This window comes from Micromonospora jinlongensis (assembly GCF_013410645.1).
Classification (GTDB): Bacteria; Actinomycetota; Actinomycetes; order Mycobacteriales; family Micromonosporaceae; genus Micromonospora; species Micromonospora zamorensis.
This window is the reverse complement of record NZ_JACCHK010000001.1, coordinates 5,927,704-6,157,386: the sequence shown is the minus strand read 5'-3', so window position 1 is coordinate 6,157,386 and position 229,683 is coordinate 5,927,704. Positions and strand designations below refer to the sequence as shown.

Sequence of the window (229,683 nt, the reverse complement as noted above, 5' to 3'; positions counted from 1 at the left end):
GACCCCAGCCTGCTGGTGGACCGCAAGACCGGCGTCGTCTACTGCTTCTACACCTACTCCCCCAAGCCGGGCATCAGCTTCTGGTCCGGCTCGTCCGGCCTCAACACCGCCAACGACCCGAACAGCCTGCACCTGCAATACATCACCAGCCGGGACAACGGCGCCACCTGGAGCACCCCGGTCGAGCTGAACCCGACGATCAAGCTCCCGACCTGGCAGCAGGCGTTCTTCTCCTCCGGGCACGGCATCCAGAGCAGCACCGGACGCCTGATCCAGCCGTTCGTCTACCGGGACGCGGCCGGTCTCACCCAGACCGCCAACGTCTACAGCGACGACAACGGTGCGACGTGGAAGCGCGGTGGCTCCGCCGGCGGGAACATCAACGAGAGCAAGGCCGTCGAGCGTGGCACCGGAGCGATCGTGCAGAACATGCGGCACAACAGCACCCGCAGCCGGTTCTACTCCACCTCCACCGACGGTGCTGTCACGTTCGGCGCGGCCACGGCCAGCCCTCTGCTGACCGATCCGCTCTGCAACGCCGACGAGATCTCCTACCTGCGCCCGTCGGAGGTGGGCACGAACGGTGCTCCGGTGCGTACCCGTACCGCCCTGTTCAGCAACAACGCGGCCCCGTCCGCCCGTAACGACCTCACCGTCCGGCTCTCCACCGACGACGGTGCCAGCTGGCCGGCCCGGGCGCTGGTCAAGCCGGGAGCGGCGGGTTACTCCACGATGGCAGTGCTGAACGACGGCACCATCGGCAACCTGTACGAGGTCGGCGGCACCGGAGGCATCTTCTTCGCCCGCTTCACCCTCGACTGGGTCAAGGGGGCCTGACCCGCGACCTTCCGCCCCCGGTGCCGGCCTCACGCCGGGACCGGGGGCGGTCCCGTTCCCCACTCAGCCGTCGAGCGTGCTGATCACCTCCCCGGTGTCCAGCCGGGGCAGACGGTCGGGCGAGTCCCCGGCGTCGGGGTGCCCGAGATTGAGCAGGAGCAACACCTCGTGCCGACCGTCGGGGAAGAACTCCCGCCGCACGCCTGCCGCGTCGAAGCCCGCCATCGGGCCGGCGGCGAGACCCGCCGCGCGGACACCGACGATCAGGTAGCCGATCTGCAGGGTGGCGTTGAACCGGGCCTGCTCGACCCGCGCCGCCCGATCCGCCAGCCAGTCCCGCGCCTGCGGACGGTGCGGATACAGCTCGGGCAGCCGCTGGTGGAAGTCCACGTCGGCGGCGAGGACCGCGGTCAACGGAGCGGCGGCCGTCTTGGCCCGGTTGCTGCTGGAGACGTACGGCAGCAGTCGGGCGCGCGCCGCCGGTGAGCGGAGCAGCAGCACCCGCAGGGGCTGGCCGTTGTAGGCGGTCGGCCCGTACCGGATCAGGTCGTGGATCGCCGCGACCTGGGCGTCGGTGACCGGCTCGTCGGTGAACGTGTGGGCCGTGTGGGCCGCCCGGAACAGCAGGTCCTGGGCGGCCCGGTCCAACGCGAGCAGGTCCGGCGTGGTCGGTGCGCTCACACCTCGACCGCCGTGGTGTAGCCGCCCCGGTGGTGCACCAGCGGCGCGCCGTCCCCGCCGTCGCCCAACGCGAGCGGCTCGGCGATCACCAGCGTGTGGTCGCCGGCCGGCACCCGGTGCACCACCCGACAGAGCAGCCGGGCCAGCACTCCGGTCAGCAACGGCACCCCGAACGGCCCCGGCGTCCAGTCCGGGTACGCGGCGAACCGGTCGATGCCGCTGGTGGCGAAGACGGCGGCGGCCTCCCGTTGCCCTGCGGCCAGCAGGTGCACCGCGACGTGCTCGGCTCGGGCCAGCACCGGCCAGCTCGACGACGCCGTCCCGAGGCAGAACGAGACGAGCGGTGGATCCAGCGACACCGAGGTGAACGAGGTGGCGGTGAATCCCGCCCGGATCGGTGCGCCGATCCCACCCAGGCAGGCGGGGTCGGTGGCGCGGGCGACGGCGGTGACCACCGTGACGCTGGTGGCCTGCCGACGCAGCAGAGCACGGAACAGGTCCCGGCTCACCGGCCGCAGCTCGGCGGCGTCCGTCGTCAGACGCTCCACGGTGGTCACGCCGACACCAGGGTCGACGCGGCGTACGCGCTGACCGGTCGGGGCAGGCCGTAGTGCTCGCGTAGCGTCCGGCCGGTGTACTCGCTGCGGAACAACTTACGGGCGCGCAGCACCGGCACCACGTGGTCGACGAAGTCGGCGAGCCCACCGGGCAGGTGCGGCGGCATGATGTTGAAGCCGTCGGCGGCGCCCTGGGTGAACCACAGCTCGATCTGGTCGGCGATCTGCTCCGGGGTGCCGGCGACCACCCGGTGACCCCGGCCGCCGCCGAGCCGGCCGATCAGCTGCCGGATCGTGAGCCGTTCCCGGCGGGCCAGCTCGGTGACGAGCTGGTATCGGCTCTGGTGGGCCTGCACGGTGCCGGAGTCGGGCAGCTCCGGCAGCGGCCCGTCCAGCGGCAGGCCGGTCAGGTCGACGCCGAGGATCCCGGAGAGCTGGGCGAGGGCGTAGTCGGGGACGATCAGCTCCTCCAACTCGGCGGCGAGCGCCTGCGCCTCGGCCTCGGTGCCGCCGATCACCGGCGCGATGCCGGGCAGGACCTTCACCAGGTCCGGGTCCCGGCCCGCGGCGGTGACCTGCCGTCGCAGCTCGGCGTAGAAGCCCTGCCCGTCGGCGAGGGTCTGCTGTGCGGTGAAGACCGCCTCGGCGTAACGGGCGGCGAAGGCGATTCCGTCCGGTGACGAGCCGGCCTGCACCAGCAGCGGTCGGCCCTGCGGCCCGCGGGGGATGTTCAGCGGGCCGCGGACCTGGAACTCCGGCCCGCGATGGGCCACCTCGTGCACCCGGTCGGTGTTGGCGAACACCCCGGCCGTGGTGTCGAAGACCAGCGCGTCGTCCTCCCAGCTGTCCCAGAGCTTGATCGCGACGTCGACGAACTCGGCGGCCCGCCGGTACCGGTCGGCGTGCGCGGGGTGGCTGTCCCGGTTGAAGTTGACCGCCTCCCGCTCCTGCGCGGAGGTGACGATGTTCCAACCGACCCGGCCGCCGCTGAGGTGGTCCAGCGAGGCGAACTTGCGGGCGGTGTGGAACGGCTCGTTGTAGGTGGTGGAGACCGTCGCGATGAGACCGATGTGCTCGGTCACCGCGGCCAGCGACGCCAGCAGGGTCAACGGTTCGAAGACGGCCTGGATGTTGTGCCGGGGGTTCGGCCCGACCGAGAGCCCGTCGGCGAGGAACAGCGAGTCGAGGGTGCCGCGCTCGGCGATGCGGGCCAGCTCCTGGAAGTGCCGCACGTCGGTGACCCGACGCGGGTCGGTGCGGGGGTGCCGCCAGGCGGCCTCGTGGTGGCCGACGCCCATCAGGAACGCGTTCAGGTGCAGGGTACGGGTCATTGGTGTCCGTCCTATCCGGCCGATACGTCGACGCGCCACGTGGAGAAGCGACGTTCGAGGGCGACGAGGAGCTGGTTGACGACCAGGCCGATGGCGGAGATCGTGATGATCCCGGAGTACATGTCGGCGATCGCGAAGTTGTACTGCGCGTAGTTGATGAGGTAGCCGAGGCCGGCCTTGGCGCCGACCATCTCGGCCGCGACCAGCACGAGAATCGAGTACGCCCCGGCCAGCCGGACGCCGGTGAAGATCGTCGGCACCGCGGCCGGCAGGATCACCTTCTGGAACAGCCGCAGGTGGTTGAGCCCCATCGAGCGGGCCGATCGGATCAGCAGCGGGTCGACGCCCTTCACCCCGGCGATGGTGTTCAGCAGGATCGGCCAGGAGCACGCGTACAGCACCAGGGCGATCTTGGAGGTCTCCCCCAGGCCGAGGATGAGCACGAACACCGGCAGCAGGGCCAGCGCGGCGGTGTTGCGGAACACCTCCAGCAGGGGGCTGAGCAGCTCGGCGAGCGGCCGGTACCAGCCGATCAGCAGGCCGAGTGGGATGGCGGTGAGCACCGCCAGACCGAGCCCGGCCAGTGACCGGGTGAGGCTCGCACCCACGTGCTCTGCGAGCTGCCCGCTGCGCAGCAGCTCCCACCAGGCCACCAGCACCTCGGACAGCGGGGGCAGGAAGACCCGGTCCACCAGCCCGAGCCGGGGTGCGCCCTCCCAGATGGCCGCCAGCGCGGCGATGGCGACGGTACGGTGCAGCACCCTCGCCCCGACGCCGAGCAGTCGGCCGGCCCGGCCGGGGACGACACGGTCCGGCACGGCGGGTGCGGCCGCCAGCCGGGTGGGACGTTCGGCGATGTCAACCAACGCGGGCCTCCTCGGGGTGCCGGACGCCGGTGCCCTCGGCCGCCTGGGCGGCACGCACCTCGTCACGCAGCAGGGTCCAGATCTCGTGCCGGTGGTGGCGGAACGCGTCGGTGGAGCGCACGTCCTCGACCGCGTCCCGGTCGCCGAGGTCGATGTCGATGACCTGTTTGAGTCGTCCCGGCCGGGAGGTCAGCACGGCCACCCGCTGACCGAGGTGGACGGCCTCGTCGATGCCGTGGGTGATGAACACGATGGTCTTGCCGGTGCGGGCCCAGATCCGCACCAGCTCGTCCTGCAACGAGTCGCGGGTCTGCGCGTCGAGGGCCGCGAACGGCTCGTCCATCAACAGGACGTCCGGGTCGTACGCGAGGCTGCGGGCGATCGCGACCCGCTGTTTCATCCCACCGGACAGCTCGTGCGGGTAGCGGTCGGCGAAGCCGCGCAGACCGACCAGGTCCAGGTGGTACCCGATCAGGTCGGCGCGTTCCGCGCGGGGCACCCCCTTGGCCTCCAGTCCGAACGCGACGTTGCCGGCGGCGGTGCGCCAGGGCAGCAGCGCGTACTGCTGGAAGACGATGCCCCGGTCCAGGCCCGGGCCGGTGACGGGCCGACCGTCGACGAGCACCTGGCCCGCCGTTGGTCGGGTGAGGCCGCCGAGCAGATCGAGCAGTGTGGACTTGCCGCAGCCGCTCGGACCGACGACGACCAGGAACTCGCCGGGGCGTACCCCGAGGGTCACCTGGTCCAGCGCGGTGACCGCGCCGGCGCTGCCACGCCGGTGGGCGCGGACCGGGAAGGTCTTGCTCACCCGGTCGAAGAGGATCTTGTCGGTGCTCACGCGCCGCCCCCGTCCACGAAGGGGTTGAAGCGGTTGGTGTAGATGTCGGACGGTTTCGGGCGGTCGCCCTTCAGCTCGCCCTCGGCGGCGAGCCAGTCGATCCAGGTGCCGAACTCCTGCTCGTCGATCACGCCGCCCCGGCCGGCGACGCCGCTGCTCTTCCAGTACGCGACGAGCGACGGGTCCTCGTTGCGACCCCGCTTGGTGATGATGTCCCGCATCCGGGTGACCACGGTCTCGCGGGGTTGGGTGCGGGCCCACTCGATGGCCTTGCCCACCCCCGTCACGAACGCCTTCACGGTCTGCGGGTTGCGTTTGATGAAGTCGTCGCGGAAGACGTACGTGCCGCCGCTGAACGCGCCGAGCAGCTCGTAGTCGGTGAAGATGGTGCGGATGCCGCCACTGGCGACGGCCTTGTCCCGGATCACCCCGCCGAGCACCGCGACGTCGATCTGCTTCTGCCGCAGCGACTGCTCGGTGTTGACCGGGGGCAGGGCGACCAACTCGACCTGTTTGACCTCGGCGGGGTTGAGACCGCCGCGGGCGAGCCAGGTCTTGAGCACGGCCTCGGCGTGCGCGCCGAGGGTGTTCATGCCGACCTTCTTGCCGATCAGGTCGCGAGGGTTGCGGATCGGGCTGTCGTCGAGCACGTAGTAGCCCTGGAAGGTCTGCGCGTCGGAGCCGTAGTAGCTGACCACGGCCGTGATCGGTGCGTTGGCGGCGGCGAGTTTGACGATGGCGCCGTTGAACGCTCCGCCGAAGTCGCTCTGCCCGGTGGCGGTGGCCTGGATGTCCTGCGGGCCGCCGGTGACGTTGCCGATCCAGTTGAGTCTGACGTCGCCGAGGTAGCCGAGGTCGGCGGCGAGTTCGGGGAGGGTGACCTGGCCGACCGAGCCCTGGTAGCGCAGTTCGGTGGTCTGGCCTCCGCCGGCTGCGGCGTCGGCGCCGCAGGCGGCCGTGCCGGTCAGCAGGGTCAGGGCGGCGACGGCGCCGAGGGTACGCAGGATGGCGCGACGAGGTGGGGACATGAGGAGTCTCCTGATCTGTCCACGGTGGGAGCGGGGACGCCCGATGTGGGCGTGAAGGCACGCTGCTCCGCGTTGAGCGGGCGGGCGGTGGGAGTGCGGCGCTGGAGCCGAGCCGGACGAACCGGTCAGCTCAACAGAGCGCGCTCGCGTGCCGGACCAGGTCGACGTGCACACGAGCGGTGAGGAGGAGCTCATCCCGCTGCGACATGACCTCATGTTGCCGGGCACGGGATCGAGCGGTCAACGGTCTTCCAGAAGGTGAGACTTCTATCGCTGCCGATGTTACGAAGCGCCCCTAGCTGCGTTTACCCGGGCGCAACACCTACCTGCTGAATAGGGATAGCGCTCACTGTCCAGGACGGACACCGAGAGGGTTTCAAAAGTTGTCGGTTCGGGCATGTTCGATCTCGACACGGCAGGGAACGGTGACGAGGGGAGACCTCCGATGGGCCTCATGTTTCGTAAGCGCAAGAAGTACGGACCGATCATCCTGAACTTCACCGAGAACGGCTTCTCCTCGTGGAGCATCAAGATCGGTCGTTGGTCCTGGAACTCGAAGGCCAAGGCGCACCGGGTCGACCTGCCGGGTCCGCTGTCCTGGAAGCAGGACAAGTCCCGGTCGTAATCATCCCGGGAGTCGAGCGGGGTGCCGGTGATTCACCGGCACCCCGCTCGGCGTCTGTGGGGTGCGGGATGCTCAGCGCGCCAGGGCGATGATCTCGTCGCCGGCCAGCTTGCCGACCTCGCGGTCGCGCCGCACCTCACCCGCGTCGAGCAGGTCGGCGAGCGCCCGGTTGGCGTCGGCGGCACGGTAGACGGTCGCGGTGAGGGTGTGCCGGCGCAGTTCGGTGACCGGCCGCGACCCGCCCTCACGCAGCTCGGCCAGCAGTTCGCGGATCAGTGGTTCGAGGTCGGGATCGCCGGCCACGTCGACAGTCGCGCCCATCGGGTCGGCCGGGTCGCGGTAGCGCACGTCGAGATCCGCGCCGATCGCCCAGAGCGCGTCGCGGACCGCCTCCAGGCTCCGGTCGGAGCGGCTGCCGAACGCGATCACACCGGCCGCGTCGCCGTCCGGCAGCACCGGCGCCACCTCGGCGACCAGGGGGAAGCCGGCGGAGACGAGCGCGTCACGGGCGCTGTCGCCGGTGTGCAGCAGCAGCTCTCCGGTGCGACCGTTGGTCGCGGCGGTGAGCAGTTTCGGCGTCACGGCGCCGGGCAGGTCCACGAAGGAGAACAGTGGGGCGCCAGCGGCCCCGGCGGCCTTCACGGCGACCGGGAGGCGGTATGGGTCACCGGGCAGCAGGTGCACGGTGACCTCGGCGGGCAGCTCCGCCTCGATCGGGCCGAGTCGGGCCGGCAGGTCGGCGGCGCCGTCGGCCAGCACCAGCACCGTGACCTGCCGGCCGCGCGCCTGGTCACCGTGCGCGGCGATCAGGCGCAGCGCGGCCTCCGCGCTGCCGGCGGTCGTGCCGGCGAGTGCGACGGTGGCCCGCCGGGAGCGGTGCAGGGCCGCGGGCAGCCAGGTCGTCAACTGGCGGACCAGCAGCTCGCGGAGGAAATCGGTGGTCCGGTCGGTCGGCATCGGTCCGTTCTACCGTACGACCGATCAGGCCGGGACGGAGATCCCCACTCCGCCCCTGGTCTGCCCGCCGTAGCGCTGCCGCTCGGCGTCCAGGTCGAGCCGACCGATCTGCTTGCGGGCAGCGAGGGCGCTGTCGTCGAGCAGGTCGGCGGGGATCAGCCAGACGATCTCGAACTCCAGACCGTCCGGGTCCTTGCCGTAGAGGCTCTTGGTCGTGCCGTGGTCGGAGGTGCCGGCCAGCGCGCCGGCGGCGGCGAGTCGCTCGGCGGTGGCAGCCAGCTCGTCGAGGGTGTCCACCTCCCAGGCGAGGTGGTAGAGGCCGACGGTGGCCCGACCGGCGGTCGACCGCCCGGCCGCGGCACCGATCTCGAACAGGCCGAGGTCGTGGTCGTTGGTGGAATCGGAGGCCTGGAGGAAGGTGGCACCCCGGAAGCCGTCCGGGGTCATCGCCACCGGGCGGAAGCCCAGCACGTCGCGGTAGAACGCGACACTGCGGGCGAGGTCACTGACGTAGAGGACCGCGTGGTTGAGCCGGTGGATACCCATGACCCGAGACTAGCGCGATTTGGTTGAACGTTCAACTACAGGGGGTATGATGGCGGTCATGACCCGCTGGCTGGACCCCGACGAGCAACGCACCTGGCGCGCGTACCTCACCGCCACCCGGGTGCTGATGGACACGCTCGACCGCGAGCTGCAACGCGAGGCGGGCATGCCGCACGCGTACTACGAGATCCTGGTCCAACTCTCCGAGGCCCCAGGCCGCCAACTGCGGATGAGCGAACTGGCCCAGGCCGCCAGCTCGTCGCGCAGCCGGCTCTCGCACGCCGTGGCCCGGCTGGAGGCCGCCGGCTGGGTGCGCCGCGAGGAGTGCCCTACCGACCGACGAGGGCAGATCGCCGTGCTCACCAACGAGGGTTTCGCCACCCTCGCGGCCGCCGCGCCCGGCCACGTCGAGGGGGTACGACGACACCTGTTCGACGCGTTGAGCCCCGCCCAGGTCGACCAGCTGCGCGGGATCAGTGAGACCTTGGCCGAGCACCTGACCGGATCCTGACCAATCGACACCGGCGCGGGTCTTGTACTTACCGTCGTCGGATGAGCACGATGGGGCGTGTCTTCCGGCTTCGGCGAACTGACTGATCAGGCGCACCACCTCGTGTCGGCCGGTGATCTCGCCGGCGCGCAGCAGCTGCTCTCCGACGCGCTCACCGACGCCGACCCCCGCCCGGCCAACGCCACCGGAGAGCTGGCCGAGGCGGCCAGCCTCCAGGCGCGGGTGCTGGTGGCCCTCGGTGAGCCGCACTCGGCCCGGGGGTGGGCCGCCTTCGCATACGCGGCCACCACCCGACTGCACGGCCGCTCCGACCCGCGCACCGTGGCCGCCGCGGCGACCCTGGCCGCGGTGCTGCACCGGGTCGGCAGCCATTCGAGGGCCGCCCGGCTCTATCAGGAAGTCATCATCGAGCTGACCGCACAGGACGGTCCGGAGTCGCTGCGGGTGCTCGCGGCGCACGCCGACCTGGCCACGGTCGAGTACGCCCGCGGGCAGTGCACAGTGGCCCGTGACCGGCTCCAGGACGCCTGGGAGCTGCACCGCGAGGTGTACGGCGACGGGCACCCCAGCGGCATCAAGATGCTGGCGCGGCTCGGGGCGATGCAGCGGGACTGCGGGCAGTTCGCCGAGGCGCACGACAACCTGGCACTGGCCCGCGAGCTGTGCCGGCAGCACCTGCCCGCCGACGACCCGCTGGCGGCACAGGTGGCGACGCTGGCCCGGGCGGCGGCCAACCCCGACCACGCCTGCGCCGACGACCCGCCCACGGCCCCGGACACGCCGGTGGTGCCGGCCGCCCGTGTCCCTCCGCACCGCGACGACCCGGCCGACTCCGACTACCACCCGCCCGCTCCTCCCCCACACCACACCGGGGCGGCCGCGGGCGGCGGCGCCGTTCCGAACCCCCGGGTGCCCGCCGACGAACCGGTCGGGCCGGCAGGCACCAGATGGCCACCCGAGCCGGCGAGTGAACCCTCGTCGTACACCACCGACACCCCGGTGCCCCCGTCCGTGGTCGGGCTGGCCGGCGGCACGGAGGAGCAGTCCGGGGTGTACCGGCTTCGCCGGGCCGACGCGCACCCGCCGTCCGACCCGTACGCGCCGTCCGACCCGTATGAGCCGTCCGACCCGTACGCGCCACTCGAGCCGTACACACCGTCCCGGCTGCTGCCGGTGCCCGTGCACCGGGCGCCGTCGGCGCAGCGCAACCGGCTGGTGCCGGTGCTGGTGGCCGGCGTGGTCGTGGTCCTGCTCGGCGCCGCCGCCGTGATCGCCGGGGTGGCTCGGGTCGACGGCGACGACGAGCCGACCCCGCCACCGGCGAGCGGCTCCCCCAGCGCCGCCTCACCGGCCAGCACCGCGCCCGCCCCCACTGGCACCCCGCCCGCGTCGGCTGGCGACGCGGCTCCGCCCGGCAGTCCGCCCGGCGCGGTGACGCTGCGCGACACCCGGGACAGCATCGCGCTGAACTGGACCTACCCGGCCGGCAGCGAGGGTCCGGTGGTCATCGCGGGTGGCCGTACCGGCCAGGACCGCAATGTCTTCGCGACGCTGCCCGCGGGCACCACCAGCTACGTCATCTACGCGCTCAACCGCACCAACGACTACTGCTTCACGGTCGCCGTCGTCTGGTCCACCGACACCGTCGCCAGCTCCGAGCAGGTCTGCACCCGCCGCCGCTGACCCGCCAGGCAGGCCCCGCCGGCACGCCTCGCCGACCTCACTCAGCGTGGCTTGCCCGTTGACGAACCCGCTGTGACATTCCGTTACCTCCGGCGCACCCAGCCACACATCCCACCCCGCCTTTGCTTTGCTTACCTCGATGCACCACGGCGGACGAACAGCTGAGACGTCGCGGCAGCCGCTCCGACAGGCATCGGCGATTTATCACGCTTCGTAGCTGTCGCGCCCGCGAGTGCAGAGCAAAGGGTCATCGGTGGGTGGGTGGGGCAGGCACTTCGCCGTCACGGACCGTCAATCTGTGGCCCATGGCCGTCCTCGCCCGGGAACGCCGGCAGCAGCAGACACACTCGCAACCCAGCCTGCTCCGGCGCGTCGGTCAGGCTGATGCTGCCGCCCGCACGTCGCACCAACTCCCGGACGATGGCCAGCCCCAGGCCGGCGCCCCCGTCGTCGCGGGCCCGTCCGTCATCCAGCCGGGTGAACCGATCAAAGACCCGCTCCCGGTCCGCGACCGGGATCCCCGGGCCGTCGTCAGTCACCGTCACCAGGTGGTACGCCCCAAAGCCAGGCCCGTCCGGCGACGCCGCCTCGGCGGCGAGCACGACACTGCCGTACGCGTGCCGGACCGCGTTGTCGACCAGGTTGGCCAGCACGCGCCGCAGCTCGTCGGCGTTGCCGGTCGTCCAGAGCGGGCCCGGCGGCGGCGTCAACCGAACCGGCGGCGACGGGTAACGGGCGGCGACCTCGGCCAGCAGCGCGCCCAACTCCACCGGGCCGACGCCCCGGGTCGGTGGCGCTTCATCCAGGCGAGCCAGCAGCAGGAGGTCGTCGACCAGCCGGCTCAGTCGCTCGGTGTCGGTGAGCAGGTTGGTGGTGACCGCCGTCCAGTCCGTCCGGTCGGCGAGACGCTGGGCCACCTCCAGCTCGGTCCGGATGTTGGTCAACGGACTGCGCAGCTCGTGTGCGGCGTCGGAGACGAACGCCCGCTGGCGGATCCGGGCGGATTCCAGCCGGTCCAGCATGCCGTTGAGGGTGACGGCCAACCGGTGGATCTCATCGGCCGACGCGGGCACCGGCAACCGGCCGGCGCCGGCCCGCCCGGTGATCTCCTCGGCGCCTCGGCGGAGCGCCTCGACCGGGCGCAGGGTCGCGCCCACCACCCGCCACGCCACGGTGGCCAGCACGGCCACCAACAGGGGAAACGCCACCAGCAGGATGGTCCGGACGACGTGCGTGCTGTGCCGCACGTCGGCCATCGAGCGGGCGACCAGCACGGTGAGCGGGTCGGCCGCGGTGCCGGCGGGCACGGTGACCACCCGGACCGGACCGGCGAGCCCGACCCGCTCGGCCGGCACGTCCAGGCGCTGGCGGCGGTCGCGGTCCAGCCGCTCCGGGCGGACCATCGGCACCAGCCGGTCGGCATCGATCGAGGCGGCCCTGATCCGCCCCTGCGCGTCTACGACCTGGACGCGGACCTGGCCACCGGCCACCGGCAGCGGGTCGGGCAGCGCGTCCTCGGCGGCGAGCAGGGCGACCGCGTCGGCGGTCCGGAACGCCTCGGTGTCGACCGTCCGCTGGAGCACGAAGCCGAGCGCGCCGAGCAGCACCACCCCGCCCAGGGCGAGCCCGATGGTGAGGCCGAACACTCCGAGCGCCATGAGCCGCCCCCGCAGCCCGAGCACCGGCATCCAGCCGAGCCACGCCCGGCGGGCACCCACCGGAGCGTCGCCGATCACGTCGCCAGCCGGTAACCGGCACCCCGGACCGTCTCCAGCCGGTCGCGGCCGAGCTTGCGGCGCAGGTAACCGACATACACCTCGACGGCGTTCGGCGCGGTCTCCACGCTCGCGTCCCAGACGTGGTCCAGCAGCTCGGTCTTGGAGACCACCTGGCCGGGCCGGCGCATCAGGTAGTCCAGCAACGCGAACTCCCGCGCGGTCAGGGTCACCTCGTCGTCGGCCCGGGTCACCCGTCGGCGGGCCGGGTCCAGTCGCAGGTCACCGACCGCCAGCACCGCCGGGCGTTCCGGCGCGCCCCGGCGCAGCAGCGCCCGCAACCGGGCCAGCAGCACCACGTACGAGAAGGGTTTGGTCAGGTAGTCGTCGGCCCCGCAGTCGAGGCCGTCGGCCTGGTCGTACTCGCCGTCCTTGGCGGAGAGCATCAGCACCGGCAACCAGTGCTGCTCCGCTCGCAGCCGCCGGACCAGCTCGTAGCCGGAGAGGCCGGGCAGCATCACGTCGAGGATCATGGCGTCGTACCCGCCGTGCCGGGCCGCGTCCAGGCCGGCCGGACCGGTCCCCGCCACATCCACCGCGAACCCCTCCGCCTGGAGGCCGCGTTGCAGGGCGGCCGCCAACCGGGCTTCGTCCTCCACCACCAGCAAGCGCACGGTCCAAGGGTGCCACCCGGGTCAATCGTGCCGGTCCGGCGTCCTCAGCACACTCACAGGGCACAGGGGGGAGGATGTGCGGAGGAGGTGTCACCATGTCCGTTCTGAGAAGCCGTCCCGTCCTTCGTTGGCTGGTCCCGGCAACGGCTGCCGTCGCCGTCATCGGCGGGGGTGCGGCGATCGGCACGTTCGCCGCCGAGGCGGAGCCGAGCCTGCCACCGCGCACCGCGGCCCAGCTTCTGGTCGATCTGCAGACCTCCCGGCTGGAGGGGCTGTCCGGGACCGTGGTGCAGCGCGCCGATCTCGGCCTGCCACCACTCGTCGGGCTGGTCTCCGGCAACGAGCTGACCACCATGCTGACCGGCACGCACACCCTGCGGGTCTGGTATTCCGGCCCGGATCAGCAGCGGGTCGCGCTGCTGGACACCCTGGGTGAGCAGGACGTGATCCGCAACGGCCGGGACGTCTGGACCTGGCAGAGTCGCAGCAACACCGCCAAGCACCTCACGCTGGGCGGCGATTCCGGCGCCGGAAAGTCGGTCCCCGAGCCGGGGCCGACCATGCCCGCCACCCCGCAGCAGGCCGCCGACCTGGCGCTGGGCGCGATCGACCCGAGCACCGAGGTCAGCGTCGGCCGCTCGGCCACGGTCGCCGGCCAGGACGCCTACGAATTGGTGCTCCAGCCGCGCGACAAGGACTCACTGGTGCACCAGTTGCGGATCGCGATCGACGCCAAGCAGCACGTGCCGCTGCGCTTCGAGGTGCTCGCGAAGGGCAGCGACCGGCCGGCGTTCGAGATGGCCTTCACCCAGGTCGACTACCGCCGCCCGGACGCCGACCAGTTCACCTTCAACCCGCCGCCCGGTGTGACGGTCACCGAGGAGAAGGCGGAGCGGCCGGCCGCCGGCCCGGGCGCCGGCAAGCCTGGCCACGCCGCACCCTCGGGTGACCCGCAGGTGCGTACGGTGGGCTCCGGCTGGACGACCGTGCTGGTCGCCCGCCTCGACGGGGTTGACGGCGGCCCGAAGACCTCCGCGAAGCCGGCTGCGCCACCGGCCGGCTCGCCGGACGTGGACACGTCGAAGCTGCTCGGCGGGCTGCCGGCGGTCAGTGGTGACTGGGGCAGCGGTCGGCTCTTCAGCAGCAAGTTGTTCAGCGTGCTGCTGACCGATGACGGCCGGGTGCTCGCCGGAGCCGTCACCCCGGAGCGGCTCTACCAGGCCGCGCGCGGCTGATCCACACGGTGTTGGCGCCGGGTCGACCTGACGGTCGGCCCGGCGCTTCGCTGTGGGTCGGGCTGAGGTCAGGAGACGCCGAGGGCGGTGAGGTAGGCGTCGGCGAGGACCGCGTGGCCGGGCAGGTGCGGGTGTACGCGGTCGTCGGCCCAGCGCGTCGCCGGACTCACCGCCAGCACCCGGTCGAACGCCGCCTGGTTGGCCACGTGCACCGCGTCGAACTCGGTCGCCAGCCCCGCCACGACCGCTCCGTACCGGTCGGTGTCGGCGCGTTGCGGGACGCTCCGGTCGGCCTCGATGAGGAACGGGTCACCGAGGATCAGTCGGCAGCCGGTGGCGTCGACCGCCCGACGGAGCAGGTCGCGCAGGGTGCGCTCGTACTCCTCGATGCCGACGGCCTCATCCGGCCGGTCACCGTAGTGCCGCCAGATGTCGTTGATGCCGATCAGCACCGCGAGCCAGTCGGGGCGCTCGGCGATGGCGTCGTCATCCCAGCGGGCGGCCAGGTCCCGGACCGTGTCGCCGCCCACACCCCGGTTGACCCATTCCAGCCGCAGCTCGGGGTGCCGTGCGTCGACCAGGGCGCGCACGAGGCTGACATAGCCGCTTCCGTAGGGCGCGGCGTTGTCGCGTCGACCACAATCGGTGATGCTGTCGCCGATGAAGACCACCCGTTGCCCGGTCCGCAGGATCATCCGCCGCCACCTCGCGATCACCGGCGCGCCGACCCGTCCGGCTTGGTGAGAACCGACGGAACGCGCTATCTTCAACAGTTCGAGGACACAAAAAAGAACGGCTAAAAGCCGTTCCTGCAAAGGATTCTAATCTTTAGGGAGACGGCTTGTCAAGGCACTCCGGCGGTTCCGGCGAATTGCCGCTCGACGACGAGATCGGTCGCGAGCAGGAGTACGTCTCGATGCTCTACGACCGGCTGGACGGGCTGCGGGAGCAGGCCACCCACCGGCTCACCGCCGAACTGCGCAACACCGGCGGCACCCTCCAGGACCGCTCGCAGCGCGACAGCTCGGTAGCGATGTACGCCGATCAGGTCGAGCAGTTCTCCGCCGTGGAGAATGGGCTCTGTTTTGGCCGCCTCGACGGTGACGACGACTCCCGCCGCTACATCGGCCGGATCGGCATCTTCGACACCAGCGGTGACTACGACCCGCTGCTGATGGACTGGCGGGCTCCGGCCGCCCGCCCGTTCTACCTCGCCACCGCCGCCAACCCGCAGGGCGTACGTCGGCGCCGGCACCTGCGCACCCGGCAGCGCAAGGTCACCGGCCTCAACGACGAGGTGCTCGACATCGACACCGCCGCCCCCGGCGGCCACGAGGAGCTGACCGGCGAGGCGTCCCTGCTCGCCGCGCTCAACGCGGGCCGGACCGGCCGGATGCGCGACATCGTCGAGACCATCCAGGCCGAACAGGACCAGATCATCCGCGCGGAGCTGCCGGGCGTCATGGTGGTTCAGGGCGGGCCCGGCACCGGCAAGACCGCTGTCGCGTTGCACCGGGCGGCGTACCTGCTCTACACCCACCGCCGCGAACTCTCCAGCCGGGGCGTGCTGCTGGTCGGCCCGAACGCGACCTTCCTGCGCTACATCTCCCAGGTGCTGCCGACGCTGGCCGAGACCGGCGTGCTGCTGCGTACCCAGGCTGATCTCTTCCCGGGGGTGAGCGCCCAACGGACCGAACCGGCCGAGACCGCGGCGCTCAAGGGCCGGGCGGTGCTCGCCGAGGTTCTGGCGCTGGCCGTGCGGGACCGGCAGTGGGTGCCGGACGAGCCGCTGGAGATCGAGGTCGAGCGGGAGACGCTGACCCTCGACCCGGAGATCGTGCGGGCGGCCCGGGAGCGGGTGCGCCGCGTCGACCGCCCGCACAACCTGGCCCGCGCGCTGTTCGACGTGGAGATCGTGCACGCCATCGCCGACCAGGTGGCCGAGCGGATCGGCGCCGATCCGCTGGGCGGGGACAACCTGCTCGACGAGGCGGACCGGGCCGAGATCCGCCGCGAGCTGCGCGAGGAGACGGAGATCCAGGCCGCCCTGGACCGGCTGTGGCCGGTGCTCACCCCGCAGCGGCTGCTCGCCGACCTGTACGCCGATCCGGAGCGCATCGCCGCCGCCGCGCCGATGCTGACCGAGGACGAGCGGGAGTTGCTGCGGCGGGAGCCGGGTGGGTGGACGCCGGCCGACGTGCCGCTGCTCGACGAGGCCGCCGAGCTGCTCGGCGAGGACGAGCGGGCCGCCGCCGCCCGGCGGGACCGCATCCGGATGATGGAACGGGAGTACGCCGAGGGCGTGCTGGAGATCGCCCGGGGTTCCCGCTCGATCGACGTCGAGGACGAGGCCGAGGGCGGTGAGATCCTCGGCGTGACCGACCTGATCGACGCGGACCGGCTGCTGGAGCGGCAGGAGGAGGCCGACCGCCTGACCACAGCGCAGCGGGCCGCTGCCGACCGGACCTGGGCGTTCGGCCACGTCATCGTGGACGAGGCACAGGAGCTCTCGCCAATGGCGTGGCGGCTGCTGATGCGCCGCTGCCCGAGCCGGTCGATGACGATCGTCGGGGACGTCGCACAGACCGGCGCGCTCAGCGGCACGCCCTCCTGGGCGGACGCCCTCGCCCCGTACGTCGCCCAGCGGTGGCGGCTGACCGAGCTGACGGTCAGCTACCGCACCCCGGCCGAGATCATGGCGGTCGCCGCCGACGTGCTGGCGGAGATCGACCCGGCGCTGCGTCCGCCCCGCTCGGTGCGGGAGAGCGGCGTACCCCCGTGGGACCGCGCGGTGCCCGACGAGAGGTTGGCGGCGGAGCTGGTCGCCGAGGCCGCCCGCGACGCGGCCCGGTTGACCGAGGGTCGGCTCGGCGTGCTGGTGCCGGCCGGCCGGGTGGGCGAGTTGGGCGCGGCCGTGACCGCTGCCCTGCCGGAGGCCGCCGTGGGCGAGCATCCGGAGCTGGAGAGCCGGGTCGTGGTGCTGACCGTGGCGCAGGCCAAGGGGTTGGAGTTCGACTCGGTGCTGGTCGTCGACCCGGACCGGATGGTGGCCGAGTCGCCGCGTGGGCGCAGTGACCTCTACGTCGCGCTCACCCGAGCCACCCAACGCCTGGGCATCCTGCGCCCCGCAAGCTGATCCCCCGGCCTCCCGGTCAACCCCTCTGTCGATATGAGGTTGGCGTGGACTGTCATCTCCGACAGCCACGCCAACCTCATGATCACAGTGGGCTCTAGTCGCCCGCGTGATCCTGGATGGACTTGGCTGGTCCGGTCGCGGAGGTGGACTGGTCGCTGGTGCCACCACCCATCGGGGTGCTCAGACCGCCGGTGGTGGCGTCGCCGGTCGTCGTCGGTGCGACCTTGCCCGGGTGGCGCTCCGGCTGCCGGGCCACCCTGCGTACGCTCGCCGGACCGGCGGTGCCACCGGTGGTGGTCACCGCGCCCTGCCCGCCGACCGGGCCGCCGTCGCGCAGCACCTGCGGGTCGATCCGTTCGTGCGCCGGGTCGAGCGGGTCGTCGCGCTGAATCTCGCTCAGCACATCGGTGCGGGGCACCGTCACCTCTTCGACGGCTCCCTTGCCGTACACGCCTCCGGCGATCCGATCCTCGGCCTGGCGGGCGGCGTCCTGCCGCATGTCGTCCTCACGCACGATCATCACCTCGCAGAAGCTGTGGAACTGACTGCGTGCCCGGCCACCGGCCGACCAAACCCGGCGTGACCGGGAGGTCGTCCACGGCGGTTCACCGTCGCGCCGCCCACTGGCCGCCTGCCCGCAGTCCGAGATGTCCATGCTGTCCGGCGACCGGTGGGAGATGCCCGCCGGCAGAGGGGATGACAGCGTGCGCACAGTACGCCGTACCGCCGTCGCGGCCCTGGTGGCCGCGACGGTGACGACCGGGTTCGCGGTGCCCGCCCAGGCGAAACCGCGACCGGACCGGACATTCGACGTGCAGGCCCACCGGGGCGGCCTCGGGCTGCGGGTGGAGAACACCCTCGCCTCCTTCGGCAACGCCCTCCAGCTCGGGGTGACCACCCTCGAACTGGACGTGCAGATCACCGAGGACGGTCAGGCCGTCGTCACCCACGACCGGAAGATCAGTGGCGCCAAGTGCGTCGACACCGCCCCGGTGACGCCCGGCGACCCGGAGTTCCCGTACGTCGGGAAGTACGTCAACACGCTCACCGTGGCCCAGGTGCGCTCGCTCGACTGCGGCTCGAAGACCCTGCCCGACAAGCCCGGCCAGCTCGCCGTCCCGGGTGCCCGGATGCCGTTGCTGCGTGAGGTCTTCGCACTGGTCAACCGCTACCGGGCGAAGGACGTGAAGCTCAACGTCGAGACCAAGGTGGAGGCGGGCGCGCCGACCGAGACCGCGCCCCGCGACCAGTTCGTCCGGGTCACCGCGGCCGAGATCCGCGCCGCCGGGCTGCTCAAGCAGGTCACCATCCAGAGCTTCGACTGGGGCGCGCTGATGCGCATGCGCCAGGTCGAACCGAAGTTGCCGCTGGTCGCCCTGACCAACTACGACTTCCTGCAGACCGGACAGCCGGGCGCCTCGCCGTGGCTGGGCGGGCTGGACATCGACGACTTCGGCGGCGACCCGATCAGGGCGATCCGCAGCTTCGGCGCGAGTGCCTTCTCACCGGTGCACGGCTTCCCGCAGAACGGCACTGTCACCGACCCCGGCTACCAGCCGTACGTCACCAGGGAGATGGTCGCCCAGGCACACCGCTACGGGATCAAGGTGATCCCGTGGACCGTCGACGACGTGCCGACCATGGCCAAGCTGATCGACGACGGCGTGGACGGCATGATCACCGACTACCCGGACCGGTTGCGTGGCCTGCTGGCGCAGCGCGGCTACCGGCTGCCGAAGGCGTACGCGGCGCCGTTCGACATCCAGGCGCACCGAGGCGGTCGGGCCACCCGGCCGGAGAACACCCTGCCGGCCTTCTCGAACGCGTTGTCCAACCGGGCGATCTCCACGCTGGAGCTGGACACCGGCGTGACCGCCGACGGCAAGCTCGTGGTGCTGCACGACCGCACCGTCAACGGTTCGCACTGCGTCGACACGGCACCGGTGCGCCGCGGTGACCCCTCGTTCCCGTACGTCGGCAAGCCGGTGCACGAACTGACCCTGGCGCAGCTCAAGACCGTCGACTGCGGCACGAGGACGCTGCCCGAGCTGCCCGCGCAGGTGCCCACGCCGGGTGCCCGGATCCCGACCCTGGACGAGGTCTTCGCCCTGGTGAAGGCGAGTGGTCGCACCGACATCGGGATGAACATCGAGACGAAGATCAGCCCGGTGGTGAACGACACCGAGCCGTACCGCAGCTTCACCCGCAAGCTCGTCGACGCCATCCAGCGCGCCGGCTTCACCAACCGGGCCACCATCCAGTCGTTCGACTGGCGCACCATCACGTACGCGCGGCAGCTCGACCGGCGGATCGGGACTGTCGCGCTGGTCTGGCAGTACGGCCCGGCCGAGTGCACTTCCCTCGCCGACGAGTGCTCGTTGCAGGCGGTGTACGGGAACCCGTCGGTGAAGAGCCCGTGGACCGGTGGACTGGACTGGTGGAAGCACCAGGACCTGGGCAAGCTGACCCGGGCCGCCGGTGCGGGCACGGTCTCGGCCAACTGGCAGGTGCACGACCCGAAGCAGCGCACTGTCGCCTCGGCGGACTGGTACCTGCGGGAGAACCCGGCGTACTTCCACGGACCGGACGTCCGGACCCTTCAGACGCGCGACGACCTGAAGGTGATCCCGTACACCGTTGACGACGCCACGGTCATGCAGCGGGTGATCGACCTCGGTGTCGACGGCATCATCACCGACGACCCGGACCTGTTGGTGAGCGTCGCGATCCGCAACGGCCTGCGCTGACACGGCGGCCCACCTGATCGCCGGCCGGATTTTTCCGGCCGGCGATCGGTGTTACCTGCTCCCGGGCCTCGGGTAGTCGGGGGTTGTCCCCGCCACGAATGCGAACCGTGCCGTGGCCGAAACGCGGTAGCGGGGCGAGGGAATGCAGGTACGACTCATCGCATCCTGAGGAGGACCAGATGAGCACGCAGGCTGCTTCCACCCGGCCGATGAACCGGCCGATGAACGACCCGCAGAACCCGGCGTCGATGCAGAACACGTCGACGCAGCAGATGCCGGTCATGCACGACGGCCGTCGCAACGACATGCAGGCACCTGGTACGGAAACCAAGCAGGCGTTCAAGACCACCGAGTTCTGGATCTACCTGATCGCGGTGGCCGCCGTACTGGGCGCGTCGCAGGTCGTTGGAAAGAACTCCGCCGGGGTGGACATCTTCCGGGCCGACAACGCCTGGTTCCTGATCACCCTGCTGACGCTGGGCTACCTCGGTAGCCGGGGTCTGGCCAAGGCCGGCAGCGCCTGGCGCAGCGGCGACGAGCGCAAGGCCCGCCACTAAGCGGGTAGCACGAACACAGCGCACGGTGGCCTCCGGGAGAACCTCCCGGAGGCCACCGTCGCGTGTAGACGACTACTCGTCGCCGCCGAAATCGCCACCGAAGTCGCCCTCGAACGCATCCTCGATCATCTCGCCGGCGATCATGCCGCCCGCGACACCGAGGGCCGCACCGGCCACCATGCCGCCCATCCCGTGCCCCCGGCTGTGACCGTGGCTCGGGCCGTACTGGGAGCGGAGGCTGCCGTAGCGGGACGTGGTCTCGCGCAGCCAGCCGTCGACGACCTGCGCCCAGTCCACCCGGTCGGCGTCGGTGTGCGACACCTGGTAGCGGCCGAAGGCGTCGTGCCCGGCGCTGAGGAACCCGCCGCGCTTGTCGCACTCCAGGATGACCTCCACGCCGCGCTGACTGGTCACGAAGGTCAACTCGACCTCCCGGATCGTGTTCGCGTACTGCGGGGAGGCGAAGAACTCGATCTCCTGGTAGAACGGCAACGTCTGCTGGACACCACGGATGTGGCCCCGCTCCAGGTCGGCGTGCTTGAACCGGAAACCGAGCCGCTGGAACGCCTCCAGGATCCGCTCGTGCACCGGCAACGGGTGCACGGCGACCTGGTCCAGGTCGCTCTTGTCGACGGCGCGGGCGATCGCCAGCTCGGTGCGCAGGCCCATCGTCATCCCGTGCAGGCGCTGGCCGTACACGTCGGTGATCGGGGTCTCCCACGGCACCGGCAGTTGGAACGGGATGGAGAGCTGCTGCTTCGGGGCGAGCTGGAGCGCACCGCTGACCGCCATCCGGTGGAACTCCATCGTGCCCGCGTACTCGGTGTCGTGTCCTTCGACCTCGACACGGGTGACCAGCCCGATCACCACCTGCTCGATGGCTGCCTCGGCGTCGCCGCCGACGAGGTTGACCTGCCCGTCGAGGGTCAGGCCGGGCCGGGTGTTGGGGTTGGTCAGCACGGTGTCCACACTGGGACCGCCGACACCGAACGCGCTCAACATCTTCTTGAAGACCATCGAAACTCCTGTGCGACGCCGACCGCTCCAGGCTGGAGTCGGACGTTGACTCGAACGGCACCCTATCCAGCACCCCTGTGAGGTGGCTGTGAAGTGCGCGGGGACGCGCGTGTCGGCGCTGGGCCTCGCGCCGTGCGGGGCCTCGCTCGCCAGATCGGCGATGTGGCGGTGCCCGGCGGCCGGTATACCGCCGCATCGGCGCGGTAGAGTCGATCATCGCCGATCGCGGCTCACGCCGAGGTGACGTCTGCGATCACCAGGTCGGCCGCACGCTCGGGGTCGTTCCCGGCCCGCCTGAGCAACCCGTCGACCCAACAGTGGCCGGACAGGTCCGCGTCGTCGGTGACGTCGAGGTAGAGGCCGAGATCGCACCGCTCGCCGAAGACCGCGACCTCCAGGTCGGGTCGACGCCTGTGGACCGCATGCAGAAGCAACCACGCCGACTCGTCACGCTGGGCGCGGAGCAGCGGGTCGCACTCGCGAAGCGCCTCGGCGACAGCGTCCACGCCGGGATCGAAGCCGTCCAGCAGTGGCAGCAGCGACGGGTCAGCCAGGTAGGCGGCGGCCTGAAAGGTGAACCTGTGGACCTCGTCCTGCGCGAGCAGGTCGCGGACCAGGGGAAGCGCCCTGGGGTCCCGTCGTCGCGCCAACCCCCGCGCGCCCTCCGCGCGTACCTCCGGGTGGGTGTCCTGGGTACGGTCCCACAGCGCCTGCCGGACGGCATCGCCGTCCGCGGTGCTCACCCAGCCCAGGCCGAAGGTGGCCCATTCCCGGACCTCCGGTTCGGAATCGGCGCACAGGTCGATCAACACCGCCTCGCCGGCCGCTTCCGGAGGATCATCGAGCACCGCCGGCACCGCTACCGCGACCTGGAAACGCACGTCAGCGTCGGGGCTGCCCGCGAGGGCCACCAGGGTCGGCAGGGCTCGCGCGTCGAAGGTGTCGCCGAGGGCACGCGCGACCGACCAGTGCACCTCGGGGTCGGACTCGTGCGCCGCCAACAGGATCAGGGCGGTCGCCACCTTTTCGCGCAGGTCCATGTGCAGGCTGCTCGTCGCGCCGAGCAGGTCGCAGGCCGCCGCCCGAACCACACGGTCGGGATCCGAGAGTCTGCCGACAGCCAGCCCGACGGCCGCCGCCCCCGAGTCGGCGGCCCGGCGAAGCAGGTCAGAGCCGTCGTCGGAGTCGCCCGACTCGATGACAGAACGAAGCCGCTGCACCGCCTGGTCGAACAACTCCGCCACCTCATCCGACTTCACCGCCGGATGGTGCCACGCCAGGTGGTCGACGGCTGAGCCGTTTTCGCCGTGATCAACTCGGGTTCCCGGAAACCGGGGTGTCCGAGTGACCGGGACACCCCGGTATCCATGAAGCCGAGTCGATCACGGTCTGAGGGTGACGTCGGGCGTCTAACCGACCTCCACGACCACCAGCTCGCCGACCTGCTCGCCGATCGCGGCACGCGCCTCCGCCGGCAAGCCGCGGTCGGTGATCAGCACGTCGGCGGCCTCCAGCGGCGCGATGGTGGCGATGCCGATGATCTCCCACTTGGTGTGGTCGGCGAGCACCACGAGCCGGCGCGCAGCGCCGATCAGGCAGCGGTTGACCCCGGCCTCCAGCAGGTTCGGCGTGGTGAGCCCGGTGCGGGGGCTGAGCCCATGCACACCGAGGAAGAGCAGGTCGACGTTGAGCGCGCTGATCGCCGCCTCGGCCACCGGCCCGGTCAACGCGTCCGACGGGGTGCGGATGCCACCGGTCAACACGACAGTCTGGTCGGCGCGGGGATTCTGGTAGAGCGCGTCGGCCACCGGGATGGAGTTGGTCACCACGGTCAGCCCGCGTACGTCGGAGAGCAGGGTGGCCAGCGCGGCGGTGGTGGTGCCCGCGGAGAGCGCGATGGCCATGCCCGGCTCCACCATCCGCGCCGCGCGCTCGGCGATGGCCCGCTTCTCCGCCCGCTGGCGGATCGACTTCGCCGCGAAGCCCGGCTCCTCGGCCGAACCCGGCCCGGCGAGCGTCGCGCCGCCGTGCACCTTGTCCACCAGACCGCGCTCGGCCAGCACCTCCAGGTCGCGCCGGATCGTCATGTCGGAGACACCGAACCGACTGACCAGGTGGCTGACCCGCACGCCGCCGCGTTGGCGGATCAGATCGAGGATGGCGGTCTGCCGCTGCTGGGCGAGCATCTGGGGAACCTCCTTCGTGCCGTGGCTGTAGCCGGGTTCAGGCCGGGTCGTCGGCCCGATCCTCCCGGACGACCGCCACCTCACCGGCCGGCAGGGTCAGCTCACCGGCGCAGCGCGCCCCGGTCAGCAACTCCGTGCCCTGCACCGGGAGCCGCACCTCGGCACCGGTGTGGTTGATGACGAACAGCCAGCTCCGGTCGCCGTCGCGTCGACGGACGACCTCCACACCGGACGGTGCTGGCGCGGCCGGGCGGACGCCGGCCTCGTCGACGAGTCGGGCGACCAACCGGTCGGTGGCCGGTTCGTCCAGCCGGGTGCCGACATACCAGGCGGCGCCGTCGCCGACCCGGTGCCGGGTCAGCGCCGGCACACCCGGCAGGGGCCCATCGGTGTACGACGCCAGCACCTCGGCGCCCTCGGGGTGCAGCCACTCGGTCCACACATCCGCGGTGCTCCCGTCGTCGAGCCGGACCTGTTCGCCCTCCCGCAGCGGGAAGAACTCCTCGGTCCGTACGCCGAGCAGCTCACGGAACGCGCCCGGGTAACCGCCCAGCCGGATGTGGTCGTTCGCGTCGACGATGCCGCTGAAGTAGGTGACAGCGGCGGTGCCACCGTCCTCGACGTAGCGGTGCAGCGCCTCGACGTCGGCGTCCCGCACCAGGTAGAGGGTCGGTGCCAGGACCAGTCGGTAGCCGCTGAGGTCCGCCGACGGGTGGACGATGTCGGCGGTCACGCCGGCCCGCCACAGCGCCCCGTGGAGGGCACCCAGCCGGTCGGCGTACGTGACGTCGACGCTGGGGCGCGAATCCAACTCGACCGCCCACCACGCCTCCCAGTCGAACAGGATCGCCACGTCGGCGTCCACCCGACTGCCGCGTACCTCGGCCAGCGCCTTCAGGTCCGCGCCGAGCTGGCAGACCTCGCGGAACACCTTGGTGTCCGGTCCGGCGTGCGGCACCAGCGCGGAGTGGAACTTCTCGGCGCCGGCCCGGGAGGCGCGCCACTGGAAGAACAGCACGCCGTCCGCGCCCCGGGCGACGTGCGCCAGGCTGTTGCGGCGCAGCTGACCGGGCAGTTTGGCCACGTTGCGCGGCTGCCAGTTGACCGCGCTGGTGGAGTGCTCCATGAGCAGCCACGGGTCACCGCCGGCGACGCCCCGGGTGTGGTCGGCGGCGAGCGCCAGCCCGAGATGCGCCTGCTGGTCGGCGGCGGTCAGGTAGTGGTCGTTGGAGACGAGGTCCACGTCGTCGGCCCAGGAGTGGTAGTCCATGTGCTTGACGCCCATGCCGATCATGAAGTTGGTGGTGACCGGCTGCTGGACCAACGTCCGCAGCACCTCCCGTTCGGCGCGCAGCTGGGCGCGCTGCTCGTCCGAGGAGAAGCGCAGGAAGTCGAGTTGCTGTGTGGGGTTGGCGAAGGTCGGCGCGGTACGCGGCGGGTTGATCTCGGCCCAGTCGCCGTAGCGCTGGCTCCAGAACGCGGTGCCCCAGGCGTCGTTGAGCCGGTCCAGGTCGCCGTAGCGCGCCCGCAGCCAGCCACGGAACGCCTCGGCGCTGACGTCGCAGTAGCAGTGCACGTTGTGGCAGCCCAACTCGTTGGAGACGTGCCACATCACCACGGCCGGATGCTCGGCGTACCGGCCGGCGACCGCTCGCACCAGCTCCAGCGACCGCTGCCGGAACACCGGCGAGCTGGGGCAGTACGCCTGCCGTCCACCCGGCCAGAGGATCGCGCCGTCGGCGCGGCGGGGCAACGTCTCCGGGTGCGCGCGGGCCAGCCACGGCGGTGGGCTGGCGGTGGCGGTGGCGAGGTCGACCTGGATGCCGCCGTCGTGCAGCAGGTCCAGCACCCGGTCCAACCATCCGAACTCGAGCCGGCCCGGCGTGGGCTCCAGCAGGGCCCAGGAGAAGATGCCGACAGAGACCAGGTTGACCCCGGCCTGGCGCATCAGCTCGACGTCCTCGGACCAGGTCTGCTGGGGCCACTGCTCGGGGTTGTAGTCGCCGCCGAAATAGATGCCGTCACCCTGCCATCGCCGCATGAGAGCTGAGGGTGCACCGGCCCGGACACGCAAGTCAACAGGTTCCAACATGGACTTTTTTCCAACGTTTACCTCGTAACAGCCATATCACAACTGGGTTAGCGGAGGCGGAACGCCCTCTTGACAGCGCCCGTCGGAGCGGTACTTTGAGCCCCCAATGGCCGTTCGTGTTCGTCAATGTGGGTTCTCGGTGAATCCCGATCACTGACCACGACGGCCGCTCTGCCTTCACCACCCTGATGACCCTTGGGCGTAGCACCTCTTCACCAGCAGGAGGCACAGATGTCCCGTCCCCAATCCCAAGCCGAGTACCTGGCTCGACTCGTACCACCCTCGGTTGCCGGCCTCAACCGACGCTCCCTGCTGGCCGGCGCTGCCGGCACCGGCGCGCTGCTCGGCACCGGCCTGCTCGCCGGCTGCGGCGACGACTCCGGTTCCGGATCCGACTCGAAGGACGTGTCAGTCGGCTCGAACCAGTCCGACCCGAAGCCCAAGGACGTCACCGCCAAGGTCATGGACGGGTTCAAGACCGCGTCCGGCATCACGCCGGCGATCAACACGGTCGACCACAACACGTACCAGGAGAACATCAACAACTACCTGCAGGGCAAGCCGGACGACGTCTACATGTGGTTCGCCGGCTACCGGATGCGCTTCTTCGCCGCCAAGGGCCTGGCCAACGACATCAGCGACGTGTGGGGCAAGCTCTCCGGCTTCTCCGACGCCTTCAGGAAGGCGTCCACCGGGGACGACGGCAAGCAGTACTTCGTGCCCTCGTCCTACTACCCGTGGGCGATGTTCTACCGCAAGTCGGTGTGGCAGCAGTACGGCTACCAGGTGCCCACGACCCTGGACCAGCTCACCGCGCTCAGCGCGCAGATGAAGAGGGACGGCCTCATCCCGATCGCGTTCGCCGACAAGGACGGCTGGCCGGCGATGGGCACCTTCGACATCCTCAACCTGCGGATCAACGGCTACCAGTTCCACATCGACCTGATGGCCGGCAAGGAGGCCTGGACCTCCGACAAGGTCAAGAAGGTCTTCGACACCTGGGCCGGTCTGCTCCCCCTGCACCAGCCGGACAGCCTCGGCCGCACCTGGCAGGAGGCGGCGCAGTCGCTTCAGCAGAAGAAGAGCGGCATGTACCTGCTCGGCCTCTTCGTCGGCCAGCAGTTCAGCAACGAGGAGCAGAGCGACCTCGACTTCTTCACCTTCCCCGAGATCGACCCGGCGATCGGGGCCAAGGCTCTGGACGCGCCGATCGACGGCTACATGATGGCCCGCAAGCCCAAGAACGAGGCCAACGCCAGGAAGCTGCTGGAGTACGTGGGCGGCAAGGACGCCGCGAACATCACGGTGAAGAACGACCCGGCCACCCTCGTCGCCAACAGCGGCGCCGACGTCAGCGGCTACACCGCGTTGCAGAAGAAGGCCGCCGAGCTGGTCGGCTCGGCCACCGAGATCGCCCAGTTCCTCGACCGCGACACCCGGCCGGACTTCGCCTCGACGGTGATCATCCCGGCGATCCAGCAGTTCATCAAGAACCCCAAGGACATCAGCGGGCTCACCTCGTCCATCGAGAACCAGAAAAAGTCGATCTTCACTGACTGACGGCGGAAAGGGGAGGACATCGTGTCCGACCTGCCCCTGATCCAAGCGGATCGCGCCGTGCCGCCGCCGGCCGCGACCACCTCCACGGGTGGTCGTGGCCGTCGTCGGCGGCTACGGCTCCTGTCCCGCACCGACCGCGTGGTCATCACGCTGATGGTGCTCGTCCCGCTGCTGCTCGTAACCGGGTTCGTTTGGCTGCCGGCGGCGGCCACCGTGCTGCTCTCCGGGACCAACTGGGACGGCATCGGCCCCCTCAACGAAATCGAGTTCATCGGCGCCCGCAACTACAGCGACGTGGTGAACAACTATCCGCCGTTCGTGCCGGCGGTCCAGCACAACCTGCTGTGGTTGGCGGTCCTGTTCGTGATCGCCACCCCGTTCGGCATGTTCCTGGCTGTCCTGCTCGACAAGGAGCTGAGCGGCAGCCGCTTCTACCAGACCGCGCTCTACCTGCCGGTGGTGCTCTCGCTGGCGCTCATCGGCTTCGTCTGGCAACTGCTGTACTCCCGCGACCAGGGCCTGATCAACGCGGTGTTCGGCAGCAACATCGACTGGTACGGCGACTCCAGCGTCAACATCTGGGCGGTCATGGTCGCCTCCGGCTGGCGGCACGTCGGGTACATCATGCTGCTCTACCTGGCCGGGCTGAAGGGCGTCGACCCGTCGTTGCGGGAGGCCGCGGCGGTCGACGGCGCCTCGGAGAGCCGCACCTTCTTCCGGGTCGTCTTCCCGGTGCTGCGGCCGATCAACATCATCGTGCTGGTGGTGACGGTGATCGAGTCGCTGCGCGCGTTCGACCTGGTCTGGGTGGTCAACAAGGGCCGCAACGGGTTGGAGCTGATCTCGGCGCTGGTCACCCAGAACGTGGTGGGTGAGGCGAGCCGGATCGGGTTCGGCTCGGCACTGGCGACGATCATGCTGATCGTCTCGCTGGTCTTCATCACCATCTACCTGGCGACCGTGATGAGGGAGAACCGGGAATGAGCACCGCGACCGTCACCCGGCGTACCGAGGGTGAGCCCGAGGCGCCGCCGCGCCGCCGCAAGCTGACCCCGCTGCGGCTGTTGCTGCACGGCTTCCTCATCGTCGTCGCGCTGGTCTGGCTCTTCCCGATCGCCTGGGCGGTGCTGACCTCGCTGCGCTCGTACGACTACACCGCCGCCAACGGCTACGTCTCGTTCGGCGGCTGGACCTTCGACAACTACGTCACCGCCTGGCAGACGGCGGAGTTCGGTCAGCACTTCCTCAACTCGGTGTACATCACCGTGCCGGCCGTGCTGCTGACCCTCTTCCTCGCCTCCTGCGTGGCGTTCGTGATCGCCCGGTTCAGTTGGAAGCTCAACATCGTGCTGCTCGGGGTGTTCACCGCGGCCAACCTGCTGCCCCAGCAGGCACTGCTCATCCCACTGTTCCGGGTGTTCACCGAGGTGCCACTGCCGGAGTTCATGAGCGACTCGGAGCTGCTGTACGACAGCTACTGGGGCCTGATCCTGATCAACGTCGCCTTCCAGTGTGGATTCTGCGTCTTCGTGCTCAGCAACTACATGAAGGCGCTACCGCGCGACCTGTACGAGGCGGCGATGGTCGACGGGGCGAGCATCTGGCGGCAGTACTGGCAGGTCACCATGCCACTGTGCCGGCCGGCCCTGGCCGCGCTGGCGACGCTGGAGGTGACCTGGATCTACAACGAGTTCTTCTGGGCCACCGTCCTGATGCGCACCGGCGACAAGTTCCCGGTGACCAGCTCGCTGAACAACCTGCGCGGCGAGTTCTTCACCGACAACAACCTCGTCTCGGCGGGCAGCGTGCTCGTCGCGATCCCCACCCTGGTGATCTTCTTTATGCTCCAGCGGCACTTCGTCCGGGGCCTGACCTTGGGAGCCTCAAAGGGATGACGATCCTGCACCTGCGCCGCGCGCGGACCAGCCTGGTGCTCGACGCGCGCGGCCCGGGGCTGCCCCGGGTCGTGCACTGGGGCGGCGACGTCGGCGACCTCGACGACGACGGCCTGCGCCAGCTCGTGGACGCGACAGTGCCGCCGGTGGTGCCGAGCAGCTTCGACGAGCCGCCCGTGCTGTCGCTGCTGCCGGAAGCGAGTGCGGGCTGGAGTGGCCGCCCGGGTCTGGCCGGGCACCGCGACGGACGGGACTGGTCCACCTCTTTCCGCCTCGACGGGTTGGACGTGCGTGACACCCGCACCGACCCAGGCCACCTGGCCGCGGGCGGCGAGGCGGTGGGCGTACTCCCGGACGACGGTGGGCACGACGGGCCCGGCGGGGCGCTGCTGACCGTGCGGGCGTCGGACCCGGCCGCCGGGCTGACCCTGACCAGCGAGATCATGCTCGACCCGCACGGCCTGCTGACCGTCCGGCACCGGCTGCGCAACGACGGTGACACGGCGTACGAGCTACGGGAGCTGACGCCGGTGCTGCCGGTGCCGGCGGTCGCCACCGAGCTGCTCGACCTGACCGGCCGGTGGTGCCGGGAACGGTCCCCGCAGCGGCACCGGTGGCAGCAGGGCGCCTGGGTGCGCGAGGGTCGACACGGTCGCACCGGTCACGACGCCACACTGCTGCTGGTGGCGGGCACCGCCGGGTTCGGTTTCGGCCACGGCGAGGTGTGGGCTGTGCACACCGCGTGGAGCGGCGACCACGTCACCTTCGCCGAGCGCCGGCCCACCGGCGAGTCGACCCTCGGTGGCGGCGAGCTGCTCACCCCCGGTGAGATCCGGCTCGGCCCCGGCGAGTCGTACGAGTCACCGTTGCTCTACGCGGTCTGGTCCGACACCGGGCTGGACGGGCTCAGCGACGTGCTGCACACGCACCTGCGGGCCCGGCCCGGGCACCCGCGCTCCCCCCGCCCGGTGACCCTCAACGTCTGGGAGGCGGTCTACTTCGACCACGACCTGGACCGGCTGCGGGCCCTCGCCGACCGGGCCGCCCAGATCGGCGTGGAGCGGTTCGTGCTCGACGACGGTTGGTTCCGCGGTCGGCGCGACGACACCGCCGGCCTCGGCGACTGGTACGTCGACGAGGGTGTCTGGCCCGACGGCCTGCAACCGCTGATCGACCACGTGACCGGCCGGGGCCTCCAGTTCGGTCTCTGGGTGGAGCCGGAGATGGTCAACCCCGACTCCGACCTGTTCCGCGCGCACCCCGACTGGCTGTTGGCCGTACCGGGACGACTGCCGCCGTCCTGGCGCAACCAGCAGGTGCTCGACCTGGGCCGCCCGGAGGCGTACGACCACGTGCGGGACCGGCTCCACGCGCTGCTCACCGAACACCCCGGCATCAGCTATCTCAAGTGGGACCAGAACCGGGACCTCACCGAGGCCGGGCACCACGGCCACCCGGGGGTGCACGGGCAGACCCTGGCGGTCTACCGGCTCTTCGACGAGTTGCGCAGCCTCCACCCGGGTGTGGAGATCGAGAGCTGCTCGTCCGGCGGGGCCCGGGTGGACCTGGCCATCCTGGCGCGCACCGACCGGGTCTGGGCCAGCGACTGCAACGACGCCCTGGAACGGCTCAGCATCCAGCGCTGGACGGGCCTGCTGCTGCCGCCGGAGCTGATCGGCACGCACATCGGCCCGGAGCGGTCGCACACCACCAACCGCGTGCACGACCTCGGATTCCGGGCGGCCACCGCGCTCTTCGGACACCACGGCATCGAGTGGGACATCGCCTCGATCAGCACCGAGGAGCAGACCGAACTGGCTGCCTGGGTGGCACTGCACAAGCGGCTGCGCCCGCTGCTGCACGCTGGCCGGGTGGTCCGGGTCGATCACCCCGACCCGGCCGTCTGGGCGCACGGCGTCATCGACCACGACGGCACCCGAGCGGTGTACGCGGTGGCGCGGCTGGCCACCTCCGCCACGCCGTACCCCGGCCCCGTCCGGCTGCCGGGCCTGGACCCGGACCGCCGTTACCGGGTGCGGCCGGCATCCGACGTGCCGGCGCCGGCGAGCATCGACCGGTCCGCGCCGGGCCGGCTCGCGGGCGGCGTCGTCCTGAGCGGCGCCGCACTGGCCCGGATGGGTGTCCAACTGCCCGCGCTGCACCCGGAGCAGAGCCTGGTGCTGGAGGTCGACGCCGTCGACTGAAAAGATTCTGGAGATTCTTCGGGCGGGGTATCGAGAACGGCGCTGGCTGCTTCTACCTCAGGGTGAGAGCACCGAGGAGGCGCGCGGCCCGGCACAGACCGGGCCGTCCGGCGAGCTGATCTCACTGGCCGACCAGGACCGCGGCCGCTGGGACGCGGCGGCGATCGCCGAGGGCGTCGCCCTCGTCACCCGGGCGTTGCCGCGTGGGCCGGTCGGCACGAGATGGCCGGTGACCGCGAGCGGGCGATCGTCGACTACCGGGCTGCCGCCGCGCGGACGAGCAGCCTGCCCGAGCAGCGCTACCTCACCATGCGAGCGGCCCGGCTCGCGGCCGAACCAGGCGACGTCCTGGCACCGGTGCGGCCCGCCCGCCGGCGTTAGCCTGACCACGACGACTTCGGCCGAGCAGTCAGAACTGGGGACGCATGGCGTACGTATTGCTGGGGGTTGCCATCCTCGCCGAGGTGCTGGCAACCAGCCTGCTCAAGAGCACCGCCGGGTTCAGCCGCCTCTGGCCGACTCTGGGTTGCATCACCGGTTACCTGTTGGCGTTTCTCCTGTTGGCCCAGGCCGTCAAGGAGATCCCGGTGGGCGTCGCGTACGCCCTCTGGTCGGGCTTGGGCACGGCGACCATCGTGGCGATCGGGGCGGTGTTCCTGGACGAGCCGGTCGGACTGGCAAAGCTCGCCGGCATCGCGTTGATCATCGCCGGAGTGGTCATCGTCAACCTGACCGGGGAGCATTGACCCGCCGCACGGCGGGTGGGTTCCCCCGCCTCCCATCGGGGAGGCGGGGGAACCGCCGTCACGCAGAGGTGATCACTCGCCGTCGAACCTCATGTTCACCCACCAGCCGAAGGTGCGCGGCCGGTTCAGCCACGATCCGACGGGCGCGTTGAAGCCGCCACTCGCGGTCGAGGCAAAGGTGCCCATGGTGAGGCCCTCGTCGGCGTACTTGTAGAGGACGGCCAGGTCGTCGCGCTTGTCGCCGTTGTAGTCGCCGGCGGCCAGCTTCATGCTGGCGAAGTGGCCAAAGTCGGTCGACGACCAGGAATCCGCGGGCGCGTTGAAGTTTCCGTCCGCCTTGGCCGTGAAGGTGTGCAGGCTGGTGCTGCTGAAACCGCGATACTTGAGGACCGCCACGTCACCGCGACCGTCGCCGTTGAAGTCGCCGTCCATCACCTTCATCTCGGAGAGTGCGGAGAACGGCTTGTCCGCTGGGGTGGACCAGGAGGTGTACGGGGTGCCGAACTTGCCGTCCGCCTGACCCGGCCAGGTGAAGATCGACATGGCCCCGGTGCTGTAGCGGTAGAAGAGCGAGGCGTCGGCCCGGCCGTCCCCGTTGACGTCGCCAGCGAAGACGGAGGTGAAACCCCAGGTGCCGAAGGTTGACGCGCGCCACACCTCGATCGGGGCGGCGAAGCCGCCGTCCGGTCGGGAGATCCAGTTGATCCACGCCTCGTCGCCGTTGCCGGACTGGAAACCGTAGAAGGCGGTCAGGTCTGCTCGACCGTCACCGTTGAAGTCGCCGGAGGCCATCTTCATGGCACCGATGTGACCCCAGCTGGCCCCGGCCGTCCAGGAACGGATGGGCGCGCCGTACTTGCCGTCCGCCTGGGTGATGAACGTGTCGATGGCGAAGCTGCCATCGGCGGCGGTCGACAATGCCGCGACGTCCTTGATGCCGTCACCGTCGAAGTCGTCGTTGAAGACCTTGACGCGGTCCCGGTTGTACCTCGTCTCGGTGCTCTTCCACGAACCGATCGGGTCGGTGAACCCGCCCGTCGAGGTCGCCGGGAAGGTGTTCGGGGCGGCCTGCCCCGGGTCGTACGTGTACAGGAAGTTGACGTCCTCGTAAGCGTCGGTCGCCACACCCTGCGGCATGGTCGCGGCGAACCACGGCGCGAGATCGTCGACCCGGCTGTCCACCGCGTCGCGGCGAGTCTCCGTCTCGGCCAAGCACCCACCCTGCCACGAGCTGTAGTGCACACCGACGAGCTGCGGCTTGCCGCTCACCACCCGGACGGTGGGGCCGCCGAGGTCGCCGCGGCAGATTCCGGTCTGCCCGCTCCCCAGGATGTTGAGGGTGGACGCCCCGACCGCCTGGACGCCGAACGAGCCGCTGTGCAACTGATCGGGAACCCAGGCACTGGCCGTACGACCGAAGCCGGCACCGGTGAGCTGCTCGCCGACCGTCGGTGCGGCCCCCAGTGCCACCGGGGTCACGTCGACCCGGCGGGCCAACCGCACGAGGACGAGGTCACGATCGGGGTGCGGAACGATCCGGAAGGCCGGAACGACCGCGCCCGCGGACGCGGTGAGGTTGGGGCGCCCGACGGTGACCGTCGTCGGTTTTGTCGGCTTGCCCGCGACCACGGCCTGACCGTTGAAGCTGAAGCAACTCTTGGCGGTGAGCACCCACCAGGGGTCGACCAGGGATCCGCTGCACGAGCGCTCCAGCGACCCGACGTCGACCTTGGCGACGAAGGCGAACGCCCCGTCGGTGACGGGCGTCCCTCCGGTCACGGCCTGAGCCGACGAACCGTGGAGCAGCCCCGCAACCAGGGTTGCCGCGAGCAGGCCTGCCTGGGCTGCTCGCCGTCGATAAGACGATGACACTAATGATCCTTTCTGGATCAGAAGGCAGGGACGCTGCGCGGCGCGTACCGGTGTCAGTGACGACGTGCGTCGGAGCGCGGCGAGGACACGCCGTGCCGCGCTCACTGGCCTGCTCCTGAGAGCGGCGCGCTGGCTCCGGGCGTGGTGAAGCGAGTCGTGCCCGTCGATCGTGGGCACGACTGTGCACAGTCGTACATGAAGGACCCCCGTGGCCCCTGCGGGCTGAGCGGTTACCGGAAAGCAACCGCAGGCTCACCTTAGGGATCAATCTCGCAACCCACTGTCCCCCATCAATGTGGAGAATCCCACAGCCTGGCATCTTGCGAAATTCATCCATCATGAGCTATGCGCCCGCCGGCTGCACTACAGGGTGGCCGGGTCCGCACGGGACCCGGCCACCGCGGCGTGGTGCCTGGTCAACCGGCGGTGCAGCTCACCTCCGGTCGGGCGTTGCTGCCAGTCCAGCCGCCGATGAATCCGAAGGTGGTGCTGGCACCGGCGGCCAGTCGGCCGTTGTAGTCCACGTTGCGGGCGGTCACGGTGGCCCCGCTGCTGGTCACTGTCGCGCTCCAGGTCTGGCTGACGCTCTGGCCGTTGGCGAACGTCCACCGGGTGGTCCAGCCCGTGATCGCGGCGCTGCCGGCGGTCACCCGCACCTCACCCTGGAAGCCGCCCTGCCACTGGCCGGTCACCGTGTAGGTCGCCGTGCAGCCGCCCGCAGGTGGAGGCGTGGTCGGGGGCGGCGTGGTCGGCGGAGGCGTCGTGGGCGGCGGGGTGGTCGGCGGCATACTGCTGAAGACGCTCGCCTCCCGGGCCGTCTGCCGGATGCCGTTGGCGCCGTTGAAGAGCCGCTGACCCCAGGTGGTCAGGTTGGCCGGGTTGAACGAGGTGGCCAGGTCGAGATACTCCACCCCGCCGCCGTTGCCACTCCACGACCAACCGAGCCAGCCGATCCCGTTCGCCTGGCTGTAGGCGAGGATGGTGTCCTCGTCCGGGTCACCGTCGGAGTGGTTGAAGCCGAACTCACCGACCACGATGGGCAGCCCCGCCGAGCGGAAACGGCCCAGATAGTCGCTGATCTCCGCGGCGGTGTCGAAGACCCCGTACATGTGGATGGAGAAGACGGTGTTGCGGGCCGGGTCAGCGGCGAAGACCGACGCGGCGTTGTCGCGCATGGTGAACGACCAGTCCTGTCCCCAGTTCGGCGCGTCCACCATGATCGTGTGGGTCAGCCCGCCGGCACGCAGGCGCTTGATCGCGTTGGCGTTGTCGGTGGCCCAGGAGGCGTAGTTCTGGTTGCCGTACGGCTCGTTGCCGATGTTGACGATGACGAATCGTTCCTGGCCGGCGAGGACGTCGGCGAGACTGAGCCAGTAGTCGACAGCGCGGTCGAGAGTGATGGCGCCACTCTGCTCGCCGTACCCGGTGGTGTCGTGCACCTCGAGCACGCAGATCAACCGGTTGCCCTTGCACGTCGAGATGACGTTTGCGACGTCGGCGTTGGTGTTACGGGTCCACCGGTCGCCGCTGGAGAGCACCACCCGCACGGTGTTCGCGCCGAGCGCCTTGACGTCGGCGAACGAGCTGGTCTGCTGCGGATACCAGGTGTGGGCGTGGTTGACGCCGCGCATGATGAATTCGGTGCCGTTGGCGTCGTACAACCTGCCGTTCGCGACGGAGAAACCAGCTGCGGCGTGGGCCGGCTGGCCGAATGCCAACACCGCGACGAGCAATGCGAGCAGGGCCGCCGCGACGGCGGAGAGTCGAGTCTTCATGGCCTTCCTCAGGGAGGACCCCCGGTGCCCGACAGGGGTGGGACGTGACAGGGGAAGGCGGCTGCAGCCCGGCAGCCGCGCCCGATCCCGGCGCGCAGACATCAGCGTAGGACGATGGGTTGACCACCGCAACCGGTTCAGTAGGCAGGCCCGAGCCCAGACAGCCGCAACGGCCCACGCGAACGCGGGCCGTCACGGTGCGATCATCCCCACCACAGGATGTGCGCCACAGCCGGCTCTTAACCGGTTAAGAACGACGGTAGGCAGGTCGCCGCAATCCGTCAAGCAGCACCGGCGCCGAACCGGACGGGAGGGTTGACCGTCGCCGACCTGGGTATCCCGGGAACGATCCGTCGGTGAGAGGGGATACAGGATGGTCAGCGTCGGTTACACCCTGATGGGCGAGCAGGCCGGTCCCAAGCAACTGGTGGACCATGCGGTACGCGCCGAGGCCGCCGGCTTCGACCAGCTCGTGATGTCCGACCACTACTACCCCTGGCTGGATTCGCAGGGCCACTCGCCGTACGCCTGGTCGGTGCTCGGCGCGGTCGCCCACGCCACCTCCCGCGCGGAGCTGATGTCCTTCGTGACCTGCCCGATCCGCCGCTACCACCCGGCCGTCGTGGCGCAGAAGGCCAGCACGATCGGCGCGCTCTCCGACGGCCGGTTCACCCTCGGCCTCGGTGCGGGCGAGAACCTGAACGAGCACGTGGTCGGCGGGTGGCCGCACGTGCAGCAACGCCACGAGATGTTCGAGGAGGCGTTGCAGATCATCCGGCCGTTGCTCAACGGGGAGACGCTGACCTTCTCCGGCAACCATTTCGACGTGCCCGACGCCTACATCTGGGACCGGCCGGAGCGGCCGGTGCCGATGGCCGTCGCCGCGTCCGGTCGACAGTCCGCGACGCTGGCCGCCGAGTACGGCAACGGCATCATCTCCACCGAACCCGACCGGCACATCATCGAGATGTACGACGACGCCGGTGGCGCAGGTCAGCCCCGCTACGGACAGGTGGCCATCTGCTACGGCCCCGACGAGGCGGAGTGTCGCAAGATCGTGCACGACCAGTTCCGCTGGTTCGGGATGGGTTGGAAGGTCAACGCCGACCTGCCCGGGCCGGACTCCTTCGCCGCCGCCACCCAGTTCGTCCGGGAGGAGGACGTCGCCGAGGGCGTCTCCTGCGGCCCGGACGTGGACGCGCACGTGGAGGCGTTCCGCAAGTTCGTCGACGCCGGCTTCACCCACGTGGCGATCATCCAGGTCGGTGGGGAGACCCAGCCCATGTTTCTGGACTGGGCCCAGGAGCAACTGCTTCCCCGGTTGCGCGAGCTGTGAGCCAACCGGTGATCCATCGGCCGCGCGGGTCGACCCGACTCACCCGCGCCGGCCGCTTCGGGGTGGCCGAGCTGCGGCTCAGCATGGCCGCGCCCCGACCGGCCGCAGGACTGACCAGCGAGTGGCGGCTCGTCGACGGACTGCGCACCCACACCCGGCGCGGGGCCGACCCGGGCACCGGGGCGCCTCCCGTGGTGCTGCTGCACGGCCTGGCGGTCTCCCACCGGTACCTCACCGCGCTGGCCGTCGCGCTCTCCCCCACCCACCCGGTGTACGTGCCGGACCTGCCCGGCTTCGGGCTGAGCGAGCATCCCCGGGGCGCGTACGACGTGGCCGCTCACGCCGAGCACGTGGCCGCCTGGCTCGCCGCGTACCGGCTGCCGCCGGTCTGCCTGCTCGGTCACTCGTTCGGCGCGGAGGTGGCCGCCGCGCTCGCCGCGAACCACCCGGACTCGGTACGCGCTCTGGTGTTGGCCGGGCCGACCAGTGACCCGACCGCGCGGTCCCGCATGGCCCTGTTCGGCCGGTGGCTGGTGGACTGCCTGCGCGAAGCGCCGTTGCAGGCGCCGATCCTGGTCCGGGACGTCTGGAACGCCCGGCCCTGGCGGGTCCTCGCGACGCTGTCGCACTCGGTGCACAACGCGATCGAGGCGGACCTCGTCTGCGTCACCGCGCCGACCCTCGTCGTGACCGGTGAGCGCGACCCGGTCGTACCGGCGTCGTGGCGGGACGAAGCGGCCCGGCTGGTGCCGGACGCCGACCTGGTGGTCGTCCCCGGCGCCGCGCACAACGTGGTCACGACGGCCCCGACCCAGGTGGCGGACGCGTGCCGCCGCCTGCTCACCCCTCATTCCGCACTCCTGGACAGGTGACGCTCATGCGCTTCGGCAACATGGAGATCCGCCCGCTCGGCGGTGGCCTCGGCTGCCTCCTGATGATCCTCTTCTCGATCGTGGCCTCGGTGGTGCTGACCGTCCTGCTCAACCTGGTGCTCTGAGGCGTCCGCGCCAGGGCGCCGCGACGGTCAGCGGCGCAGGCCCAGGGCGCTGAGCACCTCCCGGGAGGCCAACCGGGCCGGGTCGAGCACCGCGCGGCGGGTCCACCGGGCCACCGGTACGACGGTGGCCCGCCAGGCCACCCCGAGCCCGCGTGCCACCGGCACGACAGTCACCGACCAGACCCACCGGACACCCCACACCAGCGGGAGCACGGTGTGCCGCCACACCCAGCGCAGCCCACGCCCGAGCGGGCGCAGCAGCAGGCGGTGGAGCAGTCGCAGCACCCGTCCGGCCGCCCACCACGCGCCCACCACCGCGGCGACGACCAGCCGGCCGAACCCCACGACGACCCACCAGATCCCCCGGACCAACCCGACGAGCGCGGCACGCACCGCCCCGGCGAGCACGCCGACGCCCCGCCACAGCAGCCGTCCGACGGGGGCGAGCGCCGCGCCCAACCAGCGCAGCGGCGGCAGGACCAGTCGTTCGACGAGCCAGACCAGCGGCGCCCGGACCAGCGTGCCGGCAACCCAGGCGATGCCGTACGCCAGCCACACCAGCGGTTGCCAGATCAGGGTGCGGGCCGCCCACGCGAGGCCCCGCCCGAGCCGGACCAGCGGGAGCCAGACGAGGGTCAGGGCCACCCAGCGCAACGGAAGCCAGATCAGGTTGCGGGCGCACCAGACCAGCGGGACCCAGAGGACTCGGTGCAGCGCCCAGGACAGCGGGGACAGCAGCCACCGGTGCAGGAACCGGCCGACGGGGCTGAGCAGGCTCCGGTACACCAGCCGGCCGGCAGCCGCGATCAGCTCCCAGAGCAGGCGTACCGGGAGCACCACGACCAGCGCCACACCCCGCGCGACGGCCGCAACGAGCGGGAGCGCGACGGCGGCCGGCTCTGCCGTGTCCGCGGCCGACGGTGCCGGACGCACCGCCGTTGGCGCGCCACGGTGTGCGCTCGGCGGCCCGGGCAGCGGCGAGTGGGCGACGGGACGGTCGGTCACGGTGGGCACCGTAACCGGTCCGCGCAATGCCTCAGGTGTCGGTTGCGGCCGGGCCGAGGTCGAGCGTGGTCAGCAACGGGTAGTGGTCCGAGGCGGTGTCCGCGGTCGCGCCCCTGATCACCCGGCACTCCCCCGCCCGCTGCGCCACCGCCCGGGTGCCGAGCAGGTAGTCCAGCCGCATCCCGGCGAACTCCGCCCCGCCGAACCGCGTCGGAACGGTGCGGCCGTCAGCCTCCGGTGCCCCGACGTTGCACGACGGCCACAGGTCGACCAGGTCGGCGGCGAGCAGCCGGGCGATCGCGCGGGTGTCCACGGCGCCACCGCCCCGGCGCAGGTGCCGCCGCCGGTAGAGGGCGGGCATGCCGGCCAGTTGAGCGGTGTGGTCGACAGTCGGGTCGAGCGAGTTGAGGTCACCGGCGATCAGCGCCAACTGCCCGGGGGTACGCCGCAGCGCGGCGACCAGCCAGTCGACCTCCATCCGCCGCCGTCCCCCCGAATACGGGTAGAGGTGGGTGCCGAACACGGTGAACGGGCCGGCGGAGGTGGCCACCACGACGCGGGCCGCGCCGTGGTGGAACGGTCGGCGCACCGTGCCCGCGTCGACGACCTGGTACGGAGGCCGGACCAGCACCGCCACCGGCTGCCCGAAGCAGGACCGGGCCAGGTGGGGCGTCATCCCCACCCGGCCCGCCACGCCTGCCATCAGCCCGTCGCGGTCGAAGCCGCGCAACTCCTGGAGGGCCAGCACATCAGGTGCCTGCTCGTTGACGACCTGGACCACCTGATCCAGCCGGCCGGGGCCGCCACGATCCCGACCGCCGGTGCGGATGTTCCACGTCATCACCCGCAGCACGGCGGCGCTCAGTCGGCTCGGCCGGCCCGCGCCAGCTCGTCGTCGAGGGTGTCCACGTCCTCCGACTCGATGGCCGGCTGGTTGCCTTCCAACAGGTCGGCGTTGGGGCGGACCACGAGGTAGAGCAGGCCGATCCAGAGCGCGGAGAGCAGGATCGCGCCCATGAAGTCGGTGGGGTGGTGCATGCCCCGGTACATCCGGGAGGTGGCCACCCCGACCGGCATGATCACGGCCAGCGCCACGAAGATCCAACGCCACCAGCGGTCGGTACGCGGGAACACGATGAGGGTGATCGCCAGCCAGACGCAGATCGTGGCCGCGATGTGCCCGGACGGGAACGACGAGGTGGGCATCTGCCCGTCCAGGTTCTCCACGGCCGGGCGGGGCCGGTCGACCGCCCGCGCCGACGCGAGGAAGAGGGTCAGTTCACCCACCATCGCCAGCGCCACGAACAGCACCGGCCGCCAGCGCCGCCACACCGCCAGCACCAGCGGGCAGAACACCAGCGAGATCAGCAGGATCGCGTGGGTGTCACCGAACTTGCTCCACCACCAGCTCACCTCGGTCAGCACGTCGGTGTGCCGCTCGGCGAACCAGCGCGGCACGTCGGTGTCGAGGGTGTCGAAGAAGGTGCCCTTGGCGTGGTAGCTGACGTACGTGCCGAAGCCGTACAACGCCCCGAACACGAGCACCCAGCCGACCAGCAGCTCGGCCACCGCCGAGCGGGGGTGGGCCAGCACGTGCTCCTCGGCCGGGGCGGGGGCGATGTCGTGCCCCGCCTCCGGCTCCAGGCCCTCGCTCAACGGCGGCACCGGTCGCCCGCGTTCGCGGCGCCACAGCTGGAAGGCGTACGCGGTGACGCCCAGCCAGGCGGCACCGAGCAGCCAGCCGGCCAGCACGTCGGAGATGAAGTGCACGCCCAGCGCGATCCGGGTCAGACCGATCAGCGCCACCAGCACGCCGACCACGACGATCACCGGCTTGCGCCAGCGCGGCGCCATCGCCGGCAGGAACACCAGCAGCAGAGCCCCGTACGCGACGAACGAGCCGAGCGCGTGCCCGCTGGGGAAGCTGTTGCCCGGGGCGCTGGCGATCGGCACGTCCACGACCGGGCGGAGCCGGCCGACCAGCGTCTTCAGCGACGGGTCGAGGATCAGGCCACCGACCCCGGTGATGATCAGATAGACGGCGAGTCGGGGCTGACGCCGGATCAGCAGCCCCACCACGGCGATGGTGACCAACCAGATGAGGATCGGTCGGCCGCCCAGGTCGGTCACCGCCTGCAGGACGGTGACGAGTGCGTGGTGCGGGGCGACGAGCCCGTTGAACCATTCGGCGACGGCGTGGTCGGCGTCCTGCAGAGGACTCCACCGCACCCGGACGAGCATCAACAGCAGCCCGAAGGCCACCCCGGCGCCGGTGACGGCCACCAGGCCGGCGATGCTCCGTTCGGCGAAATGACCGATCGGACGCCGTGCCACCTCTTTGACCGCGGTCACCCCGCACCTCCCTTATCTGTCTGGCGAGGCGCATTACCCGATCCACGTCCGTCGTACACGCCGGTGCCGCTACAGCGCCGACATGTCCCCGGTGTCGAGCAGCTCGGCCCGGTCCGGGTCGGGCTCCCACAGGTCCGGTTGGGCGGGCTCTCGCACACCGATGCGAAGCGCCTCCAACTGGGCGGCGAAGGCCAGCCCTCCGAAGAGGGCCATCCCGGTCAGGTTGGCCCAGAGCAGCAGCGCCATCATGCCGGTCAACGCACCGTAGGTCTGCCCGAAATCGTCACTGAACCGCACGTACGCGGCGAGCAGCAGGCTGGCCAGCCACCACAGGGCCGTGGCGATGCCGGCACCGAAGAACAGCCAGGACAGGCCGGGCTGGTTGCGGCGTGGCGCCTGCCGGAACAGCACGGCAACGGCGAGGACGGTCAGCCCGAGGCTCAGCGGGAAGCGGACCACGTTCCAGATGCCGTTGGCGACGGCACCCCACTCGTAGTGCTCGCGTACCGAGTCGCCAATCGCGCCACCGCCGACCAGGATCAGGAAGCCGGCGAGCGCGGGCAGACCGGCGGTGACGGCCAGCACGGCGGCGCGGAGGTATTTCCGCAGCGCCGGGCGGTCCCGTTCGACCCCGTAGATGCGGTTGGCGCCCCGCTCGATCTGGGCCATCGTGGTGGTCAGAGCGAACAGGCCGGTGAGCAGACCGAGGGTGAGTGCCAGCTCCCCGGCGTCCTCGACGCGTTCGCCCTCGCCGAGCAGCTCGCCGACCATCTGCGCGCTCTGGCCGGGGGTGACCGCCAGGACGGTGTCGGCGACAACCTCGCCGCCCTCCTGGACACCCAGTTCGCTGATCAGGCCGGTGAGGGCGATCAGGAAGGGCACCACGGCGAGGCACAGCTGCAGCGCGAAGGCCCGGGAGTGGCTGAACCCGTCGCCGTAGCGGAAGCGGATGAAGGCGTCGCGCAGCAGGTGCCAGCCGCCCTCGCGACGCAGCGTGTGCCAGGCGTCGTCGGCGGACAGCTCCTCGTCGGCCATCAGCCGGGTCTCCGGCACGATCCGGGTGCTACTCACGGCGCGCTTCCTCGATCAGCTGCTCGCCCCGCTCTCCGGCGCCCTGCGCGTCGACGGCCAGGTCGGGGGCGTCCTCGGGTTGCGGGACGCAGAGCCAGAGCGCCTGAGGGCGAACCTCGGCGTGCAGCTGCCGGCCCGGCGTGATGAGGTCGCCGTCCAGCTCCCGGGGCTGGGCACGGTTGCTGGTGACCACGACGCGCCGACCCCGGTAGACCTCCATCCGCGGCACCTGGCCACTGCGGCGGATCACCGCCCAGCCGAGCGCGAGCCAGTGCCGCAGGCTGCGCGGGGTGAGCACCGCGACGTCCAGCCAGCCGTCGTCCGGCTCGGCCTCGGTCAGCAGGCGAACCCCGCCCTGGAGTCGGCCCACGTTGGCGATCAGGACCGAGCGGGCCCGGCGGCGCAGCCGTGGGCGGTCGTCGATGCGGATCTGCACCCGCATCGGCCGGTCCCGCAGGTGCCGGGCGGCACCCACCACGTACGCGGGCCAGCCGATGCGGGCCTTGGTGGTCTCGTTGGTGGCCTCGAGCATCTGGGCGTCGAAGCCCATGCCGGCCATCACGGTGAAGTACTTGTCCTCGACCGCGCCGACGTCGAGCAGTCGTCGGCCCCGCTCGACGGCGACCTGCAACCCGGCGGCCAGGTCGGTGGAGAGGCCCAGGTTGGCGGCGAGCAGGTTGCCGGTGCCCTGCGGCAGCACGGCGAGGGCCACGTCGGTGCCGACCAGACCGCTGACGCAGGACATCACGGTGCCGTCGCCGCCGCAGGCGAAGACCAGGTCGACGCCGTCCTTGACGGCCTGTTCGGTCTGACCGCGGCCCGGGTCGTCGACTGTCGTCTCGAACCACTGCGGCGCGGGCCAGCCGGCCGCACTGAGCGCATCGTTCACGGTACGGCGCAGCTCGTCGAGATCGTCGACCTTCACGGGGTTGACCACCACGGCGGAGCGCAGCCCGCCGTCGCCGCCCGAGGGTCGCCTGTCCTGTCCAGCATCCACGGGCGCCAGTGTGCATCACCGGGGCATCTTCAGCGACCCAGCGTGGGGCTCGCGTCGAAAGTGCCACAGACAGGTTTCAACGCGAGCCCACCTGTCAGGCCGCCGCCCGCAGCGCGCTCTCCACCCGTTGGCGCAGATCGTCAAGGTCGACGCCGGACTCGGTGAGCACCTGCGCTCCCAGCCCGTGACCTTCACGGAGGACGCCCAGCAGGATGTGCTCGGTGCCGATGTGCTTGTGTCGCAGGCGCAGCGCCTCCCGCAGGGACAGCTCCAGCACCTTCTTGGACCGGGGTGAGAACGGGCCGCCGAGGAACCGCTTGCGCCCCCAGCGACGACGCGGCGCCGGCACGGCCTCGCGCAGCGCGTCCGGGCCGAAGGACTGCTCGATGCGGGCCACGATCGCGGCCAGGTCGATGCCGATCTCCCGCAGGGCCGCCGCGTCCGCGTCGCCGAAGCCCGCGCCACCGGTGGCGGTGTGCCGGCGGACGCGCTCGCGCAGGTCGTCGGCGCGCACGCCCGCGTCGGCGAGCACCCGGCTGGCCAGGCTCGCGTCGTCGGCGAGCAGGGCGAGCAGCAGGTGCTCGGTGCCGACCGGCCGTTGACCCTCGACCCGTGCCTCCTCCAGCGCCCGGCGCACCACGTCGCGCGCCCGGTCGGTGAACCGTTCGAACATCACGCCTCCCAGGATGAGTTGACCGCCGGTCGCCCGGCGTGCTTCTTGTGCACCGCCTGCCGGCTGACCTCGAGCGCGTCGGCGATCTCCTGCCAGGACCAGCCCTGTCGACGGGCGTTGTCCACCTGGACCACCTCAAGCCGCTCGAGCAGCCGGCGCAGCGCGCGGACGGCGCGCAACCCGACCCGGGGGTCGGTGCTGCCGGCTGCCGCCGCGAGTTCTGTCGCCTGACTCATGCCGTCAACATACGTTGACAGCGCTACCATTGTCAACCCTGGTTGACGGACGATGGTGACGCGACGCGAACCGCCCCACCGCCGAGCCCGTCCGACTACCCTCGGTCAGGACAGGCTGGTCGTGCCGGGCGCGACGCCCGGGAGGTGATATCGGATGGCCGCACCCGCCGACGCACCGGTGCTGGTCGGCCTCGGGTCGGCTCTCGACCTTCCGGTCGTCGAACAGGCCGCGCAGGAGGCCGCCGGGCACGGCCGGCCACTGCACCTGCTGCACACCTTCGACTGGCAGGCGGCCTTCGCGGCGGACACCGTCGCCGCGCCCCGCGACCGGGCCGAGCAACTGATCACCCAGGCGGCCCAACTCGCCCACCAGACCGAGCCGGGGCTGACAGTGGGCGCTGAGATCGTCGAAAGCGCCCTGCTGCCCACCCTCATCCGCCGGTCCGAGACAGCATTCCTGCTCGCTGTCGGCGACAGCGGCATGGCCGGCAGCGGCCAGTGCATCCCGGCCGAGACATCTGCCGTGCAGTTGGCCGCGCGGGCTGGCTGCCCGCTGATGGTCGTCCGCCGCGAACCGCCCCCACAGGGGCCGGTGCTGGTCGGCGTGGACGGCTCACCCAGCTCACATCTGGCCCTGCAATGGGCCGTGGAGTGCGCGTCCCGCAGGGACGCCCGACTGCTGGCCCTGCGGGTGGTGGAGTACGACGAGGACACCGACGCGGTCGCCGAGCAGCTCAGCGAGGCGCTCGCCCGGCACACCGATCTCCACAGCTCGGTGCCCACCGAGTCCCGCGTCGTCCGGGGCGATCCCGCCGAGGTGCTGATCGACATGTCCCGCTCGGCACAGGTGGCGCTGGTCGCCGCCCGTGGCGACGAACCGGGCCGAGCCATGCTGGGGGCCGTGGCCCAGTCCCTGCTCTACCACTCCCCGGCCCCGGTGGTCGTCGTCCGAGGTCTGGCCGAGATGCCGCTGACCGGGCCCGACGCTCGCCCGGCCCGGGACCAACGGCCCTGACCCGGGGCGGCGGACACGCAGTCTCAACAAGAGCTGACGCGGGAGCGAACAATTCCGTAGCCGCATGGCTGTGGCGCGGTCACCCGACCGCGCCACAGCACAACGGTCAGGACGATCCCACGGGCTTCACGCAGTTGGACATTCCGCTTTCCAACGCACCGTTGACGGCGGTGACGCAGAATTCGTAGTTCAAGGCACCGTAGACCAGGAACCCGACGCCCCAGGTCGTTTCCATGATCGTATTATCACCGGCTGTCATCTCGCTGCCATCGATGAGGTTGCGGACCCAGACGCGATAGCCGGCCGCACCGGTGGATTTGTTCCAGGTGAGGTAGACGCTTGAGGCGTCAATGGCATTGGCCTTCAGGCCGCTCGGCGCCGCGGGAGTTCCGCCGCCGACCAGGACGGGGCGGCCGGAATTTGGCACCCCTCCACCGCCGCTGGTGTCCCAACTCGATACCCAGACGAGATAACGGTGGCCGACTGTCAGACCGTCGATATGGGCCGCGTGACCCCTGATTCCGACGGCGCCGAGGAATGCGCCTGGTTCGTCCTGGTCCCAGTAGATGACCCCGTAACGTTCGACCGTCCCGACGGTTTCGCCCCAGGTGATATCGAAGCCGGTGCTGGTGGCCCGGGTGACGATCTGCGCCGGACCCGGAGGAGCAGTCGGGCTCGCCACCACGGGCGCCGTCGGGGACGTCCAAGCGGATTTCTGGTCATCGGTGTCGCCGTTGTCGGTGCGGACCTGGTATTCCCACTTCAGGCCATGGACAGAGAGCGTGTCGTGGCGGTTGGACGCCGCCCTGGACTCGCTCCAGTCCGCGGAGCCGACAAGACGGGACCGGACGGTGTATCCGTGGGCACCGAAGACCGCATCCCACGTCACCTTGAGACCCTGGGGGCCGGGCTCGACGACGACGTTTCTCGGCACGGGGGTCGGCCGCGCCGGAACGGTGTTGGGGATTGCGGGCACGCTGGTCCCGATGCGGAAGTTGTTGACGAGGGTGCGTTCGAACGCCTGGGCGATCTTGTACTCGCCGCGGGCGTTGGGGTGCAGCCCGTCGTAGCCGTCCGGACAGCTGTCGGGCCCGCAGGCGTAGTTCGCCCGCCAGTCGACCAACGCCACCGGGGACTGGCTCGTGCTCCACGACGGGATCGAGGTGGCCAGCAGCGTGTTGTAGCGATCCGTCTTGGCTGGCAGGTCTGGATTGACACCGAGCCGGGTGCGCTGAGGGACGTTGGCCAGGGCCACCTTGATGTTGGGATTGGCGGCACGGGCCTCATTCACCAGCGTCCTCATGCTGGCGATGGTCCCGTCGGGGTTGTCGACGAACCAGCCCAGGTCGTTGAACCCGAGCCCGACCAAGAGCAGATCGGGCTTGTGCTCCGCTACCTGCGTACGGATTTCGTTCTTGACCTGGGCCGCTTGGCGGCCCCAGACCGCGAAGTGGTCGGAGTCGAAGGCCGGCGCTCCTGCGGCGTACTGCCCCCAGACGCGAGGAATGCCCTCCCCAGGGGCGGGAGCCCCTTGCAAACGCGGCGGAGTCGGACCGGTTGCTTCCGTAGGGGGCGTGGTGCCGTAGTAGGGACCGACGAAGTTGACGACGACATTCTGAGTTCTGAACCAGTCCCACAGCCGGTAGCGCCAGGTCCAGTCACCCTCGGCACCCTGGGACATCGAATCGCCCACCACCATGACCCTGAGAGCCCCGACCTGGCCTTCCGTCGATGGGCTGACGGCCCGGAGCAACCGCGTGACCGCGTTGAAAAAAATATCGGCGAGCTCCGGTGTAAACGCATTAGCAAGGAAAGTCAGAGGAGCTCGCCAGGGAATGTATTTATCCGCGAATTCTCGCAGGATCTTTTGGGCCTGGGCAATGAACGGCCGCGTGGTCTGGGCGAGTTTCTCCAGTGCATACCCGGCGCCATAGCCCAAGAGACCGCCAGCCACTGTGGCGGCCAGTATCTCAGCCCAAGCTTTGGCGTCAAACGGCTCGTTCTTCAGGGCTACATGCACTATCCCGCCCACACCTCCGCCAATGGCCCCACCGACAGAAAGGCAGAACGGTGCAGCGGCCGGAGCCCCCACATTGAAGGCGGCTAGGCAAATGCCACCGATCGTGATCGATACTGCCGCCGTGACGAGGCTGGCCACCAGCGCCTTCCAGAAGGAATCCCAGAAGCCCGTAGTGCCGATGTCCGCTACCGGCACCACGATCACTATGCTGTTGCCGAGAGCCTGGATGCTTCCGCCGAACGTGGTGTCGGTCGGCCCCGAGTAGTAGCCCATCCCGCTCTCTCGGGCTTGCCGAGCGAAAGACTCACCTAGGGAGAGCCCTCCTTGGGTCTGGTCGCGATGGAAGACCGCGACCTTCTGCAGCAGGAGCTCGTGAAATTGCTCAGGGCGCTGCACAGGATTGAAGTCCAGGATCGCCACGACATCGTCGTCATTGTTGGCCAACTGCCGGAATTGCCCGGAGTCGCGCGCGCAGCCCACGCGCAGCCCCATGCTATCCGCCTCGACCGGCTTGACGTCGAAGGACGAGCCGTGCACGGAGCACGCGGCATCCGCGGGGGCGGCGGCCGCTTGGGTCACGCCAATATTGGTGGAGCCGGCCACAACCAGCACCAACGCAAGGAAGAACGCCGTGAGACGGGTGCCGTGCCGCCTGTTTCTGTGCACCCATGATCGGCTATGGGAATGAGGCATGGAGGACTTCTTTCTGTCCGATCATGGCGCGCAGGGTGAATCGGGAAGTCGACTTCGACGGATCATCGCGCCGGACTTCCAGGGCCTGCCCGCTGCCTGACCTGGGACAAGTAGGATCCGACGCTCGCCTCGACGTACGTCGTCGATGTCCGTCGTCAGTTGTCGGTCGTCAGTTCTTTACATCAATGATCTTCGTGTAAAATTCATAGATCTACAAGTCTCGAATCGATTACAGCCGCTGGTCTCCCCGGCCCAGCCACGCCACGCAGCGCAAGCCGAGGTGGGCCTACCGACGGGTCCGGCCAGAGCGGACCACGTCCCCGGCGGCCTTCACGCACCGCCGATCTGACCCCGTCGACGCAACGACGCGACTACCCTCGGTCAGGGAAGATGTGGCGGCGCGGGGAGGTGGGGCCGTTCGCGGACCGGCCTCCATCGCGCCAGGCGGGACACACGTCCGCACCAGCGGGGACCAACGGCCCTGCCCCATCCTCTCGGCGGCGACGAAGCTTTACGTGGCCGGGAAAACCCGGGACACCGGATGCGACGTCCCCGATTTCGCGAGAGGCTTACGCAGCATGGACTCCGCTGTTGACCTGCACAGCCCTCTGACCGAAGACGAACTGCGCCGGCTGGACGCCTACTGGCGCGCCGCGAACTACCTCACCGTCGGGCAGATCTACCTGCTGGACAACCCGCTGCTGCGGGAGCCGTTGACAGTCGACGACATCAAGCCGCGGCTGCTCGGCCACTGGGGCACCAGCCCCGGGCTCAACCTGATCTACGCCCACCTCAACCGGGTGATCGTTGCGCGCGACCTGAACGCCATGCTGGTCACCGGCCCCGGGCACGGCGGCCCGGCCATCGTGGCCAACACCTGGCTGGATGGCACCTGGTCGGAGCGCTACCACGACGTGGCGCGCGACGAGGCCGGGATGGCCAAGCTGTTCCGCCAGTTCTCCTTCCCGGGCGGCATCCCCAGTCACGTGGCGGCGGACGTGCCAGGCTCGATCCACGAGGGCGGTGAGCTGGGGTACGCGCTGAGCCACGCCTACGGCGCCGCGTTCGACCACCCGGACCTCGTGGTGGCCTGCGTGATCGGCGACGGCGAGGCGGAGACCGGGCCACTGGCCGGCAGCTGGCTCTCCAACGTGTTCCTCAACCCGGCCCGGGATGGGGCGGTGCTGCCCATCCTGCACCTCAACGGCTACAAGATCGCCAACCCGACCGTGCTGTCCCGGATCCCCGAGGCCGACCTGCTCGACCTGATGCGCGGCTCGGGCTACCAGCCGTACGTGGTGGCCAGCGACGACCCGGCCCAGGTGCATGGCACGCTCGCCGCGACGATGGACCGGGCACTGGACGAGATCGCCGAGATCCAGCGGCGGGCCCGCTCCGGCGGTGTGGTCGAGCGCCCGCGCTGGCCGATGATCATCCTGCGGACGCCGAAGGGCTGGACCGGTCCCGCCGAGGTCGACGGCACCCAGGTGGAGGGCACCTACCGCGCCCACCAGGTGCCGCTGTCGGGTGTACGCGACAACCCGGCGCACCTGGCCGAGCTGGAGCACTGGCTGCGCAGCTACCGACCGGAGGAGCTGTTCGACGCCACCGGCGCGCCGGTGGAGGAACTGCTGACGCTGCCGCCGCACGGTGACCGGCGGATGAGCGCCAACCCGGTCACCAATGGTGGCCTGGTGTTGCGCGACCTGGCCCTGCCCGACTTCCGCGACTACGGGCTGGAGGTCCCCGAGCCGGGCACGCCGATGGCCGGCGCGACCGGGGTTCTCGGTCCGTGGATCCGAGACGTGATCAGCGCCAACCCGCAGACGTTCCGACTGTTCGGCCCGGACGAGGTCGCCTCCAACCGGCTGGGTGCCGCGTTCGAGGTGACCGACCGGGCGTGGGTGGCCGCCACCGTTCCCGGCGACGACCACCTCTCCCCCGACGGCCGGGTCATGGAGGTGCTCTCCGAGCACCTGTGCCAGGGCTGGTTGGAGGGCTATCTGCTGACCGGTCGGCACGGTGTGTTCACCAGCTACGAGGCGTTCATCCACATCGTCGACTCGATGCTCAACCAGCACGCGAAGTGGCTGAAGGTGACCCGGGCCATCCCCTGGCGGCAGCCGCTCGCCTCGCTGAACTACCTGCTGTCCAGCCACGTCTGGCGGCAGGACCACAACGGCTTCTCGCACCAGGATCCGGGCTTCATCGACCACGTGGTCAACAAGAAGGCCGAGGTGGTGCGGGTCTATCTGCCGCCGGACGCCAACACCCTGCTCGCCACGATGGACCACTGCCTACGCAGCCGGCACTACATCAACGTGGTGGTGGCCGGTAAGCAGGCCGCGCCGAACTGGCTGACGATGACCGAGGCGATCCAGCACACCCGCCGCGGGCTGGGCATCTGGGACTGGGCCAGCAACGACGACGGCAGCGAGCCGGACGTGGTGCTCGCCTGCTGCGGGGACGTGCCCACCCTGGAGACGCTGGCCGCCGCCGAACTGCTGCGCCAGCACCTGCCGGAGCTGAAGGTCCGGTTGGTCAACGTGGTCGACCTGATGCGGCTCCAGCCGGACACCGAACACCCGCACGGCCTGCCGGACAAGGAGTTCGACACGATCTTCACCCCGGACCGGCCGATCATCTTCGCGTACCACGGTTACCCGTGGCTGATCCACCGACTCACCTACCGCAGGACCAACCACGAGAACCTGCACGTCCGCGGCTACAAGGAGGAGGGCACCACCACCACCCCGTTCGACATGGTGATGCTCAACGACCTGGACCGCTTCCACCTGGTCATCGACGTCATCGACCGGGTGCCCGGGCTGGGCGCCCGTGCCGCGCACCTGCGCCAACGGATGGTCGACGCCCGACAGGCGGCCCGCGACTACACCCGCCAGTACGGCGAGGACGATCCGCAGGTCGCCGAGTGGCGCTGGGTCCGCGAAACCGACCCGACCAATCCCTGAAGGAGAACGACGTGCGCGACGCGGAGATCCTGGTCGGCTACGACGGCTCCACCGACGCCTCGGTGGCCCTCGGCTGGGCGCTGGAGGAGGCGCGGCACAGCGGCCAACCGGTGCGGCTGGCGTACGTCTTCGAGTGGTTGACCGTGGCCAGCTGGGTCGGCCCCGGTGTGGCGCCCGGCGTCTGGCCGGACGACACCGCTCGCCGGCAGGTCGAGGAGCTGGTCCGCAAGGCGGCGGCCGACGCCGCCGCCGCGAACCCCGGCCTGCGGATCACCGGCGAGGTGTACGACGGGCCGCCCGCCCTGGTGTTGCAGGAACGCTCAGCCGAGGCGGGCATGCTGGTGCTCGGCAGCCGAGGGCACGGTGGCTTCGGTGGTCTGCTGGCCGGGTCGACGGCGATATCGGTCGCCGCGCACGCCCATTGCCCGGTCGTCGTGGTCCGGGACGGGGCCGGCAGCGCTCCGGCCGACGCGTCGACCGGCCGGGTGGCCGTCGGTGTGGACGGCTCGGGACCGTCGCTGGTGGCGCTCGGCTTCGCGGCCGAACGGGCGGCGCAGCGCCAGGTGCCGCTGCGCGTCCTGCACGCCTGGACACCTGGCCCCGGCGGGGCGGCCGGTGTGCCCGACGAGCGGGCCGCCGTGGAGCAGGCACTGGAGCCGTGGCGGCGGACGTACCCGGATCTGGCCGTGACGGTCGACCTGGTCCCGACCAGCCCGGCGGCGATGCTGATCGAGTCGAGTCGCGACGCGCAGCTGGTGGTGGTCGGCAGCCGGGGCCGGGGCGGGCTGGCCGGGATGCTGCTCGGCTCGGTCAGCCAACAGCTCATCCAGCACTCCAACTGCCCGGTGGCGGTGGTCCGGGAACGCTGACCTCCGCCGGCCCGGAGCGCCGTACCCACGGTGTCGAGGGTTTCGGACCGGGGTCGGCGGGCGGACCGGCCCGCCGAGGTCGGGACCTACGGCCCTGCGGTGACGCCACCGGTGTGCCACACGATGGTGCGGCAACCCCCGCACCACAGAGGCGTCGTGAGGCACGATGAGCAGAGACGGAAAGGTCGTGACCATGAGTCAGGAGAACCAGCTGACCACCGCGCTGGCGGAGGCCGCCGCCACCGCCGGCCACGCCCCCTCGGTGCACAACACCCAGCCGTGGCGTTGGCGGGTGCTGCCCGACGCGCTGGAGCTGCGCTCGGTCGCCGACCGGCAGCTCGCCGCCACCGACCCGGAGGGTCGGCTGCTCGCGATCAGCTGCGGCACCGCCCTGCACCACGCACGGCTCGCGTTGGCGGCCGAGGGGTGGCGCGCCGTGGTGGAGCGGCTGCCCGACCCGGCCGACAGCGAGCTGCTGGCCCGGCTGACCGACCTGAGCCAGACAAAGGCAGACCCGGACGCCATGCACATGGTGCAGTGCATGCAGGTCCGGCACACCGACCGGCGGCCGGTCAGCGACGAACCGGTGCCGTCCACGGCGATCGAGCAGATCACCCGGGCGGTCAACGCGGAGGGCTGCCAGTTGCAGATCCTCGACCGCGACCAGATGTTGGAGCTGGCCGCGACCGCCAGTCACGCCGACACGGTCGAGGCCGAGGACCCGGAGCTGCGCGCAGAGCTGAGTTACTGGACCAGCCGCGCCGGCGAGGGCACCGGCCTGCCAGCGGAGGTGCTGCCTGAGCAGCCACCGCAGACCACCGTGCCGGGTCGCGACTTCGGCCGCCCCGGCAGCCTGCCCGTGGGTCCCGGCCACGACCGCATGGCGGTGTACGCGATGCTGCACGGCGACGAGGACGAACGGGACAGCTGGTTGCGTGCCGGGGAGGCGCTGTCCGCCGGTTGGCTGACCGCCACTCGGCTCGGTGTGTCGGTGGTGCCGCTCAGCGCCGTGGTGGAGGTGCCGGGCACCCGGCAGACCCTGCGGCAGATGCTCGCCGGGATCGGCTTCCCGTACATCGTGCTGCGGTTGGGCATCGCGGACCCGGCACAGTCGGGCCCACCGCACACGCCGCGACTGACCACCGCGCAGGTGGTCGACACCTCCGCGGTGCGCGGCGGGCAGGGCTGACGGGACGGTCAGCCGGCGAGCACCGCGGCCTCCCGGGCCGGGTCCAGCCCGATCGAGCTGTGCAGCGGTCGCCCGGCGCGGGAGGGCACGGTGCCGACCTCGCGTAGCCACCGCCAGGTGTCGTCGACCGTCTCGGTCACCGGCCGGCAGGTCAACCCGGCGGCGAGAGCGCGGGTCACGTCCCGCTCCAGCAGCCCCCGGTACGGGTGGCCGGTCGGCAGCCAGATCGGCAGATCGTTCCACGCCAGCACACCGGCGGCGAGGATCGTCGCCGGATCGGTCCAGCGCAGCCGGGCGTCGGCACCGGTGGCAGCCACACACGCGTCGAGCAGCTCACCCATCGTGGTCTGCCCGGGACGACCGGTCGCGTTGAACGTGCCGCCCAACCGCCGGGCGCCCGCGTCCAACATCCACCCCGCCAGATCGCGAACGTCGACGTACTGCACCGGCAGGTCGACCGGCCCGGGCGCGAGCACGTCGCCGCCGCGCTCGACGCGCCGCAACCACCAGGGCAACCGGCCGATGTCCTCCCCCGGGCCCAGGATCAACCCGGCCCGGGCGACCAGCGCGCGGTCGCCGAAGACCTCCCGCACGGCACGCTCGGCACCGGACTTGAGCTGCGGGTAGTCGCCGTCGACGGCGCCCGGGTCGGCGTCCACCACCGGGGAGTCCTCGCTCAACCCGGGTGCGGCCGGGTCGGTGTAGACCGACCCGCTGGACACGTACACGTAGTGGCCGACCGCGTCGACCAGGACGCGGGCGGCGTCGCGGGCAGCGCGCGGCGCGCCGTCCCAGGTGTCCACCACCAGGTCCCACTCGCCGCCCGCCAGCGCCGCCAGACCGTCCGGCGCGGTGCGGTCACCCCGCAACCGGTGTACGCCCGGGGGCACCGAGCCGTGCAGACCTCGGTTGAACACGGTCACCGACCAACCCCGCCGCACGGCCTCGGTGACCGTCGCCCCGCCCACGAAACCCGTACCACCCAGCACCAGCAGTCTCATGCGCTCGACAGTGCCGGCGCGGCCCGGCGGGCGGCACCCCGTTTCACCGGTAGCGGATCTGCCCGTGGCAGAACCCGCCCGGGTCCGGTGGTCGGGAGATTCCGCCCGGGGCATGGTCAACGGAGCCACCGATTGCGAAACTGCTTCAATCTGCGTGAGCACAACCCGGACGGAGCAGGGAATGTCCAGCACACCGCTGTCCCTGCCGCAGCCATCCGCACGGGCGCCCGAGTTCGGCCGGGACGCGCTCATCGTCTGCGAGAACCTGGTGCGGATCTACCAGACCGGTTCGATCGAGGTGCAGGCACTGCAGGGCCTGGACCTGGCCGTGGAGAGCGGTGAGCTGGTCGCCGTCGTCGGTGCCTCCGGGTCGGGCAAGTCGACGCTGCTCTCCATCCTGGCCGGCATCGACGCCCCCACCGCCGGGCGGGTCCGGGTCGAGGAGTGGAATCTGCTGGCGATGTCCCGCGCGGACCGGGTGGACTACCGGCGGCACACCGTCGGGTTCGTACGGCAGCAGACGGCGAGCAACCTGATCCCCTACCTGACCGCACAGGAGATGGTGGACCTGCCGATGACGGCGGCCCGCACCGCGATCAAGGAGCGCCGGGAGCGCGCGGCCGAGCTGCTGGACAGCCTCGGTGTCGCCGACTGCGCCGATCGGCGCCCCGGGCAACTCTCCGGAGGGCAGCAGATGCGGGTCGCGATCGCGGTGGCGCTGGCCAACCAGCCGCGGGTCCTGCTCGCCGACGAGCCGACCGGCGAGCTGGACGCCGCCACGTCAGCGGAGGTCTTCGGCGTGCTGCGGGACGTCAACCGGCGGTACGGCGTCACCGTTGTCGTGGTGACCCACGATCCGCAGGTCAGCAGCCAGGTCGAACGGACCGTCGCGATCCGGGATGGGCGCACCAGCAGCGAGGTGCTGCGCCGCACCACCACCGACGCCGAGGGCGACACGCACATGATCGCCGAGGAGTACGCCGTGATGGACCGGGCCGGGCGGGTCCAGGTGCCCCGCGAGTTCCGCCAGGCGCTGGCGCTGACCCGACGGGTCCGGCTGGCCCTGGAACCCGACCACATCACGATCCGCCCCGACTCGGGAAGCGGCGAATGAGCAGCGAGCCGTTGCTCAGCGTGCGTGGCGTACACCGGCGCTTCCGCACCGGGCCGACCGTCGTACACGCCCTGCGCGGCGTGTCGTTCGACGTGGCCGCCGGTTCGATGGTGGCGCTCGTCGGCCGGTCCGGCTCGGGCAAGACCACCCTGCTCAACGTCATCGGCGGCCTGGACCGCCCGGACGCCGGCACCGTGCACGTGGACGGCACCGACGTCACGGCACTCGACGAGGACGGCCTGTCCCGGCTGCGGCGCGAGAAGGTGTCGTACGTCTTCCAGAGCTTCGGGTTGATCCCGGTGCTGTCGGCCGCGGAGAACGTCGCCGCGCCGCTGCGGATGGCCCGCATCGCCCCGACCGAGCGCGAGCGGCGGGTCGAGCTGCTGCTGGAGCTGATCGGCCTGGCCGACCACGCCCGGCAGCGGCCGGCCGAGCTGTCCGGCGGCCAGCAGCAGCGGGTGGCGATCGCCCGCGCGCTGGCCGCCTCGCCCCAGCTTCTGCTCGCCGACGAGCCCACCGGGCAACTGGACGCCGAGACGGGCCTGTCGGTGATGGCCCTGCTGCGCGGGATAGTGGAATCCGAAGGCGTCACCGTACTGGTGTCGACGCACGACGCGGTGATGATGGCCCTGGCCGACCGGGTGATCCGCATCCACGACGGGCAGCTCGACGAACAGACGGCCGGGCAGCCGGACGCGCCCGTGCCGGACGCCGGGTGACCCGACGATGCTGAGGCTGGTCAGCCGGCGCGCCCGCGCGCAGTGGCCGTTGCTGGCAGCCCTCCTCGGTGTCGTCACGATCGGCGCGACACTCCTGGGCACCTGCACTCTGCTGGTCACCCGCACCGCCGAGCGGGCGCTGGAGGTCGCCATGGCCCGCGCCGCCCCCGCCGCCGTCGACGTGACCGTCTACACCGGCACCGTCGAGGGCCGGGACACGCGGTCCGTCGCCGCCGACACCCGCACCGCGGTGGCCTCCGCGCTCGCACCGTTCCCGGTGACGACAACCGCGTGGGCGTCGACGGTGCTGCGAGCGCTGCCGCCCACGCTCGCCAAGGGCACCACCGTCGGAGCCCAGGCGTACCTGTCCGGGCTGGACGACCTGCCGGCCCGAGCCGAGCTGGTCACCGGGCACTGGCCACAGCACCCCGGCGACGCGGTGCTGCTGGAGTCCACCGCACACCTGCTCGGCCTCACCCCCGGTCACCGGGTACGCCTGGGCGCCGAGCTGGCCCACCCGCCCGTCCCGGCCATCGACGTGACAGTCGTCGGTGTCGTACGCCCGCTGGCGGGGCGCGGCTGGGAACGCGACCCGCTGGCCGCCGCGGGCTCCGCCACCGGCTACCGGGACGGCCGCTTCCTGCAGCCGGTCAACGCCTACGGCCCGTTCCTCGTCGACCTCGCCGACCTGGTCACCACCGGTGCGACCGTCGACCGGATGGAGGTCACCGCCCATCCGGACCTGTCCCACGCCAACCGCCACGACCTGGAGACCGTGGCCGGGGCCGTCGGCGGTGCCGACCGCCGGTTGGCCGGCACCCTCGGCGACCGTGTCACGCTCGCCCGTGTCGCCTCCGACCTGCCGCTGACCCTGCGGGCCGCCGACGACCAACGGCACGTCACCGCCGCCGTCGTGCTCGCCATCGCCGCCCTCGGCGGTGTCCTGGCCGCGACGGCACTCGTCCTCGCCGGCCGGCTGACCGTGGGCATACGCGCCGACGAGACCGCCCTGCGGTCCGCCCTGGGCACCAGCCGTCGCCAACTCGCCGCCACCGCGACACTCGAGGCTGGGCTCGTCGCCGCCGTCGCCGCCGCGCTCGCGACACCGGCCTCGTCGGCCCTGCACGCCGGCCTGACCCACCTGCCGCCGCTGGACGGCGCCGGCCTGACCGTCCGGCCGGCCATCGCCGGTGCCCAGGTCCTCGCGGTCGCCGGCGGCGCGCTGGTGCTCGCCGCCGTCCTCACCGTCCTGGCGATCCGGCCCGTCCCGGCAGCCGGCGACCGGGGCACCCGCCGCGAACTGCTGGCCCGATCCGGCGCCGACCTGGTGCTCGCGGTGTTCGCCGCCGCCGGATGGTGGCAGCTGTACGCGCAGTCCACCGCCGCCAACCCACGCGCCGACGCGGTCCGGGTGCTCGCGCCGGCGCTGCTGCTCACCGCAGGCGCCGCCCTGGCTCTCCGGGTGGTACTGCCCGCCCTGCGCGGCGCCGAACGGCTGGCGTACCGCACCCGTGGGCTGGCGCTTCCGCTGGCGGCCTCCGAGGCCGCCCGCCGGCCACAAGCGGTCGCCGCCGGGTTGCTCGTCGGACTGGCCTGCGCGGCCGGAACCTTCGGCCTCGCCTTCGACAACACGTGGCACCAGTCGCAGCGCGACCAGGCCGCGCTCTCCGTCGGCACCGACCTGGCACTCACCCTCAGCACGGCGCCGGTCGCCGGAGAGGGCGCGGTCGTCAGCGCGGCCACCTCGGGGGTGGTCAGTCCGGCCCTCGACCGTGGTACCACCGTCGGTCAGTGGCTCGGCACCGCCGGCGATGCGCCGCGCCTGGTCGCCGTCGACACCACCCGCGCCGACGCGCTGCTGCGCGGGCGGCTGGACAGCGACCGCGGATGGGCGGGCGTCGGCACCACGCTGGCGCCACGCACCCGGGTCACCGGCCTCGCCATCGGGAAAGGTGCCCCGCTCGCCCTGAGCGGAACCGCCGACGACGACGCACCGCTCACCGTGACGCCCCGGCTGCTGCTGCAGGACGCCAGCGGCCTGCGCACGTCCTGCACCGGTCCCGCCGTACCGCTCGACGGCCGGGAGTATCGGCTGCCGGCCTGCGCGACGGCTGACGGGCTGAGCCTCGTCGCTGTCGCCCTGCCGGTCACCGCCGACGCGGTTGGCGGACCCGTCGCCGTAGCCGTCACGCTCACCGTACCGCCCGCCGGGTCGACGGAGAGGTCCACTGACGGATCGGACTGGACCGCCACGTCCGCGCCGCCCGTCCCGAGCAGGTTGAGAGACCCGACCGTCATGGTGTCCGCCACGCCGGGGGGATCCGCGCTACGGATGGCCGCGACCGTCGACCTCGGCGGCGCCGAGGACGCCGCCCGAACCCTCGTCGCCACCGCCTTCCCGGACCCCGGCCCGGTGCCCGTCGCCGTCTCCGCCCGCTTTGCCAGCGAGGTCGGTGCCGGGAGCGGCAGCCAGCTCAGCGTCACGGTTGGCATCACGCCCGTCCCGGTCGTCGTCACCGAGGTCGTGCCGACCGTACCGTCCGCCCCCGGCGCCGTCGCCGTCCTGGCCGACCTGGACACGCTGTCCCGCGCACGCGCCGTCACCGGCGACCTGACGTTCCCGGTCGACGCCTGGTGGGTCGGCCACCCAGCCGGTCCCGGTGCCGCCGAGCGGGCCACCGACCTGCACCTGGGCACCGTCGCGACCCGCGAGGCGGAGACCGCCCGCCTCACCGGCGGCCCGCTGCGCGCCGGGCTGCCGGCCGCGCTCCGGCTCATCGTCCCGGCCGCGACCCTGCTGCTGCTCGCCGGAGTCGTCCTGCACGTCACCTGTGATCTGCAGGTCCGCGCCGTCGAGGTGGCGCGGCTGCGCGGCCTGGGGATGTCCCGGCGCGGCATCCGGGCCGTGCTGCTCGGCCAGCACGCCGGCATTCTGCTGCCCCTGCTCGCGGCGGGCGCCGTCGTCGGCGCGCTCGCCACCCGCGTCGTCGCTCCCCTGCTCGTGCGCTCCGACACCGGTGCCGCGCCCGTCCCGGCCACCCAGCCACACTGGCCGTGGCCAGCCGAGGCCGCACTGCTCGCCGTACTGCTGGCCGGATGCATGCTGGCGGTCGCCGTCGTGATCACCGTCCAGGTCCGCCGGGCCGACGCCGCGCACCTGCGGGTGTCGCCGTGAACCGGTGGCTGACCCGCCGGTGGCCGGCGCTGCACTGGCCCAGCATCCGCGGCCGTGGCCGTACCGACGCGGGGCCGCTGCTGCTCACCGCCGCCGTCATCGCGGCCGTCACGCTGCTCGTCGGGGTCGTGCCGGCGCTGCTGCGCGCCGCCGCCGACGACGCCGTCCAGGACACGGTCCGCCGCACCGGCCAGAACTCCAACGTCCTCGTCCACGCCAACTGGGAACGCGACGACGGGCCGACCGGCGGACGGGTCCGGATGCCCCGCCTCGCCGAGGAGGTCGACGACTTCCGCGCCCAGGCGACCTACGCGCTCGGGCCCGACCTGGACGCCGCGCTGCTCCCACCCGTCGCCGCTGTCAACGGCCCGGTCCTCAGCATCACCGGCGGCAGCGTGCCGCGTACCTTCCAGTTCACCTACCTGGCCGGTGACCTCGGCGGCCCGGACCTGACCTGGATCGCCGGCAGCCCACCCGGCCCCACTGTCTCCGACGAGTACGTCGAAACCCCCTACGACGGACCGCCCTGGCCGGTGCAGGTCGGCCTCTCCGAGGAGGACGCCACCGCGCTCGATCTCGGCCCCGGCGACCGAATCCCGGTCAGGGACGGCCACGGTCGCGACAAGGACGTCCGGATCAGCGGGATCTACCGACCCGCGGACAGCGCCGACCCCGCCTGGCGACTCGCCCCGGCGCTCCTGCGCCCCGTGTCCGGCGCCGACGGCGTGGGCATCACCCGGTTCGCCGGCCTGCTGTCGCGCGAGTCGTTACCGGACGCCCGGCTCGCCATCGACGAGGACCAACTGCGACGCACCGTCCACTTCGCACCCGTTCCCGACGCGCTCAGCTGGGACGCCACCGCGGCGCTCGCCAGCCAGGTGGTCAAGCTCAAGGCAGCCTCCGGATCATCAAGCGACCGCGGCCAGACCCTGAAGTGGGAGTCGCAGCTCGACGCCGCCCTGCGCGACGCCCGTACGCGCAGCAGCGCCGCTTTCGCACAGGCCGCCGTCCTGCTCACCGGGGTGCTGACCGCCACGGTACTGGTCCTGCTGCTCGCCGCTGACCTGCTGGTCCGCCGCCGCACCCCGGTGCTGAGCGCCGCCCGGCAGCGTGGGGCGGCGCTACCCGACCTCGGTGCGGAACTGATCATCGAGTCCACAGTGGTGTCCCTGTCGGCCGCCGCCGTCGGGCTCGCGCTCGCCCGCGCGGCCGCTCCGGGTGTCTCCTGGACCTGGGCCGTCCCCGTGGTCCTGGCCGGTGCCGTCGCCGGGCCGGCATTCGGCACCCTCGCCGCCGCCCGCGCCAGCCGCGACCGGCGCCAACCCGCCAACCCGGCCGCTCGGCGCTGGATCCGGGCCACCGGCCAGCTGCGCCGCGCCGCAGTGGAGGCCGCTGTCCTGATCGCCGCGATCGCCGCCTTCGTCACACTGCACCAGCGTGGGCTCCTGCCCGTCGCCTCCGACGGCGACACCGGTGAGCTGACCGGCGACCTGATACTGCCGATCAGCGCCCTCACTCTGGGCGCGCTCGTCGGCGCGCTCGTCCTGCTCCGGCTGCTGCCCCTCGGGGCGCGGTTCGCGCTCCGACAGGCCCTGCGCTCGCGACGCCCACTGGCGGTGTTCGGTGCCGCCCAGGCGGCCACAACGGCCGGGCGCGCGCTGCCGCTGCTGGTTCTGGTCAGCACCACGGCGCTCGCGTCGGTCGCGCTCATCCTCGGCACCACCGCCACCCGGGGTCTGGACGACGGCGCGTGGAGCACCGTCGGCGCCGACGCCCGCCTCGACGTCGGCGCCGACGCCGAGGCCGCCACGCCCGCACTCGCCGGGCGCATCGCCGCCGCGCCCGGGGTAGGCCAGGTCGTCGTCGCGCAGGTGACCGACTCGGCACGCGTCTTCACCGAATCGACACTGCTCACCCCACGCCTGGTCATCGTGGACGCCGCCGCGTTCCAGCGCCTGCTGGCCACCACTCCGCTGCCCGACGTGCCTGCGCTGGCCCGGCTCACGGCACCCGGTCCTGGCCCTGGCGACGTCCCTGCGCTGGTCCGATCGAGCGACGGCAACCTGCGGGCCGGCACGCAACTGCAGCTACCCCGCGACGGTGCCCCGGCGATTCGTCTCGCCGCAGTCGGTACCGCTCCCTCCGTCGGCGGCGCCGACGACGTCGTCATCGTGGACGCCGAGGCCCTCGCCGACGCCGGGCTGCCCGCCGTTTCGAACACCGTCTGGGTGACCGGCCCCGGCGCGGCGCGGGCCACGTCGAACACCGGCGTCGCCGCCGACGTGGTGCTGCGCGCGGACGTCCTGCGGGCGCAGCGAGTGGCTCCGCTGACCGCAGGGCTGCTACGGCTGGCGTGGACGGCCGCCGCGGTGCTGCTGGCGCTGGGGTTGCTCGGCCTCACGCTCGCCGCCGCCGCCGGTGCGTCGGAGCGGTGGCAGACCCTGACCCGGCTGCGGACCCTCGGCCTGCGGCCACGCGACGCCCGCTGGGTCGCCGCCGGAGAGCTGCTGCCGCCGGTCGTGGTCATCGCGGTGTGCGGCCCGCTACTCGGGGCCCTGCTCGCACGCCTGACGCTCGGCCCGCTCGACCTGCGGCTGCTCACCGGCCAAGCCACCGAACCGGCGGCGGTCCTGCCGTGGTGGCTGCTGGGCCTGGTGAGCGTGGCGCTGCTGGCGGCGGCCGCCACAGTCGTACCTGTCGAGTCGGCGCTGCGGCGACGCGACCGGCTGAGCGAGGTACTCCGCGCCGGCGAGTAACCGGTTACTGGCAGAGCCGGGTGGTGCCCGGCGGCCAGGTTGGTGGACCGTAGTTGGCAGAATAAGAACCGCATACCCGCAGCTCAGGGGCCAATCGTCACGCTACGGGCCGTCCGGCACCGCACATCCTGACCGTTTCAGCGACCGCCACCAGCCGTAGCGCCGCTGTCCTGGTCACCCGACCACCACTCGCCGTTCGGCCAGGTTGTGCCACAGATGCCAGCGATCAGCGACCTGGATAGCGTCCGGTGCGCCGGTACGCGCGCCGTCGGCATAGGCGCCGGCCCGGTCCCGGCAGATCACCTGCACCCCCGGATGATCCCGCAGCCAGGCGGCGAGGGTGTCGGCTTCGCGGTCGGCGAGGACGTCCACCGGGCGGTGCGTGTCCATGTCGATCAGGATCGTGCCATAGACGTGCCCGCGGCGCAGCGCGAAGTCGTCCACTCCGAGCACCCGCACAGCCACCGGTTCGGGATCGGGCAGCCCTCTGATCAACCGCAGCATCGTGGATCGGGAGATCACCACCCCGAGACGCTCGGCCAGCCGGACGGCCGCCCGAGCACCTGCAGGGCCGCGGCCAGCAGCAGGCTGCGTCGCCCGTACCGGAAGGTCAACTCCGGGACCTGCTCGGCGAACCGGCGGATCCCGCAGGTGGCGGCTTCGCAGACGAACAGCCGTACCCGCAGTTTGATCTCCACCCGGCGACCGCCCAGCGCCATGTCGGCCAGCCGGCGCTCATAGCGGCGGTGCACCCTCGCACTGGCGACGCCGCAACCCGGACACTCCACCTCCTCCAGCGTGCTCCGAGCCCAGATCCGCACCCCACCCGCGAGCTGCTCTACTCGGTCGACAGCAACCCCGGCAAGGTGCGCAGCACCACTGCCAGGCAGTCATGATCACACCCGCACGACCATACACAGTGGACGAATTCAGGGTCCAGTCTCGATCAACTAAAGCGGGCCAGATCCAGTTTTCAGGCGTCGTTGACAAGGCCGTACTGCCATGCGGCGAAGCCGAGGTCGCGCAGCATGAGAACGACCAACAGGGGACTGACGGCCAGGATGCAGCCACCGAAGATCATCGCGTTCCAGTACAGGCCGGTCAGCCCTCGATGCCGGAAAATGTACCGCCATCCCGCGGTGACGTCGCGGGTCCAATGACTGTCGGTTCGCCGCAGTGGTGGAGCGGGCTCGGACTCGCGTAGCTGCCGCAGCAGCAACGCGGAGATGAGGAAGCTGACCGCATCCAAGACCATCGTCACGGTGGCGCCCAGCCACGAAATGAGGACGCCACCAACGGCGGGACCGATCGTGTTCACGGACCACAACGTTGTCTCGAACCTGCCGTTGGCGGCCCCTCGATATGGCTTGGGCACCAGGGTCCGCAACTGCGCGACACCGGCCGCGTCGAACACCATCCGCGCGACCATCTGCACTACCGTGACCAAGCACAGCTGCCAGTAGGTCAACATGCCGAAGAGGGCGGCCACCGGGACAGACGCGAGTACGACGAACTGCAGCAGATCTGCGGTGATCATCACGTAGCTTCCGGTGGTGCTCGATCCATGGAGCCAGCGGCAGTGCCATGACAGCGCTCACTACGCTGGCGAGCACGCTTAAAAGGGAAACCTGGAAGTCCGATGCCGCGAGCGTCAGGACCGCGATGATCGGTAACGCCGAATACCCCAGGGCGCTGCCTGCCTCGCTCACCGCGAATGCCGCCCACCGCCACCGGAAATCACGGCGCCAACCGCCGTCAATATCGGACCCGGCAGCAGAGGGGATCGCGGCCGGCCCTGCCGGCTCAGCAGTAGCCACCGCCGGACCCTTCCAACAAGCCACCCGCGGGGACAAGCACCCACGCCGCAAGCCTTCAAGATCAAGGCACTCAACTGCCGCCGAGCGCGTGCAGCGGCCGACTGATGGCCGTTACGTCGCGTGATGCAGGCTGGGTCGGTCCGGCGCACGCTCGTGCCGAAAGTAGTGCGGCGGTCAGGCCAAGAGAGTCAATGCCGCCCTTGCCGACGCCTTACGTGGTCCCATTCCGTTCTCCTGGCCAAGGCCTCGATTTGCCACAGGCCTGCATGGTGCTCACCGCTCGTCGAACTGAGGTGTTGGCCGATCTCGACCAACACCGACAACGCCGTGGCGTTCAACCAGGCACGCTAGGTTGAGGTCGACACGAGCCGGAATCCGTCGTCAGACTCCATCGCCAGTTCGTCCAGCAGTGGGAGGCCCTTGCGTGTGAGCCAAGCGATCTGCGTGTCGGCTTCCAGCGCAAGCACGGCGACACGACCGCACCCATGAGGCGTGCCTCCAGTGGTGTTTCCTAGGGGGGCGCTAGATAGTCTTGATGTAGCGGCAACGGCCGGGGCTCTCGTCCGTCGCGCTCAGCATGGATCCCACCGGTGGCCGGTGCTCGGATGGGATGCTCCTCAAGACATGACCGGTGCGCAGAGAGGACTCGACTATGCCGACGGCGACGTGGGAACGGCTTCCCGAGTCTCGTCGCGCTGCAGTGCTCGCGGCGGCCGAGGCGGAGTTCGCCGAGCACGGGTTCTCGGCGGGCAGCCTGAACGTCGTTGCCCGCAACGCCGGCGTATCGAAGGGCAGCCTTTTCCAGTACTTCCACGACAAGGTCGACCTCTACGCCTACCTCTCGGAGCTGGCAAGCCAGCGAATCCGGGCTGCGATGGAGGAGCAGATCCCCCACCTGCCGTGGGATACAGGCTTCTTCGCGGCCTTCCGTGAGTGGGCCCGGGTCTGGGTCGCCTACTTCGATGACCACCCTCTCGACCTCGCCTTCACCGCCGCGGTCAACCTCGAACCGGAGGGCACCGCCCGGGTCGCGGTCCGGGCAGTCGCTAACCGGCACTACGTCGAGGTCCTCACGCCGTTGCTGGAGTTGGCCCATGAGCGCGGCGAGCTGCGGGCCGACGCCGACCTGGACGCGATCCAGGCGTGGCTGCTCCTGCTGCTGCCACACCTTGCCCTCGCCCCGCATCACCCGGGGCTGGATCCCGTACTCGATCTCGCCTCGTCAGACCTCGCCGAACGGCAGGCCTCCATCGAGCGGCTGCTTGCGCCGCTGGAGGCGGCCTACGGGACCTCCGGCCAGGCTCACCCGATCAGTACGGGGCCGGCGCTCGCCGAAGCCAGGTGAGCATCGCCTCCGCGGGCCGCTCCCAGCCCGCGTCGAGCATCAGGTCGTGGCCCATGCCGGGGAACTCCTGCACTTCGGCGTGGTAGCGACGGGCCGTTGCCCGGATGCCGCCGAGGGGGACGAGGCGGTCGTCCGGGGTGGCGAGGACCAGCACGGGCGGCTTGCCGCGCGGGAGCGGCGACGGTCGATGGAACAGCAGTTGATACTGGGCCAGAGACGATTCCGGACCGCACCGCGCTGAGTTGCGTGTCGCGTCGGCGGTGGAGAGGCCGGTGAAGAGGTAGTCGGGGCGCAGGGGCAGGCTTGCCCCCAGCATCAGACGCAGCGCGTCAACGGGATGGCGCCGGGCGATGCTGACGAGGGACCCGACGGCTGGCCGAGCCGGGACCGGCGCGACCAGCACGGCTGCCCGGGCCGCGTAACGGGCGAGCGCCCGCTGCACCACCAGCCCTCCCATCGAATGGCCGATCAGGACGACCCGGCGCGGGAACGTCGCCGCGACCCGGACCACGTCGTCGACGTAGGAGCCAAGCGTCGCCCATCGCAGCGACCCGCCGCTTGCGGCGTGGCCCCGCAATGACACGGCGGCGGCGGGGTAACCGGCATCCACGGCGGCGTCGAGCCAGTGTTCCCAGCACCAGGCGCCGTGGCCGAGGCCGTGCACGAACAGCAACGGCGGGCGGTTCTCGGCGTCGACCGGGGCGCGTCGGATCACCTCCAGGGCAGGCCGCCGGCCAGAGGACGGTGTTGGGGGAGCGTTGCGCGCCACAGGACGGGACCTTACAGTGACCACCAGTCATATGACCACCGGTCACAATCGTGTGGAGGCTCGACGATGTCGTCCGTTCCGGTCCGTACGTGCATCATCGGCGCCGGTTCCTCGGGGATCGCCACCGCGAAGGTGCTGCACGAGCGCGGCATCGCCTTCGACTGCTACGAGCTCTCCGACCGTGTCGGCGGGAACTGGGTGTGGGGCAACAAGAACGGTGTCTCTGCCGCGTACCGGTCGTTGCACATCAACACGTCCAGGGAACGCATGCAGTTCAGCGACTTCCCGATGCCCGACCATCTGCCGGACTTCGCCCGCCACGACCAGATCGCGGCCTACTTCGACGCCTACGTCGACCACTTCAGCTTCCGTGACCGGATCGTGTTCGGCACCGGGGTGAGCCACGTCGAGCCGTTGGCCGGCGGCGGCTTCGAGGTCACCCTTACCACGGGTGAGCGTCGCTACTACGACGCCGTCTGCGTAGCCAACGGACACCATTGGGACCCGCGCTGGCCCGAACCCGCCTTTCCCGGCTCCGACACGACGAGCATCGAACAGATCCACTCGCACAGCTACTCCAGCGAGACCCAGCTCGCCGGCAAACGGGTCGTCGTCCTCGGGATGGGCAACAGCGCCATGGACATCGCCGTCGACGCCAGCTACCACGCACGAGCAACCTACCTGGCAGCCCGCAGTGGAGTGCACATCATCCCCAAATACGTCTTCGGCCGGCCTTACGACCAGATCGCCGGCAAGGAGTGGATCCCCGGCGCCGTTCGCTGGCCGTTGGCGCGGCTTCTCTTCAAGGCGGCAACCGGCCCCATGAACCGGTACGGACTGCCGGCGCCCGACCACAAGTTCGCCCAGGCCCACCCCACGATGTCGAGCCGGATCCTAGACCGCCTGGCCCACGGCGAGATCACCCCGAAGCCCACCATCGAGCGGTTCGAACGCGACGCTGTCCTGTTCACCGACGGCAGCCGGGTCGAAGCGGACCTCGTCGTCTACTGCACTGGGTACAAGCTGAGCTTCCCGTTCTTCGATCCGGCGTTCCTGGACCCCGGCGACAGCAACGACATCCGCCTCTACAAGAGGATGTTCTCCACCACCACGCAACACCTGTACTTCGTCGGACTGATCCAGCCCCTCGGCGCGATCATGCCGATCGCCGAACGCCAGTCCGAGATCCTCGCCGACCACCTGCAAGGCCTCTACGCCCTCCCGGGCACCCCCGAAATGGAGACCGAGATCAACCACTACCGCGCCTCACTCGCGAAACGCTACGTCCGCAGCAAGCGACACACCATCCAGGTGGACTTCGACGACTACATGCGAACCTTGCGGGTCGAGCGAGCCCGGGGCTCAAAACGAGCCCGCGGAGGCGCCGGGAAACGGCTTCCGCTGGTTGGTGAGATCCGATGAACCCGGAGCCCACCACACCTGCCAACGCTCGACGATCGGATGTCACGTTCTCGGTAGGCCGAGAACTTTGCGCCGCCTGGCTTTACCGGCCCGAGAACGTTGAACGGCCACCCGTCATCGTGATGGCGCATGGCTTCGGCGCGATCCGGACACTGCGGCTTGACGCCTACGCGCAGCGCTTCGCCGAAGCCGGGTACGCCGTCCTCGTCTTCGACTACCGGCACTTCGGTGACAGCACTGGCCGGCCCCGCGAACTGCTGAGCCTGTCCCGCCAACAGCAAGACTGGCGGGCAGCCATCGCCTACGCACGCGCGCTGCCCGGGGTCGACACCGGACGGGTCATCGCCTGGGGCTCCTCGCTCAGTGGCGGGCACGTCCTGCACACCGCGGCCCGCGACCACGACCTCGCCGCAGTCATCGCCCAGGTCCCCCACGTCTCCGGACCGCACGCCACGATCGCGATGGGAGCCCGCCACGTCACCCGCCTCGGAGTCGCGGCCGTCAAGGACCTGACACGGCAGCTCACCGGTCGCTCGCCCTACTACCTACCGTCGATCGGAGACACCGGCACCCTCGCCGTCATGCTCGACGACGACGGCACGGGAATCCTGCGACGACTCGCCGAGGGCCTGGATGTCGACAGCTTCCTACCTCGCAACCGCGTCGCAGCCCGCATCCTGCTGCACATGCCGCGCTACTCTCCCGGCCTGCGCGCGCACCGCATCACCGCCCCGACACTGATTCAGGCTGGGGAGCGAGACGAACTCACCCCGACGAAGGCGTCACGCTGGGTCGCCGGGAGAATCCCGGACTCGGAGTTCAAGACCTATCCCTGCGGCCATTTCGATCCTTACGTCGACCCTCACTTCGAGGGCGTGGTCGCCGACCAGATCGCGTTCCTCAACAGCCGCGTACCCGTCCGGCAGTGAGTATCTTCGATGACATGGTCGCCGTCTTGCCCGGAGCCGGGTCGTGGATCGGTCGTGCGGTGGCCATCGAGCTGAGCCGAACGGGCGCACACGTGACGGCTACGTCCTCGACACCACTGGACTCGCCGCCGCTGCCAGCTCGTCGAACGCCTCTTGCACAGTAGTCGCCGACCATGGAGCGATCGAAGAGACAGCGCCGGGGAGCCCCGCCGACTTCTGAGCATCGCCCGGCACACGAGGCCTGGCGCGCCGCGATTCGCTCACGTGCGCGCGACCCCAACTTCACCGGCGTCGTGGCGGGCCAGCTCACGCTCCTACGAACGGCCGTTTCCTTGGCCGAGCACCGCTGACGGCGGCCCTCGTCCCGGCACCGATCCCGCGTGCACCATCCGGACGCGACGCGACGTCCCACCCGTATCTCCGGGTCGCGACTGAGGTGTATCAAGGATTTTGGACAGGGGTTCTCTTCTGAGAGGCCTATGTCCGAGCAGCGTCGTGGCTCAGTCCGCAGGTCAAGGCTGAGGCGGTGCAGTTGGTGATCGAAACCGGCCGTCCGGTTGCGGAGGTCGCCCGCGATCTTGCTATCCACGACGGACCTTTGGCAGCTGGGTCAACGCGTGGCGGCGGGCGAACCCGGCACCCGAGCCTGCACTGTCGCCTGCGGATCACGCCCGCGCGCAAGAGTGGGAAGACGAGGTCCGCCGGCTGCGGATGGAGAACGAGTTCCCGTAAAAGCCACGGCCTTCTTAGCCCGGACGCACCCGTAGCGGCGCGCTGCGCGGTGATTGAGGCGGAGAAGGCCACCTACCCGATCGTGTTCATGTGCCGACTGCTGGCCGTGCCCCGCTCGACGTTCTCCGCGTGGCAGGCCCGCGCCCGTGCGGAGACAGCCACCGTTGGCCGTGGCCGAGTACATCGAAGTGTTCTACAACCGGCAACGCCTGCACTCCCGGCTGGGCTACCGCACCCCCGCCGAAGTCCTTACCGAGCCACCGGCAACAGCGACCAGCAGCCTGATCAGCAACCCGAATCACTGTCCAAGATCCTTGACACGCATCGAACGAGAGCGATCGACGGGTCTTGTCGCCCCTACCGGAGAGGGCTAATGTGACCACTGGTCATGTGACCAATGGTCACATGACGGAAACATTGGCGTGCAGTTGGGTTGACCCGCGCCGAGGAAGCGCGTGCCTGCCCGCCACCTCACGTCTCACCCGCAGGGTTTAGCGTCTCGGACGTCGAAGCACCCCTGCGGTCATGTCAATCACCCTCATCAATGGAGGTCCACCGCATGTCCGCACGCACTCTCGCCCGCACTGCGGCACTCGCCGCCGTGGTCGGACTCGGTCTGGCAGCGCTCCCAGGAGCCGCAGCGAGTGCCAACACCGTGTCCCGGGGCATCACGATTCCCGCGTTCTACTCCCCGCCCGCCCAGTTGCCCGCCGAGAACGGGGCTCTGGTACGCAGCGAACCGCTGCCGCTGTCGCTGTCGCTACCGGGCCTGGACGGCAGACCCCTTCCGGGACGGGCAACCCGGATCATGTACAAGACCACCGACTCGAACGGCCAGCCCGCCGCCGTGACCGGTGCGTACATCGAGCCATCGGCGAGGTGGTCGGGCAGCGGCCCGCGCCCGTTGGTCGTCGTCGCGCCGGGAACGATGGGTCAGGGCGATCAGTGTTCCGCCTCCCTGGGACTGCAGAACGTGGTCGCCTTTGGTGACAGCACCCTCTCGATCGGGGTCGAAAATCTGTCGATGTACCGGCTGCTGAGCAAGGGCATCGCGGTCGCCGTCACCGATTACATCGGCCTGGGAACCACGGATCGGGTGCACACCTACGTCAACCGGCTCGACGAGGGTCACGCGGTGCTCGACGCCGCGCGGGCTGCACGATCCCTGCCCGGTGCGTCCGTCACCGTCGACTCACCGACCGGTCTGTACGGGTTCAGCCAGGGCGGCGGGGCGGTCGGCGCGGCACTCGAGCTCCAGCCGACCTACGCGCCGGACGTCCCCGTGCGCGCGAGCTATGTGGGCGCGGCACCGGCCGACCTCGCTGCGGTCGGGGCGGGTATCGATGGCACCGAACTGGTCGGTGCCATCGGCTGGAACTTGAACGGGTTCGTGCAGTCCGACCCGTCCTTCCAGGCCCTGCTGGATAAGCACCTCAGCTTCATCGGCAGGGCGGTCCTCAAGGACCTCTCCACCAGGTGCCTGTGGGACGCGATGTTCACCTACTCCTACCAGCGCAGCACGGCCTGGACGAAGACCGGGCAGTCCATCTCGGCGATATTCGCGGCCGACCCCCAGTTCCGGGTGCCCTTCGAGCAGCAGCGGATCGGAACGCAGAAGCCGGCCGGGATCGTGCGTGTCGCCACCGGCGTGCACGACAACCTCGTCCAGCACGCGCAGGCCCGCCAGCTGGCCCTCGACTGGTGCCTGCGCGGCGGCAACGTCGTCTACGCCCCGATCTCGGGCATCGATGGCCCCAGCCCGATGCTGAACCACGTCGACTCCCTGCTCGTCGACCAGGGCACCGCGGTCACCTGGCTTAGCAACCGCCTGAACGGCATGCCCGAGGTCTCCAACTGCGCGACTGTCTCGCAGCAGCCCTGACCCCGGGCGGAGCGAATCCTCAGCGGTATCGAACAATCCGAGGGTCCCGGGTCTCGACCGACGCCGGGACCCTCGGTCACCCGAACGAACGGCCGGGAGTTCCTGACGCCTCCGCAGGCAAGATCCCGGGCGGAAGGAGAGCCGGTTCAGCGTCCGGAGCATTGAGCGTTGTCCAACCAGGCTCACCTGGTGCTATGCGCGCCCGAAGGGATTCGAACCCTAACCTTCTGTTCCGCAGACGAGTCTTGGGTTGATACTTGTCGAGACCTGTCGCCCCGGTCAGGTCGGTTCCGGCCCATCCAATACGCCCCGTCCGTGCCCGGAAGTTCGCTTGCAATCAGGTGAGTTGGCGGTGCCTGACCAGCCACCTGATGGCGAGCGCAACGATTGATCGGCCGGGGGAACCGGCTCGGTCCCACCAGAGCCCAGGCCGCCAGGGCGCCGCGACCGCCGACTCCGCATCAGCTGGACTCGATCGCTGCCTACTCAGGGGTTGAGAGGGTCATAAGTCCGGAAGGTTCTTGGCGCGCCGCGAATCAAGCATCTGCTGGCGCTCCAGTGCGTGCAGATTTTGCCGGTCGGTCAGCACGGCGACGTGGTCGAGGGACACGGGTATGGCATCCAGGCAGGCCCGGACCACGGTATCCGCCGACGGCAGGCTCGAAGCCGCCATTCCGGCATCACGCATCTGCGCCACGTAGTACGCCGTCCTCTCCACGACCTCGCGCTGGTCGAGCGCGGAACGCTGGCCGGCCTGGTCCAGCAGCCATATCTTCAGCTGAGCCCATGCCAGTCGCTCCGCCGGCCGATGCTCCCATCGCTCATCGATCAAGAGCAGCAGTACAACCACCAGTTCGCTTCCGGGCGCGTCGGCTGACGGTGGTCGAGTCACAGCCGACGCGCGTCCTCGTCCGACCGCAACAGCTGATTGGGTTCCTCGCCAGGCACCATCTCGTCTCGCACCGCGCCAACAGTGCCGTCGCGTTTCCTCAGCTCACCGCGCATCCGGCCGCGACGGGTCGCGCACTGCCAGTAGTCGATTCACGTTTGCCCAGGTCAAGGGCTGTTGGTGGGCGATACTGGGTTTGAACCAGTGACCTCTTCCGTGTCAAGGAAGCGCGCTCCCACTGCGCCAATCGCCCGTGGTGGCCCCGTGGGGCACATCGCGAGCGGACGACGGGATTCGAACCCGCGACCCTCACCTTGGCAAGGTGATGCGCTACCAGCTGCGCTACGTCCGCACGTCCCCGACAACCGCCGGCGACAGGTGAACTCTACCTGATGCCAAGATCGCTTGGCGCGGCACCCTGGGCGGTTGCGGTTGCACTGGTCGGCGGCGGGGTATTGAGGAATCTCGACAGCACACCACACCCCCTTAAGGAGGCTGTCGTGGGTATCGGCACCAGCATCTTCCTCATCGCGCTCGGCGCGATCCTCACCTTCGCGCTGGATGCGAGCGTCGGCGGCATCGACCTGGACGTGGTCGGCTGGATCCTGATGGGAGCCGGCGTGCTCGGCCTGATCATGACCACGCTGATCTTCAGTCGCCGCCGCCAGGTCGTCACCACCACCGAGCAGCCGGTGGAGTACCGCCAGGTCGAGGAGCGGCGGGACATCGCGCCGCCGCTGTGAGGGCTCAGCGTCACGGGCCGGCCGCCTCGATCGAGGTGGTCGGCCCGTGCGCGCGACACCCCACTCAGTCCAGGCAAGTGAGCGCGACCTCGGCGTAGCGCGTCAGCGCCGCCCGGTCCGGGTTGATGGCGCCCATCACCCGCAGACCCTGGAGGCTGGTCACCAGGAAGCCGGCCAGATCGGTGGCGCTGCGAGCGGACGTGATCTGGCCCCGCAGCTGGGCCTCGGCCAGCAGGTCGTAGAGCGCCGACTCCAGGGACTGCGTCGTCGACCGGAGCCGGTCGGCGACCCGCTGGTCCTGGTGTGCGCGCTCCATCGACGCGCCGACGATGAGACAGGAGAGGTGCTGGCCGTCGCCGGTGATGCCGTCCACCGTGCCGACGAACATCTCACGGATGACCGCTCGCGCGTCGTTGCCGGAGCGCAGCAGATCGACCATCGGGGTGGCGTAGCGCTGCCGGTACAGGTCGAGCACCGCCAGGTAGAGCCCGTCCTTGCTGCCGAACGCGGCGTAGATCGAGCCGCTGCCCAGGCCGGTGGCCTCGGCGAGGTCGCGCATGGAGGTGCCCTCGTAGCCCTTGGTCCGGAACACCTCCATCGCCGCGTTGACCGCGGCGTCGAGGTCGAACTCACGGGTGCGTGCCATGCCTGAACGCTACCCGCTATCTGGAACGTTCGACAAAGTACCGCCGGTCACAGGATGCCGACGGCCTGGTCGCCCTCGGCGCCGAAACCACCGACCTGCCTCGTTCGTGCCGGCCTATGCCCGGGTGTTCGGAATCCCGGCGGAGGGCGTGGCCGCGCCGGTCGAACGGGAGATTCTGAGCCAGCCTGATCCGCTCGGCGGCGCGCAGAACGCGGTGTGCAAGCAAGGCGGACAGCGCGACGTCAGCGAACCCGAGTAGGTCACGGGGTGCGCAAACCATTGACTACGGGGTTCAGACAGCGTTGTCTTTCACTGGCCCTGGGGAGGTACAACAGTGATCGACGATGTGTCCCTCGTGTTCTGCGTGACCGCCGACGTGTCGGTGCGCGAGCGGATGGTGCGGCGCCTGAACGGCCTCGGCACCCTGGTGATCTGCACCGACCTCGCGGAGTTGCAGGCGATGATCGGCCCGCCGGCCAGCAGCCGGCCAGCACGGCTCTCCACCTCCGCGACCGTTCCCGCGCCCAGTCCCGCCGCAGCCGCTCCCGCCACCGTCACCGCCGGCCGGACCAGTCTCGGCGACCTCACGATCGACCCACTCGGCCATCTGGTGACGTGGCGCGGACAACCGCTGGCCCTGACCCGCCTCGAGCGTCGCCTGCTCACCCAGCTCGCCACCGCACCGGTCGGGGTCTGGACGTACGAGAGGCTCTTCGAGTCGGTCTGGGGCGGCGCGTACCTCGGCGACACGTCGATCCTGCACTCGGCCGTCAAGCGGTTACGCCGCAAACTGCGCGCCGCCGACGACACCCTGCGCGTGCACACCGTTCGCGGGATCGGCTACCGGCTCAGCGTCGGATGAGCCCCAGCGGATAAGCAGAACGGCTCGTCACCGGGCTTTCGGTGACGAGCCGTTCTCTGTGGTGGGCGATACTGGGTTTGAACCAGTGACCTCTTCCGTGTCAAGGAAGCGCGCTCCCACTGCGCCAATCGCCCGTGCTTGTTGCCGAGGTGGGGACGGGATTTGAACCCGCGTACACGGCTTTGCAGGCCGTTGCCTCGCCTCTCGGCCACCCCACCGAGGTTGCCCCCGTCATGCGTGGCGGCAGCTCCGAGCGGACGACGGGATTCGAACCCGCGACCCTCACCTTGGCAAGGTGATGCGCTACCAGCTGCGCTACGTCCGCACGCCCCCGGACGTTCCCGGGTGACGGATGAGAACTTTAGCCGAGCCGGTGAACGACTGCCAACTCGGGGTCGCCTCGGCGCGTCCCGCCCTCGGCGCGGGTGGGATCAGCGCCATCCCGAAGGGCTTCCTAGGGGGCTGGTCTGGTGCCGCCATTAGTTGCGGACGGTCACCCTCCGAAACCATTAGGCAATGATCGTCATCACCGTGTCGCAGGTCCCGACAAGGGTGTACGCGCGCATCAGCCCGTGCCCGCGGACCTCGACGGACACTCCTTGGAGAACGACCGAAGAGGGCCTGAGAAAGTGTCCGGCTTCCGACTGTCGCAGCGCGGATCAGGGTGCGGTGGTAACTGTTCGTGTTCACTCGGATGGGCTACGGTAACGGTCGTGACGAGACGTGCGGCCGAGATCCGCCTGGATGCCCTGCTGCGCACCGCCTGTGACGTGATCGTGGAGCGCGGGCTGGCCAATACCCGAACGGCGGATGTGGCGCAGGCCGCCGGCGTTAGTCAGGCACTGGTTTTCTACCATTTCGCCACCAAGGAACGGTTGCTCTCACAGGCCTTCGCGTACGCGGTCGAGCAGGATCTCGCCCGACTGGACGTGGTGACCCGGTCCTCGGCCCCACCGCTGACCAAGCTCCGCCGGATCCTCAAGCTCTACACCCCGGCCGGCCGGGGCGCCTCGTGGTCGATGTGGATCGACGGCTGGTCCGAGTCGCTGCGTACGCCGGAGTTGGAGAAGGTCTCCCGCCGACTCGACCTGCGCTGGCGTCAGGACCTGGCCGCGGTGATCTCGGCGGGCGTGGCCGACGGCACCTTCCAGTGCGCCGACCCGGACGGGGCCGCCTGGCGGATCAGCGCGGTCATGGACGGCCTTGCCGTCCAACTCGCCGTGCACGACCGGGTGATCTCACGCCGGCAGTTCGGCGAGTGGGTCCGGCTGGTCACCGCCCGGGAGCTCGGCCTGGACCCCACCGACCTGGACTGAGCCGGGCGGCCAGCGCAATCACCCACACCAGGCCGGGCAAAACCGCTCGTCCCGCCCCGCCGACCGGAACAATCGGCAGCATGGATCTGCTGGAGGCGTACCGCCGGAGCCTGGCCGAGTTCATCGACCGGGTGGACCAGGTCGAGCCCGGCCAGTGGTCCGACCCGACACCCTGCTCGGACTGGGACGTGCGCACGCTGGTCAACCACGTGGTGAACGAGGACCGGTGGAGCGTTCCGCTGCTCGCCGGCCGGACCATCGACGAGGTCGGCGACCGACTCGACGGTGACCAGCTCGGCGCCGACCCGATCGCGGCGGCGCGGGAGGCGGCCGCCCAGGCCGAGATCGCCGCCACCCATCCCGGCACGATCGACCGCACCGTGCACCTCTCCGGTGGCGACACCCCCGCCGCGGAATACCTCCAGCAACTCCTCGCCGAGCACCTCATCCACGGCTGGGACGTGGCGGTGGCGATCGGCGTACAGCCTCGGCTCGATCCGGACGCCGTGCGCGTGGCCGCCCGGTGGTTCGCCAACGAGATCGACGACTACCGGCGCAACAACCTGGTCCAGACCGGGGTGCGGGTGCCCGACGACGCCGACGAGCAGGACCACCTCCTGGCCGCCTTCGGCCGCGACCCTGACTGGGCGCCGAACGACTGACCCCTCCCGTGGCGTCACGCTCCGGCGGTGGTCGTCGGCCCGTGTGCCGTCGCCGCCGTAGGGGCGAGCACCCGCCCATCCATCACCCGCCGCCACAGCGGCGGCACCAGCGCGACGGCCGCCACCGAACGTGGTGGCCGCCGTCGATGGGCTCTGCCGGTCGTCGCCGAGCAGCATGTCGATCACCGGGATCAGGCCGAAGACTTCGATCTCCTGGCCCGTGGGTGTCCCCAGCCCTTGCCGCCATCACGATCGACTGATATCCACAGATGCACATGCGTCATCGCGCACTGACGGCCGGCGATCGCCGGCCATCCCGCTCCCACGAGGAGGTCCCGTGCCACAACCGGAGTGGTTACCCCCGATGAGCCGGCGTCGACGCCGGCTCATCGCCGTCCTGGCAACGACGGCGACGGTCGCCGCGCTGCTCCCCACCGGCGTGAGCACCGCGGCCCCCACCGGCAACACGGCGTCCGCCGCGCGCAGTTCCGGACCATTCGCCGAGGGCCACGAGCCCGCAGACGTCGACAACCGCACCGGTACGGCGGCACCCGACGCCCGCCAGCGCGGCCTGGCCCGCGCCGCCGACCCCGACGTCCGGTGGAACCGGCTCGGCACCCCGCAGGCGCTCGGCCCCGGCCGTACCCCTCTCGCCACCGGGCTGCCCGCCGATCCGGAGGCCGCCGCACGCGCCTACCTGACCGCCAACCGCGACCTGTTCGGGCTGGACGCCGCCTCGGTGGCCGCCATGGAACGAGTGCTGGTCCGGCCGATCGGCAGCGGTGCCGTGGTCACCCTCCGGCAACGGTTCGGCGACCTGCCCGCCGGGCCGGACGGCCTCGTCACCCTCGCGGTCGCCAAGGGCACGGTGCTCTCGGTCAGCTCCTCGCTGGCCCGCAACACCGGAACACCGGCACCGGCCACCCGCACCGCCGAGCAGGCGTACGCGGCCGCGCTCGCCGACGCCAAGCTGACCGCCGACGCGGTGGCCAGCCACACCATCCGGTCGGTGGCCGTACCCACCCCGCTGGACGGGCCACGGGCCGCCTACGAGGTGACCATGATCGGCGCGGACACCGAGCACCCGGCCGCGTTCACCAGCTACGTGGACGGCAGCACCGGGCAGGTGCTGGTCCGCGAGGACCTCGTCGACTTCGACTCCGACAACCCGAGCTGGGCGGTCTTCCCGGCCACCCCGCCCCGCGACCTCGGCCCCGGGCAGGACCCCCGGGTGCGCTGGTGCGGCGACCCGGCACCCGGCTGCCAGGCCGCCTGGCGCGACCCGGCCACCGGCCAGCCGTGGGACGTCGACGCGGCCACCGGCACGCCGACCTTCACCTCGCGCGGCAACTCGGCCAACACGGTGCTCTCCTGGGGTGCCGGCACCCCGGTCGTCCCGGCGCCCACCAGCCCGGACCGTCGCTACGAATACCCCTTCACCGACCAGTGGCACCAGTCGAAGTGCAACCCGGAGGTTTTCACCTCCGCCCAGCGCAACGACGCCGACGCGTCGATCGCCAACCTGTTCGCCATGCACAACCGGATGCACGACTGGTCGTACCAGTTGGGCTTCACCGAGTCGGCGTGGAACCTCCAGGCGGTCAACCTCACCCCGTCCGGTCTGGGCGGTGACGCCGAGCAGGGCCGCGCCCAGCAGGGCGCGCTGACCGGCAACCGGAACAACGCCAACCAGGGCACCCCGCGCGACGGGCTGCCGCCGACCACCAACATGTACCTGTGGCAGCCGCAGGCCGGCGGGCCGTACCCGCCGTGCGTGGACGGCGACTACGACATGACGGTGATCGGCCACGAGTACACCCACGCGATCACCAACCGGATGATCGCCGGCCCGGACAGCGGGATCAGCGGCCACCAGGGCGGGTCGATGGGTGAGTCCTGGGGCGACCTGCTCGCCGCCGAGTACCTCTTCCAGCACGGGCTGCGCGCGCCCGGCGAGACGCCCTTCATCACCGGCGGCTACGTCACCGGCAACCTGGTCAGCGGCATCCGCAACTACGACCTGAGCCGCAGCCCGCTCAACTACTCCGACATCGGCTACAACACCGCCGGCCCGGCCGTGCACGCCGACGGGGAGATCTGGGGTGCCACCAACTTCCGGGTCCGCTCCGCCCTGGTGAAGCGGTACGGCCTCGGCACCCCGCAGCGGCAGCTCGACTGCGCCCAGGGGAAGGTCGCCGCCGACCAGTGCCCGGGCAACCGGCGCTGGTCACAGCTGGTGTTCGACTCGTTCCTGCTCCAGGCCGCCAGCCAGGTCAGCATGCTCGACATGCGCGACAACATGCTCACCGCCGACCTGCTCCGCTTCGGCGGCGCGAACCAGGACCTGATCTGGGCCGAGTTCGCCCGCTCCGGGATGGGCCGGGACGCCGCCACCAACGGTGCCGGCGACACCGACCCGACGCCGAGTTTCGCCTCGCCGCGCGGTGGCAACGCGACGCTCACCCTGCGCCCACGCGGGGACAGCGCCGACGCGCCGATCCGGGTGTACGTCGGGGCGTACGAGGCGCGGGCCGTGCCGGTGGCCGACACCGACCCGGCGACGCCGATCCCGGACACCGTGGAGATGGTGGCCGGCACGTACGACCTGTTGGCCGTCGCGCCCGGCTTCGGGCACCAGCGGATCAGCGTGGTCGCCCGGGCCGGTCAGGACGGGTACGTGGACCTGCGGATGAGCCGTAACCTGGCGTCCACCGCGTCCGGGGCGACGATCACCGGCGACGGGGTCAACCTGGACCGGGTCGCCGACGACACCGAGGCGACGAACTGGGCCTCCCTGGACGGGGTGGCCGGCCGGCAGCTCACCGTGGCGCTGCCCGGGGGCGCCCCGCAGACGGTCAAGCGGGTGAACGTCAGCGCGATGCTGCGCCCGGCGATCGCCGGCGACGCCGACACCGGCAGTCAGAACGCGCTCAGCGCGCTGCGCTCGTTCGCGGTGTCCGCCTGCAACGCCACGACCACCGACTGCGCCGACCCGGCGCGGTGGCAGCGCATCTACACCAGCGCGGGCGACGCGTTCCCCGGCGGGGCGTACCGGGCGTACAGCCGGGACATCAACCTCCGGACGTTCGCGGTGCCCAGCACCGTCGCCACCCACCTGCGACTTGAGGTGCTGGCGAGTCAGTGCACCGGTGGCCCGCACTACGCGGGCGAGCAGGACGACGACCCGGCCACCACGACGGACTGCGCCACGGCCAGTCCGGCCCGGTCGCAGGTCAGGATCGCCGAGTTCCAGGCGTTCTCGAACTGAAAAACCGTGGGGGTCGGCGGCAGGTCCGCCGGCCCCCACGGCCCTCAGGTCAGCGGCGGGCCGGTCGCCAACGGTCGGCGGTGGCGGGGCGCTCCCAGCGCCGGTCCACCGGTGGGTCGTCGGGCTCCGTGGCATCTCCGCCCGCGGCCCGGGTCAGGTGTCGTAGCCGCAGCAGCAACCCCATCCCGAGAAAGAGCAGCAGCCCGCCGAGCAGGAACGCGGCCTGCACCACCCCGAACCCGCCGGTCTGCGAGACCGGGCGACCGGGCGCGGGTGGCGCGGCGTCGACCGGGTAGTCCCCCACCGGCTCCTGGGCGGACGTGCTCTCCTCCTCGGCCGGCGCGCTCGGTGTCTCGCTGGGCTCCGACGGGGTGGCGGTCGGCTTCGGCGTGCTGGTCGGGGTGCCACCCGCACCCACCACCGAGCGGGTGGCCGTCTGTCGGGCCAGCAGGCGCGCGTTGGCGTCGTACGCCTCGGCGGCGAGGGTGACCCGCCCCTGGGTGACGTCCTCGGCGAAGGCCACCCGGTAGCGGGCGGTGACCGTGCGCCCCGGGCAGAGCGTGCCCGGGTCGAGCTGCCGGTCGGTCAACCGGGCCACGTCACCGTCGGTCTGAATCTGCAGCGGGAAGTCACCGGCCTCCTCCACCCGGTCCATCTTCACCTGGTCGAGCCGGAGGCCCTGCACGCTCAGCACCATCGACCAGCGCACCTTCACGCAGCCCCCGCGCCGGTCCGTCCGGGAGACGACGGCGGACACCGTGCGCACCTGCTCACCGGCGGTGAACCGGGCCGGCAGCCCACTCAGTTCGGTGCTGAACGCCGCCTGCGCCGGAGCGGCCAGTGCCAGCTCCACCCCGCTCAGACAGGCCAGCACCACCCCTACCCGCACCGCATACCGCCACACCGTCACCACCGCCGCCCTCCGTTCGGTCGTCTCCACTGAGCAACGCTAGGAGCGGCCCGTCGGCCGGACCAGACGGGTGTGTTCGCACCGACCGGCAAGGACGGGGTGGGTTTTCACCGACGGTGGTGAACCGGTCACCGCTCCCCCGCGACACGCCGGACAGCGGGCCGCTGGGACAATCGGCGACGTGTCCGAGCTCTCCAGCACGTTCGTCCGGCTGCACGCCCGGCTGGCCCCGGTCCCGTTCGTCCCCGAGGTGCGACTGCACCAGGCGGACGAACCGATCGGGCTGTGGGAGCTGACCGAGGGCGAGTTCTCCACCGACCGGCCGCCGCCGTTCTGGGCGTTCGCCTGGGCCGGCGGGCAGGCGCTCGCCCGTTACGTGACCGACCACCCGGAGCTGGTCGCCGGCCATCGGGTGCTCGACCTCGCCTCCGGCTCCGGCCTGGTGGCCATCGCCGCCGCCCGCGCCGGCGCGGCGTCGGTGCGGGCCGTCGAGGTCGACGAGCTGGCGGTGGCGGCGGTCGCCCTCAACGCGGAGGCCAACGGGGTACGCGTCGACGCCGAGTTCGGCGACATCCTCGACGGCGACGCCGGGGACGCCGAGGTGGTGCTCGCCGGTGACGTCTTCTACAGCGACGCGATGGCCCGCCGGGTGCTGCGGTTCCTGCTGCGCGCCACCCGGGCCGGCGCACCGGCGCTGGTCGGTGACCCCGGCCGGGCGTTCCTGCCCCGGGACCGCTTCGACGAGCTGGCGGCGTACGACGTGCCGGTGCCGGAGGCTCTGGAGAGCGTCCGGGTGAAGCGCACCACCGTCTGGAGGTTGCGCGCCGGGCTGCCGGGCGCCCCCGGCTAGCGTGTCCGGGTGCTGTTCCGCAGCTGGGCGCAGGTGACCGACCCCGCGTGGCCGGACGTGGCCCGGGTGCCGGACCACGTCGGCGGCACCCACCTGGTCGTCACCCGGCACGCGTTGGTCCGTCAGGTCCTCGCCGACCCGGTCACCTATCGGCCGGACAACGCGCTGGACGCGGTGACGCCGATGCCGGTGACCGCGCTGCGGGTGCTGGCCGGTCACCGGTTCCGGCTGCCGCCGACCCTCGCCAACAACTCGGGCGCGAGCCACCCGCAGATCCGGGCGATCGTCGCCGACGCGCTGCACCCCGCCCGGGTCGCCGCGCAGCGGCCCTGGCTGACCGCGCTGGTCCGGGACCGGGTCGCTCGGCTCGGCACGGCCCTCGACGCCGGCGAGCCGGTCGACCTGTACGCGGACCTCGCCGCCGACCTGCCGCTGCTGGTGCTGGCCCAGCTGGTGGAGCTGCCGAACGCCCCGGTCGGCGCGGTCAAGGAGTTCGCCCGCGCCGCGCTGGAGTTGTTCTGGGCTCCGCTGGACGTCGACCGGCAGGTGACGCTCGCCGCCGAGGTGGGACGGTTCCACCGCGTACTGCGCGACTTCGCGACCACCGGCGGCGGGTTGGCCGCCGAGCTGCGCGCGGCCGGGCACCCGCCGGACGTGGTGGTCGGCGCGCTCTTCTTCCTGCTGGTCGCCGGGCAGGAGACCACCTCGCAGTTCCTCACCCTGCTGCTGCACCGGCTGGCCGGCGAGCCCGCGGTCCGGGCCGGCCTGCGCACCGGTGAGGTCGCGGTGGCCGACGTGGTGGAGGAGGGGTTGCGGCTGGAACCTCCGATCGTCACCTGGCGGCGGGTGGCGGCGACGGACAGCACGCTGGGCGGCATCTCGGTGCCGGCCGGCAGCAGTCTCGTGCTGTGGCTGGGTCGCGCCGGTCGGGACCCGGCTGTCGTGCGGTCCCCCGACGAGTTCCGCCCGGGTCAGCGCGGGTCGCGCCGGCATCTGGCGTTCGGGGCGGGCGCGCACCGTTGCGTGGGTGACGTGCTGGCCCGCATGGAGGCGGCCGTGGTGGTGGCCGAGGCGGCACCGCTGCTGGACGGGGTGCGGGTGGTACGTCCGCCCTGGTGCCCGGACAATCTCACCTTCCGGATGCCCGACGCCTTCGTCGTCCGGCGCTCGCCGGGGGCACCGGCCTGAGGAGATCCTGATCTCTGTTCGGTAGGTTTCCGGGCGTGTCAGCGACCTCTGCGCGTCGGATCCTCGCCGTCGTAACACTTCTGGCCCTGCTGGTGCTGAGCGCCTGCACAGCCGGACCGGCGTTGCACGTCCGGCGGATCGCCACGGACCAGCCGGCCCTGTCCGCCTCGCCTACCGCGCCGTCGACTCCGCCGTCCCCGACGACGAAGCCCGCACCCGGGAGCCTGGACTGGTACGTGTCCCAAGTGCCGACCTTCCCCGAGGCGCCACCGCCGCAACCGGTGCCGCTGCCCGCGACCGGCGTGGCCCAGTTCTGGCACCGCCTGCCCACCGACCAGAAGGTCGCCTTCATCACCATCGACGACGGTGGGCTGGCCCGTCCGCCCGAGGTGGCCGACTTCATCTGGCGGGCGCACATCCCGGTCACGATGTTCCTGAACTCACCGGCCGCCGAGGAACACGACGTCTACTTCCGACAGATCGTGGTGGCGGGCGGGGTCGTCGAGAACCACACCATCACGCACACCTCGCTGGCCGGCCGGTCGTACGACCGGCAGAGGCACGAGATCTGCGGCGCGGCGGACAAGCTGGAGGCGCTGTTCGGCAAGCGACCCACCCTGTTCCGGCCGCCGTTCGGCGAGCACGACGCCACCACGTTGAGGGCTGCGCACGACTGCGGCGCGAAGGCCGTCTTCCACTGGACCGAGACCGTGCACGAGGGCAAGGTGCGCTACCAGACCCCGGAGAAGGTCGTCCAGCCCGGCGACGTGCTGCTCATGCACTTCCGGCCGGCGCTGATGGACGACCTGCTCGCGGCGCTGAAGGCGATCCACCGGGCCGGGCTCACACCGGCTCTGTTGGAGGACTACGTCCGCTGACCGACCCGCCCGCGCCCTGACGAAAGTCAGGGTCGGGTGCTGCCGTTCGGGCGCGGCGCAGCAGGGGGCTGCCCGCCTAGCGTCAGCGCATGATCACATTACGTGGGTTGACGAAACGGTTCGGGGCGACCGTCGCGGTCGACGCCTTGACCGTCGACATCGCGCCCGGCCGGGTCACCGGGTTCCTCGGCCCCAACGGCGCCGGCAAGTCCACCACCATGCGGATGATCCTCGGGCTGGACCGTCCCAGCGCCGGGCAGGCCCTCATCGGCGGGCGCGCGTACCGGGAGTTACGCCGGCCGCTGCACGAGGTCGGGGCGCTGCTCGACGCCCGCGCCATCCACCCGGCCCGCTCCGGCCGGGCGCACCTGCTGGCCATCGCCCGCAGCAACGGCATCCCCACCCGTCGGGTGGACGAGGTGCTGGACACCGTCGGGCTGGACGCGCCGGCCGCCAGGAAACCGGGACGGACCCTCTCCCTCGGCATGGGCCAGCGGCTCGGCATCGCCGGCGCGCTGCTCGGCGACCCGCCGGTGCTGATGTTCGACGAGCCGGTGAACGGCCTCGACCCGGACGGGGTGCGCTGGGTGCGGCAGCTCATGCGCTCGCTGGCCGACCAGGGACGGACGGTCTTCGTCTCCAGCCACCTGATGAGCGAGATGCAGCTCACCGCCGACCAGCTCGTGGTGATCGGCCGGGGACGACTGCTCGCCGACGCCCCGACCGACGAGGTGATCGCCGGCAGCGCTGTCGCGGTCCGGGTCCGCAGCCCGCACCCGGACGGCCTCGCCGCCCTGGCCGCGCGCCTCACCGCCGCCGGCGCGACAGTGCAGGCGGCCGACCGCAACGAGCTGACCGTCACCGGCACCACCGCCGACCGCGTCGGGGACCTGGCACACGAGCTGGGCGTACGACTGCACGAGCTGAGCCCGCACGGCGCGTCGCTGGAGCAGGCGTTCATGGAACTGACCGCCGACAGCGTCGAGTACGCGGGCGGAACGACCGGAGGTGGGGCGTGATGAGCACCAGTACCCGTGGTGGCGCGGTGGCCGCCGAGTGGACCAAGCTCTCCTCGGTGCCGAGCACCTGGTGGACAGCGCTGGCCGGGCTGCTTCTGATGGCCGCGAGCGCCGGCCAGCTGGCCATCTACGCCGCCAACGACAACACCAACGACGACCCGGCCGACGACCGGGGAATCGTCACCGTCGGCAGTGTGCTGATCGACTCGGTCGAGTTGACCCAGTACGTGGTGCTGGCACTCGGCCTGCTGGCCATCACCGCCGAGTTCACCAGTGGCACCATCCGGACCACGCTCCAGTGCACCCCGTCGCGTGGCCGCGTACTGCTGGCCAAGGCCGCCGTCGCCGGCGCCGTCACCTTCGCCCTCGGTCTGCTGCTCGGCGGCGTCGGCGCCCTGGTGGCCCGGCCGGTGCTCGGCGAGTGGGGCAGCGCCCCGCTGGCCGGCACGATCGGCGACATCGTGGCGGTGGCCGCCTACCTGGCGCTCATCGGTGTGCTCGCCCTGGGCCTCGGCGCCGCGCTGCGCAACGCGGTACTCACGATCACCGTGCTCCTCGCCACCCTGATGATCGTGCCGCTGTCGCTTCAGGAGCCGGACATCGACGTGCTGAACCGGATCGCCGACGTGTTCCCCGGCGTGGCCGGAGCGCACTTCCTGGCCGGCGACACCGAGCCGTACCCCAGCCTCGTCGGGCTGCTGCTGCTCGCCGGCTGGGCCGGGGCCGCGCTCCTGCTGGGCCGGGCCGCGCTGCGCCGCCGCGACGCGTGACGTCGGCGGCTGAGCGGGGGCCGCGCCGCCCCCGCTCAGCCGTCGACCAGCCCCGCCTCGTACGCGAGGATCGCCGCCTGCACCCGGTTGCGCACGTCGAGCCGGGTGAAGATGCTGGTCAGGTAGCTCTTCACGGTGCCCTCCACCAGGTGCAGCCGGCGGGCGATCTCGGCGTTGGACAATCCCGCCCCGACGAGGGCCAGCACTTCCCGTTCCCGCTCGGTCAGCCCGGCCGTACGGTCCCGTGCGGCGGGCCGGCGGGCCAACCGACCGGCGCCCAGCTCGATCACCCGGCGGGCCACCTGCGGCGACAGGTACGCACCACCGTCGGCGACGGCGTGCACGCCCGCGATCAGCTCACGCGGGTCGCCGGCCTTGAGCAGGAACCCGTTGGCGCCGTGTCCGAGCGCCCGGGCCACGTGGTCGTCCTCGCCGAACGTGGTCAGCATGATCGTCGCGGTCTCCGGCACCAGCCGGTGGATCTCGGCGGCGGCGGCCAGCCCGTCCAGCCGCGGCATCCGTATGTCCAGCAACGCGACCCGGGGTCGGTGGGCGCGGACCAGCTCCACCGCCGCGTGCCCGTCGCCGGCCTCGGCGACCACCTCGATACCGGGGTCACTGGCGAGGATGGCCCGGACACCCGCCCGGATCATCGCCTCGTCGTCGGCCAGCACCACCCGGATCGGTGGCGCCCCCGCCAAGTCGGTGTCCACTAGGCGATCCACTCCTTGCTGATCAGTCGGCCATCGGTGAAACAGAGCCGCCAGGTCGGCTCCGCGAGCGGGAAGTTGCCGTCGGTGTAGTACTCGCAGCCGGCCCGGTCGACCGGTGTTGGGCGCTCCAACTGCCGCCGGGGCAGCCCGACCAGCTCCGACCGGGCCGCGCCGACACGCATCTGGTCGAAGGTGGCCCGATCCAGCACCGTCCCGGCGGTCGCCACCGGGTAGTAGACGAACGAGAGCACCAGGGCGAAACCGACCGGTGCGACGAGCGCCACCAGCAGGCTGCGCCGAACCCGCCGGCGGGCGTCGTGCAGCCGCCGCTCGGCGTCCACCGGCCGCTCCACCGGACCGGGTCGCCCATCGGACCAGGACGTCAGCCCGCCCTCGGCCGCCGACCCGACCACCTCCGGCGGCGCCGCGGTGGCCGGCAACACCGCCCGTACCGCGAACCCGCCCTCGGCCCGGTGGCCGGCGTCGAGCGTCCCACCGGCGAGGCGGACCCGCTCGGCGAGGGCGAGCAGCCCACTGCCCTGCGAAGGCGGGGCGGGCAGCGGCCCGGCCGGCGGAGCGTCGTTGACGACTGTCACCTCGACCCGATCACCGTCCCGGGTCAGGCGCACCTCGACCGGGGCGCCCGGTGCGTAGCGGGCGGCGTTGGTCAGCGCCTCCCGGACGATCCGGTGGGCCGCGTGGCCGGTCATCGCCGGCAGCTCCGCGACCGCCGGGGCGGCCTCCATCCGTACCGCCATGCCGGCCTCCCGGGCACCCTCGACCAGATCGGCGACGGTCTCCCCGCTCGGACGCACCGACGCGCCGCCCTCGTCCCGGAGCACCCCGATGATCTCGTGCAGTCGCTCGGTGGCGGCGGAGACGCTGGCCCGCAGTTCCCCCGCCGCGGCCCGGTGCCGGTCGTCCAGGTCGGCGGCCACCTCCAGGGCGGCGGCGCGCAACGCGATCAGGCTGAGGTCGTGGCCGAGCGAGTCGTGCATCTCCCCGGCGATCCGGGCCCGCTCACGCAGCCGGATCCGCTCGGCCGCACCCCGCTGTTCGCGGGTCAGCGCGTCGACGTGCCGGCGGCCGGCGTCGGCCAACTCCTGCTGCTGGCGGCGGTACCGGCCGACCAACCAGGGGAACACGGCGGCGAAGAGCAGCACCGAGGCGAGCAGGAACCAGGTGGCCGCGCCGGCGCCGAGCAGCCCCAGGTTGAGCGCCGAGCCACCGGCTGTGATCAGCACGAAGACCATGATCGCCGGACCCACGCTGGCGCTACGCCGCCCGGCGAGATAGCTGAATACCGGAATGGCGAACACGAAGTTGCCGTCGACCAACGACCCGAGCACCGCCAGCACCAGGGCGACCAACGGCTGGCGTCGACTCGCCACCACCGCCGCACTCAGCACCAGCAGCTTGCCGACCAGCAGCGGCAACGTGTACCGCGAATAGGGCGGGCTGGCCTCGGCGTAGCCCACCGGGGCGGCCACCACCGCCCAGAGCAGCACGTCCAGCAGCAGGCGACGCCGCCGGTACAGCCAACCCGGCGACGCGGAGTCGAGGATCCGCACGGCGGTCAGGCTACCCACGCCCGACCTGGGCGGACACCGACGAAAGTCAGGTGTTCAGCCGCTCTCCTCGGCCCAGACCCGCCAGTCGTCGAGCACGCCGTGCAGGGCCGGGGTGAGCCAACCCGGCGCGGACCGCCGGAACACCCCCGGGTCCATCGCACCGGCGCCGTCGGGCAACGCGCCGAGCAGGTTCGGCACCAGGTCGGTGAGGTTCGTCCAGTGCACCAGCTCCGGTCTGGTCGGCCAGGCGCCGATCACCACGCCGGCCGGCACGGCACGCCGGTCGAGTGCCTCCAGGGTCAGCGCGGTGTGGTTGAGCGTGCCCAACCCGGCCCGGGCGACCACCACCGCGGGTACGCCGAGCGACACCGCCAGATCGGCCATCGTCCACGGCTCGCCCGACGGGCGCAGCCCCATCGGCACCAGCAGCCCACCCGCGCCCTCGATCAACACCAGGTCGTGCTTGTCCGCCTCCGCGCGGACGGCGTCCACCGCCGCGTACAACTCCAGCGGCGGCAGATCCGCCACCCGAGCGGCGGCCAGCGGAGCGAGCGGATCGGGATAACTGGCCAAGGTCCGGCCGGTCAGCGGGGCAGCCAGCCGGTTGACCGCATCCACGTCGCCGGGCTCACCGCTGGCCGTACCGGTCTGGCCCGGCTTGATCACCGCCACCCGCAACCCGGCGGCCTGCGCGGCGGCCGCGATCGCCGCGGTCACCACCGTCTTGCCGACCTCGGTGTCAGTCCCGGTGACCAGAACCGGCCCCTCCCACGCGGTCATGGGGCAGAGTCCACGATGACGTCCAGGGCCCGCTCGAACGCCGCCCGGGGCACCCCCGCGCTGATCGTGAGCCGTAGGCGGGAGCGGCTGTCCGGGGTGGACGGCGGTCGGAAGCAGCCCACCGCGACGCCCCGGTCCCGGCAGTCGGCGGCCCACGCGGTCGCCGCCTCCGGCCCGGGGGCCGTCACCGAGATCACCGCCGCGTCCGGCGCGGAGACGGTCAGCCCGGCCGCACGCAGCCGGTCGACCGCCAAACCCACCCGGTCGGACAGCTCCGCGCGCAGGTCGTCGCCGACCCGGGCCAGCCGCAGCGCGGCGTGCACACCGGCGGCGACCGCCGGCGGCAGGGCCGTGTCGAAGATGAACGTACGCCCGGTCTCGACCAGGTGTCTGACGAACTCGGCCGGGCCGGCCACCAGCCCACCCGCGCCGCCGAGCGCCTTGGACAGGGTGGCGGTGACCACCACGTCCGGCTCACCGGACAGCTTCGCGGCGGCCACCCCGCCCGCGCCGGCCGGGCCGGTCACGCCCAGCGCGTGCGCGTCGTCGACCAGCAGCAGCGCACCGTGCCGGCGGGCCACCGCGTGCAACCGGGCCAGCGGGGCGAGGTCACCGTCGACCGAGAAGACCGACTCGGTCACCACCACCGCCGGGCGACCCGGAGCGGCCGCGAGTGCGGCAGCCACCGCGTTCACGTCGGCGTGCGGGGTGACCACCGTCTCCGCACCGGAGATCCGGCAGCCGTCGATCAGGGACGCGTGGTTGTGCGCGTCGGAGACGAGCAGCGTCCGCGGTTGGACGAGTGCCCGCAGCGCGCCGAGGTTGGCCAGGTAGCCCGAGGAGAAGACGAGAGCCCGGTCGGTGCCCAGCCACTGCGCCAGCTCGTCCTCCAACGCCTGGTGTGCGTCGGTGGAGCCACGCACCAGGCGCGACCCGGTCGCCCCCAGCCCGTACGCCGACAGCGCAGCCGTGGCCGCGGCGGTGACCTGCGGGTGGGTGGCCAGACCGAGGTAGTCGTTGCCGGCCAGATCGGTCATCTGATCGTCGGCGGGACGCGGGTTCAGTCGCCGGGTCAACCCGGCCTTCGCCCGCAACTCCGCGCGGCGGTCGAGCGCCGCCAGCCAGTCCGCCACGTCACCCCTTCACCGCCGTCCGCGCCGGTCAGCCCGACACCCGCCGGGCGAAATTACCACCCGCCGCCGACGCCCGGCGGATCCACTCGCTGCGAGGGATCGACGGCTGCCAGGTCATTCCGGCTGATCGGGGCGCCTTGTAAGGTACGAGCCATGCCAGCGATCCTCGACCAGGCCCGGACCCAGGTCCTCGGTGACGGTGTCGGCCTCGACCAGGCCGGCATCCTCGCCGTGCTGAACCTGCCCGACGAGCACCTGCCCGCCGCTCTGCAGCTCGCCCACGACGTGCGGATGCGCTGGTGCGGCCCGGAGGTCGAGGTCGAGGGGATCGTCTCGCTGAAGACCGGCGGCTGCCCGGAGGACTGCCACTTCTGCTCCCAGTCCGGCCTGTTCACCTCGCCGGTGCGCTCGGTCTACCTGGACATCCCGTCGCTGGTCGAGGCGGCGAAGCAGACCGCCAAGACCGGGGCGACCGAGTTCTGCATCGTCGCGGCGGTGCGCGGCCCGGACGCCCGGCTCATGAAGCAGATGCGCGAGGGCGTCGCCGCCATCAGGGCGGAGGTCGACATCCAGGTCGCCGCGTCGCTGGGCATGCTCACCCAGGAGCAGGTCGACGACCTGGTCGACATGGGCGTGCACCGCTACAACCACAACCTGGAAACCTGCAAGTCGTACTTCCCCAACGTGGTCACCACGCACTCCTGGGAGGAGCGCTGGGAGACGCTGCGGATGGTCCGCGACTCCGGCATGGAGGTGTGCTGCGGCGGCATCCTCGGCCTCGGCGAGACCGTCGAGCAGCGGGCCGAGTTCGCCGCGCAGCTCGCCGAGCTCGCCCCGCACGAGGTGCCGCTCAACTTCCTCAACCCGCGCCCCGGCACCCCGCTCGGCGACCGCCCGGTGGTCGAGGGCAAGGACGCGCTGCGGGCCATCGCCGCGTTCCGGCTGGCCATGCCGCGCACCATCCTGCGGTACGCGGGCGGCCGGGAGATCACCCTCGGTGACCTGGGCACCCGCGACGGCCTGCTCGGCGGCATCAACGCGGTGATCGTGGGCAACTACCTGACCACGCTGGGTCGACCGGCGACCGCCGACCTGGATCTGCTGGCCGAGCTGAAGATGCCGGTCAAGGCGCTCTCCGACACGCTGTGACGACCGTGACGACGACGGAGCTGTGGTGCGACCGGTGCGGTGAGTCGGCGACGGCCACCGCACACCCGGCCTGCGCGTCGGCTCGCGAGTTGGAGCCGCCCCGGTTCTGTCCCCGGTGCCGGCGCCGGATGAAGGTGCAGGTGCTGCCGGTGGGTTGGTCGGCGGTCTGCGTCGAGCACGGCGAAGTTCGGGGCTGAGCCGGTGCTGCGCGGGCGGGCGGTGGTCCTGCGACCGGCGACGGCCGCGGACGTGGAGGCCCTCGTCGCGATCCGGGCCGACCCGGAGGTGCGCCGGTGGTGGCGCGGCGGCGACGACCTGACCGGTTCCGTCCGCGCCGACCTCGGCGACGACGACTTGCACGTGTACGCGATCGAGCACGACGGCCGGGTGGTCGGCGCCATCCAGTGGTACGCCGAGGCGGACCCGGATTACCGCCACGCCAGCCTGGACGTCTTCCTCGAACCGGCGGCCCGCGGTGCCGGCCTGGGCGGGGACGCGATCCGCACCCTGGCCCGGCACCTCATCGACGAGTACGGCCACCACCGCTTCACGATCGACCCGGCGGCGGCGAACAGCGCCGCGATCCGGGCGTACGCGAAGGTGGGTTTCCGCCCGGTGGGGGTGCTGCGCCGTTACGAGCGTGGCGAGGACGGGCGCTGGCACGACGGCCTGTTGATGGACCTGCTCGCCGACGACCTGGTGGAGTGAGCGGGCACTCAACCGTCCCAGCAGAGGTGCCCGTTGGGGAGTCGGCGGGCGCCCTCGGCGGGCTGGTGCGGGCTGAGCCGCCCCTCCGGCATGAGGTGGGCCACCGGTGTCCCGCGACCGAGCGCCGCGACGTCGGCGATCAGCCGGCGGTGGCAGCGCCACCAGAGGCTCTCGCTGCACATGACCGCGGTGGTGCGTTCGGCCGCGTCGGCCAGCACCCCGGTCAGCGCCGTGTCGAAGTCCTGCGTGCGGGTGTAGGCGGCGTACGCCCGGAACGCGTCGACCTTCCACCAGGTGTCCGGCTCGGGCTCACCGGCCGGGACGTGCCGGCGCCCGCCCAGGTGCGGCTCCCAGCGGTAGTCGATGCCGTACTCGGGTAGCCACCGCTCAAGCTCCTCGCGGTGCACGTCGGGGTTGGTGCGGCTGGCCGGGTACCGTCGCACGTCCACCAGCAGCGCCACCCCGGCCTCGGTCAGCAACTCTCCCAGCCGCACCCGGTCGGCGGTGCCGTGCCCTACGGTCAGCAACTCCCCCACACGGCTGACTTGCCCGGAATCCCTCGCGGTTATCCCGGTCCGGCGCGAGATCTTGGGTACAGGCGAGTGATGCCACCCAATGGCGTGCCGGGGGGTCAGGGCCGAAGAGGGCGCAGACCAGCAGGATGATCATCCCGGGTTCGGCGGTATGGGTACCCGGACGCAGACCTCGGACGGGCGTGCCCGGCACCGCCGGTGCCGGGCACGCCACGGTTCTCTGCGAACGGAGTGACGCCTAACGCTGGAGGGTCAGCACACCCGGCCGCCACGGCAGCAGGTTGTAGTCGCCCCCCGCACTCGGGTTCTTGCCCTGGTACAGGAACTGCAGGTTGCAGGCGTCGATGGTCTTGGTCTGGTCGGGGTTGTTGCGGACCAGGTCACCGTGGCTGATGTCGTTGGTCCACGTCGCGCCGCTGTTGGCCTTGCCGGCGAAGGGGTTGCTCTCGCTGGCGGCCTGCGGGGTCCACGAGCCGTTCAGGCTGGTGGACGTGAACGACCGGAAGTAGCGTCCCTGGCTCCCGATCGCCTCGACGATCATGAGGTACTGGTTCTGCCCCTGCACCTTGTAGACCTCGACGCCCTCGAACAGGTTGTTGGTCGAGTCGGTCATGATCGTCGTGTAGCTCGAGCCGAAGCTGCCCGGGAAGTTCCCGAGCGGCATGCTCGACCGGTAGATCTTGCCGTTGTCCCCGGCGAAGAACAGGTACATGTTCTGGTCGTCGCCGATGAGGGTCTGGTCGATCACCCCGTACGGGGCGTCGGGGAGGGTGGCGGTGGAGAGCGTCTGTGCCGAGGACCAGCCGTTGGCGTTGGTCGGGTCGCTCGACGTCTTGTAGCTGAACGAGGTCGGTCCCCACTGGTACGCCAGCACCCAGATGTTCTTCGGGGCGAAGTACAGCAGCGTGGGTGCCACGGTGCCCTGGCTCATTCCGGTCTGGCTGGCCGAGGCCATGTCGGACCAGTTGGTGAACGTGCTGAAGTTCATCGAGCCGTACTGGCCGCTGCTGTTGACGTTCGACGCGTAGACCAGGTGCTTGCCGTTGTAGACCACGTTGGTGAAGTCCTTGAGCGAGACCCAGCCGTTCTGCGGGTTCGCCAGCGCGCCGGTCGACGACCACCGGTAGGTCGACGGGAGCGCGCAGCCGCCGGTCGGCGGCGGTGTGGTGGTCGGTGGAGGCGTCGTGGTCGGCGGAGGCGTGGTCGGTGTGGTGCCACCGAAGTCGGTCCGCCACTGCTGGTTGGTCTGCCCGTGGCAGTCGTACAGCTGGATCTGCTGGCCGTTGCCGGTGCCCCAGACGTCCAGGCACCGGCCGGACTGCACGCCGGTGATGGTGCCGTTGGAGTTGATGTTCCACTGCTGGTTGGCCCCGCTGTTGCAGTCCCAGATGATGATTCCGGTGCCGTTGGCGGTGGCCGCGCCGTTCGCGTCGAGGCACTTGCTGCCGTAGACCCTCAACTGCTTGTCGGCCGTGTACGTCCACTGCTGGTTCGACTGACCGTTGCAGTCGTAGAGCTGGACGCGGGTGCCGTTGGTCTGCGTGGCGTTGGGCACGTCGACGCACCGGCCCGACTGCACCCCGACGATCCGGCCGGCGCCACCACTCGGCGGCGGGGTCGTGGTCGGGGTCGCGGTTGGCGTCGCGGTCGGGGTCGTGGTCGGGGGGGCCGCGTTGAGGGCGTTGAGGACGGAGTTGTAGGCGGCCTTCTTGTTGCCGCCGCCGTCGAAGAGCAGCGGGCTCTCGTTCGAGCGCCAGGAGTCGCTGTCGCGTACGCCCCAGACCGTGATGCCGATGCAGCGCGGCACGTTCAGGCACGCCTGGGTCAGCCCGGCGTACTGAGTGGTGGAGGAGTTGGTGACGTCGACCTCGGTCAGCGCCACGTCCACGCCGAGCGCGGCGAAGCTGGACAGCGTGGTCTGGAAGTTGCTCGGCAGCGAGCTGCCGCCGGTGAAGTGGGTCTGCAACCCGACGCAGTCGATCGGCACGCCCCGGGACTTGAAGTCCTGGATCATGCGGTAGACGCCCTGCGTCTTGCCGTACGACCAGTTCTCGATGTTGTAGTCGTTGTAGCAGAGCTTGACCGACGGGTCGGCCGCCCGCGCGGTGCGGAACGCCACCTCGATCCAGTCGTTGCCGGTGCCCTGGAGGTTGGACGTGCGGCGGCTGCCGTCCTCGTTGAACGCCTCGTTGACCACGTCCCAGGCGGCGAGCTTGCCCCGGTAGTGGCCCATCACGCCGTTGATGTGGTCGATCATCGCCTGACGCAGGTTGCTGCCGCTCAGGCTCTGCATCCACCCCGGCTGTTGCGCGTGCCAGGCCAGGGTGTGCCCGCGGACCTTCAGGCCGCGCTGGGTCGCCCAGTTGTAGATCTGGTCACCGGAGTTGAAGTTGAACTGGCCCCGCTGGGGCTGCGTCGCGTCCGGCTTCATCTCGTTCTCAGCCGTGATCATGTTGAACTCGCGCGCGGCGATCGTGCTGTACGTCGAGTCGCCGAGCCGACCCGCCGCGATGGCGGTGCCGAAGTACCGGCCCGACTGCGCGGCGGCCGCGCCGAGCGTGGTCGCGGCGGCGTTCGCCGAGGGCATCATCACCGCGACGGCGGCCACAGTCACGACGCTGAACGCGCCGGCGAGCAGTGCTCGGACGGCGGGCGATCGCCGTCGCCGAGTACCGCCGCGATGATCGAATGGGTTCATTGCCATCTCGGCCTCCTTACTGGCCAACACCCGGGCCGCCGAGGCGGGGACGACCGGACGTCTCGGTTGAAATATTTAACTCAGTCGATGCTTCCACATGCGTCGGTCCAGGCAATGATGTTTCGGAGAAGTTCCGGAAATGTTTTGGCCCAGCGCGGCGTGGTGGGTCGCCTGCAACGTCATTCCGAGTACGACAGGCTGCGTACGGCCGTCACGGATCTTGGAAAGTTACCGCCCGGCTAACGGAAACTGCCCAAGATCCCAAAGCGACCGACTCAGGCGACGGCGCAGGTGGCGTTGTTGACGGTGAAGGCGGTCGGCTTCGGGTTGGTGCCGGTGTGGGCGCCGTTGAAGCCGAAGCTCACCGACGCGCCCGGCGCGAGGGCGCCGTTGTAGGACAGGTTCGTGGCGGTGACCGCCGCGCCGGTCTGGCTGACCGTCGCCGACCAGCCCTGACTGACGGTCTGCCCACCCGGGAAGCTGAACCGCAAGGTCCAGCCGTTGATCGCCGTGGTGCCGGTGTTGGTGATCGTCACGGTGGCGGTGAAGCCGGTGCTCCAGTCGGTGGTGGCGTACCCCACCTTGCAGGCGCCGCCGACCGGCGGGGGCGCGGTGGTCACCGCGACCGGCGCGGACGCCGCGGAGTTGTTGCCGGCCGCGTCCACTGCCACCACGTAGAACTGGTAGGCCGTCGAGGCGGTCAGCCCGGACAGCGCCACAGTGGTGCCGGTCGGCGAGCCGACCAACGCGTCGGTGGCGCCGGCCTCGCGGTAGACCCGGTAACCGGTGACGCCGACGTTGTCGGTCGACGGGGTCCAGGCCAGGGTGAGCCCGGTGTTGGTGACCGCCGAGGCGACGGGCGTGCCGGGCGTGCTCGGCACTGTGGTGTCGGCGGTGCCGGCCGGCGGCGTGGTCACACTGAGCTTCGGCGAGGCGGCCGACTCGTTGCCGGCTCCGTCGCGGGCCACGATGGTGTACTCGAACGTCCGCTCCGGCAGCAACGTGGTGATGGTGATCGAGTTCTCGGTGACCCGCCGCGTCGCCACCACGTCGTTGCCGACCATGAACTCGCGGACGTCGTAGCCGGCCAGCCCGCTGCCGCCGCTGTCCGTGGACGGCGCCCAGGTCAGGGTGACCGTGCGGGGGCCGAGGTTGGACGCCACCGGGGTGCCCGGGACGGTCGGCTTGGTGGTGTCCGGCACGACCGGGCCCGGCTCCTCGCCCCAGACGCGGGTGCCGGAGTAGAGCGGCACCTTCCGGTTGGGCCCGGCGGTGGCCTGGTACGACGGGTCGTTGGTCGGGTCCCAGGTGCCACCCTCCGGCACGCCGATCTTGAACTGGACCTCCATCCGGTGCTGCGACTGCCCGGCCGGGGCGATGGTGTACCCGGTGCAGTCCACCTCGACGTACCAGATGTCACCGCTGAACTGCTTGGCCGTCGTCGGGGACGGACAGCCCTGGGTGTAGCCGGCGGTGACCTGCACTCCGCCGGTGCCGTCGGGCCGGAAGTAGTACCGGAACCGGCCGTCGGTCAACGCCCGGGCCGGGAACGCCGACTTGTTGTAGACCATCACCTTGAGCCCGGTCGCCCGCGGTTCGGCCTGCGTCACAGTGGTCTCCACGGTCAGCTCGTCGATGTCCGGCGTCTCGGCGACCGGGAAGTTGGCGAGCGGCGTGCCGCCGTACTCGGAGACCAGCCGGACCAGCGCGGAGGTGAAGCCGGCGTTGTAGTCGGTGGCCACCTCGTTCATCACGTAGTCCGACCGGCTGTCGCTGTACGCGTCGTTGGCCGAGGACGGGCCGCCGACCAGCGCGCCGTAGAGGGTGTGCCGGGTCTCGACGGGCACGGTCTGGCTGTCCCACCAGGATCCGTGCGCGGTGCGGTGGTGCGGGTTGCGCGGCGAGTTGGCGCCGAACCCGATGACGTAGCTGGAGTTGCGCGGGTTGTCGCCCAGCGCGTAGTTGATCTGCCGGACGGCGAAGTCGTGGTAGCGCGCCTTGCGGGTGGTGTCGGTGGTCCTGTCGCTGTAGACCAGCGCGGCGAAGGAGGTGTTGGCCGCGTAGCGCAGCGCACCCCAGGAGTCGAGCACCGCCATCCCACCCGGTGAATACGGCACCCGCTGCCCGTCCACCCCGACGGTCCAGTAGTCCAACCAGCGGTTGGCGTCGTCGACGTACTTCTGCTTGCCGGTCAGGTTGGCCAGCAGCACGTACGCCCCGAACTGCTTGTTGTCCCAGGCGATCGTCCACTTGTAGGAGCGGGTGGTGGACTGGTTCTCGGTGCCGAGCTTGTCGTACTCACTCTCGGCCTTGGCCAGGTAGCTGGCCTCGCCGGTGGCCCGGTGCAGCCAGATCGCCGCCCAGACCAGCTCGTCCTGCCAGCCGCTCCACGAGCGGTAGAAGCTGGTCGCGTCGGTGATGCACTCGTGGTAGGACTTCCGCACCGTGTCGGCGAAGGTGTAGAGCTGCCGGGCGTGCCCGAGCAGCTTGTCGGCGTAGGCCGCGTCAGTGGGACGGAAGACCATCGAGGACGCGGCCATCGCGGCCGCCGTCTCCCCCGCCAGGTCCGCGCCGCCACAGCTCGCATCGATCTTGTACGCGGGCCGCGACATCGCCATCACCTCGGCCGGGCCCCACCACTTGTGGTCGTCGTCGCCCTTGCCGACCTGTCCATAGAGGACGTTGGCTGACGGGTGCGCCTTGATGAAGTAGTCGTTGACGAAGCGCAGGTTGTTGAGCAGGTGCGGCAGTTGGCCGGAGGCGGTGTACCCGCTGCGGTACTCCACCGCGCCCCAGGCGAGCATGGTGGCGCTGAACGCCATCGGGAAGCCGAACTTCACGTGGTCACCCGCGTCGTACCAGCCGCCGGTGAGGTCCAGCCCCGCGTCGGCGCCGTCGGTGAGCGCGCTGTCGCCGCGCCAGGAGACCCGGTTCCAGTCGGGCAGCCGGCCGGACTGCTGCGCCTCGTAGAAGAGGAGCGACTTCTGCAGCACCTCGGCGTAGTTGTAGGCCGCCGGGGCGGCGGAGGCGGGCGACGACGTCGGCCCGGCGACCGCGAGGGCGAGACCCGTGAGCAGGGCGACGCCAGCGGCCAGCAACCGCCGCGGCCAGGGCTGGTCGACGACCGGTCGCCGAGATCGGAGGCGGAACCGCTGCGGTCGGTGCATGGCGGGCTCCTGTCGGTGGCGCCGCCGGTCAGCACCGACCTGGACGCGGGACGGTGTCGGGTGGTGCGGGCTGCCGGCGGCTGTGGTGGTGGAACCGGAAGCGCGGGAGCGCTCCCATGGATAAGCGACAATGTAATGCGCTCGTCACTGCTTTGTGAAGAGGCACCCGGACCCGCCCCGCCGTCGCCACCGCGACCTGCGTCAGAGCCCGCGCCAGAAGACCCCTAAAACCATCTCACATCATCGATGAAGTTCGATGAAATGAGTCGCATCGTCGCTGTTCAGGCCAGCCGTCGCCGGGCCGACAGCGAGGCCTTTCGAGCGTCGCAACCCCTGTCAGACGAACGTACTGTTGCCGACCCACTACTCGCCGCGAGACAGTACGGCTCATCAGCGGTGTCATCGACGCCGCCGCTCCCCGGTCGACCCTGAGGAGAAGCGATGGCACTACGACTCGCCGACGGCACCGCCTGGTCCGACGTCCTGGCCCGCGCGGTGGCCGCCACGCCAGAAGCGTTCGGCGCCGAGATGGACGGCGTCACCACCCTGCACAACCTGGTCGAGGGCGGATGGCGGGCCACCGGTCAGCCCGCCCCGGTCCGCACCCCGGTCGACAACACCGTCGTCATCAACCTGCGCCGGCTCGACGCCGACACCGCCCGCGCCGCGGTCCTGCACGCCGCCGCCGAACACCGGGCCTGGGCCCGGACCCCGCTCGCCGACCGCAAGGCCCGCGTCGCCGACGCACTGGACTCGCTCACCGCCCACCGCGACCTGCTCGCCATGCTGCTGGTCTGGGAGATCGGCAAGCCCTGGCGGCTGGCCTGCGCCGACGTGGACCGCGCGCTCGACGGCGTCCGCTGGTACGCGGACGAGATCGACCGGATGCTCGCCGGCGGTCGCGAGCCGTTGCCCGGCCCGGTCAGCAACATCGCGTCGTGGAACTACCCGATGAGCGTCCTCGTGCACGCCGAGCTGGTGCAGCTGCTGGCCGGCAACGCGGTCATCGCCAAGACCCCGTCCCAGGGGGGCGCCGTCTGCCTGACCGTCGCACACGCGCTGATGCGCCGCGCCGGCCTGCCCGCGACCCTCGTCAGCGGCGGTGGCGAGGAGTTGTCCGAGGTGCTGGTTCGCGCACCCGAGATCGGTGCCGTCGCGTTCGTCGGCGGACGCTCCAACGGCGGCAAGGTCGCTGCCGCGCTGCTCGACACCGACAAGCGGCACTTCATCGAGCAGGAGGGCCTCAACGCCTGGGGCATCTGGAACTTCTCCCAGTGGGACCTGCTCGCCGCCCACCTGAAGAAGGGCTTCGAGTACGGCAAGCAGCGCTGCACCGCGTACCCCCGGTTCGTGGTGCAACGTGACCTGGTCGACGAGTTCCTCGACATGTACCTGCCCGTCGTTCGCTCTGTCCGCTTCGGTCATCCGCTCGCCGTCGGCGACGACTGGGCCGCCGGTGACCCGCTGCCCGAGCTGGACTTCGGGCCGCTGATCAGCGCGGCCAAGGCCGACGAGCTGCGCCGCAAGGTCGACGAGGCAGTTCGCGGTGGAGCGGTGCCGCTACACCGGGGCAAGCTCACCGGCGCGCCGTTCCTGCCGGGGCAGGACACCTCGGCGTACGTGGCGCCATCGGTGCTGCTCGCCCCGCCCGGCCGGTCGCGGCTGATGCACGCCGAACCGTTCGGGCCGGTCGACACGATCGTCGTGGTGGACACCACCGACGAGCTGCTGGCCGCGATGAACGCCTCCAACGGGGCGCTGGTCGCCTCCCTGGCCTGCGACGACACCGACGAGGCCGGCAAGCTCGCGGTGGACCTCCAGGCATTCAAGGTGGGCATCAACAAGCCGCGCTCACGGGGTGACCGGGACGAGCCGTTCGGCGGCCGGGGTGCCTCCTGGAAGGGCGCTTTCGTCGGCGGCGACCTGCTGGTGCAGGCGGTCACCGTGGGCGGCGACAGCCGTCTCTACGGCAACTTCCCCGACTACAACAGCTACCCCGCCACCTGAGGTCGTCGCCGGCCCCCTGTCGACGCCCGGCGCGTGTGACAGGGGGCCGGCGGCGTACCGTCGCGAGATGGCGACGATCGAGCAGCTCTCCCTGGGTGTGTCCGACGCCGAACGGGCGGCGAGGTTCTGGGCCGCGGCCCTCGACTACCGCCGCCGGGCACCCCGATTCGACGGCGACGAGTGGATCGTGCTGGAGCCACAGCCAGGCGCGCCGGGCATGGCGGTCGCGATGGACCTGAGCGAAAGCCCGGCGCAGGATTTTCCCCGCCTCCACCTGGATTTGGACGCCGGCGAGCGCAGCCTCGACGAGGAACTCGACAGGTTGCTCGCGCACGGCGCCCAACGGGTGGACTGGCGGCACTACCCCACCGACCCGCACCCGACCGAACCCCCGTACGTCGTGCTCGCCGACCCGGAGGGCAACCGGTTCTGCGTGTCCGGCCGCCGGGAACCCCCCACGCGGTGACAGGGCCCGCCCTACGCACCAGGCGTCGAGAGGGTGCCCTTCCGGTCCGCGGCGAGCGGGACGGTGAGGGTGAGCAGGGTGCCGTCGCGCTCCGCCGAGCTGGACCGGTTCAGCCGGCGCAGCGTCCGCAGCATCGGGGCGTTGTCGGCCTGGACGTGCAGCACCAGCGCCGCGTACCCGGCTCGGTCGGCATGCTGGGCCAGCCGGCGCAGCAGCGACGAACCGAGCCCCCGCCGCTGCCAGTCGTCGCGCACCAGCAGCGCCACCTCGGCCTCGTCACCCTCGCCGAGCAGGTTCGCCAGGGCGACCACCGAATCCGCCTCGCCGTCGGCGCCGGTGGCCGTGGCGACCAGGGTCAGCCCTCGGTTCGGCTCCAGCAGCCGACGCAGCCGGGCCGGCTGCGGCAGCGCCGCCCCGCCCAGGTAACGCCGGTGCCGGCTGCGCGGCGAGCACGCCTCGTGCAGCTCCACGACGCCGGACAGGTCATCCGCGCAGGCGGGCCGCACGGCAACCTCGGCACCGTCGGGCAGCACCAGGGTGATCTGCTCGGCGGCCCGGCGGACCACTGTGGCGGCCAGCTCGACCAGAGCCTGCGCCCGGGCGTACTCCGCCGGGGTGAAGGCGGGCGCGACCCGACGCAGCGAGAACGAACCGCCCGCCGGGTCGGCCAGCAGCATGGTGGCGCCGGTTATTCCCCGTTCGACGCCGGTCGACGCGGGCCGCCAGCTGACCGAGTCGGCACCGAGCAGGGTTCGCAGCGCCGCGCCCGTCGCGTCCGGGTCACGCACCAGTCGATTGGCCAGCCCGAGCACCCGGGTGGGCTGGTCGGCCAGGCCGCGCGCCTCGCTGCGCGCCACCCAGCAGTCCCGACCCCGACCCCGCTCGACGGCGGCGATCAGCCCGGCCTCGTCGAGCGCGTCCGGCGCGTCGACCAGGAAGTCGTCCACCGCGCCCTGCTCGGTGGGCTGCACCTGCACGGTGAGGATGTTGACCCCGCGCAACGCGAGGCTCGCCGTGAGCACCGACAGGTAACCCGGCCGGTCGTCCACGGTGGCCCTGATCCGCCACAACGTCATGGTTGGCTCCCTTCCCCGGGTACCACCCTCGCCCCCCGCTGTTGCCGTCCGATTGCCCGGCGGTGACGGGTTCCGCTCGGAGGAGCCTCGGCGGACGAGGGCGGCGAGAACAGCCCGGGGGGGCCGTCCCTAGGCGGGACGGCTGCGGTAGCCGATGGGGCCTTCCCCGACCCGCTGGTAGGTGCCCAGGAACCCACCGCCGCCGAAGGCGACAGTGCCGTTGTTGCCGCGCAGGTCGCGCCAGGCCAGCCTGGTGACCGGGCGGCCGGCCACGGTCACCGAGACGAGCAGGTCACCCGAGCGGTGCCACCCACCGGCCCAGCCCTCCTGGGTGGAGAAGCGCCACGCCTCCTTGGCGACGGTGCCGCGCTGGGTCAGCCGGCCGCGGAACTCCGTCGGCTCCCCACCCGGCTGCCGCCGCCAGCCGTAGAAGGCGGCCTGCTGCTTTTCGAACGTGATCGCGTACTCGGCGCCGGACTCGTCGGCCCAGGCCACCTGATCGAGGACGGCCTGCTCGCCGCGGTCGATGAAGATGGTGATGGCGCCGACGTCGGTGGCGTACCGCAGCACCGGCTCGGCGATCGCCTGCCGTTCGAGGGCCAGCCCCGCCTGGTCGTGTGCGTGCATGGGGTCGATCGTCACCCGGTACAGCCACAGCATGCTGCGGGCGTCGACACCGCTCTCGATGCGCAGCGTGTTCCGGCCGGCCGTCAACTCCTCGGCCGGCACCGCGAAGGCCAGCCGTTGCGGGAGCCCACCGCCGTTGGGGATCCGCAGCCGGTCGGCCAGCGGCCTGCCGTTGAGGCGCACGGTGAGCGGGGCGTACCCGGGCGCCCGGGAGAGCATCGACGCGAGCGCCCGGATGGCGACGCAGGCCTCGCCGACGACGGTCGGGTCAGGCACGTAGAACTCCAACTCGACCGACCCGCCGGCGCCGATGGCCAGGTGGTCGCCAGCGGCCGAGGAACGGTCGACGTCGGTGATCGCGACGTTCCCGACGCGGGGTGGCTCGGAGCCGAAGTCGGCGTAGGTGGGGTCCATCTGGACCCCGGTCCGCCGCCCGCGCACCGGCACGGCGGCCGGCGGCCGTAGCAGCACCTCGTAGGACCAGGCGGTACCCTCGGCGTCGCCGTATCCGATGTTGGCGGCGCGAAAGGCCCGCCGCACCTTACCGATGCGCAGGGCGCCCGGCGCGACCGCCGCGCGGGCGACGTAGAGCGGTTCGCCGTCACTCTCGCGGCCCGCCGGCACCGCGTCCGCCGGCACCGCGCCACCGAACGCGATGCCCCAGACGCCGCGGTCCATCAGCACCTCGTACTCGTCGACGCGGACCACCTCGCCGGCCCAGGTGGTCCGGGCCGCGCCGAAGGCCGGACGGACCTGGCCCGGGTGCACGCCGCCGTGCATCCGGACGCGGCACACCCACAGGGGTTCGCCGTCCTCCTCGTACCCGTGCGGTACCGCGCCGGCCGGGATGGAGCCACCGCGGGCGGTTTCCCAGCGATATCCGTCGAAGGCAGAGTCCACTCCGGAGAGACTAGATCAACAGGCTCGGGCCCCGCGAGCCGCCGAGCCCCGACGGGTGGCGGCTCAGGGATTGACGGTGACCGGCGGTGCGCCGACCAGGTCGAGCCGGTCGCCGAGGATCACCGCACAGGCCCGGACGAGCTGGGTGAGCCGATCCACCTCGGTGCTGTGGAACGCCGCGGCGGAGAGGGTCTCGCTGCGGTCGCGGGCCACCACCAGCACCAGGCCCGCCCGGCCGAACGGCGCGATCGCGTGGTGGGTGCCGTCGGGTGTGGTCATCGACCGACCGCGCAGCGGGGTGACCTCCGGCAACCGCAGGGGTACGGGAGCACGCCAGCTCGCGTGTCCCACTGTCGCCCCGCCACCCCCGGTCCGCGAGGCCCAGTCGACCGGCACCACCGCGGCCACGGCCCAGTCGGCGGCCAGCAGCCCGGGCACCGCGTCGACCAGGGTGGCCAACCCGTCGGCCGGGTTGGCCGCGACCTGGGCCAACAGCTCCGCGTCCTGGCCGGTGGTGGTGGGCGCGCCGATCGCCCGCCACACGCCGTCCACCCGCACGCCCGGTATCGCCGCGAGGCCAGCCAGCAGCCGCTCCACCCGCGCCGCGCCCGGCCAGACGACAGTGAAGTCGTCCACCGCGCGCCCGCCGAGCCGTTCGAGGACCACCACCTGGACGATGTCCGCCCCGGAGACGCCCAACGTGCGGGCGACCTGGCCGAGGGTGCCCGGACGGTCCGGCAGGGTGACCCGAACTCGCAGCAACATGTCTGTCCCTCCGCTCGGCGGGCCGGCGAAGTGCGGCCGGCAGGCTGGACCCAGCCTGGTCGTTGACCATTTCGTCCCTGTTGCAAGGGCATGTCCCGAGCGGAAATTTGCGGGCCGGTGCCCGGCTGGTTCCGGCAGGTGAGGCAGCGAACACCGACGCTCAGGGCAGCCCACCCAGGGGCAGGACCGGTGTGGAGGCGAGCTGTGCGTGGTAGTCCGCGGCAGCTCACCGGGACCGAACGTGGTGAGGATCGCGGCCACGCCGGCGAGGCGGGCATATCCGTCGGCGCTGAAGCCGGCGTTGAGCTCGTTGCAACTACCGACCCACTCGATCCCGTCGAACGCCTCGACCTGATCGAGGAAATCCATGTTGTAGTCCCCCGGCAACCCGAAGACATGGCGCACCCCGAGGTCGTAGAGCCGGCTGAGCAACAGCTCGCCGACCGTCGTCGTACCCTTGCTCGCCTTCGCCACGATTGACCCCCGTCGCTCCGGAGACCGCCGCCGCGGCCTGCCACCAAGACGATATCCAGGCAATTGTCGGAAGGATGGCGGTTGTCCGTCATGCCGGCTCAACCGGCCGCGGCGCTACGTCCAAATGGCCGGAGCCCTCCCGACGACGCGTCAGGTGAATCTGACCTTGACAACGTGAACGGGCTGCCATCAACTAGTCGAATGAGTGATCCGGCCGTCGATGCGTTGCGGCCGGAGGCCGTCCCAGGCTCCCCCACCGGGCTCGCCTTGGACCGACTCGCCGACTATCTGGCCCAGCACCGACCCGAGCTGGTCGTCGGGCCACTGCGCGCCAGCCTGATCGCGGGCGGCAAGTCCAACCTCACCTACCTGCTGCGCCTCGGCGACCGTGAGGTCGTGCTGCGCCGCCCGCCGCTGGGGCACGTGCTGGCGACCGCGCACGACATGGCCCGCGAGTTCCGGGTCATCTCGGCGCTGGCGCCGACCGAGGTGCCGGTGCCCGGCGCGCTGCTGCTCTGCGCCGACCCGGAGGTGATCGGCGCGCCGTTCTACCTCATGGAGCGGATGCCCGGTGAGGTGTTCCGCACCCGCGCACAGACCGACCCCCTGGGCGACGAACGACGCCACGCCCTCGCCATGGCGATGATGGACACGCTCGCCGCGCTGCACAGCGTCGACCCGTCCTCGGTGGGGCTGAGCGATTTCGGTCGCCCGGAGGGCTACCTGGCCCGGCAGGTCCGCCGCTGGGGCGGGCAGCTCGACCGCTCGCGCAGCCGTGAGCTGCCCGGCATCGACGAGCTGCGCGACCTGCTGGCGGCGACCGCCCCGGAGGGCGCGAACGCCGGCCGGATCGTGCACGGCGACTACCGACTGGACAACCTTCTCGCGTCGGCCGACCCGGTGGCCGTGCACGCCGTCCTCGACTGGGAGATGGCCACCCTCGGCGATCCCCTCGCCGACCTGGGGCTGCTCCTGACGTACTGGGACGTGCTCGGCGGCAGCGAGACGGCCGACGGCAACCCGGTCGCCGACGGGCTCGGGCCGCGCGCCGGCTTCCCCACCGGCGCCCAGCTGATCGACCGGTACGCCGGGCGCAGCGACGTGGACGTCGGGCCGCTGCACTGGCACGTGGCACTCGGCTGTTTCAAGCTCGCGGTCATCTGCGAGGGCATCCACTACCGTCACACGCTCGGGCAGACGCTCGGCGAGGGCTTCGACCGGATCGGCGAGATGGTGGCACCGCTGGTCGCGCACGGGCTGACCGCCGCCAGGGAGCGGTGATGGACTTCTCATACGACAGCCGGACCGAGGAACTGCGCGGCGAGCTGACCCGGTTCCTGACCGAGCACGTCTACCCGGCCGAGGCCGTGCACGCCGAGCAGGTCGCCACGGGTGACCCGTGGTCGCGTACCCCCGTGTTGGCCGAGCTGAAGGCGGAGGCCCGCAAACGCGGCCTGTGGAACCTGTTCCTCCCCGACCCGCGCTACGGCGCCGGCCTGACCAACCTCCAGTACGCGCCGCTGGCCGAGTTGACCGGGCGCAGCCCGCACCTGGCACCGGAGGCGGTCAACTGCGCGGCACCGGACACCGGCAACATGGAGCTGCTGGCCGAGTTCGGCTCGGAAGCGCAGCAGAAGCGCTGGCTGATGCCGCTGCTGGAGGGCGAGATCCGTTCCGCGTTCTGCATGACCGAGCCGGACGTGGCATCCTCCGACGCCACCAACATCGCCACCCGGATCACCCGCGACGGCGACGAGTACGTGATCAACGGCCGCAAGTGGTGGTCGTCCGGCGCGATGGACCCGCGCTGCGAGATCTTCATCGTGATGGGCAAGACCGACCCGGACGCCGACCGGCACCGCCAGCAGAGCATGGTGCTGGTCCCCCGGGACACCGCCGGGGTGAACGTCCGTCGGGGCATGAGCGTCTTCGGCTACACCGACGGCTCACACGGTGGGCACGCCGAGATCGACTTCACCGATGTCCGGGTGCCAGTGGAGAACCTGATCGGCGCCGAGGGCACCGGCTTCGCCATCGCCCAGGCCCGGCTGGGTCCGGGCCGGATCCACCACTGCATGCGATTGATCGGAATGGCTGAGCGAGCATTGGAGCTGCTCTGCAAGCGGGCGCTCGGGCGGGTCGCGTTCGGCCGACCGCTGGCCGAGCAGGGTGTGGTCCGGGAGTGGATCGCCGAGTCACGGGTGCGCATCGAGCAGGCCCGGTTGCTGGTGCTCAAGACGGCCTGGCTGATGGACACCGTCGGCAACAAGGGCGCGCACACCGAGATCCAGGCCATCAAGATCGGCACCCCGGCGATGGCGGAGTGGGTGATCGACAAGGCCATCCAGGGGTACGGCGGCGCCGGTGTCAGCCAGGACACGCCACTGGCTGCCCTGTGGGCGCAGACCCGTACCCTGCGCCTGGCCGACGGCCCCGACGAGGTCCACCGCAACTCCCTCGCCAAGCGGGAACTCCGCCGCTGGACCCCGTAACCCGCCCCGCCGCCCAGGTGGGGTTCAGGCGCTGGCGCGGTAGACCAGTTGGGTGTCCAGGAGGATGTGCGGGGCCGGCAGGTCCTCGCCGCGGATGCGGGCGACCAGTAGGCGGGCCATCTGTCGGCCCATCTCCTCCACCGGCTGGAAGACCGTGGTCAGCGGCGGTTCCGCCTGCTGGGCGATCGTCGCGTCGTCGAAGCCGATCACCGCGACGTCCTCGGGCACGCGCCGGCCGGCCTCGCGCAGGGTACGCAGCGCGCCGAACGCCATGAGGTCGGACGCCACGAAGACGGCGTCCAGGTCCGGGCAGGAGTCCAGCAGTCGGCGCATGGCGGCCGCGCCGCTGCCCTCGCTGAAGTCGCCGTACGCGATCAGGTCGGGGTTGACGCCGCCCCCGGTGGCCTTGACCGCCTCGGTGTAGCCGGCCAGGCGGGCCAGGCCGGCGCCCATGTCCTGTGGCCCGGCGATGGTGCCGATGCGTCGGCGCCCCAACCCGGTCAGGTATTCCACCGCCTGCCGAGCCCCGCCAACGTTGTCCACGTCGACGAACCAGGCCGGTTGAGCGCCGGGTTGCAGCATCCGGGCGGGCCGACCGCCGAGCACGGCGGGCAGGCCGCGCTCCTCCAGCAGGGTCGGCAGCGGGTCGGAGTCGTGCAACGAGAGCAGCAGTACGCCGTCGACGTGCTGGTTGGTCAGGTGGTGCTCGACCCGCTCCCGCTCGACCGGCGACTGCGCCATGGCCAGCCAGAGCTGCATCGGTGTCTCCAGCAGCGCGGAGCTGATGCCCCGCACGATCGAGGCGAAGAACGGCTCGGTGAAGACCCGCTCGCCGGACTCGGACACCACCAGCGCGACGGAGTCGGTGCGCTGGGTGACGAGCGCACGGGCGGCCCGGTTCGGCACGTACCCCAGCTCGGCGATGGCCTGTTGGACCGCGGCCCGGGCCTCCGGGCTGACCTGGGGCGAGCCGTTGACCACGCGGGAAACCGTGCCCCGCCCGACGCCGGCACGCGCCGCGACCGCGTCGAGGGTCGGGCGCCCGAGCGACCGGGTGCGCTGCGTTGTCATCGTCTGCTCCTCCGACGGCGGACGGACCCGGCGCCACCTGCGGGAGGTGGACGCCAGGACCGTCCTGATGGCTGGCCCGAGCCTATTGTGCGGCCAGACCGTTGCGCCGGATCACCGAGGCGTACCACTTGGCGCTGGACTTGGGGGTGCGGACCTGGCTGTCGTAGTCGACGTGGATCATGCCGAACCGCTTGGTGTAACCCCAGGCCCATTCGAAATTATCCATCAACGACCAGGCAAAGTATCCCCGCAGGGGAACTCCGTCGTTGATTGCCTCGTGCGCGGCGCGCAGGTGGGCGTCGAAGTAGGCCAGCCGGTCGACGTCGTCGACCTGCCCGTCGACCACCGAGTCGACGAACGCGGAACCGTTCTCGGTGACGTAGAGCGGCAGGTCGGTGTAGTCGTGCACCCGCCGCAGCGTCTCGGCCAGGCCCGGGGCGTCGATCTCCCAGCCCATGTCGGTGACCGGGACGCCCCGGGTGACGAACCGTACGTCCTCGCTGCCCGGCCAGCACGAGGGAGCACTGTCGGTCGCGACACCCTCGGTCGGTGCGGCGACCACGTGCCGGCTGTAGTAGTTGACGCCAACCAGGTCCAACGGCGTGGAGATGGTCGCCAGGTCGCCGTCGCGCACGTGGCCGAAGTCGGTCACCGTGCGCAGGTCGGCCACGAGGTCCTCCGGGTACGACCCGCGCAGCAGCGGGTCCAGGAAGAACCGGTTGGCCAGCCCGTCGATCCGCCGGGCGGCGTCGCGGTCGGCAGGGGTGTCGCTGGCCGGGTCGACCGGGTAGAGGTTGACCGTCACGCCCACCTCGGCGGTCGGCCGGGCAGCCCGCAACGCCTGCACGGACAGGCCGTGACCGAGCATCAGGTGGTGCCCGGCGCGAACCGCGTCCGCCCCGTTGGTGCGGCCGGGGGCGTGCACACCGGAGCCGTAGCCGAGGAACGCCGAGCACCACGGCTCGTTCAGCGTGGTCCAGTAACGCACCCGGTCACCGAGCGCGTCGGCCAGCAGCGTCGTGTAGTCGGCGAAGCGGGCCGCGGTGTCCCGGGCCGGCCAGCCGCCGGCATCTTCCAGCGGCTGCGGCAGGTCCCAGTGGTACAGGGTGAGCCACGGCTCGATGCCGTTGGCCAACAGCTCGTCGACCAGCCGCCGGTAGAAGTCCAGGCCCTGCGGGTTGGCCGCGCCCGTTCCGCCGGGCTGCACCCGGGGCCAGGAGACCGAGAAACGGTACGACTTGAGGCCGAGCTCCGCCATCAGCGCGACGTCATCGCCGAGCCGGTGGTAGTGGTCGCACGCGACGTCCCCGGTGTGCCCGGCGACGACCCGACCCTCGGTGTGGCTGAAGGTGTCCCAGATCGACGGGGTGCGGCCGTCCACGGCCGCGGCCCCCTCGATCTGGTACGCCGCAGTCGCGGCCCCCCAGAGGAATCCGGGTGGAAAGGTCAGCCCGGGGCGCTCGTCGAGGACGTCGACGGCGGGTGGGCTGGCGGGGTTGCTCACGACTTGACGGCACCTTCCATGATCCCGCCGATGATCTGGCGGCCGAACACGAGAAAGACGAGCACGAGGGGGATGGTGCCGATCGCCGTGGCGGCGAACACCTGGGAGTAGTCGGTGTAGTAGGCGTACGAGAGGAAGGAGAGCGAGACCTGGAGGGTCGGGTTCTCCGGGGTGAGGATGGCGTACGGCCAGATGAACGAGTTCCAGGTCTCCATGAAGGTCAGCAGACCGAGCACGCCGGCGGCGGGACGTAGCGCGGGCAGCACGATGCTCCAGTAGATCCGGAACGTGCTCGCCCCGTCGACGCGGCCGGCCTCGATCAGCTCGTCGGAGATGGCCTGGCTGGCGTACTGCCGCATCATGAACACGCCGAAGGCGCTGACCAGGAACGGCACGGTGACCGCGTAGAGGGTGTCGTACCACCCCAGGTCCTGCATCATGGACCAGAGCGGGATGAGGCCCATCTGGGTCGGGATCATCATGGTGACGATGATCGCCAGCAGGAGAGCGTTGCTGCCCCGGAACTTCAGCTTGGCGAAGGCGAACCCGGCCAGTGAACCGGTGAGCACCACCGACAGGGTGACCACCGAGGAGACGATGATCGAGTTCATCATGCCGGTGAGGAAGTTGGCGGCGTCGTTGTCGAGCACTCGCCCGAAGTTGTCACCGAACGCCCCGCCCGGGGTGAGCGGCGGCGGCACGTCGTTGATGTTGTCCAGGCTGCGACTGCCGATCACCAGCATGTAGTAGAACGGGTAGATCGACAGCAGTGCCGCCAGGATGAGCGCCACGTAGGTCAGCGGGCTGGTGCGCCACAGGCGCTGGGAAGCCGAGATCATCGATCTCTCCTCACTTCGCCGAGCGGCGGACGAGTAGGAAGTTGACCAGCGACACCACGACGATGATCATGAAGATGGCCCAGGCGACCGCGGCTCCGTAGCCGGCGGTGTTCAGGTTCGCGATGCCCATCTCGTACATGTACATGGCCAGCGTCTGGAACTCCCGCTGGCTGCCGCCGAGAATGTTGCCGTTGGCGAAGAGCAGCGGCTCGGTGAAGAGCTGCATGCCGCCGATCGTGGACAGGATGACCACGAAGGTGAAGGTGGGCTTGAGCATGGGCAGGGTGATCTGCCAGAACTGCCGCCACGGGCCGGCGCCGTCGATCTCCGCAGCCTCGTAGAGGTCCTTCGGGATCGCCTGCATGCCGGCGAGCAGGATCAGGGTGTTGTAACCGGTCCACCGCCAGTTGACCATCGATGAGATGGCGAACCACGAACTCCACCGCTGCCCGTCCCAGTCGACCGGGTCGACACCGACGAAACTGAGCAGCCAGTTGAACAGGCCGAACTCTCGCTGGAACAGCATCCCGAAGACGATCGCGACCGCGGCCACCGACACCACGTTCGGCATGAAGATGGCCATCCGGAAGAAGGTCTTGGCGCGCAGGAAGGTCCGGTTGAGCAGGTTCGCCAGGAAGAGGGCGAGCAACAGCTGCGGGATGGTCGACATGGCGAAGATGCCGAACGTGTTGACCAGCGCGTTCCAGAAGTACTCGTCGGAGAACAGCCGGGTGTAGTTGTCGAAGCCGATGAACGACTGATCGCCGATCATGTCCCAGTCGTGCAGAGACATCCAGGCGGTACGCACCATCGGGTACAGCCCGAACGCACCGAAGATCAGGAAGAATGGGGCGATGTAGAGGTACGGCGAGTACTTGACATCGAGGCGGTTGAGTAGCCTTCCCCGGCGCTGCCGGGAAGGGAGATCGGGAGAAGGCGGTGCTGCTGGCGACGGCGGTGCCGTCGTGGCCGACAGGCTCATGCGAATTTCCTTTTCCGGCGAGGCCCGGGGGCCCTCGCGCAGGGCGCTACGCGGAGGGGACCGGCCGGTGGCGTCCGGGAAGCCCCGAACGCCACCGGCAGGGAATCACTCAGAAGGCACCCTGAGTCTTGGCGTCCTTCGTGAACTGCTCCCAGGCCTTCGCCTTGTCGGCCTGCCCGCTCTCGAACGCCCGCAGGGCCGGCTCGAGCGCGTTCTCCTTGATCGCCTGGTGCTTCGGACCCAGGTAGGTCGGCTGGATCTTGGCGACGCTCTCCCCGAAGATCTTGCCGGTCGGCGCGTTGCTGAAGTACTCGTTGGTGTAGCTGATGAACGCGTCGTTCTTCAGCGCCTCCAGGTTGGTGGGCAGCGGGCCCTTGGCCTTGAAGGCCTCCACCTGGCTCTTCGCGTTGGTCAGGTACTCGGCGAGCTTCGCCGCCTCCTTCGGGTACTTGCTCTGCGCCGGAACCGCGAGCCACGAGCCGCCCCAGTTACCGCCGCCGCCCGGCACGGACGCCACGTCCCACTTGCCCTTGTTGGCCGGACCGGAGTTCTCCGTGACGATGCCGAGCATCCAGGACGGGCAGAAGGTGGCCGCGAAGGTGCCCTGCTTGAAGCCACCGGACCACTCCGGCGACCAGGTCTGCGCCTTGGCGGAGATGTCCGCCATCGAGGTGGCGGTGTCCCAGGCGTTCTTCACCGCGGGGCTGGTGTCCGCGATGATGTTGTCTTCCTTGTCGTAGAACAGGTCACCGTTGCCCTGGAACATCACGCCGTTGGAGACGGCGGTGATCGAGTCGATGAACGCCTTGCCGCCGCTGCCCTGCTTGTACTTCCGGCCGGCCTCGTGGAAGCCGTTCCAGTCCGACCAGAGCGCCGACACCTGGTCGCGCTCGGTGGGCAGGCCGGCAGCCTGGAACAGGTCCTTGCGGTAGCAGACGGCGAGACTGCCGACGTCGGTCGGCAGGCCGATCAGCCGACCGTCCTGCGCCTTGCCCAGCTCCCACTTCCAGGGCAGGTAGTCCTTGGAGTGGTCCGAGACCAGCGGCGCGAGGTCGGACCAGTTGCGCGCGTTGGGCTTGAACTCGTTGAGGATGCCCTCCTCCAGGGCGGTGACGTCCGCCGCGCCCTTGCCGGTGGCCAGGTAGCGGACCAGCTTCGGCCGGTACTCGGCGAGCTGCGCGGTCTTGCGCAGCTCGACCTTGATGCCGGTGTCCTTCTCGTACTGCTTGACGAGCTCGTCATAGCCCATCTCGCCGAAGGTGTCGACGACCAGCTTGGCCGGCTTCTCGCCGGCCGCTGGCTTGTCGTCGTCGTTGCCGCAGGCTGCGAGACCGCCGATAGCGGTGATCGCGGCCAGGGCAGCGGCCGCCAGGCGGGTACGCCGCGTGGTGACACTCATTCGCTGACCCCTCTTTCCGGTGGTGAGGCTGGATGTGTGTGGTGGGGGTGCTCATCACGCCTGGCCGGGGATGCGTCAGTGACCCATGCCACCCTCGGGAGCGCTCCCATGAGATTGCCGACAGGTAACGGGAGTGTCAATAGGGCGATGGGAGCGTTCCCAGATCGTTACCGCTCAGCTGAAGCGGCGGAGCAGGGTGGTGGTCTGGTCCGGGTCGAAGCGGGACGGGTCGAAGGTGGAGCCCGCCCAGTCGCGCAGCGTCGCGTGCCGTGGATCGACCGGGCCGACCGGGTTGTCCTCGTCGGCCAACGCGACAAGGAGCGCCTGGTAGCCCAGCGGCCCGCCGACGCCCTCCGGTGGGCAGGCCCGCTCACCGCCCAGGCAGACCGGGTACCGCTCGTCCGGGTCTGCGGTGAGCGCGTCCTCCACGACCAGGTCGTGCTCCCACCAGTCGCCGAAGTCGTACGTGTAGGAGAACCGGCTGCCCTTGCCGAGCACCGCGTCCAGCCGCACGTCCAGCTCGTCGTGCAGCGCCAACTCCCCGTCCGGGTCGGGGTCGCCGTACTGCACGGCGTCGATCTCGAACGAGTGCAGGTGGCAGTCCCGCCAACCCATCGCGTGCTGCACGACCCGGTGCAGCCGGTCCAGCGTGTAGCCGGCCGGCACGAGCACCCGGCGCCACACCGCCGGGCGGACGCCGGCGAGGGACATCTTCAGCTGGAAGATCTGACGGGGCATGCTGTCCTGTCCTCCCGCGGCTTAGGCTGCGAGCATGATCTGCCGAGCGTGCCGGGCCCGGCGACACGACGACTGCCCGGGCCGGAACTGGTGCGACTGCCAGCACCGTACCGCCGAACCGACCCCTCCGGTCACTGGTCCGGCCGGCGAATGAGCGTCGGAATTCCGATCCGACGGCTCTGGCCCGAGCCGTCCACGCAACCACTCGACGACGCCGCGCTGACCACGCTCTACGGCCGCGCCGACCAGCCCCGACTGCGGGTCAACTTCGTCGCCAGCCTGGACGGCGCGGTCACCCTGGACGGCTACTCGGCCGGGCTCTCCGGCCAGCCGGACAAGCGGGTGTTCGGCGTGCTGCGGATGGTCTGCGACGCGCTGGTGGTGGCCGCCGGCACGCTGCGCCACGAGGGGTACCGGGCGGTCCGCCTCGACGAACGCCGCCGCGCCTGGCGTCGCGACAACGGGCTGGCCGAGTACCCGACGCTGGTGGTCGTCTCCGGTTCACTCGACCTGGATCCCGCGCAGGCCGCCTTCGCCGACGCGCCGACCCGACCGATCGTGCTCACCCACGCCGACGCCAACCCGCCGCCCGGCCTGACCGACGTCGCCGACCTGCTGCGCTGCGGCACCGGGCGGGTCGACCTGGCCGTCGGCCTCGCCGAGCTGCACCGACGCGGTCTCACCCAACTGCTCTGCGAGGGCGGCCCACACCTGTTCGGCGCGCTCACCGCCGCCGACCTGGTGGACGAGCTGTGCCTCACCGTCTCGCCGCTGCTCGCCGGGCCGGGACCGGGCCGGATCACCGCCGGCGACGCCGCGCCGCCCCGGCACCTGCCACTGCGGCACGTGCTCGCCGCCGAGGACGGCGTCCTCATGCTCCGCCACGCGCGTCCGTAACGGGTCGTCGTCCGGCCACACACCCACCGTCGCGGGTGTGACGGCGCATGGTGTCGTCCGCCGCGTCGCGTGGCGACCTGTCGTACTCCTCGGGCAGGATGCACCTCATGGTTCCCGACCGTGCTGCCCGACCGACCCGAGCCGCCCGATGAGCGACGCCGAGCTCGACAGCCCGGGCGAGGTGGTCGGGCGGGTGCTGGGCACCGCCGACGCCACCCCGTTGCAGTTCTGGACTGCCGTGGCGCCCGGCAGCTATCTCCAGCTCGACGACGTGGTGGTCACCCGGCGGGAGCTGCCGGACCGGGAGCCGGTGACGATTGCCGGGGTGGTCACCCAGGTCCGCGCTCGGCACGAGGGCGCGCAGTTCGAGTCCGACGTATTCGCCATCGCCGACGGCACGCTGCCCGCACAGGTGCAGGAGGCCGCCGAGGTCACCACCACCCGGGTCGATCCGGAGCTGTACGTGCCGCCGACCCCGGGCGCGGTGGTGCACCGGGCCGAGGGCGACGCCCGGGCGCGCGCGCTGCACTTCGACCGGATGGAGCGGCGCATCCCGATGGGGATGGGTCGGGACGGAGTCCCGGTCTATCTCAACGCCGACTTCCTCGACGGCAGCCGGGGCGCACACGTCTCGATCTCCGGCATCTCCGGGGTGGCCACCAAGACCAGCTTCGCCACCTTCCTGCTCTACTCGGTGTTCCGCTCCGGGGTGCTGGGCGGCGACGCGGTCAACGCCAAGGCGCTGATCTTCAACGTCAAGGGTGAGGACCTGCTCTTCCTGGACCACCCCAACACCCGCCTCGACGAGCCCACCCGCGCGGCGTACGCGAAGCTCGGGCTGAGTGCCGGCGCCTTCCCCGACGTGCGGGTCTACGCCCCGCCCCGGGTCGGTGACGCGGCCGGCACGCCCGATGTGAGCAGCCGGCTCACCGGGGTGGACTCGTTCTACTGGACGCTGGACGAGTTCTGCGCCGACCGTCTTTTGCCGTACGTCTTCGCCGACGCCGACGACGAGCGCCAGCAGTACACGATGGTGGTCCACTCGGTGGCCGCGCACCTGGCCCGCTACGCCCAGCCGGCCGACGGTGGGGTGAGCATCGACGGGGTTCGGCTCGGCTCCTACGGTGACCTGGTCGACCACATCGTCGACCAGCTCAACGACGACGAAACCCGCTCGGACTGGGCGGGCAGCGCGGTCGGTCTGGGCACCGTCAACGCGTTCGCCCGACGGTTGATCGGCAGCAAGAAGGACCTGGCCCGGCTGATCCGTGGCGACCTCGCCACCCGCCGCCCGCACTCGATCAACACCAGCGAGTCCGCGCAGGTCACCGTCGTCGACCTGCACAACCTTCCGGACCGCGCCCAGCGGTTCGTGGTGGGTGTGACGCTGAAGAGCGAGTTCGAGCGCAAGGAGAAGTCCGGCACCGCCAAACCGTTGCTCTTCGTCGTGCTCGACGAGCTCAACAAGTACGCCCCCCGGGAGGGCTCCTCGCCGATCAAGGAGGTGCTGCTCGACATCGCCGAGCGGGGCCGCTCGCTCGGGGTGATCCTGATCGGCGCGCAGCAGACGGCGAGCGAGGTGGAGCGGCGCATCGTCACCAACTCGGCGATCCGGGTGGTCGGCCGGCTCGACCCGGCCGAGGCGTCCCGCCCGGAATACGGCTTCCTCCCGCCCGCACAGCGCCAGCGGGCGCTGCTGGCCAAGCCGGGCACCATGTTCGTCAACCAGCCGGACATCCCGGTGCCGCTCTGTCTGGAGTTCCCCTTCCCGGCGTGGGCCACCCGGGTCTCCGAGGCGGGCCGGGCACCATCGGAGACGCTGCGCTCGATCACCCAGTCCGCCGACCCGTTCGCCGTGGTGGGCTCCGGCGGCGGCAGCACCGACGACGACATCCCGTTCTAGGTAGGGGCCGGCAACAGCCATGAAGATCCTGCACACCTCCGACTGGCACGTGGGAAAGGTGCTCAAGGGGCAGTCCCGGGCCGAGGAACACAAGGCCGTACTGGCCGGGGTGATCGACATCGCCCGTGCCGAGCAGCCGGATCTGGTGATCGTCGCCGGTGACCTCTACGACACCGCAGCGCCCACCTCGGAGGCGACCCGTCTGGTCACCCGGGCGTTGACCGCGCTGCGCCGCACCGGCGCCGACGTGGTGGCGATCGGCGGCAACCACGACAACGGCCCCGCACTGGACGCGCTGCGCCCATGGGCCGATGCCGCCGGCATCACGCTGCGCGGCGGGGTGCGGGAAAATCCGGACGAGCACGTCATCGACGGCACCACCGCCGGCGGCGAGCGGTGGCAGCTGGCCGCGCTGCCGTTCCTGTCCCAGCGGTACGCGGTGCGCGCGCTGGAGATGTACGAGCTGACCGCGGCGGAGACCAACCAGACATACGCCGACCACCTGGGCCGGGTGCTGGGGCGGCTGACCGAGGGTTTCACCGAACCGGACCGGGTGCACCTGGTCACCGCGCACCTGACGGTGACCGGCGCGACCACCGGCGGCGGCGAACGTGACGCGCACACGGTGCTGGGCTACGCCGTCCCGGCCACCGTCTTCCCGGCCACCGCGCACTACGTGGCGCTGGGCCACCTGCACCGGGCGCAGCGGGTCATCGGCCCCTGCCCGGTGCGCTACAGCGGCAGCCCGCTCGCTGTCGACTTCGGTGAGCAGGAGAACGTCCCCTCGGTGACGATCGTCGAGGTGACCGCCAGCACCGCCGCCCGGGTGCGGGAGGTGCCGGTGACCGCGGCGAGCGCGCTGCGTACGGTGCGGGGCACCCTGGCCCAGCTCGCCGAGATCGAGGCACCGGACGCCTGGCTGCGGGTGTACGTGCGGGAGCAACCCCGCGCCGGCCTGCGCGAGGAGGTGCAGGAGCTGCTCCCCCGGGCGCTGGAGATCCGCATCGACCCGGAGCTGCTGGCCGCGCCGGGCAGCGGTGCCCGCATCGCGCAGCGCTCGGGGCGTTCGCCCCGGGAGTTGTTCGCCGACTACCTGGACAGCCGGGGCCACGCCGACGAAGGCGTCCAGGAGCTCTTCGACGAGCTCTTCGAGGAGGTCGAGCACTGATGCGTCCGATGCGCTTGGACATGGCCGGGTTCACGGTCTTCCGGGACGACACCACCGTCGACTTCACCGACGCCGACTTCTTCGCCCTGATCGGCCCGACCGGTTCGGGCAAGTCCACAGTGCTGGACGCCATCTGCTTCGCCCTCTACGGCATGGTCCCCCGCTGGGGTGGCGCCCGTGGGCTGGCGAACGCGCTCGCGCCGTCGGCGACCGAGGCCCGGGTGCGGCTGGTCTTCGAGTCCGGCGGGGCCCGCTACGTGGCGACCCGGGTGGTCCGGCGGGACGGCCGGGGCAACGTGAAGACCGCAAACGCCGGGTTGCAGCTGATGCCGGCCGGCTTCGACGTGACCAAACTGGACACCGGGTTGAGCCCGGAGGACCTCGGCGAGGTGGTGGCCGGCACCCCCGCCGAGATGGAGCAGGCGGTCCTGGAGGCGGTGGGGCTGCCGTACGAGCAGTTCACCAGCTGTGTGGTGCTGCCGCAGGGGCAGTTCGCCGATTTCCTGCACGCCAAGCCGGCGACGCGGCAGCAGATCCTGGTCAACCTGCTGGGCCTCGGCGTCTACGAGGACGTGCAGAAGAAGGCGACGGCGCGTGCCGCGCAGGCGGACGCCCGACTCGACGCGGTCGACCAGGTGCTCGCCGGGCTCACCGGCGTGGACGACGAGGCGTTGGCGGAGGCCGAGGCCCGGGTCGAGCGGATGGCCGAGTTGGCGGCGGCGGTGACGGCCGCGGTGCCGGAGCTGGCGGCGGCCCGGACGACCGCGCGCGAGGCGGCGGCGGCGCTGACCGCTCTCGACGACGAGCTGTCCGTGCTGACCGGGATCCGCGCGCCGCGCGGGGTGGCCGAGGTGGCACGCGCGGTCATCGCGGCGCGAGCCGACGCGGAGGCCGCGGCGACGGGGGTGTCGTTGGCAGAGGAGCGCGAGGAGAAGCTGCGCGGCGAGCTGGCCGGCGCCGGCGACGAGAGCGCGGCGCGACTGCTGCTGCGGGCGTACGACGATCGGGACCGACTGTCCGCTGAGGCCGACACGGTCCGGGCGGCGGTGCGCGCGGCGAACGACGAACACGCCACGGCGGTGGCCGCGCTGGCGTTGGCCCGTGCGGAGGCCGAGCGGGCCGACGCCGACCTGGAGGCGGCCTTCCGGGCACACGAGGAGGCGAAGGCCACCGACCTGGCGGTCAGCCTGCGGGTGCACCTGCATGCCGGCGCGCCCTGCCCGGTCTGCGAGCAGCCGGTGGCGCGGGTGCCGGCGGTGCCTGCCGATTCGGCGGTGGCGGCCGCGACGGCGGCGGGCAAGGCGGCACGGGCCGCGACCAAGGCCGCGCAGACCGCGGTGCGGCAGCGCGACGAGACAGCGCGTGACCTGGAGCGGCTGCTGGTGCAGGCGCGGGCCCGGCAGGAGCAGGTGGACTCCCGGCTGGCCGAGCTGGACGGGCAGCTCGCCGGGGCGGCGGAGCCGGCCGTGTTGCGCCGGGAGTTGGCCGAGCACGCCCGGTTGCGGGGCGCACTGGAGGAGGCGGCGACCGCGGTGCGGGCCGGCCGCGAGGCCGCGCGCCAGGCCCGGGCCGGGGTGGATGCCGCCGAGGAGCGGCTGCGGGCGGCCTGGCGGGCCTTCGACACGTCCCGCGACGGGTTGGCGCGGTTCGGCCCGCCCGCGACCGATCGGGAGGACGTGGCCGCCGCGTGGGCCGCGTTGACCGGTTGGGCGACGACCGAGGCCGACCGCCGCCGCGAGGATCGGGCGAGCCGGGCGGTCGCCGTCGCCGAGGCCGAGTCGGTGGCTGACGCGGTGCGGCGGCGCATCGCCGGCATCTTCGCCGACGCCGACGTGCCGGTCGGCGACGACCCGGTGCACGCCGCGACCGTCGCGGTGGAGCGGGCCGACGCCGACCTCCGACGGCTGCGGGAGCGCCGGGAGCAGGCCGGGACGCTGCGCGAGCAGCGTGCCGGGCACGAGCGGGAGGCGCAGGTGGCGCGGGCGCTCGCCGGGCACCTGCGGGCCAACAACTTCGAGCGGTGGTTGCTGGCGGAGGCGTTGGACCTGCTGGTCGACGGCGCGTCGGGGATCCTGCGGGAGCTGTCCTCCGGCCAGTACGAGCTGGTGCACGACAAGGGCGAGTTCGTCGTGGTCGACCACCACGACGCGGGGCTGCGACGGGGCGTTCGCACCCTCTCCGGGGGTGAGACGTTCCAGGCGTCGTTGGCGCTGGCCCTGGCGCTCTCCGAGCAGCTTGCCGGGATGTCGACCACGGCGGCCAGCCTGGAGTCGATCGTCCTGGACGAGGGCTTCGGCACGCTCGACGCGGCCACCCTGGACACGGTGGCCGCCACCCTGGAAAACCTGGCCGCCCGGGGTGACCGGATGGTCGGCGTGGTCACCCACGTGCCGGCGCTGGCCGAGCGGATCCCGGTCCGGTTCGAGGTGCGCAAGGACGCGCGTTCGGCGCGCATAGAGCGGACGGGCCGGTGAGCGACGCCGCGTTCTTCGTCGACTCGTGGGATCCGGCGTACGGGGCGTCGTTCGAGGCGTCCGCCGCCGGGCCGGCCGCGCCGAGCAGCGCCCAGGTCGACGCGGACGCCGAGGTGCCCGCTGTCGACTGGCGGGCGATCGGGGTGCGGGCGGGGGTACGGGCACCCGACGTGGTGCTGCTGGTCGACGGGGTTCGCCGGATCGACGCGAGCATCTGGACGGCCGAGACCGACGGCCTGTCGTTTCCCGGGTTGGCCGCCTCGTACGCGGCCGGGGTGGTCCGGTGCGACCTGGGCCGGGGTGCGGCCCAGTTGGCCGGCACCCGGGTTGGCCGGGGTCTGTTCACCGCGAGCCCGTCCGCGCAGGACGTGGTGGCGGGTGCGATCCGCTATCCGGTGCACCGGGTGGGTGGCACCGGTGAGCTGGCGAAGTTGCCGGCCGCGGTGCAGGGCCCGCTGACCGCGCTGGAGGTGGCGGTGTCCGACGCCGCCCGGGTCGACGGTGACCTGCTGGTGGTGGACGGCCCGTTGCGGAGTCGCCGGCAGTTGCCGCGCACCCTGGGTTACATCAAGACGCAGCACAGCCAGTACCTGGATGCCCGGCTGACCGCGGTGGTGACCGGCATGGCGTCGGGTGAGCGCTCGCCGGTGTTCCGGCTCGGCACCGCCTGGGGCGGCTGGTCGTGGTATCTGCGGTTGCCGGTGGCGGTCGGTGCGCCGTGGGCGGGCATCGTCCGGGTGGAATGTTCGGCCGATCTGCCCGTCGAGGCGGCGATCGAGCTGGCCGACCTGTCGCTGGTCACCCTGCCGCGTTTCGCCTCCACCCCGTACAAGGATCCGCGCGCCCCACAGAACCTGATCCCGATCGCCGGTCTGGAACGCCGACTGCGTGCCCTGCTCGGCGATTCCCGACTGCTGCACCGCGCGTTGACCGCCGCGGCTCGCGCCGCGCGGTAGACGGGCGCTGGTCACGATGGGACGTAAACGGGCGGCTGACCGGGTGGTCGAGCAGGTCGACACCGGGCAGGCCGAGCTCGTTCCGGATCCGGACCGGGCGGGCTCGTGGACGCTGCTGCTGGACGGCGCGCCGCAGTCACATGTCGACCTGACCGACCCCACCCACCTGGAATTCGAGTACGTGCGACGGCTGGCCGCCGCGCTGGACCTGATCGCGCCGGCCGGTGAGCCGCTGCGGGTGCTGCATCTGGGCGGTGGGGCCCTGACCCTTCCCCGGTACGTCTCCGCCACCCGGCCCGGGTCGACGCAGCGGGTGTCCGAGGTGGACGGCGCGTTGGTGGAGCTGGTGCGACGGGCGTTGCCGTGGCCGTCCGACACCCGGCTGCGGGTGCGGGTGGAGGACGCGCGGGCGGTGTTGACCTCCACCCGGGATGCCAGCTACGACGTGGTGGTCGCCGACGTGTTCGCCGGTGCCCGTACCCCGGCTCATCTCACGTCCGTGGAGTACGCGGCGGAGGTGGCCCGGGTGCTGCGCCCCGCGGGTTGGTATCTGGCGAACCTGGCCGACGGCCCACCGCTGCGGCACGCCCGCGCGCAGGTCGCCACGGTCCGCTCGGTGCTGCCGCAGGCCTGTCTGGTGGGGGACGCGGCGGTGCTGCGTGGCCGCCGGTACGGGAATCTGGTGCTGGTCGCCGGGCGGGTCACACCGCCGGTGCCGGAGCTGACCCGGCGCGCGGCCGGTGACTGGTTTCCGGGTCGGGTGGTGGCCGGCGACGAGTTGGACCGCTTCGCCGGTGGGTCCCCGGTCGTCCGGGATGCCGACGCGACCGGCTCCGATCCCCCGCCCCCGGGGCTGTTCTCGGTCCGCCGCTGACCGCCCACCCGGCAGCGTGGCAGAACTTTTTCGCGGTTTGTTAATCCGTTCGGGGCGGTGGCGCGTACCACCGGGCGGCCCACCTCGTGGGCCGGCGTTGGTGACGGACATCCCGGAGGTCTGCATGCATGCGGTGGCGGCCGGTTGGCATGGCGACGCGGTACGCGCGGACTGGTTGTCGGCGCGGTCCTCGTCGCGGCCGACCCCCTCTGCCCGGGGGGTCGACGCGCACGCGACGTCTCGCCAGAATGGTCCGGTGACGCCGCGACCGGCGCCCGGGCGCCATCAGGCGACGTCAACCGAGGCGAGCCACTCCGACCAGTTGATCCGGTTGCTCTACGCCGAGCACGCCGGTCCGCTGCTGATGTTCGTGATGCGTCTCACCGGGGGGGATCGGCAGCGTGCGGAGGACATCGTCCAGGAGACGCTGCTGCGGGCCTGGCGCAACGCGCACCGCCTCGGCACGCAGGGGCAGGGCTCGCTGCGGCCGTGGCTCGTCACCGTGGCCCGTCGGATTGCCATCGACGAGCACCGCAGCCAGGAGGCCCGGCCACCGGAGACGTACGACCGGGACCTCACCGCGTTCGCCGAGGCGGACAGCACCGACCGGGTGTTGCGCACGATGACGGTGGCGGACGCGCTGCGTACGCTCAGTCAGTCGCACCGGGAAATTCTGATCTCGACGTACTTCCGGGGGCGGACGGTGCCGGAGGCCGCCGAGGAGTTGGGGCTGCCGCTCGGCACCGCGAAGTCGAGGGTCTACTACGCGCTGCGCGCGCTGCGCACGGCTCTGCAGGAGCGGGGGGTGACAGAATGAGCCGGCCGGACCACATGGACGTCGCGGCGTACGCGCTCGGTGTGCTCGACGAGCAGGATACCGAGCGGTTCGAGGAGCATCTCGCGACCTGCTGGGCGTGTGCGGCGGAGTTGGAGACGATGGTGCCGGTGGTCGGGCTGCTCTCCGACATCGACGGCGAGACGATGATGGCGCTGGAGCAGACGGCGACCGATCCGGCGCTGCTGAACCGGACGCTGGGCGCGGTCCGGGCGGATCGTCGGCGTACCCGGTTCCGGCAGATGTTGGCGACGGCCGCCGCGGTGGTGGTCTTCGGCGGGCTGACCGGGTACGGGTTCGTCAGCGTGACCGAGAGCGGCTCGACTCCGGTCGCCGGTCCGACGTCGAACGCGCCGATCGACCCGCAGACCAGCGGGCCGACGGCTCCGCCGAGCGGCCCGGGTGTGGGCGGCACGGAGGAGGAGGGCGACCAGGTCGACGCGACGGACCCGACCACGGGCGTGCAGACGACGGTGTTCCTGGTCAAGCGGGAGTACGGCACCCGGATCAATTTCAGCCTGCGGAAGCTGCCCGGCCCGCGCGTCTGCCGACTGGTGGTGGTGCGCAAGAACGCCGACCCCGAGGTGATTTCGACCTGGTCGGTGCCGGAGGGTGGCTACGGCACCAACACCCGCCCGCAGGGTCTTGAGTTGAGTGCCTCGACGTCTGCCCTGGTGAGTGACATCAAACAGCTCCAGGTGCAGTCGGTCGACGCCAATGGTGTGGCGAGTCCGCTGGTAACGGTCCCCATGTAGTCTCGCGTACGCTTCGGCGCCGGTCATTGTCACAATGACCGGCGCCGATCTGTCGTTGTGGGGGGGTTTCCCCTGCGGGGGCGTACGTGTCGCTGCCCCGATCGGTTCAATCAAAGAACGTGAAATTGACCACTGTTACTACTTCAACCTTGACAGCCCACTTCCCGTACCTATGGGTGAACTGCCAAGAATGAGGAGGGCACGTGGCACAGATGAAGCGGACCGTCATCGTCGCGAGCGCGATGGTCGCACTAACGGCCTGCGCTCCCGCAGGTTACGACGGGGCGAACTCGAGCGCGGCCGAGCCGGTCGCCGTCGCCGCGGCCGAGCCCACCGCGTCGGTTGCACCCGAGGCGTCGGCGTCCGCGGAGGCGCCCGCCGCCGACGCGCCGCCCGCGAACGTCGACCTGACCGAGAAGTTGGTCGGCAAGAGCGTCGCCCGGATGGGCAAGGTGGTCACCGACCAGGACGGTTGGATCCTGTACCGCTTCGACAAGGACACCGCCGACCCGCCGTCGTCGAACTGCGTGGACAAGTGCGCCGAGGTGTGGCCCCCGGCACTGACCGACGGCAACCCGCAGCTCACCGGCGTCTCCGACGACAAGGTCAGCAGCGTGACCCGCCAGGACGGCACCCGTCAGCTCACCGTCGGCGGCTGGCCCGTGTACCGCTACATCGGCGACAAGAAGCCCGGCCAGTGGAAGGGCCAGGCCGTTGGTGGCACCTGGTTCGTGGTCCAGCCGGACGGCAAGAAGAACCTCAGCTGCCTGCCCACCTCCACGCCGAAGGCGGTCGCACCCCCGGCGGACAGCGGCTCGAACGACGCCGGAGGCTCGGGCTACTCGTACTGAGCCCGGTACACCACGAGGACGCGGTGGTCGGTCGTCGCCGGGGAGGGCGCGGCCGGCCACCGGTTGTACGGGCGGGACGTCGGCACACCGGTGGTGCCGACGTCCCGCCCGTACGTGGCAGAGTTGGCGCCGTGACCGACACCGAACCCGCCGCGACCAGGGTGTTACGCCCTCCGGTCGGCTATCGGCTGGCGGCTTCTGTGCGCGCGCTCACCTTCAGCCCGTACGACCCGTGCGCGCGGGTCGCCGCCGGCACCTTCTGGTGGGCCACCCGCACACCGGACGGTCCGGCCACCCTGGCCCTGCGCGCCGCAGGCGGCGAGTTGCTCGCGGAGGGCTACGGGCCGGGCGCAGAGCACGTCCTGGCTCGCGCCGACGCGATCGCCGGGCTGCGCGACGACCTGACCGGCTTCGCCGAGCTGGCCGCGGCACATCCCCTGGTCGCCCGGTTGGCCCGGGAGCACCGGGGGCTACGGATGCCGGCGACCGGGCAGATCTTCCCCCGGCTGCTGCGCGCGGTCTTCGAGCAGAAGGTCACCGGCAAGGAGGCGTACCGGGCGTACGCGGCGACCGTGCGGCACTTCCGGGAGCCGGCGCCCGGCCCGCTACAGCCGCTGCTCCTGCCGCCCGAGGCCGCCGCGGTGGCCGCCACCCCGTACTGGGTGTTCCACCCGTTCGGGGTCGAGCAACGCCGGGCCGACACGTTGCGTCGCGCAGCGGCGCTCGCGGACCGGTTGGAGCGCAGCGCCGACGCCACCGACGCGACCCGCCGGCTGACCGCCATCGCGGGCATCGGGCCGTGGACGGCCGCCGAGGTGGTCCGGATCGCGTACGGGGACCCGGACGCGGTCAGCGTCGGCGACTTCCACATCCCGAACACTGTCGCCTGGGCGCTCGCCGCCGAGCCGAGGGGCGACGATGCCCGGATGTTGGCCCTGCTGGAGCCGTTCCGGGGCCACCGGGGCCGGGTCTGCCTGCTGCTGGAGGCCGCCGGCATCCGGGCGCCGAAGTACGGCCCGCGCGCCCCGATCCGCTCGTTCGCCGGTTACTGAGCCTCGTCGGAGCGACAGTGCCCGGCCCTCAGCGGCTCAGGCAGATCCGCCGCAGGGTACGGCCGAGCCACCAGGCGTACGTATGCTGCACCGCCCGGACAGCCGGGCCGCCGGCACGGGTGAACCAGCGGGCCGGGAGGCTGAACGCGCGTACCTCGAACCAGACCGCGCCGTCGTCCTCGCGGCCGACCACGAACGCCTCCTCGCCCCGCTCCGGATGCCCGGTCAGGCTTCCGTAGCCGAAGCCCGCGTGGGCGGGCGACTCCTCGCTCCAGATCACCTGACACGGCCCCCAGATGCGGGCCGGGCCGACGCCCAGGCCGGCGGTGACCAGCACCCCCTCGGTGGCGCGTGCGGCGGTGGTCCGCATCCGGACCCCGGCGGCGCGGTGCAGCCGCCAGCTCAGGACCGCCTCGGCCGCGGTGTCGAAGCTGCCCGCCGGCAACGGATACCGGTGGCGCAGGTGGTGGTAGCCGCCGGGCAGCGCCCCGTGCCGGGTCCGCCCCACCTCCGGGTACGTCAGCTCGGCCACCGCTCCCCCTCGTTCTCGGCTGGACACGGGCCAGCGTACGGCCGGCGCGGGCGGGGCCGCCCGCCGAGGACATCGGCGGTCGTGGTGTGCTGCCCCGATGAGCGTCGAGGCGAGCATCGTCCCGGCCGGTGTCGCGGACGCCGGCGAGATCCTCACCGTGCAACGGGCCGCGTACCTGACCGAGGCACAGCACTACGGCGACCCGTTCCTGCCGCCGTTGACCGAGACACTGGACGAGGTCCGGTCGGTGTTGACCGGCCCGGGCGTCGTCCTCGCGGCCCGGTCGGGGCACCGACTGGTCGGCTCGGTGCGGGCCCACCTGGCCGGGGACACCGCGCACGTCGGGCGACTCTCGGTGGCCCCGGACCAGCAGGGTCGAGGGGTCGGCGGGCGGCTGCTCACCGCGATCGAGGTGGCCTGCGCCGGCCGGGTGGCCCTGTTCACCCTGTTCACCGGCGCGGACAGCGCGCGCAACCTGCGGCTGTACCAGCGGCACGGCTACCGGATCGTGGCGCACCGGCCGGACCCGAACGGCATCCGGTTGGCGGTGCTGGAGAAGCCGGTGGTCAGCCCCGCTCGCTCCGACGCTTGAGCCCGTCGGCCTCCAGACGCAGGTAGCGCCGGAGCAGGTCGCCGTAGAGCCAGCCGATCACGCCGGCCAGCGGGCCGGACTGGGCGATGGCCAGCTCGACCCGGGTGCGCCCGTCGGGCAGCGGCAGCAGCCGATGCTCGCCCCGGGTGCGTACCCCGGGGGTCTGGGAGGCCCAGGTGAACTCCCGGCCCTCGGTCAGGTCGGTGACCCGCCACACGGCCGGCCGCAGCTTCGGCTGGGTCAACCGGGCCGTCGCGCCGACGGCGAGCGGCCCCGGCTCCCCCCGCTCGGCCCGCGACACCGAGGCCGTCCACTCCGGCCAGCGCGGCACGTCGACCAGCACCGCCCAGACCTGCTCGACGTCGGCGGCGATTTCCGTATCCGCTTCGAACCGCATCGTGTCTCCTCCCGGCGTGCCGGTCGGCACCGCCAGGGTGCAGACGAGGCCTCCGGGTGGATCGTGACACCCGCGCGCAACAGCGGTGGAATCAGGCCGCTTCGCGCAGGTCGGCCAGGCTCAGCGGGGTACGCCGGCGCAACAGCTCCTCCAGCTCCGGCACCGAACCGACCTCGCCGAGCACGTTGCGACCGCCGCCGAACCGCTCCGGGTAGCGCCGGGTCAGCCGGTAGCGGTAGCGGCCCCGGATCAGCTCGACGCTGACCCGCCACCGCCCACAGCAGTCGCAGACCCACTCGGACACCCCGCGAAAGTAGCTCTGACCTGCGGTTATCCGATCCGGTCGGTCGGGACGAGCAGCGCAGCGGCGGACACGCCGCCCCGGCACCCACGGTGATCTGCCTCACGACTGTCGGCACCGTCTGATTGACTGGCGCCGTGGACCTGCCGATCAACCCGCCGGTCGAGCCGATGCTGGCCAAGAGCGTGCCCAAGCTGCCCACCACCCCGGGCGTCACCTACGAGCCCAAGTGGGACGGCTTCCGGTGCATCGTGTTCCGCGACGGCGACGAGGTCGAGCTGGCCAGCCGGGGCGGCAAGTCGATGACCCGCTACTTCCCCGAGGTGGTTGAGCAGGCCCGCCAGCAGCTACCCGAGCGGTGCGCGGTCGACGGCGAGCTGATCGTGATCCGGCGCGACGGGCCGAGCGGCCAGCCGCGGCTGGATTTCGAGCTGCTGGCCCAGCGCGTCCACCCGGCCGCGTCCAGGGTGAAGATGTTGGCCGAGACCACTCCGGCCGACTTCGTCGCGTTCGACCTGCTGGCGATCGGCGACGAGGCGCTGCTCGACCAGCCCTACCCGCGCCGCCGGGAGCGGTTGGTCGAGGCGCTGGCCGGGGTGCGTCCGCCGGTGCACGTCACCCAGGTCACCACCGATCCGGACACTGCCCGCCGCTGGTTCGACGTGTTCGAGGGCGCCGGGTTGGACGGGCTGATCGTCAAGCCGGCCGACCTTCCGTACGAGCCGGGCAAACGGCTGATGTTCAAGGTCAAGCACGCCCGCACCGCGGACGCCGTGGTGGCCGGGTTCCGCTGGCACAAGTCCGGCCCGGTGGTGGGCTCGCTGCTGCTCGGCCTGTACGACGACTCCGGGGTCCTGCACCACGTGGGCGTGAGCGCGTCGTTCAGCATGGCACGCCGCGCCGAGCTGCTCGAGGAGCTGGCGCCCTACCGGGACACCGGAGGCGAGCACCCGTGGGTGCACGGCGACCACGAACGCGGCCAACGCATCCCCGGCGGGGTGAGCCGGTGGACGGGCACGAAGAACCTGGAGTGGGAGCCGGTGCGCCCGGAGCTGGTGGTCGAGGTGGGCTACGACGCGATGGAGGGCGAGCGGTTCCGGCACACCGCCCAGTTCGTCCGCTGGCGCCCGGACCGCGACCCCCGCTCCTGCCGCTACGACCAGCTCGACCGCCCGATCCGCTTCGATGTGGACCAGGTGCTGCGCGGCGACCCGACGGCCACCGTGGACCGAGCCGCCACCGGCCCGGCGTAACCTGGCCGTCGACCCGATCCCGGAGGACCACGTGACCCGCACCGACCGTCAGCCCCGGATGGCCGCCACTCGCCGGGTCCGTCGGCACCTGGCCGCCTTCGTGGCGGCCGCGCTGCTCACCGCCGGCTGCACGCTGCCGGCGTTCGCGCCGCGCACCGAGGTGGAGGGTGCCGCCGCGCCGACCGGGAGCGCCCCGACGTGGCGGCCCTGCCCGGAGGTGCCCGACGAACTGGTCGGGCGTGGCGCACCGGACATGCGTTACGAGTGCGCGCGCATCGCGGTGCCCCGCGACTGGGGCACCGGGGGCGGGGCGAGCACCGGCCCGGGCGCCGGGCAGACCTTCGAGATCGCCCTGCTGCGTGCCCGGTCGACGAAGCAGCGCGACCGGATCGGCTCGTTGGTGGTCAACCCCGGCGGCCCGGGCGGCTCCGGCGTCGACACCGCCGTCTACCTGTCCTTCGGCACCCAGTTCGGCGGGCTGCCCGCCTCCATCACCGAGCGCTTCGACATCGTCGGCTTCGACCCGCGCGGCGTCTCCCGGTCCAGCCCGGTGAAGTGCATCTCCGACGCCGACCTGGACGCCAGCTTCGGCTTCGACCCCGATCCGACGAGCCAGTCGGCGTTCGACGGCTTCGCCGGCCTGAGTCAGCGGATCGGGCGTGGCTGCGGCGACCGCTACGGCGACCAGTTGCCGCTGTACGGCACCGAGCAGGCCGCCCGCGACATGGACGCGGTGCGTGCCGCAGTGGGTGACGACAAGCTCACCTACCTCGGCTACTCGTACGGCACCCTGCTCGGTGCCACGTACGCCCAGCTCTACCCACAGCGGGTGCGGGCGCTGGTGCTCGACGGCGCGGTCGACCCGCAGCAGCGGCTGGTGGAGGGTTCGGAGAGCCAGGCCCGCGGCTTCGAGCGGGCCTTCACCAACTTCACCCGCTGGTGCACGGCGAACGCCGGCCGCTGCCCGATCGCCCCGGACGCGCGCGCCGCTGTCACCTCGGCCATCGACAAGGCCAAGGTCTCCCCGGTACGCGGCGCCGACGGCCGGGAGGCCACCGCCGGCTGGGTGTTCTACGCGGTCATCTCGTCGCTCTACACCGAATCCGGCTGGCAGGAGCTGGCCCAGGCGATCGACCGGCTAGGCGAGGGTGACCCGAAGGACGTGTTCCGGCTCGCCGACGCGTACGCCGGCCGGGCCGACGACGGGCACTACTCGAACCTGTTCGACGCCAACCTGGCCATCAACTGCGCCGACGAGACGGAGAAGCCGAGCCGGGAGCAGATCCGGCAGTTGCAGTCGGAGTGGCGCGGCAAATATCCGCTGTTCGGGCCGGCGCTGGCGGTCGGCATGCTGAGCTGCGTGGAGTGGCCGGGCGGGCGTGACCCCTACCCGACCGGGAAAGCCAACGGCGCGCCACCGATCGTGGTGGTCGGCACCACCGGCGACCCCGCGACACCGTACGAGCAGACGCCCCGGCTCGCCTCGATGCTGGGCGTCGGCCGGGTGCTCACCTGGGAGGGTGAGGGGCACACCGCCTACCCGCAGACGTCCTGCATCACCAATGCTGTCGACGCGTACCTGATCGACCTGACCGTCCCCCGGGAGGGGCTGCGCTGCCCCGCCCGGTGACGGTGCGGTGGGCGGTCAGGCGGCGGGCGGTGGCGTCCAGCCCTGCGGCAGGTGCCCGATGCGGACCCGCTGCGGGTGGTCGCCGACCGGGACACTGACCACCTTCTGGCCGGTGGCGAAGTTGATCGCGGTGACCTGGTCCGCACCGGATTCGGAGATCACGCAGTCCCGGCCGTCCCCGCTGACCGTGGCCCAGTACGGCTTGCTGGCCGGCACGAGCGGGCCCTCGCGCAGAGTGGCCCGGTCCACCACGGTCGCGTAGTCGTCCATGGTGCCGGCGACGCAGAGCCGGGCGCCGTCCGGGCTCACCGACAGGCCATGGTGCCGCGAGTCGTTCACCCAGGTGGTGCGGTCCTCGCTGGTGGCCGGGTTCTTCGGCAGCGTGGCGACCCGGGTGACCTGGTCCGCGGCCACGTCGTACTCGACCAGGCCGTTGAAGAAGGACACCTGGAAGTAGAGCTTGCCGCCGTCCGGGCTGAACACCGCCGGCCGGACCGCGTCGGAGAGGTCGCGGCGGCCCGCGGCGTCCAGCCGCTCCCGCATGTCAATCACCTTGACCACCTGCGACGTGCTGGTGTCGGCGACGGTGATCCGGCGGTCCCCCTTGGTCCAGTCCAGCCAGGGCGCGTCCAGGTCGGTGTTGACCTCACCGATGGACATGTTCCACAGCCGACGGCCGCCGTCGGTGAAGATGTTCTCGTGCGGCTTGTCGCCGGTGCCGAACGAGCCCAGCTGCGCCCCGGTGCGGATGTCCAGCACGTGCACCGTGTTCGAAGTGGAGGCCGAGACCGCGACCCTGGTGCCGTCGGGCGACACGGCCATGTGGTCGGCGCGGTAGCCGGAGACCGGGAACCGCCAGCGGATCCCGCCGGTGGCGAGGTCGATCGAGACCACGTCGGCGAAGCTGGGCCGGGATGCCACCAGGGCGGTGCCGTCGGGGGTGGTGTACATGTCGTCGACGAGCTGGTCGTGGCCCTCCCCCGGCCCCTGCCGGATGCCGAGGAAATAGGCCAGCTTGATCGGGTTGAGGTAGATCTCGCGCAGCCGTGCGGCCCGGTCCGGGGTCACGTTGATCCGGCCGAGCTTCGCGTAGTCACCGCGGGAGCGGATGACGTCGGCGGTGCCGTCCCAGTTGTTGCCGACAAACATCACCTCCTGCAGGGCTGCGGCGGCTGCGGGCGCGGGGGCCGCCGCCAGGGGGGTCGACACGGCAAGCGCGAGGGCTGCCAGCGTGGCGAGGCCAGCGCGGCGGCGAAGTCGGTACGGGCGGAGTGACGCAGGGGTCATGGAAGCCTCCTGGCAGCCGGTAGGACATCGACGTTTCTCGGTGCCTCAATCGGTGTTACCTTGCGGTAACAACCAGGAGAGCAACCAGACGGTCACCACGACTAGGGACCGGATGCCAACGACCAACCGTGCCGGTTGTGCGGCGACGACAACGGGAGGCGGCGCGCGCCGATGACCCGGACAGGAAAGGCCCCCACGTTCGGCGCGCTGCTGCGCGACCTGGCCGCCGACGCGGTCGTCGTGGATGAGGTGGCGCGGGCCGCGCGCGCGAATTCGCCCGAGGTGGCCCGCCTCCCGGCCGGCGAGGTTCACCGGCAGGTCGTCCTGCTGGTCACCAGTGGACTCGGCGCGCTGGAACGCGACGAGGACCCGGCAGGGCGTGACTTCACCGAGGCCCGCAGGCTCGGCGCCGGTCGGGCGGCGCAGGGCCTGTCCGTCGCCGGCCTGCTGCGCGGCGTACAGGCCGGCCGGGACCGAGCGGTGGAACTGGTGGTCCGGCACGGCCGGGCGGCCGGCATCGCGGACGACGTGCTGCTGGAAGGGCTGCTCACCATCGGCCGGTACGCGGCCGCGGTGGAGTGGGCGGTGGTGGACGGGCACCGGGCCGCCGAGCGGGAGTTCGTCGGCACCGGCACGGCGGCGCGGGCACGCCTGCTGGGCCGGCTGCTGCTCGACGGGCCCGCCGGCACGTCACCGGGCGAACTGGCCCGGTTCGGTCTACGGCCGCAGGGCCGCTACCACTGCCTGCTCGCCACCCGGACCGATCCGGCGCTGTCACACGCCCTGCACCGACAGCTCATCCGGCACGGCGGCCTGCTCGGTACCGTCGAGGGCAGGTTGGCCGGTTTGCTTCCGCGGTGTCCCGGCGCCGCGACGGTCGACCTGCTGGTCCTGGTGGCGCCGGCACAACCGCTGCAGCGGGCCCCGGCGATGTACGCGCTCTGCCTGGCGGCGCTGCGCACTGCCACGCATCGGCGGTTGCGCGGCCTGCGCCGATTGACCGACGTGGCCGCAGAGACCGCCCTGGACGCCCAGCCGGCCCTGGCCGAGCTGCTGCGGGGCACGCTGCTCGGCGCGCTCGACCCAACCGACGAGTTTCACCGGGAGCTGGCCCGCACAGCGCTCGCCTGGCTGGACCACGGCCAGCGGCTGGATCAGACCGCCGCCGCTGTGCACGTGCACCCAAACACGGTGCGCTACCGGTTGCGCAGGCTTCGGGAGGTGACCGGCGGACCGCCGGTCGAGGAGGGGGGACGGTGCACGGTGCCGGAGACCGTCCACTGGTGGTGGGCGCTGCGCGGCTGGCTGGACGGCCACTGAAGGGCCGTGCCAGGCTGCCCGGATGACCGATGTGATCTTCCGGGAGGCGGTCCGGGCCGACCTGCCCGCCGTCATCGCCCTGCTCGCCGACGACGTGCTGGGCAAGGCCCGCGACTTCGCCGAGGTCGACGAGGCCTACGAGAGGGCGTTCGCGGACATCAGCGCGGACCCGCGCAATCAGCTCATCGTGGCCGAGCAGGGCGCCGAGCTGGTCGGCTGCCTCCAGATCACCTACATCCCCGGGCTGGGCCGGCATGGTGCCGAGCGGTCGCTGATCGAGTCGGTCCGGGTCCGCTCCGACCGGCGCGGCCAGGGGTTGGGTCGGGAGCTGATGACCTGGGCGGTCGACCAGGCTCGGCAGCGGGGTTGCGCGCTGGTGCAGCTCACCACCGACAAGACCCGCGAGGACGCGCACCGCTTCTATCTGAGCCTCGGCTTCGTGGCCAGCCACGAGGGCATGAAGTTGGCGCTCTGATCCGCCGTCAGGCCCACCCGGCTGTACAGCGGAAGTCGAGCCGGCCGGGTTACGGTCGTTCGCGTGCACGAGCCGACGATCCCCGCTGGCGCGCAGCCGCACCCACCAGGGCGGCGGACGGGCTGGGCGCTTCTGACGGTTGGCGTCCTCGTGGTCGTTGTCGCGTTCTGGCTGCCCGCCTGGCGCAGTGTCTACCTGGATCGGATTGATGTCACTCCGGGCTCGAGGGTTCTCGGCTGGGCGCTACCGTTCGCGGTGATCGCTGCCATCTTCGCAGTGCTGTCGCTCGCCAACGTCGGTCCGGCCCGCTGGGTCTGGCGGCAGGCCAGCCTGGGAATGCTCATCTCCAACGCGCTCGCCTGCGGCAGCATCACCGGGGTGTACTGGTATTTCGAGGCCGAGGAGCCCTACGTCGACCACGAACTGCTGTCGACCGGGCCGGGCGCCGGTCTCCTCCTGGCCCTGCTGGGCTACCTGCTTATCCCGCTCGCCGGCGCCCTCCCCGACGGCTGCAAGGGCGCCGACCAGCCCAAGCACGACCGGCTCGACCAGGCGGAGTAGGAGGACGGTCTCCTCCTACCGTCGCGGGGCAGCCGCTCAGCGGCGGTCAGCTGTCGACCAGGCGACCGTCGCGCAGCACGAGCACCCGGTCGGCGAGGTCGATCAGGGCCGGGTCGTGCGTCGCCACCAGGGCCGTCATGCCGCGGGCGTGCACCACCGCGCGCAGCAGGTCCATGATGGAGCGTCCGGTTTCCGAGTCGAGCTGACCGGTGGGTTCGTCGGCGATGAGCAGGTCCGGCTCGTTGGCCAGCGCACGCGCCACAGCGACCCGCTGCTGCTGCCCACCGGAGAGCTCGTAGGGACGCTGCGCCGCGTGCCCACCGAGACCGACCAGTTCCAGCAGCACCGCGACCCGCTGCTCCCGTTCCGCGGCCGGCACCTGCGCCAGCCGCAACGGCACTCCGACGTTCTCGGCGGCGGAGAGGATCGGCACCAGCCCGAAGGTCTGGAACACGAACCCGACGGTGCCCCGGCGCAGCCGCAACAGCTCCGCCTCTCCCGCCGAGGTGACCTCGTGGCCGGCCACCACCACCTGACCACTGTCCGGCCGGTCCAGCCCGCCGATCAGGTTCAGCAGGGTGGTCTTGCCGGCCCCGGACCGGCCCCGGATGGCGACCAGTTCACCGCGGTTGGCCGTGAACGAGACGCCCTGCACGGCGTGGACGGCGTGCTCGCCCCGGCCGAAGGTCCGGCTGACGTCACTGACCCGCACCACCTCTGCGGGGTGCGCCGAGGGCACACCGCCGAACCCGGCCTCGCCGGTCACCACCATGTCCTGCTGGCTCATGCCCGTGCCCCCCGCTCGTCCGAGGCCCGGTCACCGGGCCGTACCTGCACATGGTCCGGCTCCAGGTCGAGCCGGACCCGCTCCTTCAGCGCGAGCGCGTCGACGAACGCGGCCGGTAGCTGCATCCGGCCGTTCCGGTCCAGCACCGCGTACTCCTCGCTGACCAGCTCGGTGTTGCCGTCCGCGCCGACCCGAGCGGTCCGGCGTACCTCGGAGGCGGTCCGGCCGTCGCGGATCGCGACGGTCCGGCGGACCTGCGTGGCCACGGCGTGGTCGTGGGTGACGACCACGATGGTCACGCCCAGCTCGGCGTTGATGGTGCGCAGCGCCGCGAAGACGTCCGCGCCGGTCGCCTCGTCGAGTTCGCCGGTCGGCTCGTCGGCGAAGAGCACCTCCGGGTCGTTGGCCACGGCCACCGCGACCGCGCACCGCTGCTGCTCGCCGCCGCTGAGCTGCCCCGGCCGCCGGTCGGCGCAGTAGCCCACGCCGACCATGTCGAGCAGTTCCCGGGCTCGCTGCCGACGGGCCTTGCTGCTGAGTTTGCCGGCCAGCTGCATCGGCAACTCGACGTTCTCCAGCGCGCTCAGATACGGCAGGAGGTTGCGGCCGGTCTGTTGCCAGACGAACCCGACCAACTCCCGCCGGTAGCTCAGCCGACGCTTCGCTGACAGCGAGAGCAGGTCGTAGTCGGCCACCCGGGCGATGCCGGCGGTCGGCGTGTCCAGGCCGGAGAGGATGTTGAGCAGGGTCGACTTGCCCGAACCGGAGGCGCCGACGATCGCCACCAGCTCACCCCGGTCGATGACCAGGTCGAGCCCCTGCAGGGCGACCACCTCCACCCCCTCGGTCTTGAAGATGCGCACCAGGCCGTCGCAGACGATGTGCCCGCGCAGGCGGTCCTGCCCGCCGGCCCGCTCGGCGGCGCGTTGCGCTGCCCGCTGTTGCAGGGCGGCCAGGTCCGGCACCAGTGGAGTCTGGGCGGTAGCGGTCATCTCAGCTCTCCTCTCCGAGCCGAAGCACCTCACCGAGGCGCAACCGGCGGTTGTTCAGGGCCTCGACGGCGACCGCGAAGCCGAGGGCGACCGCCCCGAGCGCGAGCACCGCGGCGACCAGGCTGGGCTCGAAAGCCACCTGGACCGGCACACCACTGGTGAACGCGGACAGGCCGAGCACCGGGTTGAGCAGCAGGGGCAGCACCGCACCGACCAGCGCACCGGTCAGCACCGACACCGCGACCAGCGGGGTCAACTCGACCAGCAGCAGCCCCCGCCACTGCCGGCGGGACAGGCCGAGGGTGCGCAGCCGGGACAGCACCTGGCCGCGGGCGCGCGCACCGGCCAGCACGGTGAACGCGATGGCCAGCAGCCCGAGCACGGTGCCGCCGACGGCGCCGGCCACGAACCCGAAGGCCAGCACCCCGTTCGCACCGCCGTCGCCGAGTTCCCGGCGGACGTCCGCGCGGGTGTCGACGGTGACCCCGAATGGCCGGTCCCGACCGGTGACCGCTCCGTCGCGTTGGTAGCGTTCCTGCCCCTGGTCACCGGCGACGCGCAGCGCCTCGGCGTCCAGTGGGTCCCCGGCGACCAGCAGGCTGGTCGGCACGGGTGTGGTGGTGCGTTCCGGCAGCGCCTGCCAGGGCAGGATCACGAACCGGCTGGCGTTCCCCGACAACAGCGGAAAACCCTCCTGGGTGTCGGCCACCCGGAACTCGTACCGCTGGCCCTGCACGGAAATGAAGGCCGAGTCGTCCAGCCCGGCCTTGGCCAGGTCCGTGGCGACCGCCGGGGAGACGATCGCCGGCAGCGGCCCCGCCCCGGGTCGGGCGGCGAGCAGCGTGGGCGGCACCGGCAGGTCGACCTCGGATTCGCGGGCCACCGCGTCCAGCCCCGAGCCGTCGACCAGGAGCACGTCCGTGTGCGCAACCCGCGCGTCGGTGCCGATCTCGTCGACCGCCAGCCGCTCGTCCGACTGGTACAGCACCCGGGTGACGGCGCGAACCCCCGGCAGACGACCCAACTCGTCGATGGTGTCGGGCGCGAACCGTTCCCCGCGGATCACCGCGTCGGCGGGCACGATCTGCTCGGCGGCCCGTTCCCGGCTCGCGTCGACGCCGGCGGCGACGACCGCGCAGAACGCCGCGGTGCCGATCGCCAGCACCACGACGACCAGCGGGGTGGCGACGGCGGACCGGCCGGCCCGCGCCGTGCCGAGGAAGGCCACGCTGCCCCGGGTCCGCGCGGCAAGCCGGCTGACCAGCAACAACGGCCAGGGGTACGCCCGCAGCGCGAGCACCGCCGCCGCGACCGCGAGCAGCACCGGCACCGACACGAGCAGCGGGTCCACCTCGCCGAGGGTGAGGCCACGTCGACGCAGCAGCACCGCGGCGAGCCCGGCCAGCAGCAACAGGGAGACCTCGACGGTGAGCCGGCGGGCCGAGGGGCGTACCCGGATCAGGTCACGGCGGGCCGCCGCACCGACCGGTACGGCCAGCGTCGCCAACGGCAGCGCGAGCGTGACCAGGACAGTCGCCGCGATGACGTAAGGCGTGGTCGGGTCCGGCTCGCCGGGGAGCAGGGTGCCCAGCCACCAGCCCAGCGCGGCGGCGACCGGCACCACCAGCAGCGATTCGGCGAGGCTACGCCGAGCACCGGCGGTGGCCGCGCCCCCACGGGCCCGCAGCAGCACGAACTCCGAGCGGCGCCGTCGGGTGGCGAGGCTGGCCGCGAGCACGATGAGCCCGGCCAGAGTGGCCAGTACCCCGGCGGCGATCACCGCGAGCAGGGTCCGGGCGGCATCGACCTGGGCGGCGAACGCGCGCAACGGCACGTCGACGCCCTGGGTCAACGTGAGGTCCTGGGGCCGGGTGCGCTGCATCGTCTGCAGACCGTCGATCATCTGGTCCAGCTCGCGTGCGTCGATCCGGTCGGCGCCCAGGCGGTATCGCCAGTTGTACTGGACCGGCCAGCCCGCCGCGACCCGCTTGTTGAGGGCCGACTGGGCGACCACGCCGACGATGACGAACGGCTGGGCGTCGCCGGGCGGTTCGATGACCCGCAGCAACTGTGGCAGCCCATCCCAGATGCCATTTGCGCGGTCGACGGGGCGGAACAGCCCGGACACCACCAGCGGGGCAGCGTCCGAGAGTTTGCCCTTGTCATCGGCGTTGCCGATGCGCAGTTGGCTGCCGGCGCGCAGGTTGAGCCTGCCGGCCACGTCGACGTCGAGCGCCACCTCGATCGGTCGGTCGGGAATGTAGGTCTCGCTCGGCCACGCCCCCTCGACGAGGGTGCCCGCGTCCTGGATCCCGGGCACAGCGCGTAGGCCCAGGTCGACCAGCAGGTTGCGAGCCGCGAGATCCGGCCCGACCACGCGGGCCGCCGGGGAGTCCACGTTGTACCACCGCTCGGTCACCGCCGACCGCACCTGCGGCGGCATCTCCGCGGCCAGGCGGTCGAACCGCTCGGCGGCACCGCCCATCGCCGTGTTCCTGGAGGTCGCGGCCACCACCCCGGTGGTGTACGAGATGTCCCGGCGGGCGGCTGGCTCACTGCTCAGCTGCGCCCGCAGGCCCTGTTCGGCGAGCCGGTTGACCAACCGGGGCACCCCACTGATCAGCAGCGTGACCACCAGGGTCAGCACCGCCAGGAGCAGAAACTGCCCGCCGTACGCCCGGACCCGCCGGACGGCCGCGCCGACGCTCATCGTTCTCCCCCGATTCGCAGTTGCACCGCCGCCACCCGCTGACGGATACCGGTGGCGATGAACGCGCTGAAGGCGAGCGCCGCCAGCAGCAGGCCGACCGCGGTCAGACCGATCGGCACCCAGGGCAGCGCGAACGTCGCCGGAGGGATCGGCCGGCCGGCGGCCGAGGTGAGGATGACCAGTGGTGCCATGGTGGCGCCGACTCCGGCTCCGAGTAGCAACCCGACCCCCACGCCGATGCCGGCGAGGAACGTCTGTTCGGCCAGCAGCGCCCGGGCCAGCAGCCGAGGCGTGGCGCCGAGGGTGTGCAGCACCGCGAACTCGCTGAGCCGGTGTCGCGCGGTGGCCCACACGTCCACCATCAGGCCGACGAGGGCGAGCAGCACCGCGCCGAGCGCGGCGGCGAGCATCCCGGTACGTGAGCCCTGCCAGTACGGGTCGTCGGCGGCCGACTCGTACACCGCTTCCCGGTTGAGCACGGTGACGCCCGGCAGTTCGCCGGCCGCCTGGGCGGCGGCCGTCGCGTCGTCGGCACCGATCCACCACTCCGGTACGGGTCGCATCGTGCCATTGCCCCGGACCAGCGTGTCGACCGCCGCGGGCAGGTCCAGCAGTATGCCTTCCCCGGTGGTGGTCGGCACCGCATCCAGCTCGCCCACCAGCTGGACCGGCAGAGTCGTCCCGGACAGCGTCAGGTCGACGGTGTCGCCGACGCGCAGGCTCAGTGCCGCGCGGACCCCGGGGGTCATCAGCACCGCGATGGGCTTGCTCTCCCCGCCCGGCACGATCGTGAACCGGGTCGGCGGCTGGTACAGGAACTGCCCGCCAGGGATCACGTCCACCGGGTGGACCGCGGCGAAGCCCGTGGGAGTGGTCCGCACCGGCGTGGGCTGCTCGCGGGGGGCCGTCATCGTCCAGTTACCGCTGAGCCCTGCGGGCGCGGTGGTGCCGTCGGCGTTGACCACCGTCAGCCCGTCGAGCTGGAGTCGGTAGGCGTTGCCGGCCGCCAGCCCACCGTCAGCTTCGAACCCGGTCAGCCGCAGCCGTGCCCCGCGGGCCTCGGGCAGCTGCACGGTGAACCGGGTGGCCCGGCCGTCGCTGGCGGAGTTGGCCGCGGGCAGCCGCAGGGCGAGCCCGTCGGAGCGGGTGACCAACAGCGTCACCGCGACCTGAACCGGTCGGCTCGCGTTGCTCACCGGGGTACGGACGGTGCCGGTGATCGCGCGCGCGTCGGCGGGCAGCTCGACACCCCCGAAGGCTCCCCGCGCCCCGACCATCCGCTCGTACTGTGTCGACGCGGGTCCGTCGCTCAGGCGGTCGGCGAGACGGACGACCCCGGCGGCGCTGGCCGGGTCGACACCGATCACGGTCGCCTGGAGGTCCTCCCGGCCGACCCGTATCTCGTCCCGCCACGCTGGCAGCACCCGCTTGACGCTCGGCAGCGCGGCGAGCTGGTCGCCCCGGGTCGGCGGAGCGGCACCGGTCCGTTCGGTGACCCGCAGGTCGGCGCCGACCGTGTGCCCGGCCTGCTCGACCTGGGACCGCTCCCCGGTGCTGATCAGGGACCAGGCCAGGGTGCTGCCACCGACGGCGAGGGCCAGCAGGAGCACCGGGCCGGCGTGCGGACGCCGACCGGCCTGCCACATGCCGAACATGGTGGCCGTCCAGGGCCGCCGGTCGACGAACCGCTCGGCGAACCTGGTGAGCGGCGGAAGCACCCGCAGCGCCAGCACGGCACCGGCCAGCACGCCGAGCGTCGGGGCGGCGACCAGCAGGGAGTCGAGCCCGAGTCGACCGCCGGACCCGGCCAGCGGGGAGGCGTACCGGCGTAGCTGCACCCAGGCGAGCACGGCGAGCGCCACGAGGACCAGGTCGACGCTGGCACGTTGGATGCTCGCCGACCGGTTCGGCCGGGACCGGGCAGCCATGTCGGCCACGTACGTGCCGGCGCTGCGCAGCGTCGGGAGAACCATGGCGACGAGGCAACCGGCCGCGGTGGCCGCCGCTGCCGCCCAGATCAGGGTGGTGTTGCCGCCGGCGGTGGAGAGGTCGGCCGACCCGCCGGGTCGGACGAACCGCAACGCCTCGCCGGCGATCAGCGGACCGAGCACGGCAGCCGGGGCGACCACCAGGGTCGCCTCGCGAGCGGCCAGGCCGGCCAGTTGCCGACGGGCGGCGCCTCGGGCTCGCAGCAGCGCGGTCTGTGGGCGGCGGTCCTCATGCAGGAGTGCGGCGACCAGCACCAGCGCGTACCCACCGAGCACCAGGATCAGCAACAGCGGGGTGGCCAGCGAGGAACGACCCACCAGGTCGGCGCGGGCGATCCGGTCCAGCAGCGTCTCCATCTTGGTCACCGTCTGCCCGGAGCTGCCGAGCTGAGCGGCCTCGGGCACGGCCGAGGTCGCCTCGGTGAGGGCTTTCCGCACGGCGGGCAGATCGGCGGTGTCGACGCCAGCGAGGTCCGGTTCGGCCAGCCAGGACGCCGACACCGACCCCGGCGAGGTGGCGACGAAGTCGGCCGGGTCGAGCGCGAACGGCCCGTACGAGGTGCCGGAACCGGCACTGCCCGCCCCCACTCCGGGGGCCAACAGCCAGTACGCGTCGGTCGGGTCGCGGGGCCGCCAGGTGCCGGCGAGGACCAGCTCACCGCGTCGTTCGGTGGCCCGGTCACGCACCGGGATGCGTTCGCCGACGCTGAGGCCCAGCGTGCCGGCGACCCGCTCCGGCAGGCTCACCTGGATGGGGCTCGCCCCCGGGCGGGGCCAGGCTCCGCTGGTCAGCTCCGCGTAGGCGGCGAGGTCGTCGAGCGTGGCCAGGTTCGCGAAGACCGGTTCGTCATCCGGACGGGCAACCTGCCCGAGGTCGCCGGTCAGCTCTCGGCCGGTGCCGTAGCGGGCGGCGGCGACGCTGACCGGGGCACCGGCGAGCCCGTTGGCGAACTCGGCTCGGACCGCCTGGTCCCGGGTGGCGAACTCGGCCGCGTCACGCCCACCTGAGCCGCTGACCAACAGGCCGCGTTCTTCGGCCGGCGAGGCGGCGACCAGGGCCCGCTGCCCGGCGTCCACCGCCCGGCGGTTGTAGTCGGACAGCCCGGTAACCAACGCGACGGCGACGAGGGCGGCGATCACCGCAGCAACCAGCAGCCCTCGCGCCTCGCGGGCCCGCCTCCACACCAGCTTCATCCGACGCCTCCCCTGGCCCCGGTGGGCCGACGACCATCAAGACAGGCCACCCCCCGGGAAAGGTTCGCGCCCGTTACATGATCGTTATTACGAGAGGAGTCAGCTCAGGCTGGCCGCGTCCGGACGGTCAGCTACCGCCCCGTACGTTGCGGATGCCGAACGCCACCGCGCCGATCACGAGCACGACGCCGAGGAGTTGGAGGCCCGGCGAGTCGTCGGCCTCCCCGTGCACGATGCCGGCGACACCGAGCGCGACGCCGAGGACGGCGACGACGGTCAGGACGTACTTCATGAGGTTTCCTCCTCAACCCACTCGAGCAGGTCTCCGGGCTGGCAGTCGAGCACCCGGCACATCGCTTCCAGGGTGCTGAAGCGGACGGCCTTGGCACGACCGTTCTTCAGCACCGCCACGTTGGCCGGCGTGAGCCCGACGCGTTCGGCGAACTCGCCGACGCTCATCTTGCGCTTGGCCAACTCGACGTCGATGCGGACGACGATGGGCATCAGATCACCGCTTCCATGTCGGTCCGCAGCGTGGTCGCCTGCCGCAGCAGCGCACGCATCACCACCATGAGGAGCCCGAGCACCGTCACGCCCATCGTCAACAGGAACAGCAGGATCGGGCCGCCCGGGTCGTCCGCGTTGAAGCCGACGTAGAGGAAGACGCCCACGAGCACCGCCCACCCCGCGCCGATGGCCCACACGATCAGGTCGACCCACTTCAGCGACGCCTCGGTGAAGATGCGGTCGTTCTTGACCATGTTGAGCAGCTGCCACGTCGACACGATCACGACCTGGACGCACAGCACCCAGAACACCGTCACGGCGGTCAGCGGCCACCGGAGGTAGGCGTGCTCCGGCGACTCCTGGGCCATGTGCGCGAACTGCCCCGGCAGCGAGAACGTCTGGAACCCGATCAGGACCACGAACAGGACCACGAGAACGATTCTGAGAGCGGCTACCGCTCGATGCTCTGTAACCATGCATCGAGTTTCGCTCGTTACCTATCGAAAGTCAATCGGTGAGTCGATGGTGGCTCCGTTGCGTCGCAATCGTCAGCCGCCCTTCCGGACCGGCCGCGCCGTCGGGGCGTCGGAGCGCGGCTCACGCGGCAGCGGTCAGCTCGGCAAGGATCGTGTAGAGCCGGGCAGCCGCCGACTGGTCGAACTCCGGTCGCGTGAGAGGGACCGGCGCGCCGCGCCGCAGCGCCGTCAGCCGAGCGACCGGCGGCTCGGCCAGCAGGGCCGCCAGGAGGCTGGCCGCGGTAGCGGTGGAGGATCCAAGGAGCGCGGCGGACGCCCCTACGAGGGCGCGCATCGGTTGGCGGAGTTGACGGTGCATACCGCTGTCGACGAACAGCGGGTTGTACAGCACGTATCGGATTGGGCTGTTCGGGTTGTGCGCGGCGAAGCCGGTGCCGAGGAGGTCGTTGGCGCGCGCGCCCTGCATCGTCGCCTTGAACATGGTGTATCCGCTGGCCAGCTGCAGATCGTCCCAGTGGATTCGGCCGGCCCGGATTCCGCCGGTGCCGCTGAGGTTGAGGATGACCGGTGTCTGAGCACGTTCCAATGCCGGGCGAAGCCGTTCGGCGAGCAGATAGCGACCGAGGACGTAGATCGCGAAGGTCTGCTCGAAGCCCTCACTGGTGACGATCCGCCGCTGGTCGAAACGCCCTGCCGCCAGTACCAACACGTCGATCCTGTCCGGTAACCGGTCTGCCAGTGCGGAGGTCTGCCGGACCGAGGTGAGGTCGGCGTCGGCACTGCCGATCGCGACCACCCGATCTCCGGCTCGCCGCAGTTTGTCGGCAAGGGCACCGCCGATGCCACGTGTCCCGCCCGCAATCACCACTGTGCGCATACTTCATCGTTGGCTTCTGTCGGCCCACTCGAAAGAAGGCACATCGATGTCACCGGCACTGCGGCTACCCGTGACCCTGGCCGACCGCGCGGCGTGTCCCGCAACCGACGTGCTGCGCCGCGTAGGCGAGAAGTGGAGCGTTCTCGTTCTCGCGGTGCTCCGCGAACGCCCCCACGGCTTCAACGAGCTCGACCGCACCATTCACGGTCTGAGCCGACGCATCCTCACCCGCACACTGCGCACCCTGGAGAACGACGGGCTGATCAGCCGTCATCAGACACCGAAGCGTGTCGAATACGCGCTCACCGACCTGGGCCGCTCACTTCTGCCACTGGTCATCGCCGTCGGCGAATGGGCAGTCACGCACGCCTCCGACATCGAGCAGGCACGAATTCGGATGCATGGGCCTGCCCCGAGCACGACGGTCCGTTGACCCCAGGGCCTCCCTGCGAACGGCGTCGAAGGCCAAGGGATGAGCCCATGAGAACCTGCCCGGAGGAACGGCGTCGCACCTCGGTTGTGACCTCGCACTTCTCGCGGATCACTGCTGACCGCGTACCGGTTGCCTACGTCCGTCGGTGGTAGTGGTTGCGACGCGGCAACTGGTCAGGGTCGAGCCAGGCCGGCGGCACGAACTCCGGACGGCCCTCGTCGCCGAGCTGGACGACCCAGTCACTGTAATGGAGGTGGCGGTGGTGGTGGCCGCAGAGTAGGACGGCGTTGTTGAGGTTGGTGGGGCCGCCGTCGGCCCAGTGGTGGATGTGGTGGGCGTCGCACCAGCGGGGTGGGCGGTCGCAGCCGGGGAAGGCGCAGCCGCCGTCCCGTAGCACGAGGGCTCGGCGCAGCGGGCCGGTGATGAGGCGGCGTTGTCGGCCCACGTCGAGGACCTGACCGGTGCCGCCGAGCACGGCGGGCAGGATCGCGGCGTCGCAGGCGAGTCGGCGCACCGTGTCGGGGGTGAGGTGCAGGCCGATGTCGAGGACGCCGGTGGACAGCTGCCGGGTCAGGCCGTCGTAGTTGGTGGTGACGACGATCTGGGCGGGGTCGCCGCCGCTGTCGGGCAGCTCACCGGTGCGCAGGGCGAGTCGGCACACGTCGGCGAGGGCGTCGTGGCGGCGCTGGCCGGCGCAGCGGTTGTCGTCGGGGCCGGCGGGTGCGCTGAGGGGGTCGATGGCGGCGCGCAGCAGCGCGGCGGCTTCCGCGTCGAGGGTGCCGCTGAGCCGTAGCCGGCCGTTGGTCTGCTCGGAGAGGGTGAGGTGCCGGTCGCGGGCCGCCCGGGCGGCCTCGGCGTCCAGCGCGGCACGGGCGGCGGCGTCGGCGATGTCGGGGGCGACGTGGTCGAGGATGCGGGTGCCGAGCTTGCGCAGCAGGGTGGGATCGAACTGCCCGGCCCAGTCAACCAGCACACCGACAGCTTTGTCGGCCACCTGCGGCCCGGCGGCCGACTGCACGGTGCTCACGGTGTCGGTGATGACGCGGGCCTGCTCCAGGCTGACCGCGCCGGCCGCCAGCGCGCCTCGCACGGCCGTCGGGGCCGCATCGACGCACGCCGCGAGATCGACCAACCGACGGGCCGCAGGAATGGTCAACCGCAGTCGCTCACGCAACCAGACCACGGTGCTGGAAGCGCCCTGCGCGACCGCCGTGCCCCGACCGTCCACCTCGCGCACCAACGCCAGCTTGACGGCGGCGAGACGCTGCTCCAGGCGGTGCGCGGCGTCGAGCGCCGCGACCAGCTCGTGCTCGGAGAGAGGCCAGGCGGCGGTGTCGGTGCAGGTCGCCACCGCACTCTCCGCCCGCACCAACTCATCGATCACACCCAAACTCTAGAACAGGTGTACGACAAATCTCGGCCGCACGATGAAGCTCGGGCCGACCGCCCAGAGATTTCTCTCAGCCGTCGGCCAACTCCGGGCGGTGCTCCCGAATCCAGGCCGCGACGTCCGACTTCCGCCAGACCTTCCCCATCGCCAGCACGGCGACCGGCTCAGGAAAGTTCCGTTGATTGGCGATCACGGACGCACGCTGCCGGGACACATTGCCCAGCATCTCCCGAATCTCCGACACGCCCACCAGGTCCACTCATTGACGATGACAGCGGCGCCGTCGTCGAACGGCGACAACTACGGAGACTGTTGACACATGCAATAGATGACGCCACGATTGGCCGGTGACCGCGCCGAAGCCCTCCCCCAGCCACGACCGTCCGCCGCTGAGCAACCTGCACCCGGTGCACCAGCATCTGCCGCGCCGGCCCTCGTGGCTCTGCCGGGTGTGCGCCGCCACCTGGCCGTGCCCATCAGCCCGGATGTTGCTGCGGGTGGAGTACGGGACCAACCGGGTGGCGTTGTCGATCTACATGGCGAGTCAGTTGTTCGACGCAACGGCCGACCTGCTCAGACTCAACCCCGTGCCGGCCCCCGACCCACGGGAGCTGTTCGACAGGTTCCTGGCGTGGACTGCCAGGTCACCCACCTGAGGCCAGGTCGGTCAGGCGTTGTCGTCGTCGGGGGTGCGCTTGGCGCGGCTGGGCTGCACGCGCTTGGGTTCGCCGGGCATCTTCGGGTGGTCCGGCGGGTACGGCAGGTCGCCCTGACCGGCGGCGGCGTCCCGGTCGGCCCACTCCAGCAGCGGGGTGATGTCCCACGGCGCGTCGTCGATGCCGGCGTGCGGGTCGCCGCGCTCGGCGAGCCGGGCCGGGACGGTGCGCAGGTCGAAGTCGTCCGGGTCGACGTCGGGCAGCTCGTCCCAGGTGACCGGGGTCGAGACGGTGGCCCGGGCGTTGGCCCGTAGCGAGTACGCGCAGGCGATCGTGCGGTCGCGCGCCATCTGGTTGAAGTCGACGAAGACGCGACTGCCGCGTTCCTCCTTCCACCACGCGGTGGTGACCAGGTCGGGGTGGCGGCGCTCCACCTCCCGGGCGAGCGCGATGGTGGCCCGGCGCACCTCGGTGAACGTCCAACGCGGCTGGATGCGCAGGTAGACGTGCACGCCTCGGCCACCGGAGGTCTTCGGCCAACCCGTCACGCCCAGCTCGTCGAGGAGCGCACGAACCTCCCCGGCGGCCCGGGCCGCATCGGCGAAGTCGGTGCCGGGCTGTGGGTCCAGGTCGATACGCAGCTCGTCGGGCCGGTCGGCGTCGGCGGCGCGGACGGGCCAGGGGTGGAACACGATGGTGCCCATCTGCGCCGCCCAGGCCACGTGCGCCAGGTCGACCGGGCACAGCTCCGCCGCGCTCCGACCGCTGGGGAAGGTGATCTGCGTGGTCGTCACCCAGGGCGGCACCCCTCGGGTGGGCACCCGCTTCTGGAAGAACGCCTCGCCCTCGATGCCCTCAGGGAAGCGTTGCAGCGTGGTGGGCCGGTCCCGCAGGGCGCGCATGATCCCGTCGCCGACGGCGAGGTAGTAGTGGAAGACGTCCGCCTTGGTGAACCCCCGCTGGGGGAAGATCACCCGGTCCGGACTGCTCAGCCGTACGCTGTGCCCGGCCACCTCGACCTCGGTGACCGCTGCCTTGGTGCCAGCCATCCCGCGACCTTATGCCACGACCCCGACGTTCGACGTACCGTTGACGGGTGAGTCTTGACGACAATGAGCTGCCCCGCACCGACGACGAGTGGCGGGTCCGACTGACCCCCGAGGAGTTCCACGTCCTACGGGAGGCGGGCACCGAACGACCGTGGACCGGCGAGTACGTGGACACGAAGACCCAGGGCGTCTACCACTGTCGCGCCTGCGGTTTGGAGCTGTTCTCCAGTGACACGAAGTTCGACTCGCACTGCGGCTGGCCGAGCTTCGACGACGCCATCCCGGGCCGGGTGAAGGAAATCGAGGACCGCAGCCTCGGCATGGCGCGTACGGAGATCCGCTGCGCCCGCTGCGACAGTCACCTCGGGCACGTCTTCCACGGCGAGGGCTTCACCCCGAAGGACACCCGGCACTGCGTCAACTCGGTCTCCATCAAGCTGGAACCCCGCTGACCCGGGCACCCCGGGCGTAACCGCGCTCAGGGCGTAACCGCTCAGGGCGTACCCCTCAACAGCTCGACCTCGGCGGTCCGCGACTGCTCGATCCGCCGGGCCAGGTCGCGGACCCGCTCGTTGCGGCCGACGTCGACCTGGGCTCGGGCCAGGTCGGCCGCCGACCGCTGGTGGTCGGCGAGCACCTCGCGCAGCACCCGGTCGACGTCCGCGTCCGGCGCGGTCCGCAGCCGGTCGAGCGCGGCGTCGTCGCCGTGCCCTTCGTGGTGGTGGGCGGCCGCGCTGGCGCCGGGCCCGGTCGTGGGCAACCAGCCTCGCATCGCGGCCAGTTCGTCGGCTTCGGTCGCCTCGATGGCGGCGGCCAGGGTGCGCAGCGCGTCGTCGCGCAGCCGGCCGGAAGCCAACCGGACGATCTGCAGGGTGCGTTCGCTGTGCCCGACCATCGTGCTGAGGAACACCACGTCGATCCCGCTCATCGTGCCGGCGTCGATCACGGAACCGGCCGGAGCGGCCCCGGCGCCCGCGGCCCCGGCCGGGGACGCCGGTGCCGGTTGCGGCCGGGCTGACGGGTTCGACGTGGGCGATCCGGCGCAGCCGCCGGTGAGCAGCAGAGCGGCGGCCAGGGACGCCAGACGGGTACGGCGAGGCATGCCGGGTGCTCCGTTCACGCGAGGGCGGCGAACACGGGTGCGGCCATGGGGCCGCACCCGTGCGGTCAGACCTGTTGCCAGAGCGCCGGTACGTTCGGCGGCTCCCAGCCGGGGATCGCGGTGTGCGCCTGCCGGCAGCGGTAGGTGGCTCCGCCGTAGGTGACCTGGTCGCCGACCTGGTACGCCCGGCCCGTCGTCCAACTGCCGCCCGGCACGGGCGGAGTGGTCGGCGTGGCGGTCGGGGTGGGCCGTGGGGTGGGTGAGGCGGTGGGGGTCGGGGTCGGGGTCGGGTTCGACCCGCCGCCGCCGATCTGCACGTCGATGCAGGAGTAGAAGGCGTTCGCCGTGTCGGAGATGTTCCACACCGCGAGGATCTTCTGCCGGCCGGAGAACCCGCCGAGGTTGACGTTGTGCGAGACCGTGGCGCCCGGCTGCTGGTTGTTGCCGTTGACCACGCCGACGCGGGTGTTGCCGATCCAGTACTCCCAGTTGCTGGTGGCGTGCCGGGCGGTGTTCACCCAGGTGAAGGTCAGCGAGCTGCCGACCGAGGTGGCCGGCCAGCCCCGGTTGTCGTCGTTGAGGACGGCGAACTGGGCGATTCCGGCGTTGCAGCTGCGCAGGCCCTTGGGCCCTTCGACGCTCTGCGGCTCGTACTTGATCTGCCCGCAGTCGGGCACCCGGCCCTGCGCGCAGAGCGCCTGCCGGCTGGGCGGGGCGGAGACGTAGCCGTGCGCCTGCGCGGGGGCGGCGACGGTGAGGGTGGCGGCGACAGCACCCGCCGCCACCAGCGGAATGGTCATTCTTCGACGCATCGGGGCAGCTCCTTCTCCAGGTACGGTGGGTGCCCCTCAAGGTAATTTAAACTTTGTTAACAGTAAAGACTCCCATCGATAAATGGATCGATGGTGGCGAGTTTTTTCTCAGATCCGGAGCAGACTGCCCCGGTCGTCGACCTGGTCCGCCGACTCGTCGTCCAGCCAGACGCCGCCGGTGGCGAGGTAGCGGAACCGGTACTCACCGGGAGGAAGTTTCACCGTCACCGTCCGGGTGCCGTCGCGGCGGGTCACCAGCTCGTGCCGGCCCGGCTCCCACCCGTTGAAGCAACCGACCACGCTCACCGGGCCGGGCGGGGCGTCCCGCGGGAGGCAGAAGGTGACCCGGGTCTGGTTGCCGAAGAGCTTTGTTGCGCTTGATCACTGTGATCCTCCGGGGGTTGCGGCGGTTCACCCCACACAACGGACGACACGCCGACGCCGACACGCCGCCGCGACTCCTGGACCTCGATATTTCGCCGCACAAGCCGCCAAACGGGGAGCAGTCTGTAGACACGTGTCGTGATATGGGAGGTTCCGGTGGCAACGTGCGAGGTCTGCGGCAACGACTACTGGATGGCGTTCGAGGTGCGCACCGTCAGCGGTGACGTGCACACCTTCGACTCGTTCGAGTGCGCGATCCACCGGTTGGCACCGATCTGCGAACACTGCCAGATCAAGATCGTCGGGCACGGTGTCGAGGTCAACGGCCGCTTCTTTTGCTGTGGACACTGCGCCCGTGCCGTCGAGGGCGACGTGGGCGCGGAGATCCGCGACGCCGTCGGCGCACGCCCGGCCTGACCGCACCTGCGGTACGGTCGTCCCCATGCGGCCACTGCTGGGCGTCCTGCCCCCGCCGCGCTCCTGAGCGGAGCGCCGCGCCTCTCGCCGATCGGGTGACCTGACCCGACCCGGCTCGCTGCCGTACGCGCTCCGTCGACGTCGTCCCCGTCAACGGCTCATCCTTCGGAGCGCATTCGTGTCCGTTTCCCGTACCGTGCAACCGGCTGCCTCGGCGCCGACCGTCGACCAGGCCCGCACCGGCCTGATCCAGATCACCGTCACCGGGGTGCTGTGGGGCACCACCGGCGTGGCGGTGCAACTCCTGCACGACAGCACCGGGCTCAGCCCGGTGAGCATCGGCTTCCACCGCCTCGCGATCGCCGCGTTCGTCCTGCTGGCGTGCACCGCCGGTCGGCTCGGCGCGATCCTGGCCACAGTGCGCGCGGCGCCCGTACCCCTGCTGGTCACCGGCGTCGGCCTCGGCCTCTACCAGGCGCTCTACTTCGTGGCCGTGGCCTGGGCCGGCGTCAGCGTGGCCACCGTCGTCAGCCTGGGCCTGGCCCCGGTGCTCGCCGCGGCCTGGGAGTCGGCGCGCGCCCGACGGTTCCCCGGCCCGCTGCGTCTCGCCACGCTGGTCGCGGCCGTGGTCGGTCTCGCCCTGATCACCGGGGCGACGGCGGACCCCACCGCCGCGGCGCCCGCGCCACTGCTCGGCCTGCTCGCGGCTGCCGGCTCCGGCCTCGGGTACGCGGTGACCACCCTGGTCAGCCGGCAGGTGTCGCAGCGCGTCGCACCGATGACGCTCACCACCATCTCCACCGTTGTCGGAGCGCTGACCCTGGCGCCGTTCGCCGTGGTCGCCGGGGTGAGCGTGCCGGTACGCCCCGACACGGTGGCACTGCTGCTGCACCTCGGTGTGATCACCACCGCGGTGGCGTACGCGTTGTTCTACGCCGGGCTGCGCACCACCCCGGGCAGCGTCGCCGCCGTGCTGACCCTGCTCGAACCGCTCACCGCCGCGGCGCTGGCAGTGGTGCTGCTGCACGAGCCGCTTCCGCTGCCGGTCGTCGCCGGCGGCGTCCTGCTGCTCACCGCCGTGGCCGCCACCTACCTGGCACCTCGACCGGGCACCAGGTGAGGCGGCCTACCATCGTCGGATGCCCTCGCAGACCACCGAGATCCGGACGGCCTCCTTCGCCGACCTGAACGCCCGCACCTTCCACGACCTGCTCAAGCTGCGCATCGACGTGTTCGTGGTGGAGCAGAACTGCCCGTACCCGGAACTCGACGGGCGCGACGTCGAGCCGGGCACGCGGCACCTCTGGCTGACCGACGGCGGCGCGCCGCTGGCGTACCTGCGGATCCTGGCCGACCCGGACGGCACCGCCCGGATCGGTCGGGTGGTGGTGGCACCGGCGGCGCGCGGCGGCGGGCAGGCCGGCCGGCTGATGACCGCGGCGCTGGAGGTGGTGGGCAACCGGCCCTGCGTGCTGGACGCCCAGTCGCACCTGGTCGCCTTCTACACCCGGCACGGCTTCGCGGTCAGCGGCCCGGAGTACGTCGAGGACGGCATCCCGCACACGCCGATGCGGCGCGACGCGCGGCCCCGCGCCAACGACGTCAGCCATTGACGCCTGACGATCGAGCTGGCATGGTGCCGGGTAGAGCCATCGCAGGAGCCAGCGAGTAGGCGCGGGAGTGGGCAACTCCCGTCGGTCCGGGTGTCGTCGTCCGACCTCATCCCCCCGGGGGCTCCATGTCCACTCTCATCCGATCACGACGCGTGTTCTGGTTGTTCGCCATCGCGACAGCCGCCGCGCTCCTGTTGACCACCGCGCTGACCACGATCCAAGCCAGGCCCGCCTCCGCGCACGGCTCGGTCGTCGACCCGGCCTCGCGCAACTACAGCTGCTGGCAGCGCTGGGGTGACGACTTCCAGAACCCTCGGATGGCCACCGAGGACCCGATGTGCTGGCAGGCCTGGCAGGCCGACCCGGCCGCCATGTGGAACTGGAACGGCCTGTTCCGTGAGGGCGTGGGCGGCAACCACCAGGGCGCCGTCCCCAACGGCCAGCTGTGCAGCGGCGGGCGCACCCAGAGCCCTCGCTACAACTCGCTGGACACCATCGGCGCCTGGAAGACCACATCGGTGTCGAACAACTTCCGGCTCCGCTTCTTCGACCAGGCCAGTCACGGCGCCGACTACATCCGGGTGTACGTGACCAGGCAGGGCTTCAACGCGCTCACCGAGCCGCTCGGCTGGGACGACCTGGAGCTGGCCGGCCAGATCGGCAACACTCCGGCGTCGCAGTGGAACCCGGACACCGGTGGCGTCTCCATCCAGATCCCGGTCAACGCGTCGGGGCGCACCGGACGGCACATCGTCTACACCGTCTGGCAGGCCAGCCACCTGGACCAGTCGTACTACCTGTGCAGCGACGTCGACTTCGGCGGTGGAACGGGCACCCCGCCGCCCACCACTCCCCCTCCGACGACCCCGCCGCCCACCACTCCCCCGCCCACCACCCCGCCGCCGACCACCCCGCCGCCGGCTGGGGCCTGCTCGGCGACGTACCAGATCACCGGCCAGTGGGCCGGCGGCTTCCAGGCTGAGGTGAAGGTGACCGCTGGCGGCTCGCCCACCCGAGGCTGGTCGGTGAGCTGGAACTACAACAACGGCCAGCAGGTGACCTCGTCGTGGAACACCACGATCAGCACCAGCGGCGGACTTGTCACCGCACGCAACGCCAACCACAACGGCACCCTCGCCGCCGGAGCGAGCACCACGTTCGGTTTCCTCGGCTCGTGGAACGGCAGCAACCCGGTTCCGCTGGTCTCCTGCACGACGACCAGTTGACCCCCGTCCGGTGCCGCACCCGGGCGGGGGTGCGGCACCGGCCGGCGGGCCCGAACGACGCGTCGGGCTCAGACGACCAGCGCGTCCGGGCTCAGACCAGGCAGTTGACGATCTCGGCGACCGAGCGGCGGCGGCCGGTGTAGAAGGGAACCTCTTCCCGGACGTGCCGGCGGGCGCCGGACGCGCGCAGGTCCCGCATCAGGTCCACGATCCGGTGCAGTTCGTCGGCCTCGAAGGCGAGCATCCACTCGTAGTCCCCGAGCGCGAACGAGGCCACCGTGTTGGCCCGGACGTCCGGATAGCCGCGGGCCATCTTCCCGTGCTCGGCGAGCATCTCGCGCCGCTCCGCGTCGGGCAGCAGGTACCACTCGTAGGAGCGGACAAACGGGTACACGCAGATGTAGGGGCGGGCCTCCTCGCCGGCCAGGAACGCCGGGATGTGACTCTTGTTGAACTCCGCCGGCCGGTGCAGCGCCATCTGCGACCAGACCGGGGTCAACGCCCGTCCCAGCGTGGTGCGGCGGAACCGCAGGTACGCGTCCTGGAGCGCGTCGGGGGACGCGGAGTGCCACCAGATCATCACGTCCGCGTCGGCGCGCAGACCGGCGACGTCGTACACGCCCCGGACCACCACGTCCTTGCCGGCCAGCTCGTCGAAGAGGGCCACGACCTCGCTGGTGACGTTGTCCCGCAGTGAGGGCAGCGGCGCGCTGGCCCGGAACACCGACCACATGGTGTAGCGGATGCTGTCGTTCAGCTCCCGCAGGCGGGCCGCGTTGGTCTGCTCGGTCATCTCGCCGATCCTCCCAGTGCTGTGACGATCTCCTCGGCCGCCGTCTCGCCGGAGCGGACGCAGACCGGGATGCCGACGCCGTCGTATCCGGCGCCGGCGAGGACCAGGGTGGGGTGCGCGGCCCGCAACGCCGTGCGCGCGGCGGCGACCCGGTCGGCGTGCCCGGGGGCGTACTGGGGCAGCGCCCCGCCCCACCGCTGCACGTGCCCGTCGACCGGGGCCGGCAGCGGGGTGCCGAGCACCGCCGAGAGCTCTCGATGCACGGTGGCCGCCAGGTCCGCGTCGGGGCGCTGGAGATGCGCCTCCTCGCCGTACCGGCCCACCGAGGCGCGCACCAACGCCACGCCGTCCGGCCGGCGCAGGTGCCCCCACTTGGTGGTGAAGAAGGTGGCGGCCTTGATCAGCAGCCCTTCCGTGCTCGGCACCAGGAAGCCGGACAGCTCGGGCAGCTGCGGCTGCGGCACCGCCAGGGTGACCAACGCGACGCTCGCGTAGTCCAGCTCGCCGACGCCCGCCGCGGCCACCGGCGCCGGGCCCGCGAGCAGCCGGGCCGCCGGTCGCGCCGGCACCGCCAGCACCACCGCGTCCACGTCGACCAGTTCAGGGTCACGGGTCGGGCCGACAGTGAGCCGCCAACCCGTGTCGGTCGGGGTCAACTCGCGGACGGCGGCGTCCCGTCGTACCGTCGCGCCGCTGGCCGTCACGGCGGCCTCGATCAGGGTGCTGAGCCCACCGAGCAGGGTGCCGAACACCGGGGCGCCGGGCGCGCGCGGCGCGGCGGCCTGCGCGGCCCGGACCGCACCCGTCAGGGTGTGCTCCACCCGGGCCGTGCGGGCCAGCGCCGGCATCGTCGTGACCAGGGAGAGATCGTCGGCGCGGCCCGCGTACACGCCGCCCAACATCGGGTCGACCAGCCGCTCGACCACCTCGTCACCGAAGCGGGACCGGACCAGCGCACCCACCGACACGTCCGCGTCCGGCCCTACCAGCGGCCGACCACCGTCGGTGTCGGCGCCCGCGAGCGGGCGGGCGACCGACGTCACCCGGTCCAGATCCCCGGGTACGCCCACCAGCGTGCCGCCCGGGATGGGGCGCAGCCCCCCGTCGACGACCAGCGCGGCCTGCCCCACCGTGGGGTGCACGATCTTCTCGGCCAGACCGAGCCGGCGGGCCAACGCCACCGCCGCGCTCTCGGCGCCCGCCGGGTCGCGCATCAGGAACGACTCGGCGCCGAACTCCACCGGCTGGCCGGCCAGCTCACCGGTGCGCAGCTTGCCGCCCAGCGCGCCGGACTGCTCGTACACAGTGATCTCGGTGCCGGCCGGTGCGCGGTCGCGCAGGCGGACCGCGGCGGCCAGCCCGGCGATCCCGCCGCCGACCACCGCCACCCGCCAGGGCTGCCGCATCGCCGGTCAGCCCTGGTCGGCCCGGCGGCTGGACAGCTCGTGCACCAGCGCGACCACCCGGGTCAGCACCTCCGGGTCGGTCTCCGGCAGCACTCCGTGACCGAGGTTGAACACGTGCCCGGGGGCCGCCCGGCCCTGCTCCAGGATCCGGCGCACCTCGGCCTCGACCACCGGCCACGGCGCGAGCAGCACGCACGGGTCCAGGTTGCCCTGCACCGCCTTGTCCGGGCCGATCCGGCCGGTGGCCACGTCCAGCGGGGTACGCCAGTCGACACCGACCACGTCCGCGCCGGCCTCACCCATCGCGCCCAACAGCTCGGCGGTGCCCACCCCGAAGTGGATCCGCGGCACCCCGGCGTGGGCCAGCCCGCTCAGCACGGCGGTCGAGTGCGGCAGCACGTAACGGCGGTAGTCGGCCTCGGAGAGCGCCCCGGCCCACGAGTCGAAGAGCTGCACGGCGGACACGCCGGCGTCGATCTGCACCCGAAGGAAAGCCAGCGTCACCTCGGCCAGCCGGCCGCAGAGCGCGTGCCACAGCTCCTCATCGCCGTACATCAGGGCCTTGGTCTTCGCGTGGGTCCGCGACGGCCCGCCCTCGACCAGGTAGCTGGCCAGGGTGAACGGCGCGCCGGCGAAACCGATCAGCGGGGTGTCACCCAGCTCGACGACCAACTGCCGGACGGCCTCGTCGACGTACCAGACGTCCTCGCGGGTGATCGGGCGGATCCGCTCCACGTCGGAAGCGGTGCGGATCGGCTCGGCGACGACCGGGCCGGTGCCCGGCACGATGTCCAGGTCGACGCCGGCCGCGGCCACGGGCACCACGATGTCGCTGAACAGGATCGCCGCGTCCACCCCGTGCCGGCGCACCGGCTGAAGAGTGATCTCGGTGACCAGCTCCGGGCGGCGGCAGGACTCCAGCATCGGCACGCTCGCCCGGATCTCCCGGTATTCCGGCAGCGAGCGGCCGGCCTGGCGCATGAACCAGACCGGGGTGTGCGGGCCGGGCCGGCGTCGGCAGGCCCGAATGAAGGGCGAGTCGGCCGGTCCGCCGGGGCGGGATTCTCCGTCTCGGGCGACAGTGCCCGTGGTGTCCGTGGTCATCGCCGCAATCGTGCCACGCCCACCACCCCCACCCGGGTGGGGGTGAGATGAAGGGCACCGTTCCTTACGCCCACGTCGGAGCCGGGGCCCCTCGATGAGCGTCGGCGCGCCGTCGAAGCGGGGGACGGGCGGCGGCATAGGCTGCCGACATGGCCCCCCCGATCGCGCTCCCGGAGACGTTCGCCCGCGCGGTCGCCGGGCTGCGGTCGGCGGCCCCCCGGCCGGAGATCACCCTGGAAGAGGTCGGCGCACCCCAGCGGCTCGCCCCGTACGCGTTCGCGCTCTCCGCGGCCGTGCTGCGCGACGGCGACGAGGTGGCCACCGGCCGGCTGATCCTGCTGCACGACCCGGTCGGGCACGAGGCGTGGCAGGGCACCCTGCGGTTGGTCACCTACGTGACCGCCGAGTTGGAGGTCGACCTGGCCGCCGACCCGCTGCTGCCCGGGGTTGGCTGGACGTGGCTGACCGACGCGTTGGACGCCCAGGACGCCAGCCACCGGGCGATCGGCGGGACGGTGACGCAGACCATGTCGACCCGGTTCGGTGACCTCGCCGGCCCACCGACCGTCGGTGACATCGAGATCCGCGCCTCCTGGACCCCTGTCGACGACGACCTGAGCGCGCACCTGCTCGGCTGGTGTGCGCTGCTCGCCTCCACGGCCGGCCTCCCCCCACCCGGCGTGACGGCCCTGTCCGACCGCCGCCCCGCCGGCGCAGCCTGACCCGGCGAGGGGCGGCGGGGGCTACAGGTAGTTCTCCGCCTCGTCGCAGACCTTGTCGAGGCCCTTCATCGCCGCGTCGTAGGCGGCCTTGTTGCCGGCCCCCGCCGCTCCCAGCGCGGTCGTCAGCTTGTCCAGGCAGCTCGCGATGACCGTCTTCTGCCGGGCCTGCTCGTCACGGTCGTTGCGGGTGCCGGTCAGGTCCTGCTCGGTGTTGTCGAGCTTCGCCTGCATCGTCCCCAGGTCGGCCTTCAGCCTCGTGATCTCGGTGGCGTTGGCGGCGATGGTGCCGTCGCGCTCGCTGACCTGACCGGTGAGACGCTTCTCGGTGCGGTTGAGCTCGTTGTTCTTCGTCACGAACAGCCCGGTCATCACGCCGCTGACGACGAAGAGCAGCGCGGCCACCAGGGCCAGCACCAGCACCGCCCGACCCCGCCCGGCCGCCGGCGCACCGGGAGGGCCGTACGGCGGCCCGTACCCCGGGCCGGAGACCGGCGGCGCGGACATCGGCTGGCCGGGGTACGGCGGGGCGCTGGCGGGGTAGCCCGGCGAGCCCTGCGGCATGCCGTACTGGGGTGGCACGGGAGGGTTCGCGGGGTACTGCGGCGGGGCCTGCCCCGGCGCGTACGACTGCGGGGCGGGCTGGGCGACCGGGTGTGGGACGGTCGGGTCGGCGCTGGTCGACTGCGGCACGGCCTGCTGTGAAACGGTCGCTTCAGCACCGGACGGACCGGCCTGGGGACCTGCGGCGTGCGCCACGGTCCGGTCGGGGTCGGGGGGTGTCGGAGAGGCCGGCGGGACAGCCTGCGGCTCGGGCGATGGGTGGGACATCTTCATTCCTCCAGATGGGCGTGCCCGCCTCGGCAGGCGCGGTGGCGTGCTGCGAAGAGATCGCCTGATGCCGGCTGATCAGCCGGGTCGGCGATGGGTCGGCGATGGGTCGGCGATGGCCGTGGGTGGTGCGTGCGGCCGGCGGCGTCGCCGGTCACCGGTTCAGCAGATCTTGAAGCCGTCGCAGGCGACCTTGATCGGTACGGCCAGCCCGATGCCCTCGGCGTTGCGCGCCTTGGCGGTGGCGATGCCGACAACCTCCTTGCTGCCGTTGATCACCGGCCCGCCGGAGTTGCCGGGGTTGATCGGGGCGTCGAACTGGATCGCCGGCCCGGACCCGCCCTGGGCCGGCCGCAGCGCGCTCACCACACCGGTGGTCACGCTGTCCTCCAGGCCGAGCGGTGCGCCGACGACGACGATCTGCTGGCCGGACTTCGCCGCCGCGGGCGCGGTGACCAGGCCGGTGAACTTGCCGGTGGCACGCAGGTGCGCCACGTCGTTGGTCTTGTCGACCTTGACGATGGTCGCCGGGAAGCGCTGGCTGGTGCGCTCCAGGAACACTTCGCGGCCGCCGCCGTCCCAGACGGCCTCGACCACGTGGAAGTTGGTGAACAGGTTCGTCCCGCCGCCGCTCGCCGGCTTGCCCACCGCGAACGCGGTGCCGGTGAACTCACCGGCCCGGACCCGGAACACGCTGGGCAGCACCGCGCTGGCCACCGCCTCCGGGTTGAACGCGGCACCCGCCTGCTTCTCCAGCGCCTCCGCGCGCTTGTCCAGGCTGTCGAGGCGGGCGAGGTCGCCGTCCTGGGCCTGCGCCAGCCGGCGGTCGGTGTCGGCGAGCCGGTCGCCGAGCCGGTCGAGCTGGTACGCCTGGAGCCCGGCCACCGCCGCGAGCACGACGACGGCCACCGTGGCGAGCGCGGCCGGCCAACGACGACGCGTGGGCCGGTCGGTCGGCGGAGACGCTGGCCAGTATGCGGGGCCGCCGGGGTGACCGCCGGTAGTGGAGGGCGCAGCGCCGGCCGGACCGGGCAGCGGATAACCGGCCACGCCCGGAAACCCGGATGCGGCCGGCGGGTAGGCGCCGGGGCCGGGGGCGACCGCCGGAGCGCCCGGGCCATGCTGCCCGGCGCTGCCGAACGGGGTAGGCGGCGGGCCCCACTGCCCGGTGTTGGGCGGGACGGGACGCTCGGGGCGCGGTGCGGGGACGGGACGGGCCGGATCCGTGCCGCCCGAGGGGGGCGTGGACCAGGTCGAAGCCGGTTGGGGCTCGATGCGCGGTGGCAGCGGACCGGGCCGACCGGCCATCGACCCGCTCGCGTCGTCGGGTCCGGCACCCGCCGGTCGCCCGTCCCCCGAACCGAAGCCAGCCGTCATGATCGTCGTGCCTTTCCCCGTGGTCTTCCCGCCGCCGTCGACTCGTCGTCCCGGCCGGCGGTTCGATGGAACGTACCTGTGCGATCGGGCTTTGTCTCCCCCGATGTCCGGCATCCGAAGGGACACCTTGCGGACACCTGACCGACACACCCCGGACCGGCTGCACCCGCCGGATCATCGCGCGCACTAGGGTTGGCAGGTGACCGACGAACCACCCCTGCGCCGTCGGCCCACCGAAGAACTTCCGGGAGACGCACCCCAGCACCCGCCGTCGGCCCAGCCGCAGCTGGCAGGCGAGGGAGCCGACCCGGCCGACGGTGGGCCCGTTCCGCTGATCGCCCCGCGTGACGGCACCCCTGACCCGGTGGCCGCTCCGGCCGAGCTTGCCGAGGTCGTGGCCCGTTTCGCGGCGGGCACCGGCCCCGTCGCCCTGGACGCCGAGCGAGCCTCCGGTTACCGCTACAGCCAGCGCGCGTACCTGGTGCAACTGCGCCGGGCCGGCGCGGGTACGGCGCTGATCGACCCGCTGCCGCTGCCGGACCTCAGCACGCTGGACGCGGCGATCGGCGAGGCCGAGTGGGTGCTGCACGCGGCCAGTCAGGATCTGCCCTGCCTGGCCGAGGTGGGGCTGCGCCCGCGCCGGTTGTTCGACACCGAACTGGCTGCTCGGCTGGCCGGATTCGAACGGGTCGGGCTGGCCGCGCTGACCGAGCAGCTACTCGGGTTCACCCTGGAGAAGCACCACTCGGCGGCCGACTGGTCGAGCCGACCGTTGCCCGAGTCGTGGCTGACGTACGCCGCTCTCGACGTGGAGCTGCTCACCGACCTGCGCGACGCGCTCGACGCCGAGCTGACCCGGCAGGGCAAGTCGGCCTGGGCCGCGGAAGAGTTCGCCGCGCTGGTCCGCACCGGGGCGCGCCCACCGCGGGTCCGCGCCGAGCCCTGGCGGCGCACGTCGGGCATCCACCGGCTGCGGGGAGCGCGGGCCCAGGCCCGGGTCCGCTCCATGTGGTACGCCCGGGACCAGATCGCCTCCCGACGGGACGCCGCGCCCGGTCGGGTGTTGCCCGACTCGGCGATCATCGCCGCGGCCGAGTTGGACCCGAAGGACGAGAAGACCCTGCTGACCCTGCCCGGTTTCGGCGGCCGGTCGGTGCGGCGGTTGGCTCGCACCTGGCTCGCCGCGCTCGACGACGCCCGGCAGCTCCCGGAGGACTCCCTGCCGGTCTCCCCGACCGTGGAGGGCCCGCCCCCGCCGCACCGCTGGGCCGAACGGGACCCGGTGGCGGCGGGTCGACTGGCCCGCTGCCGGGAGGTGGTCATCCGCATCGCCGGTGAGCACAACCTGCCGCCGGAAAACCTGATCACGCCGGATTCGGTTCGCCGGTTGGCCTGGACCCCGCCGGAGGAGCTGACCGAGGAGACGGTCGCGGAGACCCTGCGCGGTCTCAACGCCCGCGAGTGGCAGATCGGCCTCCTCACACCCGACCTGACCGAAGCCCTGGACCCCACCCCCTGACCCCACGGCGCGGCCCCGCGCCCGGGGGCGTGGGTCACCAGGCAGTGTGGGGTGGGCCACAGCGGGGGGTTGGGACGGGGTTGGTTACTGGCGAGTAGCATTTCGAGGGAACGTGCCCGTGTCGGCGACCCTTGGTTCAGTCCGCAGTGCCGCTCGGCGCGAAGGCCGGATCATGGTCGAATAGGAGGCTCAAGTGCCCCGTGAAGTTCGGGATGTCGTCTTCGTCGATGGCGTCCGTACCCCGTTCGGCAAGGCGGGTGGCATGTACGCCAACACCCGCGCCGACGATCTGGTGATCCGCTGCATCCGTGAACTGCTGCGCCGCAACCCGCAGCTGCCCCCGGAGCGGGTCGAGGAGGTCGCCATCGCGGCCACCACCCAGATCGGTGACCAGGGCCTCACCATCGGCCGCACCGCCGCGCTGCTGGCGGGTCTGCCCAAGACCGTTCCCGGCTTCGCCATCGACCGCATGTGCGCCGGCGCGATGACCGCGGTGACCACCGTGGCCAGCGGCATCGCCATGGGCGCGTACGACATCGCCATCGCGGGTGGTGTCGAGCACATGGGCCGTCACCCGATGGGTGAGGGCGTCGACCCCAACCCGCGCATCATCGCGGAGAAGCTGGTCGACCCGTCCGCGCTGGTCATGGGCTCCACCGCGGAGAACCTGCACGACCTGGTCCCGCACATCACCAAGGCACGCACCGACGCGTTCGCGCTCGCCTCGCAGCAGAAGACCGCCAAGGCGTACGCCAACGGCAAGCTCCAGGACGACCTGGTGCCGATGTCGATCCGCGACGCGGAGGGCGGCTGGGGCCTGGCCACTGTGGACGAAGCCCCACGGGACACCTCGCTGGAGAAGCTCGCCACCCTGAAGACCCCGTTCCGCCCGCACGGCAAGGTCACCGCGGGCAACGCGGCCGGCCTGAACGACGGCGCCACCGCGAGCCTGCTCGCCGACGAGGCCACCGCCCGTGAGCTGGGCCTGCCGATCGCCATGCGGTTGGTGTCATTCGGTTTCGTCGGTGTGGAGCCAGAGGTGATGGGCGTCGGCCCGATCCCGTCGACGGAGAAGGCGCTGCGCCTGGCCGGGCTCAGCATCGACGACATCGGCCTGTTCGAGCTGAACGAGGCGTTCGCCGTGCAGGTGCTCGCGTTCCTCGACCACTTCGGCATCGCCGACGACGACGCGCGGGTCAACCCGTGGGGCGGCGCGATCGCCATCGGTCACCCGCTGGCCTCCTCCGGCGTACGGCTGATGACGCAGCTGGCCCGCCAGTTCGCCGAGCACCCCGAGGTTCGCTACGGCCTCACGGCAATGTGCATCGGCATCGGCATGGGCGGCACTGTCATCTGGGAGAACCCGCACTGGACGGAGGGCAACAAGTGAGCGCGCTCGCCGCACCGAACGAGGTCGTCACCAGGGCGCTGCTGCGCCAGGTGAACGTGCCGGGGCTGGACCGGCCCGCCGCGCTGATCACCCTCGACAACGGCTTCGACCACACCAAGCCGAACACGTTCGGCCCGGGTGGCCTGGCCAGCCTCGACGAAGCGATCACCGCCGCGCTCGCCGCCGACCCGGCGTTCATCGCGGTGACCGGCAAGCCGTACATCTTCTGCGTGGGCGCGGACATCGTCGGCCTGCCGCAGCTCGCCGACCGCGCACAGGCGCTGGAGATCGGCCGGCTGGGTCACCGGGTCTTCGCCCGACTCAAGGACAGCACCGTCCCCACCTTCGCGTTCGTCAACGGCGCGGCGATGGGCGGCGGCCTGGAGCTGGCGCTGCACTGCCACTACCGGACGCTCTCCGGTGGTGCGGCGGCTCTGGCCCTGCCCGAGGTCTCCCTCGGTCTGGTGCCGGGCTGGGGCGGCACCCAGCTGCTGCCGAACCTGATCGGCATTCCCGCCGCCACCCAGGTGATCATTCAGAACCCGCTCATGCAGAACAAGATGCTCAAGCCGAAGCAGGCCGCCGAGCTGGGCATCGCTGACATCCTGCTGGAGCCGGCCGACTTCCTGGAGCGGTCCCTGGAGTGGGCCGCCGGGGTGGTCCGGGGCCAGGTCACCGTGACGCGGCCCGAGGTCGACAAGGACATGTGGGCGGGCGTGCTCTACTTCGCCCGGGAGACGCTGAACCAGCGACTGCACGGCGCGGTCCCGGCCGCGTACAAGGCCCTCGACCTGCTGGAGACGGCGAAGGACGGCGACTTCGCCGCCGGCACCGCCGCCGAGGACGAGGCCCTCGCGGACCTGGTCTTCTCCGAGGAGCTGCGCAGCGGTCTGTACGCCTTCGACCTGGTGCAGCGGCGGGCCAAGCGGCCGGCCGGCGCGCCGGACAAGGGCCTGGCCCGCACCATCACCAAGGTCGGCATCGTCGGCGCCGGCCTGATGGCCAGCCAGTTGGCGCTGCTGTTCGCCCGCCGCCTCCAGGTGCCGGTGGTGATGTCGGACCTCGACCAGTCCCGGGTGGACAAGGGCGTCGGCTACGTGCACACCCAGATCGAGAAGGCCGTCACCAAGGGCCGGATGGACAAGAACACCGCCGCCAAGCTGTACGGCCTGGTCAGCGGCACTGTCGACAAGAGCGCCTTCGCGGACGCCGACTTCGTCATCGAGGCGGTCTTCGAGGACCTGGGCGTCAAGAAGCAGGTCTGGGCCGAACTGGAGAAGATCGTTTCCCCGGAGGCGGTGCTCGCCACCAACACCAGTTCGCTGTCGATCACCGAGATGGCCGCCGAGCTGGAGCACCCGGAGCGGGTGGTCGGCTTCCACTTCTTCAACCCGGTGGCGGTGCTGCCGCTGCTGGAGATCGTCCGGGGCGAGCGCACCGACGACGTCACGCTGGCCACCGCGTTCGCGGTCGGCAAGCAGCTCAAGAAGTCGAGCGTGCTGGTCAAGGACGCTCCGGCGTTCGTGGTGAACCGGCTGCTCACCCGCTTCCTGGGCACCGTCTTCGCCGCTGTCGACCAGGGCACCCCGCTGGACGTGGCCAACAGCGCACTGGACCCGCTGGGCCTGCCGATGCGCCCGTTGGCCCTGCTCCAGCTGGTCGGGCCGGCCGTCGCGTACCACGTGGGCGGCACTCTGCACGCCGCGTACCCGGACCGGTTCGGTGTCAGCGAGAACCTCAAGCGGATCGCCGACTCGGGCCAACCGATCGTGGTCGACGACCAGGTCAACGACGAGGTGGCCAAGCTGCTCGTGGTCGGTGACCAGCCGCTGACCGCCGAGCAGGTACGCCAGAACGCGCTCGACGCGCTCGCGCAGGAGATCCGGCTGATGCTGGACGAGGGCGTGGTCGCCGAGGCTCAGGACATCGACCTGTGCATGATCCTGGGCGCCGGTTGGCCGTTCCACCTGGGTGGGGTCACCCCGTACCTGGACCGGACCGGCACGTCCGAGCGGGTCACCGGTCAGCGGTTCCTGCCGCGCGGGGCGGCGAGCCTGCCGGCCTGACCGATCGCAGCACCACCGTCGCGGTGGTCGGAGCGTCCCTGGTGGACGACCCGGCCACCGCGACTGCTTGTGATCACATGGCGGCTGGCAGGGGCCTGTGCAGGGACAACGCCGGGGTCCTGGGCGGGTTAAGATCACGCGCTTTGCACCCCCAACTTGGAGCTGACTGATGTCCCAGCCGCCGGCCAACCCCTACGGCCCGCCGCACGATTCCCCCACCCCGCCGCAGCAGCCCGGTCAGCCGGGCCAGCCGCAGCAGCCCGGTGGTTGGCCCCCGCCGCAGCAGCAGGGATTCCCGCCCGCGCAGCCGGGTCAGCCGTACGGCGATCCCAGCCTCCTCGGTCCCCCGCAGCCGGCGAAGAAGTCGAAAGTCGGCAAGATCGTGCTGATCGTGCTGGCCGTGGTGCTGGTGCTCTGCGTCGGCGGCGCGGTGATCACCTGGCTCGCGGTCAAGGGGCCGGTGGGCGACGTCGTCGACGCCAGCAAGACCCGCCTCGTCGCGCCGGCCACCCTCGCCGGTCGGCCGAAGGTCACCGACGCGGAGCTCCAGGCGGCCGCCGACCAGCTGGTCCGCGAGATGAAGTCGTCGGTGCAGAACGAGACCAGCACGGTCGGCGCCTTCTACGGCGACCCGACCAAGCAGGACCTCGTCATGATCGCCGGCGCGTCCGGCCTGATGTCCGACCCGAAGAAGGAGATGGACACCGCCATCAGCAAGCTCTCCAGCGAGCTGACGGTGACCAACCTGGTGGCCGTCGATCCCGGCCCACTCGGCGGTGAGGCGAGCTGCGGCGACGGCAAGGCGGAGAGCGTGCCGCTGGGCGTCTGCGTCTGGGCCGACAAGGGCAGCCTGGGCATGGTGGTCATGTACTTCAAGTCCGCCGAACAGGCCAAGGCCGAGTTCGTCACGATCCGGGGCCAGGTCGAGCAGCGCTCCTGACGGTCGGCGACGGGGCCCCGCCCACCCTCGGGTGGCCGGGGCCCCGTGCTCTGCGCCGCCGGCCCTGGCCACCGCCGACCCAGCGAAACACGATCGAGGATCGCCGGATACTTTGCTCTTGCGCTAAGTGTCACTTCACGCGACACTTAGCCACATGGCACAGTATTCGGCGCAGCTCGACGGCGTGTTCGTCGCCCTCGCTGACCCGACCCGGCGCTGGGTCATCCGACGCCTCGGCCACGGCCCGACGAGCGTCGGCGATCTCGCCCGCGAGTTCCCAATGACCCTTCCTTCGTTCATGAAGCACGTGCAGACGCTCGAATCGAACGGGCTGATTCGCACGACCAAGTCCGGCCGGGTGCGCACCTGCGTGCTCAACCGCGAGCGCCTCGCCCTCGTTGACGACTGGCTCGCGGAGCAGCGCCGGATCTGGGAAGAGCGCACGGATCGCCTCGAACGCCTCGTCACCGATCAGCAGGAGGATCAGCAGTGAATCCCGACCTGGACCTGACCATGACGCGGGTCATCCGCGCCCCCCGCGCCGCCGTGTGGAACGCCTGGACCGACCCGTCCCGCTTCGCGAAGTGGTGGATCCCCGCGCCGTCCCTGTGCCGCGTCGACCGCCTGGACGTCCGGCCCGGCGGCGCGCTGGTGACCCGACTGAGCGATGACGGGGTGGAGTTCGTCCCACACCTCGACGCGTGCTTCCTCGTCGTCGACGATCATGAGCGGATCGTGTTCACGAACGTGATCGACAGCGCTTGGCGACCCGCAAACCCCAGCCCGGTCCCGATGACCGCGGAGATCACCATGAAGGACCACCCGGACGGCACGGACTACCGGGTCATCGTCCGCCACGGTGATCCCGCCGCTCGTGACCTGCACGAGAAGATCGGCTTCGCGGACGGCTGGGGTTCGGTGACCGCACAACTCGCCGGCGTCGCCGAAAGCCAGGACGCGCCCTCACCGCGTTCCTGACTCGGCGGTCGGGTGCCTGCCCGGGCAGCGTGGTGCCGGGGCCCCGGCCACCCGAGGGTGACCGGGGCCCCGAGCCGTACGCTGGCGGTCAGGCCGCTGCGTCGTCTCCCGCCGCGGCCCGTGCCGCCGCTGCCGCCGCCCGCTCGGCGGCGTTGCCGAGCACGCAGAACTCGTTGCCCTCCGGGTCGGCGAGCACCACCCACCCGCCGCCGGTCGGGCTGACCTGGTCGGCGACGAGCGTCGCGCCGATGCCGAGCAGTCGCTCGACCTCCTCGGCCCGGGTGCGGTCGGCGGGTTGCAGGTCCAGGTGCAGCCGGTTCTTCACCGTCTTGCCCTCGGGCACGGCGATGAACAGCACCTCCGGGCCGCCCGGCGGCAGAAGCATCGCCTCCGGGTCGCCGGGAAAGTCGTCGGGCTGCCGGGGGCAGTCGAAGACCTGCGCCCAGAAGCCGGCCAGGGCGTACGTGTCGTGACAGTCGATGCTGATGTTGTGGATCGTCGAACTCACAGCTGGTCCTCCACGGTGGTGGTGGCGACACGTTCCCCGGCGCTGCGGACCACGCAGAACTCGTTCCCCTCCGGGTCGGCGAGCACCGCCCAGCCGGTGCCGTCGGCGTGCCGACGGTCGGCGACCACTGTGGCACCGAGGCCGAGCACCCGCTCGACCTCCTCATCCCTGGTCCGGTCGACAGGTTCCAGGCAGATGTGGAGCCGGTTCTTGGTCACCTTCTCCTCCGGCACCTCTTGGAAGAACAGGTTCGGGGTGGCGTCGTCCGGCGGCAGCAGGGCCGCCTCCGGGTCACCCGGGGCGTCCTCGGAGTGCCGGGCGTACCCGAGCACGGCGGCCCAGAAGCCCGCCAGGGCGTACGTGTCGTGACAGTCAAAACTGATGTTGCGGATCCGTGGATACACGGGTGGTCCTCCATGTTCGGATGAGGACGCTCCGCCGGCCCGGGGTCAGCCTGCGAAGACCCGGGGTGCGGAGTCATGATTGGTGGACATCGACGCACCCCCCTTCACTCTCCGAGCTGACTCGGTGATCTTTTCAGCGGGTGCGCGTCCCGCGCAACCCCGTTCAGCCGGCGGCGGGCAGAGCCGGGGCGTCCGCCGACGGGAGGGTGACAGTCACCTCCAGACCGCCACCCGACTGGGCGATCACCCGTACGGTGCCGCCGTGCGCCGTGCAGACCGCCCGGACGATGGACAGCCCCAGGCCGGAGCCGCGGGCCCCGGTCCGTTCCCGGCCACCGCGCCGGAACGGCTCGAACAGCCCCGGCACGTCGGCCTGGTCCACCTCGAAGCCGGTGTTGCCCACCACCAGCCAGGACCGGTCGCCGTCGGTGCCGGTGCGCACCCAGAGCCGGCCGTGCAGGTGGTTGTAGCGGACCGCGTTCTCGATGAGGTTGCCGGCCAACCGGTCGAGCAGCCCCGGGTCGCCGACCACCGGAGCGGACTCCAGCGACGTCTGGACCCGCAGCCCGATCCGTTCCACCTCCCGGCGCATCGCGGACAGCGCGTTGGCGGTGCCGGCGGCGAGGTCACACTCGGTACGCCGGCCCAACTGTCGCCCGGCCTGGGCCTCGCTGCGCGCCAGCACCAGCAGCGCGTCCACCAGGCCGTTGGCCCGCTCCGAGGCGTCACGGACCACTGTGGCCATCCGGCGGTACTCGGCGGCGTCCGCGTCGTCGTCGCTGAGCGTCACGTCGATCTCGGTGCGCATCACGGCGAGCGGGGTACGCAGCTCGTGCGAGGCGTTCGCCACGAAGCGCTTCTGCGCCTCGAAGGCGGACGCGATCCGGTCCAGCATGGCGTCGAACGTCTTGGCCAGCTCGGCCACCTCGTCGTCGGCGCCCGAGTAGCCGATCCGCTGGTCCAGGGTCGCCTCGCCGAGCCGCTGGGCGGTCGCGGTGACCTGGTGCAGTGGGCGTAGCGCCCGCCCGGCGACCGCGTACGCGCCGGCCACCCCGACGACGCTGACCGCCAACAGCGCGACGAGGCCCTTGGCCAGCAACTCCCCGGAGGCGGCGTCGACGAGTTGCCGCTGCCACTGGGCGGCGTCCATCGACTCGCCGTCGGCCAGCAGCACGACCGTGCCGGGCAGCAACTCGTCGGTGGGTCGCAGCGCGTCACGGACCAGCAGCCAGGCCAGCAGCACGAGGATCGCCCCGGCCCCGATCAGCAGCACCCCGTTGAGCACTGTCAACCGCAACCGCAGGGTGGGCCGCAACCGGCGGCTCACGCGCCGACCTCGGCGGTGCGGTAGCCCGCGCCGACCACCGTTTCGATCAACGGCGGGTCGCCGAGCTTCTTGCGAAGCGTCATCACGGTGACCCGGACGATGGTGGTGAAAGGGTCCGTGTTCGCGTCCCAGACCCGTTCCAGCAGCTCCTCGCTGGAGACCACCGCGCCACGAGCCTTGAGCAGCTCGCTCAGCACTCCGAACTCCTTGTTGGTGAGGTCCACCGGCACGCCGGCGCGGGTGGCCACCCGACGGGCCGGGTCGAGCACCAGGTCGGCCAGTTCGAGCACTGGCGGCGCGGCCGGGGTTGCCCGCCGGCCCAGCGCCTGCACCCGGGCGACCAGTTCGTCGAAGGCGAACGGTTTGGGCAGGTAGTCGTCCGCTCCGAGCTGCAACCCCTCCACCCGGTCGGCCACCGTGCCGCTCGCGGTGAGCATCAGCACCCGGGTCAGCGCGCCGGAGGCCGCCAGGTCGGCGCAGATCTGGTCACCGTGCACGCCCGGCAGGTCCCGGTCGAGCACCACCACGTCGTACCGGGTGACGAACGCCGCCTCGTGGCCGGCGTCGCCGTCGTACGCCACGTCGACGGCCATCCCCCGTTTGCGCAACCCTCGCGCGATCGCGTCGGCGAGGTTGCGCTCGTCCTCCACCACCAGTACCCGCATCCCGGCCTCCTCGCTGCTGACCACCGACAACCTAGTGCCGGTCGGCAACCATCGTCCCTCGCCGCCCGCGCCGGTCGGCGTTGCGGACCATCTCGGCGTACGCGATGCTGGCCCGCGGCACCGAAGGACGGACGGACCTGGCATGACCATCGCGGCACCAACCACCGGGCGGGACATCGCCTACCGGGGTTTCCACCTGCCGGCCGACACGACGGCCGGCAACGGCGACGGCCTGCTCGCCACGGGTCGAGGGCTGGCCCTCGGCGGCGTGAACCAGCGGGGCACCTGGACGTCGCCACCGGTGCGGGTCGGCTTCGCCGTCACCGAGGTGGTGCCGTCCTGGACCGCCGACACCCCGGCCGGCTGCTGGATCGAGGTCGAGCTGCGCGGCTGGCACGATGACGCGCCGAGCACCTGCTGGTACCGGTTGGCCCGCTGGGCGGCCGACGACCGGGCGGTACGACGCACCTCCGTGCCCGGGCAGCGCGACGCCGACGCCCGGGTCGACACCGACACCCTGATCGTGACCGGCGCGACGGTCACCGGTTGGCAGGCGCGGGTCACCCTGTGCCGGCCGGCGGAAAGCCCGACCGGCCCGGTGCTGCGCGGCATCGGCGCGGTCGCGACCGGTCCCACGGGCACCGACCAGGGGTACGCGCAGCCCGCCTCGTCCGCCGCCTGGGGCCGGGTGCTGGACGTGCCCCGCTACTCGCAGCGGCTGCACGCCGGCCAGTACCCGCAGTGGGGAGGCGGCGGCGACTCCTGGTGCAGCCCCACCTGCACCTCGATGGTGCTCGCCCACTGGGGTGCCGAGCCGACCCCGGAGCACTACGCCTGGGTGGAGCCGCCCGGCCCGCGTCCGGTGGTGGTGCACGCCGCCCGACACTGCTACGACCACGCGTACGCCGGGGCGGGCAACTGGTCGTTCAACACCGCGTACGCCGGCCGGTACGGGGTGGACGCGTTCGTCACCCGGCTGCGGTCGCTGGTCGAGGCGGAGGCGTTCATCACGGCCGGCATCCCCCTGATCGTCTCCGCCGCGTTCCGGGCCGACGAGGTGCCGGGGCTCGGGTACGACACGGCAGGGCACCTGATGGTGCTGGTCGGCTTCACCGTCGACGGCGACCCGGTGCTCAACGACCCGTACGCCCCGGACGACGACGCGGTCCGCCGTACCGTGCCCCGGCAGCGGTTCGAGGCGGTCTGGCAGCGCGGCAGCGGCGGTGTGGCGTACGTGCTGCGGCCCCCGTCGGTGCCGCTGCCCCCGCGGCCCGCTCAGGCGAACTGGTAGTCAGTCGGGCAACTGCCAGATCCGGTACGAGCCGGCCGGGGCGGCACCGCACACCAGGTGACCGGTCATCGCCTGACACTCGCCGATGGCCTGGGGCAGCACGTCCAGGACCTGCACCTTCCCGGCGCGGACGTCCACCTCGCCGACGACCACCCCGCCGTCGGGATGCCGTCGTGTGCCGACCAGCCGACCACCGACACTGAGTTGGTAGAGGTCCCACCGGCCCAGGTCGGCCAGCTCCCGCCCGGTCAGCGGATCGAGCACGACGAAGTGCTCCGGCCCGTCTTCGCTGCTCAACACGTTGACCAGCAGCCGACCGTCGTACGGCCAGGCCCAACCCCACCGGCTGTTGCGCCAGCGCAACGCGCCGGTTGCGGTGTCGATCGCCTGGAGTTCGTTGTTGCCGGTGCGCACGCACAGGACGGGGCCGCAGTCCAGCGCGAAGTCCACGTTGACACCCGCGCGGCTCCAGCGTTGGTCGAGCTGGTCCAGCCCGTACGCGGCGACCGTGCCGGAACCTCTGTCGATGGCCAGCAGCAGGTCCTTCGTCAGGTCCACTCTGATCGGACCACCGTCGGGCGGGCGCAGGTCGGCGCGGGCCAGCACCGCGCCGGTGACCGCGTCGCGTACCTCGACCGGCCCGTCCACCTGGTTGAGCACCACCCGGTCCACTCCGTGCCCGGTGTCCCGAACGTTGATCTCGGCGGTGGTGGCGGGCAGCTGCCAACGCACTGTGCCGCAACACGGATCGACCACGCGCAGACCGGACGGCTGGGTCTCGCCACCGGTACGCAGCAGCAGGTTGCCGTCGGTCAGCTCGAAGACGCTGCCCGGCTGCTGCCAGCGGTACGCCCCGGTCGCCCGGTCCAGTGCGACGGTGCGTGTCTCCCGACCCTCGGGGCCGATCTCGTACCCGGTGACCAGCATCATCCCGCCCAGCGGAGTCATTCCCCAGTACCGCGCCTCCGCCGACAGCGGCGCCTGCCAGACCGGCTCGCCGCCGGGCAGCCGATACGCGGCCAGCCGCCCCTGCCGCGTCGGGCTTGTCGGCTCCATGACCAGGACGAGGTCACCGTCGACCATGACGTCGGCCCCGGGCTGGGTCGGCAGCGTCACCGGGGCCCGCCGAGGTGGTGGCACGGCGGAGGCAGCGAGCGTGACCAGCGCGAGGAGCAGGACCAGCGCGCAGCGCAGCTGCCGGCCGTCGGCGCGGGGCGGGCGGGGTAACGGCTCCGGGTCCGTGCCGTGCCGCAGCTCGCCGAGGTCGATCACCGAGTCGCTCACCGCGTCAACCTCCACAACGCGGTCGTGCCGTCGAAACGCCGGCAGAGCAGGACCGGCAGGGACGCCGCGCTGGGCAGGGGGCGGCCGGCGGCGCGCGGGCGGCGGACCGGAGGCGCCGACGCCGGCTCCTCCCGGATCTCGCCCAGCTCGATGATCGACAACGGTCGTCCTTCCGTCATCATCCAGGCTGGCCGACGGGTGACCGTCCGGCAAACCGACCGTGAGCGCACCGGGCCGGCAAAAGCGACGGAACCCCGCCTGTACGATGGCGCGTCGTGGCTGTGCCGGTGGTAGACCCTTCGCTGAATCCCCTTACCGACGCCGACCCGGTCGAGGCCGAGTCGACACGGCGGCCTCGACGCCGCCCGGCCCGAGCCGACCTGTTGGCCCTCGGAGCCTATGTCCTGTTGGGCGTCTTCGTCTGCCTCAACTACTGGGGTGACGTCACCGGCCGGGTCTCCTCGCACCTGCCCACCGACCACAGCTGGTTCGAGTGGCTGTTCGCGCACGGCGCGTACTCGGTGCGGCACCTGGAGAACCCGCTGTTCACGGCCCAGCAGAACGCCCCGGACGGGGTGAACATGATGGCCAACACCTCGCTGCTCGGGGTGACCCTGCCGCTGGCCCCGCTGACCATGCTGCTCGGCCCCCAGGTGATGTACGCGCTCTACCTCGGCGCGGCGCTGGCCGCCACCGCCGGCACCGGCTACTGGATGCTCTCCCGCCACCTGGTGCGCTCCCGGGCGGCGGCCTTCGTCGGCGGCGCGTTCCTCGGCTTCGCGCCGGGAATCATCCACCACGCCAACGGCCAGCCCAACTTCGTGTCCAACTTCCTGCTGCCGCTGATCGTGGTGCGGGTGCTGCGCCTCGGCGAGGCCGGCCGGTGGCGGCGCAACGGGTTGGTGCTCGGGGCGCTGGTGACGTACCAGATCTTCATCAACGAGGAGATGCTGCTCCTCACCGCGCTGGCCTGCCTGGTCGTCGTGCTGGCGTACGCCGTGCAGCGCCCGGCGGCCACCCGGGCCGCCGCCGGCACGTTCCTGGCCGGGCTCGGCGTCGCCGGTGGGCTGGCCCTGGTGCTCGCCGCGTACCCGATCTGGTTCCAGTTCAACGGCCCGCAGTCCTACCGGGGTCTGCAGGGTGGCGTCTTCCACAACTGGGGCGAGGACCTGGTCGCCTTCGTCACCTTCGCCCGGGACACCTGGGCCGGCGACCCGGCCGTGGAGAAGACGATCGGGCTGACCGAGCAGAACACCTGGTTCGGCTGGCCCCTGGTGCTGCTCTCGGTCGTCGCCCTGGTGCTGCTCGTACGCCGATCGTTGCCGGCCCGGATCGCCGCCGTGCTGATCGTCGTCTTCACCGTGGCGTCGATCGGGCCCCGGGTGCGGTTCAACGGCGTCGAGACCGGTGTGCGCGGCCCGTGGTCGTACGTGCCGGACGACCTGCCGCTGGTCGAGATGATGATGCCGACCCGGTTGACGCTGGTGGTGGCCGCCGCGGTGGGCGTACTGCTCGCGCTGACCTGGGACGCCGCGCACCGGCAGGGGCGCCCGGTGGCCGACCAGCCACGGGTGCCGGCCCAGCGCGTCGGCGAGGCGGCCCCGGCGACGTCCGACGAGCCGAGCTCGCCCGCGCCGGTCGCGGCGGGCCGCCGGTGGCTGCGCCCGGTGGGGTACGCGGCGGTCGCCCTCGCCGTGCTGCCGCTCTTTCCCCGGCCGCTGCCCGCCCAGCAGATCGACCCGCCGCCGCACTTCATCAGCGCGGGCGGGTGGCGACCGTACGTGCCGGAGGGTCGAACGCTGGTGCCGGTGCCGATCCCGAGCAACGTGCACGGCCTGCCGACGCTGCGGTGGAGTGCGCTGACCGGGCAGGAGTTCCCCGTCCCGGGCGGCTACTTCATCGGGCCGAACGAGCTGGGCGAGGGTGTCTTCGGCGCACCGAACCGGCCCACCAGCACCCTCATCTACTCCACCATGGACAAGGACGCGGTCCCGGTGCTCACCGACGAGAACCGTCGCCAGGCCGTCGAGGACCTGCGGTTCTGGCGGGCGTCGGTGGTGGTGCTGGGGGCGCACCCCCGCGAGGCGGTGCTGCGCGAGCTGGTCACCGGTCTGATCGGACCGCCCCAGCGGGTCGACGACGTCTGGGTCTGGGACGTCCGCGCCCTGGTGAGCTGATCAGTCGACCTGGTTCCGGACGTCCCACATCCACCCGCCGTCGACGGGCCGGCCCGGTCCGAGCAGGTCGTCGACGGTCCGACGGACCGGGTCGCCGTTGGTCAGCTGGCCGAGCACCACCACGGCGGCCCGCCAGTGCCGTAGATCCTCGACGGCCTGGCGGCGGTCGGTGTCGGTGAGCACCGGCGCCGTGCCGGTCTCGGCGACCCGCCGCAGCAGCACCGACGTGGGCCGGTCCGGAGCACCCCAGCGGGCCGCCGGGTCGTCCGGGCCGCTCGGGCCGATGAAGTAACCGCCGGGCGTGGGGAACGCCAGACCGGTACGGGCGGACCAGAGCATCGCCGGGCTCTGCGCCGCGCCGGTGACCGGCGGTACGGCGACCACCGTCCGGCCGGGCGGCACCAGCGGACGCCACCCGCCGTCGGCGACGAACCCCGGCACCGGCGTGACCGGCACCACCCGGATCGGCGTCGGGACCAGGGGCAGCAACGCGGCGGCCACCGCGCCGGCCCAGAGCAGCCGCACCGGCAGTCCAGGTGCGGCCGACAGCCGGCGCGCCGCCCGCACCCGGTCCAGGGAGAGCGCCACCAGCACACCCAGCACCGGTACGCAGACCAGCGCGAACCGGGCCGGCACCGCGAGGTCGAGCAGGGGCAGCCCGGCGACCAGCCGGTACGGCCCAGGAATGCCGGTGGCGGTGCCGTCGACCCGCAGCTCGGTGCCGAGGGAGAGCAGCGCGAACACCAGCCCACAGCCGGCCAGCGCGCGGACCAGCGGCCGTCGCCACAGCCAGATCACGATCACCACGGCGAGCACCAGCAGCCCCGGGCCGAAGAAGGAGTTCTCCTCGGTCGGGTTCGGCGAGAGCAGGCCCGGCAGCCAGTCGTCTCCGAGCACGGTCTGCCGGGCCGACGCGGTGAACGACGCGGCGTCCAACTGGAAGGCGTGCGTGGCGAACGCCATCCCGGAGTAGTGCTGCGGGCCGTGGAACTGGAACCACAGCGGGTACGCCAGCGGCACCGCCGCCACCCCGGCCGCCACCGCCAGCCGGCCGAGGAGGGCCGGGGCGAGCTGCCGGGCGGCCACCCGGTCGGCGAGCGCGTAGCCCAGCGCGAACACCCCCGCCGCGAGCGCCAGGAAGACCAGCACCTCCTCGCCGACGAAGACCTGCCAGACCAGCAGCAGCCCGAGGGCGATGCCGGGCCGCCACACGCCGACGAGCCGGTGCGCCGGGTCCACTGCGGGCCGGAACACCAGGGCGAGGATCGGGGGCACCAGGAACTGCGCGGCGATGTGCAGGTGCGCGCCCGCCTGGGCGATCATCCCCGGGGCGAAACCGCAGATCAGCCCACCGACCGCGGCGGCGGAACGGGTGGTGACCAGCCGTCGGCGCAGCAGCGCGTACCAGGCGGCGGCCGTGCCGGCGAGGCACCAGACGGCCGCCACGCAGAACGCGACCTGCGAGCCGAAGAGCAGGGTGACCGGGGTCAACGGGACACCCAGGCCGAGCACCGAGGTGTTCGCCATCAGGTTGACCCCGTCGGGCGCGTTCAACCCGGCACTGTGCAGCGGGTTGCCCCCCGCGACCACGGCCTGCGCCGCGTGGGCCAGCATCCACTCGAAGAGGATCTGGTCGCCCGCCTGGTGGAACAGCCGCCACGGCTGGCCCCACTGCGCGCTGGTCAGCACCGCGGCCAGACCCAGATAGCCGACCACCACCAGCAGGTCCCGCAGCCAGCCCGGACGGGACGTACGCACCACCGCCGGGGGCGAGGTGGCCGGGGACGTCGTCCCGGTGGTCATCAGACCGAACGGTCGGTCAGCGCCCGGACGTCCCACACCCAGACGTCCAGCTCCTGGCGCCCGGGGCCGACCAGATCCTCGACGGTACGCCGCAGTGGCTCGGCGTTCTGCTGGCGGAGCGGCAGCACCAGGATCGCGGCCCGCCAGTGCCGCAGCTCGTCGGCGAAGCGGCGGCGTTGCCGGTCGTCGAGCTTCGGCGTACGCCCGGTGGTCGCCACCTCCTCCAGCATCTGCCCCACCCCGCTGGGTCGGCCGCCGAACCGACCCGCGTCACCGGTGTTGCCGTTGCGCGGGGCGAGGAAGTAACCACCGGGGATCTTGAAGTCGAGGTTGGTGGCCGCCGCCCAGCGCATGCCGTGCGTGTTACCCATACTGGGCACCGGGATCGGCACCAGCGTCTGGTCCGGCCCGACGTACGCCCGCCAGCGGTCGGCCGTGATGAAGTCCGGCACCGGCGGTCGGGAGACCATCCGCAGTGGCATCGGAGCGATCGGCAGCAGCGCGAACGCCAGGCCCGCCGCGGTGAGCGTCCGCACGGTGCGCCGGTCGGCCGGTCGCAACGCCCAGGCCCGCTCGACGGCGAGCGCGAGCAGCAGACCGATCACCACACTGGTGATCAGACCGAACCGGGTCGGCACCACCGCGTCCAGCAGCGGCAGGTGGACCAGCAACTGCCACGGCCCGCTGACCAGCTCACGGTCCCACCAGGAGACCCGCTCACCGAGCGACAGGACGGCGAAGAACAGGCCGGTCACCGCGAGCGCCCGGACGATCAGCTCCCGGCGCAGCCAGACCACGATGCCGATGGCGAGCATGGACAGGCTCCAGCCGAAGAACGCGTTCTCCTCCGAGTAGTTCGGCGCCAGGTTGATGTTGGCTCGCTGGTTGCCGCCGAGGGTGGGCGAGCCGGGGGCGAAGAAGGCGGCGATGTCGTTGCCGTAGTCCTTCACCGCGTCGCTGAGCCCGTGGTAGGCCATCGGCCCGGCGAACTGCACGTACAGGGGGTACGCCAGCAGCGCCCCGGCCAGCAGCGCGCAGGTCACCACGCCGATGCCGAGGGGTCGCCAGGCCGCCGACCAGCGGGCGGGTTCCTGCGCGAGCACGGCCAGCAGGAACACCCCGCAGGCCAGCGCCGTGAAGAGCAGAATCTCCTCGTTGATGAACGCCTGCACGGTGACCAGCAGAGCGAGCAGCGCCCCGTCCCGGACCGGCCGGCGGGACCGGGTGAGCACCAGCACCCGCCAGACGATGAACGGCAGCAGGAACTGGCTGATGATGTTCGGGTGCCAACTGGCGTGCGACAGCATCGCGGGCGAGAAGCCGCAGAACCAGCCCCCGACCGCCGCCGCCAGCGGCGTACGCACCAGGTGGCGGGAGAGCATGAGGTACCAGGCCATGGCGGTGCCGGCGAGGCCCAGCGTCACCAGCACCACGAAGGAGACCGCCGGCCCGAAGAGCAGCGTCACCGGGACCATCGGGATGCCCAGCGCCAGCACGGCCGTGTTGGCCATCAGGTTGACGCCGTCGGGGTAGTTGAACTGCTCGGTGTAGAACGGGTACTCGCCGTGCAGCACCACGCGTACCGAGTGGGCGAGGAAGAACTGCACCTGGGCCGGGTCACCGGTGTAGAGCGATGCCACCCGACCGGACGGGTCGAGCCAGATCCGACTGGTCACCCAGAGCGCGGCGAGCAGGAACAGGCCACCCACGGCGAGGTGCTGCCGTCGCCGGGTCCAGCGACGCCACCACGCCCGCGTCGGTACGACCTCCGCACCGTCGGCCACTGCCGCGGCCTCCGCCGGCGCGTGAGGGTCCGCTGGCGTCACAGGCCTGGACGGTGCTTCGGGCTCCGACGGCGCGTGAGGGTCCGTCGGTGTTTCGGGCTCGGCCGGTGCTTCGGTGGGGGCAGTGGCGGCGAAGAGGCCGACCGGTGTGCGGTGGCTCACCATCTCGTCGGGGCCGGCTGCGGCCTCCGGGTGCGGCGCGGGCAGGGCGCGGGACTCGGCAGGCGTCACAGTCGGCGGAGTCTACCGGAGCAACAAAAACACCCTAAAGCCCCGGTGACGTCCATTGTGGTGGGTCTGACGGCGACCACCTGGGGTCCCGCACCGGACATCTCGTACTATGGCGCTTTCCGACAGCGACGGCGAGGCGATCGGGGGCGGACCAGGTGACTCCAGGCCGTCGGTACGGCAGGGCGCTTCCCGTCCTGCTCAGCGCGCTGCTGGCCGCCACGGCCTGCGGTCCGGTGGCCGAGAGGAAGCCGCAGGATCTGCGGGTCGGCTATGACAGCCTGGACGGCGCGTTGGCCGTGTGGCCGCCCCGGGGCGACCTCTCGGAGGACGCCACGGCGACGGCAGCGGTCACCAGGACGGTTCGCGACTGGCGGTCACCGGCCGATGACCGCGCGCACCTGCCCTCGTCCGGCATCCTCTTCTCCGGCCGGGTCGACGGCGCGCCGGTGGCACTCGTGGCCGCCGACGTGCCCGGCGAGAGCGCCTCCTGGCTGCTGCAACTCACCCGCGACGGCGACCGGTACGCGGTGACCCGCGCCGCCGAGTACACCGACCCGGGCTATCTCGTCTACTCCGACGTGCTGCCGGTGCAGACCGCCGCCGGCCGGCGCTACCTGGTCTCGGCGCGGGTGCAGACGCTGGTCGGGCCACAGGATCGGACGTTGCCCGTCACGGACGGCCTCAGCGCGCCGGTCGACGTGCCGTCCTGCACGGCGGTCGGAGTGACCGCCACCCTGCGGACCACCGAGTCGCTGCCCCGCGGGCGGGCCGCGGACCGGCTGCTCGACCTGGGCACCGGCACCGTCGACCCGCGCTATCCGCTGGTCCGCGACGAGTCCGGCACCGGCCGGAAAGCGCTCACCGGCCTGGACACCTGCGTGCTGGCCGGTGACCGGGGCCCGTTCGGCAGCATCCCCCGCCGGATCGGCGACCGGGACGCGCCGCGCTCGGTGCCGACGTCCTGGCCGATGGCGAAGCTCACCGTCCGCTCGCTCGGCGAGGTCGCCCTCGGCGGTGGCGAGGCAGCCGAGTTGCAGCAGCTCACCTGGGACACCGACGCCGGCGCGATGACCGCTGTGGTCTACCGACCGGCCGACGGGAGCGCACCCGTCGTCTCACCCGCCGACCGGGCCACCCCGTTGCAGGCGTACCAGTTGCCGGTGCCCGGTCAGCCGCTGGTGGTGCTGAGCTGGCGAGCCACCCGGGACAGCTCCCTGTCCGTTCCGCCGGGCACTCCCCTGCTGGTCGAACGCCCCGGCCTGGCGGTCATCCCCAGCCCGTCGCGTTCCCAGACCTACAGCCTCGCCAACACCGACAAGACCCACTACCGCTCGGTGAAGCCAACCAACTGACCCGCCCGTGGGGACGACTACGGCGGGCGTCCCCGGGAGGGGCGCCCGCCGTTGTCGTTTGTCAGTTCTGTGCGGCCGCGTCGCTGGGGGTGAGGCGGTCCGGGGTGGCGTCCAGGCCGGAGATCCAGCCGGTCACGTTGCGCGCCACGTCCTGGGCGGTCAGGCCCAGATCCGCGAGGATCTGCGCGCGGGTGCCGTGCGGGTGCCACTCGGCCGGTACGCCCAGGTCCTTGAGCGGCACCCGGACGTCGGCGTCGCGCATGGCCTGGGCGAGCGCGTCGCCCACCCCGCCGACCCGGACGCCGTCCTCGACGCTGACCACGAGCCGGTGGCGGGCGGCCAGGTCGACCAGCTCCGCCGGGACCGGACGCACCCAGCGGGGGTCGACGACGGTGACGCCGTAGCCCTGCTCGGCGACCCGGGCGGCCACCTCCATGCCCAGCTGGCCGAACGAGCCGACAGCTACCAGCAGCACGTCGGTACGCGCCGACTCGGCCAACACGTCGACCGGGCCCACCCGGCGCAGCGCCGGAAGGTCCGCGGCGACCGCGCCGGTCGGGAAGCGCACCACGGTGGGACCGTCGTCGACGGCCACCGCCTCGCGCAGCTCCTCCCGCAGCGTGGCGGCGTCACGGGGAGCGGCGATCCGCAGCCCGGGCACCACCCCGAAGACCGACATGTCCCAGATGCCGTAGTGGCTGGGGCCGTCCGGGCCGGTGATGCCCGCCCGGTCCAGCACGAAGGTCACCGGCAGCTTGTGCATCGCCACGTCCAGCAGGACCTGGTCGAAGGCGCGGTTGAGGAAGGTGGCGTAGACCGCGACCACCGGGTGCAGACCGCCGAGCGCCAGCCCGGCCGCCGAGGTGGCGGCGTGCTGCTCGGCGATGCCCACGTCGTACACCCGCTCGGGGTACTTGCGGGCCAGCTTGGCGATGCCGGTCGGCTCGGCCATCGCGGCGGTGATGCCCACCACGTCCGGCCGCTCGTCGGCGACGGCCAGCAGCTCGTCGGCGAAGACGTGCGTCCACTTCACCGACGGGGCGGCCAGCAGCGCACCGGTCTCGACGTCGAAGGCGCTGCTCGGGCCGTGCAGGCAGTCCGCCTCGTCCTCCTCGGCCGGGCGGTAGCCGTAGCCCTTGCGGGTGACCGCGTGCACGATCACCGGGCCGCCGAAGTTCTTGGCCGCGCGCAGCGCCGCCTCGACCGCCGTGACGTCGTGCCCGTCCACCGGGCCCACGTACTTGATGCCGAGGTCCTCGAACATGGCCTGCGGGGCGACCGCGTCCTTGATGCCCTTCTTGACCGCGTGCAGCACCTCGTACATCGGCTTGCCGACCAGCGGCGTGGAGCCGAGGGCGTCCTTGACGGTGTCGAGGACCTTCTCGTAGCCGGGGTTGAGCCGCAGCGAGGAGAGGTGGTCGGCCAGCCCGCCGATGGTCGGCGAGTAGGACCGGCCGTTGTCGTTGACCACGATCACGAGGGAGTTGCCGGCGGTGGCGATGTTGTTCAGCGCCTCCCAGCACATGCCACCGGTGAGCGCGCCGTCGCCGACCACGGCCACGACGCTGCGGGCCTCACCACGCAGGGCGTACGCCTTGGCGAGGCCGTCGGCGTAGGAGAGCGCGGTGGAGGCGTGCGAGTTCTCGATGAGGTCGTGCTCGCTCTCCGCCTGGCTGGGGTAGCCGGAGAGGCCACCGCGCTGACGGAGCTTGTCGAAGCCGGCCTGGCGCCCGGTGAGGATCTTGTGCACGTACGCCTGGTGGCCGGTGTCGAACAGGAGCCGGTCCCGGGGCGAGTCGAAGACGCGGTGCATGGCCAGCGTCAGCTCGACCACACCGAGGTTGGGCCCGACGTGCCCGCCGGTGCGGGAGACCTTGGCGATCAGGAAGTCCCGGATCTCGGCGGCGAGGACGTCCAGCTCCTCGCCCGACATCCGCTTGACGTCCTGCGGACCGCGTACCGTCCCCAGCAGCCGGCCGTGGTTGGCCGTGTCCTCTTCAACACTCATGAACGGAGAGTCTATCGGCCGCCCGGTACTCCGCAGCCTGGGCCGAGAGGCCCGAGCCGTGCGGGTCGGCTGAGCCCTGGTCAGAGCCGGATCCGCGGCCGCCGAGGTGGGCCGGCCGACATGCCGGAGGACGAGGCTTTCCGGTCAACGCCCGGCCGGCGGGAGCAGCAGCCCCACCTGCTCGACGTGCTGTGTCATCGGGAACAGGTCGAAGCCCCGCAGCGCCGCCAGCCGCCAACCGAGGTCGGTGAAGGTGCGGACGTCCCGGGCGAAGGCCGCCGGGTCACAAGCCACGTACGCGACCGCTCGCGGGCCGGCGGCGACGATGTCGCGCACCACCTGGGCGCCCGCGCCGGAGCGCGGCGGGTCGAGCACCACCACGTCGACCGGGCCGGTGATCCGTCGGCGGGTCAGCGCGGTCTCGACCCGGGCGGCGACCACCTCGATCTGGGGCAGGTCGGCCAGGTTGGCCCGGGCCGCCTCCACCCCGTCCCGGCTCGACTCGACCAGGGTGATCCGGGCGTCGCCGACCCGTCCGGCGAGGGCCGCGGCGAACAGCCCCGCGCCGCCGTAGAGGTCCCACCCGGTCTCGCCCGGCTGTGGGTCCAGCAGGTCCAGCACCGCCGTGCAGAGGGTGTCCGCCGCGGCCGGGTGCACCTGCCAGAACGCGGACGCGGGCAGCGTCCAGTCCCGTCCGGCGGCCACCTCGCGAACCTCGGCCGGCCCGCTGACCGGGGTGGGCACCCCGTCGCGGATCTCCGTGACGGTCACGTCCCCGCCGGTGCTGGCGATCGTCTCGACCGCCTCGGCGGCCGGCCAGCGCTCGGTGAGCACCGGCAGCTGCTGGATGGCCGGGTGGGCGATCCGGCAGCGGTCGATCGGCACCACCTCGTGCGACCGGTGCTTGAGCAGACCGGCCCGGTCCGCGCCGTCCACGGCGTACCGGACCCGGGAGCGCCAGCCGAGCAGCCCACCGGGCAGCGCCTCGACCCGGACGTTGAGCTGGTCCAGCTCGACGTCGGTCAGCCCGCCGAGGCGGACCAGCTGCTCGCGCACCACGGCGGTCTTCCAGGCCAGTTGCGCGCCCGGGGCGACGTGTTGCAGGTCGCAGCCACCACACGCGCCCGGCCTGGCGTACGGGCAGGGCGGCTCGACCCGGTCCGGTGAGGGGTCCAGCACCGTCACCGCGTCGGCCCGGACGAACCCCCGGTGCACCTCGGTGACCTCGGCGATGACCCGTTCACCGGGCAGCGCGTGCCGGACGAAGACGACCTGCCCGTCCACCCGTGCCACGCAGTGCCCGCCGGGGGCGACCGCGTCGACGGTCAGCTCGACCCGTTCCGCCTCGGCCAACCCACGCTCGGGTGCCGGTGGCACCGGGGTTGTCGCGGTCCGCTGCCCGCCCGACTCAGTCACGGCCGTTCCCTTCCGTTGCGCGGTCCGCCGGGCCACCCTCGCCCGGCGGCGGCGTGGAAACCACCGGCGGTGCGGAGACCAGCGGTGGCACGGTGCCGCGTGGACCCCGTGCCGGTGTCCGGGACAGCGTGGCGTCCAGCCGGTCCAGGTTCTTGCTCGCTGTCGATGCGAGCTGCCACGGCACGCTGACCACCATCACCCCCGGTTCGAAGAGCAGCCGGCCCTTGAGGCGCAGGGCGCTCTGGTTGTGCAGCAGGTTCTCCCACCAGCGACCCACCACGTACTCCGGGATGAAGACGGTGACCACGTCGCGGGGTGACTTGCGGCGGGTGGAGGCGACGAAGTCCAGGATCGGGCGGGTGATCTCCCGGTACGGCGAGTCGACCACGGTGAGCGGGATGGCCATCTCCCGCCGCTCCCAGTCGGCCTGCAGGTCCCGGGTGTCCTTCTCGTCCACGTTGACGGTCACGGCGGTCAGCGTGTCCGGCCGGGTGGCCCGGGCGTAGGCGATGGCCCGCAGCGTCGGCTGGTGCAGTTTGCTGACCAGCACGATCGCGTGGTTGCGGGCGGGCAGCACGGCCCGGCCCTCGTCCGGCGGGGTCAGCTCGACGGCGATCCGGTCGTAGTGCCGGCGGATGGCCAGCATCAGCACGTAGATCACCGCCATCGCGGCGATCGCGATCCAGGCGCCGAGCAGGAACTTCGTGACCAGGACGATCACCAGCACCGTGCCGGTCAGGCCCATGCCGAACGTGTTGATCGCCCGGGACCGGTACATCTTGCGGCGTGCCTCCGGGTCCCGCTCGGTCCGCAGGTGCCGGTTCCAGTGCCGGATCATGCCGGCCTGGGAGACGGTGAACGAGACGAAGACCCCGACGATGTAGAGCTGGATCAGCCTCGTCACCTCGGCCTGGAAGCCGACGATCAGCACGATCGCGAAGAGGGCGAGGAAGGTGATGCCGTTGGAGAACGCCAGCCGGTCGCCGCGGGTGTGGAACTGGCGGGGCAGGTAGCGGTCCTGCGCGAGGATCGAGCCGAGCACCGGGAAGCCGTTGAACGCGGTGTTGGCGGCCAGGAACAGGATCAGGGCGGTCACCCCGGCCAGCACGTAGAGCAGGATCGACCCGGAACCGAAGACCGTCTCGCCGAGCTGGGTGGTGACGGTCTTCTGCACGTACCCCTCGGGGCCGGAGACGATCTGGAGGCTCGGGTCCTCGACGAACTGCAGGTGGGTCAGCCGGGCCAGCCAGATGATCCCGACCAGCATGCTCACCGAGATCGTGCCGAGCAGCAGCAGGGTGGTGGCGGCGTTGCGGCTCTTCGGCGCCTTGAACGCCGGCACACCGTTGGAGATCGCCTCCACGCCGGTGAGCGCGGCGGCGCCCGAGCTGAACGTCCGCAGGAGCAGGAAGATGAGCGCGAACCCGGTCACGCTGTGCTCGGCCTGGATCACCAGGTCGGCGCTCGGGGCACGGAGGTCGTCGCCCAGCACGAAGACCCGGAACAGCCCGGTGAGCAGCATCCCGAGCATCACGATCACGAAACCGTAGGTGGGGATGGCGAACGCCGTGCCCGACTCGCGCAGCCCGCGCAGGTTGACAGCGGTCAGCACCACCACCGCGATCACCGCGATCAGGACCTTGTGGGTGGCCACGAACGGCACCACCGAGCCGAGGTTGGCCACCCCGGAGGAGACCGACACCGCCACCGTGAGCACGTAGTCGACCAGCAGCGCGCTCGCCACCCCGACGCCGAACTTCGGGCCCAGGTTGACGGTGGCCACCTCGTAGTCGCCGCCGCCGGACGGATAGGCGTGCACGTTCTGCCGGTAGCTGGCCACCACGGTCAGCATCACCACGACCACGGCCAGCGCGATCCACGGGGAGAACAGGAACGCCGAGGCACCGGCGATGGAGAGGGTGAGCAGGATCTCGTCGGGCGCGTACGCGACGCTGGACAGCGCGTCGGAGGCGAACACGGGCAGCGCGATGCGCTTCGGCAGGAGGGTGTGCTGGAGCCGGTCGGACCGGAACGGTCGACCGAGGAGAAGCCGCTTCAGCAGCGAGGTGGGACTGGCCACGAACGCCAAGGGTACGACCACCACGACGGGGACGCGGGGGTGGGCGATCACGGCTGCTCACGACGACGGGGTACGGTCGGTCCCCGCTTCCCACCGGGACGTGGCAGGCTCGCACTCGGAGGCCACCGGAAGCGGGGGCGGTACGCACCTTGGGAGGGACAGCGTGCACGTCGTGATCATGGGATGTGGCCGGGTCGGGTCGACCCTCGCCCACAGCCTGGAGTCCCGGGGACACTCGGTGGCGGTGATCGACCAGGACGCCGACGCGTTCCGCCGGCTCGGCCCCGACTTCGCCGGGATCACGGTGACCGGGGCCGGCTTCGACGGCGAGGTTCTCCGACAGGCCGGCATCGAGCGCGCGGACGCCTTCGCGGCGGTGTCCAGCGGCGACAACTCCAACATCATCTCGGCGCGGTTGGCCCGCGAGACGTTCGGCGTGTCCCGGGTCGCCGCCCGCATCTACGACCAGCGCCGGGCGCAGGTCTACGAGCGGCTGGGCATCCCCACCGTCGCGACCGTGCGCTGGACCGCCGACCGGATGCTGCGACACCTGGTGCCGGAGGGCAACGTGGAGATCTTCCGCGACCCCACGAGCACCGTGTCGATCGTCGAGGTGCCGGTCCACAAGGACTGGATCGGCCGGTCGGTGCGCACACTGGAGGAGGCGTCCGGCGCACGGGTGGCCTACCTGATCCGCTTCGGCATCGGCACGCTGCCCACCGGCTCCACCGTCGTACAGGAGGGTGACCAGGTGTTCATGCTGGTCAGCGATGACATCGTGGCGACGGTCACGTCGGTGGCGGCGGCGCCGCCGGAAGGGGGGCACTGAGCCATGCGGGTCGCCATCGCGGGCGCGGGCAACGTGGGCCGCTCGATCGCCCAGGAGCTGATCGACAACGGCCACCAGGTGATGCTGATCGAACGCCAACCCAAGATGCTGCGCCCGGACCGGGTGCCGGCGGCCGAGTGGGTGCTCGCCGACGCGTGCGAGGTGGCCAGCCTGGAGGAGGCCAACGTCGCCGGGTGCGACGTGGTGGTCGCGGCGACGGGCGACGACAAGACCAACCTGGTGCTGTCGCTGTTGGCCAAGACCGAGTTCGCGGTGCCACGCGTGGTGGCCCGGGTCAACCGGGCCGAGAACGAGTGGTTGTTCACCGAGCAGTGGGGCGTCGACGTCGCGGTGAGCAAGCCGCGGGTGATGGCCGCGCTGGTCGAGGAGGCGGTCACCGTCGGCGACCTGGTCCGGCTGATGACCTTCCGCCAGGGTGAGGCGAACCTGGTCGAGATCACCCTGCCGCCGACCGCGCCCTACGTCGGTCAGCCGATCCACGCCGTGCCGCTGCCCCGCGACTCCGCGCTGGTGGCGATCCTGCGCGGCAAGCGGGTCCTGGTGCCCAGCCCGGACGACCCCATCGAGGCCGGCGACGAGTTGATCTTCGTCTGCACCGCCGAGGTGGAGGACCAGGTCCGCGCGGTGATCCTCGGGCCGGACAGCGTCGAGCGGACCCGCGGCTCACGCTGAGCCGACGGGCCGTTCGGTCAGGCGCCGGGCAGTGGGGTCGGCGACGACTCCCGGGTGACCCGGCGCACCGTCCAGACCGTGATCAGCAGCAGCAACGCGTACGGCGGATAGCCCAGCGCCAGCCGGGCGACGCCCAGCGCGGTGTCCTGGTGAGCCAGGTAGAGCCCGGCCTGCACGCCCACCTTGGCCAGCCAGACCACGCCCCAGAGCACGGTGAGCTGGGTGAAGGTGCGCACCAGCTTCGGGTCGGTGCGCCACTCCGAGCGGCCCTTGGCAACCAGCACCGACCAGATCCAGCCCACCAACGGCTGCCGGATTGCCGCCGAGATCAGCAGGGCGACGCCGTACCCGATGCCGTAGAGGATGCCGGGAAGGTAGAAATCGCGCTCGTCGCCGGTGCGCCAGGCGATGGCCGCGCCGACGCCGACGCCGAACAGCCCGTTGATGGCATGCCGGATCGGCCGACGCTGGGCCAGCCGCAGCCCGGCGATCAGCAGCGCGACGGAGACCGAGGCGATCACCGCCGGTCGCAGCTCGCCGATGATGTTGGCGAGAACGAAGACCACGACCGGGATGCTCGACTCGACCAGGCCCCGCCAGCCGCCAAGCTGGTCGGCCATCTGCTCGGCGATCGTCGGCAGCGGCTCCTCCTCCGGAGGGTCGGTCTCCGGCTGCGCCGCCCGGTGCTGTCCCGTCGTCATCGCCGGCCTTCCGTCCGCAACGCCGTCACTTCGGCGAGTCCAGCTCGTAGTAGGGGTTGTAGATGACCTTGCGCTCGTCGCGCACCGCCACCCGGCCACGGGCAGTCAGGTGCCGGCCCGGCTCGATCCCGGCGATGTGCCGTCGACCCAACCAGACCAGGGTGACCACGTCGCTGCCGTCGTACAGGTCGGCCTCCAGGGTGGGCAGGTTGGTGCGCGGCGTGTAGACCACCGTGCGCAGCCGACCGGCGACCGACACCAGCTGACCCCGGGAGCACTGCTGTGCCGGGATGCCGCCGCACTCGGCGCTCTCCCGCCGCAGCTCCTGCGCGTCGATCTCGGCCTCGCTGGCGGTGAACCGTTGCAGGATGCGCCGCAGCGACACCCGGCCCTCGTCGGTCGTCATGACCTCCGCGTCACCCTCTCCACGCTCGCCGTCCCCGGCCGGCACCGGCGGCGCCGGAACCGTGCCGCCAGCGTACGCCGACGGGGCTGGTTCCGGCGGGCCGGTGCGCGCGGGTCAGACCTGGCGCGGCTCGGCGGCGGCGTCGCCCGCCTCGGTGGCGGCCTGGTCGGCGATCTCGCGAGGCAGCCGCAGCGGCAGCGGCTCACGGACCGGCTTGGCCTCCTGGCCACGGTCGACCACCAGGCCGTCCAGGCACTCCACCAGCGGCCCGGCCACGGCCGGGTTGGTGGCCACCGGGCCCTGGAACACGCCGCGGACCATCCAGCGCGGCCCGTCGACGCCGACGAACCGCAGGTTCGTCGGGCCGTCCGGTGTATTCACCTGGGCGTGCAGCTCCGGGCCGTACTCGCCCTCGACCTCTTGCGCGCTCGCGCCGTCGCGCAGCAGCGACTGCCGGATCTCCTCGCGCACCTCGCCCCAGATCCCCTCGGACCGGGGGGCGGCGAAGACGCCCAGCTGGAGCGCGTTGTCGCCATGCACCAGCACCACCTGCTGGACCACACCCTGCGGGTCGGCCTGCACCCGCACCTCGACGTCGGCGATCGCCGGGATGTGCAGGCTGCCCAGGTCGAGTCGCTGCACGTCGTCGTAGCTCTCGGAGATGTCGTACGGGCCGCGCTCCAACGTCGGCGCCGCATCGCCCTGGTCGGGGACCTGGGTGGCCCGCTCGTCACGGGTCTGCCGCTCGGCGTCGGCCCGCTTTCGGGAGAAGATCACTGCGCCTGCCCTCCGCTGTTCACACTCACCCTGCCACCTCTTCCGTCTGCCCGCGGCCCGGCTCGTCTGGCCGCCGCTCGACCCGGTCCTGGCCCGTCGGCGACGGCACCAGCCCGGCGTGCCCGCCGGTCGACCCGTGCCCGCCGACCCCACGCCGGGACGTGGGCAGCTCGACCACCGGCTCGAACCGCGCCCGTGCGACCTGCTGAACAACGAGCTGCGCGATCCGGTCGCCGCGGGAGATCTTCGCCGGCACATCCCGATCATGGTTGATCAGGTTGACCAGGATCTCACCCCGGTAGCCGGCGTCGACCGTACCGGGCGCGTTGAGCACCGTCACGCCGAGCCTGGCCGCCAGACCGGAACGGGGATGGACCAGACCCACGTACCCCTCCGGCAGCGCGATGGCCACGCCGGTGGGCACCAGGGCACGGCCACCGGGCGGCAGTTCCACGTCCGCGGCAGCCACCAGGTCGGCCCCGGCGTCGCCGGGATGGGCGTACGTGGGCAGCGGCAGCTCAGAGTCGAGCAGCTGCACGGGCACGGGTACGACGTCGGTCACGGGTCCCCTCTTCCGTCCGGTTCTCGGGGTGACCCTGCCATCCTGCCGGTTCGCCGAGCCGCCGTGCGCCGTACCCTCGCAGGAGTGAGCATGTCGCCCTCTCCCTCCGCCGATCAGCCGCCGGCCGACGCCCGCCCGGCGTACGCCGAACGGTTGGATCTGCCCTGGTGGCTGTGGCTGGCCGGGCTGGTGGCCGCCGCGCTGCTGGCCGTCGAGATCTGGATGGGCGCCGCCGGCGTGCGCGCCTGGCTGCCGTTCGTCGTGCTGCTGCCTCTCACCGCGGCAGGGCTGTGGTGGCTGGGCCGGATCCGGATCGGGGTCGCCGACTCCGAGCTGCGGGTGGACGACGCCCGCCTGCCGGTCCACTTCGTGGCCGACGTGGTGCCCTTGGACGTGGCCGGCCGCCGTGAGGTGCTCGGGGTCGGCGCGGACCCGCTCGCCTTCGTGGTGCAGCGGCCGTGGATCGGCGGCGCCGTGCAGGTGGTGCTCAACGACCCGGCCGATCCGACCCCGTTCTGGGTGGTGAGCACGCGGCACCCCGTCGAGCTGGCCGAGGCGGTGCTGGCCGCGCGGGACGCTCTGGCGCTCTCCCGGCCCACCGCGGGCGAGCAGGCCTGATCCGACGCCACCGACCCCCTCAGGTGCCGGTCGGCGGGCCGGGCAGGGCTGCCGGTGGCGCGGGTCGGGCGATGCCCCGCCGGCGCAGGTCCACCTGAAGCTGCTCGGCCATCTGCTGGGTGGCCCGGCGGTTGAGGAAGCTGGCCACCGCCGCGCCGGTCAGGAACGGCCCGAGCGTGGTGAGGTTGCGACCGAAACGCCGCAGCAGCATGTCCCGCAGTTCCTTGCGGGCCGCGGTGCCGAGCACCGCGCCCACCCCCACGCCGGGCACCATCGGGTTGACCCCACGCTGGGTGGCCCAGGAGTGCACCAGGGCGACCGCCCGTTGGCTGCCGCCCTCCGGTAGCGCCACGCCGTGGACCTCGTGCAGCTCACCGACCAGTTTCAGTTCCACGGACACCACGGCAACGGTCTCGGCGGCGAGCAGCACCGGTGCGGAGAGCAGGGTCGGGGCGACCGTCCACTCGACGGCGGCGACTCCCCCGCCGGCCGCGCCGATCGCGGCGGTGGCCCGGGACGCGTTGCGGATGAGCCGGTCGGCCAGGGCGGCATCGTCCAGGCCGGGGAAATGCCGCCGCAGGGTGGCCAGGTCCCGCACCGGGATGTGCGGGGCGACCTCGGCGACGGTGTCGACCATCCAGCGCACGGCGGCACGGGGCTTGAACAGGTCGGAGATGCCCCGGGCGCGGGCCTGCCCGACCATCCGGGTCAACAGTTGGCGGCGACGGGCCGGAGCGAGGTCGTCCGCGGTCAACGCCGCGACGGTGGCGCCGAGGTCGTCCGTGCCACCGGTGGCACCAACGCTGCCCGTGCCATCGTCGGTGGTGCCGCCTCGATCGCTCATCGGACCTCCCGGTGCTGTGGCTACCCGCTACGAGTCAAGCAGGTACCCACTACCGGCGCATGCCTACACCAGCAGCGGCGGCCCCGTTCAGGAGGCCGCCGCCGGTGTCGTGGTTGTCAGACGCACTCGCGGCAGATCAACTCGCCGTTACGCTCGACTGCCAGCTGGCTACGGTGGTGTACCAGGAAGCAGCGGGCGCACCGGAACTCGTCCTGCTGCATCGGAAGCACCTTGACCGTGAGCTCCTCGTCGGCCAGATCGGCACCGGGCAGCTCGAAGCTCTCGGCCACCTCGGCCTCGTCGACGTCCACCGCGCCCGACTGTGAGTCGACGCGCCGTGCCTTGAGCTCTTCCAGGCTGTCCTCGCCGAGGTCGACCTCGTCGCGACGCGGGGCGTCGTAGTCGGTGGCCATCGGTTTCACTCTCCCATATCGATGTTGTCGCTTCCGGTTGTAACGCCGGACGACGCTGTTTCGGTTCCGTTGGCCGGCCACCACTTGTGTCGGGCACCCGACCCGAGGACCGAACGGGTCGAGCTCGCTGGGGCGACTCCCCTGCGAGCGCGGAACCTTACCCCCCCTTGGGCGAGGCATGTATACCGCCCTTGCGGCTGAGATGTACGCCCCCGCACGCGAAGTTGTTCCCAATGTGATTCAGGCGACACGAAGATAGGGGTAGTAGTACCCCGTTCGCGGTCGGCGCGCCGGCATGTCGGGCTGTTTCCACGCGACGGCCGGACAACCGTTAACCTCAGCGGCGTATTCGACGGCCGGCGGCCAGTCTGATCGTTGCCGGCTGCCGCCACCCACCTGAGGTCCCGGGAGTGCCCAGATGAGTTTTGCGCGAGTGCGAGCACTCGTCGTCGTCGGCCTGCTCGGGGTGCTGGCCCTGGCGTTCGTGGTCACCGCGATCCTCCGGGACACCCAGGGGAAGGCGGGCACGGCCGAGGGCTGCCCGGAGGGTTGGCCGCTGGCCGACGTGACACTGCACGAGCCCAAGGACGTCAAGATCAACGTGTTCAACGCGACCGACGAGCCCGGCCGGGCCGGCAGCGTCGCGGACGACTTCCGCAACCGCAAGTTCCAGGTCAAGAAGGTCGGCAACGACCCCAAGGGGATCGACGACGTGGCGGTGCTGCGCTACGGCCCGAAGGGCGTCGGCTCCGCGCACCTGCTGCAGGCGTACTTCCTCAACAACGCCGAGCCCGGCTACGACCCGAAGCGCACCGACGACGTCGTGGACGTGGTGCTGGGCAACGGCTTCCAGCAGCTCGCCACCACGACCGAGGTCAACCAGTCCCTCGGTGACATCGGCGCGCCACGGGCACCCAAGGGCTCCTGCCCGTCCCCGGCCGCCAAGTGACGGCCTGACCGCCCTGCCGGCCGCTCAGGGCCCGCCCGCGGCATCCAGCTCGGCCAGCCGGTCGTGCAGCGGCCCGAAGAGCGCGGGCGGGGCCGCGACCACCAGATCGGGCCCCGGCGGCCCACCGGCCAGGCCGGCGACACGCACGCCCGCCTCGGCGGCCACCAGCCCGCCGGCCGCCAGGTCCCAGGCCGCGAGGCCCTTCTCGAAGTACGCGTCGAGCCGGCCCTCCGCCACCAGGCAGAGATCCAGCGCGGCGGCACCGAGCCGGCGGATGTCCCGGACGTGGGCGATCAGCCCGGTCACCACCTGGGCCTGGTGCGTGCGGCGTCCGGCGTCGTAGCCGAAGCCGGTGCCGACCAGCGCCTGCCCCAGGTCCGTCTCGCCGGAGCAGCGCAACCGGACACCGTCGCGCCAGGCCCCGCCGCCGACCGTGGCCGTCCACTCCTCGCCGGTGCTCACGTTGCGCACCACGCCGGCGACCACCACCCCGTCCACCTCGGCGGCCAGCGACACCGCGCTGTACGGCAGCCCGTAGAGGTAGTTGACGGTGCCGTCGATCGGGTCGACGATCCAGCGCACCCCGCCCGGCGCGACCGGCCCGGTGTCCCGAATGCCGTATTCTTCGCCGAGCACCGCGTCGTCCGGCCGCAACTGCTTCAGCGCGTCGAGCACCTGCCGTTCGACCGCCCGGTCGGCCGCGGTGACCACGTCGGTGACCGTGCTCTTGGTCGCCGCCACCGAGACACCCTCGACCCGCATCCGGTACGCGGTGGCCGCCGCATCGCGGGCGACGCCGAGCGCGACGGCCAAAAGTTCCCGAGGTGACGGCGCCGAACGGTCCATCCCAACGTCCCCTTCCACGCGACCGGGGCGTTCCGCGCCCCGCGCGAGTATCATCCTTACAAAGTCCACATCAGCGCCGAATCGGCGGTCCCGCCGCCGTTAAGCAGTGCGGCGCAGGAAGATCGCGGCAGACGGCGTTACAATTCACCCCTGCCCACGCGCCACGGACCGCCGACCACCGGCCGGTCCGGGACACGGGGGTCCCTCAACCACACTGCCCGGCCCGGTTGCCCCACGCTGTGCCGGACAACCCGGCCGTGCCCGCTCTTCGCCTCCGGAAGGTCATTCGTGACAGAACCCCGCCAGACCGGCGCCGACGTTCGCTCGCTCACCGACACCCTGATCGCCCACGCGCAGAGCGCCGGTGGTCAGCTCACGTCGGCCCAGCTCGCGCGCACCGTCGAGTCCGCCGAGGTGACTCCGGCCCAGGCCAAGAAGATTCTGCGGGCGCTCTCCGAGGCGGGAGTGACCGTGGTGGTGGACGGCTCGGCGAGCACCCGCCGCCGCGTCGCCGCGGCCCGTTCGACCACGCCGGCGTCCCGGGCCACCACTGCCAAGACCACCAAGAAGGCCGCGGCGCCCGCCCCGAAGCAGGCGCCCGCCTCCGACGACACGCCGTCCGCGCCGGCCCCGCGCAAGGTGGCCGCCCGCAAGGCCACCCCCGCCGAGGGCGCTGCCACGCCGGCGAAGGCCACCAAGTTGACCCGGGCCACCAAGGCCACGGTCGCCGCCGCTGGCGCCAAGGCCGGCACCAAGGCCAAGGGCGAGGGCGCCGAGGGTGAGATCGACCCGGAGGAGCTGGCCGCCGCCATCGAGGACGTGGTGGTCGAGGAGCCGGCCGAGCTGGCTCAGGCCGCCGAGACCGACGCCGCCGCCTCGGCGACCGACAACGACTTCGAGTGGGACGACGAGGAGTCCGAGGCCCTCAAGCAGGCCCGGCGGGACGCCGAGCTGACCGCCTCCGCCGACTCGGTCCGTGCGTACCTGAAGCAGATCGGCAAGGTTCCGCTGCTCAACGCCGAGCAGGAGGTGGAGCTGGCCAAGCGGATCGAGGCCGGGCTCTACGCCGCCGAGCGGTTGCGCGCGGCCGACGAGGGCGAGGAGAAGCTCGTCCGGGACATGGTCCGTGACCTGGGCTGGATCTCCCGCGACGGCGAGCGGGCCAAGAACCACCTCCTGGAGGCGAACCTCCGACTGGTGGTGTCGCTGGCCAAGAGGTACACGGGCCGTGGCATGGCGTTCCTCGACCTGATCCAGGAGGGCAACCTCGGCCTGATCCGCGCGGTGGAGAAGTTCGACTACACCAAGGGCTACAAGTTCTCCACGTACGCCACCTGGTGGATCCGGCAGGCGATCACCCGCGCGATGGCCGACCAGGCCCGCACCATCCGCATCCCGGTGCACATGGTCGAGGTCATCAACAAGCTTGGCCGCATACAGCGTGAGCTGCTCCAGGACCTGGGCCGCGAGCCCACTCCGGAGGAGCTGGCCAAGGAGATGGACATCACACCCGAGAAGGTGCTGGAGATCCAGCAGTACGCCCGGGAGCCCATCTCACTGGACCAGACCATCGGCGACGAGGGCGACAGCCAGCTCGGTGACTTCATCGAGGACTCCGAGGCCGTGGTCGCGGTCGACGCGGTGTCGTTCTCGCTCCTGCAGGACCAGCTCCAGCAGGTGCTGCAGACGCTCTCCGAGCGTGAGGCGGGTGTGGTACGCCTGCGCTTCGGTCTGACCGACGGTCAGCCGCGGACGCTGGACGAGATCGGGCAGGTCTACGGGGTGACCCGGGAGCGGATCCGACAGATCGAGTCCAAGACGATGTCCAAGCTGCGCCACCCGTCCCGGTCGCAGGTCCTCCGGGATTACCTGGACTGAGCGGGTTTCGTCAACCGAACGTGTCGTTTTGACCACCTGGTGTGCAACACCAGATGGTGATCGTCCGGATGCACGAATGTGATCGTTGACGTGGCACCCTGGGTGCACGGCACACTGTCCCTGCCAGGTGTGACCTCGGTCCCCCGCGGGCACACAGGGAAGGCAGTGCCTAGTAAGGGTGTTGCACCATAGGTGAGCAACGACCGAAGAGATTGTTCATCGGTGACGACCAGAGGAGGAAGGCGATGACCCCGACCCTCACGCCGCCGCCCGTGACGGCGGCTCCCCCAGCCGCCGATGAACGGTGCGACCGCTGCAATGCTGCCGGGAAGCTCCGCATCACCCTGACGGGTGGGAGCGAGCTGGTGTTCTGCGGGCACCACGCGAACAAGTACGCGGAGGATCTCGTGAAGATCACCGAGCGGTTCGCGACGGAGCCCGATTTCAGCTGGCGTGGCGCCGATCTGATGGCGAACTAAATCCGCAAACCGACATAGCCGGCCGGAGGCACCCGAGGGTGTCTCCGGCCGGCTTTTCGCTACCCAAACCCGCCCGGCCCCGTGCGCTTGCGCCGGTGCTTGCCCCGCGTTCGTGCTCGCCCCGCCCCGTGCGCTTGTCCCGGCCCCGCGCGCTTGCCCGCCGGCCCGAGGGAACGCACGCCGCCGGAGCGCCCCCAAGATCCGCACTACTTCGGGGATGTTGCTGCCTCCGGCGCCCGGGAGGCAGCAACCTCCCCGAAACTGTGCGGATCTTCGGCCCCGCGCCCCGCGCCCCCGCCCCCGCGCCCGCGCCCGCGCCCGCGCCCGCGCCCGCGCCAAGATCGTGCTCGAACCAGGATGTAGTGGCCTCATCGGCGCGCCGATGCCACTACATCCCGGATACTGCACGATCTTGAAGTGGGAACGCTCCGCAGAGGGCACCCGCGGGCGTCCCGGGCACGTAATCCTCGGTCTCGCCCAAGGCCAGCCCATGATCCACTCGGTTTCACGGAAGTCGCGCTTTCCGCCGCGCTCGAATACCGCGTTTTCAAGAAAACCGAGTGGATCACGCCGGAAGCAAGCACGGCCGCAGAGCACGGCCGCAGAGCACGGCCGCAAGACCTCGCCGATGCGGCCGGTCTAGAGGGTCTGGACGGTCGCGATGCGTTCCTCGAGCTGCTCGATGGTGGCCTGGGCGCTCGGAGGGCCACCGCAGAGCCGGCGCAGCTCGGCGTGGATCTTGCCGTGCGGCTGGCCGGTGCGGTGGTGACGAGCGGCCACCAGAGCGTTCAGTTGGCGCCGGAGCGCCACGCGACGCTGAGCGGCGCTCATGGGTGCCGGCGGCGCGGCCGTGGGCGCAGCGGCCGGCTGAGCGGCCCCGTCGGCGGTACGGCGACGTTGGGCGGCGAGCTGTGCGGCCTGCCGCTTGGTCAGCAGCAGCGAAACCTGGTCGGCGGTGAGCAGGCCGGGCAGGCCGAGGTATTCCTCTTCCTCCGGGGTGCCGGCCTGGGCCGCGGTGCCGAACGACGCGCCGTCGAAGATCACCTGGTCCAGTTCGGCGGTGGCCGAGAGCGCGGCGAACCGCTTCTCCAACTCGCCGCTGGCCTGGTCGTCGCGCTGCGCCCGTTCCAGCAGATCGTCGTCGAACCCGTCGGATTCCTTGGGTTTGCCGAGGACGTGGTCCCGCTCGGTCTCCATCTCGCTGGCCAGGCCGAGCAGGTGCGGCACGCTGGGCAGGAAGACCGACGCGGTCTCACCGGGCCGGCGGGCCCGCACGAACCGGCCGATCGCCTGAGCGAAGTAGAGCGGCGTGCTGGCGCTGGTGGCGTAGACGCCGACCGCCAGTCGCGGGATGTCGACACCCTCGGACACCATCCGCACCGCGACCAGCCATCGCTGATCGGACGCCGCGAACGTCGCGATCCGCGCGGACGCGCCCTGGTCGTCGGAGAGCACCACGGCGGCCTTCTCGCCGGTCACCTGCTCGATCAGCTTGGCGTACGAGCGGGCGGTCTGCTGGTCGGTGGCGATGATCAGACCACCGGCGTCGGCCATGCCCGCGTTGCGCAGCACGGTCAGTCGGGCGTCGGCGGCCCGCAGCACCTGCGGCATCCAGTCCCCGGCCGGGTCCAGGGCGGTACGCCACGCCTGCGCCACCAGGTCCTGCGTCATCGGTTCACCGAGGCGGGCGGCCAGTTCCTCCCCCGCGTTGGTCCGCCAACGGGTCTCCCCGGAGTACGCCAGGAAGAGCACCGGTCGGACCACGCCGTCGCGCAGGGCGTCGGAGTAGCCGTACACGGAGTCGGCGCGCGAGCGCAGCAGCCCGTCTCCGCCCCGCTCGTAGCTGACGAACGGGATGGGGTTGTCGTCGGAGCGGAACGGTGTCCCGGTGAGCATCAGCCGGCGTACGGCGGGTTCGAAGGCGTTCTTCACCCCGTCTCCCCAGGACCGGGAGTCGCCCGCGTGGTGGATCTCGTCGAGGATGACCAGGGTGCGTCTGGTCATGGTGCGCCGCCGGTGCACCTGCGGTGCCATGCCCACCTGGGCGTAGGTGACCACCGCGCCGTGGAAGTCGGCTGCGGAGTGCACGTCGGCGTTGCGGAAAGCGGCGTCGAGCTGGATGCCCACCCGGGCCGCGGCGTCGGCCCACTGGTTCTTCAGGTGCTCGGTCGGCGCGACCACGGTGACCGCCTCAACGGTGCCGTCACCGAGCAGCTCGGCCGCGATCCGCAGGGCGAAGGTGGTCTTGCCGGCGCCCGGCGTGGCGACCGCGGTGAAGTCCTCGGTGCGCCGGCGCAGGTATTCCACCAGGGCCTTGCGCTGCCAGGCGCGTAGTGCCGGGAACGTCTCGAGCACCGGCGTCCGGGCTGCCACGCGAAAGCTCCTCTCCGACCGCACGACGGCGGACCCGGGGCGAGGGCCACGATGACCGCCGCCCATGAAAACGCCTCCGCGCAGAAGCTGCCGCGAAGGCCGACTCAGCATAACCAGCGAGGGCCCCACGGCCCAGGCGACGCCACGCTGGTCACATTCGCCACCCTGGCACGGGTGGCCTCACCACTCCCGGTCGGCGCGTGGATCCGCCCCACCGGCACGCGGTGGGCGCAGCGTCGCCACCGGCGCCGACCAGCGCCGACGCAGCGCGATCAGACGTAGACCGAAGACCAGGGCGGCAGCGGCGGTGAGCGGTACGGGCCCGGTCTGCCCGGTCACGTAGAGCAGCACCACCAGGACCGAGCCGGCGAGCGCGGCGAGGGCGTAGATCTCCCGACGCAGCACGACGGGGATCTCGGCGGTGAGCAGATCGCGGCCGAGCCCGCCGCCGATCGCGGTGAGCATGCCGATCAGGCAGGCACCGACCGCGGGCACTCGGGCGTCGAGTGCCTTGAGCGTGCCGGTCACGGTGAACAGTGCCAGGCCCGCCGCATCCAACACCAGGACGGTGGTGCGCAGTCGGGCCAGTTGCGGGTGCAGCCAGAAGACGGCGAGCGCGGTGATCGCGGCGGTGGCCGCGTACCGCCAGTCGGCGAAGGCCAGCGGCGGCACCTCGTCGATGACCAGGTCGCGGAAGATCCCGCCGCCGAGGGCGGCCACGAAACCGACGAACGCGACGCCGAACAGGTCCAGTCGCTTCGCCACCGCCGCCGACGCCCCGGATGCGGCGAACACCGCCACCCCGGTCAGGTCGGCGAGGAGCAGGGCGGTGGAGGTGGTCACCGCCGCAGGCTACGTCGCCGGCCAGAGCACCGGCCGAGGTTCACTCGCGGTACGAGTCGTAGATCTCCTTGCACTTGGGGCAGACCGGCGAACCCGGCTTGGCCGCCTTGGTGACCGGGAACGTCTCGCCGCAGAGCGCGACGACGTAGGTGCCCATGACGGCGCTTTCGGCGATCTTCTCCTTGCGGACGTAGTGGAACATCTCGGGACCGGTGTCGGCGTCCTTCAGCTCCGGACGCTCGAGAACCTCTGTGCTCACGTCTGCACCTCCAACCGACAAGTTTGGCAGGTCATCACGGCCGGGTCCACTTGAGGCCGGCCGGGGCCCCACCCCGTACCGTGCTCGTGTGAATGACTTTCGCATCAGCTACGGACCCGAGGTCGCCGAAGCCCTGCGCGACGGCCTGCCCGTCGTCGCCCTGGAGAGCACCATCGTCTCGCACGGCCTGCCCCGGCCGGAGAACCTGCGGGTTGCCAGGGAGATCGAGCAGACGGTCCGGGACGCCGGGGCCGTCCCGGCGACGATCGGCATGATCAGCGGCAGGCTGGTGGTCGGTCTGGACGACGCACAGTTGACCCGCCTCGCCACTGTCGACGGAGTGACCAAGCTCTCCGTCCGCGACCTCGCACTGTCGGCGGCGACCGGCGCGGACGGCGCCACCACCGTTGCCGCGACCAGCGCGGTGGCCGCCGCGGCCGGGATCGGGGTGTTCGCCACCGGCGGGCTGGGCGGGGTGCACCGGGAGGCAGCGCACACCTTCGACGAGTCGGCGGACCTGGGCACCCTGGCCCAGACCCCGATCGCGGTGGTCTGCGCCGGGGTCAAGTCGATCCTCGACGTGGGCGCGACGCTGGAGCGGCTGGAGACCCTCGGGGTCGCCGTGGTCGGTTACCGCACCCGCCGGTTCCCCGGCTTCTACCTGACCGACGCCGGCTTCGACCTGGACTGGTCGGTGGACTCGCCGGAGCAGGTCGCCGCCGTGCTCGCCGCCCGCGACGAGCACGCCGTGCACACCGGCGGACTGCTCGTCGCCAACCCGTTGCCGGTCGAGGAGCAGCTCGACCCGGAGCTGCACGACCGGACGCTCGCCGACGGCCTGGCCCTACTGGAGCGGGACGGGATCACCGGTAAGGCCGTGACGCCGTACCTGCTGTCGTACTTCCACTCGGCCACCGAGGGCGCGAGCCTGGCGGTGAACGTCCGGATCATCCTGCGCAACGCCGACCTGGCCGCGCGGATCGCGGCCGCCGCAGCGGCCCGCCGCACCACCGCCCCGGCATGACCCGACCGGCCCGGGTGGTCGTCGTCGGGGACGTGATCACCGATGTGGTCGCCGTGCTGTCCGGGCCGCTCGCGGCCGGCTCGGACACCGGAGCCGAGATCAGCATCGGCGGCGGCGGTCAGGCCGCCAACACCGCTGCCTGGGTAGCCGCGCAGCGGGTGGACGTCACGCTCGTCGGCGCCGTCGGTGACGACGACGCCGGGCGGGACCGGGTGGCCGAGCTGGAGCGGGCGGGTGTCGACTGCGCGATCGAACGTGTCGAGGGCGTGGCGACCGGCACGGTGATCGTGTTGGCCACCGACGGCGAGCGCACGATGGTCAGCCAGCGGGGCGCGAACCTGCGGCTGACCGCCGCGCACGTCGAGCGGGCCCTCGCGGCGGTGCCCGACGCAGGGCATCTGCACCTGTCCGCGTACACCCTGTTGGACGCCGGGTCGCGCGACGCCGGGCTGCGGGCACTGGCCGCCGCGCGCGAGCGTGGGCTCACCACCAGCGTCGACGCGGCCTCCGCGGCGCCGCTGCGGCGAGTGGGCGCGGCGGCTTTCCTGAGTTGGGTACGCGACGTCGACCTGCTGCTGGTCAACGCGGACGAGGCCACCGTGCTCGCCGGTGGGCTGGACCCGGCGGCGCAGGGGCGGGCGTTGTCGGCGACGGCCCGGCGGGTCGTGGTCAAGCGCGGCGGGGCCGGCGCGGTCTGGGTCGACCGCACCGCGGCGGTCCGCGTGGCTGCGGCCCGGCGGGTGGCGGTGGTGGATGTCACGGGGGCCGGGGACGCCTTCGCGGCTGGCCTGCTCACCGCCTGGCTCGCGGGTGCCACCCCGGCCGCGGCGCTGAGCCGCGCCACCGACCTGGGAGCGCTGGCCGTCTCCACCGTCGGCGCACGACCGCAGCCGTAGTCGTCGGCGCACGGCCGCGGCTCCCGAGTGCTCGAACCCTGGCCCGTTCGCGGGTCAGGGTTCGGCGTCGATGACCTTGTGCGGGCGCTCCTCGGCGGTGAGGCTCATCGGCGGGGTGTCGTCCGTGTGCCGGCGGTGGAACCTGTTGGCCAGCCGGTGTTCCTCCTTCGGCGGCCGGTCGTTGGCCAGCAGCACGGCCAGCCAGGGGATGAGCACCATGCCGAGGGCGCACAACGGCAGCCAGAGCCAGAGCAGTGGGGCGTTCGCACCGACCAGGATCGCGCCGACGATGATGCAGGCCACTCGGATGCCCATCATCAGGACATAGCGGCGCTGACGGCTGGTGAGCTGATCACCCTGGCTGCGCGAGGCGTCGGTGATCAGAATCGGCTGGTACGCCTGACGCTTCACCATGGACCTCCTCGAGGGGGTTACGCCTCATCCTGTCACCGCAGGGCCGTGATCAGCGAACTTCGACTCATCCCGCCGCGTGTTACGCGCGTGGTACGCTGCCTGGCGTGGGCAGCAGGTTCAGCTTCACCGACGAGGCGTTGGCCAACCTGAGGGTCTACGACGTCACACCCGGGGAAGTCTGGGAGGCGCTGCACAGCGCCCGACGGGTGATCCGCCATCTGGGTGACGACGTGATGGTGGTCTACGCCGCCGCCCGTCGGGGCCGCCGACTGGCGGTGCTGCTCGCCGAGGCCGATGGCACCGACAACGACTGGGACATCCTCTCCGCCCGTGAGCTGAGCGACGCCGAGTCCAAGCGCTACGACGAGGCCGTGCGGAGATCTCGCCGATGAGGAGGCCGTGACGATGCACCGAAACGACGCGACCAAGCAGTTCCACAGCGGCGACGACCGGATCGCCGAGCTGATCGACGAGGGCCCGGGGGTGGACCTCCCCGCCCCCGACACCGACGTGCCGATGGTGAGCCGGTCGGTCCGGCTGCCACTGGAGACGTACGAGCGGGTGCGGGCCGCCGCCGACGCCCGAGGCATCGGGGTCACCACGCTGATGCGCCAGTGGATCGAGGCCGGCCTCGCCGACCTGGACGACTCCGCGACCGTCTCGCTGGCTGACGTCCGGCGCGCGCTGGCCTCGCTGGCGCACCCCACCGCCGCCTGAGCGACAGGGTCAGCCGTCGGCCGTCTTCGCCTTGGCCGCCGCCTTCATCTGCTGCTTGTACTCCCGCACCCGGCGCAACGAGTCGGCGTCGGTGACGTCGGCCACCGACCGGTACGCGCCCGGGTCGCCGTACCCGCCGGCCGCCGTCCGCCAGTCCTGCGGGGTGACCCCGAACCGCTTCCCGAGCAGAGCCACGAAGATCTGCGCCTTCTGCTTGCCGAAGCCGGGCAGCCCGGAGACCCGGCGCAGCAGCTCCGGCCCGTCGGCGACGTCGGCCCAGAGCAGCGCCGCGTCACCGTCGTAGCGCTCCACCAGGACCTGGCAGACCTCCTGCACCCGGGCCGCCATCGCCTTCGGAAACCGGTGCAGCGCGGGCGGCTGGGCGAAGAGCGCGACCAGGGCCTCCGGGTCGTACCCGGCCAGCTCGACCGCGTCCAGCTCGTGACCGAGCCGCTGCGCCAGCACGTACGGCGAGGAGAACGCCTTCTCCATCGGCACCTGCTGATCCAGGGTCATCCCGATGAGGAGGGCCAGTGGGCTGCGCTCCAGCAACCGGTTGGCCTCAGGGTCGATGGGCAGCACAAGCGTCATGCGGACCATCCTGCCTGGCCCACCGATCCGGGCGGACACCGACGCTCCGATCGTTTCGCGACAGCTGGCGCCCTTCTGGCACGCTCGACGACATGCTTTTGACCGCCCCGCCCGGTTCCCCGTACCACCGGCTCGGCCGCACTGCCCGGCACCGTTGGTGGCAACCCATCGTCGGCACCGTCGCGCTGGTTGTCTCGGCGGTGGTGGTCCTCTGCCTACTCTTCGGCGTCGCCGCCGTCGTGGCCGAGCTCACCAACCGCCCGTACGACGCCGACGGGCTTCCCACCTTCGGCCCGATTCCGGACGCCGCGCTGCTGATCGCCTCGCTGGCATTGTTGCTCCCACTTCTGTTCGGCGCGGCCTGGCTCGTGCAACGCCGGCCCGCCGGCACGCTCTCGTCGGTGCTCGGCCGGCTGCGGTGGAACTGGCTCGGCCGCTGCCTCCTGGTCGCCACGCCGCTGATCATCGTCATGCTGTTCGGCGCGGACCTGCTGCTCGGGCTGACCGGCGAGAGCTCGGTACTCGCCCCGGCGGACACGTGGGTGGGTGGGCCGGAGTTCGCCGCCGGTCTGCTGATGGTCCTGCTGCTGGTGCCATTCCAGGCCGCCGCGGAGGAGTACGCCTTCCGGGGCTGGCTGCTACAGGCCGTCGGCGCGTACCTTCGCTCACCCTGGCCCGCGATCGCCCTTCAGGCGGTGCTCTTCGCCGCGGCGCACGGCTGGGGCACGGTCTGGGGTTTCCTGGACCTGGCATTCATGGGCGCGTTGTTCGGCTGGTTGACGGTGCGAACCGGCGGGCTCGAGGCCGCGATCGCGCTGCACGTGGTGAACAACCTGACCGCGTTCACCCTGGCGGCGGCGTTCGGCGGGCTCAGCGCCGACGAGACGATGGCCGACGCCCCATGGCAGCTCGTCCTCGTCGACGTGCTGGCGCTGTCGGCGTACGCCCTGGTCGTCGACCGGATGGCCGCGCGTCGAGGGCTGGCGACGGTCGTACCGCCGGACCTGGTCGTGGCGGTGCCCGGCGGGCCCTCAGCCCCGACCGGTACGGAGCTGAAGCGACCGGAGGTCGGGGTCGAATCTCGCGGGTGGTGACGGCTTCCTCCGCGACGGCAGGCAGGATGTCGGGGTGGACGAACACGACATGCTGCTCTCCCCCGCCGGCGTCGACGCGCTGCGCGACGCGCTGACCCGGACCGGTTTCACCAGCCATGGCATCGCCGAGCGCCTGGGCGCCCAGGCCACCGCCGCGGTCGCCCGCAACGATTACCGGGCCGCGCTACGCGCCACCGAGGAAGGCGACCCACTGGGCACCCTGATCCGGGTGTTCATCTGCGACCAGACCGAGCCGGAAGCGCAGGTGGCCGCCGCGCTGGCGCCGCTGAGCCTGGAGGAAGCGCTGGCCGGTGGGCTGGTCGAGCGGTACGGCGACGGCCTGCGTGCCGGCGTCGACCTGGAGCCGTACGGCGACGACTGGTGGGTGCTCGCCGACGTGCCGGCCAGTGCCCGACCGGGTCGCCCGTTGCACGCCGAGCACGTGCTCGGCATCGGCGGGGCCACCCACACCCTGATCGGGGCGACCGTCCGCCGGCCGGTGGGCAGCGCGCTGGACCTCGGCACCGGCTCCGGCGTCCAGGCTCTGCACCTGGCCACCCACGCCGACTCGGTGACCGCCACCGACCTCTCGGAGAGGGCACTGCGCTTCGCCGCGACCACCGCCGCCCTCAACGGTCAGGACTGGGAGCTGCTGCGCGGCGACCTGGTCGCCCCGGTTGCCGGCCGGCGCTTCGACCTGGTGGTGAGCAACCCGCCCTTCGTGGTGGGCCCGGGCACCACCACGCACGTCTACCGCGACTCCGGCCGGGTCGGTGACGCGATCGGCGCCGAGCTGGCCGCCGCCGCCCCGGGTCTGCTCACCGAGGGCGGCACCATGCAGTACCTGGCGAACTGGGTGCACGTCGCCGGCGAGGAGTGGGACGAGCGGGTCGCCGGCTGGTTCTCCGGGACCGGCCTGGACGCCTGGGTCATCCAGCGCGAGGTGGCCGACCCGATGACGTACGTCGATCTGTGGCTCACCGACGCCGGCGAGACCACCGACCCGCAGCGGATGGCCGCCTGGCTCGACTGGTTCGACGCGCACAAGGTGGAGGGGATCGGCTTCGGCATCGTGTCGCTGCGGCGGGGTGGGCACGCCGACCCGGTGGTCCGGGTGGAGGACCTGCGCCAGCGGGTGCAGCCGCCGCTGGGCGACGAGGTAGCCGCCTGGTTCGACCGCCAGGACTTTCTGCGGGTACGCGACACCGAAGCGTTGCTCGCCGAGCGCTACCGGGCCGCCGAGGGCCTCCAGCTGCGCCAGGAGGCCACCATGGGTGACGAGGGCTGGGCCGTGGACCGGCAGGTCCTCGCGATGCCGCACGGCCTGCGCTGGACCGAGGAGATCGACCCGCTGGTGCTGGCCCTGGTCGGTGGCGCCGACGGCCGCCTGCCGCTGCGCGACCAGCTCGCCCTGCTCGCCGCCGCGCACGACGTCGAGCCCGACGAGATGGCCGAGGCCGCGGGCCCGATCGTGGCGCACCTGGTGGAGCGCGGCTTCATCGAGGCGGTGACCGCGTGACGCGGGCATGCTCTGCGCCGGCTGCCGGCGTTGCGGCGGGCTGCTGATGCGTGCGGTGGTGCAGACCGTCGGACGGGCCAGCGTGACAGTGGACGGCGAGGTGGTCGGCGCGATTGAGAACGGACTGCTGGTGCTGCTCGGGGTGACCCACACCGACACCGCGGAAACCGCTCAGACGATGGCCCGCAAGGTGCACGAGTTGCGCATCCTGGACGACGAGCGGTCCGCCGCCGACACCGGCGCGCCGATCCTGGTGGTCAGCCAGTTCACCCTCTACGGGGACGCCCGCAAGGGCCGCCGTCCAAGTTGGACGGCAGCCGCCCCCGCCGAGGTGGCCGAACCACTGGTGACCGCCGTCGTCGACGCGCTGCGCCAGCGCAACGCCCCTGTGGAAACCGGCCGCTTCCGCGCACACATGCTGGTGGAGAGCACCAACATAGGCCCCCGAACCCTCCTCCTGGACCTCTAACCCCACCCCACCCAATTGGTGATCAAGAGGTTTGCGTCAAAGTTCGGCCTCTCCATGACGCAAACCTCTTGATCAACGGGGAGGGGCGCAGGGGGTTGGGGTCAGGAGAAGAGGCCTCGGCGGGACAGGGACTGGCGGAGCCAGTTGTCGAGTTCGGCGGTCCAGTCGGTGCGGTCGGCGGTGGCGTGGTCGACCGTGAACCGGCCGAAGGCGTCCCGCCCCTCGGTGAAGACACCGCCGCGCTTGTCGACCTCCAGCACCACCTGCATCTGCTGCGCGTCGGCGATGAAGGTGACCTCCAACTGGTTGATCGAGCGGGCGTACTGCGGCGCCGGGCTGAACTCGATCTCCTGGTAGAAGGGCAACGTCTGTCGTACGCCGTAGATGTGCCCACGCTCCACGTCGGCGCGCGCGAACCGGAAGCCCAGTCGCAGCAACGCGTCCAGCAGTCGCTCCTGCGCGGGCAGCGGGTGCACCGACACGGCGTCCAGGTCACCCTTGTCGACGGCGCGGGCGACCTCCAGCTCGGTCCGCAGGCCCATCGTCATGCCGTGCAGGTGCTGCCCGTACAGCTCGGTGACCGGTGTCTCCCACGGCACGTCGAAGCGGAACGGGATGTCGTGGCGCTGCCCCGGCTCCAGCCGGAACGCGCCGGTGATCTGCTGGCGGCGGAACTCCTGAGTGGTGTCGTAGTCGTTGTCGCCGCTCTCCACCTCGACCCGGGTGACCAGACCGAGAGTCACGTGGTCGATGTCGACCTGGTGGTCGCCGCCGACCACCTGGATGCGGCCCTCCAGCTGGCCGCCCGGGCGGCAGTTCGGGTTGGCCAGCACCGTCTCCACCGATGGCCCGCCGACCCCCATCGCCTTCATGAGCCGCTTGAAGACCACGCCGTCCTCCATCTTTCGTCGTCGCCGACCCGAGCTGGCCGGCCGTCCGCAACGTAGTCGGGGCGGGCAACCGCACACCGGGACGACACACCGCACCACAGATCCGACCTGATTCCTGTCGGGTGCCCGATCGCCTCACTCCCGTTTTACGCCCCGACCGCCAAGCTGTGTGCACACCGGCACCACTGGGCCGGAGACACGGCACAGACGTGGAAACGGGGAGAGACAGAGATGGTCCTGCAGATGACGGAACACCGGACGCGCCCGGCCACCACGACCGACACCGACGGGACCTCCGAGGTCCTCACCGACCTGGACGCCACCGACGAGCGTGGCATCTCCACCGACCTGGTCCGGGCGTACCTCAACGGGATCGGCCGCACGAAGCTGCTGACCGCCGCGCAGGAGGTCGACCTGGCCCGTCGGATCGAGGCCGGCCTGTTCGCCGACGAGAAGCTCGCCACCTGCACCCCGGTCTCCGCGGAGCTGCGGGCCGACCTGGAGCTGATCGTCGCCGAAGGCCGGGCCGCGAAGGACCACCTGCTGGAGGCGAACCTGCGGCTGGTCGTCAGCATCGCCAAGCGCTACACCGGCCGTGGCATGGCGTTCCTCGACCTGATCCAGGAGGGCAACCTCGGTCTCATCCGCGCGGTGGAGAAGTTCGACTACGCCAAGGGCTACAAGTTCTCCACGTACGCGACCTGGTGGATCCGGCAGGCGATCACCCGCGCGATGGCCGACCAGGCCCGCACCATCCGCATCCCGGTGCACATGGTCGAGCAGGTCAACCGGATGGTCCGCGCCCGCCGCGAGCTGGCGGTGACGCTGGGCCGCGAGCCCACTGTCGCCGAGGTTGCCCGCGCCCTGGAGATCCCCGAGATCCAGGTCATCGAGCTGATCTCCTACGACCGGGAGCCGGTCAGCCTGGACCAGGCCGTCGGCGACGACGGTGAGAGCGCGCTCGGCGACTTCGTGGCCTCCGTGGACCCGCGCACCGAGCCGGGCGACGCCGCCGCCCAGGGTGAGTTGCGCAACGAGGTGAGCATCGTGCTGGCCACCCTGTCCCAGCGGGAGCAGGCGGTCATCCGGCTCCGGTTCGGTCTCGACGACGGCCGGCAGCGCACGCTGGACGAGGTCGGTCGGGAGTTCGGTCTGTCCCGGGAGCGGATTCGGCAGATCGAGAAGGTGACCCTGCTGAAGCTGCGCGCGCCGGAGCGGGCCCAGCGCCTGGAGTCGTACGCCTGCTGACGCACCTGCTCATGGAAGGCCCTGGCGGTTCGCCGGGGCCTTCCATGCTGTCGGGGTGCTTGACCGGTGGCACCACCCACGGTAGAAACCATGTGGTTATGAAACCAGGAGGTTATACGTGGGCACCGAACTGCTGGACGCGACCTTCGCGGCGCTGGCCGACCCGACCCGGCGGGCCATCCTCGCCCGGCTCGCGGCCGGGGAGGCGACCGTGACAGAGCTGGCAGCACCCTTCGCGATGAGTCAACCGGCCATCTCCAAGCACCTCAAGGTGCTGGAACGCGCTGGCCTCGTCAGCCGGGGGCGGGACGCCCAGCGCCGACCCTGCCGCCTGGAGGCCCGACCGCTGCGGGAGGCGACAGCCTGGCTCGCCGACTACCGCGACTACTGGGCGGAGAGCTATCAGCGCCTCGACGCGCTGCTCGACGAACTCCAGGCCGTCGACGAGACCGACTCCGCCCGTCGACGCTCCCGACCGGACGGGTCGCGCGGGTGAGCGGCGTCGACGACCCGCTCGTCGTCCACACCCCGGGTGATCGGGAGATCGTGCTGAGCCGGCTGTTCGATGCACCGGCGCGCCTGGTGTTCGCCGCCTTCACCCGACCCGATCTGCTGGTCCGGTGGTACGGCGCGCGCGGCTGGAGGCTGGTGGAGTGCGACGTCGACCTGCGGGTCGGTGGGCGGTGGCGGTTCGTGTCGCAGGGCCCGGAGGGCGCGCGGATGGTCCAGGCTGGGGTCTACCGGCAGATCGAGCCACCGCACCGGCTGGTCTGCACCGAGCTGTTCGACGACCAGTCCTACCCGGGCGAGACGCTGGTCAGCCACGAGTTCACCGAACTGGCCGGCCGGACGACGGTCACCACCACGCTGCGCTACGCCACCGCGGAGGGGCGGGACACCGTGCTGCGCTACCCGATGACCCGGGGGGTCGGGCAGAGCTACACGCGGCTCGCCGACGTGCTGCGTTCCACAACGACGATACGAGGAGAGCAACCATGAACTGGACGCTGGAAGTGGTGATCGTGCCGGTCTCCGACCTGGACCGGGCCAAGAAGTTCTACGCCGAGCAGCTCGGATTCGTGGTGGACCACGACACCGTGATCGGCGACGAGGCGCGCATCATCCAGCTGACCCCGCCCGGCTCCGGCTGCTCGATCGTGATCGGCAGGGGCGCCGTCCCGGACATGCCACCGGGCTCGCTCAAGGGTCTGCAACTGGTGGTGCCCGACATCGAGCGGGCCCACGCGGAGCTGGTCCAACGTGGTGTGGAGGTCAGCGACGTCCAGGTGCTGGGCGCCAACCCGAGGCCCACGCCGCACCCCTTGGACAACGTGGGCTTCGTCTTCTTCACCGACCCGGACGGCAACGCCTGGGCCGTCCAGCAGATCTCCAGCCGCGCCTGACCGGCCCCCGTCACAGGCGGCGGGGGCCCGTGTCGGGGCGGGCGACCACACCGCCGACGCGTACCTGGGCGTGCAGGACCGAGATGCCGTCCGGGCGGGCGAGCACCGGGTTGAGGGTCAGTGACCGCACCCGGGGCTGCTCGTCGGCGAGCTGACCGACCCGCAACAGCAGGTCGGCCAGGGCCGCCCGGTCGACCGGCGCGGCGCCCCGGTGCCCCCGCAGCAACGGCGCCGCCCGGGGCTCGTCGACCAGCTCGGCCGCGTCGGTGTCGGTCAGCGGCACCGCCCGCCAGGCCCGGTCGCCCAGCAGCTCGGTGGCGACCCCGCCGAGGCCGAAGCCGACCACCGGCCCGAACGCCGGGTCCTCCACCAACTCCACGACACAGGCCACACCGGGCGGCACCATCGGCTGGACCAGCACGTCCGCGCCGAAGGTCGCCGCCAGCTCGGCGTACGCCCGGCGGAGGGTCGGCTCGTCGGGCAGGTCGAGCCGGACCGCGCCGAGGTCGACCCGGTGCCGCAGCCCGGGGTCCGCCGCCTTCAGTGCCACCGGGAACCCCAGCCGCGTCGCCGCGTCGACGGCCGCGCCGACGGAGTCGACTGGCACCGAGGCGACAACCTCGATGCCGTACGCGGCCAGCAGCGCCCCCGGGTCGGTGCCGTCGGCGCGGAGCGCGACCTGCGCGGCGGCCCGGTCGATGCCGGGCAGCTCGGGTGCCACCCCGGGCGGGCGGCGCAGCCACTCGGCGTACCGGTGCACCCGGGCGAGCGCCCGCACCGCCTCCTCCACACCTCCGTACGCGGGCACTCCCGGCGGCAGCCGACCGACCAGGAACGTCGCCACTGTCGGTTTGCCCAGCGCGAGGGCGGCCGGCAGCGCGGCGGTCACGTCGGCGTCCACATCGGTCAGCTGCCCGGGCAGCGGCGGGGCGAAGACCACCACCAGGGCGTCCACCCCCTCGTCGGCGGCGGTATCCGCGAGAGCGGCGGCGAACTCGGCGGCACCGGCGCTCGGCCCGACGTCGCGGGGATAACCGTCGGCCACGGTGAGGCCGTGCCCGACGCAGGCGGTGGCGGCCAGCCCGGTCAGGGCCGAGGAGTTGCCGACCACACCGACCCGGCCGCCGACCGGCAACGGCTGGTTGGCCAGCAGCACACCCACGTCGAGCAGCTCCGGCACGGTGTCCACCCGGATCACCCCGGACTGGGCGAAGAGCGCGGCCACCGCCACCTCGTCCGGGCCGGCGGTGTCACCGACCCCGACCGGGCGGGCCGGCGAGGCGAGCGCGACGACCGGTTTGGCACGGCCGATCCGCCGGGCCAGCCGGGCGAACTTGCGCGGGTTACCGAAGGTCTCCAGGTACAACATGATCACGTCGGTGCCGGGATCGTCCTGCCAGTATTGAAGGAGGTCGTTGCCGGAGACGTCGGCCCGGTTGCCGGCCGAGACGAAGCTGGACAGGCCCAGGCCACGCCGGTCCGCCTCGGCGAGCAGCGCCACCCCGAACGCGCCGGACTGGCTGAAGATGCCTACCCGGCCGGCCGGCGGCAGTGCCGGGGCGAGGGTGGCGTTGAGGCGTACCGTCGGGTCGGTGTTGGCCACGCCCAGGCAGTTCGGGCCGACCACCCGCATGCCGGCGGCGTGCGCCGCGCGGACCAGCGCCCGCTGCGTGGCCGCGCCCTCGGCGCCGGCCTCGGCGAAGCCGGCCGAGATGACCACCAGGCCGTGCACCCCCGCTGCGGCGGCGTCGGCGACCACAGCGGTCGCCGCCTCCGGCGGGACCGCCACCACCGCCAGGTCCACCGGAGTCCCGGCCTCAACCGCCGAGGGGTACGCGGGCAGCCCCGCCACTGTCGACGCGCTCGGATGCACCGGCACGACCGCACCGGTGAAACCGCCGTCCCGCAGGTGCCCGAGGACCGCCGCGCCGACGCCCTGACCGGTGGCGCTGGCGCCGTAGACGGCGATGCCCCGTGGGGCGAGCAGCCGGGCGATGGAGCGGGCCTCGGTGCGGTGCTCCCGCCCGCGTTGCACCTCCAGGGTCGCCTCGGTGGGTGCGATCGCAAAGCTCAGGTGGACCACGCCGTCGGCGTACTCACGCTGGACCTGGTAGCCGAAGTCGGCGAAGACGCGCAGCATCGTCCCGTTGGCCGGCAGCACCTCGGCGACGAAGCTCATGATCCCGTTGCGCCGGGCCGCGTCGGCCAGGTGCTCCATCAGCACCGAGCCGATGCCCCGGCCCTGGTAGGCGTCCTCCACGACGAAGGCAACCTCCGCCTCCGGGGCCTGCGGGCCGAGGCGCTCGTAACGGCCGACCGCGACGATCCGGTCGCCGGCCAGCACCACGAACGCCTCCCGGTCGCGGTGGTCGACGGTGACGAACCGGACCAGATCCCGTTCCGGGATGCGCGGGTACGGCGAAAAATACCGCAGGTAGCGGGTGCGCTCGGAGAAGCGGCTGTGCATCGCCACGATGCCCGGCGCGTCGGACGGGTCGATCGGTCGCAACTGGACGGTGCTGCCGTCGCTGAGCAGCACGTCCACCGGCTGGCTCACGGTCGTCACCGGCGTGGCCCTCCCCTGGCCCGGCTCAGTCCCGTGGGTCGTACGGGTCGAGCCCGAGCAACGGGAAGACCTTCTTGCGGGTCGCGGCGATCGCCCGGTCCACCGCGTTCGGCTCGCCGGTCGGCTGCCACGGCTCGAACGACGGGTCCGCGTCGTCGGTCATCCGCAGCGGCACCTCCCGGCCCAGACGACGGGAGGCGACCAGCTCGCGCCACGCGAGCGGGGTGAGCGTGGCCGGGTCGATCGGGTCACCGGTGGCCACGGCAAGCAGGTGACTCCAGGCCCGGGGCACCACCTCGACCAGCGCGTACCCGCCACCGCCGGTGGCCACCCACCGGCCGTCGCACAGCTCGTCGGCGAGCGCCCGCATCGCCAGGTAGGTGGCCCGTTGGCCGTCCACGGTCAGGTTGAGGTCGGCGAGCGGGTCCAGTCGGTGCCCGTCGGCCCCACACTGGCTGACCAGCACCTGCGGCCGGAACGCGCGCAGCACCGACGGCACGATGGCGTGGAACGCCCGCTGCCAGGCGCTGTCCTCGACACCCGGCGGCAGCGGCATGTTGACCGCGCTGCCCTGCGCGCCCGGCCCACCCGTCTCGTCCGGGAAGCCCGTGCCCGGAAAGAGCGCCAGCGGGGTCTCGTGCAGGCTGACCGTGAGCACCCGGGGGTCGTCCCAGAAGATCTGCTGCACCCCGTCGCCGTGGTGCACGTCGACATCCACGTACGCGACCCGCTCGGCGCCCAGGTCGAGCAGTCGGGCGATGGCCACCGCCGGGTCGTTGTAGACACAGAAGCCAGAGGCTCGGGCCGGCATCGCGTGGTGCAGGCCACCGGCCACGTTCACCGCCCGCCGTGCGTCACCGCGCCAGACCGCCTCGGCAGCAGCCATCGTCGCACCGGCGATCAGCGCGCTGGACTCGTGCATCCCCTCGAAGACCGGGTTGTCGGACGTGCCCAGCCCGTACCCGGCGAAGAGCGGATCGCGCGGCGCGACACGCACGGCGGCCAGGTAGGCCGGATCGTGCACCCGGGTGAGCGCGGCATCGTCGGCGGGCTCCGGCTTGACCATGCGCACCCCGGGGCGATCCAGGACGCCCAGCTCGCGGGCGAGCGCGATGGTCAACTCCACCCGGACCGGGTCGAGCGGATGGTCACCCATGTCGTAGGCGAGCAGCGACTCGTCCCACACCACCACCGTGTCGTCGGACATGAGCCCATCGTCGCACGAGGACCGTCGCCGGCCCACCGCACGCGCTGGTCAGCGGTCGGAAGTCGGCCCGGAGACGACCGGCCGGGTCGGGTCGGCCACCCAGTTGCTCCACGATCCGACGTAGAGCGCGGCGTCCGCGCGACCGGCCAGGTGCAGCGCGAGCACCGCCTGCGCGGCGGTCACCCCGGAGCCGCAGTACGCCCCGACGGCCCGCGCCCCGGTGACCCCGGCGGCGGCGAACCGTTCGCTCAGCACATCGGCGGCCGGGAAGCGCCCGTCCGGGCCGACGTACTCCCCGGCGGGCAGGTTCACCGCACCCGGCACGTGCCCGGCGACCGGGTCGATCGGCTCGACCTCGCCCCGGTAACGGGGTGCCGCCCGCACGTCGAGCAGCACCGCGTCGTCCGCGGCGGCCAGCTCGGCGGCCTGCCCCGCGTCGAGCACCGGAAGATCACCGGGACGCACCACGACGTCGCCGGGAATCGGGGCGGGCGCGTCGGTGGAGACCGGCAGGCCGGCGGCGACCCAGGCCGGGAAGCCACCGTGCAGCAGGCGCACCGGACGGTGCCCCGCCCAGCGCAACGTCCACCAGGCCCGGGCGGCAGCCAGGCCGTCGCCACCGTCGTACACCACCACGGGGTGACCGGCGCGGACGCCGGCGGCCCGCAACGCGGCCTGCAACGCGGCCGGGTCGGGCAGTGGGTGCCGGCCGCCGACGCCGGGCGGCCCGCAGAGCGCGGTGTCCAGGTCGACGAAGACCGCGCCGGGCAGGTGACCGGCGAGGTAGTCGTCGTGGCCGGGCGGGCCGATGAGCCGCCAACGGACGTCGAGCAGGGTGGGCGGATCAGCGTCGTCGAGCTCGGCGGCGAGCCGATCGGCCTCGACCAGCGGCTCCTGGGTACCGGACATGGCGACCATCCAACACCATTCGTGCAGACGGCTCGCGGTTCGGCGGCGGCCGGTGGGCCAACAGCCGAGGTAGCATCGTGCACCGGAGGGCCGCTGACGTTATGAAGTCTCACGACCTGGTCGATACGACCGAAATGTATTTGCGCACCATCCTCGAACTGGAAGAGGAGGGGGTGCCGCCGCTGCGTGCCCGGATCGCCGAACGGCTGCAGCAGAGTGGCCCCACCGTGAGCCAGACCGTCGCCCGGATGGAGCGCGACGGCCTGCTGACCGTCGAGGGAGACCGGCACCTGACGCTCACCGCCCAGGGTCGCGGCAGCGCCGTGTCGGTGATGCGCAAGCACCGCCTCGCCGAGCTGCTGCTGGTCAACGTCATCGGGATGCCCTACGAGGAGGCCCACGAGGAGGCCTGCCGCTGGGAGCACGTGATGAGCGACGCGGTGGAGAAGCGGGTGTACGACCTGCTCAACCGGCCGACCCGCTCCCCGTACGGCAACCCGATCCCGGGGCTTCAGGAGCTGGGCTCACCGGCCGCGGAGGCCACCGAGATCGCCGAGGGTGAGCGCAACCTGGCCTTCCCCGGCCTTTCCGGGTCGGTCGTGGTGCGCCGGATCTGCGAGAGCGTGCAGAAGGACGCCGACGTGCTGCGCCAGCTGCACGCCGCCGGCGTCGACCCGGGTGCCACGGTGACTGTGGCACAGGAGCGAGACGGCGTCTCGATCGACCGCTCCGGGGACCGGGTGCGGCTGCCCCGCGAGGTCGCCTCCCGGGTTTTCGTCGCCGCCAGCTGAGTCGCCGCCAACTGATCAACCGGGCACCCGAGCGTCACAACGCGCGGGTGTCCACCTTTTTCGCCAGCGCGGCCAGGTCGCCGGTCAGCTTTTCCGCCGCCGAGCGCTCGCCGCCACGGGCCGCGGTCCACCGCACCGTGGCCAACCGTCCGTCGGTGGCCAGCCAGCCCACCTCGGCGACCGGCCCATGCCCGCTCGCCGCTGCGGTCGTCCGCCGGTACGCCTGCTGACCCAGCCCGGTGACCTTCGCCGCCTTGTCAGGCACCACATCCGCGGCGAAGGTGACCTTGTCGATCGTGGTCTCGGACACACTCAGTGTCAGCTCCGGCAGCGTCGCGCTCCTGGCCCGCACCACACAGGTGTGCGTGTCGCCCTGTTCACTGGCCGCTGCCACGTCGAAGCGCACCTTGACGAGTTGCTCGATCACCGTGAAGTCCAGCAGCCGGCAGGCCCCACCCGAGGAGGCTGCCGCCACGTCCACGGCGATCGGCGCCGGCGGCGGCACCGCCACCGGCTCGGCCTCGGCCGCACAGCCGCTCACCAGCAGCCCCGCCACCCCGGCGACCACGATCCGCCCGCGCACGTTCCACCCTCTCGCCGACCGACGGCGGAAGGCGCCCGCCAGGTGTCCGTCGGACACCGTACGGGGTGTCGGTGGCGGGCGGAAGCCCTCGTTCCGCCGGTCTGCCCGCGCTTATCCGGACTGTGGATCATCCACGTACGGGCAGTGCCGGCAGCCGCGTCCACAGCACGTGCCACGGCGGGCCAGAAAGCCGGCGCTGAGCACGAACAACCCGCTCTCCGGGTCGAGATAGCCGGCCTCCCCGGCGGCGAGCGCAGCGTCGTGCGCGGCGAGGATCCGGGCCCGGTCGGGGTGCTCCGGCGACAGCCGGGACGGGTGCGGCTCGGTGAGCGGCCGGTCGGCCAGGGGTCGTCGCTCTCCGCTCACCGAGGCAGTCTAGGGAAGCCCGCGGGGCAGTACGAGCGGGCCGGCGACCCGACCCGCGGCGCAAAAACGCGGTATCGTCCTGCTCCGCCACGAGCGAGCCGGTCGACCCATGTCACACCGGACGGCTCCACCCCCTGGGAGGGTGTACCCATGGCCACCTTCGCCGCGCCCGACGGCACCACACTCGCGTACCGGAGCATCGGCGCAGGCGACCCGCTGGTCTGTCTGCCGGGCGGGCCGATGCGGGACTCGGCGTACCTCGGTGATCTCGGCGGTCTGGGCGCGTACCGGACGCTGGTCGTCGTCGACCTGCGGGGTACCGGTCGGTCGGCCGTACCGGCCGACGTCTCCACCTACCGTTGCGACCAGATGGTCGACGACGTCGAGGCGCTACGCCGACACCTGGGCCTCGACCGATGTGACGTGCTCGCGCACTCCGCCGGAGCCAACCTGGCCCTGGGGTACGCGACCCGCCATCCCGAGCGGGTCGGCCGGCTGGCGCTGATCACACCGAGCACGCGGGCTCTCGGACTGGAGGCGACCGCCACGCTGCGCCAAGAGGTCACCCGGGTCCGAGCCGGCGAGCCGTGGTACCCGGCGGCAGCGGCCGCGTTGGACTCGATGGTGTCCGGTCGGGCGACCGCGGATGCCTGGCAGGCGATCGCACCGTTCTTCTACGGCCGGTGGGACGCGGCCGCCCGCGCGCACCAGGCGGCGGAGCCGGGCCAGCGCAACCAGGACGCGGCCCGGGTCTTCGGCGCCGAGGGCGCCTTCGATCCGCCGGCGACCCGCGCCGCGCTCGCCCAACACCGGGGTCCGGTGCTGCTGCTGGCCGGTGAGGTCGACCTCGGCGCCCCGCCCGGCCTGGTCGCGCAACTCGCGGAGCTGGCACCGGGCGCGGAGTTGGTCGTGCAGCCGGGCGCGGGGCACTACCCGTGGCTTGACGACGCCGGCAAGTTCACGGCCACGGTCTCGACGTTCCTGCGCTGACCATCGCCGAAACCCTGACCAACAGCCGTCGCTCTTTAACCTCGGTAGTCGCTCTGGTGGATGCCACCCTGCGGGGGCGCGCCGTACGAGCCCGGGAACCCGCCCACCGGCCCGAGGTGCAGTACCGCGGTCGGAGCGTCGGTCATGCTCCCACCGGCCGGCGTCAACAGCTCGGTCGTCGAGGGAACACCGGACTCCGCCCCCGCGTCCCGGGTGTTCCTCAGGCGCATCACCACCAGTGCGAGCGCGCCCGCGCCTGCGGCGACCAGCAAGCCGCCCAGGAGCAGGAAAGGCATCGAGTTGCTTCCCTCCTCGCTGACGGCCTTGAGGGTGGGCAGCGCAGCCCCGGGGGTGTCCTCGCCAACCTCCACCGCGCCGAGAGGGCTTGCCTCCACGGCGGGCGACGGCGACGTCGTAGTGGGCGCTGCCACCGCCGAAAGGGTCAGCCCCACTGTCGCGACGTTACCGGCGGTGCCTCGTACGGTCGTGCGAGTGGGACCGTAGCCGTCCATGGTCGCGCGGACGGTGATGGGGCCCTCGGCGATCGGCTTGCCGACGCTCGACGTGATCGAGAACTGGCCGCTGCGGCTGCTGGTCGTCCGGTATTCGTGCCCGGCGCTGTCCTGGATGGTCAGGTTCACGCCGCCGATTGCCTTTCCGCTGGCGTCGCGGACCCGGCCGGAGACACCTTTCACCCCGGCCGCCGGCTTGGCCCCACCCGACGGCGACGCACCCGGGCCGTGGACGTAGACCGTCCTGTGGTCATAGCTGTTCTGCTCGGCAAGCCGCACGCCGACCGAGATGTTGAGGCCGGTGATCTCACCCGGACGAGCCGTGGGGGCGACGAGCGTCGTGTCGAAGGTCTGGCTCCGGCCGGGTCCGAGTTTCGGCTCTGCCCGGCATCCGGAGGTGCATCGCAGGCCGCCGCCGACCACCACGATGGCCGTTTCGGCCCGGCTTCCGGTGTTGGTGACGCTGAAGCGCACGCGTACCGTCTCGTTGGGCTTCACGTTCTCCGCCGACACGCTCAGGATGCGGACGGGCTGCGGGGCGGCGGTCGCGGGTGCCGCCGACACCGCGAGCGTCCCCCCGATCAGCGTGACCAATGCTGCCGCTCGGGTCCATTCGACACATAAGCGCGTCGTCACTTCCAACCACCTTCTGCAAGAACAGGCAACACCGGTCGATGGCACCGCGGGCCACTATGCCCTGTCCGGGACGGGTTGCGCGACCCACCGCCGGCGTCCGGCCGGGGAAACAACAGTGCCAGGGCCGGGGTTGAGCGGGTCGAATGCGCCTGCCGCTGGTGTCGGGTTGAGTCTCCAGCGGGGGGAGACAGCAGGGTGGGGACATGAACGGGAAGACGCGTCACACGATCGGCAACCTGTCCGGGCGGACCGGCCTGAGCGTCAAGACGATCCGGTACTACGCCGACCGGGGAATCGTGCCGCCCACCGACCGGAGCCCCGCCGGCTACCGCCTCTTCGACGCCGAGGCGGTTGCCCGGCTGGAGCTGGTCCGCACCCTGCGCGAGCTGGGCGTGGACCTGGCCACCATTCGCCGCGTGGTGAACCGCGAGGTGACCCTGCCCGAGGTGACCGCCGCGCACGCCGAGGCGTTGGCGGTGCAGATCCGGGTGCTGCGGCTGCGCCAGGCGGTGCTCACCGTCGCGGCGAGGCGCGGGGCGGGCCCGGCGGAGGTGGACGACCTGCACCGCCTGGCCCAGCTCACCACGCGCGAACGGGGGCACCTGGTGGGCGACTTCCTGAACACCGTCTTCGCTGGTCTGGGAGACCAGCCCACCTCGCCCGGCGTCGTGGTGTCGATGACACCGAGCCTGCCCGACGAACCCAGCACCGAGCAGGTCGAGGCGTGGCTGGAGCTGGCCGAGCTGTGCCAGGACGCCAGTTTCCGGGCGAGCATGCGACGGTTGGCGCGCCAGCACGCCGCCGACCACGACGTCCCGGGGCTACCGCGCCCGGACGCCGTCGCGGTGGTTCGGGACGCGGTGGCCCCCGCCCTGGCCGCCGGTCTCGATCCGACCACTCCCGAGGCGGATGCCGTGGTCGCGAGGGTCATCGACCGGTACGCGCGTCTGCGGGGCCGCCCCGACGACGCCGACCTGCGCCAGCGGCTGCTCGACCGACTGACCGTGGCGAACGATCCCCGCCGAGACCGCTATGTCGACCTGCTGTCGGTGCTCAACGGCTGGTCGACCGGCGACGCGGTCGCCCCGGCGGCGGAGTGGTTCCTCCAGGCCCTACGCGCCCGGATGCCCGAACCGGCCCGCTGAGCCGACTCGCGCCGTCACCCGAACCAGGTCATCGTCTGGCCGTGGCCCCGGGCCCAGGCCAACGGCCTGCCATCCAAGGCGAGGACGTTGTGCATGGCCTCGTCCGGCGGGTCGGGCAGTCCGTCGTACCGCAGCACCTCCGGGGCCTCGTTCGCGATCCAGTGACCGGGCAGCTCACGGACCAGCCGGACGAACTCCTCGCGTCGCGGCGGCGGCACCTGGTAGAGCACTGACGTGTGGAAGACCACCAGCGTCGCGTCGGCCGGCGCCCGGGCGGCCAGCGCCGGCAGGTCGTCCACCAGATCACCGCGGAGCAGCAGCGGCGGGTCGGCCGCGGCGACCGCCGCCGCGGCGCGCAGCCGGGCCCGCCGGTGCGCGTGCTCCGGCCAGATCAGCGCGTCCAACCAGGACACGTCGTCGGGGTCGGTCACGTCGAGAGGGTTGAGGTCCAGGCCGGCCCGCCACACCACCTGGGGTACGCGGGTCGGCGGCACCAGACCCCTGGCCGCGCACTCCAGGACCGGCGCGCCGGAGCCGACCTGGTGCTCGCCGTAGCGGTACGCGTACCGGTCGGGGTAGAGGCAGAGCCCGGCGGACGCGCCGACCTCCAGCAGGGCGAGGGGCTGCGGCAGCGCGGCGAGCACCGGCAGCAGGACCGCACACCGGCCGCTCTCGTTCGTCTGGGTGGCCCGGGTGAGCAGCTCCGCCTTGACGGCGGGCCAGTGCGTCACCGTGAAGTCGTGAAAGGCGGCCGGTTCGTCGACGCGGCCGCCGAGCCACCGGACGACGCTGAACAACAGGTTGGGCTGCCGCTTGGCCGGCGGAAGCGCATCCAGCAGGGCGAGCACGGCATCGTCGTCGGCGACGGCGTACGACAGACGCTCGTAGGTGGGCGACACCCCGCGCGCCTCACGCCTGCCGAACTCCGCGTACGCCTCGGCGGTCGTCATGCCCTCATCGTCGCAGCCCATTCCTCGGTAATTCAGCCCCGTTCCCGTGCGTTGCCTCACCCGCCTCCTAGAGTGCCGCGGCGGCGTGATCGACTCGGGTTTCGTGAAGTCGGGGTGTCCGGGCGAGGTTGATGCCCCGGTTTCCTGGAACGCGCGTCGATCGCCGGGCGGGAACGCCGCGAGCGCGGCAGGTGATCCCTGCCGCGCTCGCGGATCTCGCGTTCGTACGTCAGCTGCAGCCGCTGGTGGAGCCGCAGCCCTCGCAGACGTAGCAGCTGCCGGCCGGGCGCATCTTCGTGCCGCAGGTGAAGCAGAGCGGAGCGTCGGCGGCCTTGCCGATCACGGCCTCCAGCAGTTCGGTGCTGGAACCCACGCTCGGCGCCGGCTTGGCGGCGGCCACGTCGGCCATCTCCTGCGCCGGCTGCGCGACGGCCTCCGACTTGGCCGGAGCCTCCACGGGCGCCGACGACGCCATCGCGGTGAGCTCGGCACCGGTGACACCGGCGGCCTCCGCGTCGGCCTCGGCCCGCAGTTGGGCGGCCCGCTCGGACGCGGTGAAGATGCCCAGCTCGGCGCGGCGCTCATACGGCAGGAAGTCCAGCGCCAGGCGACGGAAGATGTAGTCCATCACCGAAGCCGCCATCCGCACGTCCGGGTCGTCGGTCATGCCGGCCGGCTCGAAGCGCATGTTGGTGAACTTGCTGACGAACGTCTCCAGCGGCACGCCGTACTGCAGACCGATGCTGATGGCCACCGAGAAGGCGTCCATCACCCCGGCCAGGGTCGAGCCCTGCTTGGACATCTTGAGGAAGACCTCGCCGAGGCCGTCGTCCGGGTAGGACGACGCGGTGAGGTAGCCCTCGGCGCCTCCGACAGAGAAGCTGACCGTCTCGGACGGGCGCTTCTTCGGCAGGCGCTTACGCACCGGCCGGTACTCGATGACCTTCTCCACCGCGGCCGGCGCAGCCTCGACGGCGGCCGGCTCGGTGGCCTTGTTGGACTTCGCGACCGAGAGCGGCTGACCGACCTTGCAGTTGTCCCGGTAGATCGCCAGCGCCTTGAGGCCGAGCTTCCAGCCCTCGAAGTAGATCTTCTCGACGTCCTCGACGGTGGCCGCCTCCGGCATGTTGACCGTCTTGGAGATCGCGCCGGAGACGAACGGCTGGATGGCCGCCATCATCCGCACGTGACCCATCGGGGCGATCGTCCGCTCCCCCATGGCGCAGTCGAACACCGCGTAGTGCTCCGGCTTGAGGCCCGGGGCGTCGACCACGTGGCCGTGGTCGGCGATGTGCTCGACGATCGCCTCGACCTGCTCCTCGGGGTAGCCGAGGCTGCGCAGCGCACGCGGAACGGTCTGGTTGACGATCTGCATCGAGCCGCCGCCGACCAGCTTCTTGAACTTGACCAGCGCCAGGTCCGGCTCCACGCCGGTCGTGTCGCAGTCCATCATGAAGCCGATCGTGCCGGTCGGGGCGAGGACGCTCGCCTGCGCGTTGCGCCAGCCGAACTTGTCGCCGATCTTGTTGCCCTGGGTCCACTGCCTGGTCGCCTCACGGACGATCGCGGTGGCCACCGGGCTGGTCGGCTTGATCTCGTCGTTGGCGGCGGCGTGCTTGCGCATGACCCGCTTGTGCGGCTCGGCGTTGCGGGCGTAACCGTCGTACGGGCCGACGACGCCGGCCAGCTCGGCGGAGCGGCGGTAGGCGGTGCCGGTCATCAGCGACGTGATCGACGCGGCAACCGAACGGCCCTGGTCCGAGTCGTACGGCAGGCCGGTGGCCATCAGCAGGGCGCCGAGGTTGGCGTAGCCGATGCCGAGCTGCCGGTAGGCGCGGGAGGTCTCCCCGATCTTCTCGGTCGGGAAGTCCGCGAAGCAGATCGAGATGTCCATCGCGGTGATGACGAACTCGACGGACTTGACGAACTTCTCCACCTCGAAGCCACCGTCGGCGCGGAGGAACTTCATCAGGTTGAGCGAGGCCAGGTTGCACGAGGAGTTGTCCAGGTGCAGGTACTCCGAGCACGGGTTCGACGCGGTGATCCGCCCGGTCTCCGGGCAGGTGTGCCAGTCGTTGATCGTGTCGTCGTACTGCAGGCCCGGGTCGGCGCACTCCCAGGCAGCCTGGGAGATGGTGCGGAACAGCTTCTTGGCGTCGACGGTGTCGATCACCGAGCCGTCCAGCCGACCGCGCAGGTCGAAGCCGCCGCCGTTCTCCACCGCCGACATGAACTCGTCGGAGACCCGGACCGAGTTGTTGGCGTTCTGGTACTGCACGCTGACGATGTCGGAGCCGCCGAGGTCCATGTCGAACCCGGCGTCGCGCAGAGCGCGGATCTTGTGCTCCTCGCGCGCCTTCGTGACCACGAACTCCTCGATGTCCGGGTGGTCCACGTCGAGGATGACCATCTTGGCCGCCCGGCGGGTCGCGCCGCCGGACTTGATGGTGCCGGCCGAGGCGTCGGCGCCACGCATGAAGCTCACCGGGCCCGAGGCGGTGCCGCCGGAGGAGAGCAGCTCACGCGACGAGCGGATCCGCGACAGGTTGACCCCGGAGCCGGAGCCGCCCTTGAAGATCAGCCCCTCCTCCTTGTACCAGTCGAGGATCGAGTCCATCGAGTCGTCGACGGCCAGGATGAAACAGGCGCTGACCTGCTGCGGCGACGGCGTGCCGACGTTGAACCAGACCGGCGAGTTGAAGCTGAAAACCTGGTGCAGCAGCATCCAGGTCAGCTCGTGGCCGAAGATCTCGGCGTCGGCCGGGCTGGCGAAGTAGCCGTACTCCTCGCCCGCGGTGCGGTAGGTGGTGACGACCCGGTCGATCAACTGCTTGAGCGACCACTCCCGCTCCGGGGTCCCCACCGCGCCCCGGAAGTACTTGGTGGTCACGATGTTGGCCGCGTTGACGCTCCACGACTGCGGGAACTCGACCCCCCGCTGCTCGAAGTTGATCGAACCGTCCCGCCAGTTCGTCATCACGACGTCGCGGCGCTCCCAGGTGACCTCGTCGTACGGGTGGACCCCCTCGGTCGTCCACACCCGCTCGATCTTCAGCCCCGCGCCTGCCTTGTTTCGTGAACGGCTAGTTGTCACGCCGTCGCCCCCCTCGTCTGCGCGGTCACCCACCGCGCGTCCCAATCTCTTGAAAAACCGTGAAGATTCAGCTGGTACGGCCGGCGGCCTCAACCGCATCGGCCCTGCCCTGCCCCCGGGCGCGCGCCGCGGCCCGCAACGTCTCGATCTCGCGCTCGAAGTCGGCGAGTGAGTCGAAGGAGCGGTAGACGCTGGCGAACCGCAGGTAGGCGATCTCGTCCAGGTCGCGCAGTGGGCCCAGGATCGCCAGGCCCACGTCGTGGCTGGGGATCTCGGCGGCCCCCTTGGCCCGGACCGTCTCCTCCACCCGCTGCGCGAGCAGCGCGAGTGAGTCGTCGTCCACCGGCCGGCCCTGGCACGCCTTGCGCACCCCGCCGATGATCTTCGTGCGACTGAACGGCTCGGTCACCCCGCTGCGCTTGACGACCGCGAGGACCGCCTCCTCGACGGTGGTGAACCGCTTGCCGCATTCCGGGCAGGAACGCCGCCGCCGGATGAGCTGGCCGTCGTCGGCCTCCCGCGAGTCGACCACCCGGGAGTCAGCGTGCCGGCAGTACGGACACCGCATCGCCCACCTCCTAAAAATGATCAACTGCGCCCACACCGGACACTCCCGGGCACGACCCACCCCGGCGGTGCCACCCTCGGATGGCACCCGCCGTGATCGACGTTACGGGAGTGCGGTCGGTAGTCGGACCCAACCTGTGGGCAACTTACGCCCGTGTCACTACTACATCTAGGGGTTGACCGTATGTCGCTGGGGAAGCCGGGTCAAGTTGACCGGCGTGTCCGGCGCGTCACGGACCATCCGGTCATCCGCGACCATCGGCACGCCCGAAGACCCAACGCGAACACCGCGCGCGGGTTACCGGCCAGCGGGCCAGAGTGACCCGTAAAACGGCCGACGATCGAACACCAGTGCTACCTGACGTACCATTTATCAGAACATCCGTACGACCGGAGGGCTTTTTCACCCCGACACGCCGGTGAGAGGTCGTACAGATGTTTGAAAATGACCGATCTCACCTATACGGTCATGAACAACGTGGCACCACCGCACGCACCACGAGCCGACGAGGCACCCAGCGCCGACCAGGGAGGACGGACGTGACCGAGGACCGGGCCAGCCGGCCGAAGAGCCCGCAGCAGATCACCGAGGCGGGCCCGCCGGCCACCCGACGCCGCAGCGCCGCGCGCAGCCGGACGGGTCAGCCCGCCGTGCGCCAGGTCACCCCGGTGGTCAGCGCCTTCCCCGACCCGGCGACGATCGACCTGACCGCTCGCCAGCGACGCATCCTGGAGTTCATCCGCACCTGGGTCGAGCGGCACGGCTACCCGCCGAGCGTCCGCGAGATCGGCGAGGCCGTCGGCCTGGTGTCGCCGTCCAGCGTCGCCTACCAGCTCAAGGAGCTGGAGAAGAAGGGCTTCCTGCGCCGCGACCCTAACCGGCCGCGCGCGGTGGACGTCCGTGCTCCCAGCGAGGCCATCGACGACGAGCTGTCCCGGGCGCAGCGGCCGACCCCGGCGTACGTGCCGATGCTCGGTCGGATCGCCGCCGGTGGGCCGATCCTCGCCGAGCAGGCCGTGGAGGACATCTTCCCGCTCCCCCGCGAGCTGGTGGGCGAGGGCGAAGTCTTCATGCTCCAGGTCAAGGGCGACTCGATGCTCGACGCGGCGATCTGCGACGGCGACTGGGTCGTCGTTCGGCAGCAGCCGACCGCCGACTCCGGCGAGATCGTGGCCGCCATGCTCGACGGCGAGGCGACAGTGAAGACCTACCGACGGCGCGACGGGCACGTCTGGCTCATGCCGCAGAACCCGGCCTTCGACCCGATCCCCGGTGACGACGCCACCATCATGGGCCGGGTCGTGGCGGTGCTGCGCCGAATCTGACCGGCCCGCGGGTGGGTGCCCACGGCGCCCACCCGCGCCCGCTGTTCAAAAGCGCGGCCCACCCGCGCCCGCTGTTCAGAAGGCTGGCTTACCCGCGTTGGTTGTTTCAGGAGCGCGTGAGCGCGGCGACGCTCATCAGTAGCGGTCGCCCCGATAGCCGCGGCCGCCCCCGGGATACTGCCCGTACGGATCGACGGGCCCGTCGTCGTCACGCCGGCGGCCGGGCCGCTGACCCCGGTGGTCAGGTTCCTGTCCACCACGGCGGGGCGGCTCCGCCCGACCGGCGCCGGGCTGACCGCCGCCGTCGCCGTACACACCGCCGCCAGGACGACCGCCACCACTCTGCGGACGACCGCCACCTGCAACCGGGGGGCGACCGCCGCCACTGACCGGAGGGCGACCTCCACCGGCCGGGGAACGACCTCCACCGGCCGGGGGACGAGCTCCGCCGTACACGCCGCTGCCGGCGTCCGGCCGTGGCGTGCCGTAGCCACCGTCGGCGACGGCCGGGCGACCGCCGCCGCCGTACACGGCACCACCCGCCGGGGCCGGGCCGCCGCGACCCGCGGCACCGCCGTAGACCGCGCCACCCGCTGGCGCGCCGCCACCGTAGACGCCGCTCTTCCGGCCGGTGGGCCCCGCGGGCCCGTCGGCGGCACGGCCGGCACGCGGGCCTGACGGCTCACCATCCGGGTCCGACGAGTCGGGCCCGTCGGCGGCCGGCGGCCGGCGGCGGGCCCGGACGATGCCGATGATCCCGGCGCCGACCAACAGCAGGCCGACCAACCCGACGGCGCCGACCAGGTAGGTGATGTCGTCGAGGCTCAGACCGTCGGTCCACGACTTCGCCGCGGCCGGCTTGGCACCGCCGGCCGCTGCGAGTGGCACCGCCGTCGAGGTGGACGGTGTGTAGCTGAGAATGTCGAGGGGCTCGTCCTCGGCGAAGCGGGCCGCGTCGGAGACGGTCAGGAACGACTTCCCGTCCGGCGTGTAGCTGATGGCCTCGCCGAACGGGTCGGCCAACGCCGTCACCCGGGGCTTGCCGGTGGTGAGCGCGCCGACGATGTCGCCGCCGCTCACGTCGTACTCGAAGGCGTCCGCGTAGGTGCGCAGCACCACCCGGGAGCCGTCCGGGGACCGGGCCGCGCCGGTGATGGCGATCCGACCGAAGGTGTTGAGCGGGTTCTCCGTCTGCGTCTTGGGCAGCTCTATCTCGCCGGCCCTGCTCATCGGCACCGGGTCGGTGTCGCCGCTCTTCAGGGCTGCCGTCGGGGTGTAGATCTCGGCCTTGCCGCTGGTCACCTTCGTGATGATGAGCGGCTTACCGTCGTCGCCGATGAGCAACGCCTCGGCGTCGCGCGGCTTGGCCTCCGGGTACGCGAGCCGGTGCAGCGTCGGCTGCCTGACGCCGGTGACCGGCATCGACCAGAGCGCGATGCGGCTGCGGCGCTCCTTCGAGTCGGCGTTGTCGCCGATGTCGGCGATCCAGAGGGTGCTGCCGTCCTTGGAGAGAGCCAGATCCTCGGTGTCGAAGGGGCCCTGCCCGGAGTACCGGACCGGCTCCTTCGAGATCTTGCACTTGCTGTCGAGGAAGAAGACCCGCTTGCGTGCCGGGACCTCGGTGCCATCGTTGATGACGATGTAGCCGCTCTTGGTCGCGACCAGCCCGGACAGCTCTCGCAGGCGTTCGTCGACGATCGTGCACCGCTTCTGACCGGGAGCGGCAGCGGGCAGCCCCAACGACACGGGCGCGGGGGCCGCCGCGGCGACTCCGGCGAGCGCCACGGTTGCCCCGAGCAGGCCGAGGGCAACCGTGACCGAGGAAACAACGCGGCGCATTCGGCCAGTGTCGCATGCCACGCGTTTCAGGTGGATGACGCCGTGGGGGCTCAGGACCGGCTGCCGGCCGCCTGTCCCTGCCGCGCGACGTCGAACGGCGCCAGCTCCGCAGCCAGCTCCGCACTGACGCGGACGTGCAGCAGGGTGCCCTCCGGCAGGTGCGACGTGCTGAGCACCTCCCCGGTGCGGTGCACCCGGGACACCAGGTCACCCCGGTCGTACGGCAGGACCGCCCGGACCTCGACGGCCGGCTGTGGCAGCCGGTCCTCGATGGCCGAGCGCAGGTCCTCGATGCCCCTGCCGGAGTGAGCCGATACGAAGATCGCGTCCGGCCAGAGCCGCTTGAGCCGCAGCAGAGTGTCCTCGTCGGCGGCGTCGGTCTTGTTGACCACCAGCAGCTCGGGGAGCCGATCCGCGCTCACCTCGGCGAGCACCTCGTGCACCGCCCGGACCTGCTCCTCCGGATCCGGGTGGGTGCCGTCGACGACGTGCACCACCAGATCCGCCTCCGCGACCTCCTCCAGCGTCGAGCGGAACGCCTCGACGATCTGGTGCGGGAGGTGCCGGACGAAACCGACCGTGTCGGAGAGGGTGTAGATCCGCCCATCCGAGGCGGTGGCCTTACGGGTGGTCGGGTCCAACGTCGCGAACAGCGCGTTCTCCACCAGCACGCCCGCGTCCGTCAGCCGGTTGAGCAGGCTCGACTTGCCGGCGTTGGTGTAGCCGGCGATGGCCACGGCGGGGATCGAGTTGCGGGTGCGTCGGGCACGCTTGGTGACGCGTACCGTCCGCATGTTCTTGATCTCGCGGCGCAGCCGGGAGATGCGGTGGCGGATACGCCGCCGGTCGGTCTCCAGCTTGGTTTCACCGGGACCACGCACACCCACACCGCCACCGGCGCCGCCGCCCCGGCCGGAACCACCGGTCTGCCGGGAGAGCGTCTCACCCCAACCGCGCAGTCGGGGCAGCAGGTATTGGAGCTGGGCCAGCTCGACCTGCGCCTTACCTTCCTTGCTCTTGGCGTGCTGGGCGAAGATGTCGAGGATCAGCGCCGTCCGGTCGACAACCTTGACCTTGGTGCGCTGCTCCAGGTTGCGCAGCTGTGACGGCGACAGCTCACCGTCGCAGATGACCGTGTCGGCGCCGGTGGAGAGCACCACCGCGCCGAGGTCGTCGACCTTGCCGCGGCCGATGTACGTCGCCGGGTCGGGTCGTGTGCGACGCTGGATGAGCCCTTCGAGCACCTGCGAACCGGCCGTCTCGGCCAGCGCGGCAAGCTCGGTCAGCGAATTTTCCGCATCGGCGATCGTGCCCTCGGTCCAGACGCCCACCAGGACGACCCGCTCCAGCCGCAGCTGGCGGTATTCCACCTCGGTGACGTCGGTGAGCTCGGTTGACAGGCCCGGGACGCGTCGCAGGGACTGCCGCTCCGACAGCTCCATCTCGCCGGTGGTGACGTCGTCGAGCTCGTCCTCGACGGGGACAAAGCTCTCCTGGTCTCGCAAGCGGTTCTCCTGTCCGTTTTGATAAGTAGAACGTAATCCTGACATGACACAACGCCGAACGCACCTGCTATATGCCCATGCTGAAGGTCGCCAAAAGTGGGGGCGAATGCTGGTCGGACTCGACAACCCGGTAGAAATGCGGTCGGCGGCCGACTGGCCGCACAGCCGTGACGGAGGGATCCCGTGGCCATCACCCGACTGCCGAGCGCCGGATTTTCGATCACCATCCGGATCGCCGTAACTGCGGACGCCTCCTCGATCGGCCGGCTCACCACCTCGGTCGGCGAGGCCGGGGCGATCGTCACGGCGCTGGACGTGGTGGACTCGGACCCGACCCACGTGATCGTCGACCTGACCTGCGACACCGCCGACGCCGGCCACGCCGACCAGGTGGTCGACGCGTTGACCGCGCTGGACGGCGTGGATGTCCGCAAGGTGTCGGACCGGACGTTCCTCCTGCACCTGGGCGGCAAGATCGAGGTGACCTCGAAGGTCGCGCTGCGCAACCGTGACGAGCTGTCCCGGGCTTACACCCCGGGGGTGGCCCGGGTCTGCATGGCGATCGCCGAGAACCCGGCGGACGCCCGGCGGCTGACCATCAAGCGCAACACCGTCGCGGTGGTCAGCGACGGCTCGGCGGTGCTCGGCCTGGGCAACCTGGGCCCGGCCGCCTCGCTGCCGGTGATGGAGGGCAAGGCGGCGCTGTTCAAGCGCTTCGGCGGGGTGGATGCCTGGCCGGTGGTGCTGGACACCCAGGACACCGACGAGATCGTGCAGATCGTCAAGGCGATCGCGCCCGCTTACGGCGGGATCAACCTGGAGGACATCGCCGCGCCGCGCTGCTTCGAGATCGAGGCCCGGCTGCGCGAGGCGCTGGACATCCCGGTCTTCCACGACGACCAGCACGGCACCGCGATCTGCGTGCTGGCCGCGCTGACCAACGCGCTGCGGGTGGTCGGCAAGCGGCTTGAAGACGTCCGCGTGGTCGTCTCGGGCGCCGGCGCGGCCGGCACCGCGATCATGAAGCTGCTGCTGCGCCAGGGCGTCGGCGACATCATCGCGTACGACCGGGAGGGCGCCCTGCACCGCGGGCTGACCGGGCTCAACTCGGCGTGGCAGTGGCTGGCGGACAACACCAACAAGGAGAACTACTCGGGCGACCTGCCGGGTGCGATCCGGGGTGCCGACGTGTTCATCGGGGTGAGCGCGCCGAACCTGCTCACCGGCGACGACATCGCCCAGATGGCGAAGGACTCGATCGTCTTCGCGCTCGCCAACCCGGACCCGGAGGTCGACCCCCGGGAGGCGCGCAAGCACGCCGCCGTGGTCGCCACCGGTCGCTCGGACCAGCCGAACCAGATCAACAACGTGCTCGCCTTCCCCGGGGTGTTCCGCGGCATGCTCGACGCGCACGCCGAGGAGTTCACCGAGGAGATGGCCCTCGCGGCCGCCCAGGCCATTGCCGACGTGGTCGGTGAGGACAAGATCAACCCAACGGTGATCGTGCCCAGCGTCTTCGACTCCCGGGTCGCCCCGGCGGTCGCCGCCGCCGTCCGCGCCGCCGCGCACAACCCCAGCCCACTCCCGGCAGCCGACCCCGGCCCGGCGGACCTCCCCGAGATCGCCGCCAACGCCAGCGCGACCCCCTGAGCACTCCCCCTGTTGATCAAGGTTTGCGTCAGGACCCACGTTGTTCCTGACGCAAACCTCTTGATCAACCCGGGTGAGCTGCGGCAGCGCGGGGCAGGGCGGTCGGGTCCAGCTCGCCGGTTGCCACCAGGACGGCTGGGCCGGAGAGCCAGCAGGAGTCAGCCGTCACCGTGACCGTCACACGGCCGCCGGGCACGTCCACGGCGACCACTCCGGTGTCCCGGCCAGCGTCGCGCAGGGCCACCGCGCCCACCGCGCAGGCACCGGTGCCGCAGGACAACGTCTCGGCGCTGCCACGCTCGTACACCCTCATCAGGCTGTGCGCGTCCGTGGCGTCGACCGGGTCGCCCGCCACGATGAACTCCACGTTCACCCCGCTCGGGAAGACCTCCGGGTCGAACCCGGGCGCGGTCGTCAGGTCCAGCGCGGACAACTCCACACCCGCAGGCAGGACGCAGACCAGGTGCGGGTTGCCGACGTCCACCACCGCACCGGTCAGGGTCAGCCCGCCAAGAGTGGCGGCGGAGCTGTCGTACACCTGGGGTCGGCGCATCTCGACGGACACCACGTCGCCCTCGACCAGCGCGCGCACGACGCCGGCCCGGGTGACCACCGGCAACGCCGCGCCGGCGGGCGTCGCCAACCCGGTGTCGAGCAGGTAGCGCACGAAGACCCGGGCACCGTTGCCGCACATCTCGGCGAACGAACCGTCGGCGTTCCAGTAGTCCATGAACCACTCGGCCTCGCCGGCCAGCCCGGCGCCGTCCGGATGCTTGGCCGCACGGACCACCCGCAGCACGCCGTCCGCGCCGATGCCCCGCCGCCGGTCGCAGAGCGCCGCGACCAGCTCCGGTGTCAGGTCGAGCTGACCGTCCGGGTCGGGCAGGAGGACGAAGTCGTTGCCGGTGCCGTGGCCCTTGGTGAACTCCACGCCCCCATTATCGCGTTTCGGCCGGCACCAGACGCAGGGCGTCCCCGATCAGGTCCGGCCCCGCCGAGTCCAGCCAGTGGATCCGCGGGTCGCGCCGGAACCACGACCGCTGCCGGCGGACGAAGCGCCGGGTCGCCCGTACCGTCTCGTCGTGCGCCTGCGACTCGGTCAACTCACCGGCCAGCATGCGCAGCACCTGCTGGTAGCCGAGCGCCCGACTCGCCGTCCGCCCCTCGGGCAGCCCGCGCCCGATCAGCTCACGGGTCTCCGACACCAGGCCGTCGGCCCACATCCGATCGACCCGCAGCGCGATCCGCTCGTCCAGCAGGCCGGTGTCCAGGTCGACGCCGACCTGCACCGACGGGTAGTACGGCGTCGGCTGCGGCAGCGAGGCGGTGAACGGCGCGCCGGTCAGCTCGATCACCTCCAGGGCCCGCACGATCCGCCGGCCGTTGCCGGGCAGGATGCCCTGGGCGGCGACCGGGTCGGCGGCGCGCAGCCGCGCGTACAGCGGGGCCGGCCCGACCTCAGCCAACTCCCGCTCCAGTCGCTCCCGCAGCGCCGCGTCGGTGCCGGGGAACTCGAAGCGCTCCAGCACCGCCCGCACGTACAGCCCGGACCCACCGACCAGCAGCGGCACCCGACCCCGGGACAGGATGTCGTTCACCGCCGCGCGGGCCAGCCGCTGGTACTCCGCGACGCTCGCCGGCTCGGTGACCTCCCAGATGTCCAGCAGGTGGTGCGGCACCCCGTCCCGTTCGGCGACGGTCAACTTGGCGGTGCCGATGTCCATGCCCCGGTAGAGCTGCATCGAGTCAGCGTTGACCACCTCGCCGTCGAGGGCGTGCGCCAACGCGATGCTCAGCGCCGACTTGCCCGCCGCGGTCGGGCCGACCACCGCGACGACCGTGCCCCCCTCGTCGCTGGTCACACCCGCTCCCAGGACGCCACGAAGTAGGCGACACCGTAGGGCGCCGAGTCGTGCAGCAACTCCCCACGCCATCCCCCACCGGCTGCGCGGGCCGCGCTGGCGAGCACCTGCCAGGGCGCGCGGCCGGCGGCCTTCAGCTCCGCCGACACCACCGGGTCGAGGCCGAGCAGGACGTCCAGGTCCGCGTCGGCCAGCGCCCCGGCAACCCGCTGGTCGTACGGGAGGGCGCGCGGGTCGTCGTACCCGGGTGACTTCTCTCCCCGGCAGGCCGACCCGTCCCCGAGCACCAGCAACGCCACCCGGTCACCCGCCGCGGACACCTGGTCGGCGAGCGCGGCAAGCTCCGCCATGCCGGCGTCGGCGGCCACCTGCACGGCGGACACGGGCGCGGCGGAGGCCGGCGCGGTGTGGCCCGGCGCGGTGTGGCCCGGCGCGGTGTGGCCTGGCGCGGTGTGGGCTGGCGCGGCGGTCAGCGGCGGTCGCGCGTCGTGCCGGGCCAGCAGCCACGCGCCGATGGTCAG

The 229,683-nt window shown here is 71.8% G+C and carries 211 protein-coding genes, 5 tRNA genes and 4 pseudogenes (2 of these 220 cut by a window edge); 102 read left to right on the top strand and 118 right to left on the bottom strand.

Annotated elements, in window-relative coordinates:
- Positions 1-837, top strand: the 3' portion of a protein-coding gene (locus HNR22_RS27775) for an exo-alpha-sialidase (RefSeq protein WP_179782835.1). Its footprint begins 876 nt before the window's first position; 837 of the gene's 1,713 nt are visible here — the last part of the coding sequence; its start codon lies off the left edge, out of view; it ends in the stop codon at positions 835-837.
- 63 nt (positions 838-900) lie between these two features.
- On the opposite strand, the gene HNR22_RS27770 is transcribed toward HNR22_RS27775, so the two are convergent.
- From HNR22_RS27770 to HNR22_RS32085, 7 genes are all read right to left on the bottom strand, one after another.
- Positions 901-1,518 carry a malonic semialdehyde reductase gene (locus HNR22_RS27770; RefSeq protein WP_179782834.1) on the bottom strand — a complete coding sequence of 206 codons (618 nt, stop codon included), beginning with the start codon at positions 1,516-1,518 and terminating at the stop codon, positions 901-903.
- Positions 1,515-2,075, bottom strand: a complete 561-nt coding sequence (locus HNR22_RS27765) for a flavin reductase (RefSeq protein WP_179782833.1) — start codon at positions 2,073-2,075, stop codon at positions 1,515-1,517. Before HNR22_RS27765 ends, HNR22_RS27770 begins: the two co-directional genes overlap by 4 nt.
- Positions 2,072-3,406 (bottom strand): LLM class flavin-dependent oxidoreductase, encoded by a 1,335-nt coding sequence (locus HNR22_RS27760; protein WP_179782832.1) that lies wholly within the window; start codon positions 3,404-3,406, stop codon positions 2,072-2,074. The genes HNR22_RS27765 and HNR22_RS27760 overlap by 4 nt, the downstream gene beginning before the upstream one ends.
- A gap of 11 nt (positions 3,407-3,417) precedes the next feature.
- Complete coding sequence (locus HNR22_RS27755) at positions 3,418-4,272, bottom strand: ABC transporter permease (protein WP_179782831.1); 855 nt, start codon at positions 4,270-4,272, stop codon at positions 3,418-3,420.
- Positions 4,265-5,110, bottom strand: coding sequence for an ATP-binding cassette domain-containing protein (locus HNR22_RS27750; RefSeq protein ID WP_179782830.1), 846 nt, complete (start codon positions 5,108-5,110; stop codon positions 4,265-4,267). The genes HNR22_RS27755 and HNR22_RS27750 overlap by 8 nt, the downstream gene beginning before the upstream one ends.
- Positions 5,107-6,138 carry an ABC transporter substrate-binding protein gene (locus HNR22_RS27745; RefSeq protein WP_179782829.1) on the bottom strand — a complete coding sequence of 344 codons (1,032 nt, stop codon included), beginning with the start codon at positions 6,136-6,138 and terminating at the stop codon, positions 5,107-5,109. Before HNR22_RS27745 ends, HNR22_RS27750 begins: the two co-directional genes overlap by 4 nt.
- Before the next feature lie 130 nt (positions 6,139-6,268).
- Entirely contained in the window at positions 6,269-6,346 is a 78-nt protein-coding gene (locus HNR22_RS32085; protein WP_349881247.1) for a putative leader peptide, read from the bottom strand.
- 237 nt (positions 6,347-6,583) lie between these two features.
- On the opposite strand from HNR22_RS32085, the gene HNR22_RS27740 reads away from it, so the two are divergent.
- Positions 6,584-6,763, top strand: coding sequence for a DUF4236 domain-containing protein (locus HNR22_RS27740; protein ID WP_053653605.1), 180 nt, complete (start codon positions 6,584-6,586; stop codon positions 6,761-6,763).
- A gap of 72 nt (positions 6,764-6,835) precedes the next feature.
- Here HNR22_RS27740 and HNR22_RS27735 read toward each other — a convergent pair whose 3' ends face one another.
- Positions 6,836-7,720 carry a hypothetical protein gene (locus HNR22_RS27735; RefSeq protein WP_179782828.1) on the bottom strand — a complete coding sequence of 295 codons (885 nt, stop codon included), beginning with the start codon at positions 7,718-7,720 and terminating at the stop codon, positions 6,836-6,838.
- A gap of 24 nt (positions 7,721-7,744) precedes the next feature.
- Positions 7,745-8,266 (bottom strand): VOC family protein, encoded by a 522-nt coding sequence (locus HNR22_RS27730; protein WP_179782827.1) that lies wholly within the window; start codon positions 8,264-8,266, stop codon positions 7,745-7,747.
- Between the two features lie 49 nt (positions 8,267-8,315).
- Here HNR22_RS27730 and HNR22_RS27725 point away from each other — a divergent pair, with 49 nt between their 5' ends.
- Positions 8,316-8,777: a MarR family winged helix-turn-helix transcriptional regulator gene (locus HNR22_RS27725; RefSeq protein ID WP_179782826.1), complete on the top strand. Its 462-nt coding sequence runs from the start codon at positions 8,316-8,318 to the stop codon at positions 8,775-8,777.
- Positions 8,778-8,834: 57 nt separating this feature from the next.
- Positions 8,835-10,460, top strand: coding sequence for a tetratricopeptide repeat protein (locus HNR22_RS27720; protein WP_179782825.1), 1,626 nt, complete (start codon positions 8,835-8,837; stop codon positions 10,458-10,460).
- A gap of 281 nt (positions 10,461-10,741) precedes the next feature.
- On the opposite strand, the gene HNR22_RS27715 is transcribed toward HNR22_RS27720, so the two are convergent.
- Positions 10,742-12,118, bottom strand: coding sequence for an ATP-binding protein (locus HNR22_RS27715; RefSeq protein ID WP_179783745.1), 1,377 nt, complete (start codon positions 12,116-12,118; stop codon positions 10,742-10,744).
- 74 nt (positions 12,119-12,192) lie between these two features.
- Entirely contained in the window at positions 12,193-12,849 is a 657-nt protein-coding gene (locus tag HNR22_RS27710) for a response regulator transcription factor (protein WP_088946934.1), read from the bottom strand.
- 95 nt (positions 12,850-12,944) lie between these two features.
- Between HNR22_RS27710 and HNR22_RS27705 the strand changes: the two genes are divergently transcribed.
- Positions 12,945-14,084: a LolA family protein gene (locus HNR22_RS27705; RefSeq protein ID WP_179782824.1), complete on the top strand. Its 1,140-nt coding sequence runs from the start codon at positions 12,945-12,947 to the stop codon at positions 14,082-14,084.
- Between the two features lie 68 nt (positions 14,085-14,152).
- On the opposite strand, the gene HNR22_RS27700 is transcribed toward HNR22_RS27705, so the two are convergent.
- Positions 14,153-14,779 (bottom strand): SGNH/GDSL hydrolase family protein, encoded by a 627-nt coding sequence (locus tag HNR22_RS27700; RefSeq protein ID WP_179782823.1) that lies wholly within the window; start codon positions 14,777-14,779, stop codon positions 14,153-14,155.
- A gap of 146 nt (positions 14,780-14,925) precedes the next feature.
- Between HNR22_RS27700 and HNR22_RS27695 the strand changes: the two genes are divergently transcribed.
- On the top strand, positions 14,926-17,220 hold the full coding sequence (locus tag HNR22_RS27695) for a HelD family protein (RefSeq protein WP_179782822.1): 2,295 nt from the start codon (positions 14,926-14,928) through the stop codon (positions 17,218-17,220).
- A 94-nt stretch (positions 17,221-17,314) separates the two neighbouring features.
- Here HNR22_RS27695 and HNR22_RS27690 read toward each other — a convergent pair whose 3' ends face one another.
- Positions 17,315-17,734: a hypothetical protein gene (locus tag HNR22_RS27690; protein ID WP_179782821.1), complete on the bottom strand. Its 420-nt coding sequence runs from the start codon at positions 17,732-17,734 to the stop codon at positions 17,315-17,317.
- A gap of 190 nt (positions 17,735-17,924) precedes the next feature.
- Here HNR22_RS27690 and HNR22_RS31525 point away from each other — a divergent pair, with 190 nt between their 5' ends.
- Positions 17,925-19,967 (top strand): glycerophosphodiester phosphodiesterase family protein, encoded by a 2,043-nt coding sequence (locus tag HNR22_RS31525; RefSeq protein ID WP_179782820.1) that lies wholly within the window; start codon positions 17,925-17,927, stop codon positions 19,965-19,967.
- Between the two features lie 272 nt (positions 19,968-20,239).
- Complete coding sequence (locus HNR22_RS27680) at positions 20,240-20,524, top strand: hypothetical protein (protein ID WP_425488115.1); 285 nt, start codon at positions 20,240-20,242, stop codon at positions 20,522-20,524.
- 72 nt (positions 20,525-20,596) lie between these two features.
- Here the strand turns inward: HNR22_RS27680 and HNR22_RS27675 are convergent, their stop codons facing one another.
- The 4 genes from HNR22_RS27675 to HNR22_RS27660 all read right to left on the bottom strand — a co-directional run bounded on the left by HNR22_RS27675 (position 20,597) and on the right by HNR22_RS27660 (position 25,768).
- Positions 20,597-21,541 carry a sporulation protein gene (locus HNR22_RS27675; protein WP_179782818.1) on the bottom strand — a complete coding sequence of 315 codons (945 nt, stop codon included), beginning with the start codon at positions 21,539-21,541 and terminating at the stop codon, positions 20,597-20,599.
- Positions 21,542-21,771: 230 nt separating this feature from the next.
- Complete coding sequence (locus HNR22_RS27670; protein ID WP_179782817.1) at positions 21,772-22,800, bottom strand: HEAT repeat domain-containing protein; 1,029 nt, start codon at positions 22,798-22,800, stop codon at positions 21,772-21,774.
- Between the two features lie 150 nt (positions 22,801-22,950).
- Positions 22,951-23,727, bottom strand: a complete 777-nt coding sequence (locus HNR22_RS27665) for a DeoR/GlpR family DNA-binding transcription regulator (RefSeq protein WP_179782816.1) — start codon at positions 23,725-23,727, stop codon at positions 22,951-22,953.
- 37 nt (positions 23,728-23,764) lie between these two features.
- Positions 23,765-25,768, bottom strand: a complete 2,004-nt coding sequence (locus HNR22_RS27660; protein ID WP_179782815.1) for a beta-galactosidase — start codon at positions 25,766-25,768, stop codon at positions 23,765-23,767.
- A 282-nt stretch (positions 25,769-26,050) separates the two neighbouring features.
- Between HNR22_RS27660 and HNR22_RS27655 the strand changes: the two genes are divergently transcribed.
- From HNR22_RS27655 to HNR22_RS27630, 7 genes and pseudogenes are all read left to right on the top strand, one after another.
- The gene (locus HNR22_RS27655; RefSeq protein WP_179782814.1) at positions 26,051-27,379 is read left to right on the top strand and encodes an ABC transporter substrate-binding protein; all 1,329 of its coding nucleotides are present in this window, start codon (positions 26,051-26,053) and stop codon (positions 27,377-27,379) included.
- 21 nt (positions 27,380-27,400) lie between these two features.
- Entirely contained in the window at positions 27,401-28,363 is a 963-nt protein-coding gene (locus tag HNR22_RS27650) for an ABC transporter permease subunit (RefSeq protein ID WP_179782813.1), read from the top strand.
- Positions 28,360-29,274, top strand: coding sequence for a carbohydrate ABC transporter permease (locus tag HNR22_RS27645; protein WP_179782812.1), 915 nt, complete (start codon positions 28,360-28,362; stop codon positions 29,272-29,274). Before HNR22_RS27650 ends, HNR22_RS27645 begins: the two co-directional genes overlap by 4 nt.
- Positions 29,271-31,478 (top strand): alpha-galactosidase, encoded by a 2,208-nt coding sequence (locus HNR22_RS27640; RefSeq protein WP_179782811.1) that lies wholly within the window; start codon positions 29,271-29,273, stop codon positions 31,476-31,478. Before HNR22_RS27645 ends, HNR22_RS27640 begins: the two co-directional genes overlap by 4 nt.
- Positions 31,414-31,617 (top strand): annotated as a pseudogene (locus HNR22_RS32080) (hypothetical protein); the annotation flags it as partial. The gene HNR22_RS27640 and the pseudogene HNR22_RS32080, both read left to right, overlap by 65 nt.
- A gap of 83 nt (positions 31,618-31,700) precedes the next feature.
- Positions 31,701-31,859, top strand: a complete 159-nt coding sequence (locus HNR22_RS27635; protein ID WP_179782810.1) for a hypothetical protein — start codon at positions 31,701-31,703, stop codon at positions 31,857-31,859.
- Between the two features lie 32 nt (positions 31,860-31,891).
- Positions 31,892-32,224: pseudogene (locus tag HNR22_RS27630) on the top strand (DMT family transporter); the annotation flags it as partial.
- A gap of 72 nt (positions 32,225-32,296) precedes the next feature.
- On the opposite strand, the gene HNR22_RS27625 reads toward HNR22_RS27630, so the two are convergent.
- Positions 32,297-34,003 carry an FG-GAP-like repeat-containing protein gene (locus tag HNR22_RS27625; RefSeq protein WP_179782808.1) on the bottom strand — a complete coding sequence of 569 codons (1,707 nt, stop codon included), beginning with the start codon at positions 34,001-34,003 and terminating at the stop codon, positions 32,297-32,299.
- A 509-nt stretch (positions 34,004-34,512) separates the two neighbouring features.
- Positions 34,513-35,871, bottom strand: coding sequence for a cellulase family glycosylhydrolase (locus HNR22_RS27620; protein WP_179782807.1), 1,359 nt, complete (start codon positions 35,869-35,871; stop codon positions 34,513-34,515).
- Positions 35,872-36,244: 373 nt separating this feature from the next.
- Here HNR22_RS27620 and HNR22_RS27615 point away from each other — a divergent pair, with 373 nt between their 5' ends.
- Genes HNR22_RS27615 through HNR22_RS31770 form a run of 3 tightly spaced genes read left to right on the top strand, consistent with a single transcriptional unit; the run spans position 36,245 to position 38,204 of the window.
- Positions 36,245-37,207 carry a TIGR03557 family F420-dependent LLM class oxidoreductase gene (locus tag HNR22_RS27615; protein WP_141908426.1) on the top strand — a complete coding sequence of 321 codons (963 nt, stop codon included), beginning with the start codon at positions 36,245-36,247 and terminating at the stop codon, positions 37,205-37,207.
- A gap of 8 nt (positions 37,208-37,215) precedes the next feature.
- Entirely contained in the window at positions 37,216-38,079 is an 864-nt protein-coding gene (locus HNR22_RS27610; protein WP_343059989.1) for an alpha/beta fold hydrolase, read from the top strand.
- The gene (locus tag HNR22_RS31770) at positions 38,076-38,204 is read left to right on the top strand and encodes a hypothetical protein (RefSeq protein ID WP_281374388.1); all 129 of its coding nucleotides are present in this window, start codon (positions 38,076-38,078) and stop codon (positions 38,202-38,204) included. The genes HNR22_RS27610 and HNR22_RS31770 overlap by 4 nt, the downstream gene beginning before the upstream one ends.
- Before the next feature lie 27 nt (positions 38,205-38,231).
- Here the strand turns inward: HNR22_RS31770 and HNR22_RS27605 are convergent, their stop codons facing one another.
- The 7 genes from HNR22_RS27605 to HNR22_RS27575 all read right to left on the bottom strand — a co-directional run bounded on the left by HNR22_RS27605 (position 38,232) and on the right by HNR22_RS27575 (position 44,538).
- Positions 38,232-39,209, bottom strand: a complete 978-nt coding sequence (locus HNR22_RS27605) for a hypothetical protein (RefSeq protein WP_179782806.1) — start codon at positions 39,207-39,209, stop codon at positions 38,232-38,234.
- A 31-nt stretch (positions 39,210-39,240) separates the two neighbouring features.
- The gene (locus HNR22_RS27600; RefSeq protein WP_179782805.1) at positions 39,241-40,062 is read right to left on the bottom strand and encodes an endonuclease/exonuclease/phosphatase family protein; all 822 of its coding nucleotides are present in this window, start codon (positions 40,060-40,062) and stop codon (positions 39,241-39,243) included.
- A gap of 8 nt (positions 40,063-40,070) precedes the next feature.
- Positions 40,071-41,561 (bottom strand): phosphatase PAP2 family protein, encoded by a 1,491-nt coding sequence (locus tag HNR22_RS27595; RefSeq protein WP_179782804.1) that lies wholly within the window; start codon positions 41,559-41,561, stop codon positions 40,071-40,073.
- Between the two features lie 69 nt (positions 41,562-41,630).
- Positions 41,631-42,632, bottom strand: a complete 1,002-nt coding sequence (locus HNR22_RS27590) for a YhjD/YihY/BrkB family envelope integrity protein (RefSeq protein ID WP_179782803.1) — start codon at positions 42,630-42,632, stop codon at positions 41,631-41,633.
- Positions 42,625-43,629, bottom strand: a complete 1,005-nt coding sequence (locus tag HNR22_RS27585) for a diacylglycerol/lipid kinase family protein (RefSeq protein WP_343059988.1) — start codon at positions 43,627-43,629, stop codon at positions 42,625-42,627. The genes HNR22_RS27590 and HNR22_RS27585 overlap by 8 nt, the downstream gene beginning before the upstream one ends.
- Before the next feature lie 94 nt (positions 43,630-43,723).
- Positions 43,724-44,302, bottom strand: a complete 579-nt coding sequence (locus tag HNR22_RS27580) for a Clp protease N-terminal domain-containing protein (protein WP_179783742.1) — start codon at positions 44,300-44,302, stop codon at positions 43,724-43,726.
- Positions 44,302-44,538 (bottom strand): HTH domain-containing protein, encoded by a 237-nt coding sequence (locus tag HNR22_RS27575; RefSeq protein ID WP_007457155.1) that lies wholly within the window; start codon positions 44,536-44,538, stop codon positions 44,302-44,304. The genes HNR22_RS27580 and HNR22_RS27575 overlap by 1 nt, the downstream gene beginning before the upstream one ends.
- Positions 44,539-44,692: 154 nt before the next feature.
- Between HNR22_RS27575 and HNR22_RS27570 the strand changes: the two genes are divergently transcribed.
- Positions 44,693-45,553 (top strand): universal stress protein, encoded by an 861-nt coding sequence (locus HNR22_RS27570; RefSeq protein ID WP_179782802.1) that lies wholly within the window; start codon positions 44,693-44,695, stop codon positions 45,551-45,553.
- A gap of 106 nt (positions 45,554-45,659) precedes the next feature.
- Here HNR22_RS27570 and HNR22_RS31930 read toward each other — a convergent pair whose 3' ends face one another.
- Entirely contained in the window at positions 45,660-48,239 is a 2,580-nt protein-coding gene (locus HNR22_RS31930; protein WP_179782801.1) for a GDSL-type esterase/lipase family protein, read from the bottom strand.
- Between the two features lie 605 nt (positions 48,240-48,844).
- On the opposite strand from HNR22_RS31930, the gene HNR22_RS27560 reads away from it, so the two are divergent.
- The 3 genes from HNR22_RS27560 (at position 48,845) to HNR22_RS27550 (ending at position 53,296) form a co-directional block, all read left to right on the top strand.
- On the top strand, positions 48,845-51,238 hold the full coding sequence (locus HNR22_RS27560) for a phosphoketolase family protein (protein ID WP_179782800.1): 2,394 nt from the start codon (positions 48,845-48,847) through the stop codon (positions 51,236-51,238).
- A gap of 11 nt (positions 51,239-51,249) precedes the next feature.
- Entirely contained in the window at positions 51,250-52,107 is an 858-nt protein-coding gene (locus HNR22_RS27555) for a universal stress protein (protein WP_179782799.1), read from the top strand.
- A gap of 193 nt (positions 52,108-52,300) precedes the next feature.
- Entirely contained in the window at positions 52,301-53,296 is a 996-nt protein-coding gene (locus HNR22_RS27550) for an Acg family FMN-binding oxidoreductase (protein WP_179782798.1), read from the top strand.
- Positions 53,297-53,304: 8 nt separating this feature from the next.
- Here HNR22_RS27550 and HNR22_RS27545 read toward each other — a convergent pair whose 3' ends face one another.
- The gene (locus tag HNR22_RS27545; protein ID WP_179782797.1) at positions 53,305-54,297 is read right to left on the bottom strand and encodes an NAD-dependent epimerase/dehydratase family protein; all 993 of its coding nucleotides are present in this window, start codon (positions 54,295-54,297) and stop codon (positions 53,305-53,307) included.
- Between the two features lie 181 nt (positions 54,298-54,478).
- Between HNR22_RS27545 and HNR22_RS27540 the strand changes: the two genes are divergently transcribed.
- Genes HNR22_RS27540 through HNR22_RS27525 form a run of 4 tightly spaced genes read left to right on the top strand, consistent with a single transcriptional unit; the run spans position 54,479 to position 62,061 of the window.
- On the top strand, positions 54,479-55,411 hold the full coding sequence (locus HNR22_RS27540) for an ABC transporter ATP-binding protein (protein WP_179782796.1): 933 nt from the start codon (positions 54,479-54,481) through the stop codon (positions 55,409-55,411).
- Entirely contained in the window at positions 55,408-56,130 is a 723-nt protein-coding gene (locus tag HNR22_RS27535; RefSeq protein ID WP_179782795.1) for an ABC transporter ATP-binding protein, read from the top strand. Before HNR22_RS27540 ends, HNR22_RS27535 begins: the two co-directional genes overlap by 4 nt.
- Before the next feature lie 7 nt (positions 56,131-56,137).
- A complete protein-coding gene (locus HNR22_RS27530; RefSeq protein WP_179782794.1) occupies positions 56,138-59,305 on the top strand; it encodes an FtsX-like permease family protein in 3,168 nt (1,055 codons plus the stop codon).
- Positions 59,302-62,061: an FtsX-like permease family protein gene (locus HNR22_RS27525; protein ID WP_179782793.1), complete on the top strand. Its 2,760-nt coding sequence runs from the start codon at positions 59,302-59,304 to the stop codon at positions 62,059-62,061. The genes HNR22_RS27530 and HNR22_RS27525 overlap by 4 nt, the downstream gene beginning before the upstream one ends.
- Before the next feature lie 195 nt (positions 62,062-62,256).
- Here the strand turns inward: HNR22_RS27525 and HNR22_RS31515 are convergent.
- From HNR22_RS31515 to HNR22_RS27510, 3 genes and pseudogenes are all read right to left on the bottom strand, one after another.
- Positions 62,257-62,565 (bottom strand): annotated as a pseudogene (locus HNR22_RS31515) (ISL3 family transposase); the annotation flags it as partial.
- 14 nt (positions 62,566-62,579) lie between these two features.
- The gene (locus HNR22_RS27515) at positions 62,580-62,849 is read right to left on the bottom strand and encodes a transposase family protein (RefSeq protein ID WP_179782791.1); all 270 of its coding nucleotides are present in this window, start codon (positions 62,847-62,849) and stop codon (positions 62,580-62,582) included.
- A gap of 185 nt (positions 62,850-63,034) precedes the next feature.
- Positions 63,035-63,598 (bottom strand): MFS transporter, encoded by a 564-nt coding sequence (locus tag HNR22_RS27510; RefSeq protein ID WP_179782790.1) that lies wholly within the window; start codon positions 63,596-63,598, stop codon positions 63,035-63,037.
- Between the two features lie 932 nt (positions 63,599-64,530).
- Between HNR22_RS27510 and HNR22_RS27505 the strand changes: the two genes are divergently transcribed.
- Positions 64,531-65,223 carry a TetR/AcrR family transcriptional regulator gene (locus HNR22_RS27505; RefSeq protein WP_179782789.1) on the top strand — a complete coding sequence of 231 codons (693 nt, stop codon included), beginning with the start codon at positions 64,531-64,533 and terminating at the stop codon, positions 65,221-65,223.
- On the opposite strand, the gene HNR22_RS27500 is transcribed toward HNR22_RS27505, so the two are convergent.
- Complete coding sequence (locus HNR22_RS27500) at positions 65,189-65,938, bottom strand: alpha/beta fold hydrolase (RefSeq protein WP_179782788.1); 750 nt, start codon at positions 65,936-65,938, stop codon at positions 65,189-65,191. The genes HNR22_RS27505 and HNR22_RS27500 overlap by 35 nt on opposite strands.
- 120 nt (positions 65,939-66,058) lie before the next feature.
- Between HNR22_RS27500 and HNR22_RS27495 the strand changes: the two genes are divergently transcribed.
- From HNR22_RS27495 to HNR22_RS27485, 3 genes are all read left to right on the top strand, one after another.
- A complete protein-coding gene (locus HNR22_RS27495; RefSeq protein WP_179782787.1) occupies positions 66,059-67,414 on the top strand; it encodes a flavin-containing monooxygenase in 1,356 nt (451 codons plus the stop codon).
- The gene (locus HNR22_RS27490) at positions 67,411-68,343 is read left to right on the top strand and encodes an alpha/beta hydrolase (protein WP_179782786.1); all 933 of its coding nucleotides are present in this window, start codon (positions 67,411-67,413) and stop codon (positions 68,341-68,343) included. The genes HNR22_RS27495 and HNR22_RS27490 overlap by 4 nt, the downstream gene beginning before the upstream one ends.
- Before the next feature lie 1,291 nt (positions 68,344-69,634).
- Positions 69,635-70,957 carry a lipase family protein gene (locus HNR22_RS27485; protein ID WP_179782785.1) on the top strand — a complete coding sequence of 441 codons (1,323 nt, stop codon included), beginning with the start codon at positions 69,635-69,637 and terminating at the stop codon, positions 70,955-70,957.
- A gap of 502 nt (positions 70,958-71,459) precedes the next feature.
- On the opposite strand, the gene HNR22_RS27480 is transcribed toward HNR22_RS27485, so the two are convergent.
- The 3 genes from HNR22_RS27480 to HNR22_RS27470 form a co-directional block, all read right to left on the bottom strand.
- Entirely contained in the window at positions 71,460-71,807 is a 348-nt protein-coding gene (locus tag HNR22_RS27480; protein ID WP_179782784.1) for a hypothetical protein, read from the bottom strand.
- A gap of 217 nt (positions 71,808-72,024) precedes the next feature.
- Positions 72,025-72,099, bottom strand: a tRNA-Val gene (locus HNR22_RS27475).
- A 26-nt stretch (positions 72,100-72,125) separates the two neighbouring features.
- Positions 72,126-72,198: transfer RNA gene (locus HNR22_RS27470), tRNA-Gly, on the bottom strand.
- A 148-nt stretch (positions 72,199-72,346) separates the two neighbouring features.
- Between HNR22_RS27470 and HNR22_RS31510 the strand changes: the two genes are divergently transcribed.
- On the top strand, positions 72,347-72,589 hold the full coding sequence (locus HNR22_RS31510) for a DUF6458 family protein (RefSeq protein WP_088946900.1): 243 nt from the start codon (positions 72,347-72,349) through the stop codon (positions 72,587-72,589).
- A 64-nt stretch (positions 72,590-72,653) separates the two neighbouring features.
- Here HNR22_RS31510 and HNR22_RS27460 read toward each other — a convergent pair whose 3' ends face one another.
- Positions 72,654-73,235, bottom strand: coding sequence for a TetR/AcrR family transcriptional regulator (locus HNR22_RS27460; protein ID WP_179782783.1), 582 nt, complete (start codon positions 73,233-73,235; stop codon positions 72,654-72,656).
- Between the two features lie 394 nt (positions 73,236-73,629).
- Here HNR22_RS27460 and HNR22_RS27455 point away from each other — a divergent pair, with 394 nt between their 5' ends.
- Complete coding sequence (locus tag HNR22_RS27455) at positions 73,630-74,097, top strand: winged helix-turn-helix domain-containing protein (protein WP_179783741.1); 468 nt, start codon at positions 73,630-73,632, stop codon at positions 74,095-74,097.
- A 59-nt stretch (positions 74,098-74,156) separates the two neighbouring features.
- Here the strand turns inward: HNR22_RS27455 and HNR22_RS27450 are convergent.
- From HNR22_RS27450 to HNR22_RS27440, 3 genes are all read right to left on the bottom strand, one after another.
- A tRNA-Val gene (locus HNR22_RS27450) sits at positions 74,157-74,231 on the bottom strand.
- A gap of 13 nt (positions 74,232-74,244) precedes the next feature.
- A tRNA-Cys gene (locus HNR22_RS27445) sits at positions 74,245-74,315 on the bottom strand.
- A gap of 34 nt (positions 74,316-74,349) precedes the next feature.
- Positions 74,350-74,422 (bottom strand) — tRNA-Gly (locus tag HNR22_RS27440).
- Positions 74,423-74,810: 388 nt separating this feature from the next.
- On the opposite strand from HNR22_RS27440, the gene HNR22_RS27435 reads away from it, so the two are divergent.
- The 3 genes from HNR22_RS27435 (at position 74,811) to HNR22_RS27425 (ending at position 79,343) form a co-directional block, all read left to right on the top strand.
- Complete coding sequence (locus tag HNR22_RS27435) at positions 74,811-75,413, top strand: TetR/AcrR family transcriptional regulator (protein WP_088946899.1); 603 nt, start codon at positions 74,811-74,813, stop codon at positions 75,411-75,413.
- Positions 75,414-75,493: 80 nt separating this feature from the next.
- Positions 75,494-76,075: a TIGR03086 family metal-binding protein gene (locus tag HNR22_RS27430; RefSeq protein WP_179782782.1), complete on the top strand. Its 582-nt coding sequence runs from the start codon at positions 75,494-75,496 to the stop codon at positions 76,073-76,075.
- Positions 76,076-76,412: 337 nt separating this feature from the next.
- Entirely contained in the window at positions 76,413-79,343 is a 2,931-nt protein-coding gene (locus HNR22_RS27425; protein WP_179782781.1) for a M36 family metallopeptidase, read from the top strand.
- Between the two features lie 49 nt (positions 79,344-79,392).
- Here the strand turns inward: HNR22_RS27425 and HNR22_RS27420 are convergent, their stop codons facing one another.
- On the bottom strand, positions 79,393-80,283 hold the full coding sequence (locus HNR22_RS27420; protein ID WP_343059987.1) for a hypothetical protein: 891 nt from the start codon (positions 80,281-80,283) through the stop codon (positions 79,393-79,395).
- 151 nt (positions 80,284-80,434) lie between these two features.
- Between HNR22_RS27420 and HNR22_RS27415 the strand changes: the two genes are divergently transcribed.
- From HNR22_RS27415 to HNR22_RS27395, 5 genes are all read left to right on the top strand, one after another.
- Positions 80,435-81,103: a 50S ribosomal protein L11 methyltransferase gene (locus HNR22_RS27415; protein WP_179782780.1), complete on the top strand. Its 669-nt coding sequence runs from the start codon at positions 80,435-80,437 to the stop codon at positions 81,101-81,103.
- 9 nt (positions 81,104-81,112) lie between these two features.
- Positions 81,113-82,291 carry a cytochrome P450 gene (locus HNR22_RS27410; protein ID WP_179782779.1) on the top strand — a complete coding sequence of 393 codons (1,179 nt, stop codon included), beginning with the start codon at positions 81,113-81,115 and terminating at the stop codon, positions 82,289-82,291.
- Positions 82,292-82,326: 35 nt separating this feature from the next.
- Positions 82,327-83,169 carry a polysaccharide deacetylase family protein gene (locus HNR22_RS27405; protein ID WP_343059986.1) on the top strand — a complete coding sequence of 281 codons (843 nt, stop codon included), beginning with the start codon at positions 82,327-82,329 and terminating at the stop codon, positions 83,167-83,169.
- A gap of 89 nt (positions 83,170-83,258) precedes the next feature.
- Complete coding sequence (locus HNR22_RS27400; protein WP_179782778.1) at positions 83,259-84,188, top strand: ATP-binding cassette domain-containing protein; 930 nt, start codon at positions 83,259-83,261, stop codon at positions 84,186-84,188.
- The gene (locus HNR22_RS27395) at positions 84,188-84,958 is read left to right on the top strand and encodes an ABC transporter permease (RefSeq protein WP_179782777.1); all 771 of its coding nucleotides are present in this window, start codon (positions 84,188-84,190) and stop codon (positions 84,956-84,958) included. The genes HNR22_RS27400 and HNR22_RS27395 overlap by 1 nt, the downstream gene beginning before the upstream one ends.
- A 35-nt stretch (positions 84,959-84,993) precedes the next feature.
- Here the strand turns inward: HNR22_RS27395 and HNR22_RS27390 are convergent, their stop codons facing one another.
- The 4 genes from HNR22_RS27390 to HNR22_RS27375 are packed head-to-tail and all read right to left on the bottom strand — an operon-like array spanning position 84,994 to position 89,155.
- Entirely contained in the window at positions 84,994-85,671 is a 678-nt protein-coding gene (locus tag HNR22_RS27390; RefSeq protein ID WP_179782776.1) for a response regulator, read from the bottom strand.
- Positions 85,671-87,242, bottom strand: coding sequence for a sensor histidine kinase (locus tag HNR22_RS27385; RefSeq protein WP_343059985.1), 1,572 nt, complete (start codon positions 87,240-87,242; stop codon positions 85,671-85,673). The genes HNR22_RS27390 and HNR22_RS27385 overlap by 1 nt, the downstream gene beginning before the upstream one ends.
- 54 nt (positions 87,243-87,296) lie before the next feature.
- The gene (gene bioD, locus HNR22_RS27380) at positions 87,297-88,022 is read right to left on the bottom strand and encodes a dethiobiotin synthase (protein ID WP_179782774.1); all 726 of its coding nucleotides are present in this window, start codon (positions 88,020-88,022) and stop codon (positions 87,297-87,299) included.
- On the bottom strand, positions 88,019-89,155 hold the full coding sequence (locus HNR22_RS27375) for an aminotransferase class I/II-fold pyridoxal phosphate-dependent enzyme (protein WP_179782773.1): 1,137 nt from the start codon (positions 89,153-89,155) through the stop codon (positions 88,019-88,021). The genes bioD and HNR22_RS27375 overlap by 4 nt, the downstream gene beginning before the upstream one ends.
- A 153-nt stretch (positions 89,156-89,308) precedes the next feature.
- Here HNR22_RS27375 and bioB point away from each other — a divergent pair, with 153 nt between their 5' ends.
- Genes bioB through HNR22_RS27360 form a run of 3 tightly spaced genes read left to right on the top strand, consistent with a single transcriptional unit; the run spans position 89,309 to position 91,012 of the window.
- Entirely contained in the window at positions 89,309-90,304 is a 996-nt protein-coding gene (gene bioB, locus HNR22_RS27370) for a biotin synthase BioB (protein ID WP_088946888.1), read from the top strand.
- Entirely contained in the window at positions 90,301-90,501 is a 201-nt protein-coding gene (gene bsaP / locus HNR22_RS27365) for a biotin synthase auxiliary protein BsaP (protein WP_393390439.1), read from the top strand. Before bioB ends, bsaP begins: the two co-directional genes overlap by 4 nt.
- A 4-nt stretch (positions 90,502-90,505) precedes the next feature.
- Positions 90,506-91,012, top strand: coding sequence for a GNAT family N-acetyltransferase (locus HNR22_RS27360; protein WP_179782772.1), 507 nt, complete (start codon positions 90,506-90,508; stop codon positions 91,010-91,012).
- An 8-nt stretch (positions 91,013-91,020) separates the two neighbouring features.
- On the opposite strand, the gene HNR22_RS27355 is transcribed toward HNR22_RS27360, so the two are convergent.
- The 3 genes from HNR22_RS27355 to HNR22_RS27345 form a co-directional block, all read right to left on the bottom strand.
- Complete coding sequence (locus HNR22_RS27355) at positions 91,021-91,548, bottom strand: DUF488 family protein (RefSeq protein ID WP_179782771.1); 528 nt, start codon at positions 91,546-91,548, stop codon at positions 91,021-91,023.
- Between the two features lie 235 nt (positions 91,549-91,783).
- On the bottom strand, positions 91,784-94,249 hold the full coding sequence (locus HNR22_RS27350; protein ID WP_179782770.1) for a non-reducing end alpha-L-arabinofuranosidase family hydrolase: 2,466 nt from the start codon (positions 94,247-94,249) through the stop codon (positions 91,784-91,786).
- 269 nt (positions 94,250-94,518) lie between these two features.
- Positions 94,519-97,410: a glycoside hydrolase family 9 protein gene (locus tag HNR22_RS27345; protein WP_179782769.1), complete on the bottom strand. Its 2,892-nt coding sequence runs from the start codon at positions 97,408-97,410 to the stop codon at positions 94,519-94,521.
- A gap of 441 nt (positions 97,411-97,851) precedes the next feature.
- Here HNR22_RS27345 and HNR22_RS27340 point away from each other — a divergent pair, with 441 nt between their 5' ends.
- Positions 97,852-99,417, top strand: coding sequence for an aldehyde dehydrogenase family protein (locus HNR22_RS27340; protein ID WP_179782768.1), 1,566 nt, complete (start codon positions 97,852-97,854; stop codon positions 99,415-99,417).
- Positions 99,418-99,484: 67 nt separating this feature from the next.
- On the top strand, positions 99,485-99,883 hold the full coding sequence (locus HNR22_RS27335; protein ID WP_179782767.1) for a VOC family protein: 399 nt from the start codon (positions 99,485-99,487) through the stop codon (positions 99,881-99,883).
- 11 nt (positions 99,884-99,894) lie between these two features.
- Here the strand turns inward: HNR22_RS27335 and HNR22_RS27330 are convergent, their stop codons facing one another.
- The 4 genes and pseudogenes from HNR22_RS27330 to HNR22_RS27315 form a co-directional block, all read right to left on the bottom strand.
- A complete protein-coding gene (locus HNR22_RS27330) occupies positions 99,895-100,959 on the bottom strand; it encodes a GNAT family N-acetyltransferase (protein ID WP_179782766.1) in 1,065 nt (354 codons plus the stop codon).
- Positions 100,960-101,088: 129 nt separating this feature from the next.
- Entirely contained in the window at positions 101,089-102,486 is a 1,398-nt protein-coding gene (locus HNR22_RS31920) for a DM9 repeat-containing protein (RefSeq protein WP_179782765.1), read from the bottom strand.
- A 63-nt stretch (positions 102,487-102,549) separates the two neighbouring features.
- The gene (locus HNR22_RS27320) at positions 102,550-103,251 is read right to left on the bottom strand and encodes an ACT domain-containing protein (RefSeq protein ID WP_179783738.1); all 702 of its coding nucleotides are present in this window, start codon (positions 103,249-103,251) and stop codon (positions 102,550-102,552) included.
- Positions 103,252-103,422: 171 nt separating this feature from the next.
- Positions 103,423-103,725, bottom strand: a pseudogene (locus HNR22_RS27315) (thiamine pyrophosphate-binding protein); the annotation flags it as partial.
- A gap of 201 nt (positions 103,726-103,926) precedes the next feature.
- Between HNR22_RS27315 and HNR22_RS27310 the strand changes: the two are divergent.
- Both HNR22_RS27310 and HNR22_RS27305 read left to right on the top strand, forming a co-directional pair.
- Complete coding sequence (locus HNR22_RS27310; protein ID WP_179782764.1) at positions 103,927-105,006, top strand: phosphotransferase family protein; 1,080 nt, start codon at positions 103,927-103,929, stop codon at positions 105,004-105,006.
- Positions 105,006-106,217 (top strand): acyl-CoA dehydrogenase family protein, encoded by a 1,212-nt coding sequence (locus tag HNR22_RS27305; protein WP_179782763.1) that lies wholly within the window; start codon positions 105,006-105,008, stop codon positions 106,215-106,217. The genes HNR22_RS27310 and HNR22_RS27305 overlap by 1 nt, the downstream gene beginning before the upstream one ends.
- A 24-nt stretch (positions 106,218-106,241) precedes the next feature.
- On the opposite strand, the gene HNR22_RS27300 is transcribed toward HNR22_RS27305, so the two are convergent.
- The 6 genes from HNR22_RS27300 to HNR22_RS27275 all read right to left on the bottom strand — a co-directional run bounded on the left by HNR22_RS27300 (position 106,242) and on the right by HNR22_RS27275 (position 112,750).
- Positions 106,242-107,288, bottom strand: a complete 1,047-nt coding sequence (locus tag HNR22_RS27300) for a LacI family DNA-binding transcriptional regulator (protein ID WP_179782762.1) — start codon at positions 107,286-107,288, stop codon at positions 106,242-106,244.
- A gap of 82 nt (positions 107,289-107,370) precedes the next feature.
- Positions 107,371-108,792, bottom strand: coding sequence for a GH1 family beta-glucosidase (locus HNR22_RS27295; protein ID WP_179782761.1), 1,422 nt, complete (start codon positions 108,790-108,792; stop codon positions 107,371-107,373).
- On the bottom strand, positions 108,789-109,631 hold the full coding sequence (locus HNR22_RS27290; protein WP_088946871.1) for a carbohydrate ABC transporter permease: 843 nt from the start codon (positions 109,629-109,631) through the stop codon (positions 108,789-108,791). Before HNR22_RS27290 ends, HNR22_RS27295 begins: the two co-directional genes overlap by 4 nt.
- Positions 109,632-109,641: 10 nt before the next feature.
- The gene (locus HNR22_RS27285) at positions 109,642-110,613 is read right to left on the bottom strand and encodes a carbohydrate ABC transporter permease (RefSeq protein ID WP_179782760.1); all 972 of its coding nucleotides are present in this window, start codon (positions 110,611-110,613) and stop codon (positions 109,642-109,644) included.
- 109 nt (positions 110,614-110,722) lie between these two features.
- Complete coding sequence (locus HNR22_RS27280; protein WP_179782759.1) at positions 110,723-112,012, bottom strand: ABC transporter substrate-binding protein; 1,290 nt, start codon at positions 112,010-112,012, stop codon at positions 110,723-110,725.
- A gap of 174 nt (positions 112,013-112,186) precedes the next feature.
- The gene (locus HNR22_RS27275; RefSeq protein WP_179782758.1) at positions 112,187-112,750 is read right to left on the bottom strand and encodes a plasmid pRiA4b ORF-3 family protein; all 564 of its coding nucleotides are present in this window, start codon (positions 112,748-112,750) and stop codon (positions 112,187-112,189) included.
- 150 nt (positions 112,751-112,900) lie between these two features.
- Between HNR22_RS27275 and HNR22_RS27270 the strand changes: the two genes are divergently transcribed.
- The 10 genes from HNR22_RS27270 to HNR22_RS27225 all read left to right on the top strand — a co-directional run bounded on the left by HNR22_RS27270 (position 112,901) and on the right by HNR22_RS27225 (position 124,515).
- Positions 112,901-113,647: a pyrimidine reductase family protein gene (locus HNR22_RS27270; protein ID WP_179782757.1), complete on the top strand. Its 747-nt coding sequence runs from the start codon at positions 112,901-112,903 to the stop codon at positions 113,645-113,647.
- Positions 113,648-113,795: 148 nt separating this feature from the next.
- A complete protein-coding gene (locus HNR22_RS27265; RefSeq protein ID WP_179782756.1) occupies positions 113,796-115,550 on the top strand; it encodes an ATP-binding protein in 1,755 nt (584 codons plus the stop codon).
- 19 nt (positions 115,551-115,569) lie between these two features.
- Complete coding sequence (locus HNR22_RS27260; RefSeq protein ID WP_179782755.1) at positions 115,570-116,718, top strand: exonuclease SbcCD subunit D; 1,149 nt, start codon at positions 115,570-115,572, stop codon at positions 116,716-116,718.
- Positions 116,718-119,192, top strand: a complete 2,475-nt coding sequence (locus HNR22_RS27255) for an AAA family ATPase (RefSeq protein WP_179782754.1) — start codon at positions 116,718-116,720, stop codon at positions 119,190-119,192. Before HNR22_RS27260 ends, HNR22_RS27255 begins: the two co-directional genes overlap by 1 nt.
- Positions 119,189-120,148: a hypothetical protein gene (locus HNR22_RS27250; protein WP_179782753.1), complete on the top strand. Its 960-nt coding sequence runs from the start codon at positions 119,189-119,191 to the stop codon at positions 120,146-120,148. The genes HNR22_RS27255 and HNR22_RS27250 overlap by 4 nt, the downstream gene beginning before the upstream one ends.
- A gap of 16 nt (positions 120,149-120,164) precedes the next feature.
- Positions 120,165-121,022 (top strand): spermidine synthase, encoded by an 858-nt coding sequence (locus HNR22_RS27245; RefSeq protein WP_179782752.1) that lies wholly within the window; start codon positions 120,165-120,167, stop codon positions 121,020-121,022.
- A gap of 124 nt (positions 121,023-121,146) precedes the next feature.
- Positions 121,147-121,839, top strand: a complete 693-nt coding sequence (locus HNR22_RS27240) for a sigma-70 family RNA polymerase sigma factor (protein ID WP_179782751.1) — start codon at positions 121,147-121,149, stop codon at positions 121,837-121,839.
- Positions 121,836-122,612: an anti-sigma factor family protein gene (locus tag HNR22_RS27235; RefSeq protein ID WP_179782750.1), complete on the top strand. Its 777-nt coding sequence runs from the start codon at positions 121,836-121,838 to the stop codon at positions 122,610-122,612. Before HNR22_RS27240 ends, HNR22_RS27235 begins: the two co-directional genes overlap by 4 nt.
- A gap of 203 nt (positions 122,613-122,815) precedes the next feature.
- On the top strand, positions 122,816-123,463 hold the full coding sequence (locus tag HNR22_RS27230) for a hypothetical protein (protein ID WP_179782749.1): 648 nt from the start codon (positions 122,816-122,818) through the stop codon (positions 123,461-123,463).
- A 131-nt stretch (positions 123,464-123,594) separates the two neighbouring features.
- Positions 123,595-124,515: a DNA-3-methyladenine glycosylase 2 family protein gene (locus HNR22_RS27225; RefSeq protein WP_179782748.1), complete on the top strand. Its 921-nt coding sequence runs from the start codon at positions 123,595-123,597 to the stop codon at positions 124,513-124,515.
- 28 nt (positions 124,516-124,543) lie between these two features.
- Here HNR22_RS27225 and HNR22_RS27220 read toward each other — a convergent pair whose 3' ends face one another.
- Positions 124,544-125,047, bottom strand: a complete 504-nt coding sequence (locus tag HNR22_RS27220; protein WP_179782747.1) for a DUF1990 family protein — start codon at positions 125,045-125,047, stop codon at positions 124,544-124,546.
- Positions 125,048-125,144: 97 nt separating this feature from the next.
- On the opposite strand from HNR22_RS27220, the gene HNR22_RS27215 reads away from it, so the two are divergent.
- Entirely contained in the window at positions 125,145-125,639 is a 495-nt protein-coding gene (locus tag HNR22_RS27215; protein ID WP_179782746.1) for a GNAT family N-acetyltransferase, read from the top strand.
- On the opposite strand, the gene HNR22_RS27210 is transcribed toward HNR22_RS27215, so the two are convergent.
- Positions 125,614-126,036, bottom strand: a complete 423-nt coding sequence (locus HNR22_RS27210; RefSeq protein WP_099851494.1) for an SRPBCC family protein — start codon at positions 126,034-126,036, stop codon at positions 125,614-125,616. The genes HNR22_RS27215 and HNR22_RS27210 overlap by 26 nt on opposite strands.
- Before the next feature lie 91 nt (positions 126,037-126,127).
- Positions 126,128-126,340, bottom strand: coding sequence for a hypothetical protein (locus HNR22_RS27205; RefSeq protein ID WP_099851492.1), 213 nt, complete (start codon positions 126,338-126,340; stop codon positions 126,128-126,130).
- 134 nt (positions 126,341-126,474) lie between these two features.
- Between HNR22_RS27205 and HNR22_RS27200 the strand changes: the two genes are divergently transcribed.
- Both HNR22_RS27200 and HNR22_RS27195 read left to right on the top strand, forming a co-directional pair.
- A complete protein-coding gene (locus HNR22_RS27200; RefSeq protein WP_179782745.1) occupies positions 126,475-127,590 on the top strand; it encodes an ATP-dependent DNA ligase in 1,116 nt (371 codons plus the stop codon).
- A gap of 58 nt (positions 127,591-127,648) precedes the next feature.
- Positions 127,649-129,220: an alpha/beta hydrolase gene (locus HNR22_RS27195; protein ID WP_179783737.1), complete on the top strand. Its 1,572-nt coding sequence runs from the start codon at positions 127,649-127,651 to the stop codon at positions 129,218-129,220.
- A gap of 15 nt (positions 129,221-129,235) precedes the next feature.
- Here HNR22_RS27195 and HNR22_RS27190 read toward each other — a convergent pair whose 3' ends face one another.
- On the bottom strand, positions 129,236-130,507 hold the full coding sequence (locus tag HNR22_RS27190; protein WP_179782744.1) for a YncE family protein: 1,272 nt from the start codon (positions 130,505-130,507) through the stop codon (positions 129,236-129,238).
- A 171-nt stretch (positions 130,508-130,678) separates the two neighbouring features.
- On the opposite strand from HNR22_RS27190, the gene HNR22_RS27185 reads away from it, so the two are divergent.
- The 3 genes from HNR22_RS27185 to HNR22_RS27175 all read left to right on the top strand — a co-directional run bounded on the left by HNR22_RS27185 (position 130,679) and on the right by HNR22_RS27175 (position 132,863).
- Positions 130,679-131,827, top strand: coding sequence for a helix-turn-helix domain-containing protein (locus HNR22_RS27185; RefSeq protein ID WP_179782743.1), 1,149 nt, complete (start codon positions 130,679-130,681; stop codon positions 131,825-131,827).
- A 22-nt stretch (positions 131,828-131,849) separates the two neighbouring features.
- Positions 131,850-132,302: a GNAT family N-acetyltransferase gene (locus HNR22_RS27180; RefSeq protein WP_179782742.1), complete on the top strand. Its 453-nt coding sequence runs from the start codon at positions 131,850-131,852 to the stop codon at positions 132,300-132,302.
- Positions 132,303-132,365: 63 nt separating this feature from the next.
- Positions 132,366-132,863, top strand: a complete 498-nt coding sequence (locus tag HNR22_RS27175; protein WP_179782741.1) for a hypothetical protein — start codon at positions 132,366-132,368, stop codon at positions 132,861-132,863.
- Between the two features lie 46 nt (positions 132,864-132,909).
- On the opposite strand, the gene HNR22_RS27170 is transcribed toward HNR22_RS27175, so the two are convergent.
- From HNR22_RS27170 to HNR22_RS27135, 8 genes are all read right to left on the bottom strand, one after another.
- A complete protein-coding gene (locus HNR22_RS27170; protein ID WP_179783736.1) occupies positions 132,910-133,635 on the bottom strand; it encodes an ABC transporter ATP-binding protein in 726 nt (241 codons plus the stop codon).
- A gap of 11 nt (positions 133,636-133,646) precedes the next feature.
- Positions 133,647-134,642 carry an ABC transporter ATP-binding protein gene (locus tag HNR22_RS27165; RefSeq protein WP_179782740.1) on the bottom strand — a complete coding sequence of 332 codons (996 nt, stop codon included), beginning with the start codon at positions 134,640-134,642 and terminating at the stop codon, positions 133,647-133,649.
- Position 134,643: 1 nt separating this feature from the next.
- A complete protein-coding gene (locus HNR22_RS27160; RefSeq protein WP_179782739.1) occupies positions 134,644-137,352 on the bottom strand; it encodes an FtsX-like permease family protein in 2,709 nt (902 codons plus the stop codon).
- Entirely contained in the window at positions 137,349-140,534 is a 3,186-nt protein-coding gene (locus tag HNR22_RS27155; RefSeq protein ID WP_179782738.1) for an ABC transporter permease, read from the bottom strand. The genes HNR22_RS27160 and HNR22_RS27155 overlap by 4 nt, the downstream gene beginning before the upstream one ends.
- A gap of 127 nt (positions 140,535-140,661) precedes the next feature.
- Positions 140,662-140,826 carry a hypothetical protein gene (locus HNR22_RS27150; protein ID WP_179782737.1) on the bottom strand — a complete coding sequence of 55 codons (165 nt, stop codon included), beginning with the start codon at positions 140,824-140,826 and terminating at the stop codon, positions 140,662-140,664.
- Positions 140,823-141,038: a helix-turn-helix domain-containing protein gene (locus HNR22_RS27145; RefSeq protein ID WP_088946848.1), complete on the bottom strand. Its 216-nt coding sequence runs from the start codon at positions 141,036-141,038 to the stop codon at positions 140,823-140,825. The genes HNR22_RS27150 and HNR22_RS27145 overlap by 4 nt, the downstream gene beginning before the upstream one ends.
- Positions 141,038-141,472: a DUF2975 domain-containing protein gene (locus HNR22_RS27140; protein WP_343059984.1), complete on the bottom strand. Its 435-nt coding sequence runs from the start codon at positions 141,470-141,472 to the stop codon at positions 141,038-141,040. Before HNR22_RS27140 ends, HNR22_RS27145 begins: the two co-directional genes overlap by 1 nt.
- 166 nt (positions 141,473-141,638) lie before the next feature.
- The gene (locus HNR22_RS27135; RefSeq protein ID WP_179782735.1) at positions 141,639-142,394 is read right to left on the bottom strand and encodes a Rossmann-fold NAD(P)-binding domain-containing protein; all 756 of its coding nucleotides are present in this window, start codon (positions 142,392-142,394) and stop codon (positions 141,639-141,641) included.
- 46 nt (positions 142,395-142,440) lie between these two features.
- Between HNR22_RS27135 and HNR22_RS27130 the strand changes: the two genes are divergently transcribed.
- Positions 142,441-142,827, top strand: coding sequence for a winged helix-turn-helix transcriptional regulator (locus HNR22_RS27130; protein WP_179782734.1), 387 nt, complete (start codon positions 142,441-142,443; stop codon positions 142,825-142,827).
- Positions 142,828-142,960: 133 nt separating this feature from the next.
- Here the strand turns inward: HNR22_RS27130 and HNR22_RS27125 are convergent, their stop codons facing one another.
- Positions 142,961-144,211: a DUF222 domain-containing protein gene (locus HNR22_RS27125; protein ID WP_179782733.1), complete on the bottom strand. Its 1,251-nt coding sequence runs from the start codon at positions 144,209-144,211 to the stop codon at positions 142,961-142,963.
- Positions 144,212-144,287: 76 nt separating this feature from the next.
- The gene (locus HNR22_RS27120) at positions 144,288-144,476 is read right to left on the bottom strand and encodes a hypothetical protein (protein ID WP_179782732.1); all 189 of its coding nucleotides are present in this window, start codon (positions 144,474-144,476) and stop codon (positions 144,288-144,290) included.
- A 130-nt stretch (positions 144,477-144,606) separates the two neighbouring features.
- Between HNR22_RS27120 and HNR22_RS27115 the strand changes: the two genes are divergently transcribed.
- The gene (locus HNR22_RS27115; protein WP_179783735.1) at positions 144,607-144,873 is read left to right on the top strand and encodes a hypothetical protein; all 267 of its coding nucleotides are present in this window, start codon (positions 144,607-144,609) and stop codon (positions 144,871-144,873) included.
- Positions 144,874-144,884: 11 nt separating this feature from the next.
- Here the strand turns inward: HNR22_RS27115 and ligD are convergent, their stop codons facing one another.
- Positions 144,885-145,922 carry a non-homologous end-joining DNA ligase gene (gene ligD, locus HNR22_RS27110; RefSeq protein WP_179782731.1) on the bottom strand — a complete coding sequence of 346 codons (1,038 nt, stop codon included), beginning with the start codon at positions 145,920-145,922 and terminating at the stop codon, positions 144,885-144,887.
- Positions 145,923-145,969: 47 nt separating this feature from the next.
- Here ligD and msrB point away from each other — a divergent pair, with 47 nt between their 5' ends.
- A complete protein-coding gene (gene msrB / locus HNR22_RS27105; RefSeq protein WP_179782730.1) occupies positions 145,970-146,374 on the top strand; it encodes a peptide-methionine (R)-S-oxide reductase MsrB in 405 nt (134 codons plus the stop codon).
- Positions 146,375-146,415: 41 nt separating this feature from the next.
- On the opposite strand, the gene HNR22_RS27100 is transcribed toward msrB, so the two are convergent.
- The 3 genes from HNR22_RS27100 to HNR22_RS27090 all read right to left on the bottom strand — a co-directional run bounded on the left by HNR22_RS27100 (position 146,416) and on the right by HNR22_RS27090 (position 148,142).
- Complete coding sequence (locus tag HNR22_RS27100; RefSeq protein WP_179782729.1) at positions 146,416-147,024, bottom strand: DUF305 domain-containing protein; 609 nt, start codon at positions 147,022-147,024, stop codon at positions 146,416-146,418.
- Positions 147,025-147,089: 65 nt separating this feature from the next.
- Positions 147,090-147,836: a lytic polysaccharide monooxygenase gene (locus HNR22_RS27095; protein WP_179782728.1), complete on the bottom strand. Its 747-nt coding sequence runs from the start codon at positions 147,834-147,836 to the stop codon at positions 147,090-147,092.
- 108 nt (positions 147,837-147,944) lie between these two features.
- Entirely contained in the window at positions 147,945-148,142 is a 198-nt protein-coding gene (locus HNR22_RS27090; protein ID WP_179782727.1) for an early set domain-containing protein, read from the bottom strand.
- 234 nt (positions 148,143-148,376) lie between these two features.
- Here HNR22_RS27090 and HNR22_RS27085 point away from each other — a divergent pair, with 234 nt between their 5' ends.
- The 4 genes from HNR22_RS27085 (at position 148,377) to HNR22_RS27070 (ending at position 151,476) form a co-directional block, all read left to right on the top strand.
- A complete protein-coding gene (locus HNR22_RS27085; RefSeq protein WP_099851461.1) occupies positions 148,377-148,637 on the top strand; it encodes a Prokaryotic metallothionein in 261 nt (86 codons plus the stop codon).
- Positions 148,638-148,815: 178 nt separating this feature from the next.
- Positions 148,816-149,757 (top strand): DMT family transporter, encoded by a 942-nt coding sequence (locus HNR22_RS27080; protein ID WP_343059983.1) that lies wholly within the window; start codon positions 148,816-148,818, stop codon positions 149,755-149,757.
- A 19-nt stretch (positions 149,758-149,776) separates the two neighbouring features.
- Positions 149,777-150,250 (top strand): GNAT family N-acetyltransferase, encoded by a 474-nt coding sequence (locus HNR22_RS27075; protein WP_179782726.1) that lies wholly within the window; start codon positions 149,777-149,779, stop codon positions 150,248-150,250.
- A gap of 125 nt (positions 150,251-150,375) precedes the next feature.
- Complete coding sequence (locus tag HNR22_RS27070) at positions 150,376-151,476, top strand: lytic polysaccharide monooxygenase auxiliary activity family 9 protein (RefSeq protein ID WP_179782725.1); 1,101 nt, start codon at positions 150,376-150,378, stop codon at positions 151,474-151,476.
- Positions 151,477-151,567: 91 nt separating this feature from the next.
- Here the strand turns inward: HNR22_RS27070 and hemQ are convergent, their stop codons facing one another.
- From hemQ to hemE, 3 genes are read right to left on the bottom strand one after another with little or no spacing between them, the layout of a single operon-like run.
- On the bottom strand, positions 151,568-152,269 hold the full coding sequence (hemQ, locus tag HNR22_RS27065) for a hydrogen peroxide-dependent heme synthase (protein ID WP_088946835.1): 702 nt from the start codon (positions 152,267-152,269) through the stop codon (positions 151,568-151,570).
- Positions 152,266-153,675 (bottom strand): protoporphyrinogen oxidase, encoded by a 1,410-nt coding sequence (gene hemG, locus HNR22_RS27060; RefSeq protein WP_179782724.1) that lies wholly within the window; start codon positions 153,673-153,675, stop codon positions 152,266-152,268. The genes hemQ and hemG overlap by 4 nt, the downstream gene beginning before the upstream one ends.
- A gap of 6 nt (positions 153,676-153,681) precedes the next feature.
- Complete coding sequence (gene hemE / locus HNR22_RS27055; protein ID WP_179782723.1) at positions 153,682-154,779, bottom strand: uroporphyrinogen decarboxylase; 1,098 nt, start codon at positions 154,777-154,779, stop codon at positions 153,682-153,684.
- Between the two features lie 149 nt (positions 154,780-154,928).
- On the opposite strand from hemE, the gene HNR22_RS27050 reads away from it, so the two are divergent.
- Positions 154,929-155,501 carry a DUF3000 domain-containing protein gene (locus tag HNR22_RS27050; RefSeq protein ID WP_179782722.1) on the top strand — a complete coding sequence of 191 codons (573 nt, stop codon included), beginning with the start codon at positions 154,929-154,931 and terminating at the stop codon, positions 155,499-155,501.
- Positions 155,502-155,522: 21 nt separating this feature from the next.
- Here HNR22_RS27050 and HNR22_RS27045 read toward each other — a convergent pair whose 3' ends face one another.
- Positions 155,523-156,191: a hypothetical protein gene (locus tag HNR22_RS27045; protein WP_246382818.1), complete on the bottom strand. Its 669-nt coding sequence runs from the start codon at positions 156,189-156,191 to the stop codon at positions 155,523-155,525.
- A 300-nt stretch (positions 156,192-156,491) separates the two neighbouring features.
- Positions 156,492-157,706 carry a S1C family serine protease gene (locus HNR22_RS27040; RefSeq protein ID WP_179782720.1) on the bottom strand — a complete coding sequence of 405 codons (1,215 nt, stop codon included), beginning with the start codon at positions 157,704-157,706 and terminating at the stop codon, positions 156,492-156,494.
- 199 nt (positions 157,707-157,905) lie between these two features.
- On the opposite strand from HNR22_RS27040, the gene HNR22_RS27035 reads away from it, so the two are divergent.
- From HNR22_RS27035 to HNR22_RS27010, 6 genes are all read left to right on the top strand, one after another.
- Positions 157,906-159,225, top strand: a complete 1,320-nt coding sequence (locus HNR22_RS27035) for an HRDC domain-containing protein (protein WP_179782719.1) — start codon at positions 157,906-157,908, stop codon at positions 159,223-159,225.
- A 193-nt stretch (positions 159,226-159,418) separates the two neighbouring features.
- Complete coding sequence (locus tag HNR22_RS27030) at positions 159,419-160,615, top strand: acetyl-CoA C-acyltransferase (RefSeq protein WP_179782718.1); 1,197 nt, start codon at positions 159,419-159,421, stop codon at positions 160,613-160,615.
- A complete protein-coding gene (locus tag HNR22_RS27025) occupies positions 160,612-162,681 on the top strand; it encodes a 3-hydroxyacyl-CoA dehydrogenase NAD-binding domain-containing protein (RefSeq protein ID WP_179782717.1) in 2,070 nt (689 codons plus the stop codon). The genes HNR22_RS27030 and HNR22_RS27025 overlap by 4 nt, the downstream gene beginning before the upstream one ends.
- 169 nt (positions 162,682-162,850) lie before the next feature.
- Entirely contained in the window at positions 162,851-163,621 is a 771-nt protein-coding gene (locus HNR22_RS27020) for a hypothetical protein (protein WP_179782716.1), read from the top strand.
- A 154-nt stretch (positions 163,622-163,775) separates the two neighbouring features.
- Positions 163,776-164,114 carry an ArsR/SmtB family transcription factor gene (locus HNR22_RS27015; RefSeq protein WP_179782715.1) on the top strand — a complete coding sequence of 113 codons (339 nt, stop codon included), beginning with the start codon at positions 163,776-163,778 and terminating at the stop codon, positions 164,112-164,114.
- A complete protein-coding gene (locus HNR22_RS27010; RefSeq protein WP_179782714.1) occupies positions 164,111-164,599 on the top strand; it encodes an SRPBCC domain-containing protein in 489 nt (162 codons plus the stop codon). The genes HNR22_RS27015 and HNR22_RS27010 overlap by 4 nt, the downstream gene beginning before the upstream one ends.
- 88 nt (positions 164,600-164,687) lie before the next feature.
- Here HNR22_RS27010 and HNR22_RS27005 read toward each other — a convergent pair whose 3' ends face one another.
- From HNR22_RS27005 to HNR22_RS26990, 4 genes are all read right to left on the bottom strand, one after another.
- Positions 164,688-165,107: a VOC family protein gene (locus tag HNR22_RS27005; protein WP_179782713.1), complete on the bottom strand. Its 420-nt coding sequence runs from the start codon at positions 165,105-165,107 to the stop codon at positions 164,688-164,690.
- Entirely contained in the window at positions 165,104-165,511 is a 408-nt protein-coding gene (locus HNR22_RS27000) for a VOC family protein (protein ID WP_179782712.1), read from the bottom strand. The genes HNR22_RS27005 and HNR22_RS27000 overlap by 4 nt, the downstream gene beginning before the upstream one ends.
- Before the next feature lie 163 nt (positions 165,512-165,674).
- The gene (locus tag HNR22_RS26995) at positions 165,675-166,838 is read right to left on the bottom strand and encodes an ATP-binding protein (RefSeq protein ID WP_179782711.1); all 1,164 of its coding nucleotides are present in this window, start codon (positions 166,836-166,838) and stop codon (positions 165,675-165,677) included.
- The gene (locus HNR22_RS26990) at positions 166,835-167,503 is read right to left on the bottom strand and encodes a response regulator transcription factor (RefSeq protein ID WP_088951539.1); all 669 of its coding nucleotides are present in this window, start codon (positions 167,501-167,503) and stop codon (positions 166,835-166,837) included. Before HNR22_RS26990 ends, HNR22_RS26995 begins: the two co-directional genes overlap by 4 nt.
- A gap of 142 nt (positions 167,504-167,645) precedes the next feature.
- Here HNR22_RS26990 and HNR22_RS26985 point away from each other — a divergent pair, with 142 nt between their 5' ends.
- Complete coding sequence (locus HNR22_RS26985) at positions 167,646-168,794, top strand: C39 family peptidase (protein WP_179782710.1); 1,149 nt, start codon at positions 167,646-167,648, stop codon at positions 168,792-168,794.
- Here the strand turns inward: HNR22_RS26985 and HNR22_RS26980 are convergent, their stop codons facing one another.
- Together HNR22_RS26980 and HNR22_RS26975 are read right to left on the bottom strand one after the other, a co-directional pair.
- A complete protein-coding gene (locus tag HNR22_RS26980; RefSeq protein ID WP_179782709.1) occupies positions 168,795-170,078 on the bottom strand; it encodes an outer membrane protein assembly factor BamB family protein in 1,284 nt (427 codons plus the stop codon).
- A complete protein-coding gene (locus HNR22_RS26975) occupies positions 170,075-170,239 on the bottom strand; it encodes a hypothetical protein (RefSeq protein ID WP_179782708.1) in 165 nt (54 codons plus the stop codon). The genes HNR22_RS26980 and HNR22_RS26975 overlap by 4 nt, the downstream gene beginning before the upstream one ends.
- A 126-nt stretch (positions 170,240-170,365) precedes the next feature.
- Here HNR22_RS26975 and HNR22_RS26970 point away from each other — a divergent pair, with 126 nt between their 5' ends.
- Positions 170,366-172,255, top strand: a complete 1,890-nt coding sequence (locus HNR22_RS26970; protein ID WP_179783733.1) for a DUF6311 domain-containing protein — start codon at positions 170,366-170,368, stop codon at positions 172,253-172,255.
- On the opposite strand, the gene HNR22_RS26965 is transcribed toward HNR22_RS26970, so the two are convergent.
- Positions 172,256-174,058 carry a DUF6311 domain-containing protein gene (locus tag HNR22_RS26965; protein WP_218906737.1) on the bottom strand — a complete coding sequence of 601 codons (1,803 nt, stop codon included), beginning with the start codon at positions 174,056-174,058 and terminating at the stop codon, positions 172,256-172,258. It lies immediately after the preceding gene.
- Positions 174,058-176,073 (bottom strand): DUF6311 domain-containing protein, encoded by a 2,016-nt coding sequence (locus tag HNR22_RS26960; RefSeq protein ID WP_179782706.1) that lies wholly within the window; start codon positions 176,071-176,073, stop codon positions 174,058-174,060. Before HNR22_RS26960 ends, HNR22_RS26965 begins: the two co-directional genes overlap by 1 nt.
- Positions 176,074-176,228: 155 nt before the next feature.
- Here HNR22_RS26960 and HNR22_RS26955 point away from each other — a divergent pair, with 155 nt between their 5' ends.
- A complete protein-coding gene (locus tag HNR22_RS26955; RefSeq protein ID WP_179782705.1) occupies positions 176,229-177,425 on the top strand; it encodes a hypothetical protein in 1,197 nt (398 codons plus the stop codon).
- A gap of 61 nt (positions 177,426-177,486) precedes the next feature.
- On the opposite strand, the gene dxs is transcribed toward HNR22_RS26955, so the two are convergent.
- From dxs to HNR22_RS26940, 3 genes are all read right to left on the bottom strand, one after another.
- A complete protein-coding gene (gene dxs, locus HNR22_RS26950) occupies positions 177,487-179,433 on the bottom strand; it encodes a 1-deoxy-D-xylulose-5-phosphate synthase (RefSeq protein ID WP_179782704.1) in 1,947 nt (648 codons plus the stop codon).
- A 144-nt stretch (positions 179,434-179,577) separates the two neighbouring features.
- Positions 179,578-180,810, bottom strand: coding sequence for a TRAM domain-containing protein (locus tag HNR22_RS26945; RefSeq protein ID WP_179783732.1), 1,233 nt, complete (start codon positions 180,808-180,810; stop codon positions 179,578-179,580).
- A gap of 31 nt (positions 180,811-180,841) precedes the next feature.
- Entirely contained in the window at positions 180,842-182,929 is a 2,088-nt protein-coding gene (locus HNR22_RS26940) for an amino acid permease (protein WP_179782703.1), read from the bottom strand.
- A 163-nt stretch (positions 182,930-183,092) separates the two neighbouring features.
- Between HNR22_RS26940 and HNR22_RS26935 the strand changes: the two genes are divergently transcribed.
- Both HNR22_RS26935 and HNR22_RS26930 read left to right on the top strand, forming a co-directional pair.
- On the top strand, positions 183,093-183,758 hold the full coding sequence (locus HNR22_RS26935) for an NAD-binding protein (protein WP_179782702.1): 666 nt from the start codon (positions 183,093-183,095) through the stop codon (positions 183,756-183,758).
- A 3-nt stretch (positions 183,759-183,761) separates the two neighbouring features.
- Entirely contained in the window at positions 183,762-184,451 is a 690-nt protein-coding gene (locus HNR22_RS26930; protein WP_099851425.1) for a potassium channel family protein, read from the top strand.
- Between the two features lie 17 nt (positions 184,452-184,468).
- On the opposite strand, the gene HNR22_RS26925 is transcribed toward HNR22_RS26930, so the two are convergent.
- From HNR22_RS26925 to dut, 4 genes are all read right to left on the bottom strand, one after another.
- Positions 184,469-185,152: a DUF3159 domain-containing protein gene (locus tag HNR22_RS26925; RefSeq protein WP_179782701.1), complete on the bottom strand. Its 684-nt coding sequence runs from the start codon at positions 185,150-185,152 to the stop codon at positions 184,469-184,471.
- Positions 185,153-185,177: 25 nt separating this feature from the next.
- Entirely contained in the window at positions 185,178-185,558 is a 381-nt protein-coding gene (locus tag HNR22_RS26920; protein WP_179782700.1) for an OB-fold nucleic acid binding domain-containing protein, read from the bottom strand.
- 114 nt (positions 185,559-185,672) lie between these two features.
- Positions 185,673-186,335 (bottom strand): DUF3710 domain-containing protein, encoded by a 663-nt coding sequence (locus tag HNR22_RS26915; RefSeq protein WP_179782699.1) that lies wholly within the window; start codon positions 186,333-186,335, stop codon positions 185,673-185,675.
- Between the two features lie 25 nt (positions 186,336-186,360).
- Positions 186,361-186,897, bottom strand: coding sequence for a dUTP diphosphatase (gene dut, locus HNR22_RS26910; RefSeq protein WP_088946808.1), 537 nt, complete (start codon positions 186,895-186,897; stop codon positions 186,361-186,363).
- Between the two features lie 90 nt (positions 186,898-186,987).
- Here dut and HNR22_RS26905 point away from each other — a divergent pair, with 90 nt between their 5' ends.
- Entirely contained in the window at positions 186,988-187,515 is a 528-nt protein-coding gene (locus HNR22_RS26905) for a DUF3093 domain-containing protein (protein ID WP_179782698.1), read from the top strand.
- Between the two features lie 19 nt (positions 187,516-187,534).
- Here HNR22_RS26905 and HNR22_RS26900 read toward each other — a convergent pair whose 3' ends face one another.
- Together HNR22_RS26900 and HNR22_RS26895 are read right to left on the bottom strand one after the other, a co-directional pair.
- Complete coding sequence (locus HNR22_RS26900; protein WP_179782697.1) at positions 187,535-188,359, bottom strand: hypothetical protein; 825 nt, start codon at positions 188,357-188,359, stop codon at positions 187,535-187,537.
- Between the two features lie 116 nt (positions 188,360-188,475).
- Positions 188,476-188,772: a DUF4193 domain-containing protein gene (locus tag HNR22_RS26895; protein ID WP_007075406.1), complete on the bottom strand. Its 297-nt coding sequence runs from the start codon at positions 188,770-188,772 to the stop codon at positions 188,476-188,478.
- Between the two features lie 433 nt (positions 188,773-189,205).
- On the opposite strand from HNR22_RS26895, the gene HNR22_RS26890 reads away from it, so the two are divergent.
- Positions 189,206-189,721, top strand: a complete 516-nt coding sequence (locus tag HNR22_RS26890; protein WP_179783731.1) for a LytR C-terminal domain-containing protein — start codon at positions 189,206-189,208, stop codon at positions 189,719-189,721.
- A gap of 24 nt (positions 189,722-189,745) precedes the next feature.
- On the opposite strand, the gene HNR22_RS26885 is transcribed toward HNR22_RS26890, so the two are convergent.
- The gene (locus HNR22_RS26885) at positions 189,746-190,567 is read right to left on the bottom strand and encodes an inositol monophosphatase family protein (RefSeq protein ID WP_179782696.1); all 822 of its coding nucleotides are present in this window, start codon (positions 190,565-190,567) and stop codon (positions 189,746-189,748) included.
- 288 nt (positions 190,568-190,855) lie between these two features.
- Between HNR22_RS26885 and HNR22_RS26880 the strand changes: the two genes are divergently transcribed.
- Both HNR22_RS26880 and HNR22_RS26875 read left to right on the top strand, forming a co-directional pair.
- Positions 190,856-192,445: an RNA polymerase sigma factor gene (locus HNR22_RS26880; protein ID WP_179782695.1), complete on the top strand. Its 1,590-nt coding sequence runs from the start codon at positions 190,856-190,858 to the stop codon at positions 192,443-192,445.
- A gap of 245 nt (positions 192,446-192,690) precedes the next feature.
- Positions 192,691-192,924, top strand: coding sequence for a DUF7455 domain-containing protein (locus HNR22_RS26875; protein ID WP_030489368.1), 234 nt, complete (start codon positions 192,691-192,693; stop codon positions 192,922-192,924).
- A gap of 639 nt (positions 192,925-193,563) precedes the next feature.
- Here HNR22_RS26875 and HNR22_RS26870 read toward each other — a convergent pair.
- From HNR22_RS26870 to HNR22_RS26860, 3 genes are all read right to left on the bottom strand, one after another.
- Positions 193,564-195,297: a DEAD/DEAH box helicase family protein gene (locus tag HNR22_RS26870; RefSeq protein ID WP_179782694.1), complete on the bottom strand. Its 1,734-nt coding sequence runs from the start codon at positions 195,295-195,297 to the stop codon at positions 193,564-193,566.
- Between the two features lie 180 nt (positions 195,298-195,477).
- Positions 195,478-196,140, bottom strand: coding sequence for a TRIC cation channel family protein (locus HNR22_RS26865; protein WP_179782693.1), 663 nt, complete (start codon positions 196,138-196,140; stop codon positions 195,478-195,480).
- A 40-nt stretch (positions 196,141-196,180) separates the two neighbouring features.
- On the bottom strand, positions 196,181-196,399 hold the full coding sequence (locus tag HNR22_RS26860; protein ID WP_088946800.1) for a DUF3039 domain-containing protein: 219 nt from the start codon (positions 196,397-196,399) through the stop codon (positions 196,181-196,183).
- Positions 196,400-196,487: 88 nt separating this feature from the next.
- Between HNR22_RS26860 and HNR22_RS26855 the strand changes: the two genes are divergently transcribed.
- Both HNR22_RS26855 and HNR22_RS26850 read left to right on the top strand, forming a co-directional pair.
- Positions 196,488-197,423, top strand: a complete 936-nt coding sequence (locus HNR22_RS26855) for a pseudouridine-5'-phosphate glycosidase (RefSeq protein ID WP_179782692.1) — start codon at positions 196,488-196,490, stop codon at positions 197,421-197,423.
- The gene (locus HNR22_RS26850) at positions 197,420-198,319 is read left to right on the top strand and encodes a carbohydrate kinase family protein (RefSeq protein WP_179782691.1); all 900 of its coding nucleotides are present in this window, start codon (positions 197,420-197,422) and stop codon (positions 198,317-198,319) included. Before HNR22_RS26855 ends, HNR22_RS26850 begins: the two co-directional genes overlap by 4 nt.
- A gap of 54 nt (positions 198,320-198,373) precedes the next feature.
- Here the strand turns inward: HNR22_RS26850 and HNR22_RS26845 are convergent, their stop codons facing one another.
- On the bottom strand, positions 198,374-198,733 hold the full coding sequence (locus tag HNR22_RS26845) for a DUF3099 domain-containing protein (protein WP_179782690.1): 360 nt from the start codon (positions 198,731-198,733) through the stop codon (positions 198,374-198,376).
- A 104-nt stretch (positions 198,734-198,837) separates the two neighbouring features.
- On the opposite strand from HNR22_RS26845, the gene HNR22_RS26840 reads away from it, so the two are divergent.
- Together HNR22_RS26840 and HNR22_RS26835 are read left to right on the top strand one after the other, a co-directional pair.
- Positions 198,838-199,125 (top strand): hypothetical protein, encoded by a 288-nt coding sequence (locus HNR22_RS26840; RefSeq protein ID WP_088946797.1) that lies wholly within the window; start codon positions 198,838-198,840, stop codon positions 199,123-199,125.
- 13 nt (positions 199,126-199,138) lie between these two features.
- A complete protein-coding gene (locus tag HNR22_RS26835; RefSeq protein ID WP_088951534.1) occupies positions 199,139-199,450 on the top strand; it encodes a hypothetical protein in 312 nt (103 codons plus the stop codon).
- 9 nt (positions 199,451-199,459) lie between these two features.
- Here the strand turns inward: HNR22_RS26835 and HNR22_RS26830 are convergent, their stop codons facing one another.
- Positions 199,460-200,050, bottom strand: coding sequence for an HhH-GPD-type base excision DNA repair protein (locus HNR22_RS26830; protein WP_218908406.1), 591 nt, complete (start codon positions 200,048-200,050; stop codon positions 199,460-199,462).
- Between the two features lie 83 nt (positions 200,051-200,133).
- On the opposite strand from HNR22_RS26830, the gene HNR22_RS26825 reads away from it, so the two are divergent.
- The 3 genes from HNR22_RS26825 to dtd are packed head-to-tail and all read left to right on the top strand — an operon-like array spanning position 200,134 to position 203,123.
- Positions 200,134-201,135 (top strand): CPBP family intramembrane glutamic endopeptidase, encoded by a 1,002-nt coding sequence (locus HNR22_RS26825; RefSeq protein ID WP_179782688.1) that lies wholly within the window; start codon positions 200,134-200,136, stop codon positions 201,133-201,135.
- A 34-nt stretch (positions 201,136-201,169) separates the two neighbouring features.
- On the top strand, positions 201,170-202,654 hold the full coding sequence (locus HNR22_RS26820; protein WP_179782687.1) for a DUF7782 domain-containing protein: 1,485 nt from the start codon (positions 201,170-201,172) through the stop codon (positions 202,652-202,654).
- A 46-nt stretch (positions 202,655-202,700) separates the two neighbouring features.
- The gene (dtd, locus tag HNR22_RS26815) at positions 202,701-203,123 is read left to right on the top strand and encodes a D-aminoacyl-tRNA deacylase (protein WP_179782686.1); all 423 of its coding nucleotides are present in this window, start codon (positions 202,701-202,703) and stop codon (positions 203,121-203,123) included.
- 101 nt (positions 203,124-203,224) lie between these two features.
- On the opposite strand, the gene HNR22_RS26810 is transcribed toward dtd, so the two are convergent.
- Complete coding sequence (locus HNR22_RS26810) at positions 203,225-204,013, bottom strand: sporulation protein (protein ID WP_179783730.1); 789 nt, start codon at positions 204,011-204,013, stop codon at positions 203,225-203,227.
- Positions 204,014-204,244: 231 nt separating this feature from the next.
- Between HNR22_RS26810 and sigB the strand changes: the two genes are divergently transcribed.
- From sigB to HNR22_RS26790, 4 genes are all read left to right on the top strand, one after another.
- Positions 204,245-205,261, top strand: a complete 1,017-nt coding sequence (gene sigB, locus HNR22_RS26805; RefSeq protein WP_425488080.1) for an RNA polymerase sigma factor SigB — start codon at positions 204,245-204,247, stop codon at positions 205,259-205,261.
- A 118-nt stretch (positions 205,262-205,379) separates the two neighbouring features.
- A complete protein-coding gene (locus tag HNR22_RS26800) occupies positions 205,380-205,757 on the top strand; it encodes a metalloregulator ArsR/SmtB family transcription factor (RefSeq protein WP_179782684.1) in 378 nt (125 codons plus the stop codon).
- Positions 205,754-206,260 (top strand): SRPBCC domain-containing protein, encoded by a 507-nt coding sequence (locus HNR22_RS26795; RefSeq protein ID WP_179782683.1) that lies wholly within the window; start codon positions 205,754-205,756, stop codon positions 206,258-206,260. The genes HNR22_RS26800 and HNR22_RS26795 overlap by 4 nt, the downstream gene beginning before the upstream one ends.
- Complete coding sequence (locus HNR22_RS26790) at positions 206,257-206,664, top strand: VOC family protein (protein ID WP_179782682.1); 408 nt, start codon at positions 206,257-206,259, stop codon at positions 206,662-206,664. Before HNR22_RS26795 ends, HNR22_RS26790 begins: the two co-directional genes overlap by 4 nt.
- A 10-nt stretch (positions 206,665-206,674) precedes the next feature.
- Here the strand turns inward: HNR22_RS26790 and HNR22_RS26785 are convergent, their stop codons facing one another.
- The 3 genes from HNR22_RS26785 to HNR22_RS26775 are packed head-to-tail and all read right to left on the bottom strand — an operon-like array spanning position 206,675 to position 211,346.
- Positions 206,675-209,230, bottom strand: a complete 2,556-nt coding sequence (locus HNR22_RS26785) for a GNAT family N-acetyltransferase (RefSeq protein WP_179782681.1) — start codon at positions 209,228-209,230, stop codon at positions 206,675-206,677.
- A gap of 25 nt (positions 209,231-209,255) precedes the next feature.
- Positions 209,256-210,437: an acetoin utilization protein AcuC gene (locus HNR22_RS26780; RefSeq protein ID WP_179782680.1), complete on the bottom strand. Its 1,182-nt coding sequence runs from the start codon at positions 210,435-210,437 to the stop codon at positions 209,256-209,258.
- A 48-nt stretch (positions 210,438-210,485) separates the two neighbouring features.
- The gene (locus HNR22_RS26775) at positions 210,486-211,346 is read right to left on the bottom strand and encodes a sulfurtransferase (RefSeq protein WP_179782679.1); all 861 of its coding nucleotides are present in this window, start codon (positions 211,344-211,346) and stop codon (positions 210,486-210,488) included.
- A 101-nt stretch (positions 211,347-211,447) separates the two neighbouring features.
- Between HNR22_RS26775 and HNR22_RS26770 the strand changes: the two genes are divergently transcribed.
- Positions 211,448-212,137: an iron-dependent transcriptional repressor DtxR gene (locus HNR22_RS26770; RefSeq protein ID WP_179782678.1), complete on the top strand. Its 690-nt coding sequence runs from the start codon at positions 211,448-211,450 to the stop codon at positions 212,135-212,137.
- A 34-nt stretch (positions 212,138-212,171) separates the two neighbouring features.
- Here HNR22_RS26770 and HNR22_RS26765 read toward each other — a convergent pair whose 3' ends face one another.
- Both HNR22_RS26765 and HNR22_RS26760 read right to left on the bottom strand, forming a co-directional pair.
- Positions 212,172-212,720 carry a hypothetical protein gene (locus HNR22_RS26765; RefSeq protein WP_179782677.1) on the bottom strand — a complete coding sequence of 183 codons (549 nt, stop codon included), beginning with the start codon at positions 212,718-212,720 and terminating at the stop codon, positions 212,172-212,174.
- Between the two features lie 111 nt (positions 212,721-212,831).
- Positions 212,832-213,086 (bottom strand): DUF5522 domain-containing protein, encoded by a 255-nt coding sequence (locus tag HNR22_RS26760; protein ID WP_179782676.1) that lies wholly within the window; start codon positions 213,084-213,086, stop codon positions 212,832-212,834.
- 150 nt (positions 213,087-213,236) lie between these two features.
- On the opposite strand from HNR22_RS26760, the gene HNR22_RS26755 reads away from it, so the two are divergent.
- Positions 213,237-214,076, top strand: coding sequence for an alpha/beta fold hydrolase (locus HNR22_RS26755; protein ID WP_179782675.1), 840 nt, complete (start codon positions 213,237-213,239; stop codon positions 214,074-214,076).
- Positions 214,077-214,111: 35 nt separating this feature from the next.
- Here the strand turns inward: HNR22_RS26755 and HNR22_RS26750 are convergent, their stop codons facing one another.
- Positions 214,112-215,269: a carboxypeptidase-like regulatory domain-containing protein gene (locus HNR22_RS26750; RefSeq protein ID WP_343059979.1), complete on the bottom strand. Its 1,158-nt coding sequence runs from the start codon at positions 215,267-215,269 to the stop codon at positions 214,112-214,114.
- 158 nt (positions 215,270-215,427) lie between these two features.
- On the opposite strand from HNR22_RS26750, the gene HNR22_RS26745 reads away from it, so the two are divergent.
- The gene (locus HNR22_RS26745; RefSeq protein WP_179782674.1) at positions 215,428-216,369 is read left to right on the top strand and encodes a MerR family transcriptional regulator; all 942 of its coding nucleotides are present in this window, start codon (positions 215,428-215,430) and stop codon (positions 216,367-216,369) included.
- A 14-nt stretch (positions 216,370-216,383) separates the two neighbouring features.
- Here HNR22_RS26745 and HNR22_RS26740 read toward each other — a convergent pair whose 3' ends face one another.
- From HNR22_RS26740 to nrdR, 3 genes are all read right to left on the bottom strand, one after another.
- Positions 216,384-217,319, bottom strand: a complete 936-nt coding sequence (locus tag HNR22_RS26740; protein ID WP_179782673.1) for a DUF2332 domain-containing protein — start codon at positions 217,317-217,319, stop codon at positions 216,384-216,386.
- A 229-nt stretch (positions 217,320-217,548) separates the two neighbouring features.
- Positions 217,549-220,413 carry a vitamin B12-dependent ribonucleotide reductase gene (locus tag HNR22_RS26735; RefSeq protein ID WP_425488079.1) on the bottom strand — a complete coding sequence of 955 codons (2,865 nt, stop codon included), beginning with the start codon at positions 220,411-220,413 and terminating at the stop codon, positions 217,549-217,551.
- Between the two features lie 67 nt (positions 220,414-220,480).
- Positions 220,481-220,981, bottom strand: a complete 501-nt coding sequence (gene nrdR, locus HNR22_RS26730; RefSeq protein ID WP_088946781.1) for a transcriptional regulator NrdR — start codon at positions 220,979-220,981, stop codon at positions 220,481-220,483.
- Between the two features lie 539 nt (positions 220,982-221,520).
- Between nrdR and lexA the strand changes: the two genes are divergently transcribed.
- Positions 221,521-222,306 carry a transcriptional repressor LexA gene (gene lexA, locus HNR22_RS26725; RefSeq protein ID WP_179782671.1) on the top strand — a complete coding sequence of 262 codons (786 nt, stop codon included), beginning with the start codon at positions 221,521-221,523 and terminating at the stop codon, positions 222,304-222,306.
- Between the two features lie 135 nt (positions 222,307-222,441).
- Here lexA and HNR22_RS26720 read toward each other — a convergent pair whose 3' ends face one another.
- Both HNR22_RS26720 and hflX read right to left on the bottom strand, forming a co-directional pair.
- Positions 222,442-224,145, bottom strand: a complete 1,704-nt coding sequence (locus HNR22_RS26720) for a hypothetical protein (RefSeq protein ID WP_179782670.1) — start codon at positions 224,143-224,145, stop codon at positions 222,442-222,444.
- A gap of 50 nt (positions 224,146-224,195) precedes the next feature.
- Positions 224,196-225,650, bottom strand: a complete 1,455-nt coding sequence (gene hflX, locus HNR22_RS26715; RefSeq protein ID WP_179782669.1) for a GTPase HflX — start codon at positions 225,648-225,650, stop codon at positions 224,196-224,198.
- A 183-nt stretch (positions 225,651-225,833) separates the two neighbouring features.
- Here hflX and HNR22_RS26710 point away from each other — a divergent pair, with 183 nt between their 5' ends.
- Entirely contained in the window at positions 225,834-227,300 is a 1,467-nt protein-coding gene (locus tag HNR22_RS26710; protein ID WP_179782668.1) for a malic enzyme-like NAD(P)-binding protein, read from the top strand.
- A 64-nt stretch (positions 227,301-227,364) separates the two neighbouring features.
- On the opposite strand, the gene dapF is transcribed toward HNR22_RS26710, so the two are convergent.
- The 3 genes in view from dapF to HNR22_RS26695 are tightly spaced (at most 7 nt apart) and all read right to left on the bottom strand, a layout consistent with a single transcriptional unit that may run on beyond the window.
- Positions 227,365-228,231, bottom strand: coding sequence for a diaminopimelate epimerase (gene dapF, locus HNR22_RS26705; protein WP_179782667.1), 867 nt, complete (start codon positions 228,229-228,231; stop codon positions 227,365-227,367).
- Between the two features lie 7 nt (positions 228,232-228,238).
- Positions 228,239-229,162 (bottom strand): tRNA (adenosine(37)-N6)-dimethylallyltransferase MiaA, encoded by a 924-nt coding sequence (gene miaA / locus HNR22_RS26700; RefSeq protein ID WP_179782666.1) that lies wholly within the window; start codon positions 229,160-229,162, stop codon positions 228,239-228,241.
- A protein-coding gene (locus HNR22_RS26695; protein ID WP_179782665.1) for a class III extradiol dioxygenase subunit B-like domain-containing protein crosses the window boundary here: on the bottom strand, positions 229,159-229,683 show its 3' portion. 333 nt of this gene lie beyond the right edge of the window; 525 of the gene's 858 nt are visible here — the last part of the coding sequence; its start codon lies beyond the right edge, outside the window; the stop codon is at positions 229,159-229,161. Before HNR22_RS26695 ends, miaA begins: the two co-directional genes overlap by 4 nt.

Coding starts and splice junctions, on each gene's coding strand:
- HNR22_RS27640 (WP_179782811.1), top strand. CDS start 29,271: ATGACGATCCTGCACCTGCGCCGCGCGCGGACCAGCCTGGTGCTCGAC.
- HNR22_RS27705 (WP_179782824.1), top strand. CDS start 12,945: ATGTCCGTTCTGAGAAGCCGTCCCGTCCTTCGTTGGCTGGTCCCGGCA.
- HNR22_RS27740 (WP_053653605.1), top strand. CDS start 6,584: ATGGGCCTCATGTTTCGTAAGCGCAAGAAGTACGGACCGATCATCCTG.
- HNR22_RS27350 (WP_179782770.1), bottom strand. CDS start 94,249: ATGGCAATGAACCCATTCGATCATCGCGGCGGTACTCGGCGACGGCGA.
- HNR22_RS26740 (WP_179782673.1), bottom strand. CDS start 217,319: ATGACGACCGCCGAGGCGTACGCGGAGTTCGGCAGGCGTGAGGCGCGC.
- HNR22_RS27210 (WP_099851494.1), bottom strand. CDS start 126,036: ATGCGGTTCGAAGCGGATACGGAAATCGCCGCCGACGTCGAGCAGGTC.
- HNR22_RS27570 (WP_179782802.1), top strand. CDS start 44,693: ATGGCCGCACCCGCCGACGCACCGGTGCTGGTCGGCCTCGGGTCGGCT.
- HNR22_RS27195 (WP_179783737.1), top strand. CDS start 127,649: ATGGCCGCCACTCGCCGGGTCCGTCGGCACCTGGCCGCCTTCGTGGCG.
- HNR22_RS27530 (WP_179782794.1), top strand. CDS start 56,138: ATGCTGAGGCTGGTCAGCCGGCGCGCCCGCGCGCAGTGGCCGTTGCTG.
- HNR22_RS27330 (WP_179782766.1), bottom strand. CDS start 100,959: ATGACGTTGTGGCGGATCAGGGCCACCGTGGACGACCGGCCGGGTTAC.
- HNR22_RS27545 (WP_179782797.1), bottom strand. CDS start 54,297: ATGAGACTGCTGGTGCTGGGTGGTACGGGTTTCGTGGGCGGGGCGACG.
- HNR22_RS26965 (WP_218906737.1), bottom strand. CDS start 174,058: ATGACCACCGGGACGACGTCCCCGGCCACCTCGCCCCCGGCGGTGGTG.
- HNR22_RS27015 (WP_179782715.1), top strand. CDS start 163,776: ATGGCACAGTATTCGGCGCAGCTCGACGGCGTGTTCGTCGCCCTCGCT.
- HNR22_RS26850 (WP_179782691.1), top strand. CDS start 197,420: ATGACCCGACCGGCCCGGGTGGTCGTCGTCGGGGACGTGATCACCGAT.
- HNR22_RS27680 (WP_425488115.1), top strand. CDS start 20,240: ATGCCGGTCATGCACGACGGCCGTCGCAACGACATGCAGGCACCTGGT.
- ligD (WP_179782731.1), bottom strand. CDS start 145,922: ATGGCTGGCACCAAGGCAGCGGTCACCGAGGTCGAGGTGGCCGGGCAC.
- HNR22_RS26990 (WP_088951539.1), bottom strand. CDS start 167,503: ATGCGGGTACTGGTGGTGGAGGACGAGCGCAACCTCGCCGACGCGATC.
- HNR22_RS27305 (WP_179782763.1), top strand. CDS start 105,006: ATGGACTTCTCATACGACAGCCGGACCGAGGAACTGCGCGGCGAGCTG.
- HNR22_RS26825 (WP_179782688.1), top strand. CDS start 200,134: ATGCTTTTGACCGCCCCGCCCGGTTCCCCGTACCACCGGCTCGGCCGC.
- HNR22_RS27215 (WP_179782746.1), top strand. CDS start 125,145: ATGAGCGTCGAGGCGAGCATCGTCCCGGCCGGTGTCGCGGACGCCGGC.
- HNR22_RS27550 (WP_179782798.1), top strand. CDS start 52,301: ATGAGTCAGGAGAACCAGCTGACCACCGCGCTGGCGGAGGCCGCCGCC.
- HNR22_RS26925 (WP_179782701.1), bottom strand. CDS start 185,152: ATGACGACGGGACAGCACCGGGCGGCGCAGCCGGAGACCGACCCTCCG.
- HNR22_RS27485 (WP_179782785.1), top strand. CDS start 69,635: ATGTCCGCACGCACTCTCGCCCGCACTGCGGCACTCGCCGCCGTGGTC.
- hemG (WP_179782724.1), bottom strand. CDS start 153,675: ATGCGGCAGCCCTGGCGGGTGGCGGTGGTCGGCGGCGGGATCGCCGGG.
- HNR22_RS26775 (WP_179782679.1), bottom strand. CDS start 211,346: ATGTCCGGTACCCAGGAGCCGCTGGTCGAGGCCGATCGGCTCGCCGCC.
- HNR22_RS27070 (WP_179782725.1), top strand. CDS start 150,376: ATGTCCACTCTCATCCGATCACGACGCGTGTTCTGGTTGTTCGCCATC.
- HNR22_RS26930 (WP_099851425.1), top strand. CDS start 183,762: ATGCGGGTCGCCATCGCGGGCGCGGGCAACGTGGGCCGCTCGATCGCC.
- HNR22_RS27460 (WP_179782783.1), bottom strand. CDS start 73,235: ATGGCACGCACCCGTGAGTTCGACCTCGACGCCGCGGTCAACGCGGCG.
- HNR22_RS27335 (WP_179782767.1), top strand. CDS start 99,485: ATGGCGACGATCGAGCAGCTCTCCCTGGGTGTGTCCGACGCCGAACGG.
- HNR22_RS27165 (WP_179782740.1), bottom strand. CDS start 134,642: ATGACCGCTACCGCCCAGACTCCACTGGTGCCGGACCTGGCCGCCCTG.
- bioD (WP_179782774.1), bottom strand. CDS start 88,022: ATGACCGCGTGGGAGGGGCCGGTTCTGGTCACCGGGACTGACACCGAG.
- HNR22_RS27190 (WP_179782744.1), bottom strand. CDS start 130,507: ATGACCCCTGCGTCACTCCGCCCGTACCGACTTCGCCGCCGCGCTGGC.
- HNR22_RS27635 (WP_179782810.1), top strand. CDS start 31,701: ATGGCCGGTGACCGCGAGCGGGCGATCGTCGACTACCGGGCTGCCGCC.
- HNR22_RS27345 (WP_179782769.1), bottom strand. CDS start 97,410: ATGCACCGACCGCAGCGGTTCCGCCTCCGATCTCGGCGACCGGTCGTC.
- HNR22_RS27645 (WP_179782812.1), top strand. CDS start 28,360: ATGAGCACCGCGACCGTCACCCGGCGTACCGAGGGTGAGCCCGAGGCG.
- HNR22_RS26745 (WP_179782674.1), top strand. CDS start 215,428: ATGAACGGGAAGACGCGTCACACGATCGGCAACCTGTCCGGGCGGACC.
- HNR22_RS27495 (WP_179782787.1), top strand. CDS start 66,059: ATGTCGTCCGTTCCGGTCCGTACGTGCATCATCGGCGCCGGTTCCTCG.
- HNR22_RS27300 (WP_179782762.1), bottom strand. CDS start 107,288: ATGACAACGCAGCGCACCCGGTCGCTCGGGCGCCCGACCCTCGACGCG.
- HNR22_RS27285 (WP_179782760.1), bottom strand. CDS start 110,613: ATGAGCCTGTCGGCCACGACGGCACCGCCGTCGCCAGCAGCACCGCCT.
- HNR22_RS27265 (WP_179782756.1), top strand. CDS start 113,796: ATGAGCGACGCCGAGCTCGACAGCCCGGGCGAGGTGGTCGGGCGGGTG.
- HNR22_RS27155 (WP_179782738.1), bottom strand. CDS start 140,534: ATGAAGCTGGTGTGGAGGCGGGCCCGCGAGGCGCGAGGGCTGCTGGTT.
- HNR22_RS27430 (WP_179782782.1), top strand. CDS start 75,494: ATGGATCTGCTGGAGGCGTACCGCCGGAGCCTGGCCGAGTTCATCGAC.
- HNR22_RS27180 (WP_179782742.1), top strand. CDS start 131,850: ATGACCGATGTGATCTTCCGGGAGGCGGTCCGGGCCGACCTGCCCGCC.
- HNR22_RS27660 (WP_179782815.1), bottom strand. CDS start 25,768: ATGCGGCGATGGCAGGGTGACGGCATCTATTTCGGCGGCGACTACAAC.
- HNR22_RS27505 (WP_179782789.1), top strand. CDS start 64,531: ATGCCGACGGCGACGTGGGAACGGCTTCCCGAGTCTCGTCGCGCTGCA.
- HNR22_RS27735 (WP_179782828.1), bottom strand. CDS start 7,720: ATGCCGACCGACCGGACCACCGATTTCCTCCGCGAGCTGCTGGTCCGC.
- HNR22_RS26790 (WP_179782682.1), top strand. CDS start 206,257: ATGAACTGGACGCTGGAAGTGGTGATCGTGCCGGTCTCCGACCTGGAC.
- HNR22_RS27135 (WP_179782735.1), bottom strand. CDS start 142,394: ATGCGCACAGTGGTGATTGCGGGCGGGACACGTGGCATCGGCGGTGCC.
- HNR22_RS27185 (WP_179782743.1), top strand. CDS start 130,679: ATGACCCGGACAGGAAAGGCCCCCACGTTCGGCGCGCTGCTGCGCGAC.
- HNR22_RS27255 (WP_179782754.1), top strand. CDS start 116,718: ATGCGTCCGATGCGCTTGGACATGGCCGGGTTCACGGTCTTCCGGGAC.
- HNR22_RS27745 (WP_179782829.1), bottom strand. CDS start 6,138: ATGTCCCCACCTCGTCGCGCCATCCTGCGTACCCTCGGCGCCGTCGCC.
- HNR22_RS27150 (WP_179782737.1), bottom strand. CDS start 140,826: ATGAAGTACGTCCTGACCGTCGTCGCCGTCCTCGGCGTCGCGCTCGGT.
- HNR22_RS27455 (WP_179783741.1), top strand. CDS start 73,630: ATGGTGCGGCGCCTGAACGGCCTCGGCACCCTGGTGATCTGCACCGAC.
- HNR22_RS26835 (WP_088951534.1), top strand. CDS start 199,139: ATGCACCGAAACGACGCGACCAAGCAGTTCCACAGCGGCGACGACCGG.
- HNR22_RS26720 (WP_179782670.1), bottom strand. CDS start 224,145: ATGCGCCGCGTTGTTTCCTCGGTCACGGTTGCCCTCGGCCTGCTCGGG.
- HNR22_RS27510 (WP_179782790.1), bottom strand. CDS start 63,598: ATGATCACCGCAGATCTGCTGCAGTTCGTCGTACTCGCGTCTGTCCCG.
- HNR22_RS27395 (WP_179782777.1), top strand. CDS start 84,188: ATGAGCACCAGTACCCGTGGTGGCGCGGTGGCCGCCGAGTGGACCAAG.
- HNR22_RS26755 (WP_179782675.1), top strand. CDS start 213,237: ATGGCCACCTTCGCCGCGCCCGACGGCACCACACTCGCGTACCGGAGC.
- hemE (WP_179782723.1), bottom strand. CDS start 154,779: ATGACCACGGACACCACGGGCACTGTCGCCCGAGACGGAGAATCCCGC.
- HNR22_RS26900 (WP_179782697.1), bottom strand. CDS start 188,359: ATGAGCGATCGAGGCGGCACCACCGACGATGGCACGGGCAGCGTTGGT.
- HNR22_RS27270 (WP_179782757.1), top strand. CDS start 112,901: ATGAGCGTCGGAATTCCGATCCGACGGCTCTGGCCCGAGCCGTCCACG.
- HNR22_RS32085 (WP_349881247.1), bottom strand. CDS start 6,346: ATGTCGCAGCGGGATGAGCTCCTCCTCACCGCTCGTGTGCACGTCGAC.
- bioB (WP_088946888.1), top strand. CDS start 89,309: ATGCCAGCGATCCTCGACCAGGCCCGGACCCAGGTCCTCGGTGACGGT.
- HNR22_RS27095 (WP_179782728.1), bottom strand. CDS start 147,836: ATGCGTCGAAGAATGACCATTCCGCTGGTGGCGGCGGGTGCTGTCGCC.
- HNR22_RS27100 (WP_179782729.1), bottom strand. CDS start 147,024: ATGCCTCGCCGTACCCGTCTGGCGTCCCTGGCCGCCGCTCTGCTGCTC.
- HNR22_RS27760 (WP_179782832.1), bottom strand. CDS start 3,406: ATGACCCGTACCCTGCACCTGAACGCGTTCCTGATGGGCGTCGGCCAC.
- HNR22_RS27715 (WP_179783745.1), bottom strand. CDS start 12,118: ATGGCGCTCGGAGTGTTCGGCCTCACCATCGGGCTCGCCCTGGGCGGG.
- HNR22_RS27050 (WP_179782722.1), top strand. CDS start 154,929: ATGGCCCCCCCGATCGCGCTCCCGGAGACGTTCGCCCGCGCGGTCGCC.
- HNR22_RS27665 (WP_179782816.1), bottom strand. CDS start 23,727: ATGCTCGCCCAGCAGCGGCAGACCGCCATCCTCGATCTGATCCGCCAA.
- HNR22_RS26885 (WP_179782696.1), bottom strand. CDS start 190,567: ATGGACCGTTCGGCGCCGTCACCTCGGGAACTTTTGGCCGTCGCGCTC.
- HNR22_RS27560 (WP_179782800.1), top strand. CDS start 48,845: ATGGACTCCGCTGTTGACCTGCACAGCCCTCTGACCGAAGACGAACTG.
- HNR22_RS27725 (WP_179782826.1), top strand. CDS start 8,316: ATGGCGGTCATGACCCGCTGGCTGGACCCCGACGAGCAACGCACCTGG.
- HNR22_RS26845 (WP_179782690.1), bottom strand. CDS start 198,733: ATGGTGAAGCGTCAGGCGTACCAGCCGATTCTGATCACCGACGCCTCG.
- HNR22_RS27580 (WP_179783742.1), bottom strand. CDS start 44,302: ATGTTCGAACGGTTCACCGACCGGGCGCGCGACGTGGTGCGCCGGGCG.
- hemQ (WP_088946835.1), bottom strand. CDS start 152,269: ATGACCGAGCAGACCAACGCGGCCCGCCTGCGGGAGCTGAACGACAGC.
- dxs (WP_179782704.1), bottom strand. CDS start 179,433: ATGAGTGTTGAAGAGGACACGGCCAACCACGGCCGGCTGCTGGGGACG.
- HNR22_RS27535 (WP_179782795.1), top strand. CDS start 55,408: ATGAGCAGCGAGCCGTTGCTCAGCGTGCGTGGCGTACACCGGCGCTTC.
- HNR22_RS27615 (WP_141908426.1), top strand. CDS start 36,245: ATGGTCAGCGTCGGTTACACCCTGATGGGCGAGCAGGCCGGTCCCAAG.
- HNR22_RS27020 (WP_179782716.1), top strand. CDS start 162,851: ATGTCCCAGCCGCCGGCCAACCCCTACGGCCCGCCGCACGATTCCCCC.
- HNR22_RS26770 (WP_179782678.1), top strand. CDS start 211,448: ATGAAGTCTCACGACCTGGTCGATACGACCGAAATGTATTTGCGCACC.
- HNR22_RS26920 (WP_179782700.1), bottom strand. CDS start 185,558: ATGACGACCGACGAGGGCCGGGTGTCGCTGCGGCGCATCCTGCAACGG.
- HNR22_RS27160 (WP_179782739.1), bottom strand. CDS start 137,352: ATGAGCGTCGGCGCGGCCGTCCGGCGGGTCCGGGCGTACGGCGGGCAG.
- HNR22_RS27275 (WP_179782758.1), bottom strand. CDS start 112,750: ATGCCCCGTCAGATCTTCCAGCTGAAGATGTCCCTCGCCGGCGTCCGC.
- HNR22_RS27290 (WP_088946871.1), bottom strand. CDS start 109,631: ATGATCTCGGCTTCCCAGCGCCTGTGGCGCACCAGCCCGCTGACCTAC.
- HNR22_RS27675 (WP_179782818.1), bottom strand. CDS start 21,541: ATGGTCTTCAAGAAGATGTTGAGCGCGTTCGGTGTCGGCGGTCCCAGT.
- HNR22_RS27400 (WP_179782778.1), top strand. CDS start 83,259: ATGATCACATTACGTGGGTTGACGAAACGGTTCGGGGCGACCGTCGCG.
- HNR22_RS27245 (WP_179782752.1), top strand. CDS start 120,165: ATGGGACGTAAACGGGCGGCTGACCGGGTGGTCGAGCAGGTCGACACC.
- HNR22_RS27655 (WP_179782814.1), top strand. CDS start 26,051: ATGTCCCGTCCCCAATCCCAAGCCGAGTACCTGGCTCGACTCGTACCA.
- HNR22_RS27320 (WP_179783738.1), bottom strand. CDS start 103,251: ATGTTGCTGCGAGTTCGGGTCACCCTGCCGGACCGTCCGGGCACCCTC.
- HNR22_RS26985 (WP_179782710.1), top strand. CDS start 167,646: ATGACCATCGCGGCACCAACCACCGGGCGGGACATCGCCTACCGGGGT.
- HNR22_RS27260 (WP_179782755.1), top strand. CDS start 115,570: ATGAAGATCCTGCACACCTCCGACTGGCACGTGGGAAAGGTGCTCAAG.
- HNR22_RS27620 (WP_179782807.1), bottom strand. CDS start 35,871: ATGAAGACTCGACTCTCCGCCGTCGCGGCGGCCCTGCTCGCATTGCTC.
- sigB (WP_425488080.1), top strand. CDS start 204,245: ATGGTCCTGCAGATGACGGAACACCGGACGCGCCCGGCCACCACGACC.
- HNR22_RS26905 (WP_179782698.1), top strand. CDS start 186,988: ATGTCGCCCTCTCCCTCCGCCGATCAGCCGCCGGCCGACGCCCGCCCG.
- HNR22_RS27075 (WP_179782726.1), top strand. CDS start 149,777: ATGCCCTCGCAGACCACCGAGATCCGGACGGCCTCCTTCGCCGACCTG.
- HNR22_RS26830 (WP_218908406.1), bottom strand. CDS start 200,050: ATGGTCCGCATGACGCTTGTGCTGCCCATCGACCCTGAGGCCAACCGG.
- HNR22_RS27235 (WP_179782750.1), top strand. CDS start 121,836: ATGAGCCGGCCGGACCACATGGACGTCGCGGCGTACGCGCTCGGTGTG.
- HNR22_RS27575 (WP_007457155.1), bottom strand. CDS start 44,538: ATGAGTCAGGCGACAGAACTCGCGGCGGCAGCCGGCAGCACCGACCCC.
- HNR22_RS27130 (WP_179782734.1), top strand. CDS start 142,441: ATGTCACCGGCACTGCGGCTACCCGTGACCCTGGCCGACCGCGCGGCG.
- HNR22_RS27240 (WP_179782751.1), top strand. CDS start 121,147: ATGCATGCGGTGGCGGCCGGTTGGCATGGCGACGCGGTACGCGCGGAC.
- HNR22_RS27310 (WP_179782764.1), top strand. CDS start 103,927: ATGAGTGATCCGGCCGTCGATGCGTTGCGGCCGGAGGCCGTCCCAGGC.
- dtd (WP_179782686.1), top strand. CDS start 202,701: ATGCGTGCGGTGGTGCAGACCGTCGGACGGGCCAGCGTGACAGTGGAC.
- HNR22_RS27700 (WP_179782823.1), bottom strand. CDS start 14,779: ATGATCCTGCGGACCGGGCAACGGGTGGTCTTCATCGGCGACAGCATC.
- HNR22_RS27040 (WP_179782720.1), bottom strand. CDS start 157,706: ATGACGGCTGGCTTCGGTTCGGGGGACGGGCGACCGGCGGGTGCCGGA.
- HNR22_RS27730 (WP_179782827.1), bottom strand. CDS start 8,266: ATGGGTATCCACCGGCTCAACCACGCGGTCCTCTACGTCAGTGACCTC.
- HNR22_RS26780 (WP_179782680.1), bottom strand. CDS start 210,437: ATGTCCGACGACACGGTGGTGGTGTGGGACGAGTCGCTGCTCGCCTAC.
- HNR22_RS27490 (WP_179782786.1), top strand. CDS start 67,411: ATGAACCCGGAGCCCACCACACCTGCCAACGCTCGACGATCGGATGTC.
- HNR22_RS27170 (WP_179783736.1), bottom strand. CDS start 133,635: ATGGTGGTGACCGGCGAGGCCGGGTTCGGCGGTGTGCCCTCGGCGCAC.
- HNR22_RS26895 (WP_007075406.1), bottom strand. CDS start 188,772: ATGGCCACCGACTACGACGCCCCGCGTCGCGACGAGGTCGACCTCGGC.
- HNR22_RS27280 (WP_179782759.1), bottom strand. CDS start 112,012: ATGAGTGTCACCACGCGGCGTACCCGCCTGGCGGCCGCTGCCCTGGCC.
- nrdR (WP_088946781.1), bottom strand. CDS start 220,981: ATGCGGTGTCCGTACTGCCGGCACGCTGACTCCCGGGTGGTCGACTCG.
- HNR22_RS27145 (WP_088946848.1), bottom strand. CDS start 141,038: ATGCCCATCGTCGTCCGCATCGACGTCGAGTTGGCCAAGCGCAAGATG.
- HNR22_RS26875 (WP_030489368.1), top strand. CDS start 192,691: ATGACCCCGACCCTCACGCCGCCGCCCGTGACGGCGGCTCCCCCAGCC.
- HNR22_RS27340 (WP_179782768.1), top strand. CDS start 97,852: ATGGCACTACGACTCGCCGACGGCACCGCCTGGTCCGACGTCCTGGCC.
- HNR22_RS27540 (WP_179782796.1), top strand. CDS start 54,479: ATGTCCAGCACACCGCTGTCCCTGCCGCAGCCATCCGCACGGGCGCCC.